General features: G+C 39.7%; 199 protein-coding genes, 4 tRNA genes, 1 rRNA gene and 5 other annotated features (1 of these 209 running past the window's edge). Of the genes, 164 read left to right on the top strand and 40 right to left on the bottom strand.

The features are described 5' to 3' along the window. Window positions 1-295 precede the first annotated feature (295 nt). Both CTY48_RS17670 and CTY48_RS17675 read left to right on the top strand, forming a co-directional pair. Window positions 296-1,273: an alpha/beta fold hydrolase gene (locus tag CTY48_RS17670; protein ID WP_099469769.1), complete on the top strand. Its 978-nt coding sequence runs from the start codon at window positions 296-298 to the stop codon at window positions 1,271-1,273. 6 nt (window positions 1,274-1,279) lie between these two features. After that, window positions 1,280-1,708: a MarR family winged helix-turn-helix transcriptional regulator gene (locus tag CTY48_RS17675; protein WP_099469770.1), complete on the top strand. Its 429-nt coding sequence runs from the start codon at window positions 1,280-1,282 to the stop codon at window positions 1,706-1,708. Window positions 1,709-1,785: 77 nt separating this feature from the next. Here CTY48_RS17675 and CTY48_RS17680 read toward each other — a convergent pair whose 3' ends face one another. From CTY48_RS17680 to CTY48_RS17695, 4 genes are all read right to left on the bottom strand, one after another. Then, the gene (locus CTY48_RS17680; protein ID WP_180272775.1) at window positions 1,786-3,642 is read right to left on the bottom strand and encodes a carbohydrate-binding domain-containing protein; all 1,857 of its coding nucleotides are present in this window, start codon (window positions 3,640-3,642) and stop codon (window positions 1,786-1,788) included. 56 nt (window positions 3,643-3,698) lie between these two features. Continuing rightward, window positions 3,699-4,376 carry a DUF4956 domain-containing protein gene (locus CTY48_RS17685; protein ID WP_236355016.1) on the bottom strand — a complete coding sequence of 226 codons (678 nt, stop codon included), beginning with the start codon at window positions 4,374-4,376 and terminating at the stop codon, window positions 3,699-3,701. Then, complete coding sequence (locus CTY48_RS17690) at window positions 4,369-5,124, bottom strand: polyphosphate polymerase domain-containing protein (RefSeq protein WP_099469772.1); 756 nt, start codon at window positions 5,122-5,124, stop codon at window positions 4,369-4,371. The genes CTY48_RS17685 and CTY48_RS17690 overlap by 8 nt, the downstream gene beginning before the upstream one ends. A 153-nt stretch (window positions 5,125-5,277) precedes the next feature. Further along, the gene (locus tag CTY48_RS17695) at window positions 5,278-6,678 is read right to left on the bottom strand and encodes an aminotransferase-like domain-containing protein (protein WP_099469773.1); all 1,401 of its coding nucleotides are present in this window, start codon (window positions 6,676-6,678) and stop codon (window positions 5,278-5,280) included. 121 nt (window positions 6,679-6,799) lie between these two features. Here CTY48_RS17695 and CTY48_RS17700 point away from each other — a divergent pair, with 121 nt between their 5' ends. Further along, window positions 6,800-7,987, top strand: coding sequence for an aminotransferase-like domain-containing protein (locus tag CTY48_RS17700; RefSeq protein WP_099469774.1), 1,188 nt, complete (start codon window positions 6,800-6,802; stop codon window positions 7,985-7,987). Between the two features lie 53 nt (window positions 7,988-8,040). Here CTY48_RS17700 and CTY48_RS17705 read toward each other — a convergent pair whose 3' ends face one another. Continuing rightward, the gene (locus CTY48_RS17705) at window positions 8,041-10,263 is read right to left on the bottom strand and encodes a sensor domain-containing diguanylate cyclase/phosphohydrolase (RefSeq protein WP_099469775.1); all 2,223 of its coding nucleotides are present in this window, start codon (window positions 10,261-10,263) and stop codon (window positions 8,041-8,043) included. Window positions 10,264-10,507: 244 nt separating this feature from the next. On the opposite strand from CTY48_RS17705, the gene CTY48_RS17710 reads away from it, so the two are divergent. From CTY48_RS17710 to CTY48_RS17735, 6 genes are all read left to right on the top strand, one after another. Continuing rightward, window positions 10,508-11,275 (top strand): NYN domain-containing protein, encoded by a 768-nt coding sequence (locus tag CTY48_RS17710; RefSeq protein ID WP_099469776.1) that lies wholly within the window; start codon window positions 10,508-10,510, stop codon window positions 11,273-11,275. 264 nt (window positions 11,276-11,539) lie between these two features. Continuing rightward, window positions 11,540-13,489, top strand: a complete 1,950-nt coding sequence (locus CTY48_RS17715; RefSeq protein ID WP_099469777.1) for an AraC family transcriptional regulator — start codon at window positions 11,540-11,542, stop codon at window positions 13,487-13,489. 167 nt (window positions 13,490-13,656) lie between these two features. Next, window positions 13,657-14,823, top strand: a complete 1,167-nt coding sequence (locus tag CTY48_RS17720) for a FecCD family ABC transporter permease (protein ID WP_236355018.1) — start codon at window positions 13,657-13,659, stop codon at window positions 14,821-14,823. After that, window positions 14,820-15,833: a FecCD family ABC transporter permease gene (locus CTY48_RS17725; RefSeq protein WP_099469779.1), complete on the top strand. Its 1,014-nt coding sequence runs from the start codon at window positions 14,820-14,822 to the stop codon at window positions 15,831-15,833. Before CTY48_RS17720 ends, CTY48_RS17725 begins: the two co-directional genes overlap by 4 nt. 9 nt (window positions 15,834-15,842) lie before the next feature. Next, entirely contained in the window at window positions 15,843-16,679 is an 837-nt protein-coding gene (locus CTY48_RS17730) for an ABC transporter ATP-binding protein (protein WP_099469780.1), read from the top strand. Then, window positions 16,676-18,400, top strand: a complete 1,725-nt coding sequence (locus CTY48_RS17735) for an ABC transporter ATP-binding protein (protein ID WP_099469781.1) — start codon at window positions 16,676-16,678, stop codon at window positions 18,398-18,400. The genes CTY48_RS17730 and CTY48_RS17735 overlap by 4 nt, the downstream gene beginning before the upstream one ends. Window positions 18,401-18,463: 63 nt before the next feature. On the opposite strand, the gene CTY48_RS17740 is transcribed toward CTY48_RS17735, so the two are convergent. From CTY48_RS17740 to trmB, 9 genes are all read right to left on the bottom strand, one after another. Then, window positions 18,464-19,909, bottom strand: coding sequence for a 6-phospho-beta-glucosidase (locus CTY48_RS17740; RefSeq protein ID WP_099469782.1), 1,446 nt, complete (start codon window positions 19,907-19,909; stop codon window positions 18,464-18,466). Window positions 19,910-19,918: 9 nt separating this feature from the next. After that, entirely contained in the window at window positions 19,919-21,784 is a 1,866-nt protein-coding gene (locus CTY48_RS17745) for a beta-glucoside-specific PTS transporter subunit IIABC (protein WP_099469783.1), read from the bottom strand. A gap of 169 nt (window positions 21,785-21,953) precedes the next feature. After that, window positions 21,954-22,793, bottom strand: coding sequence for a PRD domain-containing protein (locus CTY48_RS17750; RefSeq protein ID WP_099469784.1), 840 nt, complete (start codon window positions 22,791-22,793; stop codon window positions 21,954-21,956). 255 nt (window positions 22,794-23,048) lie between these two features. Further along, window positions 23,049-23,122 (bottom strand) — tRNA-Pro (locus tag CTY48_RS17755). A 51-nt stretch (window positions 23,123-23,173) separates the two neighbouring features. Next, the gene (locus CTY48_RS17760) at window positions 23,174-23,980 is read right to left on the bottom strand and encodes an alpha/beta hydrolase (RefSeq protein ID WP_099469785.1); all 807 of its coding nucleotides are present in this window, start codon (window positions 23,978-23,980) and stop codon (window positions 23,174-23,176) included. A 36-nt stretch (window positions 23,981-24,016) separates the two neighbouring features. Continuing rightward, the gene (locus CTY48_RS17765) at window positions 24,017-25,183 is read right to left on the bottom strand and encodes a cation diffusion facilitator family transporter (protein WP_099469786.1); all 1,167 of its coding nucleotides are present in this window, start codon (window positions 25,181-25,183) and stop codon (window positions 24,017-24,019) included. A 111-nt stretch (window positions 25,184-25,294) separates the two neighbouring features. Beyond that, window positions 25,295-25,367 (bottom strand) — tRNA-Lys (locus CTY48_RS17770). Window positions 25,368-25,535: 168 nt separating this feature from the next. Next, window positions 25,536-25,679, bottom strand: a complete 144-nt coding sequence (locus CTY48_RS19770) for a hypothetical protein (RefSeq protein WP_180272776.1) — start codon at window positions 25,677-25,679, stop codon at window positions 25,536-25,538. 51 nt (window positions 25,680-25,730) lie between these two features. Beyond that, a complete protein-coding gene (gene trmB, locus CTY48_RS17775) occupies window positions 25,731-26,375 on the bottom strand; it encodes a tRNA (guanosine(46)-N7)-methyltransferase TrmB (protein ID WP_099469787.1) in 645 nt (214 codons plus the stop codon). Between the two features lie 303 nt (window positions 26,376-26,678). On the opposite strand from trmB, the gene CTY48_RS17780 reads away from it, so the two are divergent. The 9 genes from CTY48_RS17780 to CTY48_RS17820 all read left to right on the top strand — a co-directional run bounded on the left by CTY48_RS17780 (window position 26,679) and on the right by CTY48_RS17820 (window position 35,203). Then, on the top strand, window positions 26,679-26,990 hold the full coding sequence (locus CTY48_RS17780) for a hypothetical protein (RefSeq protein WP_099469788.1): 312 nt from the start codon (window positions 26,679-26,681) through the stop codon (window positions 26,988-26,990). 4 nt (window positions 26,991-26,994) lie between these two features. Beyond that, on the top strand, window positions 26,995-28,044 hold the full coding sequence (locus CTY48_RS17785) for a V0D/AC39 family V-type ATPase subunit (RefSeq protein ID WP_099469789.1): 1,050 nt from the start codon (window positions 26,995-26,997) through the stop codon (window positions 28,042-28,044). Between the two features lie 15 nt (window positions 28,045-28,059). After that, window positions 28,060-29,988, top strand: a complete 1,929-nt coding sequence (locus CTY48_RS17790; protein WP_099469790.1) for a V-type ATP synthase subunit I — start codon at window positions 28,060-28,062, stop codon at window positions 29,986-29,988. 72 nt (window positions 29,989-30,060) lie between these two features. Next, the gene (locus tag CTY48_RS17795) at window positions 30,061-30,486 is read left to right on the top strand and encodes an ATP synthase subunit C (protein WP_099469791.1); all 426 of its coding nucleotides are present in this window, start codon (window positions 30,061-30,063) and stop codon (window positions 30,484-30,486) included. Between the two features lie 20 nt (window positions 30,487-30,506). Next, entirely contained in the window at window positions 30,507-30,815 is a 309-nt protein-coding gene (locus CTY48_RS17800) for a V-type ATP synthase subunit F (RefSeq protein ID WP_099469792.1), read from the top strand. 11 nt (window positions 30,816-30,826) lie between these two features. Next, window positions 30,827-31,423, top strand: coding sequence for a V-type ATP synthase subunit E (locus CTY48_RS19775; RefSeq protein WP_236355020.1), 597 nt, complete (start codon window positions 30,827-30,829; stop codon window positions 31,421-31,423). Continuing rightward, a complete protein-coding gene (locus CTY48_RS17810; RefSeq protein WP_099469794.1) occupies window positions 31,416-33,182 on the top strand; it encodes a V-type ATP synthase subunit A in 1,767 nt (588 codons plus the stop codon). Before CTY48_RS19775 ends, CTY48_RS17810 begins: the two co-directional genes overlap by 8 nt. A 15-nt stretch (window positions 33,183-33,197) precedes the next feature. After that, entirely contained in the window at window positions 33,198-34,574 is a 1,377-nt protein-coding gene (locus CTY48_RS17815) for a V-type ATP synthase subunit B (RefSeq protein WP_099469795.1), read from the top strand. 11 nt (window positions 34,575-34,585) lie between these two features. Continuing rightward, window positions 34,586-35,203 carry a V-type ATP synthase subunit D gene (locus tag CTY48_RS17820; RefSeq protein WP_099469796.1) on the top strand — a complete coding sequence of 206 codons (618 nt, stop codon included), beginning with the start codon at window positions 34,586-34,588 and terminating at the stop codon, window positions 35,201-35,203. Window positions 35,204-35,259: 56 nt separating this feature from the next. Here CTY48_RS17820 and CTY48_RS17825 read toward each other — a convergent pair whose 3' ends face one another. From CTY48_RS17825 to CTY48_RS17835, 3 genes are all read right to left on the bottom strand, one after another. Next, entirely contained in the window at window positions 35,260-36,069 is an 810-nt protein-coding gene (locus tag CTY48_RS17825) for a CheR family methyltransferase (protein ID WP_099469797.1), read from the bottom strand. Between the two features lie 34 nt (window positions 36,070-36,103). Further along, window positions 36,104-37,024 carry an AEC family transporter gene (locus CTY48_RS17830; RefSeq protein WP_099469798.1) on the bottom strand — a complete coding sequence of 307 codons (921 nt, stop codon included), beginning with the start codon at window positions 37,022-37,024 and terminating at the stop codon, window positions 36,104-36,106. 104 nt (window positions 37,025-37,128) lie between these two features. Then, complete coding sequence (locus tag CTY48_RS17835) at window positions 37,129-38,484, bottom strand: MATE family efflux transporter (protein ID WP_180272777.1); 1,356 nt, start codon at window positions 38,482-38,484, stop codon at window positions 37,129-37,131. A gap of 335 nt (window positions 38,485-38,819) precedes the next feature. Between CTY48_RS17835 and CTY48_RS17840 the strand changes: the two genes are divergently transcribed. Further along, window positions 38,820-40,259: a D-alanyl-D-alanine carboxypeptidase family protein gene (locus CTY48_RS17840; RefSeq protein WP_099469799.1), complete on the top strand. Its 1,440-nt coding sequence runs from the start codon at window positions 38,820-38,822 to the stop codon at window positions 40,257-40,259. Between the two features lie 48 nt (window positions 40,260-40,307). Here CTY48_RS17840 and CTY48_RS17845 read toward each other — a convergent pair whose 3' ends face one another. The 10 genes from CTY48_RS17845 to CTY48_RS17890 all read right to left on the bottom strand — a co-directional run bounded on the left by CTY48_RS17845 (window position 40,308) and on the right by CTY48_RS17890 (window position 49,077). Then, the gene (locus CTY48_RS17845) at window positions 40,308-41,273 is read right to left on the bottom strand and encodes a 3'-5' exonuclease (RefSeq protein ID WP_099469800.1); all 966 of its coding nucleotides are present in this window, start codon (window positions 41,271-41,273) and stop codon (window positions 40,308-40,310) included. 80 nt (window positions 41,274-41,353) lie between these two features. Beyond that, window positions 41,354-41,427 (bottom strand) — tRNA-Arg (locus CTY48_RS17850). 125 nt (window positions 41,428-41,552) lie between these two features. Continuing rightward, window positions 41,553-42,434 carry a DUF3881 family protein gene (locus CTY48_RS17855; RefSeq protein WP_099469801.1) on the bottom strand — a complete coding sequence of 294 codons (882 nt, stop codon included), beginning with the start codon at window positions 42,432-42,434 and terminating at the stop codon, window positions 41,553-41,555. A gap of 43 nt (window positions 42,435-42,477) precedes the next feature. Further along, window positions 42,478-43,755 (bottom strand): serine--tRNA ligase, encoded by a 1,278-nt coding sequence (gene serS, locus CTY48_RS17860; protein ID WP_099469802.1) that lies wholly within the window; start codon window positions 43,753-43,755, stop codon window positions 42,478-42,480. 103 nt (window positions 43,756-43,858) lie between these two features. Further along, complete coding sequence (locus tag CTY48_RS17865) at window positions 43,859-44,908, bottom strand: HD-GYP domain-containing protein (RefSeq protein WP_099469803.1); 1,050 nt, start codon at window positions 44,906-44,908, stop codon at window positions 43,859-43,861. A gap of 59 nt (window positions 44,909-44,967) precedes the next feature. Further along, window positions 44,968-45,474 (bottom strand): DUF4446 family protein, encoded by a 507-nt coding sequence (locus CTY48_RS17870; protein WP_099469804.1) that lies wholly within the window; start codon window positions 45,472-45,474, stop codon window positions 44,968-44,970. 26 nt (window positions 45,475-45,500) lie between these two features. Then, complete coding sequence (locus CTY48_RS17875) at window positions 45,501-46,400, bottom strand: ParB/RepB/Spo0J family partition protein (protein ID WP_099469805.1); 900 nt, start codon at window positions 46,398-46,400, stop codon at window positions 45,501-45,503. Beyond that, window positions 46,400-47,173, bottom strand: a complete 774-nt coding sequence (locus tag CTY48_RS17880) for a ParA family protein (RefSeq protein WP_099469806.1) — start codon at window positions 47,171-47,173, stop codon at window positions 46,400-46,402. Before CTY48_RS17880 ends, CTY48_RS17875 begins: the two co-directional genes overlap by 1 nt. 189 nt (window positions 47,174-47,362) lie before the next feature. Continuing rightward, on the bottom strand, window positions 47,363-48,004 hold the full coding sequence (locus CTY48_RS17885; RefSeq protein ID WP_099469807.1) for a response regulator: 642 nt from the start codon (window positions 48,002-48,004) through the stop codon (window positions 47,363-47,365). After that, window positions 48,004-49,077 carry a sensor histidine kinase gene (locus CTY48_RS17890; protein ID WP_099469808.1) on the bottom strand — a complete coding sequence of 358 codons (1,074 nt, stop codon included), beginning with the start codon at window positions 49,075-49,077 and terminating at the stop codon, window positions 48,004-48,006. The genes CTY48_RS17885 and CTY48_RS17890 overlap by 1 nt, the downstream gene beginning before the upstream one ends. A 318-nt stretch (window positions 49,078-49,395) precedes the next feature. On the opposite strand from CTY48_RS17890, the gene CTY48_RS17895 reads away from it, so the two are divergent. Beyond that, entirely contained in the window at window positions 49,396-50,349 is a 954-nt protein-coding gene (locus CTY48_RS17895) for an alpha/beta fold hydrolase (RefSeq protein WP_099469809.1), read from the top strand. 54 nt (window positions 50,350-50,403) lie between these two features. On the opposite strand, the gene rsmG is transcribed toward CTY48_RS17895, so the two are convergent. The 8 genes from rsmG to rpmH all read right to left on the bottom strand — a co-directional run bounded on the left by rsmG (window position 50,404) and on the right by rpmH (window position 57,169). Beyond that, a complete protein-coding gene (rsmG, locus tag CTY48_RS17900) occupies window positions 50,404-51,129 on the bottom strand; it encodes a 16S rRNA (guanine(527)-N(7))-methyltransferase RsmG (RefSeq protein ID WP_099469810.1) in 726 nt (241 codons plus the stop codon). Between the two features lie 11 nt (window positions 51,130-51,140). After that, window positions 51,141-53,024: a tRNA uridine-5-carboxymethylaminomethyl(34) synthesis enzyme MnmG gene (gene mnmG, locus CTY48_RS17905; RefSeq protein ID WP_099469811.1), complete on the bottom strand. Its 1,884-nt coding sequence runs from the start codon at window positions 53,022-53,024 to the stop codon at window positions 51,141-51,143. A 33-nt stretch (window positions 53,025-53,057) separates the two neighbouring features. Further along, entirely contained in the window at window positions 53,058-54,434 is a 1,377-nt protein-coding gene (mnmE, locus tag CTY48_RS17910; protein ID WP_099469812.1) for a tRNA uridine-5-carboxymethylaminomethyl(34) synthesis GTPase MnmE, read from the bottom strand. Window positions 54,435-54,513: 79 nt separating this feature from the next. Beyond that, window positions 54,514-55,134, bottom strand: coding sequence for an RNA-binding cell elongation regulator Jag/EloR (jag, locus tag CTY48_RS17915; protein ID WP_099469813.1), 621 nt, complete (start codon window positions 55,132-55,134; stop codon window positions 54,514-54,516). Window positions 55,135-55,146: 12 nt separating this feature from the next. Further along, on the bottom strand, window positions 55,147-56,400 hold the full coding sequence (locus tag CTY48_RS17920; RefSeq protein WP_099469814.1) for a YidC/Oxa1 family membrane protein insertase: 1,254 nt from the start codon (window positions 56,398-56,400) through the stop codon (window positions 55,147-55,149). A gap of 17 nt (window positions 56,401-56,417) precedes the next feature. After that, window positions 56,418-56,630, bottom strand: a complete 213-nt coding sequence (gene yidD / locus CTY48_RS17925) for a membrane protein insertion efficiency factor YidD (RefSeq protein ID WP_180272778.1) — start codon at window positions 56,628-56,630, stop codon at window positions 56,418-56,420. Window positions 56,631-56,635: 5 nt separating this feature from the next. Then, window positions 56,636-56,974, bottom strand: a complete 339-nt coding sequence (rnpA, locus tag CTY48_RS17930; protein ID WP_099469816.1) for a ribonuclease P protein component — start codon at window positions 56,972-56,974, stop codon at window positions 56,636-56,638. A gap of 60 nt (window positions 56,975-57,034) precedes the next feature. Beyond that, window positions 57,035-57,169, bottom strand: coding sequence for a 50S ribosomal protein L34 (gene rpmH, locus CTY48_RS17935; RefSeq protein ID WP_016280107.1), 135 nt, complete (start codon window positions 57,167-57,169; stop codon window positions 57,035-57,037). Window positions 57,170-57,637: 468 nt separating this feature from the next. On the opposite strand from rpmH, the gene dnaA reads away from it, so the two are divergent. The 14 genes from dnaA (at window position 57,638) to CTY48_RS18005 (ending at window position 74,008) form a co-directional block, all read left to right on the top strand. Then, on the top strand, window positions 57,638-58,987 hold the full coding sequence (gene dnaA / locus CTY48_RS17940) for a chromosomal replication initiator protein DnaA (RefSeq protein ID WP_099469817.1): 1,350 nt from the start codon (window positions 57,638-57,640) through the stop codon (window positions 58,985-58,987). A 284-nt stretch (window positions 58,988-59,271) separates the two neighbouring features. Further along, a complete protein-coding gene (gene dnaN, locus CTY48_RS17945; protein ID WP_099469818.1) occupies window positions 59,272-60,384 on the top strand; it encodes a DNA polymerase III subunit beta in 1,113 nt (370 codons plus the stop codon). Window positions 60,385-60,421: 37 nt separating this feature from the next. Further along, window positions 60,422-60,628: an RNA-binding S4 domain-containing protein gene (locus tag CTY48_RS17950; RefSeq protein WP_099469819.1), complete on the top strand. Its 207-nt coding sequence runs from the start codon at window positions 60,422-60,424 to the stop codon at window positions 60,626-60,628. Window positions 60,629-60,646: 18 nt separating this feature from the next. Then, a complete protein-coding gene (gene recF, locus CTY48_RS17955) occupies window positions 60,647-61,732 on the top strand; it encodes a DNA replication/repair protein RecF (RefSeq protein ID WP_099469820.1) in 1,086 nt (361 codons plus the stop codon). A gap of 48 nt (window positions 61,733-61,780) precedes the next feature. Continuing rightward, window positions 61,781-63,697, top strand: coding sequence for a DNA topoisomerase (ATP-hydrolyzing) subunit B (gene gyrB / locus CTY48_RS17960; protein ID WP_099469821.1), 1,917 nt, complete (start codon window positions 61,781-61,783; stop codon window positions 63,695-63,697). Between the two features lie 33 nt (window positions 63,698-63,730). Next, complete coding sequence (gene gyrA, locus CTY48_RS17965; protein ID WP_099469822.1) at window positions 63,731-66,247, top strand: DNA gyrase subunit A; 2,517 nt, start codon at window positions 63,731-63,733, stop codon at window positions 66,245-66,247. A gap of 317 nt (window positions 66,248-66,564) precedes the next feature. Beyond that, complete coding sequence (locus CTY48_RS17970) at window positions 66,565-68,148, top strand: DUF6056 family protein (RefSeq protein ID WP_099469823.1); 1,584 nt, start codon at window positions 66,565-66,567, stop codon at window positions 68,146-68,148. Between the two features lie 27 nt (window positions 68,149-68,175). Then, window positions 68,176-69,021, top strand: coding sequence for a fumarate hydratase (locus tag CTY48_RS17975; RefSeq protein ID WP_099469824.1), 846 nt, complete (start codon window positions 68,176-68,178; stop codon window positions 69,019-69,021). Window positions 69,022-69,069: 48 nt separating this feature from the next. After that, a complete protein-coding gene (locus CTY48_RS17980) occupies window positions 69,070-69,606 on the top strand; it encodes a Fe-S-containing hydro-lyase (protein WP_099469825.1) in 537 nt (178 codons plus the stop codon). A 4-nt stretch (window positions 69,607-69,610) separates the two neighbouring features. Further along, window positions 69,611-70,336: a lysophospholipid acyltransferase family protein gene (locus CTY48_RS17985; protein ID WP_099469826.1), complete on the top strand. Its 726-nt coding sequence runs from the start codon at window positions 69,611-69,613 to the stop codon at window positions 70,334-70,336. A gap of 60 nt (window positions 70,337-70,396) precedes the next feature. Beyond that, window positions 70,397-70,484 (top strand) — tRNA-Ser (locus CTY48_RS17990). A gap of 513 nt (window positions 70,485-70,997) precedes the next feature. Then, window positions 70,998-71,291 carry an L-rhamnose mutarotase gene (gene rhaM / locus CTY48_RS17995; RefSeq protein WP_099469827.1) on the top strand — a complete coding sequence of 98 codons (294 nt, stop codon included), beginning with the start codon at window positions 70,998-71,000 and terminating at the stop codon, window positions 71,289-71,291. 472 nt (window positions 71,292-71,763) lie between these two features. Continuing rightward, window positions 71,764-72,513 carry a MurR/RpiR family transcriptional regulator gene (locus tag CTY48_RS18000; RefSeq protein WP_099469828.1) on the top strand — a complete coding sequence of 250 codons (750 nt, stop codon included), beginning with the start codon at window positions 71,764-71,766 and terminating at the stop codon, window positions 72,511-72,513. 121 nt (window positions 72,514-72,634) lie between these two features. Further along, window positions 72,635-74,008: a 6-phospho-beta-glucosidase gene (locus CTY48_RS18005; RefSeq protein WP_099469829.1), complete on the top strand. Its 1,374-nt coding sequence runs from the start codon at window positions 72,635-72,637 to the stop codon at window positions 74,006-74,008. A 100-nt stretch (window positions 74,009-74,108) separates the two neighbouring features. Here CTY48_RS18005 and CTY48_RS18010 read toward each other — a convergent pair whose 3' ends face one another. Continuing rightward, entirely contained in the window at window positions 74,109-74,468 is a 360-nt protein-coding gene (locus tag CTY48_RS18010; RefSeq protein ID WP_099469830.1) for a PH domain-containing protein, read from the bottom strand. Window positions 74,469-74,623: 155 nt separating this feature from the next. Then, window positions 74,624-74,850 (top strand) — a binding site (T-box leader). Between the two features lie 207 nt (window positions 74,851-75,057). Between CTY48_RS18010 and CTY48_RS18015 the strand changes: the two genes are divergently transcribed. The 82 genes from CTY48_RS18015 to CTY48_RS18415 all read left to right on the top strand — a co-directional run bounded on the left by CTY48_RS18015 (window position 75,058) and on the right by CTY48_RS18415 (window position 168,236). Then, complete coding sequence (locus CTY48_RS18015) at window positions 75,058-76,113, top strand: ABC transporter substrate-binding protein (RefSeq protein WP_099469831.1); 1,056 nt, start codon at window positions 75,058-75,060, stop codon at window positions 76,111-76,113. 30 nt (window positions 76,114-76,143) lie between these two features. Next, complete coding sequence (locus tag CTY48_RS18020; RefSeq protein WP_180272779.1) at window positions 76,144-77,022, top strand: ABC transporter permease; 879 nt, start codon at window positions 76,144-76,146, stop codon at window positions 77,020-77,022. Next, window positions 77,015-77,788, top strand: coding sequence for an ABC transporter ATP-binding protein (locus CTY48_RS18025; RefSeq protein ID WP_099469832.1), 774 nt, complete (start codon window positions 77,015-77,017; stop codon window positions 77,786-77,788). The genes CTY48_RS18020 and CTY48_RS18025 overlap by 8 nt, the downstream gene beginning before the upstream one ends. A gap of 31 nt (window positions 77,789-77,819) precedes the next feature. Next, window positions 77,820-78,710, top strand: a complete 891-nt coding sequence (locus CTY48_RS19990) for a LysR family transcriptional regulator (RefSeq protein ID WP_099469833.1) — start codon at window positions 77,820-77,822, stop codon at window positions 78,708-78,710. A 96-nt stretch (window positions 78,711-78,806) separates the two neighbouring features. Beyond that, complete coding sequence (nikA, locus tag CTY48_RS18035; protein WP_099469834.1) at window positions 78,807-80,405, top strand: nickel ABC transporter substrate-binding protein; 1,599 nt, start codon at window positions 78,807-78,809, stop codon at window positions 80,403-80,405. A 160-nt stretch (window positions 80,406-80,565) separates the two neighbouring features. Further along, window positions 80,566-81,510, top strand: coding sequence for a nickel/cobalt ABC transporter permease (opp1B, locus tag CTY48_RS18040; RefSeq protein WP_099469835.1), 945 nt, complete (start codon window positions 80,566-80,568; stop codon window positions 81,508-81,510). Continuing rightward, window positions 81,510-82,331: a nickel/cobalt ABC transporter permease gene (gene opp1C, locus CTY48_RS18045; protein ID WP_099469836.1), complete on the top strand. Its 822-nt coding sequence runs from the start codon at window positions 81,510-81,512 to the stop codon at window positions 82,329-82,331. The genes opp1B and opp1C overlap by 1 nt, the downstream gene beginning before the upstream one ends. Continuing rightward, window positions 82,331-83,146 (top strand): ABC transporter ATP-binding protein, encoded by an 816-nt coding sequence (locus CTY48_RS18050; protein WP_099469837.1) that lies wholly within the window; start codon window positions 82,331-82,333, stop codon window positions 83,144-83,146. Before opp1C ends, CTY48_RS18050 begins: the two co-directional genes overlap by 1 nt. Beyond that, window positions 83,143-83,907: an ABC transporter ATP-binding protein gene (locus CTY48_RS18055; RefSeq protein WP_328587815.1), complete on the top strand. Its 765-nt coding sequence runs from the start codon at window positions 83,143-83,145 to the stop codon at window positions 83,905-83,907. The genes CTY48_RS18050 and CTY48_RS18055 overlap by 4 nt, the downstream gene beginning before the upstream one ends. Before the next feature lie 12 nt (window positions 83,908-83,919). After that, the gene (locus CTY48_RS18060; protein WP_099469838.1) at window positions 83,920-85,251 is read left to right on the top strand and encodes an MATE family efflux transporter; all 1,332 of its coding nucleotides are present in this window, start codon (window positions 83,920-83,922) and stop codon (window positions 85,249-85,251) included. A 127-nt stretch (window positions 85,252-85,378) separates the two neighbouring features. Further along, window positions 85,379-85,768 (top strand): isopeptide-forming domain-containing fimbrial protein, encoded by a 390-nt coding sequence (locus tag CTY48_RS18065; protein WP_099469839.1) that lies wholly within the window; start codon window positions 85,379-85,381, stop codon window positions 85,766-85,768. A 634-nt stretch (window positions 85,769-86,402) separates the two neighbouring features. Next, window positions 86,403-87,422, top strand: coding sequence for a DNA/RNA non-specific endonuclease (locus CTY48_RS18070; RefSeq protein WP_236355023.1), 1,020 nt, complete (start codon window positions 86,403-86,405; stop codon window positions 87,420-87,422). 348 nt (window positions 87,423-87,770) lie between these two features. Beyond that, entirely contained in the window at window positions 87,771-89,000 is a 1,230-nt protein-coding gene (locus CTY48_RS18075; protein WP_099469840.1) for an ROK family transcriptional regulator, read from the top strand. After that, window positions 88,997-89,830 (top strand): Cof-type HAD-IIB family hydrolase, encoded by an 834-nt coding sequence (locus CTY48_RS18080; protein WP_099469841.1) that lies wholly within the window; start codon window positions 88,997-88,999, stop codon window positions 89,828-89,830. The genes CTY48_RS18075 and CTY48_RS18080 overlap by 4 nt, the downstream gene beginning before the upstream one ends. A 58-nt stretch (window positions 89,831-89,888) precedes the next feature. Further along, window positions 89,889-91,457: an ATP-binding cassette domain-containing protein gene (locus CTY48_RS18085; RefSeq protein ID WP_099470220.1), complete on the top strand. Its 1,569-nt coding sequence runs from the start codon at window positions 89,889-89,891 to the stop codon at window positions 91,455-91,457. Continuing rightward, window positions 91,454-92,701, top strand: coding sequence for a sugar ABC transporter permease (locus tag CTY48_RS18090; protein WP_099469842.1), 1,248 nt, complete (start codon window positions 91,454-91,456; stop codon window positions 92,699-92,701). The genes CTY48_RS18085 and CTY48_RS18090 overlap by 4 nt, the downstream gene beginning before the upstream one ends. A gap of 57 nt (window positions 92,702-92,758) precedes the next feature. Next, the gene (locus CTY48_RS18095) at window positions 92,759-93,916 is read left to right on the top strand and encodes a substrate-binding domain-containing protein (protein ID WP_099469843.1); all 1,158 of its coding nucleotides are present in this window, start codon (window positions 92,759-92,761) and stop codon (window positions 93,914-93,916) included. A 767-nt stretch (window positions 93,917-94,683) separates the two neighbouring features. After that, window positions 94,684-96,093 (top strand): anthranilate synthase component I, encoded by a 1,410-nt coding sequence (gene trpE, locus CTY48_RS18100; protein ID WP_099469844.1) that lies wholly within the window; start codon window positions 94,684-94,686, stop codon window positions 96,091-96,093. Next, window positions 96,090-96,659 carry an anthranilate synthase component II gene (locus CTY48_RS18105; RefSeq protein WP_099469845.1) on the top strand — a complete coding sequence of 190 codons (570 nt, stop codon included), beginning with the start codon at window positions 96,090-96,092 and terminating at the stop codon, window positions 96,657-96,659. Before trpE ends, CTY48_RS18105 begins: the two co-directional genes overlap by 4 nt. Before the next feature lie 9 nt (window positions 96,660-96,668). Beyond that, entirely contained in the window at window positions 96,669-97,448 is a 780-nt protein-coding gene (gene trpC / locus CTY48_RS18110) for an indole-3-glycerol phosphate synthase TrpC (protein WP_099469846.1), read from the top strand. A gap of 14 nt (window positions 97,449-97,462) precedes the next feature. Further along, window positions 97,463-98,080, top strand: coding sequence for a phosphoribosylanthranilate isomerase (locus tag CTY48_RS18115; protein WP_099469847.1), 618 nt, complete (start codon window positions 97,463-97,465; stop codon window positions 98,078-98,080). 1 nt (window position 98,081) lies between these two features. Beyond that, window positions 98,082-99,266, top strand: a complete 1,185-nt coding sequence (gene trpB, locus CTY48_RS18120) for a tryptophan synthase subunit beta (protein ID WP_099469848.1) — start codon at window positions 98,082-98,084, stop codon at window positions 99,264-99,266. A gap of 12 nt (window positions 99,267-99,278) precedes the next feature. Further along, window positions 99,279-100,076 (top strand): tryptophan synthase subunit alpha, encoded by a 798-nt coding sequence (gene trpA / locus CTY48_RS18125; protein ID WP_099469849.1) that lies wholly within the window; start codon window positions 99,279-99,281, stop codon window positions 100,074-100,076. A gap of 120 nt (window positions 100,077-100,196) precedes the next feature. Then, window positions 100,197-102,452, top strand: coding sequence for a helix-turn-helix domain-containing protein (locus CTY48_RS18130; protein WP_099469850.1), 2,256 nt, complete (start codon window positions 100,197-100,199; stop codon window positions 102,450-102,452). A gap of 533 nt (window positions 102,453-102,985) precedes the next feature. Next, window positions 102,986-104,344, top strand: coding sequence for an ABC transporter substrate-binding protein (locus CTY48_RS18135; protein WP_099469851.1), 1,359 nt, complete (start codon window positions 102,986-102,988; stop codon window positions 104,342-104,344). A 56-nt stretch (window positions 104,345-104,400) separates the two neighbouring features. After that, window positions 104,401-105,294, top strand: coding sequence for a carbohydrate ABC transporter permease (locus CTY48_RS18140; protein ID WP_099469852.1), 894 nt, complete (start codon window positions 104,401-104,403; stop codon window positions 105,292-105,294). Between the two features lies 1 nt (window position 105,295). Then, a complete protein-coding gene (locus CTY48_RS18145; protein ID WP_099469853.1) occupies window positions 105,296-106,129 on the top strand; it encodes a carbohydrate ABC transporter permease in 834 nt (277 codons plus the stop codon). Between the two features lie 132 nt (window positions 106,130-106,261). Beyond that, window positions 106,262-106,900, top strand: a complete 639-nt coding sequence (locus tag CTY48_RS18150) for an RpiB/LacA/LacB family sugar-phosphate isomerase (RefSeq protein WP_099469854.1) — start codon at window positions 106,262-106,264, stop codon at window positions 106,898-106,900. A 196-nt stretch (window positions 106,901-107,096) separates the two neighbouring features. Next, on the top strand, window positions 107,097-107,900 hold the full coding sequence (locus tag CTY48_RS18155; protein ID WP_099469855.1) for a class II aldolase/adducin family protein: 804 nt from the start codon (window positions 107,097-107,099) through the stop codon (window positions 107,898-107,900). Window positions 107,901-107,935: 35 nt separating this feature from the next. Further along, window positions 107,936-109,357 carry an aldehyde dehydrogenase family protein gene (locus tag CTY48_RS18160; protein WP_099469856.1) on the top strand — a complete coding sequence of 474 codons (1,422 nt, stop codon included), beginning with the start codon at window positions 107,936-107,938 and terminating at the stop codon, window positions 109,355-109,357. A 20-nt stretch (window positions 109,358-109,377) separates the two neighbouring features. Beyond that, complete coding sequence (locus tag CTY48_RS18165) at window positions 109,378-110,565, top strand: zinc-dependent alcohol dehydrogenase (protein ID WP_331463206.1); 1,188 nt, start codon at window positions 109,378-109,380, stop codon at window positions 110,563-110,565. Window positions 110,566-110,576: 11 nt separating this feature from the next. Further along, window positions 110,577-110,882 carry a BMC domain-containing protein gene (locus tag CTY48_RS18170; protein ID WP_099469858.1) on the top strand — a complete coding sequence of 102 codons (306 nt, stop codon included), beginning with the start codon at window positions 110,577-110,579 and terminating at the stop codon, window positions 110,880-110,882. A 75-nt stretch (window positions 110,883-110,957) separates the two neighbouring features. After that, window positions 110,958-111,236 carry an ethanolamine utilization microcompartment protein EutM gene (gene eutM / locus CTY48_RS18175; protein ID WP_099469859.1) on the top strand — a complete coding sequence of 93 codons (279 nt, stop codon included), beginning with the start codon at window positions 110,958-110,960 and terminating at the stop codon, window positions 111,234-111,236. Window positions 111,237-111,245: 9 nt separating this feature from the next. Then, a complete protein-coding gene (locus CTY48_RS18180) occupies window positions 111,246-111,536 on the top strand; it encodes a BMC domain-containing protein (RefSeq protein WP_099469860.1) in 291 nt (96 codons plus the stop codon). Window positions 111,537-111,698: 162 nt separating this feature from the next. Continuing rightward, window positions 111,699-111,977: a BMC domain-containing protein gene (locus tag CTY48_RS18185; protein WP_143452745.1), complete on the top strand. Its 279-nt coding sequence runs from the start codon at window positions 111,699-111,701 to the stop codon at window positions 111,975-111,977. A 79-nt stretch (window positions 111,978-112,056) separates the two neighbouring features. Then, window positions 112,057-112,698 carry a phosphate propanoyltransferase gene (pduL, locus tag CTY48_RS18190; protein ID WP_099469862.1) on the top strand — a complete coding sequence of 214 codons (642 nt, stop codon included), beginning with the start codon at window positions 112,057-112,059 and terminating at the stop codon, window positions 112,696-112,698. A gap of 68 nt (window positions 112,699-112,766) precedes the next feature. Beyond that, window positions 112,767-113,045 (top strand): EutN/CcmL family microcompartment protein, encoded by a 279-nt coding sequence (locus tag CTY48_RS18195; protein ID WP_099469863.1) that lies wholly within the window; start codon window positions 112,767-112,769, stop codon window positions 113,043-113,045. Between the two features lie 10 nt (window positions 113,046-113,055). Beyond that, entirely contained in the window at window positions 113,056-114,378 is a 1,323-nt protein-coding gene (locus CTY48_RS18200; protein ID WP_099469864.1) for a 4Fe-4S dicluster domain-containing protein, read from the top strand. 22 nt (window positions 114,379-114,400) lie between these two features. Further along, window positions 114,401-114,949, top strand: coding sequence for a BMC domain-containing protein (locus tag CTY48_RS18205; protein ID WP_099469865.1), 549 nt, complete (start codon window positions 114,401-114,403; stop codon window positions 114,947-114,949). A 188-nt stretch (window positions 114,950-115,137) separates the two neighbouring features. Then, window positions 115,138-115,905, top strand: a complete 768-nt coding sequence (locus CTY48_RS18210) for a DeoR/GlpR family DNA-binding transcription regulator (RefSeq protein ID WP_099469866.1) — start codon at window positions 115,138-115,140, stop codon at window positions 115,903-115,905. Window positions 115,906-115,923: 18 nt separating this feature from the next. Continuing rightward, window positions 115,924-117,348 (top strand): rhamnulokinase, encoded by a 1,425-nt coding sequence (locus tag CTY48_RS18215; protein WP_099469867.1) that lies wholly within the window; start codon window positions 115,924-115,926, stop codon window positions 117,346-117,348. Window positions 117,349-117,543: 195 nt separating this feature from the next. Beyond that, window positions 117,544-119,427 (top strand): DUF4914 family protein, encoded by a 1,884-nt coding sequence (locus CTY48_RS18220; RefSeq protein ID WP_099469868.1) that lies wholly within the window; start codon window positions 117,544-117,546, stop codon window positions 119,425-119,427. Window positions 119,428-119,518: 91 nt separating this feature from the next. Beyond that, entirely contained in the window at window positions 119,519-120,046 is a 528-nt protein-coding gene (locus CTY48_RS18225; RefSeq protein WP_099469869.1) for a metallophosphoesterase family protein, read from the top strand. A gap of 131 nt (window positions 120,047-120,177) precedes the next feature. Then, window positions 120,178-121,305 (top strand): ABC transporter ATP-binding protein, encoded by a 1,128-nt coding sequence (locus CTY48_RS18230; protein ID WP_099469870.1) that lies wholly within the window; start codon window positions 120,178-120,180, stop codon window positions 121,303-121,305. Beyond that, window positions 121,302-122,165, top strand: a complete 864-nt coding sequence (locus CTY48_RS18235; protein WP_099469871.1) for a carbohydrate ABC transporter permease — start codon at window positions 121,302-121,304, stop codon at window positions 122,163-122,165. The genes CTY48_RS18230 and CTY48_RS18235 overlap by 4 nt, the downstream gene beginning before the upstream one ends. A gap of 110 nt (window positions 122,166-122,275) precedes the next feature. Then, window positions 122,276-123,073, top strand: a complete 798-nt coding sequence (locus CTY48_RS18240) for a carbohydrate ABC transporter permease (RefSeq protein ID WP_408609856.1) — start codon at window positions 122,276-122,278, stop codon at window positions 123,071-123,073. Between the two features lie 103 nt (window positions 123,074-123,176). Further along, window positions 123,177-124,598 (top strand): ABC transporter substrate-binding protein, encoded by a 1,422-nt coding sequence (locus tag CTY48_RS18245; RefSeq protein ID WP_099469873.1) that lies wholly within the window; start codon window positions 123,177-123,179, stop codon window positions 124,596-124,598. A gap of 189 nt (window positions 124,599-124,787) precedes the next feature. Then, window positions 124,788-125,519: a glycerophosphodiester phosphodiesterase gene (locus tag CTY48_RS18250; RefSeq protein WP_099469874.1), complete on the top strand. Its 732-nt coding sequence runs from the start codon at window positions 124,788-124,790 to the stop codon at window positions 125,517-125,519. 496 nt (window positions 125,520-126,015) lie between these two features. Continuing rightward, on the top strand, window positions 126,016-126,999 hold the full coding sequence (locus CTY48_RS18255; RefSeq protein ID WP_099469875.1) for a substrate-binding domain-containing protein: 984 nt from the start codon (window positions 126,016-126,018) through the stop codon (window positions 126,997-126,999). Window positions 127,000-127,074: 75 nt separating this feature from the next. Continuing rightward, entirely contained in the window at window positions 127,075-127,920 is an 846-nt protein-coding gene (gene pstC, locus CTY48_RS18260) for a phosphate ABC transporter permease subunit PstC (protein ID WP_099469876.1), read from the top strand. 2 nt (window positions 127,921-127,922) lie between these two features. Next, window positions 127,923-128,789: a phosphate ABC transporter permease PstA gene (gene pstA, locus CTY48_RS18265; RefSeq protein WP_099469877.1), complete on the top strand. Its 867-nt coding sequence runs from the start codon at window positions 127,923-127,925 to the stop codon at window positions 128,787-128,789. A gap of 4 nt (window positions 128,790-128,793) precedes the next feature. After that, window positions 128,794-129,543 carry a phosphate ABC transporter ATP-binding protein PstB gene (pstB, locus tag CTY48_RS18270; RefSeq protein WP_099469878.1) on the top strand — a complete coding sequence of 250 codons (750 nt, stop codon included), beginning with the start codon at window positions 128,794-128,796 and terminating at the stop codon, window positions 129,541-129,543. Further along, the gene (gene phoU / locus CTY48_RS18275) at window positions 129,543-130,184 is read left to right on the top strand and encodes a phosphate signaling complex protein PhoU (protein ID WP_099469879.1); all 642 of its coding nucleotides are present in this window, start codon (window positions 129,543-129,545) and stop codon (window positions 130,182-130,184) included. The genes pstB and phoU overlap by 1 nt, the downstream gene beginning before the upstream one ends. A gap of 5 nt (window positions 130,185-130,189) precedes the next feature. Then, complete coding sequence (locus CTY48_RS18280; RefSeq protein ID WP_099469880.1) at window positions 130,190-130,858, top strand: winged helix-turn-helix domain-containing protein; 669 nt, start codon at window positions 130,190-130,192, stop codon at window positions 130,856-130,858. Window positions 130,859-130,869: 11 nt separating this feature from the next. After that, entirely contained in the window at window positions 130,870-132,540 is a 1,671-nt protein-coding gene (locus tag CTY48_RS18285; protein WP_099469881.1) for an ATP-binding protein, read from the top strand. Between the two features lie 84 nt (window positions 132,541-132,624). Continuing rightward, window positions 132,625-133,005 carry a TIGR04086 family membrane protein gene (locus CTY48_RS18290; RefSeq protein WP_099469882.1) on the top strand — a complete coding sequence of 127 codons (381 nt, stop codon included), beginning with the start codon at window positions 132,625-132,627 and terminating at the stop codon, window positions 133,003-133,005. Window positions 133,006-133,140: 135 nt separating this feature from the next. Then, complete coding sequence (locus CTY48_RS18295; protein ID WP_099469883.1) at window positions 133,141-134,028, top strand: HAD family hydrolase; 888 nt, start codon at window positions 133,141-133,143, stop codon at window positions 134,026-134,028. Between the two features lie 109 nt (window positions 134,029-134,137). Continuing rightward, complete coding sequence (locus tag CTY48_RS18300) at window positions 134,138-137,062, top strand: insulinase family protein (protein ID WP_099469884.1); 2,925 nt, start codon at window positions 134,138-134,140, stop codon at window positions 137,060-137,062. A gap of 313 nt (window positions 137,063-137,375) precedes the next feature. Beyond that, window positions 137,376-138,281 (top strand): GTPase Era, encoded by a 906-nt coding sequence (era, locus tag CTY48_RS18305; protein WP_099469885.1) that lies wholly within the window; start codon window positions 137,376-137,378, stop codon window positions 138,279-138,281. Between the two features lie 103 nt (window positions 138,282-138,384). After that, on the top strand, window positions 138,385-138,564 hold the full coding sequence (locus tag CTY48_RS19535) for a hypothetical protein (RefSeq protein WP_143452737.1): 180 nt from the start codon (window positions 138,385-138,387) through the stop codon (window positions 138,562-138,564). Further along, the gene (gene recO / locus CTY48_RS18310) at window positions 138,509-139,258 is read left to right on the top strand and encodes a DNA repair protein RecO (RefSeq protein ID WP_099469886.1); all 750 of its coding nucleotides are present in this window, start codon (window positions 138,509-138,511) and stop codon (window positions 139,256-139,258) included. Before CTY48_RS19535 ends, recO begins: the two co-directional genes overlap by 56 nt. 101 nt (window positions 139,259-139,359) lie before the next feature. Beyond that, window positions 139,360-139,944 carry a hypothetical protein gene (locus CTY48_RS18315; protein ID WP_099469887.1) on the top strand — a complete coding sequence of 195 codons (585 nt, stop codon included), beginning with the start codon at window positions 139,360-139,362 and terminating at the stop codon, window positions 139,942-139,944. A 30-nt stretch (window positions 139,945-139,974) separates the two neighbouring features. Next, window positions 139,975-141,363 carry a glycine--tRNA ligase gene (locus tag CTY48_RS18320; protein ID WP_099469888.1) on the top strand — a complete coding sequence of 463 codons (1,389 nt, stop codon included), beginning with the start codon at window positions 139,975-139,977 and terminating at the stop codon, window positions 141,361-141,363. A 507-nt stretch (window positions 141,364-141,870) separates the two neighbouring features. Continuing rightward, complete coding sequence (gene ppdK, locus CTY48_RS18325; RefSeq protein ID WP_099469889.1) at window positions 141,871-144,492, top strand: pyruvate, phosphate dikinase; 2,622 nt, start codon at window positions 141,871-141,873, stop codon at window positions 144,490-144,492. A 95-nt stretch (window positions 144,493-144,587) separates the two neighbouring features. Further along, window positions 144,588-144,803, top strand: coding sequence for a PF20097 family protein (locus CTY48_RS18330; protein WP_099469890.1), 216 nt, complete (start codon window positions 144,588-144,590; stop codon window positions 144,801-144,803). A 25-nt stretch (window positions 144,804-144,828) separates the two neighbouring features. After that, the gene (locus CTY48_RS18335) at window positions 144,829-145,389 is read left to right on the top strand and encodes an HD domain-containing protein (RefSeq protein WP_099469891.1); all 561 of its coding nucleotides are present in this window, start codon (window positions 144,829-144,831) and stop codon (window positions 145,387-145,389) included. Between the two features lie 512 nt (window positions 145,390-145,901). Then, window positions 145,902-147,254: an ABC transporter substrate-binding protein gene (locus CTY48_RS18340; RefSeq protein ID WP_099469892.1), complete on the top strand. Its 1,353-nt coding sequence runs from the start codon at window positions 145,902-145,904 to the stop codon at window positions 147,252-147,254. Window positions 147,255-147,312: 58 nt separating this feature from the next. Then, window positions 147,313-148,209 (top strand): carbohydrate ABC transporter permease, encoded by an 897-nt coding sequence (locus CTY48_RS18345; protein ID WP_099469893.1) that lies wholly within the window; start codon window positions 147,313-147,315, stop codon window positions 148,207-148,209. 9 nt (window positions 148,210-148,218) lie between these two features. Further along, on the top strand, window positions 148,219-149,058 hold the full coding sequence (locus CTY48_RS18350; RefSeq protein WP_099469894.1) for a carbohydrate ABC transporter permease: 840 nt from the start codon (window positions 148,219-148,221) through the stop codon (window positions 149,056-149,058). An 8-nt stretch (window positions 149,059-149,066) separates the two neighbouring features. Next, window positions 149,067-150,548, top strand: coding sequence for an arabinosylfuranosidase ArfA (arfA, locus tag CTY48_RS18355; protein ID WP_099469895.1), 1,482 nt, complete (start codon window positions 149,067-149,069; stop codon window positions 150,546-150,548). Window positions 150,549-150,581: 33 nt separating this feature from the next. Then, window positions 150,582-151,568 carry a LacI family DNA-binding transcriptional regulator gene (locus tag CTY48_RS18360; protein ID WP_099469896.1) on the top strand — a complete coding sequence of 329 codons (987 nt, stop codon included), beginning with the start codon at window positions 150,582-150,584 and terminating at the stop codon, window positions 151,566-151,568. Window positions 151,569-151,643: 75 nt separating this feature from the next. Beyond that, window positions 151,644-152,612 (top strand): family 43 glycosylhydrolase, encoded by a 969-nt coding sequence (locus CTY48_RS18365; protein ID WP_099469897.1) that lies wholly within the window; start codon window positions 151,644-151,646, stop codon window positions 152,610-152,612. A gap of 358 nt (window positions 152,613-152,970) precedes the next feature. Then, window positions 152,971-154,269, top strand: coding sequence for an ABC transporter substrate-binding protein (locus tag CTY48_RS18370; protein WP_099469898.1), 1,299 nt, complete (start codon window positions 152,971-152,973; stop codon window positions 154,267-154,269). 92 nt (window positions 154,270-154,361) lie between these two features. Continuing rightward, window positions 154,362-155,237, top strand: a complete 876-nt coding sequence (locus tag CTY48_RS18375) for a carbohydrate ABC transporter permease (protein WP_099469899.1) — start codon at window positions 154,362-154,364, stop codon at window positions 155,235-155,237. Window positions 155,238-155,249: 12 nt separating this feature from the next. After that, window positions 155,250-156,095, top strand: a complete 846-nt coding sequence (locus tag CTY48_RS18380) for a carbohydrate ABC transporter permease (RefSeq protein WP_099469900.1) — start codon at window positions 155,250-155,252, stop codon at window positions 156,093-156,095. A 66-nt stretch (window positions 156,096-156,161) separates the two neighbouring features. Beyond that, a complete protein-coding gene (locus tag CTY48_RS18385; protein ID WP_099469901.1) occupies window positions 156,162-157,964 on the top strand; it encodes a cache domain-containing sensor histidine kinase in 1,803 nt (600 codons plus the stop codon). A gap of 24 nt (window positions 157,965-157,988) precedes the next feature. Further along, a complete protein-coding gene (locus tag CTY48_RS18390) occupies window positions 157,989-158,699 on the top strand; it encodes a response regulator transcription factor (RefSeq protein WP_236355025.1) in 711 nt (236 codons plus the stop codon). 16 nt (window positions 158,700-158,715) lie between these two features. Further along, window positions 158,716-160,056 carry a glycoside hydrolase family 30 protein gene (locus CTY48_RS18395; protein ID WP_099469903.1) on the top strand — a complete coding sequence of 447 codons (1,341 nt, stop codon included), beginning with the start codon at window positions 158,716-158,718 and terminating at the stop codon, window positions 160,054-160,056. A 14-nt stretch (window positions 160,057-160,070) separates the two neighbouring features. Then, window positions 160,071-161,741, top strand: coding sequence for a glycoside hydrolase family 43 protein (locus CTY48_RS18400; protein WP_099469904.1), 1,671 nt, complete (start codon window positions 160,071-160,073; stop codon window positions 161,739-161,741). 48 nt (window positions 161,742-161,789) lie between these two features. After that, a complete protein-coding gene (locus CTY48_RS18405; RefSeq protein ID WP_099469905.1) occupies window positions 161,790-163,838 on the top strand; it encodes a beta-galactosidase in 2,049 nt (682 codons plus the stop codon). 226 nt (window positions 163,839-164,064) lie between these two features. After that, a complete protein-coding gene (locus CTY48_RS18410; RefSeq protein WP_180272780.1) occupies window positions 164,065-167,013 on the top strand; it encodes an ABC transporter substrate binding protein in 2,949 nt (982 codons plus the stop codon). Continuing rightward, window positions 167,007-168,236, top strand: a complete 1,230-nt coding sequence (locus CTY48_RS18415) for an NAD(P)-dependent oxidoreductase (protein WP_099469907.1) — start codon at window positions 167,007-167,009, stop codon at window positions 168,234-168,236. The genes CTY48_RS18410 and CTY48_RS18415 overlap by 7 nt, the downstream gene beginning before the upstream one ends. Before the next feature lie 93 nt (window positions 168,237-168,329). Here CTY48_RS18415 and CTY48_RS18420 read toward each other — a convergent pair whose 3' ends face one another. Continuing rightward, on the bottom strand, window positions 168,330-169,793 hold the full coding sequence (locus tag CTY48_RS18420; protein ID WP_099469908.1) for an amino acid permease: 1,464 nt from the start codon (window positions 169,791-169,793) through the stop codon (window positions 168,330-168,332). A gap of 99 nt (window positions 169,794-169,892) precedes the next feature. Further along, entirely contained in the window at window positions 169,893-170,795 is a 903-nt protein-coding gene (locus tag CTY48_RS18425; protein ID WP_099469909.1) for an AraC family transcriptional regulator, read from the bottom strand. A 200-nt stretch (window positions 170,796-170,995) separates the two neighbouring features. Here CTY48_RS18425 and bglB point away from each other — a divergent pair, with 200 nt between their 5' ends. From bglB to CTY48_RS18470, 9 genes are all read left to right on the top strand, one after another. Continuing rightward, a complete protein-coding gene (gene bglB, locus CTY48_RS18430) occupies window positions 170,996-172,093 on the top strand; it encodes a beta-galactosidase BglB (RefSeq protein WP_099469910.1) in 1,098 nt (365 codons plus the stop codon). Window positions 172,094-172,114: 21 nt separating this feature from the next. After that, window positions 172,115-173,458 (top strand): ABC transporter substrate-binding protein, encoded by a 1,344-nt coding sequence (locus CTY48_RS18435; RefSeq protein WP_099469911.1) that lies wholly within the window; start codon window positions 172,115-172,117, stop codon window positions 173,456-173,458. 81 nt (window positions 173,459-173,539) lie between these two features. After that, the gene (locus CTY48_RS18440) at window positions 173,540-174,424 is read left to right on the top strand and encodes a carbohydrate ABC transporter permease (protein ID WP_099469912.1); all 885 of its coding nucleotides are present in this window, start codon (window positions 173,540-173,542) and stop codon (window positions 174,422-174,424) included. Next, window positions 174,424-175,263, top strand: coding sequence for a carbohydrate ABC transporter permease (locus tag CTY48_RS18445; RefSeq protein ID WP_099469913.1), 840 nt, complete (start codon window positions 174,424-174,426; stop codon window positions 175,261-175,263). Before CTY48_RS18440 ends, CTY48_RS18445 begins: the two co-directional genes overlap by 1 nt. A gap of 13 nt (window positions 175,264-175,276) precedes the next feature. Next, entirely contained in the window at window positions 175,277-178,420 is a 3,144-nt protein-coding gene (locus CTY48_RS18450) for an alpha-mannosidase (RefSeq protein WP_099469914.1), read from the top strand. A gap of 28 nt (window positions 178,421-178,448) precedes the next feature. After that, window positions 178,449-179,639 (top strand): MFS transporter, encoded by a 1,191-nt coding sequence (locus CTY48_RS18455; protein WP_099469915.1) that lies wholly within the window; start codon window positions 178,449-178,451, stop codon window positions 179,637-179,639. Continuing rightward, a complete protein-coding gene (gene nagB / locus CTY48_RS18460; RefSeq protein ID WP_099469916.1) occupies window positions 179,626-180,357 on the top strand; it encodes a glucosamine-6-phosphate deaminase in 732 nt (243 codons plus the stop codon). The genes CTY48_RS18455 and nagB overlap by 14 nt, the downstream gene beginning before the upstream one ends. Window positions 180,358-180,366: 9 nt before the next feature. Then, window positions 180,367-181,329: an ROK family protein gene (locus CTY48_RS18465; RefSeq protein ID WP_099469917.1), complete on the top strand. Its 963-nt coding sequence runs from the start codon at window positions 180,367-180,369 to the stop codon at window positions 181,327-181,329. Between the two features lie 24 nt (window positions 181,330-181,353). After that, window positions 181,354-182,988, top strand: coding sequence for a hypothetical protein (locus tag CTY48_RS18470; RefSeq protein ID WP_099469918.1), 1,635 nt, complete (start codon window positions 181,354-181,356; stop codon window positions 182,986-182,988). 171 nt (window positions 182,989-183,159) lie between these two features. Here the strand turns inward: CTY48_RS18470 and CTY48_RS18475 are convergent, their stop codons facing one another. Continuing rightward, entirely contained in the window at window positions 183,160-183,864 is a 705-nt protein-coding gene (locus tag CTY48_RS18475) for a FadR/GntR family transcriptional regulator (RefSeq protein WP_099469919.1), read from the bottom strand. Window positions 183,865-184,115: 251 nt separating this feature from the next. On the opposite strand from CTY48_RS18475, the gene CTY48_RS18480 reads away from it, so the two are divergent. The 17 genes from CTY48_RS18480 (at window position 184,116) to CTY48_RS18555 (ending at window position 202,502) form a co-directional block, all read left to right on the top strand. Then, a complete protein-coding gene (locus CTY48_RS18480) occupies window positions 184,116-185,099 on the top strand; it encodes a DUF5692 family protein (protein ID WP_099469920.1) in 984 nt (327 codons plus the stop codon). A gap of 348 nt (window positions 185,100-185,447) precedes the next feature. After that, window positions 185,448-186,596 (top strand): FprA family A-type flavoprotein, encoded by a 1,149-nt coding sequence (locus tag CTY48_RS18485; protein ID WP_099469921.1) that lies wholly within the window; start codon window positions 185,448-185,450, stop codon window positions 186,594-186,596. 259 nt (window positions 186,597-186,855) lie between these two features. Beyond that, on the top strand, window positions 186,856-187,332 hold the full coding sequence (locus CTY48_RS19540) for a hypothetical protein (protein ID WP_143452738.1): 477 nt from the start codon (window positions 186,856-186,858) through the stop codon (window positions 187,330-187,332). Further along, complete coding sequence (locus tag CTY48_RS18490) at window positions 187,316-188,047, top strand: M48 family metallopeptidase (RefSeq protein ID WP_180272781.1); 732 nt, start codon at window positions 187,316-187,318, stop codon at window positions 188,045-188,047. Before CTY48_RS19540 ends, CTY48_RS18490 begins: the two co-directional genes overlap by 17 nt. A gap of 25 nt (window positions 188,048-188,072) precedes the next feature. After that, window positions 188,073-189,293, top strand: coding sequence for a peptidase T (pepT, locus tag CTY48_RS18495; RefSeq protein WP_099469923.1), 1,221 nt, complete (start codon window positions 188,073-188,075; stop codon window positions 189,291-189,293). Between the two features lie 34 nt (window positions 189,294-189,327). Beyond that, window positions 189,328-189,960 carry a DedA family protein gene (locus tag CTY48_RS18500; protein WP_143452739.1) on the top strand — a complete coding sequence of 211 codons (633 nt, stop codon included), beginning with the start codon at window positions 189,328-189,330 and terminating at the stop codon, window positions 189,958-189,960. A gap of 170 nt (window positions 189,961-190,130) precedes the next feature. Further along, window positions 190,131-190,928 (top strand): alpha/beta fold hydrolase, encoded by a 798-nt coding sequence (locus tag CTY48_RS18505; protein ID WP_099469925.1) that lies wholly within the window; start codon window positions 190,131-190,133, stop codon window positions 190,926-190,928. Between the two features lie 387 nt (window positions 190,929-191,315). Next, window positions 191,316-192,204 (top strand) — a sequence feature (16S ribosomal RNA rRNA prediction is too short). Window positions 192,205-192,589: 385 nt separating this feature from the next. Next, window positions 192,590-192,707, top strand: a 5S ribosomal RNA gene (gene rrf / locus CTY48_RS18510). 335 nt (window positions 192,708-193,042) lie between these two features. Further along, window positions 193,043-193,585: a sequence feature (23S ribosomal RNA rRNA prediction is too short), on the top strand. Window positions 193,586-193,647: 62 nt separating this feature from the next. Further along, window positions 193,648-193,873 (top strand) — a sequence feature (23S ribosomal RNA rRNA prediction is too short). A gap of 6 nt (window positions 193,874-193,879) precedes the next feature. Then, window positions 193,880-194,143: a sequence feature (23S ribosomal RNA rRNA prediction is too short), on the top strand. Between the two features lie 170 nt (window positions 194,144-194,313). Further along, window positions 194,314-195,213 carry a chemotaxis protein gene (locus CTY48_RS18515; RefSeq protein ID WP_099469926.1) on the top strand — a complete coding sequence of 300 codons (900 nt, stop codon included), beginning with the start codon at window positions 194,314-194,316 and terminating at the stop codon, window positions 195,211-195,213. A gap of 93 nt (window positions 195,214-195,306) precedes the next feature. Further along, a complete protein-coding gene (locus CTY48_RS18520; RefSeq protein ID WP_099469927.1) occupies window positions 195,307-196,113 on the top strand; it encodes a hypothetical protein in 807 nt (268 codons plus the stop codon). Between the two features lie 36 nt (window positions 196,114-196,149). Then, a complete protein-coding gene (locus CTY48_RS18525) occupies window positions 196,150-197,916 on the top strand; it encodes a hypothetical protein (protein WP_099469928.1) in 1,767 nt (588 codons plus the stop codon). A 132-nt stretch (window positions 197,917-198,048) separates the two neighbouring features. After that, on the top strand, window positions 198,049-198,669 hold the full coding sequence (gene hisH, locus CTY48_RS18530; RefSeq protein ID WP_099469929.1) for an imidazole glycerol phosphate synthase subunit HisH: 621 nt from the start codon (window positions 198,049-198,051) through the stop codon (window positions 198,667-198,669). Beyond that, window positions 198,670-199,431: an imidazole glycerol phosphate synthase subunit HisF gene (gene hisF, locus CTY48_RS18535; protein WP_099469930.1), complete on the top strand. Its 762-nt coding sequence runs from the start codon at window positions 198,670-198,672 to the stop codon at window positions 199,429-199,431. Window positions 199,432-199,452: 21 nt separating this feature from the next. Then, a complete protein-coding gene (locus tag CTY48_RS18540; protein ID WP_099470221.1) occupies window positions 199,453-200,127 on the top strand; it encodes a uracil-DNA glycosylase in 675 nt (224 codons plus the stop codon). A 103-nt stretch (window positions 200,128-200,230) separates the two neighbouring features. Further along, a complete protein-coding gene (locus tag CTY48_RS18545; RefSeq protein ID WP_099469931.1) occupies window positions 200,231-200,971 on the top strand; it encodes a MerR family transcriptional regulator in 741 nt (246 codons plus the stop codon). A gap of 69 nt (window positions 200,972-201,040) precedes the next feature. Then, window positions 201,041-201,757 (top strand): ABC transporter ATP-binding protein, encoded by a 717-nt coding sequence (locus CTY48_RS18550; protein WP_099469932.1) that lies wholly within the window; start codon window positions 201,041-201,043, stop codon window positions 201,755-201,757. Between the two features lies 1 nt (window position 201,758). Beyond that, entirely contained in the window at window positions 201,759-202,502 is a 744-nt protein-coding gene (locus tag CTY48_RS18555) for an ABC transporter permease (RefSeq protein WP_099469933.1), read from the top strand. A 78-nt stretch (window positions 202,503-202,580) separates the two neighbouring features. On the opposite strand, the gene CTY48_RS18560 is transcribed toward CTY48_RS18555, so the two are convergent. After that, the gene (locus tag CTY48_RS18560) at window positions 202,581-206,837 is read right to left on the bottom strand and encodes a 2-hydroxyacyl-CoA dehydratase (RefSeq protein WP_099469934.1); all 4,257 of its coding nucleotides are present in this window, start codon (window positions 206,835-206,837) and stop codon (window positions 202,581-202,583) included. A gap of 260 nt (window positions 206,838-207,097) precedes the next feature. Here CTY48_RS18560 and CTY48_RS18565 point away from each other — a divergent pair, with 260 nt between their 5' ends. The 22 genes from CTY48_RS18565 to CTY48_RS18670 all read left to right on the top strand — a co-directional run. After that, entirely contained in the window at window positions 207,098-207,355 is a 258-nt protein-coding gene (locus CTY48_RS18565) for a LysM peptidoglycan-binding domain-containing protein (protein WP_099469935.1), read from the top strand. A 283-nt stretch (window positions 207,356-207,638) separates the two neighbouring features. Further along, window positions 207,639-208,580, top strand: a complete 942-nt coding sequence (locus CTY48_RS18570; RefSeq protein WP_099469936.1) for a magnesium transporter CorA family protein — start codon at window positions 207,639-207,641, stop codon at window positions 208,578-208,580. Between the two features lie 28 nt (window positions 208,581-208,608). After that, window positions 208,609-209,421, top strand: coding sequence for a rhomboid family intramembrane serine protease (locus CTY48_RS18575; protein ID WP_099469937.1), 813 nt, complete (start codon window positions 208,609-208,611; stop codon window positions 209,419-209,421). A gap of 127 nt (window positions 209,422-209,548) precedes the next feature. Then, window positions 209,549-210,985: a pyruvate kinase gene (gene pyk, locus CTY48_RS18580; RefSeq protein WP_099469938.1), complete on the top strand. Its 1,437-nt coding sequence runs from the start codon at window positions 209,549-209,551 to the stop codon at window positions 210,983-210,985. Window positions 210,986-211,034: 49 nt separating this feature from the next. Further along, window positions 211,035-211,568, top strand: a complete 534-nt coding sequence (locus CTY48_RS18585) for a cyclic nucleotide-binding domain-containing protein (protein ID WP_099469939.1) — start codon at window positions 211,035-211,037, stop codon at window positions 211,566-211,568. Window positions 211,569-212,014: 446 nt separating this feature from the next. Further along, window positions 212,015-213,406 (top strand): ABC transporter substrate-binding protein, encoded by a 1,392-nt coding sequence (locus CTY48_RS18590; RefSeq protein WP_099470222.1) that lies wholly within the window; start codon window positions 212,015-212,017, stop codon window positions 213,404-213,406. 88 nt (window positions 213,407-213,494) lie between these two features. Further along, window positions 213,495-214,586 (top strand): glycoside hydrolase family 88/105 protein, encoded by a 1,092-nt coding sequence (locus tag CTY48_RS18595; RefSeq protein ID WP_236355026.1) that lies wholly within the window; start codon window positions 213,495-213,497, stop codon window positions 214,584-214,586. Window positions 214,587-214,615: 29 nt separating this feature from the next. Further along, complete coding sequence (locus CTY48_RS18600; protein WP_099469940.1) at window positions 214,616-215,551, top strand: carbohydrate ABC transporter permease; 936 nt, start codon at window positions 214,616-214,618, stop codon at window positions 215,549-215,551. 6 nt (window positions 215,552-215,557) lie between these two features. Continuing rightward, window positions 215,558-216,415 carry a carbohydrate ABC transporter permease gene (locus CTY48_RS18605; protein ID WP_099469941.1) on the top strand — a complete coding sequence of 286 codons (858 nt, stop codon included), beginning with the start codon at window positions 215,558-215,560 and terminating at the stop codon, window positions 216,413-216,415. Between the two features lie 226 nt (window positions 216,416-216,641). Beyond that, entirely contained in the window at window positions 216,642-218,204 is a 1,563-nt protein-coding gene (locus CTY48_RS18610) for a glycoside hydrolase family 28 protein (RefSeq protein WP_099469942.1), read from the top strand. Between the two features lie 11 nt (window positions 218,205-218,215). Continuing rightward, the gene (locus CTY48_RS18615) at window positions 218,216-219,052 is read left to right on the top strand and encodes a sugar phosphate isomerase/epimerase family protein (protein WP_099469943.1); all 837 of its coding nucleotides are present in this window, start codon (window positions 218,216-218,218) and stop codon (window positions 219,050-219,052) included. A gap of 44 nt (window positions 219,053-219,096) precedes the next feature. Beyond that, window positions 219,097-220,101 carry a LacI family DNA-binding transcriptional regulator gene (locus CTY48_RS18620; protein ID WP_099469944.1) on the top strand — a complete coding sequence of 335 codons (1,005 nt, stop codon included), beginning with the start codon at window positions 219,097-219,099 and terminating at the stop codon, window positions 220,099-220,101. Window positions 220,102-220,486: 385 nt separating this feature from the next. Next, window positions 220,487-221,311 (top strand): L,D-transpeptidase family protein, encoded by an 825-nt coding sequence (locus tag CTY48_RS18625; protein ID WP_099469945.1) that lies wholly within the window; start codon window positions 220,487-220,489, stop codon window positions 221,309-221,311. A gap of 148 nt (window positions 221,312-221,459) precedes the next feature. Then, a complete protein-coding gene (gene nrdD / locus CTY48_RS18630) occupies window positions 221,460-223,577 on the top strand; it encodes an anaerobic ribonucleoside-triphosphate reductase (RefSeq protein WP_180272782.1) in 2,118 nt (705 codons plus the stop codon). A 34-nt stretch (window positions 223,578-223,611) separates the two neighbouring features. After that, window positions 223,612-224,115, top strand: coding sequence for an anaerobic ribonucleoside-triphosphate reductase activating protein (gene nrdG, locus CTY48_RS18635; protein WP_099469947.1), 504 nt, complete (start codon window positions 223,612-223,614; stop codon window positions 224,113-224,115). Then, window positions 224,112-224,543, top strand: a complete 432-nt coding sequence (locus CTY48_RS18640; protein ID WP_099469948.1) for a dUTP diphosphatase — start codon at window positions 224,112-224,114, stop codon at window positions 224,541-224,543. The genes nrdG and CTY48_RS18640 overlap by 4 nt, the downstream gene beginning before the upstream one ends. 334 nt (window positions 224,544-224,877) lie before the next feature. Further along, complete coding sequence (locus tag CTY48_RS18645) at window positions 224,878-225,471, top strand: hypothetical protein (protein ID WP_099469949.1); 594 nt, start codon at window positions 224,878-224,880, stop codon at window positions 225,469-225,471. 358 nt (window positions 225,472-225,829) lie between these two features. Beyond that, the gene (gene cas6, locus CTY48_RS18650; protein ID WP_180272783.1) at window positions 225,830-226,561 is read left to right on the top strand and encodes a CRISPR-associated endoribonuclease Cas6; all 732 of its coding nucleotides are present in this window, start codon (window positions 225,830-225,832) and stop codon (window positions 226,559-226,561) included. 24 nt (window positions 226,562-226,585) lie between these two features. Next, window positions 226,586-228,022: a type I CRISPR-associated protein Cas8a1/Csx8 gene (cas8a1, locus tag CTY48_RS18655; RefSeq protein ID WP_236355027.1), complete on the top strand. Its 1,437-nt coding sequence runs from the start codon at window positions 226,586-226,588 to the stop codon at window positions 228,020-228,022. A 1-nt stretch (window position 228,023) separates the two neighbouring features. After that, window positions 228,024-228,908 (top strand): type I-B CRISPR-associated protein Cas7/Cst2/DevR, encoded by an 885-nt coding sequence (cas7i, locus tag CTY48_RS18660; protein WP_099469952.1) that lies wholly within the window; start codon window positions 228,024-228,026, stop codon window positions 228,906-228,908. A gap of 26 nt (window positions 228,909-228,934) precedes the next feature. Further along, window positions 228,935-230,023 carry a CRISPR-associated protein Cas5 gene (gene cas5 / locus CTY48_RS18665; RefSeq protein WP_099469953.1) on the top strand — a complete coding sequence of 363 codons (1,089 nt, stop codon included), beginning with the start codon at window positions 228,935-228,937 and terminating at the stop codon, window positions 230,021-230,023. 93 nt (window positions 230,024-230,116) lie between these two features. Continuing rightward, on the top strand, window positions 230,117-230,686 hold the beginning of the coding sequence (locus CTY48_RS18670) for a CRISPR-associated helicase/endonuclease Cas3 (RefSeq protein WP_099469954.1). 1,710 nt of this gene lie beyond the right edge of the window; 570 of the gene's 2,280 nt are visible here — the first part of the coding sequence; the start codon lies at window positions 230,117-230,119; its stop codon lies beyond the right edge, outside the window.

Raw genomic sequence — 230,686 nt, forward strand, 5'->3', positions numbered from 1 at the left:
CCGGTATAATGTTTATCCGCATCATGCGAATTACTTCATAATTCATGTGAATCCTATTCGGAATGTTATAATTGTCACAATTATAACATATTGTCACAATTCCTAAAACCCTAAAATTTTTCTATTGACATAAATAAAAAACAATCATATACTTGACTGAGTCATCTATCTTTTTTATTAAAGGAGGCAGTATGAGTATTCAAAAAATATTAAATTCAAAACCTAAAATATTTTTTCTATAATCGGCATTCTCGTTATTGTTTTGATTCTTACGGCTGTTGTTGCTATCCTCTACATGAACAACTATAAAAATCCGTGGGATAAGCGCCTTGCAGACGCCGGCGTTGTCGAGAAAACAGCTTATGTCGGTGAGGTAAATTTCAATTATGCAGAGGGACCGGACAACGGGCCCGCGCTTCTTTTATTGCATGCTCAACTTCTTGACTGGTATACTTACAGTGAGGCACTGCCGGAATTGTCAAAGCACTTTCACGTCTTTGCCGTTGATTACCCAGGGCACGGAAAAACAACTTATCCCGATGATTACCCGATGACTGCCAATCAGATAGGAAACGATTTGGCAAATTTTATTGAGAGTGTAATTCAGGAACCTGCCTATGTGACCGGAAATTCCTCAGGCGGACTTTTAACTACATGGCTTGCTGCCAATAAACCGGATTTGGTAAAAGCTATCGTACTGGAAGATCCTCCTTTGTTTTCATCCGAATACCCTGAAATCAAGCAGACGATTGCCTATCGTTCCTTTACAACAAGTTATAACGCTCTTCAAACCGGCTATCATAATGATTTTTTAGGATACTGGCTGGAAAGCAGTAAAACCTTTTTTACGAACCATGTCGGTCCCTTCTCAGAGCCTATCATTGCATTTGCTGTAAATTGCTATCGAGACGCAAATCCGGGGGAACCGGTAGAGATAGTTTATCTTCCTCCCGTTGTCAGGGAAATGATTCGAGGCTTAAACTATTACGACCCACGTTTTGGTTCTGCTTTCTATGAGGGCACTTGGAATGAGGGCTTTGACCACACCGAGGCACTTCAAAAAATTCAATGCCCGGCTTTACTTGTTCAAGCAAACTTTGAAATTTTGGATTCCGGTATATTGGACGGTGCCATGTCGCAGGAACACGCAGACAAGGCAGTTTCCCTCATTCCAAACGTTAAATATATGAAAGTCGACTCCTCACATGTTGTCAATCTTGAGCACCCTGATGAGTTTGCAAAAATATTGGAGGACTTTTTCTTGGAGGATTAATATTATATGGAATACGTTAAAATTATCAGATCTTTTGGCATACTCAACCGTACCTTTTTAAGCTATATTTCAAAGGCTCTCTCGGACAAAGAACTTTCCTACTCCGACAGCGTTTTCTTGGTGAACATCGGAGAAAATGAAGGCACCACGCAGGAGGAGATAGCAAGCGCTTTAGCCATTGACAAAGCCGCCATCGCACGCTCGGTAAAGAGCATGGTAAAATCGGGCTACATCCGCGCCGAACAGTCCAAATCGGATAAAAGGGCAAAGGCACTTTATCTGACCGACTCCGGCAGGGAGCTTTATCGGTTTATGCAAGAACTAAACCGCAAATGGGTTGATTACGTTTTAAGCGATTTTAATTCAGCCGATATAGACTCTTTTAGTCAGACAATCAATAGCATAAGTGAAAAATCCAAACATTTTCATAATTAAAAAGCAGCCAAGTCCCTTATGAGTTAGGAACTTGGTTGCTTTTTTACTTCTGATAATATTCCTTATATAATGATTAATTAATTTTCCGCCGGTGCACTTTCCATGGATGGTGCTGTTCCGTCTGTCGGCGGAGTCGGCATTTCACCGTCTGCCGGCATTTCCGGCATCGTTCCGTCTTCCGGTCTCTCACCATTCTGGAACATCTGACCGCGTCCGCCGCCTCCAAATCCCATCGTATTTGCCGTAGCAGCCGCTCCTGTCTCATCGGTTGTTGTGATAATTCCGCTAAGCGTAATCTGTCCGAGTGTTGTTCCGTCTGAAGTCAGAGTATAAGTCTCTCCATCCTTTAAGTCTGAGGTGCTGACTACAATCGAGCTGTAATCCTTTACAGATGTATAGCTTAACACTTCATTTTGGCTGCTGTCTAATAAGGAAACCACGCTTCCTGCCTTCTGGCTGCTTGTGTACATAACCGCAAGCCCTGCCTGCGTAGAAGTATCACTGATGCTCTGTGCCATTCCTGAACTTCCGATTGCCACTAAAGTGCCTCCGCTGATTTCAAAACTTCCCGCATAATCCAATGAACCGTTTCCTGAATTTGTAGGACCGTTTACATATACGGTTCCGCCTGTCATATAAATATTGCCGTTTGAGTCAATTCCGTCACCTTCTGCATTTACTGTCAGGGTGCCTCCTGTGATGGTAATGACACAGCTCTCATCAAGCTCATCCATGCCACCTCCCATACCGCCGCCACCGCCACGCATCATTTGGTCTTGGTTTTGCGTTGTGCCGGACTCTCCGTTTGTTGCGGTACTATCCTGCGTTGTATCAGCGGTAAGTGTAATTGCCGCACTTGCATCCTCCGGTGCTGACATAGTCTCAGCTTCTGCATTATCCGGTGGTGTCACCTCGCTGCCGCTCGTTGTGTTGCCTGTTGTACTCTCCGTTGTCTCCGTATCGTCTTGGTTTGCCGCATTTAATCCGTCATCGCTTGATACGATATCAATATCGCCGCCGTTGATTGTGATGGTCAAGCCCTCAATTCCTTCATAGGCCTCTAATACATTGATTGTTCCTCCGTTTACCACAACTGCATAGTCTGCATGCAGCGCCTTCTTTACCGCTTTCAGAGAGAACGTTCCGCCTTCCACGGTCAGATTTCCCTTGGAGTTAAGGGCGTTATGCTCCGCGTCAATCGTGTAGGTTCCGTCTAATATTGTCAAGGTATCCTTTCCGTGTAATGCATTGTTTACCGCTGTGATATCATAGGTTCCTGATGCAAAAAGTAAATTATCCTTGGACTGGATACCGTTGTTATAATTTCCTTTCACTGTTAAGCTGCCGGTTCCAGTTAAAATCAGATCATCTTTTGAAAAGATTGCTGAATCAGGCTCCGTTTCCTCTGTGCTTTCATATACATAGGTTGTGGCGTCTGATACGGAATTTTTTGTACCGTCTGCTAAGATAATAATCACTTTATCCGACTGCTCCGCATAGATTGCGGCACTTGTTGAACTGCTTATGCTGGCGCCGTTTAAAACAAGACGTACCGTATCCTCCTTATCTGCTGACACAATAACCTGTCCGTCTGTCAGTTCACCGCTTAAAATATAAGTTCCTGCCTCACTAATCGTAACGGTTGTCCCAGAAACCTCGGCTCCTGTTCCGTCCACGCTGATGGAATCTCCGCTAAGGGTTATTCCCGTGGCACTTGATTCATCGTAACTTGCGTCAATGTCCTCGCTTGTATATTCAAATGCTTCTATTGTACTGCTTTCTGATGAAGTTTCTGTTGCCTCCGCCGTTGTTTCTGTTGTTGTCTCCGTGGTTGTCGTTTCCGTTGCTGTACTTGTCCCGCAGCCCGTTATACTTCCTGCTGCCAGCACTCCCGCTAACAGGACGGCACATACTTTCATTTTATGATTTTTCATAATGCATTCCTCCATTATCTTTCTATCTTTATAAATCATGTTATCTTTTCTTCTAATTACAATTCTTCTCTTGTCATCGGCACCTTGCCGCAAGTAATGTTCAAATTACCGTTTCTGCAACGGATTTCATCAATAAATTCTTTTTCAAGCGTCTGATCCTTTATTGTGATATGATACTGCAATTCGTAAAGGCTTCCCATATTTGTTGTTCTTACTCTTACCAGCTCTGTTGAATTTGTGTATTTTTCAAATAAATCATCAAAAATTCCATTATAATCCAGACTTTCTGCAATTGTAATCTTTAACTCTTTCTCTGCCTCGTTCTTCTCACCGAATTTGCTGCCCGCTAAAACAATCATAACGCTTCCGATGATAACAAAGAATATCGCTGCATAACCAACATATCCCATTCCTGTTGTAAGTCCCAGTGCCATTGCGAAGAAAATGCTTAAAATCTCCCTTGAGGTTCCCGGAACGGAGCGAAATCTTACTAAACTGAAGGCACCCATTACCGCAACTCCGGCACCAAGATTGCCGTTTACCATCATAATAACCAATTGAATCAGTGCCGGCATCAAAGCCAGAGTGATGATAAAATTTTTGGAATATTTACTTTTATACATATATACGAGAGCAACTCCAAATCCCATTATCAATGAAGCGATGGTACATATAATAATACTTTGAAAGCTGATATCTCCTGAAGTGGTGGTTGTTAATAAACTATTAAGCACAGTGCATTCCTCCTAATTGTGTATTCATAATATTTTTATCCAGATTTCGTAAAAATGTATGGATAAGATGGTTTTTGTAACAGGTTCCGTACTTGGAAAATGATGTGGAATAAATCTCCATCTCATTGAGCAAATGACTCATCCAAAGCGGCATAACACCCGGAATTTTAATTTCCATCAATACCTGTCCCGGCTGCAAAAGCTGTCTTCCGTTTGAGCCTCTTGCCAAATCCAGATTTTCTTCCCGCCATCTTATATTCGTATCGAATGTAATTCTCAAATCCGCATCCTCTTTTCCGAATAACGCGATTCGGTCATATGCGATAAAAACCTTCGGTGACAAATCATAGGATTTTAAAAACCAGTCAATCTCTCTTGTAATTTGTGAAGTGCTGCACGGCTGCTTTCCATCTAAAACATACTTGCCTGCCTCATCAAGCTTCATCGCGGTTCTTCTTTTATAGACAACTCCATCATATTTTTTCTTAATTTCCAAAAAAACATTGCTGTCCTTCGTCGGCGTTCCGTAGCTTCTCAGTCTCAGCTTTTCCTTGTAGATTGGTTTCTCCAGTGATTTCCTGATTAGTCTGTAATCATCTGTGTCATAGTAAATATTATTGATTGTGTGTAATCCGTAACTATCTTCTTCCATATACTCTGCAAGCCGTTCCCTTAGTAATTTATATTGATAGTCGGTAAGTAAATATTTTTTCTCGTATCTTTTGAAAACTCCCTGATAGTCTGCCATTTCCATTACCTCCTCGTGGTTTCTTCTATTATTTGATACACCCATCATAACGCATCTAACTTAAATTACTCTTAAAAAAACATTTCAGGTTAAATTAAGGTAAAAAATGTGTAAAACTTCCCTATCATATAAAAAACCCGCATTTAGCGGGTTTTAAAAGTATGTAAATTCTGTTTTTGATTCCAATATTTTTTTTAAAATTTTTAAACCTTTTTCAAATTTCTCATCATTCTCCTCGGCTGTGACTGCGATTCGAACCGCCGATGGCACCTTACTGCTTCCCACGACAAAACGTTCGGCACAATAGAGCTGCACCCCTGCATTTTTAGCGTAAAGCTCGAAGGTTCTTCCTGTAAAGCCTTCCGGCAGAACAAGCCAACGGAAATTGCAGAGCTCATCTCCATATATTTCATATCCATCCAAAATACTGTTTAACCGGCGGTTTCTGTTTCTTGTATGCTCACGCCTGCTCTCCAAAATATCATCTGCCGCTTTTGAATGGATAAGGCGGATTGCTGCCTCAATCATAAGAGGGGAAACCATAATGTTCATATTATAAAAGCCGAGAGATAAATTCTTATAATAAGACGGGGGTGCCGCAACAAAGGCAATTCGAAGCCCCGGTGACAATGTTTTTGACAGGCTTGACAGGTAGATAACCTGATCGGGCGCATAGCTTGCAATGGGAGGAAGTGGATTTTCTCTTAAAAGACTGTTAATTCCGTCCTCAATCACAATGATGCCAAGCTCCTTTGCCGCCTGCGCAATCTCCTCTCGTGTCCTTGTATCCATACTGTAGGTAGTCGGATTATGATAGTCTGCAATCAGGTAAACGCCCTTCAAATCCTCCTTCCTGCAAACCTGCCGCAGTGTATCCGCAAATGCCTCGTTTTCCCTGTTCGGGATTGGCACCAACTGAATTCCAAGCATATTCGCTAAGGATTTAATTCCCGGATAAATAACCTCGTTCGTCCCTATTTTATCACCGCAGCGAAACATGGAGGATAGGATGCCCGCAAGCGCATTCTGCCCGCCTGCCGCAAACAGAATATTGTCTGAATCTACATGATAATTGGAACGCTCCAGCCACTTAGCAGCCGCACGCTTTTGTAACAGATTGTCCTCTACCAAATCGTACTGAAGCAACCGATACATTTCCGGCTCTCGAATCAGCCTTTGAATTGTCTCCAAAATAATCTGGTTCGGCGTTGCAGACGGCATAATCGCTCCCATTTCAATTAGCTTTTCCTCATTTCCGCTAAGTAAAACCGTACTGTGTGCCACATCTGATGCCACAAAGGTTCCCCTTCCAACCGCACCATATACAAGTCCCTTTTGCTCACACAGCTTAAAGGCTCTCGATACAGTACTCAAATTGATATCCATATAATCTGCCAGCTCTCGCTGGGGTGGCAGCATTGTGCCCGGCTTTAGGATGCCACTTTTAATGTCATTCTCCAATTGCGTTGCCAGTTCTTTATATAAAGAATTGTTTCTATTTTTAATCGTTGGTTTCCAGCTCATCGGATAATTTTCAAAAGAATTTACAGGCATTGTCTCTCTCCTAATATTATTGTTTTGCATACAATTATATCATTGTATGCATATTGTTGCAATGCTATAATCAAAACAATAAAAGCGTTTATCTATCGCTTGGTTTTTAGGAGGAATCGTGATGGAACAATTATTTTCGGATGGAGTGTTAAATACTCCGTCTTCATTTATTCGTGAAATACTAAAGGTTACGCAGAGTGATGATATCATCTCCTTTGCCGGCGGACTGCCAAACCCGATTTCGTTTCCTGCGGATGCGTTAAAGGAATCCTCAGACCGTGTAATCCATGATTTTCAGGGCAAAGTATTTCAGTATTCCACAACCGAGGGTTATGACCCCCTGCGAGAATACATCGCAAAGCGCTATGAGGAAAAGTTCGAGCTAAGCTATGATAAGAATGATATTCTGATTACGACCGGCTCCCAGCAGGCACTTGACTTGCTTGGAAAGGTTTTGATTAACAAAGGAGACCGCCTTGCAATCGAGCGTCCCGGCTATCTTGGCGCCATTCAGTCCTTTTCCATGTATCAGCCTTCTTTTGTGGGAATTGATTTAAAGGACAACGGATTAGATGCTGCTATGCTAAAGACTGAACTTGAGAAAGGTCCCATTAAGCTTTTATATACGGTTCCAAACTTCCAGAATCCGACCGGACTCACCTATTCAAAGGAAAGCAGGGAGCAAGTCTGTAACATATTGCAAGACTATAATACCGTTCTGATTGAGGATGATCCTTACGGCGACCTTCGATTTGACGGAGAGAATCTTCCTTACATCGGTGCTGGAAAACTTCCAAACAGCGTTTTGCTTGGCTCCATCTCAAAAATTATAACACCGGGCTTTCGTCTTGGCTGGATTTGCACGAAGAATAGAGAGCTTATGCATCAGCTTGTCATTGCAAAACAGGCTTCCGATTTGCACAGCAATATTTTCTCCCAATATGTGATTTATGACTACCTGTCCCATCATGATTTGACCGAGCATATTGTAAAAATCAGACAGCTTTATAAGGAGCAGAGCAGTGCAATGCTTGCCGCTATCCAAAAATATTTTCCGAGTACGATAAAGTACACCGTTCCGCAAGGCGGCATGTTCTTGTGGGCTACTCTTCCCGACGGACAGTCCGCGCTTGAATTATTCCAGAAGGCATCCAAGAAAAAGGTCGCTTTTGTACCGGGTGACCCATTTTATGTGGGCGAAAAAAATGTACCGTCTTTCCGCCTCAACTACACGAACTCTGATTCCGATACTATTTTTGAGGGAATTAAGAGGATTGCGCAGGCAATAGAAGACCTCTTATCTCCATAAAAAATAAAATTGTCAGCATTCCCACTCCGGAACCTGACAATTTTATTTTTTATTCATTCCTCTTTATTCTCCGCATCGTCAGTACATGTACTCTCGTCACTTAACACCTTATCAATGAAGATTTTCACAAACGGCTCATAGAACTGGGCTCCTGCTTCCTTTTTCAGTTCCTCTACGGCATATTCCTGCGACATTGCCTGGCGATAGCTTCGTTCACTGGTCATCGCGTCATAGGCATCGGCAATCGCGATAATTCTAGATTGGATTGGTATTTCTTCACCCTTTAATCCCTTTGGATAACCTTTTCCGTCCCATCTCTCATGATGTGCCAGTATATAATCTGCTATCTCCGACATCTCATTTACTGTACTCAAAATACGGTAACCGATTTCCGGATGTCTCTTTACTTCCTCCCATTCGTCCTCGGTGAGCTTGCCCTCCTTATTCAAAATCCCCTCTTCAATGGCAATCTTTCCGATATCATGGAGAAGTCCCACGGTTTTTAGCTCTTTTGCATTATCTTCGGACATTCCGATTGCAAGTCCCATTTTTTCACATAAGCAGGATACTCGCAAGGAATGCTGTTCCTCTCTCGGATTCTTTTCGTGAAGTGCTGACATGATTGTGAATACATTCTTTCCTCTTATACTCGGACTTTCGATCAGCTTTCTTTTATACATGTAATTTTCTGCTTTTTTCAAAACTTCTAATATAGACTCATCATTGTCGGTCTTGGCACAGAAGCCAAAGGAAATCGATAATGCGACAGAATTCACCGTTTCTTTTTTTGCCAACTCTTTAATCTGTTGTATCATAGTTTCCATCTCATCTAAATCGGTTTTTGGAGAAAATATAATAAACTCATCACCAGCCAGACGGCATACAACGTCCTGCTCTCTGACTCCTTCTGTCAGCACCGTTGCCACCTTCTGAATATAACTGTCACCCACAGTATGTCCAAAAGAGTCGTTGATTAGCTTTAATCCATTAATATCTGCCATTGTAAGCATAAGCGGATAATTTTCCTCTGCATCAAGCCGAATCATTTCTTCCTCAAAAAATCGCCTGTTATATAAACCCGTTAACTGATCGTGATAGCTTAAATAATTGAGCTTTTCTTCCATCTCTTTGCGATTGCTGATATCACGGCATACTGTATGTATTACTTTTTTTCCGTCCGATTCTATCGCGGTCATCATAATGTCATTTGGAACCAGAAAACCGTCCTTCCTAAGATGCCACCATTCAAACTGCGTTTTTCCGTTTTTCATACAGCTTTCCAGCTTTTCAAAAAAGACATCCTTTGAAACACTGCCATCGGGCTGCTTTGGCATGGCAAAATGTGTCGGGCTTTTTCCTATAATTGTTTCTCTTGAAGTAAATCCAAGCATTCTTGCAGCTGCATTGTTGCAATTTGTAATCTTAAAGTCATCAATCAAAAAAATACTGTCTGAAGAATGTTCGAACAGATTTCTAAAATTGTTTTCGCTAATTCGCATCTGCTCCTCTGCTTGCTTTCTTTTTGTAATATCATTTACAATAATGGCAAGCTGATTTAGCATCGGGCGGTAGGCAATGATTTCATAATAAAGATCGGTATGGATCTGATATCTTTCATAGCGGCTCGGTTCTCCCGTCTTAACGGTGTGAATAATCTTGTCCAAATTTTCGCTTTTCATCTCACGGTGTATTTCATAAAAATATTTTCCGAGCACCTCATTTTTCTTAAATCCCGTCAGCACCTCATGGCTGTAATTTGCGTCAATGAGTTTATAATGCAAAATATCCTCATTCGTTGTGCCTTCATAAAGGGCAAGCCCCAACTGCATCTGGCTAACTAGCGTCTTATATTTTTCCTCACTTATGCGAAGCATTTTATCAAACTCTATAATTTGGTCATATTGACTGCGAAGCTCTGACTCTGACGCTGTAAGCTGCTCCACATATGCCTGAAGCTCTTCATTTGCCGCAGAAAGTTCATCATAGCTTTCCGTCAGCTTTTTCTCGGCAACATCCACCTTTTTCAAAAGCTTGGACATAAGATAAAAAAGAAGAATCGTGCTGATTAAAACATAACCCAAGCCTTTATATGTATTAACCACCAAAATAAGTTTGCTGTCTTTTATAACGTGAGCAACCAGGCGATCGGAAAAAGAAATCCATAAAAATCCAATAACCAAATAAAGCGTACAGATTCTTACGCTCTCCCACTTTAACTGATTTAGTTGATCTTTTGATAATAACAAACGTAATCCATCTCTAAGTTTTCCAATCATATCGTTCTCCGAATAATACAGCACTTATCTCCTCATGCGCCTTTGGTGGTTATAATCATATCTTTTGCTACATTATACATCATTTTTCTCGCTGTATATAATTATATCTACTTATTTAATAAAATTATAATAATTGGATTTTAACTCAAAAATACTTGCATAATAAGCATAGATGACCTTATACTTGTTATAGATTTTACTTTGCAAAGGGGCGGCCCTTAAATCTAATTGGAGGACAAAAACTATGGATAATCTTGAAAAAATGGTAGTTCTGATTGACGCGGATAATACGCGTATTTCAAAAATAGAAGCCGTTATGCGTGAACTTTCTGCCTACGGACGCATTATCGTGAAAAGAGCCTACGGCAACTGGAAAAAGGATACACTGAAAAATTGGGAAGCTGAATTAAAACGTCTGGCGATAAAGGCAGAGCAGCAATTTGACTATGTCAAAGGCAAAAATGCAACTGATATTGCCTTAGCTATCAGTGCAATTGATTTACTTCACTCCGGCATCTATGATGCCTTCGTTCTTGTTGCCAGTGACAGCGATTATACCCCCCTTGCTCTTAGGCTTCGCGAATCCGGTGTCTCTGTGATTGGTGTCGGCGAAAAAAAAACACCTGAGGCATTTCGAAATGCCTGTGATGAATTTATTTTCTTGGAGAACCTCACCAACACAGCCGGAACGTCTGAGATTACTGACACGGACAAGGCTGTTATAGAATTGGATGCTGAGGTCGAGGAAGAATATCCACAAAATACAATTGCAACCATCGATGAAATCCACAGCCTGCTCGAAATTGCCTCCGAAAAATATCAGGAGGATGACGGCTTTGTAAATGTAAGCTCCGTGGGCGCGTTCCTAAAAAGAACAAAACCGGACTTCGATACTCGTACTTATGGACATTCCAAACTCTCAAATTTACTGGAAGCATATCCTGATCGATATGAAATTAAGAAATACCGCGGAAAGGGTAATGCCAGTATTGTGGCTTATAAGTGTTTATAGTTCTGTAAAAAAATATCTTCGACACTTCAACTTCCCTACCTCTCAATCCGAGGCGGTGGTGCTCTATATACAGCCTTGGGTTTAAGTGCACCGCAAAATCTGGTGAATGAATATACTGTGAATGTTATGTCGGTATCAATGGATGTAATCACAAATTCTTTGCTTGAACTGGCCAATCGTTAAACAAGATTGATATAGCACCCAATCTATGGTATACTTCTAGTTAGTTTTATCTAACTAAAGGTGTTTCTAGAGAGGTGTACTATGAACAACAACTCATCAATCTTTACACAAAAGGAAATTGCCGCTGCGCTCCAGATATGGAACCGGGCGGCTATTTCCCTTTTGGATATTCGCCACAACTTGATTTCTCCCAATGAACCGCTTCAAAGCTATCGACTGCCGGCCAGTGCCTTTGTGTATGCCGGGGGCGGCGCGGAGCTATCGTTAAATGATACCGTGTACAGCGTAGATCGCTTCGGCCTGTTTCACGGCGGCAAGGGCACGGAGCTGTCAATCCACCCGACCGGAAACTGGCTCGAATACTATATGGTGCTGTATAAGGCGACAGAGCCTTCTGTCCATAGAAGACAGTATGCGCGGCTTTTGGAGCAGGTCAATCCGTTTCAGCAGCACTATGGTTTTGCGCCGGAAAACCCTCTTTTCTTTGCAGAACAACTGCGAAGGATGTTTGAAAAATGGAGTGGTCCCACACCTCTGAATTTGTTCTATGGGAAAACGGCTTTTTACCAACTGGTGTATGAGGTCTACGAGGAACTGGACCGCGGTAAAGTCAGTGTTTTTGAGCCTGATATAATTGTACTGGCGCAGAAATATTTAAATACGCATTATGATGAAGCCCTATCCATACAGAATATGAGGGAGGTACTGGGTATTAGCAACTCACATTTCCACCGCCTGTTTACCGCACGGACGGGGCAAAGCCCCCAAGAATATCTGATTAACCTGAGGTTGGCTGCAACGAAGAAATATCTTTCTGATACGAACTGCACCCTTCGGGAAATTGCTACCAAATGTGGGTTTTCGGATGAGCTGAGTCTGATGCGTATGTTTCGCAAGCACGAGCATATGACTACAACGCAGTACAGGGATATTTGTACATCCCAAATGGGAGATGCGCCCATAGATAACCTGCTGTCTTTTCCGTATAATTGGGAGAGTCTAGTTAGTCTTGACAAACTCAAAGGAAAAGGAGAAACTTTTATGTTCAAACAAATGCGGAGCAAAGCGGTGGTAGCTGCGGCGCTGTCCCTGATGCTGCTGATGAGCGCTTGCGGTACTACGCCGGTGAATACTAACAGTGATACATCAGCGCCAACAACCTCCATAACAGCCCAAACCTCTACCGAGGAAGAAACAAGGATAATCAGCACGGAAAAGGGCGACGTTGAAATTACGGGGACGCCTGAACGGATAGTGGCAAACTACTATTATGGTGAACTGCTAGCGCTTGGGGCAATGCCTGTAGGTATTGGTTCATGGATGCCGGTTGGCTCTACGCTCGAAAACAAACTGGATGATGCTCAAAAAATTGAAACTTGGGAAGCCGAGACCATTATGGCGCTGGAGCCGGATGTCATTATCACAAGTTCAGAAAAGGATTATGAGAAACTTAGCAAAGTAGCCCCTGTTGTTTACCTCAATCCGTCAAACAACATGACCGCTCTGGAAAGAATGCTGTTTTTGGCTGAGGTTTTGAACACAGAAAATGGAAGCCAAACAGCAACAGATCTTATCCAAACATATGACGAGAAAGCAGCAACCGCAAAAAAACAACTGGAAAGCACTGGGGTTTTGGACAAAACAATAACAATTATAGTTGCTACGGACTATGACAATATTATGATTATTGGTACTGGATGGGTAAATTATGGCGCTAATATAATTTACAATGATTTGGGAATGAATATGCCGGAGAAGCTGCAACAGACACTCTCAGCAGCCGGCGCCACCTATATGCAGAATGTATCGATGGAAATGCTGCCAGAGTATTGCGGTGATATTGTTATGCACATTAATTACAACGAGGACACCGATGTTTTTGCTGACGATCCTGTTTTTCAAAATATTCCGGCCGTAAAAGAAGGTCGATATTTTCAGGTTGCGAATGGTTATATGTTTTACAGTGACATTCTTTCTAGTACCGAGCATCTTGACTACATAACAAAGGCTTTGGCCGAACTGCCTCAATAGCTCGGCATCTGCATATCGGAATGATAATGCTGTACAAAACAAGAAACGCATGCATCACAACCCAGACCCCCTGCGAAAATGCTGGGGGTTATTCCGTGTACATCTTTAAACGCGGCAGAATAGCCTATGAACGTAAAGAGAAAAATCGCCATCTCATATGAGAGATTATGTCATTGGAAAAGACGAGTGCTTTTCGTATAATAAAAGAGTTGGTTAGTCTTGGCAAACTTGGTTATTCTATGCTGGCAAGCCTAAGTACTACGATTTATACAACTACAAGTCTATCATCGAAAGGATACATATACATGCAACATCTCCTCGCAAAACAGCCAAAGCGCGGCACTGCCCGTTTTGCGCTCTACATGATTGCGGGGGCTGGATTTCTGGCACTGATGTCAGCGGCGTCGATTAGCTTCGGCGCCGCCGATATGAGTTTGTATACAGCCTGGAGGGCGGTTTTTAACTTCAATCCCAACCTGACAGAGCACCAGATTATCCAGACCCTCCGCTTTCCCCGTACTGTGGCTGACCTTATCGTTGGGTGCAGCCTTGCCATCTGCGGTGCGCTAATGCAAGGCACCACAAGAAATCCTCTTGCCGATTCCGGCTTGATGGGTATCAGCTCCGGCGCAACCTTTGCCATTGCTCTGTGCATGGCATTTCTGCCAACCCGCTCCTATGGGCAGACTATGCTGTTTGCTTTTATGGGAGCGGCGGTAACCACCGGAATGACCTATAGCATCGCCTCTCTCGGCAAACGGGGTATGACGCCGCAACGGCTGGTGCTGGCAGGCATCTCCATATCAATGCTGTTCGGTGCGTTTTCTCAATACATATCAATTAAATACAGGCTGGGACAGGCGCTGGCCTACTGGACGGCAGGCGGCACCGCCGGAGCCAAATGGAGCGAGCTTGCTATCGTGGCCCCTTTTTTCGCAGTGGCTGTTTTGGCCTCCCTTGCATTGTCGCCCGCTGTAACGGTGATGAGCCTTGGCGAGGACGTGGCAACAGGATTAGGACTGAAAACCCGGCTTGTTAAGGGGATTTCGACCATCATTGTACTGGTACTCACCGGGCTTTCGGTCATCGTTGTGGGACCGGTGGGCTTTGTAGGACTTATCACGCCGCATATTGTCCGCTATCTGGTGGGTGTGGATTACCGCTATATCATTCCGGCATCAGGTCTTTACGGTGCACTTCTTACCGTAACTGCCGATTTAGTGGGGCGGCTAATCAATAAGCCCTACGAAACCCCCATCGGCATCATTTTCGCGGTAGTCGGTGTTCCATACTTTCTCTACCTTGCCAGAAAGCAAAGGAGGGAGTTTGAATGAACAAGCAGCGTTTTACAACTAAACGGGGGATAATCATCCTGCTTTTGATGTTTCTCCTGATGCTTGCAATTGCCGTCATCAGCATGAACTCCGGGAAGATGAATCTTTCTCCTATAGAGGTACTAAATGTTATCTTGGGCAAGGGCACAGATAAACAGAACCTCATTGTGTTTGAGTTTCGGTTGCCTCGCATTATCCTTGGTATGCTGGTGGGCATCGGCATGGGTGCCTCCGGCTGTATCATGCAGAGCCTGCTGCGCAACGATATGGCAAGCCCCGGTACACTGGGCATCAGCTCCGGTTCGGGCCTGTTTGTACTGCTTTTCGTAGTCATTTTCTCAGTGCAGGGTATGTCTTCAGCCATAGCTTTGCCGCTTCTTGCGTTTGTGGGAGGTATGACAGCGGCGGGACTGATTTTCCTGCTTTCGTACCGACGGGGCAGGGATATTTCACCCACCGGATTGATTCTTACCGGCGTTGCATTGTCCTCCGGTTACGGTGCGTTGACCACGCTCCTCACCCTGAAGCTCGACGAAAATCAAATGGATTTCATGCAGCGCTGGAATGCGGGCAGCCTATGGGGAGACAACTGGCACTACCTTGCCATCTTAGCCCCGTGGACTCTGCTTTTGTGCTTCTATGTGTTCTATAAATCCCGCATTTTGAACACACTGCATCTCGGCAACCAGACAGCGACAGGGCTTGGCGTTGCGGTAAAGCCGGAGTTTCTGGGGCTTTCCATTGCGGCGGTAGCTCTTTCCTCGGGAAGCGTATCATTGGGTGGGAACTTTTTCTTTGTCGGCATGATCAGCCCCCATATGGCAAGAAAGCTAGTAGGGCCAAACCATAAGCTTTTGCTTCCGGCCTCTTGCCTGGTCGGGGCCATCATCGTGTTGCTGGCAGATACCCTTACTCGTACCGTGAGTCTTGGTGCGGATATCCCTACCGGCATTGTCATTACCATCTTGTCAACACCGTACTTTTTGTACCTGCTGGCTAAAGCGAACTAAGGAGGAACCATGAACAACACAACAAACAGCATTACAACCGAACAGTTAGACATTGCCTATGACGAAGCCCTTATTGTTAAGGCACTGGATATGAATATACCCCACGGAAAAATTACATCCATTATCGGTCCCAACGGCTGTGGAAAATCCACTGTACTTAAGGCTGTGGGACGGATTCTCAAGCCCAAAACCGGGCTGGTATATCTCTCCGGCGAAGATATCCGCAAGCTTTCCACCAACGATGTGGCAAAAAAGATGGCAATTCTGCCGCAAACACCTACAGCTCCCAGCGGTCTAACGGTGAGCGAACTGGTGGCCTATGGACGCTTCCCTCATCAGCATGGTTTTGGGAAGCTCACCCCTGAGGACAAAAAAATAGTCCAGTGGGCGCTCTCCGTGACCAAGCTGACGGAGTTTGAAGTCCGGGAGGTAGACACCCTCTCCGGCGGGCAGCGACAGCGGGTGTGGATCGCCATGGCTCTTGCCCAGCAGACGGATTTGATTCTGCTGGATGAGCCGACCACCTATTTGGATCTTGCGCATCAGCTGGAGGTTCTGGAGCTTTTGTATGATTTGAACCGAAAGCAGGGCGTCACCATTGTAATGGTGCTGCATGACCTGAATCTTGCAGCGCGCTTTTCCGATTATATGATTGCTATTCGGGATGGGAAAATTATAAGGCACGGCGGCCCTGAGGAGGTTATACTGCCCCAAGTGCTCAAAGATGCCTTCTCGATTGACGCAGAGATTGTCCACGAGCCCCGCACCGGACGCCCCGTCTGCCTTACCTACGACTTGCTGCGCAGCGAGGCTCCCCCTGTAGCAAAGGAGGCAGTTGCCGTATGAAGACCACAATTCGTGTTTTTTATGAAGCCAGACAGTATTGGGGGCTTTTTATTGTCGCATTCTTGGCACTTGTGGTGTCTACCGTTGCAGGCTTTTATACCCCATGGGCCCTGCGGGAGATGACGGCGCTTGCAACGGACGGGGTTGCCGATTTTTCCTCCGAAGCGATGCGAATCGGGTTGTTACTGCTGCTCGCTACCTTTGTGCAGGCAGCGGGAAAGTCTGTGTCCGGTTATCTGAACCATTATGGTGCGCTGCATTATGTGGCCGACCTGCGAAAGCGGGTATATTCCAAACTCCAGCATATGAGCCTGAAATATTTTCACAAAAGTCGCACCGGTGACCTGACTGGACGAGTGGTCAGTGACGCGATGGAGGCCGAGATTCTTCTTGCCCATGTGGTACCGGATTTTATATTTAATATCCTTACTTTTGTGGGTGTGGGTATTATTCTGCTAACCATCAACTGGAAGCTGGCCCTCATGAGCCTTATCACTATCCCTTTCTTGCTGGGAATAACTTTTTGGCAGAGCAGACATGTTTCCCCCACATGGAAGATAAACGCAAAGATACGTGGAGAGCTGGCTGGAACGGTTCAGGACAACCTCTCCGGTATTAAGGAAATCCAGATATTCAACCAACAAGATCACGAGGAAAAGAAGGTGGCAAGTCTCTCTTTGCGCCACAGCTTAGCCTATTTAAGATCCAGCTTTTTCTTTGAAACGACGTATCCGTTGTTGGCCTTTGTAACGGCGCTCGGCACTGTAGTGGTCGTGGTGTATGGCGGACATCTGGTGGGCACCCGCCAGATTGCCATCGCAGATATCGTTGGGTTTGTGATGTATCTTTCCATGTTTTACGGTCCGGTCAAGAGCATATCCGGTCTTGTGGAGCGTGCGGGGGAATCCTCCGCCGGGTGTAGGCGCATCTTTGACGTTATTGACGATTCACCTGACGTAAAGGAGCAGAAGAATGCTCGAGTGCTGCCCCGGGTCAAGGGTAAAATTGAGCTGGTAGATCTTTCTTTTGCTTATAATGAAGAAATTCCCGTACTGCAAAATGTGAACATAACCATACAGCCGGGGCAGACGGTCGCTCTGATTGGCACGACCGGTGTGGGGAAATCTACGATTGCCAATCTGATTAACCGTTTCTATGATCCACAACAAGGCGCAGTTCTGATTGACGGCACTGACATTGGCGAGGTCACACTTACAAGCCTGAGAGACAATATATCTATGGTGTTACAGGATACCTTCCTGTTTAACGGCACAGCATACGAAAACATCGTTTACGGCTGGAAGGACGCCAATCGGGAGGACGTCATTGCAGCGGCAAAAGCGGCCAACGCACATGAATTCATAGAAAAAATGGAGAATGGTTATGACACGGTGATTGGTGAGCGGGGCATCCGCTTATCAGGCGGACAGAAGCAACGCATTTCCATCGCCAGAGCAATTCTAAGAAATTCACCCATCCTGATTTTGGATGAGGCCACCTCCGCACTGGACACCAAGACCGAGCAGGAAATTCAGCTGGCGTTGGATGAAATATCCAAGGAGCGCACGACATTAGTCATCGCCCATCGGCTTTCCACCATTCGCCATGCCGATCAGATCGTAGTGCTTGACGGCACCGGCATAGCGGAAATCGGCACCCACAATCAGCTGATGTCGCAAAACGGTATCTACGCGAGACTTCACGCCGCTCAGGCGTCCTAATGATAATTTGGAAGGGGAGGGAGCAACAACTTCCTCTCCGCGAAGTGCACATAAATAGTTTTTCTATTCCATTGCCTGCTTTTCAAAAACGATTTGTCCATTTGTTTCAATAACATTTCGGTACCATTCAAAACTATCTTTTTTTCTTCTCTCAAAGGTTCCGTTTCCATCATTATCACGATCTACATAAATAAAACCATATCTTTTTTTCATTTCGCCTGTTGTAAACGATATCGGATCAATACAACCCCAAACCGTATACCCCAGAATATCTACTCCGTCTTCCTCTATTGCCTTCATCATTTCTTCAATATGGCTTTTCAAATATGAGATTCTATTACTATCATGAATTCCGTCTTCTTCTACTTTATCTTCATAGCCAAATCCATTTTCTACAATAAACAGCGGAATTTCATATCTATCATAATATAAATTCAACATGTAACGTAACCCCACAGGATCAATTGACCATCCCCAAGGCGTTGCTTCTAAATATGGATTGTCTACCGCCTCCATTGTTCCGGCAGAAGCGATACCGGACTTTTCCATGTTTTTGTCTGCACTTACCGTAAGGCTCAAATAATAACTAAATCCAAGATAGTCCACACAGCCTTCTGCAATCAATTTCAAATCATTTTCCGTAATATCAAGTTGATAGCCACATTTTTCCCATTCTTTTAATAGGTAGGAAGGATAATGGCCTCTAACCTGGACATCTGTGTAAAATAAATTTTTTCGGTCTTCTTTCTGTGCAAGCACAATATCATTAGGATTACAGCTGAATGGATATGTTGGTGTTCCGGCAACCATACATCCTATCTGAAATTTCGGATTTATTTTATGTCCCTTCGCAACCGCAACAGCGCTTGCTACAAACTGATAATGGGATGCCTGATATACTGCCTTTAATCTGTCTTCATCCTCTTCAAAAAGAACTCCCGAATTTGTAAATGCATAAATTGGATTTTCGATAATCATTTGATTATTAATTTCATTAAATGTCATCCAATAGGTTACTTTTTCTTTATATCTTTCAAATACCGTAACTGCAAATCTCTCAAAAAATTCAATCATCTTTCGATTTCTCCAGCCGCCATATTTTTCAACCAGATGATATGGGATTTCGAAATGAGATAACGTAATTACCGGTTCAATATTGTATTTGTGCATTTCATCAAAAAGCTCATCATAAAACTTCAATCCTTCTTCATTCGGTACTGTCTCATCTCCATTTGGGAAAATTCTGCTCCATGCAATACTTGTACGAAAACACCTAAATCCCATCTCTGCAAAAAGTTTTATATCTTCTTTATACTGATCATAAAAACGAATCGCCTCATGGTTCGGATAGTACTTATCTTCCATAACGCCTTGGGTAATTTCTCTTGCCTTTGTTTTACTGCCTGCAGTCATCACATCTGCAATGGAAAGTCCCTTTCCGCCAGCGTCATATGCTCCCTCTACCTGATGGGCGGCAACAGCGCCGCCCCATAAGAAATCTTTCTTCATATATTCCTCCTAGACCATAACTTGATACATGACATCTCCACATGTTACAGTTGTCTTATCTTCTATAATAATATCTTTTACATCATCCGCATTTGTTATAATTACCGGTGATACAAGTGAATATCCTTGTTCTTGAATCAATTCTCTGTCAAACTTAATAATAGGTTGCCCTGCCTTTACTTTATCGCCTTTTTCAACTAAGTTTTCAAATCCTTGTCCGTCAAGCATTACTGTGTTTAGCCCGACATGAATCAATAACTCGACACCGTCAGCCGTCGTTATTCCTAATGCATGTTTGCTGGGAAAAACAACTGTAACTTCACCTTCACAAGGTGCTTTTATTATATTACCGTCAGGATCAATCGCAAGTCCCTTTCCTGTTACACCGCTTGCAAAAACTTCATCATCCACTTTTTCTAATGAAATTATTTTACCGTCGGCAGGAGCTTGAATATCTACCATTTTTACTCCCAATGCTGCTTCTTTTTCTACTATTTCTGCCGCCGCTTCAAAGTCACCCATATCTTCCTCACGAATTCCCCAGAAATACGTCAGCAATGCACCAACTACCAAAGATGCTAAAATACCAATAACAAAGAAGCCAAATGGTGAATATGTCATCATGGATGCTGAAAAAATATTGTGGAATACATATGCATCACATGTAACACCAAAAGTACCGTTAATTGCTCCGCCGATGCCGGCTGCTATTGCAACAACAGCAAATAATCTCTTATATTCCATTACAATACCGTAAAGAATTGGTTCGGTTACTCCCGCCAAAACACCGGTTAATACATTCGGTCCGGCAATACCTTTAATTTTTGAACCTTTTTTACCTTTTAAATATGCACCGATTGCAATACCTATCTGTGCATATACTGCGCAAACCGCAACGCCTTCAATTACATCTCCGCCATAAAGTTCAAGATTTTGCAATGTAATCGGTGTAAATCCCCAATGCAATCCAAGAATTGTAAGATAAGGATATGTTGCTCCTAAAATGACGCCTGCCAAAGTTCCGTTTAATTCAAACAGCCAGCTGACAACTGCTGAAACGGCATTTCCGACAGTTGTACCAAAAGGTCCGAATACAATTGCTGTAAATGGCACCATAATCATAAGACTTAACATTGGTACAAGGAACAACTGTAATTCCTGTCTAATTATTTTCTTTAACCCTTTTTCTAATAACGCATAAACCATCATTGCAATAAAAATAGGGAAAATTGTTGCAGAATAGTTAATGGCTGTAACATTTATTCCAAGAAACGTTGTTCCCTCTACATCAATTAGTGCTGTAAAGCTTGGTTCAAGCAATGCTGCACCGATAGCCGCGCCAACATACGGATTGGCACCAAACTGCTTTGCTAATGTATATCCCAAGAATAACGGCATGAAATAAAATACACTATTTCCGGCTGCTGAAATTATGGCATATGTGGAACCTGCATCTGACATCACACCTGCTGTTGCAAGTACGGTCAGCAGAGCCTTTACCATACCTGCCCCGGCAAGTAATGGTATCAACGGAGAGAATGCTCCGGAAATAACTTTTAAAATCATATCAAGATTTATCTTTTTTTTGTCAGAATCTTCTTTTTGTCCATCTGCCTTTATATCACTGCTGATATTTGAAACTTTTAATATGGCATCATAATAGTCCGCAACAGCCGGCCCTACAACAATCTGACACTGTCCGCCACTCTGTACTACCTGCATTACATATGGAAGTTTTTTTAATTCCTCTTTATCCACTTTACTTTCATTTTTCAATTCAAATCGTAGTCTTGTTGCACAGTGAAGTAAATTATTTACATTTTTTTCTCCACCCACCAAACTTACTATTGTTTTGGCTTCCTGTTCATATTTCATCTTTTTTCCTCCATTCAAGTGTCTACTTGCTGGCATGTAGTGCCTTTTATATAATAGGAAATCTCGCAGAACTTTCTTCATATATAAAAAAGACCCAAAACTAAACCTTTGTTTCATTTTATGGAAACAATAGTCGTTTTGAGTCATGCCTGCCTAACAGTAACACTTCTTAATTTTTTTCATTCACGTTGATTCGGTTCAGGTGCAAGGTCAAATAGAGTTTTTCTCCGTCGGTGACATCCCATTGATAATTATGTTTTAGAAATTCTGCAATCTTCAGTGCACATTTGTAATCTTTCGGGCACTGCTTTCCTATCATCTCTGCCATTGTAATATCAGCCGTTAATTTCTGTCCGCTAACCTGTCTTCTAACAAAATACTGTATATGAGTAATAAATCTGCTAACATTAAAATCATCCTCATGAAACTCACGTCCATAATACACCCTTGTAATATTCAAGATGTTTTGGATAATCTTCGTACACAACACTGTTTCATTCATTCCTGATCCGTCAAACCTGGAATTAATAAAGTGTAACGCAATAAAAGCAGCTTCCTGATTTGGTATTTCATATCCGGTTTTTTTCCGAAGTTTTTCTATCACTTTTTCTGAATATCTGTATTCTTTCGGGTAAATTAATTGAATATCCCATTGCAATGGGGACGTAAAATACAATCCGTCTTTTGCGCGTTCCAACATCATACCCAAGTGGTCTGATAAAGTAAGGATAATACTGTCCCTGCATTGATAACCTAATTGATTTTCTCCATCCTTAATAATATTGCTGGCCAATTCAACATCATCGACACGGATTCTATCAAGCAGGTTTTCAAAGGCTTTTTTCTTTCCATTCCCGTCAAGAACAAATCTTTTTTCCACAAGTGCTTCATTTATTTGTTCTCCAGAATGTACTTTGAAGGACACTCCGCTGCCCATGACAACTTCTTCCTGATTATTTTCATTTTTTACTAATGCAATATTGTTATTTAATGCTTTAATCAGTTCCATAGTTCCTCCAAATAAAAAAACACAACCACCAACTATACTTGATGCCAAGTATATATTAATAGTCGTGCCTGCTTTATCAGTAACACCTATTAATACTATAAGTCAACTCATCTGCTATGTCAACACGTTTTTGTTATTTTGTATATATCATACAAGTATTATACTTGTTTTTTGTGCGATTTACTAAACCGTTTTAAAATAAAAAAACTCCAAAAGCCTTATCCATACAGCTTTTGGAGTATCTCAAACAAGTAGTCGAAGCGACGGGATTCGAACCCACGACCTCTGCGTCCCGAACGCAGCGCTCTACCAAACTGAGCCACGCTTCGCTTTCCGACTACTCTATTATATAACAATTTTTATAAAATGCAACTCAAAATTTAATTTTTTTCAAAGGAATTTTTCAAGATCCAATCTCCTGCCATTTTAATCCATGGCTGAACTTCCTCGACAACCTGCCCGGTTTCTTCTGTTCCGAGGCCGAGACCATGTCCTCCCTCCTCAAAAATATGAAGGGCAAACGGCACCTTTGCTTTTCTCATGGCATTTGCAAGAAGCAGAGCATTTTCAACCGGCACGGCACCGTCCTCATAGGTGTGCCAGATAAATGCCTTCGGCATTGTTCCATCCACCTGCTTTTCCAAGGACACCAGCTCTCGCCAATTGGTATCGTCTTTCCTGTCTCCCAAGAGATTTTCAAAGCTTCCTGTGTGGGCATGTTCTCCTGAGGTAATAACCGGATAGCACAGCACTAAGCCGTTTGGCTCAATTTGCTCCGGCTTTAGATTTAATTCCCGAAGTAAAAATTCCTTGTTCCAAAATACGCCGAAGCTGGTTGCAAGATGTCCCCCCGCAGAAAAACCAAGTACAATAATCTTACTAGGGTCAACGTGCCACTTTTTTGCATTTTCTCGAATCAGTTTTACAGACTTTGCAACCTGATTCAGTGCCGTCGGAAATTCTGCCGGAGCACAGCTATAATTTAACACACAGGCATGAATGCCAAAGCTGTTCATTTGAAGGGCAATCGGTTCCCCCTCCTTCGGTGAGGTCATCACATAACCGCCTCCCGGACACACCAAAACAAGCGGTCTTATTTTATCTGGCTCAACCGTATTGTCAACGATATAAGTACTTAACTCCGCCTGAAATTCTCCGTCTCTTATTTCTATTTTTTCATGAATCATTGTCTGCTTCCTCCTTAGATTTCTTTATATCATAACCTACACAAACGACTTATCAACCTTTACCACCGGATGACAGTTCTCCCATGTGTCCGTTATCCTCTTCTCAATCTCTCTTTTTACCGCCTCATCGCTTAAACTAAATTTATACGGCACCACCGCATCAAATATTACATTCGTAATCGTAGGTCCCTTGACAAGGCGAAAGTCATGAATTGTAATTTCGGGGCTGATGTTCTTAATCAGCTCTTCCACTTTTGCGCGCATTCGCTGCACCTCTTCATCCTCCACGGCAACCGGGTCCATATGTATGACAGCCTCACAGCCAAGCTTTGTATTCAATTCGTTTTCAATCAGATCAATTGCCTCATGAATCTTAAAAATATCGCCGTTTCCTGCCACTTCTCCGTGTAAAGATATCATTACTCTTCCCGGTCCATAGTCATGCACAATCAAATCATGGATACCGGAAATCTCCTCATGTGCCAGCACAATTTCTTTTATCTGGTTTACATAATCAGGGTCCGGCATTCTTCCAAGCAACGGGGACATCGTATTTTTTGCTGCACTATAACCCGCATACAGAATAAACAATGCCACTACAATACCGCACCACCCATCAATTGCTATGCCTGTAGTCTTCATCACCACAATTGAAAGCAGTACAACCAGAGTCGCTATCGCATCGGAAAAACTATCTGTCGCCGTTGCCTTCATCGCCTCTGAATCTATTTTTCTTCCAATTCGTCTGTTGTATAGTGTCATATAGATTTTAATAATAATAGAAAGAATCAAAATTGCAACCGTAAGCCCGCTGCTATCCACCGGGGTCGGTGCAAGAATTTTCCCGACGGAGGATTTCGCCAGCTCAAAGCCTACCAATATAATCGCCATCGATACAATAAATCCCGAAATATATTCCATTCTTCCATGCCCGAATGGATGCTCCTCATCCGGTTTCTTTCCCGAAAATTGGAAGCCGACCAGCGTAATCACGCTGGAGCCTGCATCTGAGAGATTATTGAACGCATCCGCCATAATGGCGATGGAGCCGCTGACCACCCCGGCAAAATATTTTATAACAAACAGCAAAATATTAAGAGAAATTCCCACAATGCTGCCGAGCATTCCATAATTTCTCCTGACCTTGGCATCGTTTATATTTTCTCTGTCCTTAATAAATAACTTTACCAGTAATGTAATCATAATTTCCCCTCTCCCATGCATTCACAATAAGTTTCCGTTTATACAGTTCTTACAATGTATACAAAAAACACCGTCCCCGAAGCTTCTAAGTCTTCAAAAACAGTGCTCTAGTGCGCCAACAGGGGCTCGAACCCGGGACACCCTGATTAAGAGTCAGGTGCTCTACCAACTGAGCTATTAGCGCGTTTCTATCTATTATGAATTGCCACTTGTGCAATGCAAAAATTATTATATTATATAAATTTGAATAATGCAAGCACTTTTTTTATTTTTTTCAATTTTTTTGTTACTATTTAACTATTATAAAAAATAACGCACATTTCTTACCATAGAAGGGAGCATTTTTGCCCCCTTATTTTCCACCCTTTGTGTTAATTATTTTGTTGACCTCATCAAAGGATTTTTTCATCTGGCTTACCCTTGCGTTGAACGTTGGCTTATCATAGGTAATCTTGTTGATTTTGTCTTTTACCTGCTTACTGATGCTGACCGCCATTTCATGGCTCCTCTTCCCTTTTCTATATCATATGCAAGAAGGAATGATTCTTTACCGTTCTCTCACCGCGATAAGCTTATGAATCGGATTTCCTGCTTTCGAGAATTTTTCTTCATATTCTGTCATGACATTATCCACGTTGAGCACCTCATCGTGATGTAAATCGTAAGTGCATGCCTTTAGCTCCCATCCTGCGGCCGGAATCTCCTCCACAGAAAAGTCAAACAGCAGTCTGTTGTCCGTTTTAAATTCAATACAGCTCTCCGGTTTCAGTATCACATCATACTTTTTTAAATACTCTCTTGATGTCAATCTTCTCCTTGCATGACGATCCTTTGGCCATGGATCGGAAAAATTTAGATAAATTTTATCTATTTCATATTTATTAAAAGTTTCTAAAATATCTTCGGCATCCATTTTGACAAATTTCAGGTTTGAAAGCTCTAATTCCTTTGCTTTATCAATAGCTCTGACCAATACACTGGAATATTTTTCAATTCCTATATAATTTATATTTGAATTTTTTTGTGCGAGCGTCGTAATAAATTTTCCCTTACCCATTCCAATCTCAATATAAATGGGGTTTTCATTCCCAAATAGCTCGCTCCATTTTCCTTTTTGCTCCTCGTGATTATGAACCACATGCTCACTCTTTTCAATAGCTTCCTCTGAACCTTTTACGTTTCTTAATCTCATCTTCTACCTCATATTTCTTTTATCATTTTTATTATTTTTTAAGTTTTTTATTATTTTACAATAAATTAGAAATTTTTTAAAGTTTATTCGGCTTTTTAGTCAAATTTTGTGTCAAAATGACTATGGACTTTAGCCGAAAAAGTAGTATGATAAGAAGAAGGTATGTTATGCTCTCATAGCGGAAATACTGGAACTAGCTGAAACATTTGCTGGTTTTGTGACTTGGCGGTTTGTCTTAATCATAAAATATACAGATTATTCAAGGCTGCTGTCACAAACAATAAAATATATAGGAGGATAGTTATGGAAAAGGTAGTTAATAAACTATCAGAAATCGAAGCTGCTGCTGTTTCCATTATGGATGAAGCTAATCAGAAGAAAAAAGAACTTTCTGATAAGATGGACCTCCAGATAGCCGCATTCGACAAAAAAGTTGATGCAGAAACTGCAAATACTCTTTCTGAATTAACTAAAAAGCTCCAAGCAGAAACAGAGCAAGATTTAGAAAGCATTGAAACTCAGATGCAAAAAGCTCTGGAAACTTTAGATGATGAGTATAATAAAAATCATTCTGCTTTAGCAAATGAGATTTTCAGTACTATTGTAAGGGAGTGATTTTATGCTGATTGACTTATTATCGTACAGTGGTATCACCACTAAAATAAGAGCAATGGAAAGCAATCTGCTTACGGATAATGATTTTAGGGAATTTGTTGGGCTTCGAAGTGTAACAGAGGCTGCCGCTTTTTTGAAAAGCAAACCGGCTTATAAGGAATTGTTTGCTGATGTAGACGAGACCCGTATTCACAGAGGTCAGATAGAGCGTTTACTCAATATCTCTTCCTTTACGGATTTTACAAAGATTTATCGATTTGCGAACTCAAAACAGCGTGAGTTTCTTCATTTATACTTTTTGCACTACGAGGTTTCCTTATTAAAAACCTGTATGAGATCCGTATTAAACGGCAGTTTTGACCTTCCATACAGAGATGTCGTAACAGAATTTTTAAAGCGGTATTCTTCTATTGATATAGACAGTTTAGCTTCTGCCCATACAATCGAGGAATTCATTGCATGCTTAAAAGGAACCGAATATTATAAGCCGTTGTCAAAGTTATTGGATTTGACCGAGCCTACTCTCTTTGATTATGAGATGACTCTTGATTTATATTATTTCTCCCATCTGTGGGAATTGAGTCATGAGTTCTTATCAGGCAAAGAGCTGAAGAGCTTATCCGAGGCATACGGAACGAAAATCGACATGTTGAATCTTCAATGGATTTACCGTTCGAAGAAATATTATAATATGTCCGCAGCTGATATTTACGCTCTGCTGATTCCAGTATCCTATAAGCTGAAAAAACAAGACATAGTGCACCTTGTGGAATCTGCCAATATGGAAGATTTCAACATGAATTTGGCAAACACTCGTTATGCCAAGGCTGTACTGCCCGATGCTTTTTCCGGTGAAAGCTTAGAACATTTTTATGTTACTCTGGTGGAAAAAGTTACTTATATTAGTGCGCGCAAAAACCCTTATTCTGTGGCAATGCTCAACATGTATTTGACAAGAAAAGAGCATGAAGTCCGCAAGATTACAACTGCTCTGGAATGTATCCGCTACGGTCTAGAGGCGAGCGAGACAGTAAAATATATTAATATAAACTAATCGGGAGGTGAAACTGTGATTGTTAAAATGAAATTCTTGAGTGTTACGGGACCCAAAGCCGACATTGACCGAGTTTCTGAACATTATTTATCCAAATATGACGTTCAGCTTGAAAACTCTCAGACAGAGCTTAAAACCCTGCAAGACTTAAGACCCTATGTGGAAATAAACCCATATAAAAATCTCCTGATAAAGGCAAGTGACTATCTTAATCTTGTCACCGAAAAAGGTCCGATTGAACCTACCTCCATTACTCTTGAGGAAACTGAGGATAAGCTCCTTAAGCTTGAAAAGGTAATTAATGACTTAAAGTTCAAGAGGCAGGCGCAAGAGGATAAGAAGGTAAAATATTTAGACCTTCTGCACAAGATTGAACCTTTTCGGGAGTTAAATTATGATGTTGAGAAAATTCTTAACTTCAAATTTATTAAATACCGTTTTGGTAAAATATCCAAGGATTATTTTGCAAAGCTGGAACACTATATGTATTCTGATTTGGATACTATTTTCTACAGATGTCATACTGATGAGAGCTATGTTTGGGGAGTTTACTTCCTTCCGGCTTATCAGGAAGAAAAGATTGATGACATTTATGAGTCCATGCATTTTGAAAGACTGAATTTGCCGGCTGAGTACAACGGAACGCCTGATGAAGCTTTCCATAGGCTTGAGTCACTGATTGATTCAATTAACGATGAAATTAAGGCAATTAATAATGAGATTACAGAGAAGATTAACTCTTCTAAGACATTCATTTACGCAGCTTACAAAACCTTGGATGAATTATCAAGAAACTTTGATGTCAGAAAGCTTGCAGCATGTACGAACAATGAGATATCAACCTTCTATATTGTATGCGGCTGGATGACGGAGACTGATGCCGAGGCCTTCCAGAAGGAAGTATCCGAGGACCCGAATGTATTTTGTATCATCGAAGATGAGTTCAATAACATTTTAAGCAGTCCTCCGACAAAACTGGAAAATCCAAAATTCTTCAAGCCATTTGAAATGTTCTTAAAGATGTACGGACTTCCGGCATATAATGAGTTTGACCCAACCATATTTGTAGCAATTACTTATACATTTATTTTCGGCATTATGTTCGGTGATTTAGGACAGGGCTTTATCCTGTTTGCAGGCGGTATTCTTCTTTATAAATATAAGAAGATGGACATTGCAGCAATCGTGTCCGTAGCCGGTGTGTTCTCCATGATATTCGGTGTTTTGTACGGAAGTGTGTTCGGTTTTGAGGATGTTTTTCCCGCCGTGTGGATGCACCCGATGCATACGTATGTCACCTTGCCTCTTGTAGGTAACATTAATACAATCCTTGTACTTGCTATTGCATTTGGTATGGGATTAATCTTACTCGCCATGATATTTAATATGATTAACGGTATCAGGCAGAAGAATGTTGAAAAAATATTTTTTGACACCAACGGTGTTGCAGGCTTTGTATTTTACGGCTCTGTTGTAGCTTGCGCCGTATTGTTTATGACAGGCAACACACTGCCGGGAGGAATTATACTCTTTGTTATGTTCATCCTTCCGCTTATTGTCATCGCTATGAAGGAACCATTGGCTGCCCTCGTTGAGAGAAAAGCAGATGAGCTTCCAAAGGAAGTCGGCATGTTTTTAGTTCAGTCCATATTTGAACTTGTGGAGGTTTTACTGAGCTATATGTCAAACACCATTTCCTTCGTCCGTATCGGTGCCTTTGCACTGAGCCATGCGGGTATGATGCAGGTTGTTATGTCACTTGCCGGTGCTGAAAACGGTTCGCCAAACTGGATTGTAGTCGTAATCGGTAACTTACTTGTTCTTGCAATGGAAGGACTTATCGTTGGTATTCATGTTCTTCGTCTTGAGTACTACGAGATATTCAGTCGTTTCTTCTCAGGAAGCGGCAGGGAATTTATTCCTTATTCAAAACAGAAGCAATAAAATTTATAATATATTTTTATCAAAAAATTACATCAAAAAAGATTTTATTTAATGAAAGAGGAGGTCACATTTATGTTGACAAAAATTATTTTAGTAGCTGCACTTATTCTTAGTATCATCGTTCCTTTCGGAGCTTATTTAATCGGGGAAAAGAACAGAGGACGTTTTAAAACTTCTTTAGCTGTTAACGTATTCTTTTTCTTTGGCACAATTGCTATTTCCAGTATTTTCTTATTCAGCGGAAACCCAGTACAGGCTGCTGAAGCTACAACTACTGCTGCTTCAGGCGTAGGTTTAGGTTACATTGCTGCTGCTTTATCAACTAGTATTTCTTGTATTGGTGCCGGTATCGCCGTTGCAAGTGCCGCAAGTTCAGCTCTTGGTGCAATCAGTGAAGATTCAAGTATCCTTGGTAAATCACTTATCTTCGTTGCTCTTGCAGAGGGAGTTGCTCTGTACGGACTTATCGTTTCTATCATGATTTTAGGTAAATTATAGGAAAAGGAAAGCCCACTAATATGAAAATATATCTGATTAGTGATAATATTGATACCTATACGGGAATGAGACTTGCAGGCGTTGAAGGTGCGGTTGTTCATGAACGAAATGAATTAAAAGAAGAATTGGAAAAGGTTCTGGCCGATAAATCAGTTGGTATTATACTGCTGACTGAGAAATTCGGCCGCGAATTTCCTGACATCATTGATGATGTCAAGTTAAATCGGAAACTTCCGCTGATCGTTGAAATCCCGGATAGACACGGAACCGGCCGTAAACCAGACTTTATCACTGCTTATGTAAATGAAGCCATAGGCTTAAAGCTTTAGAAGAAAGATAGGTGAAACTATTGACGTTAGAAGAAAAATTACAGCATTTTCAAGAATTTACCTTGCAGGATGCAAAGGCAAAAAGTGTTCAGATGATTGATGAATATAACGCCTCTCTTGAGAAATCGTTTGAAGAACACAAGGAAAAAAAGCTTCGCCAGGCTCAAGTAGAATTAAAAATAGAAAAAGAAAATTTGAAGCGTAATAAAAATAAAGCGTTATCTAAGCAGAATCTTGAAGTCAAAAGAAAGATTACAAGAAAGCAGGAGGAGTTAAAAGGAAAGCTCTTTGTTGAAGTAAAGGACTTACTTTCTAAATATATGGAAACTCCTGAATATGAAAAGCTTTTAATTTCTCAAATTAACGCTGCTAAGAATTTTGCAAAAAATGAAGACATCGTTATCTATATTGATCCTGCGGACTCCTCCAGACAATCCAGCTTGGAGGCTGCAACTAATACATCGCTTACTGTAAGTGAATATTCCTTCCTCGGAGGAACGAGAGCTGCCATAAAAGCCAGAAACATCTTAATTGACAACTCTTTTGAGACCTTACTTGCAGAAGCAAGAGCAAAATTTATATTTAACGGAGGTATCTCCAATGACTAAAACTGGAATTATATATGGTGTAAACGGACCAATTGTTTACCTTCGCGGCAATACAGGCTTTAAAATGTCTGAAATGGTTTACGTTGGTAAAGAAAATTTGGTAGGTGAAGTAATCAATCTGACTACTGACACCACCACCGTACAGGTTTATGAGGAAACAACCGGTATCAAACCAGGTGAAGAAGTAACAGCCACTGGTGATGCTATTTCTGTTACACTCGGACCTGGTATTTTAAATAATATTTTTGACGGTATTGAACGTCCACTTAGTGAAATTGCCAAAGAAGGCGGTGCTTATATCAACCGTGGTGTAAGTGTTGATTCTCTTGACACTGCAAAGCTTTGGGATGTTCATATGACTGTAAAAGTGGGTCAGGAAATATATGGCGGTACCATTATTGCCGAGGTTCCTGAGACATCCGCTATCACTCATAAGTCCATGGTTCCTCCTAACGTAGAGGGACGCATTGTGAGCGTTGTAGAAGACGGACAATATAACATTACTGATACAATCGCTGTTGTTCAGTTACTTGACGGTACAGAGATGAAATTGACCTTGGCTCAGAAATGGCCAATCCGTGTTCCTAGACCTACACAGAAACGTTTCCCTACCTCCGTTCCGCTTATCACAGGACAGAGAATATTGGATACTCTTTTTCCAATCGCAAAGGGCGGTACTGCTGCAATTCCTGGAGGTTTCGGTACCGGTAAGACAATGACACAGCACCAGATTGCTAAATGGTCTGACGCTGACATTATCGTTTACATCGGTTGTGGAGAGCGTGGAAACGAGATGACACAGGTTTTGGAAGATTTCTCTCAGTTGGTTGACCCTAAGTCCGGAAATCCTTTGATGGACAGAACAACTCTGATTGCAAATACTTCAAACATGCCGGTTGCTGCCCGTGAGGCAAGTATTTACACCGGAATTACCCTTGCTGAGTATTACAGAGACATGGGTTATGATGTAGCTATCATGGCAGACTCCACTTCCCGTTGGGCGGAAGCACTTCGTGAGCTTTCCGGACGTCTGGAGGAAATGCCTGCCGAGGAAGGTTTCCCAGCTTACCTTGCTTCCAAATTATCCGCTTTCTATGAGAGAGCCGGTATGATGGAAAACTTAAACGGTACAGAAGGCTCCGTATCGATTATCGGTGCAGTATCCCCACAGGGTGGTGACTTCTCTGAGCCGGTTACACAGAATACGAAGCGTTTCGTAAGATGCTTCTGGGGACTTGATAAATCTCTTGCTTATGCACGTCACTTCCCTGCTATTCACTGGCTGACCAGTTATAGTGAATATATGGATGATTTGACTCCTTGGTACAGAAGTAATGTTTCTGCAAACTTTATGGAATGTAGAAGCCAGATAATTTCTCTGTTAAACCAGGAAAGCAGCTTGATGGAAATTGTTAAGCTGATTGGTAGCGATGTTCTTCCTGATGAGCAGAAGCTTGTTCTTGAGATTGCAAAGGCAATCCGTTTAGGCTTCTTACAGCAGAATGCCTTCCACCCGGAAGATACCTGCGTTCCAATGGAAAAGCAGTACAAGATGATGGATGTTATTTTATACTTATATACGAAATCAAAAGCTTTGGTTGCTATGGGTATGCCGATGTCCGTTTTGAAGGAAGACAATATCTTCGAGCGTGTTGTTTCGGTTAAATATGATGTGGCAAACAGCGAACTGGAGAAGCTTGACCAGTTAAAGAAAGACATTGATGATTTCTATAATAAAGTAATCGATAAGAATGCATAAGGAGGAGGTTATAATATGTCAATTGAATATTTAGGACTTAGTCAAATTAACGGCCCCCTTATCGTTTTGGAAGGTGTTCAGGATGCCGCATTTGAGGAAATCGTTGAACTTACCGTAGAAGGCAATCAAAAGAAATTGGGTCGTATTGTTGAAATTTACGATGATAAGGCAATTATTCAGGTATTTGAAGGAACAGAAAACATGTCCCTGAAAAATACTCACACAAAATTAACAGGACATCCGATGGAAATCGCTCTTTCCACCAGCATGCTCGGACGTACTTTCAATGGTATCGGTGAGCCGATTGATGGTTTAGGACCTATCATGTCCAATGTAAAAAAGAATGTTAACGGTTTACCGCTTAACCCGGTTACGCGTGAATATCCTCGTAACTATATCCGTACCGGTATCTCAGCTATCGACGGACTTACCACACTGATCCGTGGACAGAAGCTTCCTATTTTCTCAGGAAACGGTCTTCCTCATGATCAGCTCGCTGCACAGATTGTACAGCAGGCTTCCCTTGGAGATGACTCCGATGAAGACTTTGCTATCGTTTTCTGCGCGATGGGTGTAAAATATGACGTTGCTGAGTTCTTCCGCCGTACCTTTGAGGAGAGCGGTGTTTCAGACCACGTTGCTATGTTCCTTAATTTAGCAAACGATCCGGTTGTAGAAAGATTGATTACACCAAAGGTTGCTTTGACCTTGGCTGAGTATTTGGCATTTGAGAAGAACATGCATATTCTTGTTATCTTAACAGATATGACTTCCTATGCGGAGGCAATGCGTGAGGTTTCCTCTTCAAAGGGTGAAATCCCATCCAGAAAGGGCTTCCCGGGCTATCTTTACAGTGAGCTCGCTACTATTTACGAAAGAGCCGGAATTGTACAGGGCATCAACGGATCTGTGACACAGATTCCAATTTTAACAATGCCGAATGATGATATTACACATCCAATTCCTGACTTAACAGGATACATTACAGAGGGACAGATTGTATTAGACCGCAGTATTCACGGAAAGTCCATCTACCCTCCAATCAATGTTCTTCCTTCTCTTTCCCGTCTGATGAAGGACGGTATCGGTGAAGGCTATACAAGAGCAGATCATCAGGACGTTGCAAACCAGCTCTTCTCTTCCTATGCAAAGGTTGGTGAGGCGAGAGCACTTGCTTCCGTTATCGGTGAGGATGAGCTTTCTCCTATCGATAAGAAATACTTAAAATTCGGTCTTGCCTTTGAAGCTGAATATGTAGGCCAGGGCCCGGCTGAGAACAGAACAATTGAACAAACCTTAGATTTAGGCTGGAGACTCCTTGGATTACTTCCTAAGGAAGAACTTGACCGTATTGATACAAAGATTCTTGATAAATATTATAAAGCTGAATAAGAGGTGATTCAATGGATCCAAATACATTCCCCACTAAGGGTAATTTAATGTTGGCAAAAAACTCTCTTGTTCTTGCAAAACAAGGCTATGAACTTATGGATAAGAAACGAAACATTCTTATCCGTGAGTTAATGGAATTGATTGATGAGGCAAAGGGTGTTCAATCAGAAATTGATGTTACCTTTACATCCGCATACAGGGCATTACAGCGAACAAATATGGAGCTTGGTATCAACTATGTGCAGGAAATTGCCACAACGATACCGATCGAAGATTCTATCATGATTAAGACCCGTAGTATTATGGGAACTGAAATTCCATTAGTACAGGCAGAACATTGCGATACAATGCCTACTTATGCTTATTACAGTACAAGGGAATCGCTTGATATCGCAAGATCTTGTTTTGAAAAGGTAAAGCAGTTAACGATTAATCTTTCTATGATTGAGAATGCCGCATATCGCTTGGCAACCAACATCAAGAAGACACAGAAACGTGCGAATGCCCTTAAAAATATTACCATTCCTTATTATGAAACACTTACTACAAGTATTCAAAATGCTTTGGAAGAAAAAGAGCGTGAAGAATTTACACGATTAAAGGTAATCAAGAGAACGCATTCAAAATAATAAAAAGTGTGAGTTTTTGCTCACACTTTTATTATTTTATGCATTTTACTTCCTATTTATATTTTGCGGTATACAGAAGGCTGTACGCATATCAGCTTATGAGAAACAATACGTATCTCCTCCTTGATTCCGATAAACAGGTATCCACCAACCTCTAAATAATCCGCTATCTTATCCACAATTTGATTCGCTAATCCACTTTCGAAGTAGCTCAATATATTCCTTAAGAAAATAACATGAAACGTTTTCTCAAACTCAAACTCAGATACCAGATTCAACTCATAAAACACAGCTTTTTCTTTTACAAAATCATTAATCCGATAGCCGCCGTCAATTTTAGGTGTAAAATACGCTCTTATCCACTCCTCCGGAAGCTTCTCCACCTCTATCTTACTGTACTCACCAATTTCTGCCCTCTTTAGCATTTCCTTAGATATATCGGTTCCCACAACCTCTATCTTCCAGTCCTTCGCCTCCTCCTTCATAAAGTCCAGAACTGTCATTAAAATAGAATATGCCTCCTCACCGGACGAAGATGCTGCAGACCATACTTTTATCCCTGTCTCCGTATTTCCACGCTTATATAGCTTAGGGAGCACAACATCCGTTAACAACTCAAAATGAAGAGATTCACGCAGAAAATAAGTGTAACTTGTCGCCATGGAGGAAATCAGTCTTGCATTAAGCTCCTCATTTTTGCCGTACTCAACCGCTTCTGTAAATTCATCCACACTTTGACAGTGCGTTTCCTCCATAAGCCTTTCCAGTCTTTTTTCTACAAAGTCCCTCTTACTGCTTAGGTTCACGCCATATTTTTGCTTGATATAATTTGTGATTCTAAAAAATTGTCTGTCGTCTATTTTCAAAGCTCATCAAGCCTCCCTGCAAAACTAGTTATAACTATTTTAACAATAAAATATATATCGCCGGTATCGATACCATAGAAAGCAGTGTGGTCAGAAATACACCGACCGAAGCCGTTTTTTCCTGTCCCTCGTATTTTAAACTCAGCATAACACACATCGAAGCTGCCGGCATTCCCATCGAAAGTGTTGCAACGCCAATAATAATCGGATCGGTAAATACATTTTTAAAGATAAGCCAAACAGCAATCGGAATCACAATCAATTTAATCACCGCAACAAGGTATAGTTTCTTCTCGTTGAATAAATCTTTGATTGGATAATTTCCAAGCACGCTTCCAAGTATGATCATCGACATCGGTGTCGTAATTCCTCCAAGGAAGGATGCTGTTTCAGCAATAAAGGACGGTACCGGTATCTCGGCAAAGTAGATAAGTGCAGCTGCCAGTGCAGCCAGAAGTCCTGGTGAAAGAATATCCTTTAGCTTCACCTTTACACCGCCCTCATCCTTTGCCAGCAGATATTCACCGTAGGTAAAGATTAGAATATTAAAAGGCATATGAAAAAGGGTATTGTAAAATATAGCGGCATCGCCGTAAAGAGCCTGTACAATCGGATAACTCATAAAAGAACAGTTGGAAAAGATAATCAGCATCTGATAAATGCCTGCCTTGTCCTTCTCTACCCGGATGAGCTTCACAATCAGAAAAGCGAGAATTGGCATAACTATATATATTATAACACCAATTCCTACAATTTTAAGCACCTCCATCTTATTTGCCGCCTCAATATTGCATACGGAGCTTATAATAAGGGCAGGTGCCGTAAATTGAACAACCATATTTGATAATCTGGCGTTTGTATCCTCATCAAAGTATTTTTTCTTATTGAAAAAATAACCCAAAAGCAACAGTGCAAATAGCTTAAACATTGTGTCAATAATTCCTAAATAGCCCATTTCTGATGTTCTCCAGTCTATAATAAAATATTATGTCTATTATAGCACTTTCACTGTACCAAACAATCATTATAAATAATAAATTTCAAATTTCTCCATATTGTTTAGTTTTCAAAGGATTTAAACTCCTTTTTTATTAATAAAATCGCAAAAACCGCGGCGATTCCCTCTGCAATCGGAAAGGAAATCCATACTCCGGTCAATCCCATGAACCTTGATAGAACGATTGTCAGACCCACCGTCACGACAAGCTGTCTCAAAAGAGAGATAATAAGCGATTCCCTTCCTTTTCCCAATGCCTCAAACAGACCTGAATAGATAATTCCCACCGAAGATACAATAAAGCCGCAGCTTATAATACGAAGCATACCGACACCGATTGCATTCATCTCCTCTGTTGCCGAGAACATAGATAGGATAAGCTTTGGCGCACCCATAAAGATTACCGTTCCTATCGCCATAATCACGCCTGCCACAATAAGGCTCACCTTCACCGTCTTTTTCAGGCGGTCATATCTTCCTGCACCATAGTTGTAGGATATGATAGGACGCATTCCCTGAATAAGTCCGGTTGCAGGCATATACACAAAGGTCTGCAGCTTATAATACAGTCCAAACACTGCAACCGCAGTATTTGATATGCTTCCCAAAATACCGTTTAAAATACTGATTAATATGGAAGGAAGTGACATCATAATCGCTGACGGAATAGCAATCGAATAAATCCTCTTCACCATCGACCACTTTAGCTTATACTTCTTTAAACTGATATGAACCTCCTTGTTCATAATCGCAAAGGAAATAACTGCAAGGAGGCATGCTGTCATCTGCGCAATAACCGTCGCAATCGCAGCTCCTCTTACCTCCAGTGCAGGAAGACCAAACATTCCAAATATCAAAATCGGGGCAAGAATAATATTTATAATCGCACCCACACCTTGCAAAATCATTGGCACAAACATATTGCCCGATGCCTGAAACATCTTTTCTATATTAATATGAAACAGACTTCCGAATGAAAAACAAATTACAATCTGACCATATTCCAGCGCCCATTTCAATACCTGTTCATTATTCGTAAACATCTCCAAATACGGTTTTACAAGAAACAGACCGATTAGCAGGAGCAGCAAGGAGTGAAATACAGTCAAAACAATGCCGTTTGACGCTGTCAGATTCACAGTTTCCTTATTTTTTGCTCCCATATTAATTGCCATACAGGCATTGATACCGACTCCCAGTCCTACCGCAATGGCGAGCACCAGGTTCTGCAGCGGAAACACAATGGAAACCGCTGTAATCGCATCCTCACCAAGTTTTGCTACAAATATACTATCTACTATATTATAAAGAGATTGAATCAGCATGGAAATCATCGGCGGTATTGAATTGGACAATAATAAAGGAAGAATCTCCTTTTTCTCCATCACATGAACCGATTGTTCTTCTACTTTTACCATAATAAGCTCCTCTCACACTTCGCACCCAAGCGGATTGCGAAGCAACAACTTCCTCTCCGCAAGGTGCGTATAAAAAAAGCTATAGAAACCTACTGTTTAACAAATCAGAAACAGTAAAATCTATAGCTCAACATCATTATTCCATAATTAATGGTTGTAACTCTATTAACCTAACATATTTATGAATATTTGTCCATACCTGAAGCCGTATTTTTGTGTTTTTTGTGAATATTTTGAAATATAATTGCGAAGTATAAAAAAATGCAATATAATGATAAGGACGTTACCGTAATCGTAACGATGGAAACAAAACCACATGAGGAGATTTATAGATAATGAGAAAACCAAAGAGATTGCTTTGCCATGCACTTATTGCATTTTTATGCTTATCAAATATATTAACTGTTCACGCTACCGCGGAAACCACAGAGGTATCCACAGAAGAAACAACAAATGAAACAAACAGTGATCCCAGCCTTTGGCCTGACGGTCCTTCGGTGGAGGCTGAATCTGCTATCCTAATGGATATCAACACCGGAACTATTCTATATGAAAAAAATGTAAATGAAGAATTATATCCAGCAAGTATCACAAAAATTATGACCACTCTTCTGGCACTTGAGAATTGCAGCCTGGATGAAATTGTAACTTTTTCCCACAATGCGGTTTACTCGATTGAGCCGGGAAGCAGCCATATCGGCATCGTGGACGGTGAGCAGCTCACCATGGAGCAATGCCTCTACGGAATTATGCTGGAAAGCGCAAATGAGGTGTCTAACGCGGTTGCAGAGCATGTCGGAGGAAGCATTGAGGGCTTTGTCGATATGATGAATGCGAAAGCTGCGGAGCTTGGCTGTTTAAATACACATTTTGACAATGCAAACGGACTTCCTGATGAGGAGCATTACACCTCCGCCTACGATATGGCGTTAATCGGAAGAGCTGCGATGCAGAATGAGACCTTCCGCACTATCACCTCCACAACGAGTTATACCATACCTCCGACAAATCTTCAGGTGGAGGCAAGACCGCTTTCCAATCACCATAAGATGCTTCCGAAAAGAAGCTATGCGGATGCCGACGTAATTGGCGGAAAAACCGGTTATACGAACGTAGCCAGACAAACTTTAGTTACCTTTGCCAAACGGGGTGATATGGAGCTTGTATGCGTTGTTATGAAGACAGAGGCGCCTCTTCAATATACGGAGACAAAAGAACTGTTTGACTGGGGCTTTGAAAACTTTCAGATTTTGAATATTTCGGAAAACGAAAAGGATTATACACTTCAAAACGCAAGCTTTTATGACAGCGAGACAAGTATTTTTGGAAATACGGATTCTATGATTGAAATTAATAAATCGGGCGAAATCATACTTCCGATTACAGCAGCTTTTTCCGATGCCGACTCAACACTGGAATACAACAATGACGGAAGTAATTCCTTTGCCTCCTTATCTTACTCTTATGGCGGCAAAACGGTGGGTTCCACAACGATTGATTTAACGAATTTAAATATACCGGAGTTTAATTTTTCATCTTCAAATTCCGTTGATGCTTCCGATAGCAGTACCGCTTCCACCCCGGATTCTTCAAAAAAAGCGATTGTCTTTACTAAGACACAGATTATTGTTGTCGTTGTAATCGTCATTGTTCTTATTTTACTGACAATTCTCTCTGTTATTCTGTTTCGAAATTATCACTTCTTTAAGAGGAGACAAATAAGGAAGCACAGACGGGAACGTCTTAAACTGGACGATTTTGATTTTAAATCATAAGCAACTTTGATATACAAAAAGGAATTTCCTTTGAATGGGAAATTCCTTTTATATTGTATTCTCTTTTTTCAGTTTCCGCTTGACTCTTCTTTTTACCCGAAGCTCGTCCCTCTTATCTCCGATGAGGAAGCTTTCCTCCTCACTGATATGCTTTATTGTCTTTACCACAAAGTATTTCTCTTTCTCACTCTTCTTCATTCTGATTTTGCACTTCATATAACCGTGCTCTGCACAATACCCGAGCGCATAATAAATTCTTGAATTGATAGAAAACCATCTTATTTTTCTTTTTAAATTCTTGTTGCAATATTTACATCTTGTACTGATAACTTCCCTATCAAGCATAGCCTCCTCTTTCGAAGGGAATTCTCTTGAAACATATTTATTATAATTCTCATACTTTAAATAAACTTCTTCTTCCCTATTTGCCGGAGGTGTATAATAATCAATCGACTTATTTTTCATTACAAAATTCTGGCTGATGAGTGACAATATTTTTCCTGTATATTCCGCATCAAAAAGGGCTTTGTGAAATTCCTTTTTTCTCTCGATATTAAGCTGCTCAACAGCATATTCCAGCGTTCGCCTCTCCTTTGATTTCTCAAAATAAAGCCCATACAGCTTTTGCACATCGCAGTATTCAAGAGGATATTCAAACTTATGCTTCATCCTGTAATATTTCATATTACGCTGCAGCTCTGTCAAATCCATATTTCCCCATGTGGCAAATAGGTAATCTTCGCCGCACCAATCAAAAAAGGATTGACAGACCTCCAAAAAGCTCCTTCCCTCTCTCAATTTCGTTATATCCAAATGGATTACTTCCTTCGTTTTATAGTGAATTTCTTTATACACAGAAGGCTTAATCAGCTCGCTGAACTCACTTATCTTCTTATAATTGTCATCAAGCTTTACCGCACCAATTTCAATTATCTCAAAAGGAAGCTCCTTATTTTCCTTCTCTTTTCCATCCGGACATTGGTTCCACTCCAAATCCAGCACAATATAGTTCATCTTATCCGTTCACCGCCCCTATAGTGGTAGAAAAAATGGAAAGGCTTAACCTTCCCATTTGTGTAATGTTACACTCCTAACGTTCCCGACACGATTCGAACGTGCGGCCTTCCGCTTAGGAGGCGGACGCTCTATCCTACTGAGCTACGAGAACATATGATATTTCCTATGATAAAGAATGTACCAAATAATAAGGCACATTCTTTATTTTATATGGATTAAATCATAAAGTCAATGACATAATGAAAATATTCTGTAATTTCTTAGAAATTAATATACCTACACCGGAAAGTTAATTTTCCCCTGCATCCATATGACTCCTTTGAAACGTCTTCCCACTGCCGGCTCACCGACTAAATCCTTTTTATTAATGCAGACATCGTACGTCATTGAATTTGTATTCAATGTTAAAATATAGATTTCTTCATCCGTATAGGTGTTTACCTCTGTTTCCATATCTATAATCTCACCTAAGACGGAATATTGATCACATTCAATTCCATACGGCATAAAATAAGAATCCACAATGGTAAAGACATCTTCACTTAATATTCTCTTTGATATCATTGTATAAGTATCAATATCTTCCAAGGTCAGGCTTTCAATCGCCTCCTCGTCGCCGTTTCTCGCGGCGGCAATCAGCGTATTTCTATTTATGGAAGCCTCCCTTGTATTTTTTATTTGATTTTCACTCTTACTAATCGGAAGAATAATGGTTCCTTTGATAGACAAAGCGGAAAGGGTAATCGAAATGTTCTGTTTAGACAAAGCACCTATTCTTTTTTCATTCCTGTATTCCGCAATATTTTGCAGATAAAAAATCAAGGATACTCCTACCTTAACGTCATCAACGATACCAGCATAGGATTCTTTTTCAGCATGCTTTTCTACTGAAACATCTTCGTTTGTGGTGATACCTTTTCCTTTAAAATATGGATAATAGTAACTCATATCAAATTCATTATCTTCATTATATTCACCACGAATATTGATACCAATACTCTTTGTAAACTCTTTTGATATTTCTGTAAATAAGCTTCCTTCTTCTATTTCTGCCATTTCTTTTTTATCTGGGTTTTGTATCGCAAAATCCAGTAATGAATCTAAATCTTTTTTCTTTTTTATATTACTAAAACCAATTGCTCTTAAGTAACTATGCACTAAACTCACCTCGCTTCATGTCTTTGTGTGTGCAAAACTAAATTTATTTAATTTCTGTCAATCCACCCATATATGGTACCAAAATATCTGGAATCTTAATGCTTCCGTCTGCCTGCTGGTAGTTTTCCAATATGGCTGCTGTTGTACGTCCGATTGCAACACCGCTTCCGTTTAAGGTATGAACATATTTTGCCTTATCCTGAATGCTGTCTTTGTATTTGATGTTGGCACGTCTTGCCTGAAACTCCTCAAAATTACTGCAGCTTGATATCTCAACATAGCGGTTATAGCTTGGCATCCACACTTCAATATCATATTTCATCGCAGCTGTAAATCCTAAATCTCCGATACAGATTTTTACAACTCGATAAGGAAGGTTTAACAACTGTAATACTTCCTCTGCATCTTTTGTCAGCTTTTCCAATTCCTCATAAGAATCCTCCGGCTTTGTAAATTTAACAAGCTCTACCTTGTTAAACTGATGCTGTCTGATCAAACCTCTTGTATCACGTCCTGCTGAACCTGCCTCTGCTCTAAAGCATGCAGTATACGCGCAGTGCATAATCGGAAGCTGGCTTCCGTCCAGAATCTGCTCTCTGTACATATTCGTGACAGGAACCTCTGCTGTCGGTACAAGGAAATATTCCTTTCCGTCGCCGAGTACTTTATAAGCATCCTCCTCAAACTTAGGAAGTTGTCCTGTACCTGTCATGCTCTCTCTACTTACCATAAAAGGAGGAAATACCTCTGTATAACCATGCTTTTCTGTATGGGTATCCAAAAAGAAGTTCATAATAGCGCGCTCTAATCTAGCACCTGCACCCTTATAGAAAGTAAAGCGGGAGCCTGATACCTTTGCTGCTGTCTCTGCATCAACCACACCAAGGTCAGATCCAAGGTCCCAGTGAGGCTTTGGTTCAAAGTTAAATTTTGTCGGCTCTCCAAATTTTCTAACTTCCACATTATCTTCATCTGATGCTCCCTTTGGAACACTCGGATTTGGAATATTAGGAATTGTCAGCATATAATTGTTCAGTTCTTTTTCTACCGCTGAAACCTCTGTGGTCAATTCCTTTACCTTATCAGAAAGCTTCTTCATCTCTTCCAATACCGGCGCTACATCTTTTCCTTCTTTTTTCATAGCTGGAACTTGCTTGGAAACAACATTCTGCTCTGCCTTTAATGCTTCCACTTCACCTAAAAGCTGGCGTCTTTTCTCATCAATTTCTTTGAATTTACTTAAATCAAAGTCCTCATTTCTCGTGGATAAAGCCTTCTCCACCTCTTCAAAATTATTTCTCAATAATTTAATATCTAACATTTTCGTTCCTCCTGAAAAGCATTTTTTTATTCATCCTCAATGCTTTTGCTCATCCTGTTTATAACATTATATTTTATTTTATTTTTTTAGTAAAGGTGATTCTCTATTCTATTACACGTTCTATAAAAATATTAAGGTATTTTAATAAATCTTTTTCTTTCTTTATATTGTTTCCAGATTTATCCTTTGTAATACTAAGAACCGGTCTTTCCTTGAAATTAGAGTTTTGCCTGATTACAACTCCAATCTCACCCTCGTTTGTTTCTACCTTGGTTCCGTTTGGATAGAGAGCAATAAAATCCAAAAAAGCATCCACATGGCTTTCTTCAAATTCTATTCCCCTCTTTGCTTTCAAATTTTCAACAATCTGATATGTTTTCATTGGTTTACAACCAATTCCACATAAAAGCGTATCATATTCATCGCAGATTGAAACAATTTTGGTTGCATCGTTTATCTCTTTTTTCCTAAGAGGATAACCGCTTCCGTCTATCCTTTCGTGGTGCGATAAGATAATATCCTTACTTTCCTCCGTCAGCCATTCTTCGTATTCAACTGCCATATATCCATATATTGTATGCTTTCGAAATTCATTTAAATCCTTTCGGCTCAAATCACTCATAAGCTTATTCGCATACGATGTCGGTATATATCGAAAGCCGATGTCATGTAAGATACTTCCCACCGCTATCGAATGAATAAGCTGCATATCCAGCTTCATGCGGATTGCCAACAAAATAGACAGCGCACAGACATTAATGGAATGCTCATAAATGTCTGCCTCATGCTCCTTCAAATTTTCAATTTCCTCAACAATCTTATTTTCATTTATAATATCTTCAATTATCTCATATGCTATTTCCCTTAATTCTGCCAATTCGTCTCTACTGGTGTAGACATGACGCTCTAAGATGTTTCTTATTTTCTCCCTATAATCCTTTACAATCGAATCTTTTTTATACCCGCTCTTATCTGTTTCTTCTGCATCGTCGTCCGCAATGTACACATGCTGTACACCCAATTCGCGTAACTTGTTTATATACTCTTCCTTTAAACAGGTTCCTTCATAAATTAAAATAATATCCCGACCAATACAGACAGGCCTTGCTAAATACTCCCCACCTTTTAAATCATTAACATTTTTTAACTTCATATCTCCATACTCCGTTTATGTTATGTAAACCATTTGCGCGATACATTATTTTCATTCGTTTATAAGCTTCCTATTGCTTCGTCCAATGCCTTTTTCTCTTCTTCACCGAGCAGAATGTAAGACTCTCCTTTTATAATTTCTTTAATATAAGTGTAACAGCCTTCCCTGCTATGCATAGCATTTATAATAAAACCATCGTTTTTTTCATTTAACAATGCCACCGCAAAGCTCAACTTACCGCCCATCTCATTGAACGCATCATATTTTACAATTCCAACTTTTTTGAAGGTTGAAAGCAAAATCTCATTGATTTTCTGGATATCCTTTTTATTCTTTTGATCTGATACCTTTAATGTTTCAATTTCCTCTAGCTTTTCCGATATAATCTTTTCCAACGATTTTGCATCTTCTCCCTGCATGAAAATATTATATCTCTTTTTTAATTTTCCAAGCTTTACGAGTGCAACAATTCCTATAATAAAAATCAATAAATCAAACGCAGCAAATCCGATTAATAAGTAAAGTGGCTCCAAATACACACTATAGTTTAAAACATTTAAATTCATATTTCCCTTCCAATCTATTTTATGACTTAATTATCTATGGTCTGTAATAAGTCAAAAATTCTTTCCAGCTCATCATTTGAGTAATACTCTATTTCTATTCTTCCCTTATTATTACTCTTTTGATTTATAGTAACTTTTGTCCCTACGATTGATGTTATTTTATCCTCGATATTCTTATAAATGAAATCGTTTTTTATTTCGACTTTTTTCTTCTTTTCTTCTTCCTTATCACTCATAAGTTTTTTTATCAATTTTTCTGTTTCTCTTACACTCAACTTTTCATCGAAGATTCTGTTTGCAAGATGATACTGTAATTCTTTATCCTCAATCGTGATTAAAGTTCTGGCATGTCCTGTCGAAATCTTATCATCAATTACCATCTGCTGAACCCGCTCGTCAAGCTTCAATAATCTTAAAGAGTTTGTGACTGCCGTTCTGCTTTTCGACACTCGCTCCGCTATCTCATCCTGCTTTAAATTAAACTGTTGAATCAATTTCTGATAAGCAATCGCCTCTTCAATCGGATTTAGACTTTCTCTTTGAATATTTTCAATCAAAGCAATTTCCAATACTTCTTCTTCTGTGTATTGTTTTATAATAACAGGAACCTCTTTTAAACCGGCTAGTTTAGCTGCTCTCCATCTTCTCTCACCAGCAATAATTTCATAAAAGTTTTCTCTTTCCTGAACCACCAATGGCTGAATAATACCGAATTGTTTAATCGAATCTGCCAACTCCAACAATGCATCTTCTTCAAAGTTTTTTCTTGGCTGATTTAAATTTGGCTCTATTTTTGTTATCTTTATTTTTTTCTCTACAGGCTTTTCAATTACCTTCTCAATTATCTTGGCATTTTCTTCTTTGATACCTGAATCAGGAATTAAACTATCCAATCCCTTTCCTAATCCCTTTGCTCTTACTGCCATTATTCCTCCTCCTCTCCCCTATTTATTACTTCTTCTGCCAACAGCCTGTAACTTTCCGCACCGGCTGATTTTGCATCATATAAATTGATAGGAAGTCCGTGACTTGGTGCTTCCGCCAATCTTATATTTCTCGGTATAATAGTCTTATAAATAGCTTGTTTTAAGTTTGCTTTTACATTTTCAACTACCTGCAAGGACAAGTTTGTTCTTGCGTCATACATTGTAAATACAACACCTTCTATTTCAAGCTTTGGATTTAATCTGGTTTTCACAAGATTAATTGTTCTAATCAACTGAGACAATCCCTCCAGCGCATAATATTCACACTGTATCGGAACCAGTACGCTATCAGCGGTTGTCATCGCATTTACTGTAAGCATATTAAGAGAAGGAGGACAATCTATAATAATATAATCAAATTCATCCTTGATTTTTTCTACTTCTCTCTTCATGATATACTCTTTGTCTTTAATACCAATCAATTCAATTTCAGCGGCTGCCAAATCCACATTAGATGAAATAACACTCAAACCATCCATAATACTCTTTTGCATGCAATCTCTTATATCACATTGTCCAAGCATCAGTTCATATATTGTATTTTCAATGGAATTCTTGTCTAACCCTAATCCACTGCTTGTATTTCCTTGGGGATCAATGTCTATTGTTAATACTTTTTTACCAAACTCCGCTAAATATGCCGATAAGTTAATTGTTGTTGTTGTCTTACCAACGCCGCCCTTCTGGTTAGCGACCGCAATAATTCTTCCCATTCCAATCCCCCTTTTTCAAAAATAAGTTCACTTTTTTTATTATATCACTTTTCATTTTTATATTCTACATATATTTAAATGTTTCACGTGAAACCTTTGAATATTTTATATAAATAGGACTTTTGGCTTATTTTTTTCATATAAAAAAGAGCTTATCGCTCTTTTTATTTTTATGTTTCACGTGAAACATTATATAACAATAATATTATTTCTAATTGCAAAAACCGCTGCTTGTGTTCTGTCTGCTACCGTTATCTTTTTAAAAATATTAGATACATGATTTTTAACAGTTCTTTCACTAATACTCAATTTTGATGCTATTTCCTTATTAAACATTCCTTCTGCGAGAAGCTTCAAAACTTCAAATTCTCTTTTTGTTAAAGCATCTATTTTTCTCTGGTCTTCATTTCTGTTTATCAGTCTTGAATTTAATAAAGGAGACAACTTTGGTTGAATATAAATTTCACCCTTATTCACAGAATAAATCGCTTTCTTTAATTCATCAGAGGTTGAATCCTTTAGCATGTATCCGTTAATTCCTATGTCTACAGATTTTAACAAATATTCAACTTCATTGTGAATTGTGAGAACAATAACTTTTGTTTCATCTCGTCTGTCTCTCATTATCTTTAATACTTCCAAGCCGTTCATAACCGGCATATTGATATCCAATAACATGACATCAACCTGTGTTTTTTTCAATAACTCCAAACACTGAGCTCCATCTCCAGCCTGCCCGACTACTTTGATTTCTTCATCTAACTCCAATAACTGAATCAGCCCTTCTCTGACCATCACATGGTCATCAACAATCGCAATATTAATTGACATTACTTATCCTCCCTAAAACATTTTGGAACTTTTACATATATTTGTGTTCCCTTATCCTCGCCTGTTTCAAAATTTATCAAACCTGATAGTAAGTATACTCTCTCTCTCATCATCGATAAACCAAATCCAGACTTTGATTCATATACCATATCATTTGTTTTCAAAACTTCAAAACCTTTACCGTTGTCCTTTATATAAACCTCTACACAATCTTGGTTATATACTATTTTTACACAAAATTCAGTAAAATCCGAATGCTTTACTGCATTGTTGCAAGCCTCTTGAATTATTCGTATTAAGGTAATCTGAACAATCTGGTCAACATTGCTGTTATCACCAAGCACATCATATGTAACATTAATTCCATTCTCTTTAATTTTCAGCAATTCTCTCTCTATTATAACATCAATTCCTATATCATCCAATGCCATAGGACGCAAATTATATATAATGTTTCGCATTTCCTCTATAGTACTTCTTATATTGTTTGACATAGACATCAATTCCAATTTTGCTCTGGTAATATCTTGATCCATAATTTTCATAATAAACTCTGACTTATGAATCATGTTCGTTAGCTTTTGAACAACGCTGTCGTGTATATCCCTGGCAATTCTTTTTCTTTCAAATTCCTGACTTCTTAATATCTCTATCTTATAGTCCTCATTTGCCCCACAATTCTTTAAATATCCTCCACAATTTTTATTCTTCATATTATTGATAATATGATCAATCTCCCCAATCCTATTATCTAAGGAACGAATCTTTTCACTAAGTTCCTCATTTTGCTTTGTTATTTTTTTCTCCTCTTCATGTAAATACCTTAGCTTTAAATTAACTTCCTCCAAAGAATAATTAGGATGAAATATATTTTCATTACATGATAAGTCATCTTCTAATAATAACATATTAGATTTTAACTCTAATAATGATTCCATATTTCTTTCCTGCTTTATAATGCAGCTATCTCTTTCGGTCATTAGTTCGCCATACAATTTAATAACAAAACTATTCAATTCGTCAAAAAATTTAAACTCACTATTTTTTATATAATCCTCTTTACTATCCCTCATTTTGAACCTTCCAATTTTCGTAATTTAAGATACACTTCTATTCTACTTCATTTTTCACAATTTTTAAACAAAAATTTGCATTAACTTTTATAAAATTGTAAAATTCTTTATTATTTCCTAAAAATTCCTTAATGTCAAAGGTGTCAAAAGTACTATTTTTCTTTATAGAATTAAAAACAAGATTGCATATCTAAAAATATTATATTATCATATCTTAAACTTTTCGTGAACTAAAAAAATGTATTTGTATATCCTATAATTATGGACTATAATATAGTTAAATCATTTTCACTATATTACAGTTGAAAGGAGCTTTCAATGAAAATTAAAAACAAATTAAAATATGCCATTCTCTTTGGAACCGTAACGGCGTTTTCAATTTCTATTATAAACAAACTAATATATGTATCTGCAACTTTAAAAAATAACCTTTCTCCGGCAAAAGGTAAATATTATAATTGGAGATTTGGAAAGGTCTTTTATACAAAGCAGGGTACAGGCTCTCCCCTTTTATTGATTCATGATTTGGACGTTTGTTCCTCCTCATCGGAATGGAGAGAAGTTGTTAAAAAATTATCAATCAACCATACTGTTTATACACTTGATTTGCTTGGCTGTGGTTTATCAGATAAGCCTTATTTGACCTATACGAATTATTTATATGTTCAATTAATTTCAGATTTTATAAAAAATGTAATCGGCCACAAGACGGATGTAATTGCAAGCGGATTTTCCTCTTCCTTTACCATTATGGCCTGTCATAATGACTCAAGTCTCTTTCACAAAATTATGCTTGTGAATCCTGATGACTTGCTTCAATCCAACTTTGCACCGAGCAAAAAAAGTATGGCACTCAAAATACTTTTTGACTCTCCTATTATTGGAACCTTAATTTACAATATTATCTTCTCAAAAAATAATGTGAGAAGCAGCCTGCTTGAAAAGCTTCACTCCTCATCCGGCAAAACAATTCTTTACCTAGATGAATTTTATGAAGCTGCCCATCTTCAAAATTGTCAGGGTAAATACCTGTTTGCAAGTATGAAGGGCCGTTATACAAATGTTAATATTATACATGCTTTGAAAGAAATTAATAACAGCATCTACATTGTTGCCGGTAATAATCAAGATAAGATTAAAATTAGAATTGAAAATTACTCCTACTACAATCCTTCTGTCGAAAGCTTTTTTGTCACAGATACAAGAAATTATCCTCATATTGAAAAACCAAGTGTTTTTCTTGAGCAAGTAAATATATTTTTTGATAATTAAAAACAGCCAAGTCTCTAAATTATTTAATCATAAGAGACTTGGCTGTTTTACACTCTATTCACCGATTGGATTCTTCGTCGGAACTCCTGCTTTTCTTGGATACATCTTCGGGGTGGATTTTTCTTTCCTTATAATAACGAAAGCACGCTCAATATCTGAGTTTGGCAGATTAAAATACACCTCATTCTCTATCTTTCCTCCCAATACATGAATTGCTTTTTTGGAGGCCACAAGTTCTTCTTCTATCTTTCCGGATTTATATGGGACAAAGCTTCCCTTTACCTTCACATAAGGCAGACAATATTCCGCTAGAGAAGCAAGATTCGCAACTGCTCTGGAAACGCATAAATCAAAGCCCTCTCTGTACTCTTTATCATGCGAAAAATCTTCCGCCCGCCCGTGAATCGTTTTTATTTTTTCTAAGTTAAGATTCTGAATCACTTCATTCAAAAAATTAATACGTTTATTCAGAGAATCTAACAAAACCACCTCAATATGAGGAAATACTATCTTTAACGGGATTCCCGGAAAACCGGCTCCTGTTCCTATATCAATTAAACGAATCTTTTTATTCATATCAACAGCCTTAACAATTGATAAACTATCTATAAAATGCTTTTGTATTACCTCATCAAACTCCGTAATAGCAGTTAGATTCATTACCTTATTCCATTCCACCAAAATCTCATAATAAGAAATAAATTGATTTATCTGGATCTCATCAAGCTCTATTCCTAGATTTTGAATGCCCTCTTTAAACTTTTCAATATTATAATCCATATTAACCTCTCTTATTTATGATTTCTCAATTGCTCCAGATAGACAAGCAGAACTGATATATCTGCCGGGGTAACACCGGATATACGGGAAGCCTGTCCAATGGAAACCGGCTTAAACAAATTAAGCTTCTGTCTTGCCTCAATTCGAAGTCCGCTTATAACATCATAATCAAAATTTTCGGGAATCCTTTTCTTTTCAATCTTCTTAAACTGTTCTACCTGCTTTAGCTGTCTCTTGATATATCCCTCATATTTTATAGTTATGTTAACCTGTTCCGTCACCTTCTCATCGAGCTCTATCCTATCCTTATCAATAGGAGCAATCACATCATAAGATAACTCCGGTCTTTTTACCAATTCAGCTAAATCCGTTCCTGAGTTTAATGGAGTACTCTCATATCTCTCCAGTAAATCCTGAACCTCCTTGGAAGTTCCTACAAAAGTATTTTCCAGTCTTTTTATTTCCTTTTCAATTTCCTCTTCCATCCGCATTACACGTTCATATTGCTCATCATTTACCAAACCTGCCTTGTGCCCGGTCTTTGACAAACGAAATACAGCATTATCCTGACGAAGCAGCAATCGATATTCTGCTCTGGAGGTCATCATTCTGTACGGCTCCCTATTTTCCTTTGTTACCAAATCATCAATCAGTACACCAATATATGCCTCAGAACGATCTAATATAATCATTTCTCTTCCCAATGTCTTAAGCGCTGCATTGATACCGGCTATCAAGCCCTGTGCGGCAGCTTCCTCATAACCGGAGCTTCCGTTAAACTGTCCGCCGCTGAATAATCCCTCAATCTCTTTAAATTCCAATGTAGGATTCAATTGTCTCGGATTAATGCAATCATATTCAATTGCGTAAGCATTTTTAACAATTTTAGCATTTTCCAATCCTGCAACACTTTGATACATTCTATATTGAACATCCTCCGGCAGGGAGCTTGACATGCCTCCTACATACATTTCGTTTGTATATAGGCCCTCCGGCTCCAAAAATACCTGATGTCTGTTCTTATCTGCAAATTTTACAACCTTATCCTCAATGGACGGACAGTATCTTGGTCCTGTTCCCTCAATAATTCCCGCATAAATAGGGGATCGGTCTAAATTGGCTCTTATAATCTCATGTGTTTCTTCATTCGTGTAAGTCAGCCAACAGGATTCTTGCTTAATCTGCACATCTTCGGCATTTGTGGAAAAGGAAAACGGAACGACCCTCTCATCTCCAAACTGCTCCTCCATCTTTGTAAAATCAATGGAGCGCCTGTCTATTCTTGCCGGTGTACCGGTTTTAAAGCGATACATCTCAATACCGTTTTTCTTTAACGAATCAGACAGATAATTTGCTGACTGAAGGCCGTTTGGTCCGGTATAGTTAATGACTTCTCCATAAAGGCATCTTGCATTCAGGTAAGTTCCGGTGCATAAAATAACGGATTTACAGTTATACAAGGCTCCTGAAAATGTCTTTATTCCTGTAATTTTCTTGTCTTCCACAACAATTTCGGCTACCTCTGCCTGCCTGATTGTCAAATGCTCTGTATTTTCCAATACCTGACGCATACGTCTGCTGTATTCCGCCTTATCTGCCTGTGCACGTAGAGAATGAACAGCCGGACCTTTGGATTTGTTCAGCATTTTGGATTGAATAAATGTCTTGTCAATATTTTTGCCCATCTCACCGCCTAAAGCGTCAATTTCTCTAACTAAGTGTCCCTTAGAACTTCCGCCTATATTCGGATTACACGGCATGAGTGCAATACTTTCCACATTTACTGTAAATAAAATGGTCTCAAGACCTAATCTGGAACAGGCAAGAGCAGCCTCACAGCCTGCATGACCTCCCCCAACAACGACAATATCATAATTCTCAACTAATGCTGACATTTCCTATATCTCCTTTAATATAAACACAAAGCATCACTTTCCCATGCAGAATTTACTAAATATTTGATTCACCAAATCATCTTCCATTGCCTCACCGATAACCTGTCCCAAACTCTCATAGGCATCCATCAAATCAATGGAATAAAAATCCTCCGGCATGTCATCCATAATACTGTTTTTAACTAGTTTAAGACTCTCAAAAGCGTTTGAAATCAATGATTTTTGACGTATATTTGTAATATATACCTCATCATTTAATTCCACAGTTCCCTTTATAAACATATTTTGAATGGTTTTCTCCAACAAATCAATCCCTTTATTTTCCTTCACCGAAACCGGGATAACAAAATTCTCTGTCTTTTTTATCAACATATCTTCTGTCGTAACCATATCCAAATCTGTCTTATTTAAAATAATAACCGCTTTTCTGCCTTTCAACATCTCAATAATCTGCTCATCATTCTCATCTAACTTAGTGGAGGAATCAACTACATATATAATCAAATCCGCATCGTTTGCGTATTGAATTGATTTCTCAACACCTATTTTCTCCACCACATCATCGGTATCCCTGATTCCGGCAGTATCTATAATATTTAAACTGACGCCGCGCAGATTAATATTTTCCTCTATAATATCTCTCGTTGTACCCGCAATATTGGTTACAATCGCTCTATCCTCACCTACTAAATGATTCAAAAGCGAGGATTTTCCTACGTTTGGCTTTCCTACAATGACAGTCTTAATTCCTTCTTTTAAAATCTTACCGTCATCTGCTCTCTCAAGCAGCTGTTCCAATTCCTGCATTACCTCATCAACCACTACGGTAAGTTCGTCACTATAACCATCCAGACTAATATGCTCCGGATCATCCAATGCCGATTCGATAAACGCAATATGGTAAATCAAACGCTCTCTTATATTTTTAATTTTACTTTGAACGGAACCCTTTAACTGATTCAGAGAGTTTTTTAATGCAAAATTATTTTTTGAATTAATTACATCTATGACTGCCTCCGCCTGTGACAAATCGATTCTTCCGTTTAAAAAAGCTCTCTTTGTAAACTCACCGGGTTCTGCACATCTCGCACCGTTTTTAATAACTGTCTCCAATACCCTTTGAACAACAAGTATTCCACCGTGACAGTCTATTTCCACGCTGTCCTCCCTTGTATAACTGTTTGGTCCCTTCATCAGAACTACCATGACCTCATCAATCATCTCATCTCCATCATAAATATGTCCATAATGGATTGTATGGGTATCAACTTCAGACAGCTTCTTATTCTTTTTTGCCGATTTAAAAATTTTATCTACAATCTCAACGGCATTCTCTCCGCTTACACGGACAATGCCGATTCCTGAGTTACTCATCGCCGTTGCTATCGCAGCAATCGTATCCCACTTCATCTTTTTTTCTTCAACTCCTTTAAATTTCCTATGATAGACGAATAGGAACAGTCAAAAAGACTGTCCCCATTTTTAATCACTATTTTAATGTAACTACAACTCTTCTATACGGCTCTTCGCCTTCACTATGAGTCACAACATATCTATCATTTTGTAATGCGGAATGAATTACTCTTCTCTCATATGGATTCATAGGCTCCAATGAAACAGGACGCTTTGTCCTCTTCACCTTATAGGAAATATTCTTCGCTAAGGTCTCAAGTGTCTCTTTTCTTCTTTTCCTATAATTTTCCGTATCCAATTTAACTCTTAAATAGTTATCACTATTTTTATTTGCAACTAAGCTGATTAAATATTGAAGTGAATCAAGTGTTTGTCCTCTTTTTCCGATTAAAACACCCATCTCATCACCCTTTAATTCAACATCAAGACTATTATTTGCTTCGTCAAGATTAATGATTACCTCAACCTTCATATTCATTTTGTCGAATACGTTATCCAAAAATTCTCTTACATAATCTTCAAGCGTAAATTTTCTTCTTGCCTGAATAACAGCGGGTTTACTGTTAAATCCTAAAAATCCTGAACTACCTTTTTCAAGTACTTCATATTCAATCATATCACTGGTAGTTTCAAGCTTAATTAACGCCTCTGTTATTGCGTCATCAACTGTCTTTGCGGAAAACTTGATATAATCCATTCCAATTACCCCCTATTTCGTATTCTTTTCGTTATATTGCTTTACCAAATTGGCTTTATCTTTTATGCTTCCCGGTTTTACATTATAGTTTGTCTGACCGGTAGCTTTGCCTTCTCCTTGTTTTTTATCATTCGTATCTTTTTTAGCAGTACTTTCAATGTTTTTAACATTTGTTTTTGCTGCCGCAGAAATCTGAGGAAGTCCCTGCTTCTCTCTCTTTTTGCTTGCTTTTTCCATATTCTTCTTAATCAAATCATCAAGATCAATGGTATCCATATATTTATTAATAACTAACTGCTGGATACAACGAAATACCGAACCTGCAATCCAGTATAAACCAAGACCTACCGGGAATGTAAATGTCATTACTGCTGACATAATCGGCATCATCAGGTTCATTGTTTTCATAGAATTCATCATTGGATTCTGCTCACCATTTACAGGTGCTGCAGGCTGTGGCATAAGCTTAACGTTAATCCACTGTGTTAAACCAGATAATACCGGAATTAAAACCGCAACAATAAATGCAAGAGGTACTATACTGCTTGTTAAAATATAAGTAATCGGTGAATCGGATATATTAATAACACCTAAAAAGCTGTTCATATGAGACATTTTAGCTGATGTTTCAGATATAACCGAACTTAAATCAGGAAACTGAGATGTTAAGTGTGTCCAATCCGATGTATCAAATTTATATAAAACATCAATAAGCGTATTAGCCTGTGTATAATCATATTTATCCGGGCTAATCATCTTCTCTTCCCCAATTTTCTGCATAATCGTCAGATAGTTAGGGTCTGCCATAATTCCTTGTACTAATGCACTGTAAGTATCCTTTATACTGCTTACATAAGCCGGGATATTATAAATAACCCGATAAAGAGCAAACAAAATAGGCATCTGAATAATAAGCTGTAAACAGCCTCCCGTTGGAGAAGTACCATATTTTTCATAAATAGCCTTTGTTTCCTCATTCATTGCCAGCATGGACTGCTGGTCCTTTTTATCTTTATACTTTTTCTGAATCGCCTGAATCTCAGGATTCATTTTTGCAGAGAGCTTGGAAAACTTCTGCTGCTTTATCGTCAATGGCATCATTAACATGTATACAATGAAAGTAAATAATATAATACAAAGTCCAATATTTTCTATATGAAATGTATTGCTTAAAAAAACAAAAATCGCATTCATGAGCCATCCAAGGACTCTTGCTACCTCACCAATAACAGGTGTTCCAGTCTGTGTTGCCAATATACCAATCACTTAATATCCTCCTTAATTTACGGGACAGGGTCATAACCGCCTTTTGCAAACGGATTACATCTTAATATTCTTTTGCAAGTCAAATAGGTTCCCTTTAATGCACCATACTTTTCAATTGCTTCCAATCCATACTGGGAACATGTCGGAGTATAAATACAATGACTGTACAATTGAAGTGGTGATATATACTTCTTATATAATTTTATTAACCAAATTAATATTTTTTTCATTCTTATCATCTCTTTACAATGTTGTGAATTTTTCCCAAATGTAATAAAGAACCCTGAATTTCACTAAAACCTTTTTCTCTCGCCGCTACTCGGATTACAATTACAATATCTAAACCTGTCTGAAACTTCTCCTCGTTTAATCTGTAACTTTCTCTTACCAATCTTGTCAGTCTGTGTCTGACCACGCTATTTCCTACTTTTTTACTAACGGATATTCCGATTCTGTTACCCTCTGTATGATTCTCTAACACATACATAACCAAATGCTTGTTGGCATAAGAACTTCCTTTTTTATATATCAGTTGAAAGTCCTTATTTTTCTTCACACTCTCAGAAAACTTCATTCTTTTTCCAATCCAATCTACAGCTACTGCAGATAGAAGAAAAGGCCACAAATTTGCGGCCTACGCTGATAATCTTTTTCTTCCTTTTGCACGTCTTGCTGCTAATACTTTTCTTCCGCCTGGAGTACTCATTCTAGCTCTAAAACCATGAACTTTTGATCTTTGTCTTTTTTTAGGTTGAAATGTCATTTTCATAATATGGGGCACCTCCTTTATATAATCGAATGTTAAAAAACATTATTCTAATTATATTCAATAAACTAGTCCACGTCAAGTAAATACAAATATTTTTTGAATAAATTTTTATTTCCAATTTTTCAACACATCATTTTTATCCATATTGATTTACATAATATTTATCCACATAATGTGTATAACTTGTGGAAAACTTTTTCTATTCCTGTGAATAACTTGTCCATAAATTACTCTTTTACTGTATTTTAGCATGTTGATAGTGTTAATTAACTTATCCATTTATAAACACAAACCCTATGTTCGGTGTTAAAAACTTGTTTACCTAATGTGAATTAATATGATTTAGTATTTTTTTTCGATTGATAAATTATTTATTTTAGTTTAATATAGAGTAGAGGCAGTTTGTTGCTATACAGCCGAAAGCTGGATAGTAACATTATTTTACTTTATAAGGCAGGGAGATTAGAAATGGATTTAATACTAGAAAAATGGGAAGACATATTGGATCAGGTACGCCAAGAACATGAATTAACCGATATTTCATTTAAGACATGGCTCTTACCTTTGAGAGTACATACCGTGCAAAACAACACGGTTATTATTGTTGTACCTTTAGAAAATGCTGCTCTTTCCTATATTAATAATAAATATGCGCTTCCTTTAAAGGTAGCAATTGCAGAGGCGACAGGCGTTGAATATAATATTGAATTTATATTAGAAAAAAATATAGAGAAATCAGAAATCAAAGCTCCTGCCAAACCTAATCTCAATCAAAATGTTGAAAAAGCTAATCTCAATCCTAGATATACATTTGATACTTTTGTCGTAGGCGGAAATAACAGTTTTGCACATGCAGCTTCCCTGGCTGTTGCCGAATCTCCCGGAGAGGTTTACAACCCTCTTTTCTTATATGGAGGGGTTGGACTTGGAAAAACGCATTTAATGCATTCCATTGCACACTTTATTTTGCAGCAAAATCCTGAAGCAAAAGTATTGTACGTGACGAGTGAATTTTTTACCAACGAGCTGATTGAGGCAATTCGAAACGGTAATAACACAGCAATGAGCAAATTCAGGGAAAAATATAGAAGCATTGATGTTTTGCTTATCGACGACGTGCAGTTTATCATCGGTAAGGAAAGTACACAGGAAGAATTCTTCCACACGTTCAATGATCTTCACGGAGCTAAAAAGCAAATTATACTTTCCAGTGATAAACCTCCAAAGGACATGGAAACTTTGGAAGCCAGACTTCGTTCTCGTTTTGAATGGGGACTTATCGCTGACATATCTTCCCCTGATTATGAAACACGTATGGCAATTCTTCGTAAAAAAGAGGAACTCGACGGCTATAACATTGATGATGAAGTAATTAAATACATCGCTACTAACATTAAATCCAATATTCGAGAATTGGAAGGAGCTTTAAATAAATTAATTGCCTGTGCAAAGCTTGAAAAAAAAGAAATCAACGTTGAGCTTGCAGAAAGTGCTCTTCAGGATATTATTTCACCGGATGCACCAAAAGAGATAACCCCTCAGTTAATTATCAATACAGTTGCAGAACATTACAATATATCTCCGACTGACTTGGCATCCACAAAAAGAAATGCCGAAATTGTACTTCCAAGACAAATTGCGATGTACCTGTGCAGAGAAATGACAAGCACTCCACTGAAAACAATCGGAGGCTTCCTTGGCAAAAAGGATCATACTACCGTCATTCACGGCTCAGAAAAAATATCAAACGAAGTAAAGACAAATGAATCACTCAGTAACGCTATTGATATCATCAAGAAAAAAATTAACCCTAATTAAGAAATTTAAGGATGTTATAAACAATTTTTAACAGTTATGCACAATTTTTGTTTATAACCTGTTAGAAATGTGTTTATATGTTTGATTTTTCTAATCTTATGTTTATTTTTTACTTTTTATACATGATATATTAAACGGTTTTTAACATAGTTATCATTCATCTAATCTCATGATAATTATTAAGCTTTTAAGGGTTATTCACTTTTTAACACCCTCTATTATTAAGACTACTAATTTATTTCATAATTATTTAATACAAAATCCAGAGAGGAGTTATTCACACAATGAAAATAGTATGTACAAAATCTGATTTATTACATGGTGTCAATATCGTATCTAAGGCAGTTCCATCCAAGACAACAATGGCAATACTGGAATGTATTCTGATTGATGCCTCCACAAATGAAATCAAACTCACAGCAAATGATATGGAGCTTGGAATCGAGACAAAAATAGAAGGCAATATAGTAGAAAAAGGAATCATAGCCTTGGATGCCAAAATTTTTACCGATATCGTAAGAAAGCTTCCTGACAATGATGTAACAATAGAGACAGATGCTACATTAAAGACAATCATCACCTGTGAAAAAGCAAAATTTAATATTGTAGGTAAATCAGGAGAGGATTTTTCTTATTTACCTTATATAGAAAAGGATTATTTTATTTCCATTTCACAATTCACCTTAAAAGAAGTAATCAGACAGACAATTTTCTCTATTGCAGATAATGAGAATAATAAGCTGATGACAGGTGAACTGATTGATATAAGAGAGGATGAGATGAAGGTTGTCTCCTTGGACGGCCATCGTATTTCTATCCGTAATATCAAATTAAAGGAAAGCTATGACAACAAGAAGGTTGTTGTTCCTGGCAAAACATTAATAGAGATCAGTAAAATATTAAGCGGTGATATGGAAACTGAGGTAAAGCTCTTCTTTACCGATAAACATATTGTATTTGAATTTGACAGGACAACGGTTGTATCCCGTCTGATAGAAGGTGAGTACTTCAAAATTGAACAGATGCTCACAAATGATTATGAGACAAAGGTAAAAATAAATAAAAAAGAATTGTTAAACTCCATAGACAGAGCGACCCTTCTTGTAAAGGAAGGAGATAAGAAGCCGATTATCATTAATGTAAATGATGAAAAGATGGAGCTTAAAATCAATTCTTTTATTGGATCAATGAATGAGGATATCGATATTACAAAAGAGGGCAAGGATATTTTAATCGGCTTTAACCCTAAGTTTTTAATTGATGCACTTCGTGTTATCGATGATGAGGATATTGATGTTTATTTTGTAAATCCAAAAGCACCTTGTTTTATCAAAGATGAAGAGGAAAAATATACGTATTTAATTTTACCTGTAAACTTTAATTCCGCAGCGAATTAAAAATAAAGTTATGTAAACCATAAAAGAAGGCGGTACTATGGAAATTGTATTGAGAGATGAATATATTAAATTAGGACAGGCTTTAAAGGCGGCAGGTCTTGTAGAATCCGGCGTTATGGCAAAGGATGTTATAGCGGAGGGGCTTGTAAAGGTGAATGGTGAAGTGGAATACCAAAGAGGTAAGAAACTGCATGACGGAGACATTGTTTCCTTTGACGGCGAAGAAATTAAAATAAAGGCTTAATGAAACAGTTGGTGTAAAATGATTATTAAATCACTAAAGCTTGCAGATTTTAGAAATTATGATGAGCTGGATATTTCCTTTGATGAAGGAACCAATATTTTATATGGGGATAACGCCCAGGGAAAGACAAATATACTGGAAGCTATTTATTTGTGCGGAACGTCCAAATCTTATAAGAGCAGCAAGGATAGAGAAATTATTAAATTTGAGCGGGATGAAGCACATATCCGAAGTATTATATTAAAAAATGATATTGAGTATAAGATAGATATTCATCTCAAAAAAAATAAAACAAAGGGAATTGCAATCAACGGAATACCAATAAAGAGAGCAAGCGAGCTTTTTGGTATTGTTAATTTTGTGTTTTTTTCTCCGGAGGATTTGAATATTATTAAAAATGGACCTTCTGAACGGAGAAGATTTGTTGACTTAGAGTTATGTCAACTAGATAAAATCTATTTATACCATTTAACCAAGTATAATAAAATATTGAACCAGAGAAACAAACTGTTAAAGGATATTCCTTTTCAGAGGAGCCTGCAGGATACGTTGTCTGTATGGGATTTGCAATTGGCGGAATATGGTATTAAAATTATAGAGAGGCGAAGGGAATTTATTGAACAGCTCAATGAAATTATTTTAGGCGTTCATAAAAAGCTTTCGGGAGGAAAGGAAGAATTATTCATCGAATACGAGGAAAATGTAAAGGAAGATGAATTTTTATTCCTTTTGGAAAAAAATATAGAAAAAGATATCAAGTTAAAGACAACATCGGTAGGCCCCCATAGGGATGATTTGAATTTCCTGATTAAGAACGTTGACATAAGAAAATACGGCTCTCAGGGACAGCAAAGAACCGCGGCACTTTCCTTAAAGCTATCGGAGATTGAACTGGTGGAAAAAATAATAAAGGAAAAGCCTATTTTATTGCTGGACGATGTACTGTCTGAATTGGATTCAAACAGGCAAAACTATTTATTGAACAATATCAGTAATACACAGACATTGATTACTTGTACCGGTTTGGATGAATTTATTAATAATCGATTTTGTATTGATAAAGTATACAAGGTAAAAGAAGGTATGGTAATCTCAGAAAATTAGTATTTAGGGTTATTTAATTAGCGGTAGCCACTTAGAAAGGAGTTTAGCATGAGTGCTGAATACGGAGCAGATCAAATACAGATATTGGAGGGACTGGAAGCAGTTAGAAAGCGACCGGGTATGTATATTGGAAGTACATCAACAAGAGGACTCCACCACTTGGTATACGAAATTGTAGACAATGCGGTGGATGAGGCACTTGCAGGATACTGTGATACGATTGATGTAACGATTAACAACGACAATTCCATTACCGTTATTGATAACGGACGTGGTATACCGGTAGGTATTAATCATAAAGCAGGAATTCCTGCTGTTGAGGTTGTTTTTACGATTCTTCATGCCGGCGGAAAATTCGGCGGTGGAGGATATAAGGTATCCGGCGGATTGCATGGCGTTGGTGCTTCAGTCGTAAATGCTTTGTCAGAGTGGCTTGAAGTAACAATATACAGTGAAGGAAAGATTTACAGACAGCGCTATGAGAGGGGACATGTTGTCTATAAATTAAAGACAATCGGTGAATGTGAGCCTGAAAAGACAGGTACGATGGTAAGCTTTTTACCGGATAAGCAGATTTTTGAGGAAACTGTCTATGACTATGAGGTATTAAAGACAAGACTTCGCGAGATGGCTTTCCTGACAAAGAGTTTAAAAATAATACTGAGAGACGACAGAGAAGAACCTCAGAAAATGAAGGAATTTCATTATGACGGAGGTATTAAGGAGTTTGTCAGCTACTTAAATAAAAGTAAGACAGGGCTTTATGATGATATTATTTACTGTGAAGGCTCTAAGGATAACGTATACGTTGAGGTTGCGATGCAGCATAACGATTCTTATACGGAAAGTGCTTACAGCTTTGTAAATAATATTAATACACCTGAGGGAGGAACCCATTTAGCGGGATTTCGTAATGCACTGACGAAGACCTTCAATGACTACGCAAGGTCAGCAAAGCTGTTAAAGGACAACGAGACAAACCTGTCCGGTGAGGATATCAGAGAAGGTTTAACCGCAATTGTAAGTATCAAGGTTGAGAATCCTCAGTTTGAAGGACAGACAAAGCAAAAGCTCGGTAACAGCGAAGCGCGTGGTGCTGTTGACGGTATTGTGAGTGAGCAGCTTACTTATTATCTGGAACAGAATCCTCAGGTTGCAAAAATTATTCTGGAAAAATCCATTATGGCGCAGCGAGCAAGAGAAGCGGCAAGAAAAGCAAGAGATTTGACCAGAAGAAAAACCGCTTTGGAGGGTATGGCTCTCCCGGGAAAACTGGCAGACTGTTCCGATAAGGATCCAAAAAATTGCGAAATTTACATCGTTGAGGGAGATTCCGCCGGTGGAAGTGCAAAGACCGCACGTTCCAGAAATACGCAGGCTATTCTTCCGCTTCGAGGAAAAATATTGAATGTGGAGAAGGCGCGTCTTGACAAAATCTATTCCAATGCGGAAATTAAGGCGATGATTACTGCATTCGGAACGGGAATTCACGATGATTTTGATATCACAAAGCTTCGTTATCATAAAATTATCATTATGACAGATGCCGACGTAGACGGTGCTCATATCAGTACTTTATTATTAACCTTTTTATATCGTTTTATGCCGGAGCTTATCAAAGAAGGCCATGTGTATTTGGCACAGCCTCCTCTTTATAAAGTTGAGAAGAATAAAAAAGTATGGTACGCATATGATGATGCAGAGTTAAGCCGCATTTTATTGGAAATCGGCAGAGATACGAACAATAAAATACAGCGTTACAAAGGTCTTGGAGAGATGGATGCAGAGCAGCTTTGGGAGACGACAATGGATCCGGAGCGGAGAATCCTTTTGAAAGTTACAATGGACGAAGAATCAGCTACAGAGGTTGATTTGACTTTTACAACACTCATGGGCGATAAAGTAGAGCCAAGACGTGAATTTATAGAAACTAACGCAAAATATGTTAAAAATCTGGATATCTAAATAAAAAGGTTTTGAAAGACGGAGGAAACATAAATGGATGATAATATTTTTGATAAAATTCATGAAGTGGACTTGAAAAAAACAATGGAAGATTCTTACATTGATTATGCGATGAGTGTTATTGCATCGCGTGCCCTTCCTGATGTAAGAGACGGTTTAAAGCCAGTTCAACGAAGAGTTTTATTCTCGATGATAGAGTTAAACAACGGACCTGACAAGCCACACAGAAAATGTGCACGTATTGTCGGTGATACAATGGGTAAATATCACCCTCACGGTGATAGCTCCATTTACGGTGCTTTGGTAAATATGGCACAGGAATGGTCGACGAGATATCCGCTTGTAGACGGTCACGGAAACTTTGGTTCTGTGGACGGCGACGGCGCTGCCGCAATGCGTTACACGGAAGCTCGTTTGAGCAAAATTTCGATGGAGATGACTGCGGATATCAATAAGGATACCGTGGATTTTACACCAAACTTTGACGAAACGGAAAAAGAGCCGGTTGTTTTGCCGTCCAGATATCCGAATCTTTTGGTAAACGGAACGACAGGTATCGCGGTTGGTATGGCGACGAATATTCCACCTCATAACTTACGAGAGGTAATCAACGCCGTTGTAAAAATCATTGATAACCAGGTAATAGAAGACAGGGAAACCGAGATGCAGGAATTGATTGACATCATAAAGGGACCTGATTTTCCTACCGGTGCAACGATTCTTGGAAGAGCCGGAATTGAGGAGGCATATCGAACAGGCCGCGGTAAAATAAGGGTGAGAGCGATTACCGATATTGAGCCGATGGCAAACGGAAAAAATCGTATTATCGTAACAGAGCTTCCTTACATGGTGAATAAAGCAAGACTGATTGAAAAAATAGCAGAACTTGTAAGAGATAAAAAAATAGACGGAATTACTGATTTACGCGATGAATCAGACCGTACCGGTATGAGAATCTGTATTGAGCTGAGAAGAGATGTGAATGCAAATATTATACTAAATCAGTTGTATAAGCACACTCAGCTTCAGGATACCTTCGGTGTTATCATGCTTGCACTTGTCGATAATCAGCCGCAAGTATTGAATCTTTATCAAATGCTTCACTACTACCTGCTTCACCAGAAGGAAGTTGTGACAAGAAGAACCCAGTATGAGCTTAATAAAGCGCAGGAGCGTGCTCACATATTGGAAGGCTTGCTCGTTGCATTGGACAACATAGATGAGGTTATCCATATTATCCGTGCTTCCCAAAATGTTGCGGCGGCTAAGGAGAAATTGGTTGAACGCTTTGGTTTATCTGATGTTCAGGCTCAGGCTATCGTAGATATGCGTCTGCGTGCGCTCACAGGCTTGGAGAGAGAAAAGCTAGAAGCAGAATATAAAGAATTAATGGAGAAAATCGCAGAATTACAGGCGATTCTCGCAGATGAAAAGAAGCTGTTAGGTGTGATAAGAGAAGAAATTTTAATTATTGCTGAAAAGTACGGTGATGAAAGAAGAACCTCAATCGGCTATGATGAGAGTGAGATTTCAGTTGAGGATTTGATTCCGAATGAAAATGTCGTGATAGCTATGACCAGCTTAGGTTATATTAAAAGAATGACGGTAAATAATTTCAAGAGCCAGCATAGAGGCGGTAAGGGAATTAAGGGAATGCAGACATTGGAAGAAGATTTCATTGAAGATCTCCTGATGACGACAACGCATCACTATATCATGTTCTTTACGAATAAGGGAAAAGTATACCGCTTGAAGGCATATGAGATTCCTGAGGCAGGAAGAACGGCAAGAGGAGTTGCCATTATCAATCTTCTCCAGCTTTCTCCTGGTGAAAAAATAACCGCTATCATTCCGATTAAGGAATACAAAAAAGGCCGTTATTTATTTATGGCAACAAAGAACGGTATTGTGAAAAAGACAGATATCACAGAATATCAAAATGTGAGAAAAACTGGCTTACAGGCAATTACCCTACGTGAAGATGATGATTTGATTGAAGTTAAATCAACAAACAAGGAAAAGGATATTATCCTTGTAACAAAGCACGGACAGTGTATTAGATTCAGTGAAAATGATGTAAGACCGACCGGAAGAAATTCCATGGGTGTAATCGGAATGAATCTATCGGACGGCGATGAAGTAATCGGAATGCAGCTGAATACACAGGGAGACTCCCTTCTTATCGTTTCTGAGTTTGGAATGGGTAAACGTACCTTTATTGAAGAGTTTACAGTTCAGTACAGAGGCGGCAAGGGTGTTAAATGCTATAAGATTACAGAAAAAACAGGAAATGTAGTCGGTGTAAAGGCAGTTTCGGATGAAAATGAAATAATGATGATTACAACAGAGGGTATTATCATTCAGCTTATCGTATCTGATATCTCTGTATTAGGCCGAATAACCTCCGGTGTTAAGCTTATCAACATGGAGGAAAATATTACCGTTGCAAGTATTGCGAAGGTAAGAGAAAGCTCCAATGCAACAGAAGAGGATATGCTAAAGCAGTTGGAAGAGGAACTAAACGAAGAGTTAGATGATAAAAATGAGTAATTAATATATGCATATAAAAACAAGGCTTACCTGAAATGATTTCAGGCAGCCTTGTTTTTGACTATTGATAAATAAATTCATCTATTATATGATGATACCAGGGTCAAAAAGTCATGAGTTTCATGCTTGCATGAAAACACATGACGTTGGGACCCGCAAAACATGAGAAAGTAGCCCGAATAGGGCGGATTTCGAATGTTTTTAGGATTGTGGGAGCACAAAGTGCGTAACAATCCGTAGGTATCAGGGTCAAAATATATTTTGACCCCTTCAGCATATGATTAGAGTTATGTAATGAAATAAGTGAGGAGAACGTTATGAAACACTTAAAACAGCAAAATATAGTAAAATACATACCAATACTTCCATTTCTAATATTTTTTATTTTAATGGTATTTCAATATTTAAATGTATTTGTCTATTACGATGATTACGGATTTGCATCTTTGAGCTATAGCAATAGTATTGAAGGAGTAAACGGTCTTCACTATAATTTGGGGCAGCTTTTTAAATTTTTATATCTCTATTATATGGACTGGGGCGGAAGAGTGATTAGCTTTGGAACAGAAGCCCTTCTTTTAAAAAATGGTGTTATTGTAATGCAGCTTGCAATGTCTCTCACTGTTACATTAATTATGTATTTTTTATATAAAATCATAACAATATATCCAGTTAAAAATAAATGGTTTCCGGCGATTGCTGTTTGTTCGTTGTATGGGTTAATACATATAGGAATGCTTCGTGATTCCTTTTACTGGTACACCGCAGCGGTTATTTATGTTATGCCGTTTATGCCATATTTAATTGGGGCTTATTTTTATTCAGCCAATGTGATGAAGGAAATAAGAGGGGAAGATATCTCACAGAAATTTTTGGTGTTCAGACGTATTGTTGTGGCAGTTATTTTATTTATTGCCGCTTTCTCACAGGAGCAGGTTGCAATCTCTTTAAGTTTTTTCATTGCCGCAGTTACGGTTTATAAATACATAAAGCAAAAAAAGCTGAGCAGATGGGACATTATAAATACAGGCGCTGCATGCCTGGGAACAATATTTGTTGTGTTTGCTCCCGGCAATAGCAAGAGGATGGATGAAAAAATAGAATTTTACAATACTCCTCTTGTGCAAAGAACATTGGCAAATGTAGACAGTATTTTTAAAGAGGTATTCGGATATAAATTTATTTATATCATGACAGCATATATACTGGCTCTCGTACTTATCAGTGTTGTGATGCTCCTAAAAAATTACGGAAATAAAATAGTAAATATTGTATTTCTCGTAATTAATACGTTGTTATTTATATTATATATTTTGATAAAAGAGCCTCTCTACTATTTTTTAGAAAATAAGATAAGTACAAGCTTTGTTATGTTAACCATTTTTTTATATATTGCATTTATTATGACAGAGGTTACTATATACTATTTGTCGGTAAAAAAACAGATCTTGCTTTTCCTGTTTTGGGCATCCATGTGTACAATCGCTTCGATGGCATTTATTCCGGCAATTACAATAAGATGCTATGTACCTTTTGTGATACTGAGTTTTGGAATCATAACCGATTTGGCAACAACTTTTGTAGAACAGGTGAAATACGGTATTTTTGCGGGAGCATTGATGCTTCTTCTCATACTTCCGTTTTCTTATAAGAATTATTCCGTTATATTGGATGGCTATCAGGTAAACAGTGCGGCTAACATTCAAAATGACAAGGAACTTAAAAATGCTTCTGAACGCATTAAAAATGGTGAAGCGATTGAAACAGTAAATCTGCAAAAGCTGGAAAATACAATTTGCTCAAATATTATGCAGTACGAGGAAGGCTTTGAATTTGTAAAAGTATGGATGTGTGAATATTATAATATACCGCAGAATATTGAATTTATATGGGCTGATTGACAGAGACGATAAGAATAGGAGGTTCCAATGTTAAGAACAATAAATGTAAGTGAAATTACAGATAGCATAAAAGAAATGTGTATCAAAGCAAACCATTTTTTATCACCGGACATGGATGAGGTAATGAAGAAAGCGACAGAAACAGAAGAATCCGTTGTCGGAAAGCAGATATTGTGTCAGCTTCAGGAAAATTTACAAATTGCGGGCGACCAAATGATACCGATTTGTCAGGATACCGGAATGGCAGTTATTTTTATGGAAATAGGGCAGGAGATTCATTTTGAAGGGGGCAGCTTAAGCGATGCTATCAACGAAGGAGTCCGCAGAGGCTATGAGGAAGGATATCTGAGAAAATCCGTAGTAAAAGACCCGATTGAGAGGGAGAATACGAAAGATAATACGCCGGCAGTCATCCACTATGAGATGACGGAAGGTGATAAAATCAAGATTACGGTTGCTCCTAAGGGCTTTGGAAGCGAAAATATGAGCCGTATTTTTATGTTAAAACCATCTGACGGACTTGAGGGAGTGAAAAATTCCGTATTGACCGCCGTAAAAGATGCAGGTCCTAATGCTTGTCCTCCGATGGTAATAGGTGTCGGAATAGGCGGAACTTTTGAAAAATGTGCCCTTCTGGCAAAAAAAGCTCTCACGAGGGAAGTAACGGAACATTCTTCGATTGGATATGTGAGAGAACTGGAGGAGGATCTTTTAAAAGAAATCAATGAACTTGGAATCGGTCCGGGAGGCTTGGGAGGAAAAATAACGGCTTTGGCAGTTAATATAGAAACCTTCCCAACACATATAGCGGGATTGCCTGTTGCTATCAATATATGCTGTCACGTTAACCGGCATATTGTGAAAGTAATATAACGGTGAAGATACCAAACAGTTACAAGTAATATAAAATGGGAGGACAATATGGACAGATATATAAAAGCACCCCTGAGCGAAGAAGATGCAAAGAGCTTACGGGCGGGTGACTATGTGTATATTACAGGAAAAATATATACGGCAAGGGATGCCGCCCACAAGAGGATGTACGAAGCCTTGGAAAGAGGAGAAGAACTTCCGATTGATGTAAAAAATAATATCATCTATTATATGGGACCTTCCCCTGCAAGGGAAGGAAGAGTAATCGGCTCGGCAGGTCCGACCACAAGCAGCAGAATGGATAAGTATACTCCAACCCTTCTCGATTTAGGTCTAAAGGGGATGATTGGAAAAGGAAAGAGACAGGAGCCGGTGCGAGAAGCTATTATAAGAAACAATGCAGTTTATTTTGCGGCGGTTGGAGGAGCCGGTGCGCTTCTATCCAAGAAAATAACAAAGTCTTCCATAATTGCTTATGAGGATTTGGGAACAGAGGCAATCAGAGAGCTTGAGGTTGAAAATTTTCCTGTTATAGTAGTAATTGATTCTGAAGGTAACAATTTATATGAGAGTGTAGTAGGATAATAATATGAAAAGAATTTTATTAATGGTTATATTAAATATATACAGAGTACCTTATTGGTTTATTAAATTATGTATTTATGGAAAAAATGATAAGTACACAGAGCAGCAAAGATATGGATTACTAAAGCATATCATCGTGAGAGCAAATAAAGCAGGAAGAGTAAAAATAGAATCCCACGGGCTTTCTAACTTGCCAAAAGAAACAGGATATATTATGTTTCCCAACCATCAGGGGTTATTTGATATACTGACATTTTTGGAATCTCATCCGCTTCCGTTTACCATAGTTGCAAAAAAAGAGTTAGATCATGTCATTTTTCTAAAGCAGATTATGAGAGCATTCAGAGGACAGTTAATTGACAGAAACGATGTGAGACAATCCCTGCAGATTATTAATAAAATGACAGAGGAAGTTAAGCAGGGAAGGAATTATGTTATTTTTGCGGAGGGAACAAGAAGTAAAGATAACACGCTGCTGGACTTTAAGGGAGGAAGCTTTAAAAGTGCCATCAATGCAAAGTGTCCGATTGTACCTGTCGCATTGATTGATTCCTATAAAGCCTTTGATACAAGTTCAATAAAAAAACAAACGGTGGAAATTCACTATTTAAAGCCTATCTTTTATGAAGAATATAAGGATATAAAGTCCACTGAAATAGCCAAATTGGTAAAAAGTAAAATAGAAGAAAAAATAAGAGAAAATAGCATTGACAAACCTTTGACGGTTTAGTATAATAAATTTTGCGTCGGATGGCGTTAATTAAATAATGTTGATACATTCGGGCAATTTGGAGAAATACTCAAGAGGTCGAAGAGGTGCCCCTGCTAAGGGTATAGGTCGTTAACGCGGCGCGAGGGTTCAAATCCCTCTTTCTCCGTTCTTTTTATTCACAGTGAATGAAGTGGTAAATCTGTTTGTTATTATTGTTTAATAATTTTGCTAAATTATTGACAAGCACTGGCTAAAATGGTAGAATATAAGTCCACTATGAAAAGTGGTTTTGTGCGTGTGACAAGAGTTACACGTTGTTTTATCTCTTAGATTAAAAGAATAAAAAAGAAAATAAAAAAAGTGTTGACAAGCATATATGACTATGATATCATATAAAAGTTGCTGGTCAGACAGGAACAAAACAGAACCTTGATAATTAAACAGTAATTACAACCCTGAAAATTCAAGGGTTTTCAATAGAAAACCAAGAGAAAAATTCAGAACAGTATCATTTAATGATACAACCTAAAAAAACAGTAATTAACGGAAAAATAGCAAAGCTAGTGCTTTTTGACGTTAGGATATAAACTTTTATTGAGAGTTTGATCCTGGCTCAGGATGAACGCTGGCGGCGTGCTTAACACATGCAAGTCGAACGAAGCNGATTAAAGGCTTCAAAATGAAATTGAACGAGGGTCAGGAAAAGGAGTATGAATACCGCCACAACCAGCTATGGCCAGAGATGAAGGATATGATTCACGAGTACGGCGGAAAAAACTATTCAATTTTCCTCGACAAGGAAACATTGACATTATTTGGGTACATTGAGATTGAAGATGAAGAAAAATGGAGCAAAGGTGCAGACACTGCAATCAACCGTAAATGGTGGGACTACATGGCAGACATCATGGAGACTAACCCGGACAACAGCCCGGTTGCCGTTGACTTAGAATTGGTGTTCCATTTAGATTAAGATTAATAAGAAAGTGTGAGCTTTGCTCACACTTCGCGCCCGAGCGGGTTGCGAAGCAACAACTTCCTCTCCGCGAGATGTGCATAATATAAATTACGCAGACTTCCCACTTGGATAAGTGCGAAGTCTGAGTAATTTACTTTTCTAAAACAAAGCCTGCTTTTTTAGACTATGTATAAATCCGTCATCATTCAGTAAGACTTTCTGTTCGCATATTCCCAGTATTGTTTTGTTCATATCGCTTCCAATGCAGTTCCTGAAATCAACTAAGATGCAGGGATTAAAAAAGACACCCCGGTTAGATATCCTTGTCCTTTTGTAAAGAAAATGAAGGATATGGTTATTAACAATTTGGGAGAAGAGATAAAAATATTAGATTATACACATTAAACTTTATGATATATAATATTACTTGTACGAAAAGTAAATAAAATGTAAAATGAAGTTATAAAACAGAAAGGTGTGCCAAAAGATGAGTTTATTTTCTAAAGAGGCATTAAGTCAATTTAGTGATTTGGACTATGAAGTATATCACTTTATACTGAAAAACAGCGAAAAAATATCATATATGACCATTCGGGAAGTAGCCAAGGAAGCACACGTTTCCACAACTACCATTACCAGATTTTGCAGAAAAGTAAATTGCAATGGATTTTCCGAGTTTAAAGTCCGGTATAAGTTGGAATGTGATAATAAAAAAAGCATGGAAGGAGGATATGACTCTTCCATTGTTTTAGATTTTTTTCAAAGAGTAAGTACCGAATCCTTTCAAAAAAAGCTGGATGATATCGCAGCACTGATTGCTTCAAAAAAGCATGTAATCTTTTTGGGCGCAGGAAATTCCGGGATTATGGCAGATTATGCAAGCCGCTATTTTTGCAATATCGGTATTTTTTCTACCGGAATTAATAATCCTATGTTTCCTATCAATATGGAACTGCCAAATGAGACTATCATCATAGCCTTATCGGTGGAAGGAGAAACGGAGGTATTGGTGGATAATTCGGATATTCTAAAGAGAAGCAAAGCGACCATCGTGTCTATCACGAACAGCAAAAACAGTACCTTGGCAAAAATGGCAGATTATAATATTTCTTATTATATACAAAGAGAACTGGCAAGCAAAAATCAATGGGGAAAAGTTGATATTACTTCACAGATTCCAGCTATGTATATCGTTGAAACGCTGGCGAAGTCAGCTATTCACAAAAAACAAAAATAAAACACTATGTTTTTTAAAAGAAACATGTAACTAAGAGGTCCTCCTTGTTTCTAAAAGCGCTGGATATATTGAGCAAATAAATGCTTGATACTATAATAGTGCTAGAGAAGGAGGATTTATCATGAATAAAAAATTAAAAATAGTAACCATCGGCGGGGGTTCCAGCTATACTCCTGAATTAATGGAAGGTTTTATCAAAAGAAAAGAAGAATTACCAATTAAGGAAATCTGGCTTGTTGATATTGAGGAAGGAAAAGAAAAACTGGAAATTGTGGGTAATCTGGCAAGGCGAATGGTAAAGGCAGCGGGATTAGACTGGGAAATTCATTTAACTTTGAATCGCCGTGAGGCACTAAAAGATGCTGATTTTGTTTCGACTCAGCTTCGAGTAGGTTTGTTGGATGCACGTATTAAGGATGAGAGAATCCCGTTATCCCACGGAATTCTTGGACAGGAGACCAACGGAGCAGGCGGAATGTTCAAAGCATTGCGTACAATTCCGGTAATTTTGGATATTGTAGAAGATATGAAGGAACTTTGTCCCGATGCCTGGTTGGTTAACTTTACAAACCCATCCGGAATGGTGACGGAAGCTGTGATGCGTTATGGGAATTGGGACAAGGTAGCAGGGTTATGCAATGTTCCTATTATATGCCGGAAAATCGCAGCAGGAGCGTTACAGACAAACGAAGAAGATTTGTTTTTCCGTTTTGGTGGATTAAATCATTTCCACTGGCACCGTGTATGGAATAAAGCAGGAGAAGAAAAAACAAAAGAAGTGATTGATGCTGCTTACACGACATCAGACGGATTAAAAAAAGCATTAACAGGTGTGAATAACTCCGGTGTACAAAATATTCCCAATATTTCTTTTTTGCCGGAGCAAGTGCGGGATTTAGGTATTATTCCATGTATGTATCATAGATACTATTACATCACCGATGATATGCTGCAGGAAGAATTGGAGGCATTTGAAAAGGGAGAAACACGGGCGGAATTGGTAAAATGTACGGAAGCCGAATTATTTGAGCTTTACAAGGACCCGAATTTAAGCATTAAACCGCCTCAATTGGCAAAACGCGGCGGAGCTTTTTATTCCGATGCGGCATGTGAATTAATTACCTCTATTTACAATGATAAGCGCAGCCATATGGTTGTAAGCACGAAAAATAACGGTGCTATTACAGATTTGCCGGATGATGTAGTTGTTGAAGTAAGCTGTATCATCACTTCCAACGGGCCGGTTCCTATTTCATGGGGTTCCTTTGAGCCTTCAAGCAGAGGTTTGCTGCAGCATATGAAGGATATGGAGCTGACTACGATTAAAGCGGCAGTAACCGGGGATTATAAAACTGCTTTGCAGGCATTTACGTTGAATCCCTTAGTTCCAAGCGGTAAAATAGCACAGACGGTATTAGATGAATTATTAGTTGCACATAAAGAATATCTGCCGCAATTTAAAGACCGAATTGAGTTTTTGGAATCTGGCGAATAGCAGATTGTTAATAAAAAAAGCATGACGTCCGATAGGAAAAGATATTGGTCGTCATGCTCATTTTATACCCGCCCCTTGCGCGAAGTTATTTTAGCTGTGCCTAGATATCCTCGGCATCAACACCGATATCAAGCGTATTTAGTGTACGGCGCTTTCTTCTCTCTGCCTCCGTCTGAGAGAGCAGATAGTCCTTTATAGTGTGAGAATTTTTAATATGTACAAGTGTTAAGGTAGGGTGAGTTACATCCGAGGTCTGGCAGGTAATTGTGCCAAGACCAAACATTCTCTCCAGCAGAGTGCGGCTTAATGTGACATCCTGAACCTTATACATATAACAGTCATTTTCTACTGTTTTGAACAGTCCACTGTTGATTGTGATAACCTCCTCGGTCAGCTTATATGTGGTGAAGGTGAACGGAAGTCCGAAAAACAGGACTCTTTTCTTTTCAACAAAAATCATAAGTATCTCCTTTCATTTTCAGATAACGGGAAGTTAAAAAACGATAACTGTATTATAACAGAATATGAGGCAGTTGCAAATAGTTACTATTTGGCCATAAAAGTGTAAGTAACGGTTGACAAAAATTAAAATTGTATGTTATAACATAACTATATGAAAAACCGATGAGAAAGAATAGTAGATTGGAAATGATATAACAGAGAGTCGCTGTGGGTGGAAGGCGATATGGAGTTTTTAATCGAATGGGCTTTTGAGGGCAACCTGAAATTATAGTAGGCGTTGACGGGAGATGCACCTGTTACAAAGGCATAGCATATGTTAGTATGTTTACAAAGAGGACATTAGTCAATTTGAGTGGTACCGCGGATATTTCGTCTCAAGCATTTGCTTGAGGCTTTTTTTGTATGATAGAAAGTTTCTAAAAATTTCCTATCATACAAAAAACATTTATGCGCACGAATACAAGTAGAAAATGTCATTACGTGACCGCATTCGGCGCGACAAAGCAGCCAAGTCCTCATGAATGAGGGATGCAGACCTGCCTGCTTTGTTGTATCAATATAAAAAATTATAGAAAAGAGGAAAAAATATGAAAAAGTTTAACAGAGTAACAGCACTATTATTAACAACAGCACTGACAGTTTCTATGGCAGCAGGATGCAGCAGCAACGAGGCGGGCACAGAGAACAGCCAGAAAACAGCGGAGAGCACGACCTCGTCGGACACAGGCTCCTATACAATCGGAATTGGACAGTTTGCACAGCATGGTTCCTTGGATAACTGCCGTGAGGGCTTTATTGAAGGTTTAAAGGAAGCGGGAATTGAAGAGGGAAAGAACTTGACGATTATCTCAGACAATGCCAACGCAGATACCGGAACAGCAGCACAGATTGCAGACAACTATGTTTCCAAGAAGGTTGATTTGATTTGCGCGATTGCTACCCCGATGGCACAGAGTGCATTTGGAGCAGCGAAGGATGCCAATATACCGGTTGTTTATACTGCGATTACAGATCCGATTGCGGCTGAACTTGCAGGCGATGATAAAACACCGACCGGAAATGCGACCGGAACAAGTGACAAATTACCGATTCAGCAGCAGTTAGAAATGATTCGTACCATGCTTCCGGAGGCAAAAACAATCGGTATTATGTATACAACAAGTGAAATCAATTCAGTCGTAGCAGTGGAAGAATACAAGTCATTGGCAAGCGAGTACGGATTTGAAATTGTGGAGAGTGCAATCGCAACAGCGGCAGATATTCCGCTGGCAGCAGATGATTTAATCGGCAAGGTAGACTGCATCAACAATCTGACAGATAACACGGTAGTAAGTGCATTGCCGGTTATTTTGTCAAAAGCAAACGAGAAAAACATTCCGGTGTTTGGAAGTGAAATCGAACAGGTAAAAATCGGATGCCTTGCAACGGTAGGCTTGGACTATTTTGAACTTGGAAAACAGACAGGTGCTATGGCTGCTAAGATTTTAAAGGGAGAAGCAAAAGCTTCGGAGATGCCATTTGAGGTAATTGAGGAAGGAAGCTTTTATGCAAACAAAGCGGTAGCAGAAGCGTTAAATATTGAAATACCGCAGGAATTATCCGACAAAGCGGTAGAAATATTTGAAACAATAGAAGAAAACTAAGCAGAGCTTGCTTAAAAGGAGCGTGTAAGAATGCTGACCATACTGAACAGTGTTTTAGTACAGGGACTCATCTATGCGATTATGGCATTAGGAGTTTATATTACTTATAAAATTTTAGATTTTCCGGATTTGTCCGTAGACGGAACCTTTCCGCTAGGTGCTGCCATCACAGCCGTATTAATTACAAATGGAGTAAATCCTTATATTACGTTGCTCGCATCTTTCTTATGCGGAACCTTTGCAGGAATGATAACCGGTATTATACATGTAAGGCTTAAAGTAAGAGATTTGTTAGCCGGAATTATTATGATGACGGCGCTTTACACGGTAAACTTGCGAATTGCAGGAAAGGCTAACGTGGCATTTTTTACAAAGGATACGATATTCACCAAAAATATTTTTGTAGGTATCCTGAGTAATAAGGTGGTAACACTGGTTATTCTCATTGTTATGGTCATTCTGTTAAAATTATTACTAGACGCATATTTACGCACCCGCTCCGGCTATCTTCTTCGCGCTGTCGGAGATAACAAGACCTTGGTGACGACATTAGGTAAAGACATGGGACTTGTAAAAATCGTAGGACTGAGTCTTGCAAACGGCCTTGCTGCATTGGCAGGCTGTATCTATGCACAGGAGCAAAGCTATTTTGATATCACGTTTGGAACCGGAATGGTTGTGATTGGACTTGCGAGTGTTATCATAGGAATCAATGTGTTTAAAAGCTTTGACAGGATAAAAGCAACAACAGCAGTTATTATCGGAAGCATTTTATACAAAGCGTGTGTGGCGATTGCCATTAGTGCCGGGCTTGGCGCAAATGACTTAAAGCTGATTACGGCAGTACTCTTCTTGATTATCCTTGTCGTGACCCAGGAGAAGAAAAGGAAGGTGAACAAAAATGCTTGAGCTGAAAGAGATTAGTAAATATTATAATCCGGGCACCGTAAATGAAACCTGCCTTTTTGACCGTTTTAATATGACGATACAGGACGAGGAATTTGTCTCCGTTGTAGGAAGCAACGGTTCAGGAAAGACGTCCATGCTAAACATCATATGCGGAAGCATTCCGATTGAGCAGGGGCAGATTATACTGGACGAAAAAAATATAACCAATTTAAAGGAATACAAGAGACAGCAGATTATCGGAAGAGTTTATCAAAACCCTTCGATGGGAACCTGCCCGCATATGACAATCTTAGAAAACATGTCTATTGCAGACACCAAAGGAAAAGCCTTTAACCTTCGTCCGGGCACGAACAAAAAGCGGATTGACTTTTACAGGGAGAGTTTAAAGGAGTTAAATCTTGGTCTGGAAGATAAAATGGAGGTAAAGGTTGGTTCCTTGTCGGGAGGGCAGCGTCAGGCTATGGCGCTTTTGATGTCAACCCTGACACCGATACGCTTTTTGATTTTAGACGAACATACCGCTGCATTAGATCCTAAGACTGCCGAGATTATTATGGAGCTGACTGATAAGATTGTCAAAGAAAAAAAGCTTACAACCATTATGGTGACGCACAATCTGAGATACGCAGTGGAATATGGCAATCGACTGGTGATGATGCATCAAGGAGAAGCTATTATTGACAAACGTGGGGAAGAGAAGAGCGGAATTAAGGTTGAGGATATACTGGACCAGTTTAATCAGATTAGTATTGAGTGTGGGAATTAAAGGGCAAGACAAACGTAGAAGGGAATAACAGATGGAAATTAGGCAGCTGGAATATTTTGTTGCTTCAGTTGAAGAAAAAAGTTTTTATAAAGCAAGTGAAAAGCTATATACCTCTCAGCCGGCGGTTAGCAAATCGATAGCTGTGTTAGAAAGAGAAATCAACCAAAAATTGTTTAAAAGAACAAGTAAAGGTTTAAAGCTAACGACACATGGAGAAAGGTTTTATCACCATGCTAAAAATGTTTTAAGGCAAATTGATATTATGAAAGATACCATGCTTGGTACAAAAGAAGTACATTTGACTTTAGCTTCGTATCCAAGTAAATTGATTTCAAATGCATTGACAGCTTTTTACAATGAGCAGGAAACACAGTTTCAGTTGGAATACCACGAAGGTTCGGTCCAGGATATGATTGATTTTGTGTACAAAGGTATTTGTGAGTTTGGTATTCTTTATATTTTTCCAAAGCAAGAACAGGCATTTAAACATATTATGACACACAAGCATTTAGAATTTGTACCCATGAAGGAATGTGAGTTATGTGTATATGTCGGAGAAAAAAATAAGCTGTATAAATCCCAAAAAGCGATTACGCTGGAAGAATTGTCAGAATTACAGTATATAAGAGGAGTAAGAGATTTTTTTTCGGTAGAACATCATTTTGATTATGTTTTAAATGAAATCAATACAGCCTATTTTGATGATAGAGTTCTGACGAATAGTGATCACCTTGTCTCCCTGATGCTGAAAAAAACGGATTTATGCTATTTAGGTATTGATACAAAAGGGACAAGAGCCTTTTCAAAGATAAGGATTGATGCTCCTGAAAAGCAGCTTACATTGGGATATATTAAAAACAGATCCACTGAATTAAGTGAAAAAGCAACTGAATTTCTTTCTTACCTGATGAGGTATGTATAACCAAAAGTTATACATACCTCTAACTTTTGAGTATTGGTTAGATGCAACTAACCTGTGTTATAATCCAAACGACAAATAACAGGAGGTTGTGAAAATATGAAAAAATTATTAAAGGCTGTGCTTACAGCAACATTGGTAACAGCTATGCTCGCAGGCTGTGCGTCTAAAAAGACAAGTGAAACTGACGCCTCAGTGGCAACAGGCGAGGGGAGAGAGGAATTGGTTTTTGTAAATTATAGAGATATTCGTGATTTGAATCCTCATCTTTATGCAGGGGAAATGTATGCACAAAATATGATTTATGACGGTCTGATTGATATGGTTGAAGGCGGGTTTGAAGGAGCATTGGCAGAGAGTTGGGAAATCTCTGAGGATGGAAAGACCTATACCTTTAAAATTAGGGAAGGTGTTACTTTTTCGGACGGAGAAGTTTGCGATGCCCATGCAATTAAGGCAAATTTTGATGCTATCTTGGAGAACAGCGAGCGTCATGTATGGCTTACTATGATGAGTGTTTTAGAAAGTGTAGATGCACCGGATGAAAATACATTTGTTATTCAGCTATCGGCACCTTATTATCCGATGCTGACCGAGCTGTCTATGATTCGTCCTTTTGCAATGATTTCTCCAAAGGCAATGAAGGATGGAAGTACGATGGATGGTGTAACGGAATACATTGGAACAGGTCCTTACATACTTACTGATTTTGTGACAGACGAATATGCGGTATTCGAGCGTAATGAGAATTACTGGGGTGACAAGCCGGAAATTAAAAAAATCACAGTCAAAGTAATTCCGGATAATCAGACGAGAATTCTGGCATTGGAAAAAGGCGAAATTGATTTGATTTTCGGTAAAAATATGATTGATGCCGATGCACTGCAAAATTATCAGGATAATGAGAAGTTCAGTATTGCATTGTCAGATCCGACTTCTACAAGACAAATTGTTATGAATACGACACATGAAATTCTAAGCGATAAAAATGTACGTTATGCTCTTTCCTATGCGACGAATAAGCAGGCGATTTCTGACGGGATTTTCTATGGGCTGGAAGCAGTTGCAGAAACTTTATATGCAAAGACCGTTCCGTATTGTGATATTGATTTAGAGCCGTTTACCTATAATGCAGAAAAAGCAGAAAGCTTACTTGCAGAGTCAGGCTGGACAAAGGGAGCAGACGGTATTCTTGAAAAAGACGGTAAGAAATTTGAAATTGAATTGCTCTACAACAGTGATAGTGTAACGGAAAAAAATATCTCTGAATACTTACAGTCTGAATATTTAAAGCTTGGAGTGAAATTGAATATTCATGGTGAAGAGGAACAATCCTATCGAGACAATATGAAAGCGGGTAACTTTGACATGGTATTTAATATTTCTTGGGGAACACCATATGACCCACAGTCTTCCCTTTCTGGTATGACAGGTCCGGTTTATGGTGATTATGCAGCACAGCAGGGATTAGAGGATAAAGCAGAGATTGATGAAGCGATTGATAAAATTATGCTGTCAGTTGATGAGGAGGAACGTCAGGAATTGTATGAATTTGTTCTGACAAGATTGCATGAAGACGCGGTATATATTCCTCTTACCTATGAATGCAATAAAGCGATTTATACCTCTTCTTTGGACGGGGTTGGGTTTACCCAGTCTCAATACGAAATTCCTTTTACAGATATGTTTTTTAAATAAATTTGATTAAGGTGTCAAAAGCACCGAAGGTAAAATTCTGACACTAAATATTGTTGGGGAGGCTTGCTTGCCCAGCAATATTTTTATACCATAGAAAAGTTCTTTGAACTTCCTATGGTATAAAAGCTATTTATGAGCACACTTTCTTATGGAGGTAACAATGAAAAAATATATTATTAACAGACTATTAACAGCAATTCCGCTGCTGCTTGCCATCTCGTTTCTATGCTTTGTGTTTATCAATATAATACCTTCAGACCCGGCAGAGGTAGCGCTTAGAGTAAATCAGGTGGCTGTGATTTCAGATGAGCTGCTTGAAAAGACAAGAGAAGAAATGGGTTTGAATGACCCTTTTTTTATTCGGTATTTTAACTGGCTGGCGGACTGCATACAGTTGGATTTTGGAATTAGCTATGTGAATCCGCAGCGTACTGTCTTAGGGGAAATGACAAGGTCATTGCCAAATACGTTAATGCTTGCCGGAATTTCATTTGTTCTTGTTATTTTTTTAAGCCTGCCGATCGGCTTTTTTTGTGCTGTTTATAAAGACAGCTGGTTCGACAAAATAATGAGAGGATTTATTTTTATGACAACTGCTATGCCGGCTTACTGGGTGGGGCTTCTTTTAATGTGGATTGTAAGCATAAAGCTTGATTTGCTGCCTACCAGCGGAATTGGCGAGGGTCTGAAAAGCCTTGTTTTGCCGTCTGTTACGGTAGCGCTTACTTATATCTCTACCTTTATTCGTCTGATACGTAATAATATGCTGGATAATATGAAGCAAGATTATGTTTTATATGCTAATGTGAGAGGATTAAAGCAAAAAGATATTTTGACAAAGCACATTTTAAGAAATTCCCTCCACACATGTGTGGTTGCTGTTGGTATGAGTATTCCCCAGCTTATTTCAGGAACCATTGTGGTGGAAAATGTGTTTGCTATCCCCGGATTAGGTACTCTTTGTATCGAATCCATCTTTAACAGGGATTATCCGATTATACAAACCTATGTACTGTTTATCGGTGTTTTATTTGTAACGTTTAACCTGTTGTTTGATATAGTTCAATGTGCAATTGACCCAAAACTGCGAAAGGAGGAAGCGTAATGTTAAAAAGACTGTTAAGACATAGAGGATTTATGTTGACAAGCGGGTTTATCATTCTAATTGCATTTGTCGGTATTTTTGCACCGTTTTTTGCACCGCATGATCCTTATGAAACCAATATATTAAATAAATTTGCCAGATTTAGTCTGGAATATCCTCTTGGAACGGATAATTTGGGTAGGTGTATTCTCTCCAGAATGATTTATGGTATTCGCCCGACATTGGGGCTGGCGATACTTACAATGCTTGGGACGATAGGATTAGGTGCTGTGATGGGGCTTATTTCGGGATATTTTGGTGGGCTTATTGATGAAATTATTATGAGGGTTGTGGATGTTATGCTATCCTTTCCAAGTCAGATTATGGTGTTTGCAGTGGTAGCATTATTGGGTATTGACGTCAGAAATGTAATATTGGCAAATATACTCATCAAATGGGCGTGGTATGCTCGCATGATTCGTACCAGTGTCTTACAGCACAAGGATAAAAATTTTATTCGTTTTTCACGTGTTGTAGGAAATAATGAGTTTTTTATACTGAGCAAACATATGCTGCCAAGCATTGCATCGGAAATGGCGGTTCTTGCAAGCTTGGATATCGGCTGGGCAATTATCAATATTTCCACCTTGTCATTTTTGGGATTAGGGGTACAAGCTCCGATACCGGAATGGGGAGCTATGTTAAATGAGGCAAAAAATGCTCTTACAACTAATCCAGTACAAATGTTAGCGCCCGGAATAGCGATTGTTGTTTTGGTTACAGCGTTTAACTTTCTGGGAGATGTATTGCGTGACGCCTTAGATCCAAAGGAGGAGATGTAATGCCGATACTTGAAATTAAAAATTTAAATGTTACATATAACGGAAAAAAAGGAAAGCATTCAATTATAAAAGATGTTTCCTTTCGTGTCAGCAAAGGGGAGTGCCTTTGCGTGCTGGGAGAAAGCGGAAGCGGGAAGAGTGTGACGATGAAAGCGGTTATGGGTCTGCTGGACAATAATTTTGATATAAGCGGAAGTGCTTTTTTAGAGGGGAGAAATCTGATGGAACAGGATGCCGAAGCACTGCGGAAAATGCGCGGAAGCGATTTGACAATGATACTGCAAAACCCGATGACCTGCTTTGACAGTCTTTACCGCATTGATTACCAGATGGCAGAAACGTTTTTGGCGCATACAAACTGGTCTAAGGAGGAAATATATCAAAAATCTGTTGAAATACTGGAGAAAATGAAGATAAAAGAGCCGGGGGAGGTACTACGAAAATATCCGCACCAACTAAGCGGCGGAATGCTTCAAAGAATTATGATTGGTATTGCTTTAACCCTAAATCCCAAAATACTCATTGCAGATGAGCCTACAACAGCAATTGATGCGATTACCCAATTTGAAATCATGGATGAGCTTAAGCGATTAAAAAATCAGCATACCACAATGATTTTTATTACTCATGACTTGGGAATTGCCTCTATGATTGCGGATACAGTTATTGTGATGAACGGGGGAAAAATTGTAGATAATGGCACTTTTTCAGAGATTTTGCAATCACCGAAGGATGAATACACCAGACTGCTTATCGAAAAACGCTCTGCGGTTATGAATGTCTATAAAAAGGTGTTGGGAGGTGACCTTGTATGATGATTTCAGTTAATCAGGTATGTATGGAGTTTAAAAGCGAACTTAATTCAAAAAAACAGGAGGTTTTAAAGGATATTTCGTTTGTGATTGAACAGGGAGATTGCCTTGGAATACTGGGAGAAAGCGGAAGCGGAAAGAGTACGTTGGGCAGGATTTTAACGGGACTTTTGAAGCCGACAGCGGGGCAATATTTATTTCAAAATATCAATCCATATAAAAATAAACAAACAAAAAAATTCTTAAGCGAAAATATTAGCATTGTTTTTCAGGATTATAATACATCTGTGAATCCTAGATTTACCGTTTCTGAAATTATAAAAGAGGCGCTCTGTTTGTTTTCAAAAAGAACGAAAAAGCAATTGAATTATCAAGAAGAAATTTCAAAGCTTTTACATATGGTAGGTTTAGACGATTCGTTTGCGAATAGATTCTCGCATCAATTAAGCGGCGGGCAGCTTCAAAGGATTTGTATTGCAAGAGCAATTGCAGTAAATCCGAAAGTTATTTTGTTTGATGAAGCAATCAGTTCCTTAGACGCCCACACACAAGTCCAGATTATGGATTTGCTTAAGGAGTTAAAAGAAAAATTAGGTCTTACTTACATATTTATCACACATGATTTGACATCTGTAACTTATTTATGCAATAAAGTAATGTTTATTTATCAAGGGAGGGTTACAGAGTTTATCAATGTAAATGAGATTGCACATACAAAGGATGAGTATGCAAAAAAATTATTAAATACGATTATTTCAATTTAAAGGAGAACTGTTTTGCTTAAAGAAAATAGAATTACAGAGGGCGTGATTTGGAAGGAAGTTCTATACTTTTTCTTCCCAATTGTAATCAGTTCCTTCTTCCAACATTTTTATACAATAGTAGATGGTATTATTGTCGGGCAGAATTTAGGTGATGTTGCATTTTCAGCAGTAGGTGGCTCGGCTGCAAAGCTAAGTGGTATGCTAATCAACTTTTTCGTGGGAGTATCAACAGGTATCACAGCCTATACGTCTAGATTTTATGGAAGGCAGGATATAGATGCGGTAAGGCAGGTAATTTATAATGGAAGTGTAATTTTTGCTGTCTTGGGAGCATTGCTCTCGATTTTTGGCTTTGTATTCTCGGACAAACTGTTGGTGGCAATGAATACTCCTGTTGAGACGATGGAGTATGCCAGCACATATCTTCGCACATTTTTGTGCGGTTTAATTTTCTGTGTACTATACAACATTTTTTCGGGTGCCTTAAGAGCGATGGGAGATTCTAAAACACCTCTCTATGTACTTGTTTTTTGCAGTTTTGCAAATGTTTTGCTTGACCTTACGTTTGTAATCGTGCTGAAATGGGGAGTGTTTGGAGTAGCCTTCTCAACGATACTGGCACAAGCAGCAAGTGCAATCATACTAGGAATCATGATATGCAAGAAAATACCGGCCGAAAAAATAGTCCTGCAATTAGACGGCAAAATAATAAAAGATATATGCAGCATTGGCATACCTGCCGGATTGCAAAGTATTATGTACAGTCTGTCGAATATTTTGGTACAAAGTGCTATCAATGGCTTTGGTTATTTGACCGTTACCGCTTGGGCAGCTTATGTAAAAATTGATAATATTGTCGATATATTCGTATCTTCATTGGCGAGTACAGTCATTACTTTTGTCGGACAGAACTTAGGAGCAAATAAAGTTGATCGAGTAAAACAATCGGTAAGACAGATTGTTATGTTAAGCTATATTATTACGATTACGTTAGTGGCAGGCTTTATGTTCTTTCGAATGCCTTTGCTTGGTTTGTTCACAGAAAATTTGGAGGTTGCCAATCTGGGCGGCAGCCTGATGTTTATAATCATGCCGATGTACTTATTGGGTATTCCTTATCAAATGTTTGCACAAGCGTTAAGAGGACTTGGAAAGGCATTTGTACCAATGTTGATTACCTTGACCGGTATAGTAGGGATTCGGGTAATATGGGTTCATTTTATATTTCCTCTCAACCCGACAATTTATTTTCTGGGTATCTGTTACCCCATAAGCTCATTCATTATGTCCATTATATTTGGAGTCTATTATATGCATGAAATTGGGAAACTGAAAACCGCCTAAAGCAATGAGATCCAGTATTCCCTCCTCGTCCGATATGGCAATACTCACGAACATTGTACAGCTCATACGCATATTATATAGTATCATGAGTAATCAATATCTCTCATGATGTTAGGAGGGAACGTATATGCCGTTATTAACTAATGTCGGTAGAGCAGAAGCCATGTTCGGTGCGGAACTAATGTTTGATACCTCCACAGCTGAGGTGGAAATACCTTCTATAAAAGTTGACAAAGTAGCTGATATGACTGTTTGGCACGGAGACGTGCTGTCGTATACAGTTACTGTTACAAATCTCGATGCAGTCGTTATTGCTGAGGATGTTGTATTCACAGATACGATAGACCCTACTCTCGCAAAACTTGACGTGGACAGCGTTTATGTTGATGGTGTACAACTCACCCTAGGTACTGACTTCACTTATAATACAACTACCGGTGAACTGGAAATCACTGCGATGCCTGATATTCCTGTTGGAGATAGTTATGATGTAACCTTTCGTGTTACAAAAGCGTAGCAATGATTGCTTTGTCATGACGAATTGTGCAGATGTAAGAACTGCACGCTATACGGTTGAAAGCAACACCGTCGTGGTTAGAAATGCATCCCCATGTTGTTGTTGCTGCCCGTGCTGTGGATATCGATTCTGTTGCCGGAGAAACGGCTGCTGGCGTCGTTGCCCATGGTGTTGGCGCTGTATATGGTGTCCGTGAAACTGTGGTTTCTGGTACTTGGTAATGGGCATTTAAGAGAGTGTGAGCTTTGCTCACACTTTGCGCCCGAGCGGGTTGCATAGCAGCTACTTCCACTCCGCGAGGTGCGCATAATATTTTGTTTAATCATAGAAAATTTCGAAGGGAGTGGTTTTGAACCGCCCCCTGATACATTATGGATTGTGACCCTGCTGAGAGCGCAAAGCGTGCAAAATATTAACAGCTCGTTATGTGATGGGGGCATGATTACAAATAATTAACTTATATCATATTACCATTTGGACCGTCCTACAGTGACTACAACAATACGCTCGTTGAGGCAGCCTATGATATGTTAAAAATACCCAAGTTTTGTAATGACATAGGAAATATATACTATTTTTATCTAATTATGTTATAATTTCAAGAGATATAAATTATACAAATGAGGGAGAAAATATGAAACACAAAAAATTATTACAAGTTTTATCAAGCCTAGGTAAGCAGGTAAATAGAAAGAGCATTAAGGCATTTTTACCTTTGTTAATTGTCTTATTGATAGCTGGATGCTCCGAGTCAACCGCTGACAATGCGATAGAGGCCAGTGAGGTTGAGCAGACACAAGAAGCCGAAGGGGCAAAGGCTGATATTGAAACAGTCGATACGAAGGAATATAATGGAGCCACCTACACCATTATCGAGGTTGATGGCGGCGATTTATCAGGTGATAGACAAGCTAATGTTGCCGTAAATATTGGGTATGGCGATAGGGAGTATTGGGCATATACAAATGAGTATGGTCAACTAGTTTATGTAACTGCTGATAAAATTATATTGCAAGATGATGATACTGAACCAGTGAACAGCGATGGTCGCTATTATAATGATGAAGCAAAAGTACCCGGAACGGAGCAATCGGATTTAGACAAAGGACACGTCATAGCGGACTCTTTGGGTGGCGTTTCCAATGCTTATAATATTACCCCCCAGAATAGTACCCTAAATCGCCATGGCGACCAAGCATATATGGAAAAGGTTATTCGGGATGCCGGCGACTGTACAAGCTTTGTGGCTATTATTACATATCCGGATGCAACAACCCAAACACCTTCTCATTATCATTATGAATATGTCTTAAATGGTGAAAAAATTGTTGATGATTTTGACAATGTTAATCCGGATGAGCTGAATGCAAAAGTCAATTATCAGTCAAATGAAAGTGGTTCATCTAGTGATTCGATTTCGGCTGCAGCGGCAGGAAGCACGACAGCCACCCAAGACACAACAGTAGTGGAACAAACCGAAGAGGTAGTGGATAATACCGACCAAACGAGTATTGAAGTACATATAACTAAAACTGGAAAGAAGTATCACAGTGCTGGATGCCAGTATTTAAGACAGAGTGATATTGTTACTACATTGGACCAGGCTAAGGCAAAGGGGCTGGGACCATGCAGCAAGTGTAAACCGCCACAATAATTATAACTTTTATTTATTATTAAATATTATTTATTCAACGTTAGTATTGAATGTGGAAATTAAAATATGGGGCTGTCGCTTCAAAACGATTCAAAAATCGTGAAGCGGCGGCTTTCTTTTTTTGCTTCAATGAGAAATGACGATATGATTATAAATGATGAAAAAACGATAAAAAAGTATACAAATTAACCAAGGTGGAATAGGGCGATTTGTGATAATGTACACATAATCATTTAATTTGCGAAAAAAATTGACAACTAGACATTCTTGCGTTAATATATAAACAGAGTTAATTAATTAACGCAAGAATGTTTAGTTTGGAGCACAGAAAGAGGTTGAATAACGAAAATGAGAGACACAATAGGTAATAACAATAGTGATTTGACTGAGATGAATCGCTCTGCTGTTGTAAAGATATTACAGCAGCGAGAAATCTGCTCCCGGGCAGATATAGCCAAACAAATGGGTCTTACTCAAGCTTCTATTACCAAAATAGTAGCGGCGCTGATGGGGATGGGCATAGTATCTGAGGTAGGCAGCATAAAGGGCAGTGGTAACCGCCGCTCCATAGGATTGAAGCTGAATGCCGACAGACATCAGATTATTGGAGTAAAATTTGCAAGGCATATGTTTGCTGTAGGTGTATTCGATATTTCAGGTAAAATATATACCCAGACCGAAACGGAATACCCTCTTGAGCAAGATCAAAGATCAGTGCTTTCCGCTATGAAAAAGCAGATACATGATATGCTGAAAGAGTATAAGAATGTAGCAGCTATTGGTCTTGCCGTACCTGGACCTTATCTTCGGACCGAGGGACGAATCGCCATGGTAACCCGAATGCCCGATTGGCACAATATTAATTTTATTGAAGAATTCAAAGATGAGTTTAACAAGCCCTTTTTCATCGAACAAGATGCCAACGCGGGAGCGCTGGCGGAATGGTGGTTTGGAGATCATGACAAGTCGATGAATACGTTGGCTTATTTTTTGGCAGGAGAGGGAATAGGATCTGGTATTATCGATCGTGGCAGTTTACTGCTGGGCTCACAGGGGGCTGCGAGTGAAATTGGACACATTAGCATAGATGCTCAGGGACCTCGCTGTGAATGCGGTAACTATGGCTGCCTAGAAATGTATTGTTCAGCTCCTGTCATATTAAAGTTGGCGAAGCAGCGTGTGCCGGAATGTTTTGCTAAAGGTAATCGGCAAAGAACGGATGCCTGCAATGCCGTTTTTGAAGAGGCTCGTAGAGGTGACCTAAAGGCGTTGGAGTTGGTAAAGGAGATTGCGGAATATATCGGGTACGGCTGTGTTACTTTGATTAATTCCTATAACCCCGATATTATTGTCATTGGCGACAGTGTATCCAAAGGCGGGGATTTATTACTTCCTACGATACAGGAGGTGGTGAACCAGCGAACGATTCCCGAATTGCACAGCAGGGTGAAAATTAAAATATCCAGCCTAAAAGTTGACCCTACTCTGTATGGCGCTGCTGCTATAGCGACAAACAGGGTACTGCAAATGCCTAGTGCGTTTTTGGCAGTAAAAGAAGAAGAGGTGAATTCTATTTGATCGGACCAGAAGCGGTGCAATATAAAATAGTCTTTTGCGATATTGATGGAACACTCATAGATTCGAAAAATCAAATTTCTAAAAGTACGGTGCAGAAAATACGGGAACTTTATCGTATGGGAATTCCTTTTATAATGGTATCGGCGCGTATGCCTTCGGGAATTTTGCCGATACAAGATAAAGTGGGAATAAAAGCACCTATTGTTTGTTACAGCGGTGCACTTATTCTCAATCAGTATGGGAACTGTCTCAAAACGTTGGGGATTGAGCGCAAAAAGGCGGTTCTTATTGACACATTTGTAAAAAAAGAATGGAAGCATATTTGTTGCAGTGCTTTTTGCCATAATAACTGGATTGTAGATAATGTTGACGATAAATGGGTGGTACAGGAACAACAAATTACATCATCCGCGCCGGTAGAAGGGAGAGTCTCCGATTTTATTTTGCCAGACGGACATATACATAAGTTTTTGTGCATGGGAGAAGCGGAACAGATTACTGCTTTGAACGTAGCAATGAAAGAAAAATTTCCTGAGTTATCCATTTACCGATCCAAAGAAACCTACCTTGAAATTATGGATGGAACGGTCTCAAAATCAGGTGCAGTCAGATACCTATGTATGGATTACAATATTTCTCTTCAAGCTGCCGTATCGTTTGGTGACAATTTTAACGATATAGATATGCTGCTTGCTACCGGCACCAGCTTTGCCATGGGCAATGCACCGGAGGAAGTAAAGCGGCATGCACGAAGGATTACGTTGGATAACGATCACGAGGGTGTGCTTGCAGGGCTTAGACAATTGGATTTTGCAGGGAAACAGATATAGCATTACAACAATATTTGCCTGCCAAAAGGCGGGTATACAGGGAGGTAGGTTTAAGTATATGGAACATCCTTTAATCCTTCAGATGCAAGGAATTACCAAGGTTTTTCCGGGTGTGCGTGCCTTGGACGACGTAACTTTAGAGGTGCGCAAAGGGGGGATTCACGCAATTTGCGGAGAGAATGGAGCCGGAAAATCAACACTGATGAAGGTTTTGTCCGGCGTTTACCCTTACGGCACCTATGAAGGCCGAATTATTTACATGGGCAGTGAAATGACTTTTAAAAATATAAAGGAATCAGAGAGTGCTGGTATAGTAATTATTCATCAGGAGCTGACAATGATTCCGGAGCTGTCCATCACCGAAAACATTTTTATGGGGAACGAAGTAGTCAGGCATGGCCTGATTGACTGGGATACTGCTCGAAATTACACGAGAGAGCTGCTAGAGAGAGTAGGGATGGATATTGATCCGAATACGCAGATTAAACATCTGGGGGTAGGCCAGCAACAATTAGTAGAAATTGCCAAGGCATTATCCAAAAATGTTAAGCTGTTGATTCTCGACGAGCCGACATCTGCACTCAACGAGGCTGATTCTGCAAATTTACTCAATATCATGCGGGATTTAAAAACAAAGGACATCACGTGCATCATGATTTCGCACAAGCTCAATGAGATTGCAGCAATATCCGACGCAGTTACAGTAATCCGTGACGGTCACACAGTCGATACATATGCCGTAGAGGCGGGGAAGGTTGACGAGAATCGTATCATTCGTTCCATGGTAGGGCGTTCGATTGAAAACCGTTATCCGGAGCATGAATCCCATCCGGGAGAGATTATTTTTGAGGTGTCTGACTGGTGTGTTGAAGATGCTCATATTGCAGGGCGGCTAGTGTGCAAAAATTCCAATTTTTATGTCAGAGCCGGAGAAATAGTCGGCTTTGCAGGTCTTATGGGTGCGGGAAGAACGGAGCTTATGCGTTCTATCTTCGGACGCAACTATGGTAAATATCTGGGAGGAACGATTAAAATCAGGGGAAAAGAGGTTCGAGTTACCTCCGTATCCTCCGCTATCAGACATGGCATAGCTTATGTGCCCGAGGATCGCAAAACTTTGGGACTCAACCTGCTTGACAGCATCCGCAAGACGATCGTGTCGGCAAATTTAAAGGCAATTAAGCGGGGGGCTCTGCTCAATGCGGATAAAGAGTTAAAAGCTGCCGAGGAGTACCGTAAATCTATGAATATTAAGGCACCAAGCGTTGATATCGGGGTAAATACGCTGTCGGGTGGCAACCAGCAGAAGGTGGTTTTGGGCAAATGGTTGTTTACGGAGCCGGAGGTCTTAATTTTGGATGAACCGACAAGGGGTATTGATGTCGGTGCTAAATATGAAATTTACCGTCTAATTCATGCACTGGCAGATCAAGGGAAAGCGGTCATACTTATTTCATCTGAGTTGCCGGAGGTGTTGGGTATGGCAGACAGGATATATACTATTTTTGAAGGAAGTATAACGGGAGAGCTAAACAGTAGCGAAGCTAATCAGGAAAGCCTCATGAGAATGATGACGGATACCTCTGCGGAGGGTTCTGATATAGGAAAGGACGGAAATGTATCATGAAATATATAAAGCAAGTATTAGGCGGTGAACTTCGTCAGTACACAATGGTGCTCGCTCTGGCGGCGCTAATTATTATCTTTAATATCACTTCAGGAGGAAGGATGCTTACTTCTTCCAATTTCCAAAATCTGCTATCTGGCAACGCATATGTATTAGTTTTGGCAATTGGCATGCTGATGGTTATCGTTATCGGACAAATTGACTTGTCTGTTGGCTCTGTAGCCGGATTTTCGGGAATGGTTATGGCTCTGGTGGCTAGAGATCTTCATTTTCCGTGGTGGCTTGCAGTAATTGTCGCTTTGGCAATCGGTGTTGCAGCCGGCGCATGGCAGGGCTTCTGGGTGGCTAAGCTTGGCATTCCAGGGTTTATCACAACTTTGGGAGGTATGATGATTTTCCGAGGAGGCGTCATCTGGATATCCAAATCTATCTCAGTACCGGCACCGTCAGAGCTTAAATGGTTTGGCGCAGGTTATCTGCCAGAGTGGGGTCCGGCATTTACGGGAATGAACAATTCAACCTTGTTGTTGGGAGCTATTGCAATCGTCTGCTTTGCGGTATCGCAGCTACGCAAACATGCCCGTTCGACTGGTGTTAACGGCACGAAGGAACCGCTTTGGGCAGTGGTAGTGCGGATTATTTTGGTAGGAACAATCATCGGCTACTTTACATGGCTTTTTGGCAGTGGACGTCCGGGAACTTCATTTCCTGTACCGGGACTGATTTTAGTTATTTTGATTATCATTTACCACACAATTACCGAACGTACACAGTTTGGCCGTCATATCTATGCGGTTGGCGGAAATAAAAGTGCTGCAGCTTTGTCTGGTGTAAATGTGCAGAGAACGTATTTTCTTACTATGCTGAATATGTCATTTCTTGCAGCTTTGGCTGGCATCATGTTTGTGGGTCGCTCCACTGCCGCTGGTCCTTCGGATGGAAACGGCTGGGAATTGGATGCGATTGCCTCAGTATTTATTGGAGGTGCTGCAGTTTCAGGTGGTATCGGTACAGTTTTTGCTACAATGGTAGGTGGTATGGTGATGGCTGTGCTTAACTCTGGTCTTATGCTTATGGGAGTTGGTGCTGACCGTACACAGGTAATAAAGGGGCTGGTATTACTCGCAGCAGTTGCGTTTGATGTTTATAACAAGGTGAATGGACGTAACTCCATCATTGGAAGACTGTTTCCGGATAAGGAAACCAAATCTAAGCAAGGCAAGCCTGCCGGCAGTGATTCATAACAAACTGTACGGCCGGGCCTTATATAGTCAAAGGACTTTAAAAAGGAGGATTATTTTATGAAAATGAGAAAACATGTATCCATGCTTATTGCAACTGTATTGGTTGCGACAGTAGCACTGGCAGGTTGCGGCGGGGGACGTGAAGCTGCAACTGATTCGGCAGAGAGCACTCCGGTTGCAGAGTCAAGCACGGAAGACACAAAAACACCGGAAGCGGATACACAGGAAGCAGCCGTAGGTTTTGAAGAGGGAGCAACCATAGGTGTTTCTCTGCCATGGCTCGGTACTCAGAACTGGAAAGAAGCAGAAGAAATGTTTAAGACGCAGTTAGAAGCAGAAGGCTTCAACGTAATTGTTCAGGCAGCTGATAACAAGGTTCCTCAGCAGCAACAGCAGATTGAGTCTATGATTCAGAATGGTGCTAAGGTTATCGTAGTTGGTCCAGTTGATGGTTCACAGCTTGGTGCTGTTTTGGAAGAAGCTGAAGCAGCAGGAATTGTTGTCATTGGTTATGATCGTCTGCTTGAGAATACTACCGGTGTTGATGGCGTAGTACAGTTTGGCAGCATCAGAACTGGTGAATTACAAGGTCAGGCGTTACTCGATGGTTTGGCAGCACAAAAAGGCGAAGGACCTTATAATATCGAGTTATTTGGCGGTGGTCCTGCTGACCCGAACGCTCCTAACTTCTTTAAAGGTGCTATGTCAGTGCTTCAGCCAAAGATTGATGACGGTACACTTGTAGTTGTATCAGGACAGACTGATTTTACTCAGTGCGCAACTCTTGACTGGGATAACGCTAAGGCACAGTCTCGTATGGATTCTCTGCTTTCAGGTTTCTATTCAGACAAGGAAATTGATGGAGTTTTGTCACCAAACGATGGTATTGCTCGCGCTATCATTACTGCTTCTGAGCAGGCAGGACAAAGCATTCCTGTTGTTTCAGGTCTTGATGCTGAGAACGAATCAGTTGAATGGATTTGGGCAGGAAAACAGTATTCGACGGTAGCTAAACCGACTGATGTTCTTGTGGGAAAAACAGTTGAGATTATTAAAACACTCCAGGCTGGCGGAAGAATGCCGGAAACTGATGTAACTGTAAACAACGGAAAGAAGGATGTTGATATTTATGAACTTGCTCCGGTTGTTGTTACAAAAGAAAATGCGAAAGAAGCATTTGCAAACGATCCTGATCGTCTTGCACTTCTGAAATAGTTTTTCAATAAAATTTCAAATAAAATCTGCCGCTTCAACAATTAGAAAATTGTGAAGCGGCAGATTTCTGTTTCCTTATTTGTTTAAATAATTTAAAAATAGATATTATACCTTGACACCACATAAAAAAGGTGATAGGATATAAAAAATAAAGAAAAATCGATGATCAAAGAGAGTACTTACGGAAAGTACATTTCAGAGAGCCGGGATTGGTGGAAACCGGTATGGAGAGCCGTAAGGAATGGGTTTGTTAGATGCAAGGTGAACGAGTTTCAAGTAGCTGCAGCCGTGACCTCACGTTACAGGGGAATAATATCGAAGCGCAAGCTTCCGTATTGTAAATGAGTCAAGTTATGAATTGGTGGCAGATATATTTTCCGATTGGAAAGTGTATCTTTTTTTATTTTTATAGCAAAATATATTTGCTATGAAATTTAGAAGAAATAAAAAGCCGCTGTCAAAGCCTTACCGGAAATAATCCGAAGGCAGACATCATACAAACTTGAGAATATGGGTGGTACCACGTGAACAACGTCCCTGTTACTATAAATGTTATAGTAGCAGGGATTTTTTATATCATAGGAAATCATCAAGGATTTCCTATGATATAAAAAATATTTATGCGCATGAATGCAAGTGGAAGATGTCACTGCGTGACTGTATTCAGCGCGACAAAGCAGCCAAGTCCATCATGAGTGAGGGATTAGGGAGTTGATGCGGACTAGTCCGCTTTGTTCATATCATAGGAAATTTTGAGGAGGAAAAAAATGAAGCGAATATTAAGGGCATACAAGAAAACGGTAAGTATCGTAAATGAAACCGCAGTCGGTCTGTATGAGGGACTGGCGAAGGACAAAAAAGGTTTTTTGCTTGAGAGCTATGACAAGAATAACGGAAGATATACCTTCATCGGAGCGGAGCCGGAGGAAATTATCACTTCAAACAAAAACAGTTTGATAATCAGAGGAAAAGACGGCGGACAGAGAGTGCTTAACGGAAATCCGGCAGAGCTTCTAAAGGACTATTATTCCAGCTTTGAGGTGAGAACAGATGGAACAGAGCTTCCGTTTGCAGGAGGATTATTTGGAAGCATCGGTTATGACTATATTCGCTATACAGAAGAATTGCCGGATGAAAACGAGGATGAAATCGGAATTGAGACGGTTCAGTTTATGCTGGCAACCTCTTTTATGGTGATGGACCATGTGGCGGAAACGCTGACAGCGGTTGTCTTAGACAGCGATGACGAGGCCGGAAGGATAAACGGAACAAAAATGGCGGAGGAATTGGTTCAAACTGCCGTTTCAGGGATGGTTACAAGGGAAAATAAATTTGTTCACGATGGTGTCATCGTCAAAAAATCCGACAGCTTAGAGCAGTACAGCGAAAAAGTAGAAAAAATCAGGCACTATATAAGAGAAGGACATATTTTCCAGACGGTGCTGTCCCAGAGGTGGACGATCGAGACAAAGCAAATGGGCTTTGATTTATACCGTGAGCTTAGAGAATTAAATCCTTCGCCTTATCTCTACTATTTTAACTTTGGAGAGTTTGAGATTATCGGCAGTTCACCGGAAATGCTTGTAAAGCAGGTAGATAACAAGGTGTACACCTGTCCGATTGCGGGAAGCAGAAGAAGAGGGAAGGATGCAAAGGAAGATGAGCTTTTAAAGGAAGAGCTTTTGCAGGATGAAAAAGAAAAGGCAGAGCATGTAATGCTCGTTGACCTTGCAAGAAATGATATGGGAAGAATTGCGGAATTTGGAAGTGTAAAGGTGACACAATTCATGGAGGTGCAGAATTATTCCCACGTCATGCACATCGTATCTTTGGTGGAAGGCAAGAAAAAGGGAGAGTATCATCCATTTGACTTAGTATCCTCTTTCCTCCCGGCAGGAACGCTAAGCGGAGCACCGAAAATCCGTGCGATGGAAATTATCGATGAGCTGGAAAGTGTAAGGCGTGGGCTTTACGGCGGGGCAACGGGACATATTGATTTTAACGGAAACATGGATTTTTGTATTACGATACGCACAATGATTAAAAAGAACGACAGAGTGTACTTACAGGCAGGGGCAGGAATTGTAGCTGATTCTGTTCCGAAAAGCGAATATGACGAATGTTGCAATAAGGTGATGGCACTTGCCAAAACCTTGGTTGAGGAGGAAAAGCTATGATACTTTTAATCGATAATTACGACTCATTTACCTTCAATTTATACCAGTACATGGGAATTTTCACAGAGGACATCCGAGTGGTGCGAAATGACAAGATTACAGTCAAAGAAATCGAGCAGATGAATCCGGATAAAATTCTTATCTCGCCGGGACCGAAAAGTCCGAAGGAGGCAGGCATCTGTATGGAAGCGATACAGTACTTCTTTGACAAGAAGCCGATTATGGGCATTTGTCTCGGGCATCAGTGCATCGGTGAGGCGCTGGGGGGAACTGTGAGCTATGCAAAGGAATTATTTCATGGAAAACAGTCAACAATTGAGCATGACGGCACAAGTGTTTTCACAGGAATCAATACGCCTATCCGTGTGGCGAGATATCACTCCCTTGCGGTGCTTTCAAACGACCTGCCGGATTGCCTGAACGTTCTGGCAAAAACAGAGGACGGAGAAATCATGGCGATGCGTCATAAGGATTATCCGGTTGTGGGACTCCAATTTCACCCTGAGTCCATCTATACGGACCATGGAAAACGGATTGTTGAAAACTTTGTAAACGGTGTGATATAGGAGGATATTATGATTTTAGATGATATTGTAAGGGATAAAAGAAAAAGACTGGAAGAAAGCAAGAAAAAAATAAGTGAGGGCGAGATGAAACGTCTTGCGATGGCAAGTGAGAGACAGTCCGTCAGTTTTTATGAGGCACTTGCAAAGCCGGGACTTTCGATTATCGGTGAATTTAAAAAGGCATCGCCGAGCATGGGAGTCATAAAAAGTAAAATCGAGCTGACTGATCGGATTGACCAGTACAATGAAGCGGTGGACGCAATTTCGTGCCTGACAGAGGAAGATTATTTCAACGGAAGCATTGCGTATTTAAAGCAGATACGAGAAATGTCTGATCTTCCGATTATCCGAAAAGATTTTATCATAGATGAGTACCAGATTTATGAGGCGAAGACAATCGGAGCGGACGCTATTTTACTCATTGCGGCAATTCTTGATGACAAAGAGATGAAAGTATTTTATGATTTGGCATATCATCTGGGAATGGATGTTTTGGTGGAGGTTCACGATGAGGAAGAAATGCAGCGGGCATTGCATTTGCAGGCGAAGATTATCGGTGTCAACAACAGAAATTTAAAAGACTTCACCATAAGTCTTGAGACGACAAAGAGATTATCTGAATTGGTTACGGAGGGGACGGTATTTGTATCAGAAAGCGGTGTTACAACAGAGGAGGATATCGCATTTTTAAAGGGCTGCAAGGTGAATGCATTGTTAATCGGCAGGGCATTTATGGAGTCTGAAAATCCGAGAGAGCTGGCAAAAAGCTGGAAACAGATATTTGACTGATTGGAGGAAACGGGATGACAAAAATTAAAATTTGCGGCATCACAAGGCTTGATGAGATAAAAATGCTTCCCAAGAATCAGGTGGACTATGTGGGTATGGTCGTATTTTTTCCGAAAAGTAAACGAAACAATACGATGGAGAATGCAAACATACTTCTTGGAGAGTTGAAAAAGCTGCCCGTCAAAACCGTTGCAGTTACGGTGTCACCTACGGTCAATCAGGTCAGGGAAATTCAAGAGGCAGGCTTTGACTACATTCAGATACATGGTACACTGGAAAAGGAAGCGTTTGACGAAATTAAATTACCGATTTTACGGGCGTTTAATGTGACCGATTTAGAAAAGTACGAAGTTTACCGCAACTGCCCGAAGGTTTATGGATATCTGTTTGATGCGGCAATTCCTGGCAGCGGAAAAATATTTGACTGGTCACTACTGGATAATGTCCCAAGAGATGAGAAGCTGTTTATTTTAGCCGGAGGATTAAACTCTGAAAATGTATGTGAAGCAATAAAGAGACTAAAGCCTGATGCGGTGGATGTAAGCTCCGGCGTGGAGGGTGAAAACGGTAAGGATGCAGATAAAATAAAAGCATTTGTAAATAGCGTAAACAAAGCAGGAAAGGAAATGTGAGATGGATAAATATTATTATGGTAAGTTTGGCGGCAGATATGTGCCGGAATCATTGATTAACACGTTGGATGAGCTGGAGGCGGCATTTGAGACAGCGATAAAGGATGAGGCATTTATAAAAGAGCTTAACTACTATTTAAAGGATTACGTGGGAAGAGAAACGCCGCTTTATCTGGCGGAGCGCTTATCTGAAAAATACGGAACGAGGATTTACCTAAAAAGAGAAGATTTAAATCACACCGGTGCGCATAAAATCAACAATGTAATCGGACAGATACTTCTTGCAAAGCGTATGGGTAAGAAAAAGGTCATTGCAGAGACAGGTGCGGGACAGCACGGCGTTGCAACGGCGACGGGAGCGGCACTTTTTAATATGGAATGTACGGTTTACATGGGCGAGGAAGATGTACAGAGACAGGCACTCAATGTATTCCGCATGGAGATGCTCGGAGCCAAGGTTGTGAGTGTAAAATCGGGAAGCAATACCTTAAAGGATGCAACGAATGAAGCGATTCGTACATGGGCAAAGACAGCGGAGGATACCTTCTATGTAATAGGCTCTGCTGTCGGACCTTATCCATATCCGAAAATGGTAAAAGAGTTCCAGAGCATCATCAGCAAAGAGGCAAGAGCGCAGTTTTTACAGAAGGAAAATAAATTGCCGGAGACCGTAATCGCCTGTGTGGGCGGTGGCTCCAATTCAATCGGTATGTTTGCAAACTTTTTGGAGGATAAAGAGGTAGAGCTGATTGGCGTGGAGGCGGCAGGGCTTGGCATTGAGAGCGGAAAGCATGCGAGCGCGATGGCACTTGGAAAACCGGGAACGCTTCATGGCATGAGGTCCTATCTGTTACAGGATGAGGACGGAAACGTTGAGCTGGCGCATTCCATTTCAGCAGGATTGGATTATCCCGGTGTGGGACCGGAGCATGCGTACCTAAAAGATACGAAGAGAGTCGAATATGTGTCTATCACCGATGCAGAGGCGATGACGGCACTGAAGGAGTTATGTGAATTGGAAGGCATCATTCCGGCAATTGAGAGTGCTCATGCGTTGGCTTATGCGTTTAAAAAGGCAGAATCGATGAACAAGGAGCAGGCGATGATTGTGTGTTTGTCCGGCAGAGGCGACAAGGATGTACACACGGTTTCCGATTATTTCAGCGGAAAAGGCTATTTGAATTAGGAGGGGAATACGATGAATCGAATTGAGCAGAGATTACAGGAGCTTACGCAGCAAAATAAAAAAGCATTTATCACTTATATGACAGCAGGACTCCCTTCCTTGGAGGGAACAAAGGATATCATCCTTGCGCAGGATGAGGCAGGAACGGATATCATTGAGCTTGGCATTCCGTTTTCCGATCCGGTTGCGGACGGACCGATTATTCAGGAGGCGTCCTTTGAGTCGATACAGCTTGGAACGAATCTTTCGAAGGTGTTTACTGTGGTAGAGCAGGTGAGGGAAAAATCACAGATACCGATTGTATTTATGTTATATTACAACACGGTTTTGTATTATGGTGTGGAAAACTTTGTAAAGAAATGTAAAGAAACAGGCGTGGACGGTTTTATTATCCCAGATCTTCCGCTTGAGGAGCAGGAAGAAATCAATGAGTTTTTAGAAGGAGAGGATGCTCCTGTTCTCGTTCAGCTTGTATCCCCTGTCTCCAAGCAGAGAATCCCGCTTATTCTTTCGAAAGCAAGAGGTTTTGTCTACTGTGTATCAGCGATGGGCGTGACTGGGCATGCGGCTACTTTCCACAAGGATATTCAAGAATATCTGGCAGAGGTAAAGAGGGCGAGTAACATACCGGTTATGATGGGCTTTGGAATCCGCAGTGCGAAGGATGTCGAGCCGATGAAAGACAATATCGACGGTGCGATTGTGGGTACACATTTTATCAAGCTGATGAAGGAATGTAATTATGATTTGGATACAATCAAGGATTATTGCAGAACCTTTAAAAAAAAATTGAATGAAACGTTTTTATAAGTAAGAAAGTGTGAGCGTTGCTCACACTTTTCCTATATAGAAAATTTTATAGGACAAACCACCCACATGAAATTATTTTCTGCTATAATATCCATAGACTAGTGTTGGAGGGTATAAAATATGAGTCATAAGAAGAAAAATCTTCCGCTAAAAACGGTGTATTATCGTTCGTTTATTGTTTTTACAGTACTGCCTATTCTTGTTGTTTTAGTGATTGCCCTTTCTATCTTAAATATACAATTCAAGAAGCAGGCAATCGAAAATATAGAAAGAGCACAGGAGAACGTTATTACGAATTTGAAAGCGGATATTGATACGATGTCTATGAGACTTTCTCATATTGTTTATACAAATAACAATGAGATTTTGCAATATGCGTCAGAAACCGATACGAGTGTAGCGGCGACCAGATATGAAAATGAGCAGCGGCTTTCCCAATCTGTCAATATGGCATTAGAGCCTGTGAAGGAAATTGTATCCGTTGGATTTTACATGAAGGATGGAATTAATGTTTATGTAAAAAGAGATATTAATCGTGAGATAGATGAAATTAAAAAGAGTAGTTGGTATCAGGAGGCTTTGGAAAAAAGCAATCAGGTTTGTGTCGGTTCTTATGATACGAAATCCACAAGTGATTTATTCAATGGAGGGAAGAAGGATTTACTTATTTTAGTATTTGCAATTGCCCCCGATGTAAAGACAGATCGCTCTCAAAAGATTGAAATGGTTACCTTTTATCAATCTACAAAAGCGGCTGAGAGAATTGGAGAATATAATAAAGCCTATCTTGCCGGAAAAAACAAACTAGGTATGACAAGAATTACCGATGCAGACGGAACTATTATATTTTCTACCAGTGAAGAGGAGCCTGACTATAAAGAAGCTGGATATACAAGTATAAAGACACCGATTGCTTTTAACAATACACAGTGGATTATAGAAAGCTATATCAAAACAAAAGAGCTGACCTCCGATTATTGGGAAACGGCTATGCTTGTTCTTGGAACGGCTGTCTTAATCTTATTGTTTGCAGGCTATTATTTTGGCTACTTTTTAAAAGGCATCGTAAAGCCGGTAGAAGTAATCAGTCAAGGCTTAAAGCAGGTAGAAGAAGGAAAACTGGATATACATATCGAGCCGAGCGGACAATATGAAATCAGAAGCATGATACATCAGTTTAATGCGATGGTACGCAGGTTAAAAGCCTTAATTGAGGATTACGAAGAGCGTGTGAGAAATATAAGTCATACTCCTTCCTATTATTTAGGGGCTATGATAAAAGGAGAGATGACGCCGGAAGAAGTCAATGAGACGACAAAGGAATTTTTTATGGAGGGCTATGCGATAATCGGTTTGATGATAGACCGGTATTCTTCTGCGGAAACCGAAACTAAATGTGCCCTTCGCGTGATAAGCAGTTTTGAGCGAAACCCAAGATTTGCATCACGCTGTGTTCTGCATATGGAAAGTGCAAAATTTTTATTGGTATTTTACCGCATTACAGAAACGGATTATAAATCAAATATTATTAAAATGATAGATGAACTGCAAAAGATAGGGGCAAGGGAGGCGGATATCCATATGTTTGCCTGTATCGGCAGCAGGAAATATGGCTGTCAGAATTTTGAAAGTGCAGTAAATGAGATAAAAGAAAGTATGTGTCTTTGTCATTTAAAGAAGGAAAACGGGCTGATTTATCTGGAGGATAAGAAAGAGCTGTATCAAATAATTATAAAACACAGCTTTTTCTATGAGAAACTTGCGGAAGCCTTATATATTGCAGACGAAAAGAATTCGCTTCAAGAGAGAGAAAAATTATTTGAGTTATTTGCAAATAAATCGATGGAAGAGAGCAAAGCGGAGGTTTATGCGGTTATTACGGCAATCGGAAAGCGGTTTAACAGGGATAATTCCAGATTTTCGGATGTATTCGGACAGCCGTATGATTATATGGAAAAGATGGACAAAATAGAAGATGTCAGAAGCTTAAGACTTTGGATTACGAATTATTTTACCTGGATTATCGATTTTTCCGCATCAAAATTAAACATCATGGAGACGGATGTTATCGTAAAGGCAAAGCGCTTTATGAGCGATCATTATGAGGAGGCAGATTTATCACTCGCTATGGTGGCGGATTACGTTGGTTTAAATGAAAAATATTTTACCAATCGTTTTACAAAGGAAACCGGTGAGACGTTTTCTTCTTATCTGACCGAATTAAGAATACAAAAAGCAAAGGAATTATTAAAGACAACGAATTTTAAAATATATGAAGTTGCCCAGATGTCCGGCTATCATAACGTGGAACATTTTAACCGTATGTTTAAGAAGTTAAATCAAATAAGTCCAGCGCAGTATCGAAAAACCATGTAAAGTGTGAGCAAAGCTCACACTTGAGGCTGTCGACAAAGTCGACAGCCTTTAAAATTCATGGCTAACGCCATAAATTTTAGTTACTGGTCGTAAAAATGCTGATTTTCTCGCACAAGAGCTATGCCCCTAAAAATCAGCATTTTACACTACAGCGGAAGTGAATTCCGCTTGCGTGATAGAAATGAGAACGCTTCGTTCTCAAACTCTCCGCTTTTATAAAGCGTTTGTCTACAGTCTGAAGTGTGAGTAACCCTCACACTTTCTTATATCATAGGAAATTCCTGCGAATTTCCTATGATATAAAATATTATGCGCACGAATGCAAGAGGAAGATGTCACTACGTGACTGCATTCGGCGCGAAGTGTGAGCAAAGCTCACACTTTCTTACTATAAATCAAGAATTCTAACAAAAAGTTAAGAACATGTTAAATGCAAATGTGAAAATAAATCAAGAAAAATGATAATATGAGATAGGAAAAAAAGGGCTTGCTTGCTATGATAGGGACACAATAAAAAAGGGAGGTATTTTTCAATGAAAAAGAAAGTAATAACAACGCTATTGGTGTGTGCCTTAACAGCGTCTACGCTGGCAGGGTGTTCCGGTTCTTCTAAAGAACAAGGGGCGGCAAAGACAGAGAGCACGGGGGTAACCTCTGAAGCAGCGGGGGAAAAAAGCGGAGATTTAAGCGGCTCTCTTACCTTTGCAATATGGGATAACAACTTAAATGATTTTATTGAACAAAATGATATGGTAGGTAAATTCCAAGAGCAATATCCGAATATCGAGATTGAAGTGGAAAAGATAAAGGACGATACGGAATATTGGAATGCAATGAAGATGAGGGCTTCCGCAAATCAGTTGCCGGATGTAATGTTTAATAAGCCGTTTACTTTATCCAGATTTAAAGATTATTTAGTAGATTTGTCCTCCACAGAGGCGAGTGCAAATAATGAGCTGGCAAGCGGTTATGCAATTGACGGCAAAGTGCTTGGCATACCGATGACGTCTGGTTACGAATATGTATATTATTGGAAAGATATGTTCAAAGAAGCAGGTGTAGAAGTACCGACAACCTGGACGGAATTTGAAGATGCTGCTAAGAAATTACAAGAGTATTATGGAAAAGATAATGCTGATTTTATGGCAATTGCCTGCGGATTAAAGGATGAATGGCCGGATTATCCATATATGGAGTTTATGCCTGCACTTGAATCCGGAAACGGACAAAACTGGAATACAATGGCTGCGACAGATGCGCCTTTTGCAGAAGGAACAGATATTAATAAAGCTTATAATAAAATATACAGTCTGTTTTCTTCCGGTGTACTTGGAAAAGATCCGCTGGGAATCGGTAATGATCAGGCAACTTCCATTTTTGCTTCAAAAGGTGCTGCTATCATTGCTCTGGGAGACTGGGGACTTCAAAATATTCAGTCGGGCGCTGCGGACAGTTCAGAACTTGGAACATTTTACTTACCGACCAGAAATTCAGAATCTGATCCTTACAATGTAATTGTGCAAGGCGATTCCTTTATGGGAGTTACAACACATTCTAAGAATCAAGAAGCTGCAATCGCTTTTGTGGAATGGTTTTACTCCGATGCATGGTATCCTGATTATATAAACTTTGTATCATCGGCTTCCTCTATGAGTAATTTTCCAAAAGAGAAAGACCCTGTGCTTGCACAAGCAGATGAACTTACAAAGGATAAAGTGTTAATTATGTATGATGGCGGAGGAGATGATTTTTCGTCAATCCAGAATGAAACAACGTTTGATTATAAAAAGCTTGGTGCAGAGATGCTGACAAACGGCTTTGATTTAAAAACAAAACTAGCAGAGCTTGACACAAAGTGGGCAGAGGCCAGAACAAAGCTTCAGATTAAATAGAGTTTTTAGGAGGAGGGCTGTGTAAGGCAGCCCTCAAATTATATCAGGAGGTAAGTATGAACAAACTAAGCAAAAAAAGAAAACAATTTATTGTTGTTTCCCTGATTGTGCCTATGCTGCTTTTGACCGGCTTTGTAGTTTTTCCCGCAATTGACTTGTTTCGTATGAGCTTTACGAATTGGGACGGTTATTCTCCCGAAAGCAGTTTTATAGGAGTCAGTAATTATATATCCATGTTTCAAAATCAAGACCTTTGGCTGTCTTTGAAAAATAATGCCGTATATTTTCTGGTACATCTGTGCATGATTTTTGTCGAGCTTGCCTTTGCTGTACTGTTAAACAGCAAATTGCGAGGGGCAAAGTTTTATAAAACAATGGTTTTTATGCCTTATATTATTAACGGAGTGGCAATTGCCTATGCTTTCTCTTACTTCTTTTCACCGATTAACGGAGCATTTAATGCGATATTGGAAAGTGTGCATTTGGAAGCCTTGATTCGAAACTGGCTTTCAGACTCAAAAATTGTAAATTATGTGCTGTCCTTTGTTTCTGTATGGCGTTTCAGCGGATATCACATCATCCTTTTCCTTGCAGCACTTCAGTCTATTCCTACTGATATCGAGGAAGCAGCCAGAGTAGACGGGGCACATGCATGGCATTTGTTTAAGTATATTCAGATACCGGCAATTATGTTAATGGTTGACTTTGTACTGTTTGATAATATCAGAGGAGCACTTCAGGTATTTGATATTCCGTTTGTTATGACGGCAGGAGGACCGGGCTACGCATCATCAACCTTTACCTTATATACCATTAAAACTGCATTTACCTTTTCGAATTTCGGGCTTGCATCAACTATGGCTGTGGCAATTATGATTATGATTGTAATCATTTATCTGATACAAAATAAAATCATTCATGGATTTATTTTAAGGGAAAGGAGGAGATAGGATGCTAAAAAGAATAGTTTCACAAACTTTAAAACAAATTATTTGTATTTGTATGGTGGCAATTGTAATTGCGCCTATTCTTCTCACCTTGTTTGCGGCATTAAAGACAAAGTCAGATATGGCAATCACTTCACCACTGGCAATGCCCGGTTTGGACAGCATTACCTTTGAAAATTTTAACAAGGTGCTTTCTGACAAATATTTATATATAGGATTTAAAAACACAGGAATGATACTGTTTATCTCTTTGATTTTTAATGTATTATTCGGAACGATAACAGCGTTTGTTATTGAGCGGTTTTCCTTTCGAGGAAAGAATATTGTAGTTGCTTTGTTTTTTATGGGAATGCTCATTCCGACCTTTGTAACGGAAATAGCAAGATTTCGTATTATACAAGGGCTTCATTTATACAATACATTAGGGGCACCTATTATCATCTACATTGCTTCCGATTTGATGCAGTTATATATTTACAGACAGTTTATCTCGGGTATTTCCGTATCCTTGGATGAAGCGGCACTCCTTGATGGCTGTTCCTATTTTACGTTGTTCGGCAGGATTATTTTCCCGCTCCTTGCACCGGCAACGGCGACTGTATGTATTATTAAGGCGATTAACATCATAAATGACATGTATATTCCTTATCTTTATATGCCAAAAAACAGTCTGCGCACCCTGACAACATTTTTAATGAATTATGCAAACGCACAGCAAGGTTCTTGGCAGCTGCTTGCGGCAGGAATTATTATCATTATGATTCCTACCATTGTCATATATGTCTTTTTCCAGAGATACATATTAGCCGGGGTTGCATCCGGTGCGGTAAAAGAATAAACAACAGGCTGTTCAATAAATGCAATTTTTTATCTAAGAAAACACAAGAAAGAAACTCCTGCCGATGCTATAATAAAGAAGTAACTTAAAAGAATATTTTAAGAAATCAGTGTAGGAAAAGGAGATAAGACAATGAAAATAGCTTTAATTAATGAAAATAGCCAGGCGGCAAAAAATGAACTCATTTGTGCAGCACTAAAGAAGGTTGTAGAGCCGATGGGCCATGAAGTGTTCAACTATGGTATGTACAGCGCAGAGGATGAGAATCAGTTGACATATGTTCAAAACGGTATTTTAGCGGCAATTCTTTTGAATTCCGGTGCGGCAGATTATGTAATCACAGGCTGCGGTACAGGTGAGGGAGCAATGCTTGCATGCAATTCCTTCCCGGGAGTAATCTGCGGACACGTGGTTGATCCGTCAGATGCTTATATGTTTGCACAGATTAACGACGGCAATGCAATCGCTCTTCCGTTTGCAAAAGGCTTTGGCTGGGGAGCAGAATTAAACCTTCAATACATTTTTGAAAAATTATTTGAAGGCGAGAGCGGACAGGGCTACCCAAGAGACAGAGTTGTGCCGGAGCAGAGAAATAAGAAGATTTTGGATGAGGTGAGAAAGGTTTCTTTAAATGACCTGATTACTACATTGAAGAACATCGATCAGGAATTGGTAAAGGGTGCTGTTTCAGGCTCCAAGTTCCAAGATTTATTCTTTGCAAATTGCAAGGATGAGAAAATTGCGGCATTTGTAAAAGAGATTTTAGCTTAATAGCATATATAATAAGAAGCAGGAGAAAATAGTGTAAAAGCTATTTTCTTCTTTTTTGTTTTGTGTTGTTTTTGGGACAACAAACAAATGAAAAAAAGTTGTAAAATATGTTGATTTTTAATAGAATTAATGATAAAATGAAATAAAGTCAAAATAAAACAACACAAACACACATGTTTAAGGAGGAATTTTTAAAATGGCTAATGAATACGAAATTAAAAAACAAATCTGTGACATCGGAAAGAGAATATATGATAGAAACATGGTTGCTGCGAATGACGGTAACATTTCTGTTAAGTTAAACGATCATGAATTCCTGTGCACACCAACCGGCGTATCAAAAGGTTTTATGACTCCGGAGTATATCTGTAAGGTGGATGAAAACGGAAATTGTCTTCAGGCAAACGGAAACTTCAGACCATCATCTGAAATCAAAATGCATATGAGAGTTTACAAATTAAGACCAGACGTTGGATCAGTAGTTCATGCACATCCAACATTTGCTACATCATTTGCGATTGCAGGAATTCCTTTGACACAGCCAATTATGCCAGAAGCGGTTATTGCATTAGGATGCGTTCCGATCGCTGAGTACGGTACACCTTCTACCAATGAAATTCCGGATAGATTAGAAAAATACCTACCTTATTATGATGCAGTTTTATTGGAGAGCCACGGAGCATTGACATGGAGCACTGACCTTTTAGCTGCTTACCACAAAATGGAATCAGTAGAGTTCTATGCAGAATTATTATACAAAGCAAGACAGCTTGGCGGACCAAAAGAATTTGATAATGAAACAATTCAAAAGTTATATGAAATCAGAAGACAGATGGGCTTACCAGGAAAGCACCCAGCAGATCTTTGTGCTAACTTAGGCGGACAGTGCGGCGGCGGATGCCATTCAGGCGAAGGCAAATGTTCATCAGATTCTTCATCAAATGACATCGAAAAGATTGTTGCAGAAGTAACAAAGAAAATCTTAGCTCAGATGAAATAATCAATTTAATTGTAAATCTGTAGGAGGTGCATAACGTGTCAGTCAGCGAACAAGATATTCAAAATATTGTTCGGAATGTTTTACAAAACATGGGAAAATCAGAAGAACCGGCTATCAAAGCAGCAGCACAGCCAAAGAAGCTGATGGGAATTTTTGAAAACATAGAAGATGCAATAGCGGCTGCAAAAGCAGCGCAAAAAGAAATCCAGCCTATGCCGTTGGAATTCAGAGAAAAAATCATTGCCAATATCCGTAAGAAGACTCTGGAGAATGCAAAAATGTTTGCGGAGCTTGGAGTACAGGAAACCGGAATGGGTAATGTAGGGCATAAAATATTGAAGCACCAGTTGGTTGCAGAGAAAACTCCGGGAACGGAGGACCTTTCCACAGTAGCGTGGTCAGGAGACAGAGGTTTAACCTTGATTGAGCAGGGACCTTTCGGGGTAATCGGAGCGGTGTGTCCGTCCACAAACCCGACAGAGACCGTAATCTGTAACTCAATCGGTATGCTGGCAGCAGGAAATGCGGTTGTATTTGCACCACATCCGTCAGCGAAAAATGTATCAAACCTTGCCATTGACATGATTAACAGAGCAAGCGTAGAGGCAGGCGGACCGGAAAACTTAGCGGTTGCAGTTGAAAATCCGACTATGGATGTAAGCAAGACTATTTTCGGACATAAGGATATTTCCTTATTGGTTGCAACGGGAGGCCCGGGAGTTGTAACAACCGTGCTTTCATCGGGCAAGAGAGCGATGGGAGCAGGAGCAGGAAATCCGCCGGTATTGGTTGATGAAACTGCTAACATTCCAAAGGCGGCAGAGGATATTGTAAATGGTGCAACCTTTGATAACAACCTTCCGTGTATTGCGGAAAAAGAAGTAATAGCTGTAAAATCCATTGCAGATGAATTGATGTATTATATGGAGCAGGCAGGCTGTTACCGTGCAAATGATGAAGAAGTAGCAAAACTGATTTCAACAGTTTTGGTTGAGAAAAACGGCAAGAAGATATTAAACAGAGATTGCGTTGGACGCAGTGCGAAGGTTTTGTTAAGCAAAATCGGTATTACGGTAGGAGACGAAATCCGCTGTATTATCTTCAAGGGTGAAAAGACCCACCCGCTTATTGAAGAAGAACTTATGATGCCGATACTTGGTGTGGTTGAGGTTGATAATGTAGATGAAGGAATTGAAGTCTCTGTGGAATTAGAGCAAGGCAATAGACATTCTGCGCATATGCATTCCGCCAATGTAAACAATCTGACAAAGTTTGGAAAAGCTCTTGATACAGCAATCTTTGTTAAGAACGGTCCATCCTATGCAGCACTTGGCTTCGGAGGAGAAGGTTATGCAACCTTTACGATTTCAAGCCGTACAGGAGAAGGTCTGACATCGGCGAAGAGCTTTACAAAGAGCAGAAGATGCGTTATGTGTGACGCGTTGAGCATTAGATAAGGAGAGTGGCAGAAGTGGATATGAATATAGAAGCAATTGTAAAACAAGTACTTGCTGAAATGCAGGGAACAGGAAGCTCTGCTGCACCAAAGCAGGCAGGGGCAATTCCAAAGACTTCCAAAGCAGCAATGCTTACAGCTTTAGAAAAATACGAAATCAAAGAATTTGCAATTCCTGAAATCGGAGATGACGATATTTTAGTGAAGGTAGAAGGCTGTGGTGTGTGCGGAACAGACGCTCACGAATTTAAAAGAGATCCATTTGGTTTGATACCGTTGGTACTTGGACATGAAGGTACCGGAGAAATCGTAAAAATGGGTAAGAATGTAAAGAAAGACAGCGCAGGAAAGCCATTGGCTTTGGGTGATAAGGTAGTTACCTGTATGATTTTCAAGGATGATCCGGAAATCACCATGTTTGACTTGAATAAGCAAAACGTAGGCGGCGCTGATGTATACGGCTTACTTCCGGATGATGATATTCATCTGAATGGCTGGTTTGCTGAGTATCTTGTAATCAGAGGCGGATCTAGCGTATTTAATGTAAGCGATTTAGATTTAGATTCCAGAATTTTGATTGAGCCTTGTGCGGTATTAATCCATGCAGTGGAGAGAGCAAAGACAACAGGAATCTTGAGATTTAACAGCAGAGTGGCAGTACAGGGTTGCGGACCGATCGGACTTATCTGTATCGCTATTTTGAAGACAATGGGAATTCAGAACATTGTGGCAATTGACGGAGAGCAGAAGAGACTTGATTTTGCAAAAGAGCTTGGTGCATCCGCAACAGTAAACTTCAAAGACCACAAGGGAATTGAAGAACTGGCAAACGGCGTAAAGAACGCATTCGGCGGATATTTGGCAGATTTTGCATTCCAGTGTACAGGCTCACCGGTTGCACACTCCAATATTTATAAATTTATCAGAAACGGCGGCGGACTTTGTGAACTTGGTTTCTTTATCAACGGCGGAGACGCAACCATCAATCCGCATTTTGATATTTGTTCCAAGGAAATTACAACCGTTGGTTCATGGGTATACACATTAAGAGATTATGCAACAACCTTTGATTTCTTAAAGAGTGCAAAGGCAATCGGACTTCCGCTTGAGAAGCTGATTACCCACAAGTTCCCATTAAGCCAGATTAATGAAGCTCATATTACGAACTTGAAGATGGAAGGCTTGAAAATAGCAATCGTTAACGAATAGGAGAATGAGCGATGAAAGAAGCAGTAGGTTTATTGGAAGTATTCGGATGCGTAGCAGCTTTTGTAGCGGCAGATGCAGCCTGCAAAGCAGGAAATGTGCGAATTGAAGCATTGGATAAGAACAAGCCGGCAAATGCAGATGCGTTGCCAGTACCGTTGATAATGTGTATAAAAATCAGAGGAAGTGTGTCTGATGTGGAAGCGGCTATGGAAGCGGCAGCAACAGCGGCAAATAACCTTACTGGCGTAGTAACAAAGCACATTATCCCAGCGCCTGATACGAATACTGAGAAAATGTTAAAAATCAGTGCGTTATAAAAACAGTGCAGTTTTATGAAAAACATGGTAGAATAATATCAATTTAGTATGTAAATCTTAAGGAGGATTTTAATTATGACACAGGAAGCATTAGGAATGATAGAAACAAGAGGTTTAGTAGCAGCAATCGAGGCATCAGATGCAATGGTAAAATCAGCAGATGTTGTTTTAGTAGGAACAGAAAAAATCGGTTCAGGTCTTGTAACGGTTATGGTACGCGGTGACGTTGGTGCAGTTAAAGCTGCAACAGAGGCTGGTGCACAGGCAGCAGGAAGACTTGGAGAATTAGTAGCTGTTCATGTTATCCCAAGACCTCATGCAGACGTAGAAAAAATCTTACCTGTAATCAAATAGGAATAGCATATGAAATCATTAGGGTTAATTGAGTTACCTAATTGCACCGATGCCATTCAGGCATTAGATGTTATGCTGAAAACGGCAGACGTTAAATTTCTTACTTGGGAGAAGAAATTAGGCGGTAGGTTGGTTACCGTTATTGTTCAGGGTGAAGTGTCAGCCGTAGCGGAGGCAATTGAAAGTGCAAAGAGAAGTGCGGTAGGAAATATTGTGGCATCAGCAGTCATTGCTAATCCTCATGAGGAGACAATGAAGCTTGTTGCAACAAGTGCAAAAAAATACAAGTTCTTTGATTAAGTAAAAGCTTATTTATAAAATGAGGTAATGAAGATGGCCGAAGAAAAGAATCTAAATCAAGGCAAGCCGGCAGCACCAAAGGCAGCACCGCGAAAGAAGACAAGTACAGCGAGCAAGCCACAGCCGGCAGAGAACACAGTAGTTATTAAGGAGGAAAAAAGAATGGAACTTCAAGCATTGGGAATGGTAGAAACCAGAGGTCTCGTAGCATCAATCGAAGCAGCAGATGCTATGTTGAAGGCAGCAAATGTTGTATTGGTAGGAACAGAGAAAATCGGTTCAGGACTTGTAAGCGTTATGGTACGCGGAGACGTTGGAGCTGTTAAGGCAGCCGTAGAAGCAGGCTCTGCTACAGCAGCAAAATTAGGCGAAGTAATTGCAGTACATGTAATTCCAAGACCACATGGTGACGTAGAAAAGATTCTTCCACAAATGAAATAAAAATTGTATCTGATAGTGACCGGGAGCTTTATGCTTCCGGCGCGGTCAGAATCCATGTTAAATTTAGCTGGAGGTAAATATGCAGGAGCAATTGGTTCAAGAGATTACAAGGCTGGTCATAGCGCAGCTTGGTAATACAGAGGTAGTAAATTCTGAAAATGTAATCCCGATCGGAATATCAGCGCGTCATGTGCATCTGACAAGAGAGCATGTTGAGATATTATTCGGTAAGGGCTATGAATTAAATAAGAAGAAAGAGCTGATGGGCGGCCAGTATGCGGCGCAGGAATGTGTAACGCTTGTCGGAACAAAGCTTAGAGCAATAGAAAACGTCAGAATATTAGGACCTGAGAGAAAGTCTTCACAGGTGGAGGTATCGCAGACCGATGCCATTCGATTAGGTATTAAAGCACCAATCAGAGAATCCGGAAATATAAAAGGTTCAGCACCTATTGCAATTGTAGGACCAATGGGAGCCGTTTATTTGGAGGAAGGCTGTATTGTTGCAAAGCGCCATATTCATATGTCACCGGAGGACGCAGCCAGATTTGGTGTGGAGGACGGACAGATTGTAAAAATCAAGATTGCCAACGATAGAGGAGGCATTTTTGAGGGCGTTCAAATTAGAGTAGACAAAACATTCACATTGGAAATGCATATTGACACAGATGAAGCAAATGGCTTGGGTGTAGGCAAGGAAATGGGAATTTTAATCAAGTAATAGAGAATAGCGATTCTATTAATAATTATTGGGATACAATAGAGTTTCCTAATAGTTGGGAGGCATTTATGATTATAGGTAAGGTAGTTGGTACAGTTATCTGTACCAGAAAGAATAGTAATCTGGTCGGCAGCAAATTTATGATTGTTGACCCTATGGAGAAAATGGCAAGCCTTGGAGCTGGCAGAATCGTGGCTGTGGACAACGTAGGAGCAGGAATCAATGATATTGTACTTGTTGCGACAGGAAGTGCTGCAAGAGTTGGCTGTGATGATGCAAATGCCCCTGTGGATGCCTGTATTGTAGGAATTGTAGATGATCCGCAAAAAATTGTAATCGTAGAATAGGGTGAACCTAATGGATATAACAGAAATGAAAAAGGCTTTATTCGAGGGCGGCATTGTCGGAGCAGGAGGAGCCGGTTTCCCTACCCATGCAAAACTTTCAGGGCAGGCGGACACCATTATCTTAAACTGCGCCGAGTGCGAGCCCTTAATTAAGGTTGACAGACAGTTGATGACGGAGTATGTAGAAGAAGTGCTTTCCGGCATGCAAACGCTTGTGGACACATTGGAGGCGAAAGAGGGAATCATCGCCATAAAGAAATCATATGTCTCCTCAATCGAAGCTGTAAACAGTTGTATCAATAACTATAAAAGTTTGAGACTTCATATTTTGCCTGACATTTATCCGGCAGGTGATGAGGTCGTTTTAATATATGAAACGACAGGCCGTATTGTTCCTCAGGGTAAAATTCCGATTTTAGTCGGCTGTATCGTTGTGAATGTAGAGACTGTTCTCAATATTTACAGGAAGCTTACCGAGGATAAGGATGTCATAACAAAATATGTTACGGTGGCAGGACTTGTGAACAATCCGATTACGGCGGAGGTTCCGGTCGGTACTTCAGTCAAGAGATTGATTGAGCTTGCAGGAGGGACAACGACAGAGGACTTCGTTATGATAATGGGCGGACCGATGACAGGCAGAATTTGCAATCAATATGACCTTGTGAGCAAGACGACAAAGGCAGTTTTGGTATTGCCGCCAAACAGTCCTCCGGTGACGAAAAGACAGAGCACCACAAAAAGCAACTTAAAGGCAGCGATGTCTGCCTGTTCCCAATGCTCCATGTGCACGAGTCTCTGTCCGAGAAATCTTCTTGGTGCAGCGATTAAGCCCCATGAATTTATGAGAGCAATCTCCAACGGGATTACATATAATGTAGACCCATTTTTGAATACATTTTTCTGCGTTTCGTGCGGACTTTGTGAGATGTACTCCTGCCATCAGGGATTATCTCCTAGAAGCCTGCTGGACGAATACAGGAATGGACTGCGGGCAAAGGGAGTAAAGGCACCGGAGAGAGAAAACAAGCCTGTTAACACTTTACGCGAGGAACGAAAGGTTCCTGAACACAGACTTTTAAACCGTTTAGGATTGGCTAAGTTTGATCTTGCAGCGCCTATGACGTGTGACACAGATGTAAAAGAGGTAAAGCTGCTGCTTCGTCAGTGTATCGGAGCACCATGCAGCGCAAGTGTAAAAGCCGGGGATAAGGTTACCGAAGGGCAGATAATCGGTATGCCAAAGGAAGGCGAGCTCGGAGTTTATCTCCATGCCAGCATAACAGGCACGGTTACAGCTGTAAATGACAGCTTTATCGCGATAGCAAGATAGTACACTACACCAGGAGGCAAAGATGAACAAAGCAATTGGAATGGTAGAATATAAAACGGTTTCCACCGGTATGAAAGCAGCTGATATGCTTGTAAAAACCGCAAATGTGGAATTGCTTCAGGCGCAGACTGTCTGTCCGGGAAAATTTATTATATTATTCAGCGGCGATTTAAGCGCAATCAAAGCTTCGGTGAATGCGGTTGAGACAGCGTATCCGGAAGCCTTAATTGATAAATTTGTACTTGGAAATCCACATGAATCGATTTTTAAAGCACTGAGCTGTACGGCTGAGATTGATACAGTATCCGCTTTAGGAGTAATTGAGACATTCACGGCTGCATCCGCAATTGTAGCGGCAGATCATGCGGCAAAGACCGCACAGGTTGATTTATTTGAAATTCGCTTATGCAGAGGTATGTGCGGAAAATCCTACGTGCTGTTGACAGGCAGTGTTGCTGCGGTGACAGAGTCAGTTGAATCCTCTATCGCATTGATTAGAGAGGAAGGCATGCTTTTAGACTATGCGGTGATACCAAGTCCTTCGAAGGATTTTGTGAATACGTTAATGTAAAATATAAAAAGGCGATAAAGATTTTAATTCTCTATCGCTTTTTTAGTATCAATATAATGAAATGAGATGTTGTTTTATATTGTTTCCACAAAAAAATATACAAAATACTACAAAAAACAAACATATTGTGGTATAATAAATGAAACATAATCACAGTATATTTCATAAAAGAAACTGGAGGGGTAAACGTGCTTGCAATAGAGAGAAAAAATGAGATACTCGCTACTCTGCAGAAGGAGCAGAGGGTGCTGGTGGCGGAATTAAGCCAAAAGTATAACGTGACAGAGGAAACCATTCGAAGAGACTTAGAGAAGCTGGAAAAAGAAGGATTTGTAAAAAAGACGTATGGCGGAGCTGTTTTAAACAATAATACGAATGTGGATCTTCCGCTTAGAATCAGAGAGAAGACAAACAAGAGAGAAAAACAGATTATTGCCAAGATTGTGGCGGAGCTAGTGGAAGAAGGAGAAACTATCATGCTTGATTCCTCCTCAACCTCCCTTATGGCGGCAAAAAATCTAAAGCAGATGAAAAAACTGACCGTAATCACGAACTCGGTAGAGGTACTGATTGAGCTGGCAGGAAACAAAGGAATCAATGTGATTTCAACCGGAGGGATGCTTCGAGATGCATCGCTTTCTTTGGTTGGAAAAACGGCAGAGCGGACATTGATGAATTTCAATGTGGATAAAGCAATTATTTCCTGCAAGGGTGTAGATATGGAAAAAGGAATTACAGAGTCAAATGAGAGTGAAGCAGAGATTAAAAATGTGATGCGAAGCTGTGCAAAAACAACTATTCTTGCAGTGGATAACAGTAAGTTTGACAATGTATCTTTCATTAAAGTATCTGACTTGGAGAAAAACGATATTTTGGTCACGGACAAAATGATACCGGACAAATGGAATCAGTATTTTGAGGATAAAGGGATTCAATTAATCACAGAAAATCAATAGGTATAAAGGAGAAGATGTATGAGCACACCAATTTACAATTTAGCTTTTGACTTTGGAGCGTCAAGCGGCAGACTTATTTTAGGTAAGTATGATGGAGGCAGAATCGAGCTGGAGGAGATACATAGATTCACAAATGATCCGGTTCGGGTTGGAGAAAATTTCTATTGGGATACCTTCCGTCTGTATCACGAATTAAAAACCGGCTTGAAAAAGGCGGCGGCAAAGAAAATAAAGATTACAAGCCTTGCAATTGACACATGGGGTGTAGACTATGGACTGATTGATAAGGATGGTAATCTGATCGGTAATCCGGTTAATTATAGAGATGACAGAACAATTGGTGTGATTGATGAGGTTGACAAAATTGTACCGCTCAAAGAGGTATATGCTTCGACCGGAATTCAGTTTATGAATTTTAATACAATTTTTCAGTTCTGTGCGGATAAGAAAATGAGACCGGAAATCTATGACAGAGCAGACAAATTTTTAATGATGCCGGACTTATTTAACTATTTTTTAACCGGAAAAATGTATAATGAATACACGAATGCCAGTACAGGGCAGCTTCTGGATGCGAAAAAAAGATTTTGGGATATGGATTTAATTGAAAAGCTGGGACTTAGAACAGACTTATTCTGTGAGATGATTCAGCCGGGAACGATTGTCGGCGATTTGATTGCAGAGGTTGTAAAAGAGACCGGGCTGGAAGGAGTTAAGGTTATTGCGGTAGGAAGTCATGATACGGCCTCAGCAGTGGCAGGAACACCGTTTGAGGAAGAAAATGCAGCGTTTTTGAGCTGCGGAACTTGGTCACTCCTTGGTATGGAGATTGATGAGCCTGTTTTAACAGAGGAATCTTACCAGTTTAATTACACGAATGAAGGCGGCGTAGAGAGAAAAATCAGACTGTTGAAAAATATCAACGGACTTTGGATTATGCAAAACCTCAGAAAGAACTGGTGTGAATTTGAGGAGGAGGTTTCTTTCCCTGATATTATCAGGGCTTCCCGTGAAGCAAAGAGACAGGACTTTATCATTGACCCGAACGACCAGAGATTTACTGCACCGTACAATATGATGAAAGAGGTTATTGCGTACTGTGAGGAGAAGGGACAGGGAACGCCTGAGGGACTCGGTGAAATCGCTATGGCTATTTACAACGGACTGACCAATGAGTACAAAACAACGGTGGCAAATCTAGAGGTGATTTCCGGAAAGACAATACCTTGCATCAACATGGTAGGCGGTGGTATTCAGGACCAATTGTTATGTGAGCTGACAGCCAATGCGACAGGAAAGAAAGTTGTTGCAGGACCGATTGAAGGCTCTGTGCTCGGCAATATTGTAATGCAGCTAAAGGCAGTGGATGCCATTGAATCTTTGGAGGAGGGACGCAAGATTATCAAGGCTTCCTTTTCACAGAAGGTTCATATGCCAAACTAATGCTTTAGTGACAAGATAGATAGGCGGTGAAAACCGCCTATCTTTGAATCTGTTTGAAAAGACAAATAGGCCTTGGTGTTTTACTGGCAAAGACAAATGTTTGCCACAAAAAGAATTTGTGGTTGACATTTATATTGAAATAAGATAGAATGAGTAGACTGGTGACTAATAAAGGAAAGTGATTGTGAGGTAGAAATGAAAAATTTATTAGATGAAATGAAATTAAATCTTCCGGACTACATCCTTGATATTTTGAAACAATCAAAAGGTGTAATTATCCCTAAGACTAGAGAAGAGCTGGTTGCATTAGCAATGGGCAGCAATGAGAATACCACGTTTGATGTTTGTTATGATGTGGAAGGCAAGGGAAGTGTAAAGGAAGCAATTGTAACCAAATGTAAGAACGGTATTGTCGTAAATTATCTTGAGGATTACATGAGAAGACGTGATCCGAACAGTATGATTATTGCAGATAATAAGGCGACAGATAAGCCAAGATATTCTGATGTATACGGCTGTGATTTTGACGGACTCAGACAGGAGACCTTTGCATGGTTAAAGGATCAGGAGCTTATTTTCTTTCCATTCAAATCAGGCGGCTACGAATATGGTTATGATTCTATTTTTATCGCACCGTCAAATGCAGGCTTCTTTGCAGCAGGTCTTGCAGATTTACAGTATTTCCTGAATATAGATGAAATCGACTGGGAGTTTGATACAAAGGCAGTTGTATTTTTGGCACCGCCTTTCCGTCACACACATTTCGACGGAAAGCAGGTTGTTGTTCATAACCGTCTGGATAGTATTCATGAGGTTTATTCCTACAATCTGTATCCGGGTCCAAGTGCGAAAAAGGGAATTTATGCCGTACTTTTGGATATCGGTGAGCAGGAGGATTGGGTTACAGCACATGCTTCCACGGTAAAGGTAATCACTCCATATGATAATGAAATTGTTATTATGCACGAGGGTGCTTCTGGCGGCGGTAAGAGTGAAATGCTTGAGCAGGTTCACAAAGAAATGGACGGAAGAGTTGTTCTCGGAAAGAATATAGTGACAGGCGAAAAATATTACATTGATCTCAGTGAGACATGTGAGCTTTTACCTGTAACGGATGATATGGCAATTTGCCACTCAGCTATGCAGAAGGGCAGCAAGAAGCTTGTTGTAAAGGATGCAGAAGCAGGTTGGTTCTTAAGAGTTGATAATATTACAAGCTACGGAACATCACCACAGCTTGAGAAGACATTTACACAGCCGGAAGAGCCGCTTGTATTCTTGAACATTCAGGCTACTCCGAATGCAACCTGCCTTGTTTGGGAGCATACATTGGATTCAAACGGAAAACCGTGCCCGAACCCAAGAGTAATTCTTCCAAGACGTTTGGTAAAGGATATCATATCTGATCCGGTTGAAGTAGATGTAAGAAGCTTTGGTGTGCGTACACCTGCTTGTACAAAGACAAATCCGTCCTACGGAATTTTGGGTGTGTTCCAGATACTTCCGCCGGCACTTGCATGGCTTTGGAGATTGGTAGCACCGAGAGGCTACAACAACCCAAGTATCATCGATTCAACCGAGATGACAAGTGAAGGAGTTGGTTCCTACTGGCCGTTTGCAACAGGCAAAAAGGTTAGACAGGCAAATCTTCTGTTAGACCAGATATTAAACTCTGAAAGCACAAGATACTTACTTCTTCCAAACCAGCACGTTGGTGCTTATGAGGTAGGCTTTGTTCCTCAGTGGATTGCCAGAGAGTATATCTCCCGTCGAGGCAGTGCAAAGTTTAAGCAGGAACATTTGGTAGAGTCAAGATGCCCATTGTTGGGATTTGGACTTGACTCCTTAAAGATTGACGGACAGTATATCAGAAAAGCATTCCTTCAGCCGGAGAGACAGCAGGAGGTTGGAATTGAAGGCTATGATGCAGGTGCTAAGATATTGACTGATTTCTTCAGAAAAGAGCTTGCACAGTACAATACAGAGGAGCTTAATCCGTTAGGAAGACAGATTATCGAGTTATTTATGAATGATGCTTCTGTTCAGGATTATATTGATTTAATTCCGATGAGATATTAAAATAGTTGATTGAAATGTAGACAAAGTGATGCCGGTAAAAGGCGCGCTTTGTCTACTTCTGTATTTACCATTAACAAAAGGAGGAATAGGCATGATTTATTTTACATCAGATTTACATTTTTACCATAAAAAACCTATCATGGGAAAACGAACTTTTTCTTCCGCTAAGGAAAAGAATAAATTTTTAATTGAGCAATGGAACAATACGGTAAGAGAGAATGATGAAGTGTATCTGCTTGGCGATATTTCAGATGGGAACGGGCTCGAAACAAATGCAGTATTAGGGCGGTTAAACGGAACTAAGTATCTTGTGATTGGCAATAACGATGAATATTTGAATGATCCGCAGTTTGACAGAAGCAACTATGCATGGTGTAAACAGTATTATGAGTTGCTTACAATGGATACCAAGTTCGTGCTGTTTCATTTTCCAATCGAGGTCTGGTCCGGATACGGAAAGGACAGAATACACCTGCATGGACATTTACACAGGGAAAAGCCCTTCTATGAGCCGATAAGGCGCTACGAGGTAGGTGTGGATTGCCATGACGGAAAACCGGTTTCAATCGAAGAGATTTGGGAAAGGATCAAAGAATTTCACAATAAAGATCGTTTTTAATGATATTTTACAAAGTCTGATTTTTATTAACGAGACTTTAACCAATATTTAACTCCTCACTGGTAGAGAGGCCCCGTCCTTTTGGCTAAAATAGAGTCAGTAAATAAAAGGAAGGGAATGAGGAGTGAGAAATGTCTACGCTATTACTTAAAAACGTGAGCAAGATATATGACAACGGGATTGCGGCGGTAAGAGATTTTAATCTTGAGATAAAAGACAAGGAATTTGTTATTTTTGTAGGACCATCTGGCTGTGGGAAATCTACCACGCTGAGAATGATTGCAGGGCTGGAAGAAATATCGAAAGGCGAGCTTTGGATTGATGAGCAATTGGCAAACTTTGTGGAAAGCAAGGACAGAGATTTGGCTATGGTATTTCAAAACTATGCACTGTATCCATATATGTCAGTATACGATAATCTGGCATTTTCACTTCAAATAAGAAAAATACCCAAAAAAGAAATTGATAAAAGAGTAAGGCAGGCGGCAAAAATATTGGAGATTGAAAGCCTTCTAAACAGAAAGCCGAATGCCCTCTCAGGCGGTCAAAAGCAGAGAGTTGCAATAGGAAGCGCGATGGTTAGAGAGCCCAGAGTGTTTTTAATGGATGAGCCGCTGTCAAATTTGGATGCAAAGCTTCGGGGACAAATGAGGGTGGAGCTTGCAAAATTACATAAAGAGTTGGATGCGACGGTCATCTATGTGACCCATGATCAGACGGAGGCGATGACATTGGGAACAAAAATTGTGGTAATGAAAGATGGCATGATACAGCAGGCGGCAAGTCCAAGAGAGCTGTATGATAACCCGAGAAATATGTTTGTGGCAGGTTTTATCGGACTTCCTGCAATGAATTTTATTATGGCAGAGGTAACGGTAAAAAACAGAAATCTCTATCTGGAATTTAATTTTAAGAAAATAAAGCTTGAGGAGAGAATAAGCCGCATTTTATATGAGCAAGGTTATGTAGATGAGGTGGTTGTAATCGGGATTCGTCCAGAAGATATATGCTTTCATGCAAGGGAATTTGAGGAGGGGGCGGTTACCGTTTATCCGAATAGGAGGGAAATGCTCGGAGCAGAGGCAAATATTTATTTTGATATGGAGAGAACAACATTCTGTGCCAGTGTGCCTGCCGAGATGGAAATCGACATAAACCAGCCTGCTCAGATTAGTTTTAACCAGGATAAGCTGCATTTATTTGATCCGGATACAGAAGAAAATATTTTGTTTTTGGATGAGAGCGGAGGGAAGAAATGAAGAGTAAAATAGAAAAATTATTTGAGCCATATACTTATCTGCTGCCTTCTCTTTTGATATTTGGAATTTTTTTGTTTTATCCGTTTATCAAAACGATTTATTTAAGTCTTTATAAGACAAATAATATGGGGGAGGCAAAGCTGTTTGTAGGCTTGGGAAACTATAAAGATTTGTTTCAATCGGCATCCTTTTATAATAGTCTGATTGTGACAGGGATTTTTGTGGCAATTACGGTGTCGGTCAGCATGCTGATCGGTCTGTTGGCGGCGATGCTTTGCAATAAAAGCTTTCCGGGAATCCGTGTGTTCAGTATGGCATATGCGTTGCCGATGGCGATTGCTTCAAGCTCGGCGGCAATTGTATTTAAAATTATGTTAAATCCATCGGTGGGAATTATAAATAAGCTGCTGGGTCTAAATATTAACTGGATTAACGATCCGAACTATGCGCTTATCTGCGTGGCGCTGCTGACGGCGTGGCTGAACAGCGGAATTAATTTTCTCTATTTCTCGGCTGGGCTTAGCAACATTGATGAGGCGATTTATGAGAGGGCGTCCGTGGATGGGGCAAATGAGTGGCAAAAGTTTAAGAGGCTGACGCTTCCGGGACTTAGTCCGATTCTGTTTTACACCTTAATCGTAAATATTATTCAGGCATTTCAATCCTTCGGCCAGGTGAAAATATTGACGCAGGGTGGACCGGGAGAATCTACCAATTTGATTGTATATTCTATTTACCGCGATGCTTTTTTCAATTTTCGGTTTGGAAGTGCGGCAGCGCAATCTGTCATACTGTTTGTGATTATTATGTTGTTAACGCTGATTATGTTTCGACTTGAGAAAAGAGGGGTGAGTTATTAATGGAAGAGATACAGAGAATATCACCGAATACCATTACGGCGGCGGAGCTTGAGAGACTTAGAGTCAGCATGAACCAGAGGGCAAAGCAGAAGAAAAGGGCAAAGAAAGTTATGCTTGTCGTGCTAAATACAGTGGTGGCCTCGGTCATACTGTTTCCGCTTTTTTATGCGGTAAGTATAGCGGTTATGCCGTCAAGCGAGGTGTTTTTGACAGATTTTAATTTGATTGCAAAAAATCCTACTTTGGATAATTTCAAGCAGGCATTAAGCAAAATTCCTTTGGCAAGATTTGTATTTAATTCTTTTCTTGTGGCAGCATGCATTACACTGGGACAGATGATTTCCTGTTCGTTGGCGGCATTTTCTTTTTCTTTTTTAAATTTTAAAGGAAAAAAGGTCCTTTTTATGCTGATTATGGCAACAATGATGATACCGGGGGAGGCGACCATCATTTCAAATTATTTGACGGTAAGCAGCTTTGGCTGGCTGAATTCCTATAAGGTGCTGATTATCCCTTATTTGACCTCAGCGATGGGAATTTTTTTGTTCAGGCAGTTTTACATGACGTTTCCGATATCATTGTATGAGTCAGCCAGACTGGATGGCTGCTCCAATCTACGATTTATTGCTAAAATATTAACACCGCTCACAAAGTCAGCAATCGGTGCAATGGTAGTATACACCTTCATCAATGCATGGAATATGTATATGTGGCCCTTACTTGTTACAGGAAACAATGAAATGAGAACGGTGCAAATTGGAATCAGTATGTTAGACAGCGTGGATTCCCAGTCTATCACGATGATGATTGCAGGGGTGGTCATGATTATCCTGCCGTCTATATCCATATTTATCATAGGGCAAAAGCAGCTTATCCGTGGCATGTTTTCGGGAGCTGTTAAGGGGTAAGCAATCGGTTTGTGTGGTATTTACGGAATATTTTCCGTTTGAATACAAAGGGAAACAGCGCTTGTAAAGCGCAAAACCAATTAGGAAAGAAAGAGGAGATAGAATGAAAAAACGAATTGTATCACTGCTGTTGGCGGCAACTATGATACTAGGGGCATTGACAGGCTGCTCCGGTGGGGAGAGTGTCACGCAGACTACAGGCGCACAGGAGACAAAGACGCAGCAGGCAGCACAAAACGATACACAGGTGACGGCAGAGAGCAACGAGACAGCAACGACGACAGCCAAGGTGGAGGGGGAGACGATTACCTTCTGGCATTCAATGGGCGGTGTAAACGGCGAGGCAATCCAGTATCTCGTTGATAAATTCAACAACGAAAATACGGAGGGGATTACCGTAAATGCAGAGTATCAGGGCAGCTATGACGAGGCAATCAATAAATTAAAAAGTGCCCAAATTGGAAATATGGGGGCAGATTTGGTACAAATTTATGATATCGGAACCCGCTTTATGATTGACTCTGGATGGGTCGTTCCGATGCAGGATTTAATTGATGCGGACGGCTATGATGTGACACAGATAGAACCAAACATTGCAGCTTACTATACGGTGGAGGATAAGCTGTATTCCATGCCGTTTAACTCATCTACACCGATACTTTATTATAACAAGGATATATTTGACAAGGCAGGCATCACAGAAATTCCGGCAAGCTTTTCAGAAATTGGAGCGATTTCGGATAAGCTGGTTGCAGAAGGTGGCGCAAGTGAAGCGATTGCAATCGGAATATACGGGTGGTTTTTCGAACAGTTTGTGTGCAAGCAGCAGCTTAATTATGTAAACAACGGAAATGGTAGGAGTGAGGGAGCAACTGCTGTGGAATTTGACTCAAATGGAGCGGCATATAATATTTTAAAAGCTTGGAAAGAGTTGGCAGACAAGGGCTATGCACCGAATATGGGACGAGGTGATGAGGATGCCATCACAGATTTCAGTGCGGGAAAGGCAGCGATGACACTTGGATCAACCGCTTCATTAAAGCAGATTTTGACGGATGTAAACGGAGCTTTTGAGGTCCAAACGGCATATTTTCCAAAAGTAAATGATACAGATGAGGGCGGAGTTTCAATAGGAGGCGGCTCACTGTGGGCGCTTGAAAATCAGGATGAGGTAAAAAAGGCGGCGACATGGAAATTTATTAAATTTCTCGTTTCACCGGAATCACAAGCTTATTGGAATGCACAGACCGGATATTTCCCGATTACAACAAAGGCACAAGAGGAGCAGGTTTTCAAGGATAATATTGCAAAATATCCGCAGTTTATGACAGCAATTGACCAGCTTCATGACTCTTCACCGAGCTCCGCAGGAGCGCTTTTGAGCGTGTTTCCGGAGGCACGACAGATTGTGGAGACTGAGATTGAGAATATGCTGAATGGTCAGCAAAGTGAAGAAGAGGCAGTTTCTAAAATGGCAGAGAACATCAACAGTGCAATTGAGGAATATAATCTTTTGAATAACTAGGAAAAGGTGTATAATGAGTGGGAGGATACATAAAAAGTGTGAGCGTTGCTCACACTTTGTGCCTGAGCGGGTTGCAAAGCAACAACTTTCACTTCGCGAGGTGCAAATAAATAGTTTTTAATTATCTATTAAAGTATATTCTTTATTCTATCATAAGAAATTTCAATCATAACGATAGGAGGAAACAATTTGAAAACACAAGTATGGGCACACAGAGGGGCGAGTGGATATGCTCCTGAAAATACACTTCCTGCGTTCTCCCTTGCAGTAAGCCAGAAAGCGGACGGAGTGGAACTTGACATTCAATTGACGAAGGACGGAGAGATCGTCGTAATCCACGATGAGACAGTTGACCGAACGACAGACGGAAGCGGCTATGTAAAGGATTTTACATTGGAAGAGTTAAAGCGCTTTACCTGCGACAATAAATTCAGCGAAGAAAAGGATATTAAGATTGCGACGTTGGATGAGGTGTTTGAGCTTTTGGCGCCAACGAAGCTGGTTGTGAACGTGGAACTGAAAACGGGAATTTTTCGCTATGAAGGGATAGAAGAGAAGGCGCTTGCAGCCGCAAAAAGATGGAAAATGGAAGAGAGAGTCATCTATTCCTCCTTCTGCCATGAAAGCGTGCTGCGGGTAAAAGAGCTTGACAGCAGTGCGAGGATAGGGCTTTTGTATAGTGACGGCTTTGTTGACGTGCCAAGGTATGCGATAGGGCTTGGCATTAAGACCTTGCATCCGCCGATTTGGAGATTAAAGGATAAAAACTTTATAAAGATATGCAAGCAGCTTCAGATTGTGCTTCATGTGTGGCATGCAGACACGGAGAAACATATGCGGTATCTGGCAGAAAATAAAATAGAAGCAATCATAACCAATTATCCCGATAAGGCAAGAAAAATCGTAGACGATGAATTGTAAAATAAGCAAAGAGAGAATGTGTGATAAACACATTCTTTTTTTATATGCTAGGAAATTGCAACGCAATTTCCTAGCATATAAAAATCCTCCGGAGGATGCACACGAATGCAAGAGGAAGATGTCACTACGTGACTGCATTCGGCACAAAAAAAGCAGACAACTACTTTTTTTATTTTCGCGACTTTACAATTTAAAACGACATGATTTTACATAGATTTAACATTAATTTAACCGGACGTTGATAGAAGCATAAAGAAAATTGGAATAAAATAAAATCATCAATACAATGTAATAAATGTAACAGAATAGGCAGCTTTACATATTATAAACAGATTGAAAAAGACAAAAGTGTACATACTAAATTTTACAAAAGAAAAATGCATTTACACATTTTTAACACAAGCCTGCTTTTGGATTTTACAAACCTTTTATAAGATAGAAATGTAAACAGGAAATGTAAAAACAAAATGAATGTAAGTAAAAGGAGAATTATATTATGAAGAAAACAACGAAAAAGTTATTTGGATTAGCTTTGACAGCAGTACTTTCCATGACATTGTTGGCGGGATGCGGATCAGGCAGTGCGCAAGAAAGCACAGGAACAACAACAGAGACAACAACAGAGACGACAACAGATACACCGGCAGCTTCGGATACAGAGGAAACAACAGACGCAGCGGCAAGTGATTTTGATACCTCAAATGAGATTACGGTAGTATCCAGAGAGGACGGTTCAGGAACAAGAGGAGCATTTATTGAACTGTTCGGCGTTGAAGAAAAGGATGCAAACGGCGAGAAGGTAGATAATACGACAGAGGAAGCTACCATCACAAACAGCACCTCCGTAGTTATGACAACAGTAGCTGGCGATGATTACGCAATCGGCTACATATCTCTTGGCTCTTTAAATGATACAGTTAAGGCTTTGAAGATTGACGGAGCAGAAGCAACAGTGGATAACATCAAGAGTGGTACTTACAAGATTGCAAGACCGTTTAACATTGCAACAAAGGGTGATTTAAGCGCAGTGGCACAGGACTTCGTAGATTACATTTTAAGCTCTGACGGCCAGGCAGTTATTGAAGAGAACGGATATATCTCATCCTCTGAAAACGGAGCTTATGCAGGCAGCAAGCCGGAAGGAAAAGTTGTAATAGCAGGTTCTTCCAGTGTATCACCGGTAATGGAAAAGTTAAAAGAGGCATATCTTGCAGTCAATACAAATGCAACGATTGAAATTCAGACAAGTGACTCTACAACCGGTATGGAATCAACAATAAGCGGAATTTGTGATATCGGTATGGCATCCAGAGAATTAAAGGACAGCGAAATTGAGGGCGGTTTAGCGAACACCGTAATTGCAATGGATGGAATTGCAGTAATTGTAAATAAAAATAACAGCTTTGATGAGTTGACAAGCGAGCAGGTAAAATCTATCTACACAGGTGAGACAATCGCTTGGGATGAAGTAACACAATAATCAGACATAGAAAGGGGAAGTCGCAAAGCAGGAATTCTGTTTTGCGGCACTCCTGTTTGTCTTATGGAGGAAACTATGAATAGAATGATGGAAAAAGTAATGGAAATCGTATTTTTGATTGCTGCCTGTACATCCGTACTTGCGGTAGGCTTAATATGTGTTTTCCTATTTGCAAACGGAGTTCCCGCAATGCAGGAGATTGGATTTTTAAATTTTCTGTTGGGACAAAAATGGAAACCAAGTAATGATATTTTCGGAATACTGCCGATGATACTGGGGAGTATTTATGTGACAGCAGGAGCAATTGTAATAGGGGTTCCGGTTGGGCTGCTTACGGCAGTCTTCATGGCAAAATATTGCCCGAAAAAGATTTATCCATTTTTAAAGTCGTCTGTGGAGCTTATGGCAGGTATTCCGTCTGTTGTATATGGCTTTTTCGGATTAGTTATTATAGTTCCTCTCATAAGAGAGCTATCGGGTAAGAACGGAAGCAGTATATTGGCGGCATCAATCCTGCTTGGCATTATGATACTGCCTACCATAGTGGGAGTATCAGAGGCAGCAATCAGAGCGGTGCCAAGTCATTATTATGAAGGTTCACTTGCTTTGGGTGCCACGCATGAGAGAAGTATTTTCTTTGTAGTGCTGCCGGCAGCAAAGTCCGGTATAGTAGCGGCTGTTGTACTGGGAGTCGGAAGAGCGATCGGTGAGACAATGGCGGTTATTATGGTAGCCGGCAATCAGGCACGAATGCCGGTCAGTATTATAAAGGGAGTGCGAACCCTGACTGCCAACATTGTAATTGAAATGGGATATGCGGCGGACTTACATAGGGAAGCATTGATTGCTACAGCGGTAGTCCTATTCGTCTTTATTCTTATTATTAATTTGTCAGTATCATTATTGAATAGGAGGAACTAGGAATGGAAGTGATAAATAAACAAACCCTGAAAAGCAAACTAAAATCTTATTTAAGCAATCCATTTTCCGCATTTTTGTTTCTGCTTGTTATGCTTGCGACCTTACTCGGATTTATTACGCTGGGCTTTTTGATTGGCTATATTTTGGTGAGAGGCGTACCGAATATCAACCTGAGTCTGTTTGAACTGACTTATACTTCTGAAAATGCTTCGGTTGTTCCGGCTCTTATCAATACATTGATTATGACGGTGTTGGCGTTGCTTGTTGCGGTCCCGCTTGGTATCTTTTCTGCAATTTATCTTGTTGAGTATGCAAAGCGCGGAAATAAGCTTGTAAATATCATTCGTGTTACAGCGGAAACATTATCAGGTATTCCTTCTATTGTATATGGTTTATTCGGATTTCTATTCTTTGTTACAGCTCTTGGCTGGGGCTACTCCATTTTAGCGGGCGCTTTTACCATCGCAATTATGATATTGCCCCTTATTATGCGAACGACAGAGGAAGCATTAAAGTCGGTGTCAGACACATACCGGGAAGGCAGCTTCGGACTTGGAGCAGGAAAGCTAAGAACGGTATTTCGAATTGTTCTTCCGGCGGCAGTGCCGGGAATATTGGCAGGTATCATACTTGCAACAGGAAGAATTGTAGGTGAGACGGCAGCGCTTATTTACACGGCGGGAACCGTGGCGCAGGTGCCGGATGGTCTCTTTTCCTCAGGAAGAACCTTGTCGGTACAGATGTATAACCTGGCAAGTGAAGGCTTGTATATGGAACAGTCCTATGCGACGGCGGTAGTTTTGCTCGTCATCGTGGTGGGAATTAACAGTTTATCAAGTATGATTGCAAAAAGAATAGCTAAGGAGTAAACGTATGGATAAAATAGTGATTGAAAATTTAGATTTGTTTTACAATGATTTTAAGGCATTGAAAAATGTCAATTTGAAAATACCGGAAAAGGAAATTGTAGCATTTATCGGGCCGAGCGGCTGTGGTAAATCTACTCTGCTAAAGTCCCTGAATCGTATGAATGACTTGGTTGAGGGCTGTAAAATCACAGGGTCAATTACACTTGACAATGTAAATATTTATTCTGATATGGAAATCAATGCACTTCGAAAGAGAGTCGGAATGGTATTTCAAAAGCCGAATCCGTTTCCGATGAGCATTTATGATAACATCGCCTACGGACCGAGAACCCACGGAGTGAGGTCAAAGGCAAAATTGGATGACATTATCGAGAAATCCCTGCGCGATGCGGCGATTTGGGATGAGGTAAAGGACAGAATGAAAAAAAGTGCGCTTGGGTTATCAGGCGGTCAGCAGCAAAGACTTTGTATTGCAAGAGCATTGGCAGTACAGCCGGAGGTGCTTTTGATGGATGAGCCGACTTCCGCTCTTGATCCGATTTCTACTTCAAAGATAGAAGACCTTGCCGTGGAGCTGAAAAAAGACTATACTATTGTTATGGTTACACATAATATGCAGCAGGCGGCGAGAATTTCCGATAAAACTGCGTTCTTCCTGCTGGGAGAAGTGATTGAGTACAATGAAACCGAGAAGCTGTTCTCCATGCCAAAGGATAAAAGAACAGAAGACTATATTACAGGGAGGTTTGGCTGATGCGAAACAAATTCGAAGAGCAGCTTGAAATGTTGAATGTTGAGTTGATTGAGATGGGCTCCATGTGTGAGAGAACGATTTCAAATGCAATCAATGCACTGACAACACATGATATAAAAGCGGCAAAAGAGGTAATGAACAAAGATTCAGAGATTGACAATAAAGAGAGAGAGATTGAAAGCCTCTGTTTAAAAATGCTGTTGCAGCAGCAGCCTGTTGCAAGAGATTTAAGGCAGATATCCTCTGCGCTCAAGATGATTACCGACATGGAAAGAATCGGAGATCAGGCGGCAGATATTGCAGAAATTGTAACTGTCATGGATACATCGGTAGAAAATTTGTCTGATGTGGTAGGGATGGCGGAAGCCACGATGAAAATGGTTACAGAAAGCATTGATGCGTATGTAAGAAGAGATTTAGACCTTGCCAAAAAGGTAATTGAATATGACGATGTGGTAGATGATTTCTTTTATAAAATCAAGAAAGATTTGATTGAATCAATCGCCAAAAATGCAAGTGACGGAGAATTTGCACTTGACCTTTTGATGATTGCAAAATATTTTGAGAGAATTGGAGATCACGCTACCAACATAGCGGAGTGGGTGGAATTCTCCATTACAGGTAAACATAAAGGGAGCTGATGAGCATGATATATTGTGTTGAGGATGAGCGTAATATAAGAGAGTTAATTGTGTATACTTTGGAATCAACAGGGCTTTCGGCAAAAGGATTGGAAACGGGGGCTGATTTATTTCAGGAGTTGGATAAAAAAATGCCGTCCCTAATTCTTTTGGACGTCATGCTTCCGGGGGACGACGGCATCCAAATACTGAAAAAGCTGAAAGGTGAGTCTGCAACGAGAAATATTCCTGTCATTATGGTGACGGCAAAGGGAGCCGAGTATGACAAGGTAATCGGACTTGACGAGGGCGCGGATGATTATATCACAAAACCCTTCGGTATGATGGAGTTTGTTTCCAGAGTAAAGGCAGTTCTTAGGCGCACAAGAACCGAGGAGCCGCAAAAGGAACTGAATGTCGGTGACATTACAATTAATACGGAAAGACACAATGTCCTTGTAAAAGAAGAGAACGTGTCATTGACCTTAAAAGAATATGATTTATTAAAGTTTCTTATGGAGAATGTTGGGATTGTACTGAGCCGGGATCGGCTGTTAGAGCACATCTGGGGCTATGACTTTGACGGTGAAACAAGAACCGTTGACGTTCATATCCGAACCCTTCGTCAAAAGCTTGGAGAAGCAGGCAATGTAATAGAGACGGTAAGGGGCGTAGGTTATCGAGTACAAGGATAATGGAGGCATAAATGAGACAAAAAATATTTCGAAGCATGGGCATTTTAATCGCAGCTTCTCTTATATTTTTTTATGTTTTAATTATAGGAGTTATGTATCGGCAGCTCTTTGTCAGCATGGAAAAAGAGGTGGAGCGTGAGGCAAAATATTTAGCTTCGGCATTAGATATCACCGGTGTTGATTCGCTCTCCATTCATGCGATTGACGATGATGACAACAGGGTAACGCTGATTGATGCAGACGGAATCGTACTGTATGATTCCAATGAAGATGCTTCTCTGATGGAAAACCACAAGAACAGACCGGAGATTATGGAAGCACAAAGCGACGGCAGCGGAAGCATTGTGCGTTACTCTGAGACGCTCAGAAAGCAGACCTTTTATTATGCGGTTGAGCTGAATAACGGAATGGTTCTAAGAGTCGCAAACACGACCGACAGCATAGTGTCCATGATTATGACAAATACGCCGATTTTATTTGTGCTGGCAGCCGCAATTCTCTTTTTTGCTATGCTTCTGATTAGATGGCAGACGAAGAGCATCGTCACACCAATCAACAATCTAAATCTGGAAAATCCGCTTGAAAATGACGTATATGAGGAATTGACCCCTCTTTTACACCGGATTGAAAATCAAAATAGGCAGATTGATGAGCATCTGGAGCATATGAATAAAAAGCAGGAAGAATTCAATGCCATCACGGAAAACATGCGGGAAGCACTTGTCATTATCAATAAAAAGAACGCAGTGTTATCCATGAATAAAGCGGCGGTAGAGCTTTTACATGTGAATAGGAGAAACTGCATTGAAAAGCATTTTCTTACGATAAGCCGTGACAAAGAATTCCAAACCTCGATTGAAGGTGCAATGGCAGGAACGCCAAGCGACGCCACGATTATTTTAAATGGAAAGTACTATAAAATATTGGCTAATCCTGTTTACCTAGACGGTGCTTTAAATGGCTGTGTTGTTCTGATGCTTGATGTGACGGAAAAACAGCTTGCCGAGCAGATGCGTAAGGAGTTTTCTGCCAATGTATCCCATGAGCTGAAAACACCGCTTATGTCCATTTCGGGTTATGCAGAGATTATTAAAAACGGTTTGGTAAAAAGTGAAGATATTCCTGAATTTTCAGGCAGAATTTACGATGAGGCGACAAGACTGAGTAATTTGGTTGAAGATATCATTAAGCTTTCAAGACTGGATGAGGCTGACAAAGCACCGGAGTTTGAAGAAGTTAATCTTCTTATGCTCTCGGAGGATATCAAGGAGAGACTTCACACGCAGGCAGAGAAGAAGGGTGTGGAGCTTCGCGTAATCGGTGAGAATGTAAAGATAAAAGGTGTCCGCCCTATATTGGATGAGATGATTTATAACCTGCTGGAAAACGCAATTAAATACAACGAAGAAGGTGGAAAGGCGGGAGTAAGTGTTATAAAAGAAAACGACAGTGTTGTGCTTTCTGTGTGGGACACGGGAATCGGTATTCCGAAGGAGCACCATGACCGGATATTTGAGCGTTTCTATCGCGTGGATAAGAGCCATTCGAGAGAGACGGGCGGAACCGGGCTGGGACTTTCTATTGTAAAGCATGGGGCACTGTACCACAACGCAGAGATTAAGCTGGACAGCGAGCAGGGACGCGGAACAAAAGTTATCCTCACGTTTAAAGCAATTTCTTAAAGGTGGAAAAGTTATGATGATAGAAGCATAATGCAGGAAAGATGGTAATATACTGGTTATATAATGAATTAAAGAGGTAAAGCAGTGGACAAAACAGTACCAAAAACAAACAGTGGCAGTATAATTACCATCTTAAAATGCCTTCTATGTTCCTATATCATTACCGGTCTGGCGCTATTGCTGTTAGCATTATTTGTATACAAATTAGATTTGGACGATGGAAAGGTAAGAGTGGGCATTACAATTATCTACATAGTGGCAAGTTTTATAGGTGGATTTATTCTTGGTAAGTTGAAAAAGGAGAATAAATTTATCTGGGGTGCCATATGCGGAGCGGCGTATTTTGCAATTCTTGCTCTGGTATCCTTCGCAGTAAACCGCTCAATCGGAAGTGACGGAATCGGCTTCTTCACCGTGCTTGTTATGTGTGTTTCGGGGGGAACCTTCGGAGGAATGGTAAGCTGACATGGGAAGTTTTGGAGGACAGAAAGTGTATTGTAGTTAAAGACAATGCACCTTCTGTCCTTTTTATTAGGTATTGATTCTATTGAGGTATGTGGATATAATTAGAATAATTGGTAAAATGCAAAGGAGATTATTATGGTTAAGTTAGTTGCGGTAGATTTAGACGGAACATTTTTAAATAACAGAAGAGACGTGTCAAAGGAAAACAGAGAGATGGTGAAGAAGCTCCAAAGTATGGGAGTAAAATTCATAACAAACTCAGGAAGAACCTATGAAGGAGTGCGCCATGTGCTTGATGGCAGCCAAATTGAGTGTGAGTCTATCTGTATGAACGGGGCAGCCGTATATAATAAGGAAGGAAAAATTGTAAAGGCTTGTTTTATGAAGAAGGAGGATGTGCTTGCAATCGCTTCTAGAATAGGTGAGGAGGATTATTTTATCGAGTATAATACGGATGCAGGAACCTGTGTCACTGTTTCGCCGGACGAGGCGGAAGCATCCATTCGAGGCTGGATGTCTCTTTACAATAACGGAAATACGGGAATGATTACAAAGGAAGAAATGGATAGAGATTTAAAGCGGATTAAGGCAGATTTTATCTATATAGACAAGGTAGAGGATATCTTTGAGAGAGGATATCAGGTATTCAAGATTGCCATCAGCCATGTTGATACGGAAAAAATTAAACGGATTCGCGAGGAGTTAAGTCAAAATTCAAATATTGCAGTATCTGCCTCCTTCCATACGAATGTGGAAATAACGGATAAGAGTGCAGACAAGGGACTGGCTTTGGAGCAATATGCGAAAGAAAACAATATTTTGATGGAGGAGGTTGTTGCATTTGGGGACAGCCTTAACGACTATTCCATGCTAAAAAGAAATTTTGGTTACACAGTTGCGATGAAAAATGCGATGGAGGAAATCAAAAAGGTTGCGAAATATCAAACGAGAACAAATGATGAGCATGGTGTTTCGCATTTTGTCAACCGCGTGATTTCGGGAGAAAATTTATGTAATGCATGAGATTTGCTTATGTGATACGAAATACTGCTTTTTGCATAAAACGGGTGAATGTGATAGAATAGATTGGACAAAATAAAAGTAAAAATGAAAAATAGATGGAGGAGTCTGGATGAAAATAAATGATATCAAAGAATATCAGGTGCTTGAGGAAAGAAAAATTGATGATTTAAATTCCAAGGGCTATTTGTTAAGACATAAAAAGAGCGGTGCGAGAATTGCACTGTTGGAAAATGATGACGAGAATAAGGTATTTTATGTGGGCTTTCGAACTCCGCCAAATGACGATACCGGATTGCCGCATATTTTGGAACATTCCGTTTTGTGCGGTTCTGAAAAGTTTCCGGCAAAGGACCCGTTTGTTGAGCTTGTAAAGGGCTCTTTAAATACGTTTTTAAATGCTATGACCTACCCAGATAAAACGATATATCCGATAGCAAGCTGTAATGAGAAGGATTTTCAAAATCTCATGCATGTCTATATGGATGCGGTGCTGCACCCGAATATTTACAAGAAAGAGGAGATATTCAAGCAGGAAGGCTGGCATTATGATTTAGAGTCGGCGGATGCAAAATTAAAATATAACGGCGTTGTCTACAACGAGATGAAGGGTGCTTTTTCTTCACCGGAAGGAGTGCTTGGACGTCTTGTACTCAACTCCCTGTTTCCGGACACTGCCTATTCAAAGGAATCAGGAGGAGAGCCAAGCAAAATTCCTGATTTAACCTATAACGAGTTTATTCAGTTTCACAAGACCTATTATCATCCGGCAAACAGCTATATTTATATCTATGGTGATATGAATATGGCAGAAAAGCTTCTCTGGCTTGATAAGGAATATTTGAGTAAATATGATGAGATTTCCGTTGATTCAGAAATCAAGTTTCAGAAGCCGTTTGAAAAAGCGGTGGAGGTGACGGAGAAATATTCCATAACGGATGGCGAGCCGATGGCGGATAATACGTTTTTATCCTACAATATGGCAGTCGGAACAAGTCTTGATGTGGAACTGTATTTGGCTTTTCAGATTTTGGAGTATGCCCTTTTATCAGCACCGGGAGCACCGCTTAAAAAAGCACTCTTAGATGCAAAAATAGGAAAGGATATTATGGGCTCTTACGACAACGGTACATTGCAGCCGATTTTTTCCGTTGTGGCAAAGAACTCCAATACCGAATCAAAGGATAAGTTTATAAGTATTATTCAGGATACTTTAAGTAATATTGTGAAAAACGGACTGGACGAGAAGGCAATCAAGGCAGGAATCAACTACAATGAGTTCCGCTATAGGGAAGCTGATTTCGGAAATTATCCGAAGGGGCTTATGTACGGTTTGCAGATACTGGATAGCTGGCTCTATGACGATAAGAAGCCGTTTATCCATATTCAGGCTCTGGATACGTTTGAATTTTTGAAAAAGCAGATCGGAACAGGCTACTATGAAAACCTAATCAAGGATTATCTGGTTGACAACAAGCATGTATCGGTTGTAATTGTGGAGCCGGAGAGAGGCTTGACCGCAAAAAATGACAAGCTGCTCGCCGAAAAGCTTAAGGCTTACAAAGAAAGCCTGTCTAAGGAAGAAATCGAAAGATTGGTGGAAGAGACGAAGGCTTTGGAGCAATATCAGGAAACACCGTCCTCGAAGGAAGAGATGGAAGCGATTCCGATGCTGAAGAGAGAGGACATGAAGAAGGAAGCCTCCAAATTTTACAATGAAGTGAGAAACATTGACGGAGTGGAGGTGCTTCACCACAACCTGTTTACAAACGGAATTGGTTATCTGGAGCTTTTATTTGATGCGAAAAAGGTATCAAACGAGCTGATTCCTTATATGGGAATCTTGAAATCGGTTCTTGGCTATATTGATACTGAAAATTACAGCTATGGCGATTTGTTTAATGAGATTAATATTAATACAGGCGGAATTTCCAATGTGGTAAACCTATTCCCGAATTTGAACAATAGAGGGGAATTCCAGGTGAAATTCCAGATACGTTCCAAGGTTTTATACGAAAATCTGAATTATTCCTTTAAAATGGTAAAGGAAATTTTACTGAATTCAAAATTTGAGGATGAAAAGCGTCTCTACGAGATTGTTGCTCAACTAAAATCCAGGCTGCAGATGACGCTGAATTCTTCGGGGCATTCCATGGCAGTTATGCGAGGCTGCTCCTATTTCTCACCGGTGTCTTATTATAGTGACCTGATGGGCGGCATTGAGTTTTACCGCGTGCTAGAAAAATTAGAGGGTGATTTTGAAAATCAAAAAGCTGGCTTAATCGACAAATTAAAAGAGCTTATGCACATTATATTCAGACCGGAGAATCTGATGGTTTCCTATACCTCCAATGACACAGGCTTTGCCTATTTGGAAAAGGAAATCAAGGAATTTAAAGACAGCCTCTATCAGGACGACTGTAAGGAAGGAGCGTTTGTACCGCAGCTTGAAAAGAAAAACGAAGGCTTTAAGACCTCTTCTAAAGTACAGTATGTAGCAAGAACCGGTAATTTCCTGAATAAAAATTTAAAATACACAGGAGTTTTGAAAATGCTGAAAGTAATATTAAGCTATGACTATCTGTGGACCAATGTCAGGGTAAAGGGAGGCGCTTATGGCTGTATGAGTAATTTTGCCATTACGGGTGACAGCTATCTGGTATCCTACCGAGACCCGAACCTAAAGAAAACAAATGAAATTTACAACGGAACAGCTGCTTATTTGAGAAGTTTTCAGGCTGATGAGAGAGAGATGACAAAATTTATCATCGGAACCGTCAGTGATTTGGACAGCCCGCTTACACCTATGGCAAAGGGTGTGCGTTCCCTTTCTGCTTATTTGACCAATCTAACGATTGAGCAGGTACAGAAGGAGAGAAACGAGATATTAAACGCTACGGTGAAGGATATACAGGCACTTGGAGATATCGTGGATGCTGTGTTAGCCGAAAATGCAATCTGCGTAATCGGTAATGAAGATAAGCTTGAGAAAGAAAAAGATTTGTTTAACAAATTAGAGAATTTGTACAGTAACTAAAGAGGAGACTCCGATTTCCTAAATTCGAGGATACCTCATAAAAGAAATCGGAGTACATTCGCACGTAAGAGAGCAGAACACGCTCTCTAAGTGCTAAAAACAAGGAAGCTCCGATTTCCTAAATTCGAGAATACCTCATAAAAGAAATCGGAGTACATTCGCACGTAAGAGAGCAGAACACGCTCTCTAAGTGCTAAAAACAAGGAAACTCCGATTTCCTAAATTCGAGAATACCTCATAAAAGAAATCGGAGTACATTCGCACGTAAGAGAGAAAAACACGCTCTCTAAGTGCTCATAGTAAGGAGAAATGAATGAACGCAGACAATAAAGCAGGGTTTGTCACCATAATCGGAAGGCCAAACGTTGGAAAATCTACCTTAATGAATCGACTGATTGGGCAGAAAATCGCTATCACATCGAATAAACCGCAGACAACGAGAAACCGTATTCAAACGGTTTATACGGATGAAAAGGGGCAGATTGTATTTTTGGACACGCCGGGGATTCACAAGGCAAAAAATAAGCTGGGTGAATACATGGTAAATGTGGCACAGAATACGTTAAATGAGGTAGATGCGGTACTATGGCTTGTGGAGCCGTCCACCTTTATCGGGGCGGGAGAGCGTCACATCGCAGAGCAGCTTCAGAAGGTAAAGACGCCGGTTATTCTTATCATCAATAAAATCGATACGGTGAAAAAGGAAGAAATTCTTCTATTTATTGATACTTACAGGAAAATATATGATTTTGCGGAAATTGTTCCGGTTTCGGCACTAAAAGGAGACAACGCAGAGACGGTCATTGATGTGATTTTCAAATACCTTCCGTACGGACCTAATTTTTATGACGAGGATACCGTGACAGACCAGCCGGAAAGGCAGATTGTTGCAGAATTAATCCGTGAGAAGGCACTTCGGACACTGGATGAGGAGATACCGCACGGAATCGCTGTATCCATCGAGAAGATGAAGAACCGTCCGAAAAGTGATATCGTGGATATTGAAGCGACGATTGTGTGTGAGAGAGATTCACACAAGGGAATCATAATCGGCAAAAACGGTGCAATGCTTAAAAAAATCGGAATGCAGGCAAGAAAAGAGATTGAGCATATGCTGGAGCAGAAGGTGAATCTGCAGCTTTGGGTCAAGGTAAAAAAGGACTGGCGTGACAGCGATTTTCTTATGAAAAATTATGGCTACAATAACAGAGAAATATAAAATTGGTATTTATTAATTAGTATAGTTGCAGAATTATTACGCATGCTAATCATGTAACGAAGGAAGAGATTTGTATTACATGATTGATGTGGAGGAGATAATTATGTACGAAGAAGATTACTGGTTCTTATTTACTAACTCAGGAAATGTATTTGATTATTTGGCATACAAGATTGAAGACAGAAATAAAGAAGAAGTAAGTGTGACGCGGGTAGGAGTAGACGCAGATGGAGCAGTCAGCTGTTGTAACAGGGATAATTTTATATGCAGCACCTATAGGTGAGTATGATAAAAGAGTGGTTATTTTGACGAAAGAGCGCGGAAAAATAACCGCCTTTGCAAAGGGGGCAAGGAGGCAGAACAGCAGTCTGATTGCGGCTGCCAACCCCTTTGTTTTTGGCGAGTTTGAATTATATGTAGGGAGAAATTCCTATACGTTGATGAAAGCTACCATACAAAACTATTTTTTAGAGCTTGTAAACAGCTTTGAGGGTGCCTATTACGGCTTTTATTTTATGGAATTTGCGGACTACTATTCCAGAGAGAACAATGACGAGCTTATGCTGCTGAAGCTTTTATACCAATCGCTGCGGGCATTGACGAAGGAAACAATACAAAATGAGCTGGTGCGGTGCATCTTTGAACTGAAGGTCATTATGGTGAACGGAGAATATCCCGAGGTTTTTCAGTGTCAGTGCTGCGGCAAGGAAGAAAAACTTTCTTATTTTTCGGCAAAGCTTGGCGGAATGGTATGCTCGTCCTGTGTGAAGGCAGAGAATATGGCGATAGAGATTAGTGATTCGACCCTGTATACGATGCAGTATATTATCACTTCGCCTATCGAAAAGCTGTTTACGTTTAAAGTTTCTCCTCAGGTTTTAGGCGAGTTGAGGGCGGTTATGAAACGATATATCAGAATGTACATAGATAAAGAGTTTAAATCACTTCCGATCTTGGACAGTATTGTGACATCTTAATAGTTTTGCTGTCTTAATTTTATGATAGAATCCCGATTTTAAGGTTGAAAAAGCAGAAAAAAATGCTATAATGGATAAGACTAACATTAGGAGGAAGAATTATGAGAAATAAAAGGGCATTGATAGCATTTTTTATTATGCTGATGCTTCTGACAGGTTGTTCTCTTCAATCCTTTGATGCTGAGCGCAACACCGTTTACGTGAAAAAGGACGGCACGGTAATGCAGGCAATCATTGAAGATTTTAGTGCGGACTATTATGATTCGGCAGAGCTTGAGGACTTGATTAACCAGGATGTGGATATATATAACAGCGGTACGGAAAATGTTAAGGTTGAAAGCTATAAGGTGAAGAATGAAACGGCAAAGCTGATTACAAGTTACAAGACAGCGGCCGATTATGCAAAATTTAATGAAGTGGAATTTTTTGTAGGAACGATAAGTGAAGCAAAGACAGAAGGCTATGATTTTGATGAAACGTTTACATCAACTGATGACAATAATACAATCAGTGCGGAGACGATTAAGAGTTTTACCCAATATAAAATAATTGTTTTTGAGGAAGACGTTCACATTCAGACGGACAGTAAAATATTATATATCAGCAGCAATATAAATTTGGTAGATTCAAAGACGGCAGCCCGTGCCGAGGAGGCAGAAGGGTTGGCATACGTCGTATACGAATAAAAGATAAACCGAAGACTTGGAGGAAATCAAATGGAAAAGACAATGGAAAAAATAGTAGCTTTAGCAAAAGCAAGAGGATTTATATATCCGGGCTCTGAGATTTATGGCGGACTTGCAAATACTTGGGATTACGGAAATCTTGGCGTGGAATTAAAAAATAATGTAAAGCGCGCTTGGTGGCAGAAGTTTATTCAAGAAAATCCATATAATGTGGGTGTGGACTGTGCCATTCTTATGAATCCGCAGACATGGGTAGCATCAGGACACTTGGGTGGATTTTCAGACCCTCTTATGGACTGTAAAGAATGTCATGAGAGATTCCGTGCGGATAAAATTATTGAGGATTACAATGCAGAAAACGGTATTGAGACGGAAGGCTCTGTTGACGCATGGTCTCAGGAGCAGATGAAGGCCTATATTGATGAGAAAAATATTGCCTGCCCTACTTGCGGAAAACACAATTTTACCGATATCAGACAATTTAATTTGATGTTCAAAACATTCCAAGGTGTTACCGAGGATGCTAAGAACACTGTATATTTGAGACCGGAGACGGCACAGGGTATTTTTGTCAACTTTAAAAACGTACAGAGAACATCAAGAAAGAAGATTCCGTTCGGAATCGGACAGATTGGTAAATCCTTTAGAAATGAGATTACACCGGGTAACTTTACGTTTAGAACAAGAGAATTTGAGCAGATGGAGCTGGAATTTTTCTGTGAGCCGGACACTGATTTAGAGTGGTTCCAGTATTGGAAAGAGTTCTGCATTAACTGGCTGAAAAACTTAGGCATCAAAGAGGATGAGATGAAAGCAAGAGACCATGAGAAGGAGGAGCTTAGCTTTTACAGCAAGGCGACAACCGATATCGAGTTCTTATTCCCGTTTGGCTGGGGTGAGTTATGGGGTATTGCAGACAGAACCGATTATGACTTGACACAGCATCAGAACGTGTCCAAAGAGGATTTGAGCTATTTTGATGATGAGAAAAAAGAAAAATATATTCCGTATGTAGTAGAACCATCACTGGGAGCAGACCGCGTGGTGCTTGCTTTCCTTTGCTCTGCTTATGATGAGGAAGAGCTGGAGGGAGGAGATATGCGTACGGTACTTCGCTTCCACCATGCACTGGCACCGGTTAAGATTGGTGTACTTCCGCTGTCCAAAAAGCTGAATGAAGGTGCGGAAGCAATTTTTGCGCAGCTTTCTAAGAAATACAACTGTGAATTTGATGACAGAGGAAATATCGGAAAGCGTTACAGAAGACAGGACGAAATCGGTACTCCATTCTGCGTAACCTACGATTTCGAATCAGAGACAGACGGAGCAGTAACAGTCAGAGACAGAGATACGATGGAGCAGGAAAGAATTAAAATTGAAGAATTAGACGCATATTTCGCTAAGAAATTTGAATATTAAAAATTAAGATGAGTTTAAAAAGATGACAGCAGGTTTTATGAACCTGCGTCATCTTTTTATTTTATATAATAGGAAATTATTTTGAATTTCCAGTGATATAAAAATATTATGCGTACCTAGCCAAGTGGAAGTTGTTGCCGTACAACCCGCTCGGGCGCAGAGAATGTGTTTTGTACACTCTTTTGTTATATCAATGGCATTTTAACGGATGGTAATGATGCATAGGTATATCTTGTAAAACACAAAAAGGTGTGATAGTTTTCACAAAGAAGAAATTGATAAAATTTCTCTTATGCAAAAAAACGACATAAAATTTAGGATAAATCGCTTTGAATTATAAATATTCCCTTGACTATCGGGGGTAGTGTGGTAAAATATTGATGAGAGAGAGATACTAAGATATGGTATTAATGTAATCTTTAACAAGATACTTTGGTGGCAAACAAAGTTTGTTAAAGATTATACTATATATACAAAAGTACATTATCATTTAGGAGGAATTACAAAATGGCAAAATGGGTTTACTTATTCAAAGAAGGAAAAGCAGATATGAAAAACCTTCTTGGTGGAAAAGGTGCTAACTTAGCAGAGATGACTAACTTAGACTTACCGATTCCTCAGGGCTTTACTGTAACTACGGAAGCTTGTATTGATTACTATAACAGCGGCAAGAAAATTACAGATGAAATTCAGACTCAAATCTTCGATTCATTGGCTGAATTGGAAAAAATTCAGGGAAAGAAATTTGGGGATACACAAGATCCATTATTAGTTTCTGTTCGTTCCGGAGCAAGGGCTTCTATGCCTGGTATGATGGATACCATACTTAATCTTGGATTAAATGATGTTGCGGTAGAAGGCTTTGCAGCTAAAACCGGCAACCCAAGATTCGCTTATGATTCATATAGAAGATTTATCCAGATGTTTTCAGATGTTGTTATGGAGATGAGCAAAACTTTCTTCGAAAGTATTTTAGATGAAATCAAAGAAGAAAAGGGTGCTAAATTCGATACAGATTTAACAGCAGACGATTTAAAAGAAGTAATTGCAAAATACAAAGCAATTTACAAAGAGAAAATGGGAGAGGAATTCCCTCAGGACCCTAAGGTTCAGTTGATGGAAGCTGTAAAAGCGGTATTCCGTTCATGGGACAACCCTCGTGCTATTGTTTACAGAAGAATGAATGATATTCCAGGTGACTGGGGAACAGCTGTAAACGTACAGGCAATGGTATTTGGTAACATGGGTAACACATCAGGAACCGGTGTTGCATTTACACGTAACCCTTCCACAGGAGAAAAGGGAATCTATGGAGAGTACCTAATCAATGCCCAGGGTGAGGACGTTGTTGCCGGTATCAGAACACCATTACCTATTACTAAATTAGAGGAAGATATGCCGGAATGCTACGCAGAATTCATGGCAATCGCTAATAAATTAGAGAACCATTACAGAGATATGCAGGATATGGAGTTTACCATTCAGGAAGGTAAATTATACTTCTTACAGACTCGTAACGGAAAGAGAACAGCTCCTGCTGCAATTCAGATTGCTTGCGATTTAGTGGATGAAGGCAAGATAACAGATGAAGAAGCAGTACTTAGAATTGATGCAAAATCATTGGATCAGTTGTTACATCCAACTTTTGATCCGGCAGCATTAAAAGCAGGCGAAGTAATCGGCTCAGCTCTTCCGGCTTCTCCGGGTGCAGCAGCAGGTAAAGTATATTTTACTGCTGATGATGCAAAGGCAGCAGGCGACAGAGGAGAGAGAGTTATCCTTGTTCGTCTTGAAACTTCACCGGAAGATATCGAAGGTATGCATGCAGCTCAGGGTATCCTGACCGTACGCGGCGGTATGACAAGCCACGCAGCCGTAGTAGCACGTGGTATGGGAACAGCTTGCGTATCCGGCTGTGGAGAAATTAAAATCAATGAGGAAGCAAAAGTATTCGAACTTGGCGGACATAAGATTGTAGAAGGAGATTACATCTCACTTGACGGTTCAACGGGAAAGATTTACTACGGAGATATCAAGACTGTAGAAGCTTCTGTTGGCGGTAATTTCGGAAGACTTATGGAATGGGCTGACAAGTACAGAACATTGAAGGTTAGAACAAACGCAGATACTCCGGATGATACAGCAAATGCTGTTAAATTAGGAGCAGAAGGTATTGGACTTTGCCGTACAGAGCATATGTTCTTTGATGCAGAGAGAATTCCTAAAATTAGAAAGATGATTTTAAGTGATACAGTGGAAGCAAGAGAAGCAGCTCTTAACGAGTTGATTCCGTTCCAGAAGGCTGACTTTAAGGCTATGTACGAGGTATTGGAAGGAAAGCCGATGACAGTTCGCTACTTAGATCCACCCCTTCATGAGTTTGTACCTACTGATGCAGAAGATATCAAAGCATTAGCAGCAGATATGGGCTTAACACCGGAGCAGGTTAAGGCGAAATGTGATGAACTCCACGAGTTCAACCCAATGATGGGACACAGAGGATGCCGTCTTGCAGTTACTTATCCAGAAATTGCTAAGATGCAGACAAGAGCCGTTATGGAAGCAGCTATCGAAGTAAAAGAAGAAAAAGGCTATGATATTGTTCCTGAAATCATGATTCCATTAGTTGGAGAGAAGAAGGAATTAAAATTTGTAAAAGATATCGTAATTGAGACAGCAGAGGCTGTTAAGAAGGAAAAAGGCTCCGACATCGAATACCATATCGGTACGATGATCGAAATTCCTCGTGCAGCATTACTTGCTAACGAGGTTGCTGAAGAAGCAGAATTCTTCTCCTTCGGAACAAACGATTTAACACAGATGACATTTGGTTTCTCACGTGATGATGCTGGTAAATTCTTAGATGCTTATTACAAAGCAAAAATCTACGAATCAGATCCATTTGCAAGACTTGACCAGAATGGCGTTGGACAGCTTGTTAAGATGGCAGCTGAAAAAGGACGTGCTGTTAAATCTGACCTTAAGCTTGGTATTTGCGGCGAGCACGGCGGTGATCCTTCATCCGTTGAATTCTGCCACAAGATTGGATTAAACTATGTATCCTGCTCACCTTATCGAGTACCGATTGCTCGTTTGGCAGCAGCTCAGGCAGCGTTAAACAACAAATAATTTCAATATATAGAAAAGCAGTCCATAAGGGCTGCTTTTTTATAGGGAAAGCAGCGAACCAATGATGCATTAGATGATAAAAGGTAGGTACTATTATGAAATGTCCGTATTGTTCAAAGGAAATGGAAGAAGGTTATATACCAAGTGACCGTTATTCTTTAAAGTGGATAAATAAAAATAAGAAGTCAAAATGGCCACTGCTAAATGAAAAAATAAAATTAACCTCAATATTAACAGAACCATATGTAGAGGCATTTCATTGCAGTGAATGTGAAAAAATAATAATTGATTTGAAAAATATAGTATTATAAAATACTAACTTTGATGGAGAGAAAAATGAGGGACGATATTATTAAGTTTTTGGCAGAGGATATTAAAAAACGATGCGAAGGGGAAAATAATTTCTTTGGCATTGGCTGCTATTATCACATTAAAGCGGTGGTCAAGAATGCTGTTATTTTGGCAGAAAGGTATAATGCCGATATGGAGATTGTAACAATTGCGGCGTGGCTGCATGACGTGGCGTCGATTACAGATTATGATTTATATGAGGAACATCATATACATGGTGCAAATATGGCAAAAACTATGCTTGAGGGGATGAATTACCCGGCTGAAAAAATAGAATTGATCCAAAAATGTATTAGAAATCACAGAGGTAGTAAACCAGAAGAGAAAACATCAATAGAGGAAATATGCGTAGCTGACGCAGATGCGATGTCTCATTTTGACAGTTTGCCGTCATTATTTTATTTAGCTTATTCTGCTAGGAAATATAATATCGAAGAAGGAACAGAATTTGTGCGTGATAAACTGAAACGAAGCTATAACAAAATGTCGCCAGGCAGTAAGGTGATTTTTCAGGATAAATATAATAGCGTAATGGAGATTATTTAGCAAATTTAGCGGACTAATCAACTAATTTAATTTTAAAAAATTGGTATTGGTTGACAATTATAGTGAAATAAAAGAATGATATATTTTAAGAAATAAATAGTGCAAGGGCATTATTTGTTGAGAAATCAATGAATACTGCCCTTGCTTTTTGTTTCATACAAAACATACAAACCATAACGCTGAAAATTATGCACTATGCTAAATATGGAAAGAGAACAAAACAATAGTTGACATATAATTGTGTAAAATATATAATCAAGTAAAAGAGTACACGAGTACGCAAAGTAATATTATATATTCAAATTGTACTCTTTAAGAAAGTAAGATTTGAAGGCACATGAAAAATGATAGAAGGAGGTAAAAAAAGAATATCCCGACGATTCTTTCCCTGGCAAGAGAATGTTAATGAATCATCAAGATATCCACGTTATTATATTAAACCATATGCTGTAAAATGTAAAGATTACTTTCGAAGTTACTATAAATGAGAGATAACTATATGGAGGTAGAATATGAAAAGGAAATTAATTGCAGGAATTTTAGCTGGAACTATGATTTTAAGCTTAGCAGGTTGTGGAAATACCAGTTCCCCGGCGAGTGCTTTAGATGAAAATAAGACTGCGGCAAGTGAAGATACTACCGCATCAAGTGAGAACAGTACTGCGGCAAAGGAGACCGGATCGGCATCAGAGACGGGCGGAACAACCATTCAGTTTTGGAATTCCTTTACAGGCACAGACGGAGATGTACTGAGAGATCTTGTAGAAATATATAACAAGACAAATGAGAAGGGCAATACAGTAGAAATGGATATTATGCCAACGGCAAGTTTGGAAGAAAAGCTCCCGGCAGCCATTGCTTCGAAAACTGCACCGGCACTTGTAATAAAAGGAAACTTTGATGTGGCAACTTATGGAGATAACAATATTTTTCAATCGGCAGATGACTTTTTTGACGCAACAGGTACAGATAAGGATGACTTTAGCACTGCATCTTTGGAAGCACTTCAATATAATGGAAGCCAATTGATGATTCCGATGCAGGTACATTCTACATTTTTATTTTGGAACAAAGATCTTTTTGAAGCAGCCGGATTAGATCCGGAAGCAGCACCGACAACATGGGATGAGGTTGCAGAGTACGCGGCTAAGATAACAGATAATTCCAAGAAAATTTACGGAGTTGGTCTTCCGGTGAGTGGTGCGCCATGCTATTTTGATGCTATGTTTAAATCAAATGGAGGCGATGTGGTTTCAGAGGATGGCAAATCTTCTATTTTAGACTCACCTGAAAATCTTAAAACACTTCAATACATACAGGATTTGGTAACAGCAGGCTATGCACCGAAGGGGGCAACCGGGGCAGATACAGATAACTTAATGTTAGCAGGTCAATTGGGAATTTACTGCAGCGGTCCTTGGTTAGTGAGTGGATTAAAGGAAAACGACATTAATTTTGGTGTGACGGCAATGCCTTCCGGTACAAAAGAGGCAGCGGGTGTAATAGAGGTTCAAGGATTTGGTGTTACTTCAACATGCAGCGAGGAAGAGAAAGCGGCAGCTTACGATTTTATTGCATTTTGGAATACAACAGAGACCTGTAAAGCATGGTCACTGAGAAATGGTTTTCCTCCTTATCTGCAATCTGTAGCAAAGGATAAAGAGGTGCAGGCAGATCCGATTGTAAATGCATTGTCATCTATTTCAGAGTTTGGCTACTCTTTTGCACCTGGTGTGAAAGCAGCAAATCAAATCAATTCAGAGGTTCTTTTTCCGCTGATTGAAAACATTAGTTCTGGAAATGACTGCCAGACAGAATTGAGTAATGCATCAGAGAAAGTGAACGAACTACTTTCGGCAAACTAGACTAGTGAGTTAAGTTGCGGAAAGGGAGAAAAGCCCTTTCCGCAGTAAAGAGGTAATAATGACAAAAATAAAGCAAATTAAAAAATATTTCAATAAACCAAGTAGAGCAGCCTATTTATTTTTAATGCCTTCCTTACTGATACTGCTTGTGTTTGCAATTATTCCGCTGATTGCTTCTTTGGTTATCAGCGTTATGAATATGAATATCTTTTTCACTGATATCTCATTTGCAGGAGTGAAGAATTTTATTCAAGCATTTCAGGATGAACGCTTTTGGAATGCATTAAAAAATACTGTTGTTTTTGTGGCTTTCGAAGTACCCCTTCAGATAGTAATCGGATTATTAGTTGCCAATGCCCTGACGAATACAAATTTCTTTAATAAGATGGCAAGAACTATTTTCTTTCTGCCCGTGATTTGCTCCATGGCAGCAATCGGTATTGTCTGGTCAATTCTTTTGGACGGTAATATTGGGCTTGTTCCATATTTGCTGGAAAAGTTAGGAATGGAGTCGCCAACGTTTTTTAGAGACGTAAAAACGGCAATGCCGACAGTTATCGGCATGACAGTATGGAAAAACTTTGGATACACGATGTCTATCTTGGTAGTAGGAATTCAAGGGATTTCAAAAAGCTATTATGAGGCATCTGAGATTGATGGGGCGAATAAGGTAGATCAATTTTTTCATATCACCTTACCTCAATTAAAAAGCGCGCTCGGATTTTGCGTGATTACGAATACCATTGGTTCCTTACAGGTATTTGATCAGGTATATGTAACAACGCAAGGAGGACCTCAATATAGTACAGAAACATTAGTACAATATATTTATAAAACAGGATTTAGTCAACCCTATGACCTTGGTTATGCATCAGCATTATCGGTCTTGTTACTTGTAGTAATTTTGATTATTTCATTTCCTATGTATAGGAATATGTTTATAAAGGCTGATTAGGAGGGGAAAATGAAAAAATATACAAAAAGCAATATAGGGTTAGCTGTACTAAAATATGCTATACTTATCACTTTATTTATCCTTGTACTTTGCCCGCTGATTTGGTTGGTTCTCAGTTCTTTTAAAACGGAAAAAGAGATTATTGGCTTTCCGCCATCTATTTTAGGAACCACCTATACCTTAAAGTCATTTGCGCGTATTTTTACGAATATACCTTTTGCAACCTATATCAAAAATACAATTATTTTTGCAGGGGGTTCTACACTCTTGGCAGTTGTGTTCGATTCAATGGCGGGATATGCATTTGCAAGGCTGGAGTTTAAAGGTAAAAACGCAATTTTTATGTTTATCCTATTAACGATGATGGTGCCATTTCAAGTAATGATGATTCCTCTTTTTTTGGAATCAAACTATTTGGGAATGCTCAATACATATCAAGGTTTGATTTTGCCGAAAGCGACAACTGCCTTTGGAATTTTTATGATGAGGGCTTACTTTGCAGCATTGCCCAAGGATTTAGAAGAGGCAGCCAGAGTGGATGGTCTGAGTGAATGGGGAATTTATTGGAAGATAATGCTTCCGTTGATAAAACCGGGAATCATGACCTTAGCGATATTTCATTTGATGACAAACTGGAATGATTTACTATATCCATTGATGATGACCAGCTCAAGTAAAATGAGGACATTAGCATCAGGGCTTGCACTATTTGTAGGAGAACATGCGACAACTTATTATGGACCACAACTGGCAGGTGCGCTCATCTCTGTAGTTCCGCTGTTAATATTATATGCATTCTTCCAAAAATATTTTATAGCTAGTGCGGCAACAAGTGGAATGAAGGATTAGGAGGATGTATGAAGAAATTAGAAATTATAATAAATAAAAATTATAAGATTGGAGAAATAGATAAACGGATTTATGGAAGCTTTGTAGAGCATATGGGACGTGTTGTTTATACAGGAATCTATGAACCGAATCATCCATGTTCTGACGAAGAAGGGTTTAGAACCGATGTGATAGAAGCTGTCAAGAATCTTGGGATTACCACGGTAAGATATCCGGGAGGAAATTTTGTTTCCGCTTACAACTGGGAAGATGGAGTTGGTCCAAAAGAACAAAGACCCAAGAGATTAGAGCTTGCATGGAAAGCAATCGAAACAAATGAGTTTGGCACAAATGAATTTATGAAATGGATAAAGAAAGTGGAAGCAGAGCCTATGCTTGCAGTTAATCTTGGTATAGGAGGAATAAAGGAAGCGGTTCAATATTTGGAATACTGTAATTTTCCACAGGGTACAAAGTACAGCGATATGAGAAGGCAACATGGGGTTGTGTCGCCTTACAAGGTAAAGACCTGGTGTTTAGGCAATGAAATGGATGGCCCATGGCAGATTGGGCATAAAACGCCTGAAGAATACGGAAGAATTGCGCAGGAAACAGCCAAGTCAATGAAAGTGATTGATTCTAATATTGAACTGGTTTCTTGCGGAAGTTCACTAAATACAATGGAAACTTTTCCGGAATGGGAAGCAAAGACACTGGATTATACATACGAGCATGTAGACTATATTTCGCTGCACCAGTATTTTGCCGGACAGGATTTAGGAACAGAAAGGTTTTTAGCACAAGCCGATGATATGGATCGCTATATAAAAACAGTGATTGCAACATGTGATTATATCAAGGCAAAAAAACGTTCCGTCAAAACATTAAATATTAGTTTTGATGAATGGGGAGTATGGGCATACGATTCCTCCGAAACGGTGAAGCAGTGCAATGAGGTTGAGTGGCAGGTGGCTCCTCCGATTAGTGAAATGGTTTATACCTTTGAGGACTCCCTGCTATTTGCTGGGATGTTATTAGTACTATTAAAAAATGCAGATCGTGTAAAAATGGCTTGTCAATCCCTTCTTACAAATGTAAGTGCAACAATCATGACGAAGCAAGGCGGAGAGCTTTGGCTGCAACCGACATATTTTCCATTTTCACAAGTTGCAAAGTATGGACATGGTGTGGTTTTGGATATCAGAGCGGACAAAGCAAACCAAATGATAGACTGTGTAGCGGTATATCGAGAAGAATTAAAGGAAATAGTATTGTTTGTAATTAACAGAAGTCTAAATGAAAATATAGAAATAGAAGTTAATTTACAGGGATTTAAGGCTGAAAGAGTTTTAGAGCATTCCCTGATGAAATGTGAAGATCCTAAGATGACAAATGCTCTTCATCATGAAGCAATTAAGCCATATAATGTGGAGCATACAAGTATAAGAAATGGAAATATAACAAGTAATATAGTAAAATTGTCTTGGAACATGATACGAATTGGTCTTTAACAACAAAATAGATAATTTTATGGAGGTAATAATATGAGTGTGACGACAAAAGATATTGCTAGTATTTGCGGAGTTTCACGGACTACAGTGAATCGTGCTTTCACAAACAGCGGACGGATAAGTGAGAAAACAAAACAAAAAATATTAGAGGTAGCAGCCGAATTGGAATATAGACCGGATCTTTTGGCTACAGGACTAAAAAGCGGAAAAACAGGGTATTTGGGTGTGGTTGTATTTGATGTAAGAAACAGATACTTTGCGCAGATGCTAAATGCTGTTGAGGTAGAAGCAAGAAAGCATGATTATTTTGTAAATATTACTCTCCATGAAAAAAATAAAAACCTGGAAAAAGAATTAATTCAAAGGTTGGTAGATTATCGGGTAGAAGGATTGATTTTATCTCCCGTATCCAAGGGACATTCCTTTAATGATTTTTTAAAGAAAATGAATAAGCCTACGGTCATTATTGGAAATCGTGTTGGTAAGGATATACCATTTGTTGGAATTAATGAAAAAAGAGCGGCAAGAGATGCGGTAAAGGCAATTGCAAGAAAAGGATATGAACAAATTGTATTTGTGTGTCCGCCCTTAGCAGATGCAGAGCAAGAAAATATTTATTCACACGAACAAAGAGAACAAGGTTTTCTGGATGAAATGAAAAATTATACAGATATTAATTCATCTGTTATTCGTTCGTGGGATTATCTTAAAGAAGCAGAGGAAATTATAAATAGCACTTCTCTTAAAACGGCGTTTTTCTGCTCTGGTGATATTTTTGCTTTGGAAATTATGAAACATTTCAAGCAATTAGGTAAACGTGCAAAACAAGATTACGGAATCATGGGATTTGATAATATAGATACGTTAGATTATGTGATGCCTAGATTATCAACCATTGATAACGTTGTGGAGACAGTTTCGGAAAAGGCTGTAGATATCTTGTTTGAAATTCTTGATGGAAAAAGCGTTCCAAATAAAACCATTGTTGATTACATTGTTGTGGAAGGAGAGACTTTGTAGGAGGACGAATGAGAAAATAAAAAGTTTTCACACCTTCTAGTATGTGCTTTGAAAGTTGCATGAATGGAGTGAACTATGAATAGTCAAAACTATGTTAAAACCATATATAACAAACCTTATATAGAGCAAAGAGCAGACCCTTATATATATAAACATAAGGACGGTAATTATTATTTTACAGCCTCTGTTCCGGAATATGATAGGATCATTCTTAGAAGAGCAAATTCTTTGGACGGACTAATAGAGGCAAAGGAAAAAATCATTTGGAAGAAGCACGAAAGGGGTATTATGAGTACTCATATTTGGGCACCAGAATTGCACTATATAGATAATACATGGATTATTTATTATGCAGCAGGAGATAAAGACGATATCTGGGCTATTCGACCATATGTTTTAATGTGTAAGGATGAAGATCCTATTGATGGAACCTGGGTTGAATTAGGGAAAATGAAAGGGGCTGACGATTTTTCCTTTCAAGATTTTTCCTTAGATATGACAGTATTTGAACATAATGAGAAATGGTATTGCATATGGGCGGAAAAAGTAAGTGTAGGTAAGAAAATATCAAATATCTATATTGCAGAATTAGAGTCCCCCAATCAACTAAAGAGTCAGCAGGTATTATTAAGCTTTCCGGATTATGATTGGGAGCGAATCGGATTCTGGGTAAATGAAGGTCCGGCAATACTAAAACATAATGGTAAAATATACATGACCTATTCAGCAAGCGAAACAGGAGCATATTATTGCATTGGAATGTTGAGTATTGATGAAAAGGCTGACGTACTTGATCCAAAAATGTGGAACAAAGAAAAGGAGGCAGTGCTAAATACGAATATAGAAAAAGGGCTGATTGGTCCCGGACATAATTGTTTTGTGAAAAGTGAGGACGGAGAAGAAGATATTATGGTATACCATGCAAGGCAGTATGATGAAATTGAAGGGGATCCCCTATATGATCCAAATCGTCATACATATAAAATGCGAGTGCAATGGGATAGTAATGATAATCCAAGATTTCTATTTGACAATAATTATTAAAAGGAGGCTCTATAAAAACAATAAGGAAAGGAATAGCAAGAAAAAAGACTGTTGGCTTGCCAACGGTCTTTTTGTTGGTTGCCCGGGATAAGTGTAATATAATCAAAATGAATATAAAACACAATAATTAGCTCGTGAATGATATAATATGACTAAACAAGTGGAATAAAAAGGTTTCTAGTTTAAAATAATAAACAATCAAAAACAAATAAAAACGATGAATACATACAAAGATAACAATAAATCAGAAAAATATCCACTTTTTCACAAGAATGTTATCTGTAATGGATAGAAATGAGATGATATACTCATTTTATAACAAGACAAAAAGTTTTGTGAAAAAAATGGAGGGTTTACTATGAAAAAGAAGTTATTATCGTTACTACTAGTTGCAACAATGGTTACTTCCTTAGCAGGATGCAGCGGAGCAAAAAGTTCTGATTCTGCTTCAGTAGAGGAAAAAGTGACAATCAGGGTATTTTCGAATCAGACTGACAGAAAAACAGGTCAGGGACTTATTGAACAAACGTTGTTCGATAACTACGTAAAAGAAAATCCAAATATCAATATCGAAGTGGAAGCGCTTGATGATGAGGCTTATAAGACAAAATTCAAGGCATACGCAACAGGAAATGCAATGCCTGACTTATTAAATGCATGGGGTCAGCCATCATTCCTAAACGAAGTAATTGATGCAGGTTTACTTGCTGAACTAGATAAGAGCAGTTACGATGATTACGGATTTATTGAAGGATCCTTGGATGGCTTCAGCAGAGATGGAAAATTGTATGGACTTCCAAGAAATACAGATGTTATGGCTTTCTACTATAATAAGAAGATATTTGAAGAGAACGGATGGAAGGTGCCGACTACATATGCAGAATTATTAGCTTTAGCAGAAACAATTAATGAAGCGGGAATAGTTCCGTGCAGTATGGATGGTTCGGACAAATGGCCATTGTCTATCTGGATGCATGATTTAATTGCAAAAATTAATGGTGAGAGCAAAGCAATGCTGGAAGCTTCCGTTACAAATGCAGATTTTTCAGATCCTTCTTATGTTCAGGCTGCACAGTTATTAAAAGATGCGGTAGATGTTGGATTATTCCAGAATGGATTTGAGACAACAGATTATGGTACGGCACGAAATCTGTTTGCAAATGGGCAGGCAGCTATGTACTATATGGGAAGCTGGGAAATGTCTATGGCAACGAATGAAGATGTATTAGAAGACGTTCGAAATAATCTCGGTGTATTCGCAATGCCGGTTGTAGAAGGTGGTCAGGGAGCTGCGACAGACATTGCAGCTTGGAATGGCGGAGGATATGCAGTATCCGCTAATTCAGAAGTGAAAGAAGAAACAATCGCATTGTTGAATTATATGTTCCAGCCGGAAAACTGGTCAAAACTTGCATGGGAAAATGGAGTATGTATGTCAGCTCAAGATTATTCTGCTTATTTAACCGGAGATGAGACAGAACCGCAGAAGGCATTTACGGATATCGTAGTAGGTTCTACAAGTATTACAGGTGTAACCTTTAATGATTTAGGAACTTCAGAATTTAAGACCATTAGTGAAGATGGAAGTCAGCAGTTGGTGATTGGTGCTTTAACTCCGGAAAAATTCTGGGAAACGATGGCTGAGGCTTGTAAATAAGTGATACAATGACCAAATAATAGATTCAAAATACTTTATATGGCTGCCGGTAAAAGGCAGCCATAGTATTAGATGGAAAGAGGAGAAATTTCATGAAAAAACTATATTCCAACAAATGGGTCATTTTTAGTCTGGTCGCGCCAGGAATTATAACATTCATTTGTGCAATCTTGGCGCCAATCTGTTTGAGCTTTTACTATGGCTTAACTGATTTTTCGGGAATGGGAAGTTTCTCATTCATAGGGCTGGAGAATTACAAGGTCTTAATGACAGATACATCATTTTGGTTATCCTTGCGTAATTCATTACTTTTAGCAGTTGGTTTTATTTGTATTCAGCATCCATTGGCAATTATTACGGCAGCAGTTCTTGACAGGCTGCAAGGCAAAGCAGAAGGATTTTTCAGATGCGTTTATTTTATTCCGAATGTTATTTCAGTAGCAATTATAGCTTATCTTTGGAAATTTATATACAATCCTAGTTTTGGATTGCTGAATAATATATTGAAAATATTTGGTGCAAAGGCAGAAGTGAACTGGCTGGGAAGCGGACTGGCAATCTGGTCAGTGCTTATTGTGCTGATCTGGCACGGCTTTGGCTGGGGAATGCTCATTTACTATACAGGAATTAAAAATATTGATACGGTAATTTATGAAGCGGCAGCAATCGATGGTGCCAGTGCAAAAACTACCTTTTTAAGAATAACATTACCACTGATGAAACCGGTTATTCAGGTTAACGTTACACTTGCTATCATATCAGCATTAAAACAAATGGAAACCGTATATCTGCTGACAAATGGCGGACCAGGTAATGAAACCCAGTTTTTGGCGAATTATTTATATAAGCAGGCATTTAATTCGTTCAAATATGGGTATGGAAATGCAATCAGTATTGTTTTTGTGGTAATTTGCCTGTTAGCAACAGTAGCGTTAAACAAAATATTTGCTGAGCAAAAGACGGCATAGAGGAGAATGGATATGGAAATCGTGAATCATAAAAATAAATCAATTGGCAAGATTATAAAATTCATTATATTATCCGCAGTTGCAATTGTCCAAATTTTTCCTTTGGTGTGGCTGATTAACTTTTCTCTGGCAAGCAGTAATGAGTTATTTACAAATGGATTACTCATTATTCCGGCGAAAATAAGATGGGATAATTATATAACGGCATTTGTGGATGGAAACGTACTTTTATATTTAAGAAACAGCCTTTTAATTAATTCACTGGCAGTTCTTATTGTAATTGTTATATCCATTATGGCAGCTTTTGCATGTACGAGAATGGAATGGAAATTAAGCGGTTTCGTAAAAAATTTACTTTTAGTTGGAATGATGATACCAATCCACGCAACACTTCTTCCGAACTATGTGATTTACCAAAAAATTGGAATTACGGATACCATTTGGGCATTGCTGATACCATATGTTGCATTTTCATTACCACAAGGTATGTTTTTAATGAGCAGCTTTATCAGTTCTATTCCAAAGGAAATGGAAGAGGCGGCATTAATCGATGGCTGCGGCATTTACAGAATTATAGCAATTATTATTACCCCGCTCATGAAATCTTCTATTGTAACGGTGACAATCATGACATTCTTAAATAACTGGAATGAATTCATGATGGCATCCACTTATTTAAGCAGTAAAACATGGAAGACGCTTCCGTTTTCCGTATTGGAATTTACAGGTGAATATTCCTCTAATTATGCGGTTCAGTTTGCAGTTATGGCACTCACAGCCTTGCCGGCAGTTGTCATCTATGTTCTGTTAAACAAGCATATTACAAAAGGCATTGCGGCAGGTGCAGTAAAAGGCTAACCTGCTTGCCATTATAAAAATGCATGGGTATAATATTATATATAAATAAAAATAGGGGAATGTCATATGAAAAAAATTAACCATCTATTTGATAAGCTGAAAGTAAAATATAAAATAATATTATCCATGTATTTAATCATTGGGCCATTGCTTTTAATTACAACGGTGTTTCTCTACAATAGAAATACAGCTGCGATTGAAGAAAAAATGATTGAGTTTTACAAAAATCAGGTAAGCACCATTCAGGAAAATGTCAATTACTTACAGGCAGATGTGCTTGATATCGTGACTTATCTTAGTATTAACAAAGATATCAGAACGATCTTATATCAAGAAAAGGGCTCTTCCTTGGCAGAAAATCCTTTGATTTGGGAGCAAAATGCACCGATTGATTTAGTGAAAGATAATATTTCGGTAAAGAATCATATAAAAACACTGATTCTTTATACCGAAAATGATATTCGTCCTTTTTATGTTTCCAGAGATAGCAGCGTGCATAATATGAAAATGGAAGCGGTTCGTCAGACACAGTTGTTCAAAGATGCTTATGCAGCGAAAGGTGATTGTGTATGGACACGCATTGATAAAGGTGAAAATAGCATTTTTACCAAAAACAATGGAGGGAAAATAGTAGTAGGAAAAGCATTGTATAATCTTTCCAAGTCCAGATTAGTTGGATTTTTATGTATCGGCATCGATGCATCTCGCTATGAACAGCTCTGCAGTAATATACTTCTGGATGATTCGGAAGGGATTGTTATTGTGAATAATGGCGTTAAGCTGGTTCAGGCAGGAACTGTAAGCGGTGATATGCTAAGTTATGCAATCAGCAATGTAATACTTCCTTCCGAAACGGTTGCCAAAACTAAAATAGGAACAAACTATGTATTTAGCACGATAGATGAAACGAGTAAAGACCAAATATATTATATCGTTCCAAAGGAGCAGTGGTTATCACAAAGAGAGAATGCATTTGTATTCCCGGTTGTATTCTTTTGCATATTCTTTATAGCAATATGGCCAATGGCAATGCTGATCGCCAATATTATTTCACATCCGTTACAGAAATTAAACAACTCCATGATGAAGTTTAAAGAAGGTGATTTTGAACAATATGTAGAAGTCATTGTAGATGATGAAATTGGACAAGTAACAGAATGCTACAACAATATGGTTTCGGAAATAAAAGAATTAGTTGACTCTAACTATGTCATGGTTATTCGAGAAAGACAAAGTGAACTGGAGGCGCTTCAGGCACAAATTAATCCTCATTTTCTATATAATGCCCTTGATTCTCTATATTGGCAGGCTTTCAATGACGATAGACATACGTTGGCAGAGGATATTTTTTCACTTTCCCAATTATTCCGCCTGGTTTTAAATCAAGGACAGAGTGACATATACGTGGAGAAAGAAGCGGAATTAATTTATCATTACTTGCAGATACAAAAGATGCGTTTTGAAAAGAGGTTAGATTATAAAATTGATATTGATGAAGAAGCTAAGAGGTATATCATCCCGAAATTAATCCTTCAGCCTTTTGTGGAAAATGCGATTGTACATGGCTTAGAGTGCAAAGAGGAGACGGGATTTATTAAAATTACAGGAAGAGTAGATGGAAGGTATCTTTATTTTGAAGTAAGCGACAATGGAGTTGGCATGACGGAGGAACAAATCAACCAGATATTCGACCATGAAAATAATGATACGTTAAAATATACAAGTCAAAGAGTTGGAAAGTTTGCAATTTATAATGTGCGAGAAAGGTTAAATTTAAAGTATCGAGGAGATTTTAAATTGGATATCATAAGTGATGTTGGAAAGGGAACAACGATAAAATTATGTGTTCCTGCACAGTTTAACCCTTAAATAACCTAGAAAGGTTGAGATATGATGCAAAAACTACTAATTGTAGATGATGAAGCGAAAATCAGAAACGGAATTGCCAGCTATATCGAAAATAACAGTAAGGTGTTTGACAAGATTTATATGGCCCAAAGCGGCGATGCTGCAATTGATATTATTTTCCAATACAAACCGGATGTAATGCTATTAGATATACAGATGCCGGGAAAGACCGGATTAGAAGTTTTGAAAATTACCAAGGAGAGCGGATATTGTCCCAAAACAATTATTTTAAGTGGTTATGATGAATTTGAATATGCCAGAAAAGCTCTTCGATATCAGGTAGTGGACTATCTTTTAAAGCCGTGCAGGCCAAACGAAATATTGGAAAAATTAGAAGCTATTGTAGCTCAGCCTGGAGAAAAATTAACTTGCGAAAATCAAATTATTGCTCATGTGAAAGATTTTATTGAGGAAAACTACACAAAGAATATCACACTGGCGGATGCTGCTAATCATGTGAAATTAAGTACAAGCTATCTGTCCGGTTTGTTTTCCCAGAGCATGGAATGTGGATTTGTTGATTATGTAAACAAAAGAAGAATTGAACATTCTTGCTTTTATTTGAAAAATGGTGATTTAAAGACTTATGAAGTGGCATTTAAGGTCGGTTTTCACGATGAGAAGTATTTTACACGTGTTTTTAAAAAGTATATGGGAATGACCCCATCACAATTCAGAAACGGCTTATCGGAATAAGCACAGAGAGGTAACTATGGATTTAAAGTTAACAACAACAACTTTTGCAAATAATGTGAAAGAAGAAACGAAAAAACAATTTCATTTTAATCAGGAAGATGAAGAAGAAAATTATGTAATTAATCTTTATCCGGAGGTTGTTTATCAAAAAATAGAAGGTTTTGGCGGGGCGATTACAGATGCGGCAGGCTATGTGTATGCACAGATGAGTAAAGAACAGCAAGAAGAAGCCTTAAGGACGTATTTTGGAAAAGAGGAAATGAATTACCAAATTGTCCGCACACATATGGATAGCTGTGATTTTTCATTGGGGCATTACGAAGCAATGTCTGATTCCCAAGATTTAGAGATGGAAAGCTTCAATATGGAGAGAACAGAGAAATACATATTTCCCCTGTTAGAGGATGCACAAAAGGCGTGCGAAACTAAGATTGAAATTATGCTGACTCCTTGGAGCCCTCCTGTATTTATGAAAACAAACGGGGAGCGAAATCATGGAGGAAAATTAAAAGAAGAGTATAAAGCGTTTTGGGCAGAGTATATATGCAGGTATATCAAGGAATTTAGAAACAGGGGATATCAAGTGACAAGGATAAGCCTGCAAAATGAGCCAAAAGCCACGCAGACATGGGATTCTTGTGTTTATACGGCAAAAGAAGAGAAGATTTTCCTAAGAGATTATATGTATCCGGCACTTTGTAAGAATGGCCTTTCGGATATTGAAATCTTTATATGGGATCATAACAAAGAGCGGGTGTTTGACAGGGCATGTGAAATTATTGGGGAAGACACGAACCACATGGTTGCAGGAATTGCTTTTCACTGGTACAGCGGCGATCATTTTGAGGCACTCCAGTTAGTGAAAGATAAATTTCCGGATAAGAAACTGATTCTTTCAGAAGCATGTATTGAATACTGCAAATATTCTTCTGATAATTATCTTGAAAATGCACAGAAATACGCACACGATATAATCGGAAATTTAAACCATGGAATGACGGCATTTTATGATTGGAATATATTTTTGGATGAGATGGGAGGACCCAATCATGTAAAGAATTACTGTGATGCCCCTTACATGTTTGATATGAAAACAAAGAAGGTATTGGAGCGAAATACATTGTCTTATATCCGCCATTTCAGCCACTTTATTAAACCGGAAGCGGTTCGAATTGCCCATACAAGATATACGGAAAAACTAGACGTGACAGCTTTTAAAAACACAGACGGTACGATTGCGGTTGTGTTACTAAATACGGAAGACGAAGAGAGACAAGCCTATATCCGAATAGAAGGACACGGAGTAAAGGTGACAATCGCACCAAATTCCATCGCAACCGGAATCATAAGCAGGTAGTAAGAGGTAGTGAAATGAATAACAACCCAATTTTAACAGGATTTCACGCAGATCCATGTATCTGTAAAAAAGAAAATGAGTATTACTTGGCAGTTTCCAGCTTTGAATGGTTTCCGGGGGTACCCGTATACCATTCAAAGGATTTAAAAAACTGGGAGCTGATCACGAACATTTTATCGGATGAGTCAAAGTTTGATTTACGGAAATTGCCAAGTGCAAAAGGCATCTGGGCACCATGTCTCACCTATGATGGGCAAACCGATTTATTTTATCTGGTATATGGTGTTATGAACAGCATGAATGGAAGATATTTCGATGTAGATAATTATCTGATTACGGCATCGGAAATTACAGGACCATGGTCAGAGCCAGAATATATACATTCATCGGGATTTGACGCATCTATGTTTCATGATGAAGACGGACGAAAATATATTGTGAATTTAGAGTGGGAAACGCGGGATGATTATACAAAGCCGGGTAGAATTGTGTTGTGTGAATATGACAGTAAAAAAGGTATGATTGGATATCCAAAGCCAATCTCAGAAGGTTCTACCAAGAGAGGCTGTATGGAAGCACCTCACATTTATAAGAAAAACGGCTGGTATTATTTAATGCTTGCAGAAGGCGGAACGGGCTATTACCACAGCGTTACGATGGCAAGGTCAAAGAATATATGGGGACCTTACGAATCAGACTCGGAGAATCCAATTGTAACAAATGTAGAGGCAAATTATGATGAACGCATGGATACCAATCACTTAAAACCTCATTATTTCAATCCGTCCAGTTATTTACAAAAATCTGGTCACGGGAGTATCGTTGAAACACAAAAGGGTGAAACCTTTTTGTTTCATCTGTGTTCCAGACCATTTTTACCGGAGCTTCGCTGCACGCTGGGGAGAGAAACGGCAATGCAGAAAATGGAATGGAACGAAGACGGATGGCTTAGACTTTTTGACGGCACTAAATTGGCAAAGAAAGAATTGCCGGAGGTGGATTTGCCTGAAGTGAAATGTCCGCCAGTGATAGAAAAGGATGATTTTGATCAAGCAGAGCTTGGCTTATTTTACTATGCACCTAGAATTTCGCCGAAAAGTTTTACAAACTTAACGGAGCGGAAAGGCTATTTAAGGTTACGCGGGCAGGAAAGCGCCTGCTCTTTGAACCGGTTTAGTTTTCTAGCCAGAAAGCTGACAAGCACTTATATGACAGCCGAATGTAAGATGGATTTTAAGCCGACCCACTATCAGCATAGTGCGGGACTTATGCTTTATTATGATAACATGAACTATGTTTTTTTAAGAAAATATTATAGTGACACATTAAAAAGTGAAGCTTTGATTGTAACCCAGTTTGAAAATGGAGTAAGAACGGAGCACAAAGACAGCCAAATTGCAGCCTCAGATTGTGAGATTTATTTTAGATTAGAAATCCGCGGCAGAAATGCAAGGTTTTTCTGGTCAGTTGATAATGAAAAATATCATCCGATTGCACGTAAGTTTGATACATCAAAATACTCCGATGAATATTGTAAATTTGGGGAGTTTACAGGGGCATTTGTTGGAATTGCCTGTGTAGACAGTTTGTTTCACCGACAATATGCAGATTTTGATTATTTTAATCTTTGTCAGGAGGAAGAACCGGAAAATTGGCAACAGGACCTTTTTGATACGATTTCATAGTGAGAGTACAGAATGCGTATGTGAAAGATTTAACAAAAGGAGGAACGTATGGCTTCAAAGTTATTATATGGTGCAGCTTATTATGATGAATATATGCCTTATGAGCGGCTGGACAAAGATATAGAAATGTTAAAGGCGGCGGGGATGAACGTCATTCGGATTGCTGAGTCTACCTGGGCGACGATGGAACCGGAAGAAGGGACTTATGATTTTAAACATATTGACCGGGTATTGCATGCCTGTGAAGAAAATGGTATTTCTGTAATCATTGGAACGCCCACTTATGCAGTACCGGCATGGGCGGTTAAAAAATATCCTCAAATTATGGTGACAACCACGCAAGGGCAGGCTCTTTATGGTGCCAGACAGATTATGGATATCACGAATTCAGATTATCTGCGTCTTGCAAAAGGTGCGATTGAAGCATTAGTTTCCCATGTGGCAGACAAAGCTTGTGTAATTGGCTATCAGCTTGACAATGAAACAAAGCATTACGGTACTGCATCATCAAATGTGCAGGAACGTTTTGTGATATATCTGAAAGACAAATTTGAACAGGATTTAAACCGGCTGAATGATGCATTTGGATTAAATTATTGGAGTAATCGGATCAATACATGGGAAGAGTTTCCGGATGTAAGAGGAACGATTAACGGAAGCCTGGGGGCTGAATATTCTAAATTTCAGCGCAGGCTGGTGGATGAATTTTTGTCATGGCAGGCAGAGATTGTACGAAAATACAAAAAAGAGCATCAGTTTCTCACACAGAATTTTGATTTTGAGTGGAGAGGACATTCTTACGGATTACAGCCCGATGTCAATCATTTTCGTGCGGCAAAGGCACTGACGATAGCAGGATGCGATATTTATCATCCGACCCAAGACGATTTAACCGGGGAAGAGATTGCCTTTGGAGGTGACATGACACGTTCCTTAAAGCAGGAGAACTACCTGGTATTAGAAACACAGGCTCAAGGACAGCAGGCATGGCTTCCTTATGAGGGACAACTGCGGTTACAGGCATTCAGTCATCTTGCCAGCGGAGCAAATAGTGTTATGTACTGGCACTATCATTCTATCCATAATTCATTTGAAACTTACTGGAAGGGTGTTTTAAGTCATGATTTTGAAGAAAATGATACTTATTTGGAAGCTAAACAGATTGGAAAGGAATTCAATGCCTTAAGTAAAAAGCTTGTGAATTTAAAAAAGAAAAATAATGTGGCAATTTTAGTAAGCAATGAAGCATTAACAGCTATTAAGTGGTTTCGAATTGATACAGGGATGGCATTTGGAAACGGCAGTAAACCGGAAAGTTTCTGTGAATACAATGATGTTTTGCGTCAGGTTTATAATGTACTTTTTCACTGCAATGCAGAAGTAGATTTTGTGACATCGGAGATGACAGAGCGTTTTGGCGATTACGATTTACTTGTAGTTCCTGCACTCTATACGGCTTCGGAGGAATGTTTGTCAGCAATCGATTGCTATGTACAAAAGGGCGGCCATTTGTTTATGACCTTTAAAAGCGGAGTTGCCGATGAAAATTTGAAAGTATATCACGACCGCCTGCCGCATCAATTAACGGACTGCCTTGGAATGACTTACAATCAGATGACAACGCCGGTGAAAACAAAGTATTCTCTGGCAGGTGTGAAGCTTTCAGAGAGCGAACAAAATGTGACAGAATTTATGGAACTTCTAAAACCGACAACGGCAAAGGTAATCGCTTCCTATGACCATGAAAACTGGAAAAGATACGCAGCTACGACACAAAATCAATATGGAAAAGGCATTGCAACTTATCTTGGATGCAAGGTATCGGATGAGGCTCTTAAAAGCCTGTTAATGATGTGCTTAAAGCAAGCCGGAATTTGGAATTATGAAAATGAGATTTCTAACCAGTGTGTCATTCGAAAAGGGATGAATGAAGAGGGAAAAGAAATTTTATATTATCTGAACCATAGAAATATTCCGGTATCCCTCAAATATCAAGGGAATGATGCGGCCTCGTTGCTTGATGGTAAACACATTGAGAATGGGCAGGAACTTACGATAGATAAATGGGGCGTTGTGATTTTGGAAAGAAGTTTTTAGGGATTGTATGCTTGGTGGAGAAGCTACCCCCATATAGGAATTGTTATATTTCAATGTCCTATATGGGGGTAGTTTTATCTTATTTTTATTAAATATAAAGAAAAATAATGTAAAAAAAGCAAATAATATAAAAAGATAAGTAAAAATATGATAGAATAGGATAGAATAACTTCTAAATATGACAGAGACGGCAAGACTGAAAACATGTGTTATGGAGGGAATACCTATGAGGAGTGAGAGTAGTGTTTGGAGTGTTTCTTTTTATTCTATAATAGCGGGAGTTATCCTGTGCATATTTTTATCAAATAATACTGCTTATGCGGCGGGGGAGCCTACAAGAAATGTGTTGTTTATCAGCTCCTACACAGAAAATTTTGTGACAGTTCCGGAGCAGATTGATGGCATACAGGAGGGTTTTACAGGACAGTCAGTCAATCTTGACATTGAATATATGGATGCCAAGAGACTTTCTTCTGATGAAAACATAGAAAATTTTCATACAAGCTTGAAATATAAGCTGCAGCATGTTCCGAAGTACGATGCAATTATTGTGGGGGATGACTTTGCCTTACAGTTTGCGATGGATTACCAGGAGGAATTGTTTTCTGGCATACCGATTGTATTTTTTGGAGCCAATGATCAGGAGCGGGCAGCGGAGGCAGCGAAAAATCCATATATGACGGGAAGTCTGGAAGAAGCGTCCTTGGTAGAAAATATTGAATTGGCAGAGAAGCTTAACCCAAAGACTACAAAGGTAGTAGGAATTGTGGACAATACTCTGACAGGGCAGGGAGATAAAAAACAGTTTGAGACGGCAATGAAATCATTTCCCGATTTGGAAGCGGAGGCTTTAAATGTCTCAGAGTACACCTTTGAGGAATTCGGAAAAACATTAAGCAAGATTGATGATAGTACCATCATTTTATTTATGAGCATGAATCAGGATAAGGAAGATACATATATGAGCATGGACAGCCAATATGCGTTTCTAAGTGAGCATACGAATGTTCCGGTATACCGCAGCAGTATCGGAGGTGTCGGGCAAGGTCTTTTGGGTGGTAAGATGATTTCATATAGGGATTTCGGATTGACAGCCGCCAAAATGGTGCTGCAGATTCTTGGCGGAGTTTCGCCCTCAGACATTCCGGTTGTGGAGGAGACGCCATATTACTATATTTTTGACTACAATATTATCGAGAAGTATAGCATTGATGAAAAACTAATTCCGGAAGGTGCTATTTTAATCAACAAAAAGGAAAGTCCGCTGAAGGGATATGAAAAATATCTTATCATGGCAGGTGTGGTAGTGGGAGTTCTTTCTCTGATAGCACTTATTCTTGTTGTGGACAATATAAAACGAAGAATCATGCAAAGAAAGCTTCAGGAGAGCAACGAAGAGCTGAGCATGATATATGAAGAGCTGTCAGCATCCGAGGAAGAGCTCAAATTGCAGTATGATATTGTGGAGAAGCATGCCGCCGAAGTGAATTTGCTTTGGCAGAAGTATGACATTGCAATAAAAAGCACAAACAGTGCGGTGTGGGAACTTGATTTGGCAACAAATGAGGTCGAGGTGTCGAGTAATCTTCAAAACATTGTAAATAAACCAATACCCGGCAGGGGCAATTATTATTCGCTTATGAAATGTCTCGTTCGAAAGGATTACAGAAAAAAACTGTTGGCAGAGGTATACCGCTATGTGAATGGGGAAAAGAACGAAATATATGTTCAGGTTGGCGCAAATGTAGATGCGGACAGACCTTGCTGGTTCTTGGTTCGGGGAAAGGGTATTAAAGATTCTGACGGTCAAGTATCGAAGATATATGGAATTATTTTAGACACGACAGTAATCAAAGAAAAAGAAGAATATATTGAATATGCGGCAAGTCACGATTACCTGACACATTTGCCGAATCGCAGGAAATTCATGGAGATGCTATCGGAAGAGCTGGAAGATAAGGGAAGCGGAGCTGTTATGCTGTTTGACATTGATGATTTTAAAAGCATCAATGATACATTGGGACATACTCACGGAGATGATTTGCTAAAACAGATAGCAGAGCGATTGGAAAACATCAAGGAAGAGCACATGAGTATAGCCAGAATGGGCGGCGATGAATTCCTGGTATTGCTGAAGGGAATAACCGACTGTAAGAATGCGGACTATTACATTACCCGCATAAATGAGGCGTTTACACAGGTATTTTCACTGGAGGGCATGGAAAATACAATCACGTTTAGCATGGGAATCACCTTTTATCCAAAGGATAGCGACAATTTGAATCAACTGATTATGAATGCCGATACTGCTATGTACAAGGCGAAAAAATGCGGGAAGAACAATCATATCTATTACCATGAGGATATGAAAAATGAAATTAAGTCCAAGAAAAATGTAGAAGCTATTTTAAGACAGGCAATCAAGGAGGAAGGTTTCTGCCTTTATTACCAGCCTCAGGTGGAAGTTGAGACGGGAAATATTGTGGGCTTTGAGGCATTGCTTAGATTAAAGGATTTCTCGATAGGACCGAATGTTTTTATTCCGGTTGCCGAGGAGACGGGATATATTATTGAAATCGGAAGATGGGTTGCAAAGGAAGCAATCAGACAGATGGCAGAGTGGCGAGATAAAGGCTTTGGAGAAAAGATGGTTGCAATTAACTATTCAAGCAAGCAGATGAGAGACAAAGGCTATACCGCCTATGTAAGACAGTGCCTGGAGGAATATAATATCAAGCCGGAGCACCTTGAAATTGAGATTACGGAAGGAATTCTTTTGGAAAATAATACACAGACACTGGAATTTATTCAGGAGTTGAGAAGACATGGATTTAAGATTGCTCTCGATGATTTCGGAACAGGATATTCTTCTCTGAATTATCTTACTTTCATGCCGGTAAACAAAATTAAGCTGGATAAATCCATCAATGATAAATTTTTGGAGTTTGAAAACAGCAAGGTTATGGAAAGCTTGATTTCGCTTGCCCATAGTTTGAACCTTAAGATAACGGCAGAGGGAATTGAAGATTGGGATAAATTCAAAAAGCTGGAGGACAGCGGCTGTGACTACATTCAAGGCTATCTGTTCAGTAAACCGCTTGCAAAAGAAGATGTTGAGGGAATTTATAACCTTAATCTTATAGAGGAGACAAAGAAAAAGGAGACAGTATTATGATACACGAAATAGACGAAGCCAAGAGATGTTTAAACTGCAAGGTGCCGCAGTGCCGGAAAGGATGTCCGATTAACACAGCGATACCTCAGATGATACAGTATTTTAAGGAGGGAGAATTACAGACAGCAGGACAGATGCTTTTTGAAAACAATCCTCTTTCGATGGTTTGTTCCCTTATCTGTAATCATGAAAAACAATGCGAGGGACACTGCATTTTAGGGAAAAAAGGACAGCCGATTCATATCAGCAGCATTGAAAATTACATATCTGACACTTGCTTTGAGCGTATTGAGGCAAAGTATGAGAAAAATAAAGGAAAAAAAGTGGCAGTTATCGGCTCCGGTCCTGCTGGAATTACAATTGCCATCATTCTTGCACAGAAGGGCTATGACATCACAATTTTTGATGCGAAAGATAAAATTGGCGGTATCCTCCAATATGGTATACCGGAATTCAGACTTCCGAAGAGCATACTGGGCCGCTACAAAACAAAGCTCTTAGAAATGGGAATCAAAATAAGACCGAATACTGCAATCGGAGAAGCACTCACGATACAGGATTTACAGCGTGACGGCTATAAGAGCATCTTTATCGGTACCGGAGTATGGAAGCCGAAGACACTTGGAATCAAAGGAGAATCTTTGGGAAATGTACATTTTGCCATTGATTATTTAAAAAATCCAAGTGCATATAGCCTTGGTGATAAGGTAGCAATTATCGGCATGGGAAACTCGGCGATGGACGTGGCAAGAACGGCAATCAGACATGGTGCAAGGGAGGTCATTCTATATGCGAGGGGGCTTCATTGGAACTCAAGTGACCATGAAGCAAATTATGCAAAGCTTGACGGCGCAAAATTTGAATATGCCAAAAGCATAGTGGAGATTACCGACGAAGGTCCGGTATTCCAAAATATCCGCTATGATGAGGATGAAAATGTTGTGGAGACAGAGGAAGAAAAAATACTCTATCCGGCGGACACTACGATTATTTCCATCAGCCAGGGACCGAAGAGCCGTTTGGTCAGCACGACAGCAGGCTTGAAGGCGACGGAGAAGGGACTCCTTCAAACGGATGAGAAGGGAACAACGACAATTGACGGTATTTTTGCGGCAGGTGACGTTGTGTTAGGTGCTAAAACAGTGGTGGAGGCAGTTGCCTATTCCAAAGTAGTAGCGCAGTATATGGATGAATACATGCAGGGATTGGACGAGAACGAATAAAGAAGAAAAAAGCAGGCAGAAATTCATGGTGATGAATTTCTGCCCTCTTTAGTTTTGCGTAGAATAAAGCGGGGATTTATAGTAAAGAAACAGTTATTTATCAAGAGGTTCTGTTTTGGTTTTGGGTGAGGATGTTTTGTCTGATTCATCATCATGGAATTCTTCCGAAAACTCCGTCAAGAAAGCACGCTTACTTGGCAGCTTAGAATATTCAAGGAGCACTCTTTGAAGCTTTCTTGTACTTACATATCTCATAATGGCATAGCTGACGCCATAAAATACGACCAGAAAGATTCCGGCAAAAAAGCCTGCGGTCTGCCCGGCGATAAAGGGCATGCTCACCATCGCGATGATAAGCCCGATCAATGTAAAGAGGGAGCTGTAAGGGAAGCCGTACAAGCGGCAATTTCCCTCCGGCTTTCCGTTTGCTTTGCGGAAACGGATATGGGTTATCATAAGAATAATGTAGGTAAATAAAAGAGCAAAGCCACCCGAACTGATTAAAAATAGATAAGCTCTCGGAAAGAGCATTCCTGCAAAAAGGGCGAGAAGCATACAGGCACCTGAAAAAAGAATGCCCTTGTACGGAACATCCGTGGTATCCTTTAAAAAGTGTGGACCTAATCCATCCTCAACGAGGGAACGAAGCATTCTGCCGATACCGAACATGGCAGCAAGCATAGTGGAGAGTATGGCACTGATTAAAATAATATTCATGGCAGTTCCTGCCCAGGAAAGCTGATAGCGGTTCAAGGCACTGACAAGAGGACTTACATTTTCACTTAGATCAGAAGTAGGAACCAGAAACAACAGTGTTACGATGCACAGGATATAAAGGATAAGCAGAGAAAATACGGTGTGGTGAATGGCTCTTGGAATTGTTTTTTGTTTATCCTTTGTCTCGGAGGCTGCCAGTCCGATAATTTCAAATCCGGCATAGGTAAAGAGAACAATAAGCATACTTCCCGCAAGACTTTTGATTCCGCCGCCAAAGAACGGTTCTGTGGTCAAAACGCTATTTCTGACTGCGGGGATATCCGAAAAAAATCCAACAATCAATAGAAGACCAATTACAATAAAAGCGATAATTGCAAAAATTTTAATGGCAGCTAAAAATCCTTCGAGGCGGCTTAGCTGCCTTGCGCCTAGAAGGTTTAAAAGGGTAACGCCTATTATAATTGCAGAGCCAAGCAAAGGAAGCGAGATGTTTGGAAACCATTCTTTTACGAGTAAGGAAACCGCAGTCGCCTCGCTTGACATGGTAATTACCATTCCGGTCCAGTAAACCCAGCCGACCACAAAACCTGTCCCATCGTTGACGTACTGAGAGGCAAAGCTTCGAAAGGAACCGACAGCAGGGGTGGATACGGTCATTTCGGATAGGGCAAACAGGATAAAATAAACTAAAATTCCGCATACAATATAAGAAAGAATAACACTTGGGCCGGCGGATTGTATCGCCACGGAGGAACCGAGGAAAAAAGAGCCTCCGATTACAGTTCCAAGAGCCATCATCGTTAAATGTCCGGAGGTTAGTCCGGCGTTCTCATTTTTCATAAAATACCTCATCTGTCTTTTTTCTAATAGTATTTCACAATTCTTATTGTTTCAAACTAGTTGTACAGATTTATTTCATGATAGGAAGAGAAACGGAACCTATTTGTTTGAATACCCGCCTTTTCGGAAATCACGCGGAGAAACATGGTGGATTTTTTGAAACACCCGGTTAAATTGGGAAAAGCTTGTAAAGCCGCAGGCAGCAGCGATATCCGTAATCTTGTCATTTGTCGTAGTCAGGAGGTGTTGTGCATGTTTGATACGTGTCATTTGAATATAGTTTGACACGGTAAAATTAGTGACCTTCTTAAACTGGTGTGACAAATAATAAGGACTTAAATAAAACTGGTCAGCCAGTGAATTCAAACTGAGCTCCTCATTAAAATGACCGTGTATGAAGGAGCTGACCTCATACATTTTTTGCGTGGAAGGAGTATTTTTCTTCTCATCACGGTAGATATTCTGATCCCGAAATCGTAATATTGTATTCAAAAAATCTATAAATTTCGAATGTATAATCAATTCGCTCAATTCTGACTGTTTAAAATCCTCCTGCTTGGAATAGAGAAATATCTCATTAAGTTTCTTATGCAGAAGTTCTTTTTGTTCTTGTGAAAAGCGAAAAATAGAAATCTCATCATGAAAAGGCTTTAGCAAGCTGGAATAGCCGTTGGGAAGCCCGAATAAGTTTTCCGGAAACATAAAGCTGATTACAAGACGTTTGCTTGGCAAGCCTTCATTATAGATGGATTTATGCAGACAGAAGGGCGGCAGTAAAACCATGTCTCCCATTTTGAGGTGAAAGGAGTTTCCCTCTATCAAATGGTCTGCTTCCGGTGCAAGCAGAATCAAAATTTCGTAAAAGCGGTGAAAATGCTGAAACTCCATGTTGATACCTGCATATCTCTCATCATAATCGAAATAATAAAAAAGATTATTATTCAAATCGTTGACGATAATACTATGTTTTTGCTCATATAGGAGAGAATCATCAATTAACATAAAATACAGTTCCTTTCCATAAATATATTGCATATTTTGTCTATGTATAAAAACATTGTAATTCTTGTGAGCAAAAAATGCAATAAAAATCGAAAAAAATGACAAAAAGTATGTAGTATATGAATGAACCATTCTGTATAATTAAGAAAAACAAGAAAGTAATAAGCAATATCTGCTATTATTTTAGGAAGGGATACAAAATGAATCAAAACACGGATAAACAGGTAACAGATAAGCTTGTTAAACTCATTGACAGTTTTACGGAAGTGTTATATGAAGAGGACGAAACCTTTTTGGAAAATATGAAAACGAAAAACTTGGCAGGTGATGATATCCGAAAATATCAATTCTGGGAATGGACACAGGGCGTTGGCTTATTTGGGTTTTGGAGATATTTTGAATATACAAAGGATGAAAAATACTTAGATATCTTAATCCGATATTATGACAGGCAGATGGAAATTGGTTTTCCGGCAAAAAACGTCAACACAACGGCTCCTATGCTTGCAATGTCTTATCTGGTAGAATATACAAAAAATGAAGCCTACAAGAAGATATGTGATGATTGGGCAGAATGGATTTATACGGAAATGCCGAGAACAGAGGAAGGCGGTCTGCAGCACACGACTTCAGATACATTAAACGATCAAGAACTATGGGATGATACCCTGTTTATGACGGTGCTATTTCTTGCCAATATGGGCAGGATGAACGAAAGAAAAGATTATGTAGAGGAAGCAAAATATCAATTCTTGCTTCATACCAAGTATTTGGCAGACAAAAAAACCGGATTGTGGTTCCACGGATATACCTTTCATGGGAACCATAACTTTGCAGAAGCACTGTGGGGCAGAGGAAATTGTTGGATAACCGCAGCAATACCGGAATTTCTTGATATGGTAGAATGTGATGCGGCTTCCAAACGCTTTTTGGAGGAAGCGCTTCGGGCACAGGTGGAAGGACTTGTGAAATATCAGGATGAGACAGGAATGTGGCACACGCTGGTAGATGATAAGACCTCTTATGTAGAAGCGAGTGCAACCTGCGGATTTGCCTATGGTATTTTGCGGGCGGCTCAGATGGGAATCATAGATAAAAGCCTGACAGAGTGTGCCCAGAAAGCATTGGAACCGATTTTATCCTGCATCACAGAGGAAGGAAAGGTAAACCAGGTTTCCTACGGAACAGCGATGGGAAGAGAAAGCAAAGATTTTTATAAAAGTATTGAAATAAAATCAATGCCATATGGACAAGCACTTGCGATTTTATTTTTAATAGAAGCAAAAAAAACACTATAATAAATATTAGGAGGAAAAGAAATGAGAAAGAGATTTAATAAGGCATTAGCGGCAACCTTGAGTGCGGTTATGGTGATTTCCTTAGCAGCATGCGGTTCTTCTAACAGCACAACATCAGACACAACAAAAGAGAACACAACGGAGGCTGCGACAGAAAACTCAGGCGATACCGAAGTAAGAGGAAAGACCATGAAGGTTATGATTTCCGAAGAGCCAGGCGAAGGAAATGCACTGAAAAATGCGCTGGACAAGTGGGCAGCGGAATCAGGAAATTCCTATGAGACCATTATTCTGTCAAATGATGATCAAAAGACAAAATTCCCTGCTATGGCAAAAAATAAAGATTTACCGGATTTAATTTCAACAGTAGGAATTCATCAGCTGTATCCGGAAGAATTTGTTGATATGAGCACAGTGGTTGACATAAGTTTATTTGAAGAAACTCCGCTCAACATTATCGGTAAGGCATTTACAGAAGATGTATATTCAGGTCTTCCGGTACAGTTTACAACAACAAGCTTCTATTACAATGAAGATCTGTTTGCAGAAGCAGGCATAGAGGCACCTACAGCAGAAAATCCATGGACAATTGACCAGTTATATGAAAATGCAGCACTGCTTCAGGAAAAGACAGGCGTAAAATATGGTTTTGCAGCAGACGTTTCCAGAGCAAGATATGATATTTTAATGTATGCAAACGGCGGTTCCTTAGTTCAGAAGGATGGAGATTCCTTTAAAATTACTTTAAACAGTGCAATGAACGTTGACACCCTGACAAAGTTTGTAAAGGCTAATGAGGATGGTGTTATGCCAAAAGCTATCTGGGCAGGCGCTACAACAGATAACCCGGTAGAATATTTTAAAAACGGTGATGCGGCAATTTTGTTATCCGGTTCTTGGAATTACAACACATTTGCAACTGAAATTTCCAGTTTTGAGTTTGGAATTATGACATCTCCTACAGGAACAGTATCCAGAAGTGCGATTATCGGCGGTGGTGCTTTGGCGGTTCCGAAGAATGCTGACAATTCAGATGTTGCACTTGACTTTATCAAGTGGCTTTACACAGAGGAAAACTTTAAGACATATTTACAGAATGATAAAGGTCTTTCTTCTATGAAGAATGTTATTTATGAGCCAGAATCAGAAAAAGCAAGAGTAGATTTTGAGATGCTTCAGGATGAAGTAAAGCAGGTTACCGATACATTTGAGGTAGATGAGAGCTCTTCTTGGAGAGTATATAAGGATGCAGAATATAGAGACACATTAAAGAGAGCGGTAAGCGGTGAATTAACTCCGCAGGAAGCATTGGATTCTTTTGCAAAAGAACTTTCAGAGGAATCTGGCTGGACTATCGCTGAATAAGTGAAATAGAAAGATGACGAATATTAAGCTGCTGAATTCATAATCAGTAGCTTAATATAGAATCTAACGGAGGATTTATTAATGAATAGAAAGAAGCAGGCATTTTGTCATACAAGAGCCTTTTGGATGTTTATTGCACCTGCCTTTATATTATTTACAATCTTTTTCTTAGTGCCGTTGGTGTTAAGTATAGGCTTGTCCTTTACAAATTTTGACGGTTGGAAGAAGATGGACATAGTTGGAATAAAAAACTATGCAAAGATATTGACAGATGCAGAGTTTTACAAAACAATGATAAGAACTCTTATTTACACAATTGTAAACTTGCCTTTTAAAGTAATTATACCGCTGCTTATAGCTGTTTTAGTTACCTCAAAACTATTAAAGGGAACAACACTGATTCGTACGATTGTTTATATTCCGGTATTGCTTTCCTCCCTGGTAGTTGGTATTACGATTAACTGGATGTTCGGACAGGAATATGGTCTGATTAACTTTCTCATACAGTATTTAGGAGGCACTCCGCTTGAATGGGCGCTTAATCCAAAGCTGGCGACTTTTGTAATCAGCTTCGCCTCGAACTGGGCTTCAGTTGGCTATTTTATGATTTTATTCATCGGAGGAATCAACAATATTCCGAGAGAATTGTTTGAAGCGGCAGATGTGGATGGGGCTTCAAAGGTGCAGACTTTTTTCAAAATCATGCTTCCGATGCTGTCACCGACCATTTTTATCGTATTGTTATTATCCACTGTAAACTTGTTAAAAGAATATGCATTGATTCAGGGTATTTCATTAGGAGGACCCGGAACATCAACTACATATATCATCCAATATATGTTTGATCAGGGCTTTAACCAGTCTAAATACGGTTATGCATCTGCAGTTGGTGTTGTTGTAAGTTTTGTGTTTATCATTATTACGATTATTCAGTTTAAGTTTACAAAGGGAGGAGGAGAAGTATAATGAGAAGTGTAAAGAAAACACAGCGCACACAGAGTGCTATTATAACGATAGTGGGTTTTGCTATTGCATTTATTATGATTTTCCCGATTATCTGGTTGCTTTTAAGTTCCTTTAAATCTTCCAGTGAGTTGTTTGCTTATCCGCTTCATTTGTTTCCGGAGAACTTTTCGGTTGCTTCCTATGTGAAGGTAATTCAAAACGGTTTCTTCATTTATGTTAAGAACAGTTTGTTTCTTGCGGTAGTCGGAACCTTGATTACGGTGGCAATCAGCGCCATGTGCGGTTATGCCTTTGCTATTTATCGCGGTGAAATCACATATACAAATAAGGTATTTGGAATTTTCCTTTTGGGAACCTTGATTCCAGGTGAAATATTGACTATTTCCCAGTTTACAGTTATCAGTGAATTAGGACTTTACAACAATGTATGGGGTGTTATTCTTCCGGTTGTTACGACCACCACAGGTATTTTTATGTACAGACAGCACTATATGTCAATCCCGCTGTCATTAGTGGAATCGGCACGTTTGGACGGAGCGAGCGAGTTTAAAATATTTAAAGATATTATGCTTCCGCTTGGTTCTTCTGTAACCGTAACATTGACTATATTCTCTTTCTTGTGGAGATGGAATGACTATATTCTGCCATTGATGGTATTATCTGATCAGAAGAATTTTACAATTCAGATCGCAATTAAGAGCTACATCGGAACAATGGGTGTTGACTGGAATTCTATTCTTGCAGCCTCCATGCTATCTATTTTACCTGTCATTATTTTATTTATTATTTTGCAGAGATATATTACCGGCGGTATTGCCACCACAGGCGTAAAGGGCTGATAAGGAGAGTATCATGTATAACATAACAAGAAGATTGGAAAATCTGCTAGATGCATTAAAAAAAGAAATAAATCCAGAGGAAATTGCTATCCATGATATTCAAATGAAAAAGCTTGGTTATGATGAGAGGACAACCTTCCTCCAGGAGAAGGAGGGCTATGAAAGCTTTGAAGCAGGAGAGCGGTTTGGAGAGTGGGACCAGCATTATTGTTTCAAAGCAAAGATAAGCCTGCCTCAAAAGTTTATGGGGAAAAGGGTTGTATTCTGCTTAAAAACAGGTGCCACCGATATTTGGAACACGGACAATCCGCAGTTTATTTTATATTTGGATGGAGAGATGCTGTGCGCACTGGACATGAACCACTATGAATGTATTTTAAGCGAATATGCGGATAAGAACGAATACGAGATTGCACTTTATGCTTATACAAATACCGGAACAAAGGATGTCATTCTCGATATGAAGGCAGCAGTACAAAGCAAAGAAGTACAAAAGCTTTACTACGATCTTTTTGTTCCGTTTGAAACGGCGGTGCTTTTAAAGGAAGAGGATGAACGACGCCTTAAGATGTTAGGCATCTTAAATGAAACAATGAATCGGATTGATTTTCGAAGAACCGGTTCAGAGGAGTTTTATGCTTCTGTTTCAAAGGCACAGGCTTATCTGGAGAAAAACTTTTATGAAACGATGTGCAAAGAGAGCGATATAAATGTTTACAGCATCGGACATACCCATATTGATGTTGCGTGGAAATGGCGGGTACGCCAGACGAGAGAGAAGGTAATCCGCAGCTTTTCCACCGTGCTTTACTTAATGGACCGCTATCCGGATTATAAATTTATGTCAAGTCAGCCTCAGCTTTACCAGTTTGTAAAGGAGGATGCGCCGGAGCTGTTTGAAAAAATAAAGGAAAGAGTCAAAGAAGGGCGCTGGGAAACCGAAGGAGCCATGTGGCTTGAGCCGGACTGTAATCTTTCCTCAGGCGAATCACTGATTCGTCATATTATTTACGGAAAAAAGTTTTTTAAAGAAGAATTTGGAAAAGAGAATGTGATTCTCTGGCTTCCTGATGTGTTCGGATACAGTGCGGCACTTCCGCAGATTTTGAAAAAGTCGGGTATCCATTACTTTATGACGACCAAGATTGGCTGGAACGAGTACAATAAGATTCCAAATGACACCTTTTTGTGGCAGGGAATTGACGGAAGCGAGATACTTACCTATTTTATTACGACAAGAAACTATGAGCCAAATCCGGAACTTAGAAGAACGCCGGATATCAGCACAACATATAACGGGCTGCAAAATCCAAGTCAGATTATGGGAACTTGGCAGCGTTTCCAGAATAAAGAACTGAGCAAGGACGTCTTGACGTGCTACGGCTACGGCGACGGAGGAGGGGGTACAACCCCTAAAATGCTGGAACAAAGTGAGCGGCTGAAACGGGGAATACCGGGCTGCCCAACCGTTAAGCATGCGTTTGCAAGAGAGTTTTTTGAAAAGCTGGAAGAAAATTTGAAGGGAAAACAAATACCAAAGTGGTGTGGGGACCTTTATTTAGAATTTCATAGAGGAACCTATACTTCAATGGGAAGAAATAAAAGGAATAATCGAAAGATGGAATTTGCTCTTAGGGAAGCAGAATTTTTCCAGACACTTGCCTTTGTTTGGGATGCTTCTTTTTCTTACGAGAAGGAAAAACTGGAGGAGGCATGGAAACTACTTTTGCTGAATCAGTTTCACGATATTTTACCGGGAAGTTCCATCGGCGAAGTGTACGAGGATTCCGATCAGGATTATAAGAAAATAAAAGAGTTGACAACTGATCTTTCTTTGCAGGCAAGAAAGAAAGTAGAGGAGCAGAGCGGCGGTAGTGAGCAAGAAGGCAAAGCAGCCCTCTATCTATGGAATACTTTAAGCTTTGCAAGGGATGAAATCGTGTTGCTTCCAAAAGGCGTAAAACGCGTTGTCAATCGCGGCAGAGAGTTGGAAATACAAAATACACAGGATGGTTGCTTGTGCCATGTTGCGGATATTCCGGCAAATGGCTATACCCTTCTTTTTTATGAAGAGGAGAGCGAGAAAGCACAAGTTCCGGTAAAAAATGCTGCTGATAAATCATTTGAAACGAAATATTATAAGGTGAATTTTAACGAGACAGGAGAGCTTACCTCCCTTTATGATAAATTAGAAGAGAGAGAAGTGCTGAAGGAGAACAGACTTTCCAATGAGCTTGTTGTATATGAGGATAGGCCTTATGAGTTTGATGCATGGAATATTGACTCGTTTTATACCGAGAAGAGCTATCTGGTCAATGAAGTGACAGACTGGACGGTTGAAAAGGGGTCTCTGTGTACAAAAGTAATTTGCAAAAAGAGATTTTTGGACTCCTCGATTGTGCAGGAAATTATATTTTACGAGAATACAAGAAGGATTGACTTTAAAACAGAAGTGGATTGGAAGCAGGAGCAGCTTTTATTAAAAGCAAGATTTGCACTGGATCTATTGACGACAAAGGCGACCTGCGATATTCAGTATGGAAACATTGTCCGCAATACACATAAGAATACGAGCTGGGAGCAGGCACAGTTTGAAGTTTGTGCCCATAAGTGGGTGGATATGTCAGAGGCCTCCTACGGTGTTGCCTTGATGAATGACTGCAAATACGGATACAGCTTTGAAGAGGCGGATATCAGCATTACACTTATCAAATCCGGTATTTTTCCGTTTCCGGATGCGGACAAAGAAGTGCATCATTTTACTTACTCAATTTATCCTCACACGGGAGATTTCCGAGAAGGGGAAGTGATACAAAACGCCTATCAATTAAATGTTCCTTGCATTTTATCAAAGGCAGAGAGACAAAGTGAAACAATCTGTGACTTTAGCTTGTTTGGCACATTGCCTGAGCATGTGATACTGGAAAGTATGAAGAAGGCAGAAAACTCGGATGAAGTGATACTGAGACTGTATGACGCTTACGGCAAGAGAGGAAAGGTTACCCTTGATTTGAAGGAGCTCCATGCAACGCGGGCATGGATTTGCAATATGCTGGAGGAGAAAGAGCAGGAGCTTTTACTCAGTGAAGATAAAGTGATTTTTGAGATAAAACCATATGAAATTATAACAATAAGTGTGGAAAAATCACAGCATTAAATTTTACGATCGGAAAGAAGAAAAAGACATGTCAAAGAAAAAAGAAATATTAGCTTACATCAGTATGTCTGTCATTATGGTGGCTCTTGGGGCAAGCGATGCGATGAGAGGGATTTTCGCACTTATTTTTGAAAATCATTTTGCCCTGACAACCGCCCAACTTTCCATGATTGTCACGATAAGCTATGTGGGCAATCTGGTATTTTTGCTCATAGGCGGCAAGATTGCGGACCGTTTCCAAAAGAAGGCGGTTTCTCTTGGTATTATGTCTATCTGGTGTCTGGCGGCATTGTTATACATTGTAACGGACAATTATTATGTCTTATTAATTGGAATGTTTTTTACGATGGGTGCATCAACACTGATGAATACCTTAATCAACATTATGACTCCGGCATTGTTTGCCAGTGCTCCGGCAATGATTATCAACACGCTGTTTTTCGTTCAGGGAATCGGAACAACGGGAAGCCAGAAGCTGGCGGGGAAATATGCTGAGAATATCACATCATGGAAGGTGACCAATGGAATTTTAATCGGGATTGCAGTGGTTGGTATTATCCTGCTTGCACTTACGCCAATGGAGGAGCCCGACAAGAGCCCCCAAAAACAGTCAGGAGGAAAAAAAGGCTTTAAAGAGGTTGTTCAAAACAGAGCCTTTTTGTATCTTGTCTTTATTCTTGGCTGCTACTTTGTGGCAGAGCATGGTATTCTCAACTGGTTTGTCTCCTATGCACATAATTCACTGGGGCTTCCGGTGGCAAAGGCGTCCACTTATCTGTCCTTGTTCTTTGGTGGTATCACAGTGGGCAGACTTATTTTTGCACCGCTGGTTGCCAAGCTTGGAATTCAAAAGAGTATTAAGCTCTTTGGCGGCGTGGCAGCACTTTTTTATACAATAGGAATTTTTATGGGAGCAAAAGGAGTATTGGTACTTAGCTTAGGAGGAATATTCTTTTCCGTTTTGTATCCGACGTTGATTATGATGATTCAGAGCTATTTTGACAGAGACATTGTATCGACTGCTACGGGAAGTATTATCAGCATTGCTACCATATTTGATATTATATTTAATATTGTGTTTGGCTATCTCGTGGACAGGATTGGTTTTGCAAGAGGATTTATTATTTTACCGGTTACAATGTGTATCTTTTATTTGATTTTTCATGTTTTTGACCGAAGAATAAGTGTGATAGGAGTAAATGAAAATGGAAATTATTAAAGCAGAAGATTATTTGGATATGAGCAGAAAGGCGGCAAACATCATATCGGCGCAAATTATTATGAAGCCGGACTGCGTGTTAGGTCTTGCTACCGGCTCAACACCGATTGGAATCTATGATCAGCTTGTAGAGTGGTACGAAAAAGGTGATTTGGACTTTTCGAAGGTGACGACAATCAATTTGGATGAATACAGGGGACTTTCAAGAGACAACGACCAAAGCTATTATTATTTTATGAAGGAAAAACTGTTTCAGAGAGTGAATATAGAGAAAGACAGAATTTATTTGCCGAAGGGCATGGAGAAGGACAGTAAAAAAGCCTGTGAAGACTATGACACAATCATTGAGAATGCAGGGGGCATTGATTTGCAGCTTTTGGGACTTGGACATAACGGTCATATCGGCTTCAATGAGCCCAGCGATAAATTTGAGATGAAGACACACTGTGTTGATTTGACGGAATCCACAATCTTGGCAAACCAAAGATTTTTTGACAGTATCGAGGAGGTTCCAAAGCAGGCGTACACTATGGGAATTGACACAATTATGAATGCGAAAAGAATTGTGATAGTTGTCAGTGGGAAGGAAAAGGCAGAAATTTTGAAGGAGGCCTTCTTTGGACCGGTTACGCCGAAAATTCAAGCCTCTATTTTGCAGCTTCATCGTAATGTGACGATTGTGGCGGATGAGGCAGCGCTGTCAGAAATTAAGCAATAGGAGGCACTTATGAAAAAATATGCAATAGGGGTAGATATCGGAGGTACAAACATTGCAGCCGGTTTTATCGATGATGATAATCAACTGGTTTTGAAAGCGTCTGTGGAGACTCCGAAGAATGGTTCGGCAGATGAAATTATTGTTTGTATTGCCTCACTTATTGAAAAGCTGGCGAAGAGGCTTGGGATAACCAGAGAGAATTATGCCTGCATCGGAATGGGTGTGCCGGGAACTGTAAATAAGGAGAGCGGAAAGATTGAGTTTGCCAATAACCTGTCTTTTCACGATGAAGATTTAATCGAAATGCTCAAAAAGTACTATGAAGAAATACCGATAACCATGAATAATGATGCCAACGCGGCTGCCTACGGTGAGTTTGTTGCAGGTGCGGGAAAAGAGGCAGATTCTTTAATTATGGTAACACTTGGAACAGGAATCGGCGGCGGAATTATAATTGATAGAAAGCTCTATGAAGGTTCTAATTTTGCGGCAGGAGAGCTGGGACATTTTGTTATCAACTGTGAAGGAATACCTTGTAATTGTGGAAGAAAAGGGTGCTTTGAGGCATATGCTTCTGCAACGGCACTGATTGAGCAGACAAAAGCCGCTATGAAAAAAGAGAAAGAATCCATCTTGTGGGAGCTGTGTGATTACAATTTGGAGAAAGTGGAAGGCAAGACGCTCTTTGATTCGGTGAGACTGCTTGATAAGACGGCTGAGAAGGTGATGAACCAATATATTTATTATTTATCGGTAGGAATCATTGACATTATCAATATTTTTCAGCCGGATATGGTCTGTATCGGCGGCGGTATCAGCAAGGCAGGAGATTTGATTTTAGACGGGCTTCTCAAGAGAGTGCAGAAGGAGGATTATGCCCGAACCTCCAGCAGGCAGACAAAAATAGTATTTGCGCAGCTTGAAAATGATGCGGGAATAATCGGAGCAGGCTTACTTGCAAGAGATGTTTAAAACCATAGATGGAGGAAAATTACCATGAAGAGATATATGGAACATATTATTCGTTCTGCTGAAACGAGGGTAGAACATTTCCTGGCAGTACAGGTGAAGGATAAGAGCCGGATGGATTTTGGCGGAATGAAGGGTGAAATTTACGAGGCAAAGCCGACGATTTATGCAATGTCCGAGGCAGTTGCCGTCTACTGCAATAAAAACAGCAGATACTACCACGATAAAGCCTTAAAGTCTGCTATGAATCTGGCACTTGATTTTATCGCAAAGGCACAAAGAGACAACGGAAGTTTTGATTATCCGTCCTGTAATTTTAATTCCGCACCGGATACATCCTTTTGCTTTAAACGTCTGATAGCGGGATATCGCGTCATGTTACAGTATGAGCCTGATGAGGAAGAAATACTCGGCAAATATAAGACAATTTTGCTTCGCTCACTTCAGGCATTGGCAGAGGGTGGCTTCCATACGCCAAACCACAGATGGGGCATTACCGCAGCTTTGATGCAGGGAGCAAATCTGGTCGAGGATGATGAGTTTAAGCAAAGACTTTCAGCGCGCGCAGACCAGTTTCTTGCGGAAGGAATTGACGGAGATGAGGAGGGCGAGTACGCGGAGCGCTCCACCGGAAATTACAATGCGGTTGTAAATAATGCGATGATGGCAATGTATGAGGAGAAAAAGGACGATTATTATCTTGGCTTTGTAGAGCGGAATCTAAAGATGATGATGTACTACTATGAGCCAGATGATACGGTGTTTACGCAGAATTCCACAAGACAGGACCAGGGAAAGGCAACCTATCCGTATCAATATTTTTATCAGTATTTATACATGGCGACAAAGAGTAACGACCCTGCTTTTGCGAATGCGGCACATAAAATCATCAAGGACAACAAGGACAGAGGAGATTTAGCACCTCCATGCCTCTATACGATTATGCAGCATAAGGAGATGGAGGAATTTGAGTTTCAAGGCTATGGCTTTTTGGACACCTACCGCAAACACTTCAAGGAAGCAGGCGTTATGCGCGTAAAGACAAAAAAGTTTGGCTACAGTATCATAAAGGGAAAAAGTGCATTTTGCTTTATGAAATTTAAAGAGACACCGATTTTTATAAAAATTGGTGAAAGCTACTGCGATATCCGCAATTTTATTCCCGAGGAGATGCAGGTAGGAGAAAAGGAATATGTGCTGAGTGCTACCGCAAAGGGCTGGTATTACCTTCCGTTTGAAGAAAAACAAGACACCTCGGACTGGTGGAAGATGGATCATGCTAAGAGAAAGCTTCAAATCAGCAGTGAGTTAAAGGTAGAGGTAGCGATAAAAGAGCTGGAAAACGGGTTGGAATTTAAGGTGAAATCCACCGGATTGGATAAGCTGCCGCTTCGGGTTGAAATTTGCGTTCCTCACGGAGTGATTATGGAGCACGATTCCTTTTACATGAAAACAGAGAAAGGCAGCGGTATGGTGCTAAGGGACGGCTATGTAACGGTGCGTGACCAAAACCGCAGCATTCAAATCGGACCGGGCTACGGAACACATGAGTTTGGCGGCCATTATTCAGGAGAGGAATTTAATGAGGGAGGCTATACCATTTATTTGAATGACTATACCCCTTATGAGAGAACATTTGCGATAACATGTGAGGAAGCATAGGAAAGAGTGGATTTACAGTGTTAGAAATCAAAAACAGGGGTACCGAATTTGAATCGGTACTCCTGTTTTGATATTATGCGCACGAATGCAAGTGGAAGATGTCACTACGTGACTGCATTCGGCGCAACAAAGTAGCCAATTATCTCATGAGCGAGGGAATTGGCTGCTTTGTTAATAATAAATCTGCTTATCGCCTTCGATTGTATCCCGCATCGTGGATGATAACCATTCAATTGCCTTTTTACTGTCTCGTTGCTCAATGTAATTACATAAAACAGAGGTATTTTCGTAAAGAGAGTCAATACCGTAAAGTCTGCAAAAACGCTTCCACAGTGCCATAACCGGAACCTTAAAGGAGGAGACAATCAGTGGTAGCAGTGTATTTCCGGACAGACATGCCAGCTCGTGCTGGAAGCAAAAAGCCAGCTCAGATGCTGTCTCGATAGATTTCGTTTCTTTCATTTGAACAACATATTGCTTTAACTGATGAACCTCATTATCTGTTATCTTGGCAATACAAAGTTCGGTTGCAAGCGATTCAAACGCAATTCGAAGTTCCAAAATAGAGCGGATTTCGGCATCTCTTAAAACACCGCCGTTATAATTCATAATTGAAACCAAAGTTTCTAATGTACCGTTTCGTCTATAATCAGCTACAAAAGTACCTATTCTTGGCTTAATAACCAGAAAACCCCTTCTGGCAAGCTCTGTAATGCCTGCATTTACAACGGCACGACTCACCTGCATGGAATCCGAAAGCTCTCTTTCGGAGGGCAGCTTTTCGCCAATTGGGATTTTTCCGGATAAAATCATGGTTTCCAACTGATTGATAAATAATTCTTTTAGAGACGGGGCACTTATTTTAGAGAACTCCATGACACGTCACTCCCCTTTCTGTTACTGGTATGACCAGATACCAAAATAATTATATAGCAAAAAAAGAAAAAAATCAAGAAAATATATTAGCAGAAATCATAAAAGATTTAAATCTAAAATCGTTCCATCTATTGACAATTTTCAGCAATATATGTTAAGATGTTGTCAAACAGGAAAAAGGCGCTTAGTCTTTTTTTTGTGACAAATAAAATATGTGTCATACTGGTATGACCACAAAGGGAGATGTTTAGATGTTTGTATTTAACTATGAGAGCGGGGCAACCGCATTGTCCGTATGGCTGGTATGGATTGCAGTCTTTTGTCTTTTGTTTTTGCTAAACGAGGCGACAAGACGAAATAAGTATGTAGGATTTTTCTGTTTTGTTGTAATGCCTATCATCTTATCAGTGATATGGTTCACGGTATTAAAAGATACCACTTACACAGACTGGTTCCATCTTGCAAAAGTATACTCTGCAACAGCGGGCTGTATCGGTTTTTGGTGTATTCGCCATCTGCGCGGAACAAACAAGAAGACCGGAAAAGAGTGGAGTCTTTCCACTAATAAAATTGCATTATGTTTTCCGGCATTGATTTTGGCAATTAATATTTGTGAAGCAGTGGCAAGAGACATTGAAGTAGGTCTTACCTTCTCAATGGAAGGCGGCGGAATTGCCAACGACTCTATGCTTGTGCTTGGCGGTTCATGGAACTTTATGAACGCAGCAGCCGGTATTTTGAATATCATTACAATTACAGGCTGGTTTGGAATTTGCATCCGTAAGGCTACGGCAAAGGATAAGAGCAGAGATATGATTTGGCCGGATATGTTATGGTTTTGGATTGTAGCTTATGATTTATGGAACTTTGCTTATACATACAACTGCTTACCGGCACATTCCTGGTATTGCGGATTTGCATTGCTGCTGGCACCTACCGTGTGTGCGTTTACACTTGGAAAGGGAGCATGGCTGCAGCATCGTGCGCATACCCTCGCAATCTGGTGTATGTTTGCCCAGACAGTACCGGCGTTTATCGATGAAGGAAAATTCGCAGTAGCTTCCTCCTACAATACTAACTGGTTATTCTTCTGGAGCTTTTTATCACTGGCAGCGAATATTGCAGTGTTCGTATTCATGATATACAAAGCGACTAAGACAAAGAGAAACCCATACAAGGGCGAGCTTTATGTAGATATGAAGAAGTATGGAGAAATAAAAGCATTAGCAGAATAAGGTAAAAAAGAAAATCATTGTGATAGGCGAAAAGCTTTGCTTATCTCAATGATTTTTTTATATCATAGGACATTCCATCGAATGTCCTATGATATAAAAAATATTATGCGCACCTCCCGAAGGGGAAGTAGTTGCTTTGCAACTCCCTCGGGCGCGAAGTGTGAGCAAAGCTCACACTTTCTTATATAACAGGAAATTCCTTTGAATTTTATGTATGCTAAAGCAGATTCTTATCAATAATAATTTTCAATTGTATTTTGAATACGGAATGGACGAACTGGAAAAAAAGTGATATGATAAGTTGGTACAAGTTAGATTATGATGAATAAGTAATAGGAGTGACAGGAAGTGAATAAAATTACAGAATCAATTTTATATGTAGGCTGCGATGATAAGGATTTGGATTTGTTTGAAGGACAATACAAAGTTCCGAATGGAATCTCTTATAATTCATATGTTATCATAGATGAAAAAATTGCAGTATTGGATACGATAGATAAAAGGAAGACAAAAGAATGGCTTGAAAACATTGAAGAGGCACTGGCAGGAAGAGGTGCAGACTATCTCATTGTATCTCATATGGAGCCGGATCATGCGGCAAACATTCAAAACCTTGTAGAAAAATATCCGAAGTTAAAGATTGTCGGAAATGCAAAAACGTTTCAGCTTATTTCTCAATTTTTTGATTTAGATTTATCAGACCGAAAATTGGAGGTAAAAGAGGGCGATACATTGGAACTGGGAAGCCACACCTTACAGTTTTTCATGGCGCCGATGGTTCATTGGCCGGAGGTTATGGTTACTTATGAGCAGAGTGAAAAGATATTATTCTCAGCGGATGCTTTTGGAAAATTCGGAACACTGGATATAGAAGATGACTGGGTGGATGAGGCAAGACGTTATTATCTTAACATTGTAGGAAAATACGGCGCTCCGGTTCAGGCACTTTTGAAAAAGGCGGCGAATCTGGACCTTGCCATGATATGCTCCCTTCACGGACCCGTTTTGAAAGAAAATTTAAGTTATTATATCGGCAAATATGATACTTGGAGTAAATATGAGCCGGAGGAGGAAGGTGTGTTGGTTGCATATGCTTCCATCTACGGAAATACCGCCGCCGCCGCCGAAGAACTAGCAAAAATGCTGGAGGAAAAGGGCGAGAAGGTTGTTGCAGTTGACCTCGCAAGAGTTGACCGCTCGCAGGCACTTGCATATGCGTTCCAGTACAGCAAAATGGTACTAGCAGCATCCTCCTACGATGCAAGTGTATTCCCTTGCATGCAAGAGTTTTTACAGCGTCTTCACCACAAGAACTATCAGAAGCGTAAGGTTGCCATCATTGAAAATGGTTCATGGGCACCGACAGCAGGAAAAGCGATGAAGGAAATCGTTTCCACGATGAAGGATATTGAACTTGTTGAACCAAGCATCCTTATTAAATCTACTATGAGTGAAGAAAACAGAAAACAGATGAAGGAATTGGTGGAACAATTTTAATTATTCATGACAAGTGAAGCGGTTTACGGCTTTATCTTGTTTGAAAAATAGTGATATTTAGAGAATCCGTATCGGCGTAAAGCAGGTATGGATTCCTTTGTAATTTCTTATGATATAAAAACTATTTATGCGCACCTCGCGGAATGGATGATGTTGCTTCGCAACTCGCTCAGGCGCGAAGTGTGAGCAAAACTCAAACTTTCTTATATATTAGGAAGTTTCTGTAAATTGCCCATATCATCAGGAAGGAGGTTTTGCCTTGAAGCAGAGCAAAGAAAAGATGGAATTATCTAAAGGAATAACAAAAGAACAACTGATTTTTCTTGGCGGCATTTACTTTGACAGCATTCAAGAAGGCTTTGAACTGTATGAACACTCTATGCTTGAAGGAACAGAAGAGGAGCTTTTGACGGAGATAAAACGGCTGAGAGACTCAAACGGCATGGAATATTCTTATGCGGACTTTTATTATGGAAGCTTAAATCAAGAGGAGAGGGACAGAGTAAAGTCTGGATTGAGTGCGTCTTCCCTTTCTGTATTGGAAAAATATGAGGTTTTGCAGGATATGGTATTTCTTTCCTTGGAGGATGAGTTATTGCATTTGACAGCGGAATTAAATGCAAAAGAAATATTGTTTAGTACCTACTATTTTTGTAAGCACCCTTGTACCGTTTGGGGAAACTATAATCGAAAATATCCGGTATTTACAAGGCGAGGAAGTGGGAACAATAGATAAAATGGATGTGATAGAGCACAAATCGCAAGTGATTCAATATAAAACAATAAGAAGTGACCGAAGGAGCATTGCTATATCTGTTCGCCCTACGAGAGAGGTAATTGTAAGGGCTCCCAGGCAGATTTCAGACCGTGAGCTTGAACGTCTGGTAAAGTCAAAAGCAGACTGGATTTTGACAAAATTAAATGAAATGCCCAAGCATATCGTACCTTCGACTGAAAAACAATACAAAGACGGGGATGAAATTCTTTTTCGGGGAAAAGAATATACATTGAGGGTGCAGAAAATGTATTCCATCTCCAAGTCCCAAATTATACTGGGAGCCGAGGAGATAACAATTATCAGGAAAGCCGGAGAAAAGAAGGAGCCGAAGGAATTGCTTCTTTTGTGGTACAAAGAGCAGGCAAGAGAATTTGTCTTGGAGAGGATAAGCTTTTACAGCCCCCTTATCAAGAAACCGATTGGTGATGTGAGAATCAAAAGCCAGAAGAAGAGATGGGGAAGCTGCAGCAGCCAGGGGAATTTGAATTTTAACTGGAGAATTATTTTAATGCCGGATAAAATGTCTGATTATATCGTGGTACATGAAATGTGCCATTTAAAGTATTTGAATCATTCCCGGAGTTATTGGGACAGCGTTGCCTCGATTTTGCCGGATTATAAAGAAAGAGAAAATTGGATTAAGCGAAATACATTCAGACTGGAAATGTTATAAGCGTGAAAGAGAAAAGGAGATTCTTATGAAAGTAGAAGAACGTTTTATAGAATATGTAAAAATTAATACGGTTTCGGACGAAAACAGTGAAACTCGTCCAAGTACGAGCCGTCAGCTTATATTGGCAGAAAAGCTTAAGAAGGAGCTGATAGAATTAGGGCTTCACGATGCAAGGATTGATGAAAACGGAAATGTTATGGCGAGCATAGAGGCAAGCCAAGGCTATGAGGAGGCAACACCAATTGGTTTTGTTGCCCATATGGATACGGTAGGTGATGAAAATGCGATCGTAAATCCACAGGTGATTGCAAATTATGACGGAAAGGATATTGAATTAGGTAAGAGCGGAAAAATTTTATCCGCGGATTTGTATACCGAATTGAAAGATTATGCAGGAAGAACGCTTATCACCACAGACGGAACGACGATTCTCGGAGCAGATGACAAGGCAGGTATTGCGGAGATTATGACTCTCTGTGAAGAATTGCTTCAGTCAGGAGAACCTCACGGAAAAATTTGTGTGGCATTTACACCGGATGAGGAAATCGGACGAGGAGCAGCATGGTTTGATGTGGAAAGCTTTGGAGCAGCATACGCATATACACTTGACGGTGACTTAGAGGGCGGATTGGAGTATGAAAACTTTAATGCGGCTTCCGCAATATTTGATATTAAGGGTGTTGATATTCACCCGGGAACGGCAAAAGGAATTATGGTAAATGCAGCAGGACTTGCCTGTAGAATACAGTCTATGCTTCCGGAGGCAGAGGTGCCGGAGCTGACAGATGGTTATGAAGGTTTTTATCACTTGATTGAAATGAAGGGTGATACCCAGAATGCCAGACTTGAGTACATTGTTCGTCACCACGACGCAGCATGCTTTAAAGCACAGAAGGTGACGTTAGAGCGCATCGAAAAGACGCTGAATGAGAGATATGGAGAAAATACCGTCACTCTCACTTACAAAGATGGTTACAAAAACATGTCTGAAATTATAGATCAGAACTACCATCTGATTGAAAACGCTAAGAGGGCAATCGAGGAAGCCGGACTGACACCGAATATTAAGCCGATCAGAGGAGGCACAGATGGCGCAACCTTGAGCTTTAAAGGTCTGCCATGCCCGAATTTGGGTACAGGCGGAAATGCTTTTCACGGAATCTATGAGCACATTACCGTAGAGGGAATGGAAAAGGTTGTGATAGTGCTGCACAATCTGGTGAAGATATATTCCGAGAAAAGATAGTTTATTCACGTAAGAAGAGAGGACTTTGGGAAACATGGATAAGATAATAATTCAAGCCATGAACGATTATGGCTATTTTGCAATTATGTTTTTTGTAATTTTAGAAAATATTCTGCCTTTTGTACCATCAGAGCTTGTACTGACCTTCGCCGGGTTTATGACGACCCAGACAAGCATGAATGTAGTGACCGTTATCATTGGTGCTACTTTATTATCGATTGTAGGCTCCTTTGGTTTGTATGGAGTGGGACGTTTTATATCGGAGGAGAGGCTTGCAAGACTGGTTGATACCAAGCTGGGAAGACTACTCGGCTTTAAAAAAGAAGATATCTACAAATCAACGGAATGGTTTAATAAAAAAGGAAAATATACTGTTTTAATTTGCCGCTGTGTGCCTGTTTTAAGATGTTTGATTTCTCTACCGGCAGGAACCTCAAAGATGAATCCGATTCTCTTTGCTGTTTTCACCGGCGTCGGAAGCCTTCTGTGGAATTTGCTTTTAGTGGATTTGGGAGCAGTGGCAGGAAATAACTGGGAGTCCATTGTCGGCAGAGTTGGCATGGTAACCTCTGTTGTAGGTCTTGGAATCATCGCGTTATTTGGCATTGCCTTTTTGGTTTTTATCAAGAAACGTATTCGTCTTGCGAAGGTAGACGGAAATGAATAAGTAAAGAGCAGCATAGAAGAGTATTTGAGTCTTTTGACTTGGATACTCTTTTTAATATACACATTCTTTGTTCTATAATAGAAACAAGCAAGAAGGTGTGGTATTATATTCTTATCGAAGAAGAAGCCGAATACCCGGCAAAATAGTTCTTAAGCAAAGGAGATAATTTTATGGTACACAAACAGATTCATTCTGATAACGGCACTGTCCACTATTGGATTCATCACAATGAAAACAAGAATGCACGATGTATCGTTTTTACCCATGGTCTAACAGCCGATAACAGTATGTTTGAAAAGCAGATTGATTTTTTCGCATCAGACTATACCGTTATTACATGGGATGTTCCTATGCATGGTCTATCAAGACCCTATACTGATTTTTCATACAAACAGACTGCGGCAGAACTAAAGACAATCTTAGAAAAAGAACAGATTGAAAAAGTAGTATTGGTGGGAATGTCCATGGGTGGATATCCAAGTCAGGTCTTTGCTGATAGATATCCTGATATGGTGGAAGGATTTATCGCTTTGGATACGACGCCGTTTGGGGTGGCATACTATTCAAAAACAGATTTGTGGTGGCTGAGACAAGTGAGACCAATAGCAAAATGGTTTCCGGATAATATGTTGCGAAAAAGTATGGCAAAGTCAGTTTCTAAAACAGCATACTCCTATCAGAAAATGACAGAAATGTTAAAGCCATTAACGAAAGAAGATATTATTCAGCAAATGGGAATTGCATATGGTGAATTTGCCGTTGAAAATAAGGATATGGATTTTGCATTCCCTGTACTTATATTGCTAGGTGAGCACGATACGACAGCAAAAGTGAAGCAATACTGCAAAATATGGGCTGAAAAAACAGGCTATCCTTTACATATCATCAAGGGTGCCGCTCATTTTGCAAACGGTGATAATCCCGATCAGGTGAATGCTGAAATAGCGCGGTTTATTGAGGGTTTATAATAATTATTATATTTTTTTAATTATTGTGTTGACATAAGGCGACAGATTTGGTAGAATACTCTTTGTCGCCAAAAGACAAATTGTTAATAAAATAAGATGAGTTTTTTGAAATGAATAAGAAATTCAAATAATTTCAAATAAAACAAAAAAAGTTATTGACAAAAGATTACAAGCATGGTAAACTAAGTAAGTTGCTTGTGAGAGCGGCAAAAGAAACAAACAGAACCTTGATAATTAAACAGTAATTTCAACCCTGAAAATTCAAGGGTTTTCAATAGAAAACCAAGAGAAAAATTCAGAACAGTATCAATAATGATACAACCTAAAAAAACAGTAATTAACGGAAAAATAGCAAAGCTAGTGCTTTTTGACGTTAGGATATAAACTTTTATTGAGAGTTTGATCCTGGCTCAGGATGAACGCTGGCGGCGTGCTTAACACATGCAAGTCGAACGAAGCATTTTCAACTCTTCGGAGGAGAAAATGACTGAGTGGCGGACGGGTGAGTAACGCGTGGGTAACCTGCCTTATACAGGGGGATAACAGTTAGAAATGACTGCTAATACCGCATAACCCGCTAGTACCGCATGGTACGGACGGAAAAGATTTATCGGTATAAGATGGACCCGCGTCTGATTAGCTAGTTGGTGAGGTAATGGCCCACCAAGGCGACGATCAGTAGCCGGCTTGAGAGAGTGAACGGCCACATTGGGACTGAGACACGGCCCAAACTCCTACGGGAGGCAGCAGTGGGGAATATTGCACAATGGGGGAAACCCTGATGCAGCAACGCCGCGTGAAGGAAGAAGTATTTCGGTATGTAAACTTCTATCAGCAGGAAAGAAAATGACGGTACCTGACTAAGAAGCCCCGGCTAACTACGTGCCAGCAGCCGCGGTAATACGTAGGGGGCAAGCGTTATCCGGATTTACTGGGTGTAAAGGGAGCGTAGGTGGCTGTGCAAGTCTGATGTGAAAACCCGGGGCTTAACCCCGGGACTGCATTGGAAACTGTGCAGCTAGAGTGCAGGAGAGGTAAGTGGAATTCCTAGTGTAGCGGTGAAATGCGTAGATATTAGGAGGAACACCAGTGGCGAAGGCGGCTTACTGGACTGTAACTGACACTGAGGCTCGAAAGCGTGGGGAGCAAACAGGATTAGATACCCTGGTAGTCCACGCCGTAAACGATGAATACTAGGTGTCGGGAAGCTAAAGCTTTTCGGTGCCGCAGCAAACGCAATAAGTATTCCACNCATATGTGGTGAACCGCGTACTTTTTGTAGAACGGTCCGGCGAGTTACGCTTACTGGTAAGGTTAAGCACTTAAGGTGTGGAGCCGAAGGGAAACCAAGTCTTAATAGGGCGCAAAAATCAGTAGGAGTAGACCCGAAACCGGGTGACCTATCCATGTCCAGGTTGAAGATGCCGTAAAAGGCATTGGAGGACCGAACGCACATCCGTTGAAAAGGGTGGCGATGAGGTGTGGATAGCGGAGAAATTCCAATCGAACCCGGAGATAGCTGGTTCTCCTCGAAATAGCTTTAGNGAAGTTCTTGTTTAAAACATAAAGGTTCCCTGCACTAGGTTCGAGAGGACCTCACCAAGTTGCAGTGAACAGCTTTCGTACTAAACTCGAAAGGACCTCGTTAAGTGCTCAAAGCTTCTGGTGGCGATGCGTTTAGGGGAAACACCCGTACCCATCCCGAACACGACGGTTAAGACTTAAGCGGCCGATGGTACTACACTGGTGACGGTGTGGGAGAGTAGGTGGCTGCCAGATTAAAAAAAAGAATAATGAAGTTCTATTGCACTAGGCTCAAAAGTACTTCGCCAAGTTGCAAAGAACAACTTTTGCACTAAACTCGAGAATACCTCGTTAAGTGCTCAAAGTTTACTAGTGATCAGACATAAAAACCAAAGAAGATTATTTTTTTTGTGCCTGATGACTGGTAAACAGTCAGAAAGACTTGTACCTTGAAAACTGTATATAGAAGAGAAAATAAATATCCAAAGATATTTAAAGACATCGAATAAGAAATAAAACGATTAAGCAATTAATCAAACAAAGACACGCTTCATGCAACGCTATGCATGGAGAAGAGGTCATGCTAGAAAGAGCACAGGGCGGATGCCTTGGCACTAAGAGCCGATGAAAGACGTGATAAGCTGCGAAAAGCTTCGGGGAGGAGCAAATATCCTACGATCCGGAGATATCTGAATGGGGAAACCCGGCTGGACAGACTCCAGTCACTGTATGGTGAATACATAGCCATACAGAGGGAACCCGGTGAACTGAAACATCTAAGTAGCCGGAGGAAAAGAAAGAAAACTCGATTTCCAAAGTAGCGGCGAGCGAAATGGAAGGAGCCTAAACCAGAGTGCGTGCACTCTGGGGTTATGGACTGCAACAAGTGACTTAGAGGTTAGTAGAATGGTTTTGGGAAAGCCAGCCAAAGAGGGTGAAAGCCCCGTATATGAAAACCAAAGAGAGCGAGCAGGATCCAAAGTACCACGAGACACGAGAAACCTTGTGGGAATTCGGGGGGACCACCCCCCAAGGCTAAATACTACTTAGTGACCGATAGCGCATAGTACTGTGAAGGAAAGGTGAAAAGAACCCCGGGAGGGGAGTGAAAGAGAACCTGAAACCCTGTGTTTACAAGCTGTGGAACACCTATATATGGTGAACCGCGTACTTTTTGTAGAACGGTCCGGCGAGTTACGCTTACTGGTAAGGTTAAGCACTTAAGGTGTGGAGCCGAAGGGAAACCAAGTCTTAATAGGGCGCAAAAATCAGTAGGAGTAGACCCGAAACCGGGTGACCTATCCATGTCCAGGTTGAAGATGCCGTAAAAGGCATTGGAGGACCGAACGCACATCCGTTGAAAAGGGTGGCGATGAGGTGTGGATAGCGGAGAAATTCCAATCGAACCCGGAGATAGCTGGTTCTCCTCGAAATAGCTTTAGGGCTAGCCTCATACAAATCTAGCGGAGGTAGAGCACTGAATTTCCTAGGGGGCGTCAAAGCTTACCAAAGAATATCAAACTCCGAATGCCGTATAGATGATGTATGGGAGTCAGACTGCACGAGATAAGTTGGGTAGTCAAAAGGGAAAGAGCCCAGACCTACAGCTAAGGTCCCNGCAGTTTTGAAGGTATAAACCTTTAACAGTCAGATTGTCACGATTTATGTCGTGGCTTTTTTTGTTTTATAGAAAATTTTCTTGAATAGTTTTATTTTGAAGCAGATATCACTTATCGGGAAATTATCAAATAATTTTTTATAAATTGTTAATAAAAACAGATATATCTTTTCGAGTTTTTATGCTATAATAAAACAAATATGAGAAGATTTAGCTGCTATGCATAGAGAGGAAGGTAGAGATATGGATACAAATATACTACTAGAGAATGGTACAAACGAACTTGAGGTCTTAGAATTTACTCTTGGCGGCAATCATTATGGAATTAATGTTGCAAAAATCAGAGAAATTTTAACTTTTCAGAAAGTAACCCCGGTTCCGAACGCCCATCCATGTATTGAAGGTGTATTTATGCCAAGAGATACTATGATTTCTGTTATTAACTTAAAAAAAGCAATTAATATGAATTATAATGAAGATGATACAGGATTATTTATCATTACGAATTTTAATAAATTGAACATTGCATTTCATGTAGATGCAGTGCTTGGTATACATAGAATATCTTGGGCAGATATTATTAAGCCGGATGCTACAATTAACACTGCAGGAAGCGGTGTCTCAACTGGTATTATTAAAATTGACAGTAAGCTGATTATTATTTTGGATTTTGAAAAAATCGTGACAGATATCAGCCCGGAAACGGGATTGAAGACATCAGAGATAGAAGCACTGGGAGAGCGTAAAAGAAATGATGCACCTATTTTAGTTTCAGAAGATTCTCCTCTTCTTAGCAAGCTGATTACTGATTCCTTGAAGGCAGCAGGATATAAAAATTTGATTGTGACAGGGAACGGACAAGAAGCTTGGGATTGGCTGCTAGAGCATAAAAAAGACGGAACTTTTGAACAAAAGGTTAAATGTGTTATCACCGATATAGAAATGCCGCTGATGGACGGTCACAGATTAACTAAATTAATTAAAACAGACTCGGAGCTCTCGGTCCTTCCGGTTGTAATATTCTCATCGCTTGTCAATGAGGAAATGAGAAGAAAGGGAGTGCAGTTAGGTGCAGACGCACAGCTTTCCAAGCCAGAGATTGGGAATTTAGTTTCAGAGATTGATAAGCTGTTAGCAAAATAAGCAGATAGAAAAGTTCTTATTCGTGAGAGAAAAGGGATAAGGACTTTTTTGAGTGAAATTATTTAAGAAAAAGAAGTAAAAGGAAAAGGTTATATGGCAACCTCGATACAGGAAATAGTTGAATTAATACAAAAAGCAGACAAGGTTTTAATTGGAATTGGAAAAGAATTTTCTTGTGAAAAGCTTGATTTATCGGGGAATGATGTGTATCAAGCTTATTTTGGGAAAAAAATATCCAAGGAGTATGAAGAGACAGATTGGCTGCTAGAGACAATCCAAAAGTACTATCTTGCATCTTTGGATTTCAAAGATGATGGCAGGGTTCTTGAGGCTTACAAAAGCTTATTCGATATAGTCGGGGATAAGGACTATTATATTGTGAATATGAATGGTGATGTATTGCTTCAAAGAGCTGGGTTTTCAGAAGAAAAAGTTGTTTATCCATGCGGAAACAGAATGCACTATCAATGCCAGAATAATTGCAGTGATGAGGTCACAAGCAGTGAGAGCATAGATGATGAGCTACTTTCGCTTATTGGCAGTGCATCTGTTAAATTAAGTGAAATAAAGCGCCCTAAGTGTAAAAAATGCGGGAAGAATTTAGTTTATAACCGTGTTGAAAATAAAAACTATTGTGAGACAGGATATTTGGATAAGTGGAAGGAATATACAGAATGGACGGCACGAACATTAAACAAAAAGCTTTGCGTGCTTGAATTGGGAGTAAATTTCCAATTTCCAACTGTAATAAGGTGGCCATTTGAGAAAATTGCGTTCATCAATAACAAAGCAGATTTTATTCGAGTAAACGAAAAATACAGTCAGTTAAGCAGTGAGCTGGCAGATAAGGGAATTCGGATTGAAAAAAATGCAATTGATTTTTTATTAAATATAAAGTAGGAGTATAAGCTCAAATTAACATGAGGAGGAAGAGGTATGGGACAAGAGGACTACCTAAACAGTTTATTAAATTCTCTTACTGATACGGAAGAGAAAAGAGATAGTTCTTTAGAAACGAAGCTTGACAAAGAGGAAGAAATTGTCATAGATCCGCTTGAGGGAATGTCTGCAAATAATGGAAATGCGTCAGTTGATATATTTGCAGATAGCGGAGAGGAAGAACCATTGGTAGACGTATTTGTAGATAACGGAGAGGAAGAACCACTGGAGGACATCTTCGCAGATTCCGGAGAGGAAGAACCACTGGAAGACGTATTTGCAGATAATGGAGAGGAAGAACCACTGGAGGATATCTTTGCAGATAGCGGAGAAGAAGAACCGATAGAGGACGTATTTGCAGATGGCGGAGAGGAAGAGCCACTGGAGGACGTATTTGCAGATAACGGCGAAGAAGAGCCGCTGGAGGATATCTTTGCAGATAACGGAGAGGAAGAGCCACTGGAGGATATCTTTGCCGACAACGGAGAGGAAGAGCCTCAGACGGATGCTTTGTCAGACGACGAGGAATACGATCCGCTTGCAGATATATTTGTAAATAATAATTATGTAGATTCGTCCGAGAATGAAGAGACAGACGATGCTGAAGACGATCTAATCAGAGATATTATAAATGAATACGACGCAATGGGTGAAATGCTTGAAGATGCAGAGGAAATAACAGAGGCTTCCGAGGATGGGGAAGCATTGTTAAACAGCATCGAGGGAATGTTAGGCAATTTGGAGGATGAAGAGGCTATCCTGCAGAATTCAGACCGGAAAGTGGTTACGAATGACAGTCCGGAGGAAGCGGAAGATATTTTTGCCATGTTGAACAATAGCGGAGAAACCGTTGACTTAGAGACAGGGGCAAGTGAGGAGCCGGATGTAAAAAATATATTTGATGAGGATTTAATGAAGCTACTAGGGGAGGAAGACCTTTCAGGAGAAGAAGCCTGGCTAGGAGAGGAAGAGACTGAGGATTTCCTTTTAGCAGATGGAAAGGGAACAAAAATGGCAGAAGAAGTGAAAGATAAAAAGAAGGAAAAAGGCGGCTTATTTTCAAAAGTTTTCAAAGGAAAAGAAGAAAAGGAAACGAAAGCGGACGGGGAGAATGTAGAAGAGTCTGCACCGAAAGAGAAGCCGAAAAAGGAAAAGAAGGAAAAACCGAAGAAAGAGAAAAAAGAAAAAAAAGAGAAGAAACCAAAGAAAGAAAAACCTAAGAAGGAAAAGGTGAAAAAGCCGGAGGTTATTGAGGAGCCGTTGCCGCCATTACATAAAGGCCAGGTTGTGGCAATCTTTGTTTTATGTATCTCAATCGGAGCATTTGTCATAATCTGCTCTAAGCTTATTCCATACACAATAAGTGTATCAGCGGCGCAAAACTATTATGAGAGAGAAGACTACGAAAATGCTTATCGTGAGCTGCAAGGGCTGACGATTCAGGAGTCAGATACAGAGCTTTATCATAAGGCTCAGACCATTATGCTTATAAAAAATCAATGGGATTCTTATACGAGCTATGACAGTCTTGGAATGACACAGGAGGCACTGAGTTCCTTGTTAAAGGGTGTTTCTAACTATGATGAATTTTATTCGGCGGCTGAGCAGTATGGTGTATCAGCTTATTACGATACTATGCTGGAACAAATCACAAGTGAGTTAAGTGCAAAATATGAGGTATCTCTTGAAACTGCAAGAGTGATAAATGAGTCAGAGGATGCGGAAACATACTCAGCACAAATTTACAGTATTATAGAGCAATAAATAGATTTAAGGGAGAAGGAATGTGCTTTGGCACATTCTTTTTTCATAAATCTACAAATAAGGATAGGAATTTTTAGGATTGTGTTTTATAATAAAAAAAGGTTTCTATAACTCATATTATGGAGGAAAGACATGATAGGAATAATTGACTACGATGCCGGTAATTTAAAGAGCGTGGAAAAAGCATTGAATTTTCTGGGAGAAGAGGTTATAGTTTCCCGTGACAGAGCTGCTTTGCTGCATGCTGACAAGGTGATATTGCCAGGGGTAGGAGCCTTTGGTGATGCAATGCATAATTTAAAAAAATATGAGCTTGATAAGGTGCTTCATGAAATAGCGGCGATGAATAAGCCGTTTATGGGAATATGCCTGGGATTACAGCTATTATTTGAATATAGTGAGGAAAGTCCCGGTGTGGAAGGGCTTGGAGTTTTAAAAGGGAAAATTCTTAGAATTCCGGATAAGCAGGATTTAAAGGTTCCTCACATTGGCTGGAATTCTCTAAAATTGATGAATAACGGGACTCTGTTTCAGGGAATCGAGGACGAAGCGTATGTCTATTTTGTTCATTCCTATTATTTAAAGGCAGAGGATGAGACTATCGTAAAGGCAGCAACGGATTACGGCACGGTTATTCATGCTTCTGTCGAGCAGGGCAATATTTTTGCGTGTCAGTTCCATCCGGAAAAAAGCAGTACGGTAGGGCTTAAAATACTGAACAATTTTGCAAAGCTGAATAAGGAGGAAAAGTAGATGCATACAAAGAGAATTATTCCTTGCTTAGACGTTTGTAATGCGAGAGTTGTAAAAGGCGTTAATTTTGTGAATTTACAGGACGCAGGTGATCCGGTCGAGATAGCGGCGGCGTATGATAAAGCCGGTGCGGATGAGGTGGTGTTTCTGGATATTACCGCTACGTCAGATGCAAGGAATACTGTGGTTGACATGGTAAGAAGGGTGGCAGAAAAAGTCTTCATCCCTTTTACTGTGGGCGGAGGAATCCGTACTGTGGATGACTTTAAGGTACTTCTCCGTGAAGGTGCGGACAAGATATCTATCAATTCTGCGGCTATCAACAACCCCAATTTAATCAGCGAGGCGGCTGAAAAATTCGGAAGCCAGTGCGTTGTAGTTGCGATTGATGCCAGAAAAAGAGAGGATGGCTCAGGCTGGAATATATATAAAAACGGCGGAAGAATTGATATGGGAATCGATGCGATTGAGTGGGCAATGCAGGCGGACAGGCTCGGAGCAGGAGAAATTCTTCTCACAAGCATGGACTGTGACGGGACAAAGGCAGGATATGATCTTGAATTGACCAGACTGATTGCGGAAAATGTTTCGGTTCCGGTTATTGCATCAGGAGGTGCCGGTACAAAAGAGCACTTTTATGAGGCATTGACAGAGGGGAAGGCAGATGCTGCATTGGCAGCCTCCTTGTTTCACTATAAGGAGCTTGAGATAAACGAGGTAAAACGTTACTTGAGGGAGAAGAATGTTCCGATAAGGCTATAAAAGGAAGTTGAGGTGAAGGTGATGCCACCGATTAACAATGATTGGCTGGAGCCGTTAAAAGGAGAATTTCGAAAAGAATATTATAAAAATTTACACAAGAAGATAGTGGAAGAATATAACGCGCGTCAGGTTTTTCCGGACCCTGATGATATTTTCAATGCATTTCATTTGACACCGCTTAGTAAGGTAAAGGTTGTTATTCTGGGACAGGACCCTTACCATGATAACGGCCAGGCACATGGAGTATGCTTTTCCGTGAAACCGGAGGTGGAAACACCGCCGTCTCTTGTAAACATTTATAAGGAGCTGCATGATGACTTAGGCTGTTATGTGCCAAACAACGGTCATCTGGTCAAATGGGTGCAGCAGGGTGTATTGCTCTTGAATACTGTGCTCACTGTGCGGGCTCATCAGGCAAATTCCCACAGGGGAATCGGCTGGGAGGAGTTTACCGATGCGGCAATCCGTATTTTAAATGAGCAGGACAGACCGATTGTCTATATATTATGGGGAAAGCCGGCACAGAGCAAAAAGGAAATGCTGAACAATCCAAAGCATCTTATTTTGGAAGCACCTCATCCAAGTCCCCTCTCGGCATACAGAGGTTTCTTTGGAAGCAAGCCGTTTAGTAAGGCCAACCAGTTTTTGGAGGCAAATGGGCTGGAGGCAATTGACTGGCAGATAGAGAATATATAATAATCATAATTTAGTGAGATTAATAGGAATAATCAAACCCTCCACTATAACACCAGACTTTTTGTTTGAGGTAAAATTTGATGTAAGTAGGAGGTATGCATCAATGAATTCTTATAAAACTGCTGAAATTGCAGCAATAATAGGGATACATCCCAATACGGTACGGCTTTATGAGGAATTAGAGCTTATACCAAAGCCTAAAAGGCAGTCCAACGGCTACCGTGTTTTTACGGATTTTCATGTGGAGCAATTTCAGCTTGCACGTCTTGCGTTTCAAGTTGAGGTACTGCAGAATGGTCTGCGAAAGAAAATCATTCAAATGGTTAAAAAATCGGCAGCAGGTGATTTTGAAACAGCGCTTGTGCTTACACGGGAATATTTAGAGCAGGTCAGACAAGAACGCGAGAACGCAGAAGAAGCGATTTATATTGTGGAGCAGGTTTTAAACGGTTTCCATGAAAATACACATTTTTTTAAGAGAAAAGAAGTGTCGAAATATCTAAATATTTCTATGGATACACTGCGAAATTGGGAAATGAATGGTCTTTTGACTGTCAAACGCAGGCAAAACGGGTATCGTGTATATACGGATGAGGATATACAAATATTAAAGATTATTCGTTCACTGCGATGCGCTAATTATTCTTTAGAGGCTATTTTGCGTATGCTTTGTCAGTTATCTGAAAATCCAAATGCAGATATCAAGAAAGCTCTAAATACACCCAACGCTGATGCGGATATTATCGCAGTATGCGACAAGCTGATTAGTTCTTTATGTGATGCGGAGAATAATGCACAGAAAATGATTTATAAGTTAGAAAAAATGAAAACTAAATTTTTATAAACGCTCCACTTTACCACCAATGTTTCTGTTGGTGGTATTTTTTATATATCATAGAAAGGAGGCAGTAAGATGCAGGAAGTAATTAGGGTTGAAGAACTTACAAAATCGTATGGTAAGCTGATTGCGGTAGATAATGTAAGCTTGTCAGTAAGGCGCGGTATGTTTTTTGGTCTGCTTGGAGCAAACGGAGCAGGCAAAAGTACGACGTTGGAGTGTATGTTAGGAATTCAAAAGGTAGACAGCGGAAAAATAACTATTTTAGGAATGAATCCGCTGACAGAGCGAAAAAAATTATTTGAAAAGGTAGGTGTTCAATTTCAGGAAGCTAATTATCAGGAAAAAATTACGGTATCAGAGCTTTGCGAGGTTACAGCGTCACTATATCAAAAATCGGTAAACTATGTTGATTTACTAACCGAATTTGGTATTTTTGATAAACAAAAAAGTCCTGTGTGCGAATTGTCAGGAGGTCAAAGGCAGCGTTTATTTCTTGTTCTTGCCCTTATTCCTGATGCAGAGGTTATTTTTTTGGATGAATTGACGACAGGGCTTGATGCGAAGGCTCGCCGGGGTGTCTGGAAGATTCTTTCCGATTTAAAAGAAAAAGGATTGACAATTATGTTGACTTCTCATTTTATGGATGAGATTGAAGCCCTGTGTGATCAGATTTGCATTTTGAAACAAGGTAAAATCGTATTCAGCGGTACTGTACCAGAAGCAATTCATGCAAGTCCCTATGATAAACTGGAGGACGCTTATCTTTGGTTTTCAGATGAGGAGGTATAAGATGAGAACTTTTATTATAATGCTGAAAACAGAATGGAAGCTTTCTCTGCGAGGAATGGATATGTTTATTTTTGCTATTTGTATGCCGCTTGCAGCATTGGTCATGCTTGGTATCATTTATGGGAATAAGCCAGCCTTTGAGGGGGCAGAGTATAGCTTTTTGGAACAGTCTTTTGGTGCACTGACAACGATTGCAATTTGTGCAGGCGGTGTTATGGGGCTGCCGTTAGTTGTGTCAGACTATCGCAGCAAAAAAATATTGAAGAGATTTAAAGTAACACCGATTAGTCCATCCATGATTTTGCTGGTACAAGTTGTTATCTATACATTCTATTCGATTGTATCCTTGCTTCTTCTCTATCTCGTTGCAGCAAGTGCTTTTGACTATCGGCTTCAAGGCTCACCGCTTTATTTTGGAGGAGGTTATATCTTAGTAATGCTATCAATGTTCAGCGTTGGAATAATGGTGGGCGGTATAGCTCCCAATACCAAAATTGCCGGTGTTATTGCAAGCCTATTATACTTTCCGATGCTCTTATTTTCCGGAGCAACACTGCCATATGAGGTTATGCCCGCGACGCTTCAAAGAGTTGCCGATATGTTACCTCTGACACAAGGAATAAAAATCCTTAAAGCTGCTTCACTGGGGCTTGATATGGATGGTACATCAGTTCCGATTTTAGTTATGACGGTTCTCGCTGTTGTTTGCGGCACGATTTCAATTAGGTTTTTTCGGTGGGAATAAGATAGATTTATAGAAAGAAAAAGCTGTCCCCCAATTTATATGGGGAACAGCTTTTGGACTTATTTCCGATAATTTATTCTATGCTTCTTTTGCTAAATCAAGATTCTTGTTTGCAGTAGAAAGCATTAATTTAATTCGGTTCAACTGGTTTACCTCACTTGCACCCGGATCGTAATCGATGGCAACGATATTGGAAAGAGGGTACTGGTGTCTGATTTCCTTGATAACACCCTTTCCTACGACGTGGTTTGGCAGGCAGGCAAACGGCTGCGCACACACGATGTTGTTTGTGCCGCTGTGAATCAGCTCTAACATTTCACCGGTTAAGAACCAGCCTTCACCCGTCTGGTTTCCGAGTGAAACAAATTTGGAAGCCATCTCTGCAAGTTCATCGATGTCTGACGGAGGAGAAAAATGCTTGCTTTCCTTCAATGCCTTGTAAGCCGTAGCACGAATAAATTCAATACCTTTGATACCTAATCTGCCCTTTATGGCAGTTGACTTCTTAAAGCCTAAATCACTCGCCTTAAACTCTGTGTTTTTAAAGCAGTAGAGGAAGAAGTCGATTAAGTCAGGCACAACAGCTTCGGCACCCTCTGACTCTAACAATTCTACAAGATAATTGTTGGCGGAAGGGAGGAACTTAACTAAAATCTCTCCGACGATACCAACCTTTGGCTTCACTTCATTTGTAATCGGCAGACTGTCAAAGTCCGCTACAATTTCACGGCAGAGGCGCCTGAATTTAAAGTAGGAAGGGTTTTTGCCCGAAACAAATTTCGTACAAATATCAACCCACTTGCGATGCATGGCGTTGGCAGAGCCAGGAACCGCCTCGTAAGGACGCATGTGGTATAAGGTGCGCATGAATAAATCACCGAATACTAACGAGAAAACACCTTTTTTCACCATGTCATATGTAATCTTAAAGCCAGGATTGCCCTCCAAACCGCTTAAGTTTAAGGAGATAACAGGTATCTGAGGATATCCTGCCTTTTCCAAAGCACGGCGGATGAAGCCGATATAGTTAGAAGCACGGCAGCCACCGCCGGTCTGACTGATGATAACGGCAGTCTTATCCAAATCGTATTCCCCGGATAAAACAGCGTCCATAATCTGTCCGACTACCATAAGAGACGGATAGCAGGCATCGTTGTTTACATATTTGAGTCCTATGTCAACGGAGGACTTATTGTCATTGCCAAGCAGTTTAATGTTGTAGCCGCAGGATACCAAAGCCGGCTCCACAAGCTCAAAATGAATCGGTGACATTTGCGGGCAAAGTATTGTATAATTCTCGCGCATTTCTTCTGTAAAGACAACTCGGTCGTAAGCGGAGGATTTTACATTTCGGTTGAAATGCTTTTGCTCACGCACACGAAGAGCTGAAAGGAGAGAACGAATTCGGATACGCGCTGCACCTAAGTTATTAACTTCATCAATTTTTAAAACAGTATATATTTTATCTGATTTTGATAAAATATCGCTGACTTCATCGATTGTAACGGCATCAAGTCCGCAACCGAAGGAATTCAACTGAATGAGATCCAAATCATCCCTTATTTTAACATAGTTAGCAGCCCCATAGAGCCTTGAATGGTACATCCATTGATCCATAACGAGGAGAGGGCGTTCAACCGGCTCTAAATGGGAAATAGAGTCCTCTGTCAGTACCGCAATGCCGTAGGAGTTAATCAATTCCGGAATACCATGGTTGATTTCAGGGTCAATATGGTAAGGGCGTCCGGCAAGAACGATACCTCGTCTTCCTGTTTCCTTTAAATAGTTCAGTGTTTCCTCACCCTTGCGCTTGATATCCTCCCTCGAAGCCTCCTGCTCGTTCCAAGCAAGCTCTACGGCTGCTTTTATTTCTTCATAAGAAAGATTAAAGCTCTCTAAGGATTTTACAAGCTGAGGAATAATGGTTTCCTTGCTTTCGAAAGATAAAAACGGATTTTTAAAATTAATCTCGCCTCTTACGATTTCATCAATGTTGTTTTTGATGTTTTCCGCGTAGGAGGTAACAATCGGACAGTTGTAGTGATTGTTTGCATCCTCAAATTCCTTTCTTTCATAAGGAATACACGGATAAAAAATAAAGTCAACACCTTGCTTAATCAGCCACATAACGTGTCCGTGTGCAAGTTTTGCAGGATAACACTCTGATTCACTTGGAATGGATTCAATACCAAGCTCGTATATTTTACGGTTAGAGTCAGGTGATAAAACAACCTGAAACTTTAAGGCATTGAAAAATGTAAACCAGAACGGGTAGTTCTCATACATATTTAAAACTCTTGGAATACCAACGGTTCCGCGTACAGCCTCCTCCGGAGAGAGCGGCTGATAACCGAAGAGCTTCTCATATTTATATTCAAATAAATTCGGAATATTGTCCTTGTTTTTCTCTTTTCCGATACCGCGCTCACAGCGATTTCCTGTGACATACTGGCGTCCTCCGGTAAAACGGTTAATGGTCAAGACACAATTGTTTGTACAGCCTCTGCATCGGCCCATTTTTGTGTCAAATTCCAAAGTATAGATTTTTTCGATCGGAAGCATGGTAGTTTCCTTCGTCTCGGAAAGCTCATAGCGTTCTCTGGCGATTAAGGCAGCTCCGAATGCTCCCATGATACCAGCGATATCAGGACGGACTGCCTCACATTTTGATGTTTTCTCGAAACTTCTCAAAACGGCGTCATTATAGAAAGTACCGCCTTGCACAACGATTCGTTTTCCTAAATCTTTCGGGTCTGATACCTTGATAACTTTAAATAAAGCATTTTTGATAACGGAGTAAGCAAGTCCGGCTGAGATATCATCTACGCCGGCACCTTCCTTCTGTGCCTGCTTTACCTTGGAATTCATAAATACGGTACAGCGGGTTCCAAGATCAATCGGGTTTTTCGCAAACAGTGCGGTTTTTGCAAAATCCTCTACCGTAAAATTCAGGGACTTTGCAAAGGTTTCAATAAAGGAGCCGCAGCCTGCGGAACATGCCTCATTGAGCTGTACGCTGTCTACCGTTTGATTTTTAATGCGGATACACTTCATATCCTGACCGCCGATGTCTAAAATACAGTCAACCTCAGGGTCAAAGAAGGCAGCAGCATAGTAGTGAGAAACGGTTTCCACCTCTCCCTCATCAAGCATCAATGCCGCTTTAATCAAGGCTTCCCCATAACCTGTCGAGCAGGAATATACAATCTCAGCCTTAGCCGGGATACGGGAATAAATTTCCTTGATTGCCTTGATGGTCGTTGCAAGAGGGCTTCCGTTGTTACTGCTGTAGAAAGAGTAAAGCAGGGAGCCGTCCTCGCCAATCAGAGCAACCTTTGTCGTTGTGGAACCGGCATCGATTCCTAAAAAGCATTTGCCTGTATAGCTCTCCAAATCACCGGTTGTCACACTGTGGCTGTTGTGGCGTGCTTCAAACTCTGCATATTCCTCCTCAGAGGAGAAAAGAGGCTCCAGACGTTCCACCTCAAATTCCATCTTAATATTGGAACTAAGCTTATTCTTTAATTCGGATAAAGAAATAGAAACCTCCGGTTTGGAATGAAGGGCAGAACCAACCGCCGCAAACAGGTGGGAATGTACAGGTGCTATAATATGGTCCTCATCCAGATTCAGGGTCCGGATGAATGCTTCACGAAGTTCGGATAAAAAGTGAAGAGGACCGCCTAAGAATGCAATATGTCCGCGGATTGGCTTACCACAGGCAAGTCCGCTTATAGTCTGATTTACAACCGCCTGAAAAATGGAAGCCGATAAATCCTCTTTTGTAGCGCCTTCGTTGATTAAAGGCTGAATATCCGACTTGGCAAATACACCGCATCTTGCTGCGATCGGATAGATTGCCTTGTAGTCCTTGGCATATTCGTTAAGTCCCGTGGCATCTGTCTGCAACAGAGAAGCCATCTGGTCGATAAAAGAGCCGGTACCGCCGGCACAGATTCCGTTCATTCTCTGTTCCACAGAGCCGCCGGAAAAGTAAATGATTTTGGCATCCTCTCCTCCAAGCTCGATTGCGACATCAGTCTGAGGGGAATCTTCCTGCAAGGCAGATGCAACGGCAATTACTTCTTGGACAAATGGGATTTCTAAGTGTTTTGAAAGAGTTAAACCGCCGGAGCCTGTGATGACAGGAGAGAGGGAAAGCTCGCCGAACTGGCTGTGAGCCTCCTCTAAAAGAGAAGCCAAAGTTTCCTGAATGTTGGCAAAGTGCCTTCGGTAATCAGAAAATAGTATGTTTTTGTTTTCATCAAGAATGGCAATCTTGACAGTGGTGGAACCAATGTCAATGCCTAATGGATATAATAATTGATTTTTCATATAATTTTTACAGTAAAATACTGTTACCTCCTAGCTCTAAAGGGATACATCTTGTATCAGAAGCAGTGTCAAGCATTGTTTTGACACTAAATATAGATACCGATACTATTATACGACATTAAATAAGTAAATACAAATACAAAATTTGTATAATGGATATAAGAATAACACAATCTGGAAAAAATATCTACATATTTTTATAGTACCAATTCTTAAGGAAAAGAATATTATATGAGGAAGAAAGAAAGGGGAAACGGTCTATGGATAATTCTGAAAATGCAAATATAGGCAATGTCCGCGCCTATGCAAATTGTCTCAATAACTGTATCAATAATTGCAGGTGCCGGGGATTTTATTATGTCATTAAGGAAGGGGATAGTTTATATCAATTAAGCCGAGCGTATAACGTAAGTGTATCTGACTTAATTATGGCAAATCCTTACATCAATGTATATAATCTTCAGATAAACGATGAAATCTGCATTCCGAAAGCAATAGAAGTTGAGCTCGCAAAGTAAAATTTTTGTGAGCAAATGTAAAAAGTTTTACTTCCGATTGACAAAAACGGATGCAGAAATTATAATGATAGCGATAAGAAAGTTTATGTGGGGAAGCTTTCACTTTGGTGGAAGCTTCTTTGCAAGAAATTGAACGATGAAAGGAAGTGTAATATCATGGAAGGTTTGCCGGGTCCGGGGAATAATTACTTAGAATTAAACAGATAATTAGGATGAGACAATCGGCATATACGGACATTGTCTTATTCTGAAGAGCGATAAGACGATGAAAGGAGTAAATTCCATGATCAGAATTTTTAGAACGATTGATGAAGGAATTCAGGAAGTTAATGAGATTCAGCCAGGCTGCTGGGTTGCATTGACAGATCCTACAGCAACGGAAATATTAGATATTTCCAATCAGTATAACATTGATGTAGAGCATTTGAGAGCATCTCTGGATGAGGAGGAACGCTCAAGAATTGAAGTGGAAGACAGGTATACGATGGTTTTGGTTGACATACCTGTTATTGAGGAGAGAAATAATAAGGATTGGTATGTTACAATTCCTTTGGCTATCATACTTACGGATGAGGTTATTTTCACTATCTGTCTGGAGGATACGCCGGTACTCGGAGCCTTTATGGACGGAAGAGTCAGAAATTTTTACACCTATAAAAAGACAAGATTCATCTTACAGATGTTATATAAAAATGCAACCATGTTTTTGCATTACCTGCGTATTATAGACAAAAAGAGTGAAGTGATTGAAAGAAAGCTTCATATGTCTACAAAAAATGAAGAATTAATAGAACTTTTGGAATTAGAAAAGAGCCTTGTGTACTTTACCACATCGCTTCGATCTAATGAGGTTGTTTTGGAAAAGCTGCTAAAGACGGAGAGCATCAAGCAATATCCGGAGGACAGAGAGCTGCTGGAAGATGTTATCGTTGAGAATAAACAGGCGATTGAGATGGCAGGAATTTACAGCGGTATCTTAAGCGGAACAATGGATGCGTTTGCCTCGGTTATCTCCAACAACTTAAATATCGTGATGAAGTTTTTGGCGACAGTGACAATCTGTATGTCAATACCGACCATGATAGCAAGCTTCTACGGAATGAACGTAAATCCGGACGGAATGCCGGGAGCGTCAAGCCCCTTTGGCTTTGCCTATGTAATTGTATTTTCACTTGTAATTACGATTATGCTGGCACTGTTCTTTGCGAAGAAGGACCTGTTTTAAGTATGATTTGTAGAAAGGCGATTGAAATATGAACTTTTTGAACAAGCTTGAACGTAAATATGGTAAATATGCAATACATAATCTCATGTATTATATTATCATCTTATACGGAATTGGAACGGTACTGGATATCGTTGCACCGGGGCTTTATCTGCAATATCTGGCACTTGACGTGCGTGCGGTTTTGCATGGTCAGGTATGGAGGCTTTTGACCTTTCTGATACAGGCACCGAGCGGCGGGCTGCTGTTTGCGATTATCGCACTGTATCTGTATTATATGATAGGAACCAATCTGGAAAACCAATGGGGTGCATTCCGGTTTAATATGTATTTTTTTGTCGGGGTACTGGGACATATACTTGCAGCATTTTTAGTATATTTCATAAATGGAGACAGTGTTTATATCAATATCTATTATTTGAACTTCTCTCTGTTTTTTGCCTTTGCCGCAACTTATCCAAACATGCAGTTTTTACTGTTTTTTGTCATACCGGTAAAAGCCAAATGGCTGGCATGGCTAAACGGAGCATTCTTTGCCTATGAGTTTTTGATTGGCTCATTCAGCACGAAAATTTGTATTGCATTGTCGATGGCAAACTTTTTAATCTTTTTCTTTGCAACGAGAAACTTCAAAAGAATATCACCGCAGGAAATACATCGCAAGCAAGCATATAAAAAAGCTACTTCACGCCCGCAAGGGATTACAAAGCATAAATGCGCTATATGCGGACGGACGGAAGAGGACGGCGATGAGCTGGAATTTCGTTTTTGTTCCAAGTGCGACGGCAACTATGAGTATTGCCAGGATCATTTATTTACACATACCCACATAAAAAGATAGTAAGAATTTACACACCGCCTCTTATAAAGCTTACAAAATTAAGAATAAACTATAAGAGGCTAAACTTATGCTGTCACTTAACATTAATGATAAATGCACAATGTGTGCCCAATTTAGGAGGAAAAAAATGAAAAAAACAAAAATAATCTGCACGATGGGACCAAATACAAATGACAAAGAGTTATTAAAAGCGTTGGCCATAGAAGGTATGGATATTGCCAGATTTAACTTTTCACACGGTGACCACGAAGAGCAAAAAGGCAGAATGGACATGATTAAGAGCCTAAGAGCAGAGTTACAGATTCCGCTTGCAATTTTGCTTGATACGAAGGGACCTGAAATCAGAACAGGTCTGTTAAAGAACGAAGAAAAAGTCAACTTAAAAGAAGGTGACGCTTATACCTTTACAAGTGAGGAAATCATTGGTGATGAGACAAGAAGTCATATTACCTATGCAAACCTGGCAGAAGATTTATCGGTAGGAAATAAGATTCTTGTCGATGACGGATTATTGGAATTTGAAGTAACTGAAATTGCAGGAAAAGAGATTAAATGTAGAGTTGTAAACGGTGGCGAGCTTGGAATGAGAAAGGGTGTCAATGTACCGAACGTTCAGATTAAGCTTCCGGGTATTACAGAAAAAGATAAAGAAGATATTATTTTCGGTATCGGCCAGGGAATTGATTTTATTGCAGCGTCTTTCGTCCGTTCAGCAGACTGTATCAAAGAGATCAAAGAAATTTTAAAAGAGCATAAAGCAGAGCATATTCAGGTTATTGCTAAAATTGAAAATGCAGAAGGTATTGCAAATATTGATGAAATCATCAAATATTCTGACGGAATCATGGTAGCAAGAGGTGATCTGGGTGTTGAGATCCCTGCGCATGAGCTTCCTTATCTGCAGAAGATGATTATCAAGAAGTGTAACGAGCAGTACAAGCCGGTTATCACAGCGACACAGATGTTAGATTCTATGATGAGAAACCCAAGACCGACCAGAGCGGAAGTGACAGACGTTGCAAATGCTATCTATGACGGTACAGACGCTGTTATGCTTTCCGGTGAGACAGCAGCAGGTAAATACCCTCTGGAAGCAATTCGTATGATGGTACAGATAGCAAAATCAACCGAGCAGCATTTAGATTATGAAAGACTAATCCAGAATAAGGCAATGCATAGAAAGAAAGGCATTGAAAGTGCAGTCGGATATTCCACCGTGGCAATTTCACACAATCTGGATGTGAAATTAATTGTGAACCCAACTGTATCAGGAGCTACTGCAAGACTGGTATCCAGCTTTAGACCAAGTGTTCCGATTGTCGGTATATCACCAAACGAAGAAACAGTAAGAAAAATGCAGATTTACTGGGGTGTTACACCGATACTGTCAGAGGCAAAAGAAACGACAGAGGATATTATTGCAAGAGCAATTGATATTATTAAAGATAGAGGATATGTACAAAAAGGAGATACGGTTGTATTGACAGCAGGATCACCGGCACCTACAAGGGAAGCGGCTGCCGGGGCAGTAAGTAATATGATGCGTGTAAGCGTTATCGACTAAGTACCATACCTTAATCAGGACAGTATTCCTATAATTGGGAGGCATATTTATGAACTTGTCTGAAATGAACAAGGTCGGAAAGACGAAAGTATATAAGAAAAACGCTATCATTTTAGACGAACAATCTACAGATACCACAATCTGTATTGTATTGCAGGGTGAAGTAGAGGTAATCGAGAAGGTAAGAAATACAAACACTTATATTAAGGCGGGAGAGTTTTTCGGAGGAATCCCGATTCTTCAGGATGCTATAAGACTGTATACGGTGAAAGCACTGGAGGATAATACAACGCTGTTTCAAATACAGACAAGTACCTACAACAGCTTAATCATGAAGGCGCCTGATATGTATTTTAAAATATTTATAAACCTTTTAAATAAGGTGAGGACGGGAATTGATGAATTAAATAAGACGGATCCGGTATCCGCCACACTCTATAAATTAGATCCCCTCTATGCCAGAATCAATTTGCTGAAAGAAGAAGATCTGGAAGACATGATTCAAAATGATTTGAATTATACAGTGTTTGTAATGCGATTTTTGAGCGATTTAAGCAATAAAATGAACTTAAATATAGTATAGGCTTATGATACCGCCAGGTGGCAGATTGACCATTTGGCGGTTATCCTTGTATTATAGGGGTTTTCTATGATATAAAATACCTTATGACAACGATTGCAGAGATAAAAGAAAAAAGTCTAAAAAGATAGAAAATATGGGGAGAATAAGACTCTATCAAGAAGAAAATAAGTGTATTTTAAATGAAAGTAAGGCATTATAGAGAAATAGAAACGTTTGCAAAATGACGAAAATATCTTGTCAAAATTCACAAAAATTGAGTCTCACATATGTTAAAATGCACAGTTGACAATATAAAACAGTAATGTTATCATAAAAAAGTAAAGAAAAGACAGCATGAATGACTAATTGAAATAGTAATTAAATTCTAATTCCTTAGCATTTGTGCCTATTTTTTGAAACAAATTGCAAACCTTTGCAAAACAACGAAAACTAAAGGAGAGATAAGTATTATGAAAAAGGCTAAAAAACTAGTTGCCTTATTAATGGCATCAACAATGGCACTGTCATTGGCTGCTTGTGGATCTTCTAACAGCGGATCAACTGCAACAGACTCCACAGCTACAACAGACACTACAACAGAGGCTGCTGATACAGCAAAAACAGAAGAAGCAGCAACTGACACAACTTCCGCAGACGGAAAAACAGTAATCACATTCTCATGGTGGGGTGGTGATTCAAGACATGAAGCTACTATCGCAGCGGTAGATAAGTTCATGGAGTTAAATCCAGACATCGAAGTTAAAACAAACTACGGTGCATGGGACGGATGGGAAGAGAAGATGGCAACTGGATTTGCTACAGGTACAGGTTCTGATGTTACACAGATTAACTGGAACTGGCTTACATCTTTTAGCTCAGACGGAAGTGTTTTCGCTGATTTAAATCAGTATTCAGACATCATTGATTTGACACAGTTTGATCAGACAAAATTGGATTTATGTACAGTGGCTGACAAGTTACAGGCAATTCCTGTATCTATGACAGGTAGAATCCTTTACTGGAATAAGACAACCTTTGATAAGGCTGGTATCGAAGTTCCTACTACTTTAGCTGATTTAAAAGCAGCTGGTGAGACTTTCAAAACTGCTTTAGGTGATGAGTATTATCCACTTGCTTTAGGCGAGTATGACAGAATGATTTTCATGGTTAGCTACTTAGAGTCCGTATACGGAAAGAACTGGGTAGAAGACGGTAAATTACAGTACACAGAAGCAGAAGTAAAAGAAGGCTTAGAATTCATTCAGTCTCTTGAAGATTCACATGTAATTCCTTCTATTGAGACAATCACTGGCGACGGTGCAGACTCTCTTGACAAGAACCCTAAGTGGATGGGCGGCATCTATGCTGGTATCTTTGAGTGGGACTCTTCAGCTTCTAAATTCCAGTCAGCATTAAACGAAGGACAGGAATTTGTTGTTGGTGACTACTTAACAGACTTAGGCGAGTATCAGGGTGGATTTACAAAAGTTTCTTTAGGATTTGCAATTTCTGAATCAGCAGCTAACAAAGAAGCTTGTGCTAAATTAATCAACTTCTTATTAAATGAAGAAGAAGGTATCAAGATTATGGCTTCTGAGAGAGGAATTCCTCTAAGTACAGCAGCATTAAAGATTTGTACAGACAACGACTTATTAGATGCAACAGTAGCAGAAGCAAACGGAAAAATTCTTGCTTGGACAAAATTCTCATTGGATCCTACTTTTGAGGATGCTAAGTTAAAGAACAACCCAGACGGCACATACTATGACGCTATGCAGGGATTAAGCTATGGTGATTATAGTGTTGACGAAGCTACAACTACTTTAATTGATGGAGTAAACGCAGTTTTAGCTAAATAATCCTAGCACGGATTGATATATTTATAAACCAAATATGTCGCCGGATACTTCGGTTTCCGGCGACATGTTTAAAGATAAGGAGAAAATTATGAAGTTTGACCAATATGTAGAATATCATTTAGCCCACTTTGAAAATGCAAAGTCTGACTGGAATTATGAAGATGGTTGTGTTTTACTGGGATGTGTTCAATTATATAAGGTGACAGGGAAGGATATGTACAAGAATTTTATAATTGAGTACATGAAAAAATTTATTAATGATGATGGAAGCATCAATCATTTTGAAAAAGAGAATTATAACATTGACAGTATACATACTGGTAAAGTATTATTCTTCTTATACGATGAGACAAAAGAGGAAAAATACAGACAAGCAATTGAAAACTTAATGGATCAGCTTAGAGATCACCCACGTACACAATGCGGCAGTTTTTGGCATAAAGCGATTTATCCGAATCAGATTTGGTTGGATGGTTTGTATATGGCACAGCCATTTTATATGGAATATGAAACAAGATATGAAAACAAAGAGCATTACGATGACATTATAAATCAGTTTAAGAATGTTAGAGAATATATTTATGATGATGAAAAAGCATTATATTGTCATGCTTATGATGAGGCAAAAATCCAGATATGGGCAGACAGAGAAACAGGAAAGTCTCCTAACTTCTGGTTGAGGGCAATGGGTTGGTATTTGATGTCTTTAGTAGACACGATGGATGTGATGTCAAAAGAGATATTTGAGCAGTATAAAGTATTGGAAGATATTTTCAAAGAGGCTGTGAAAGGAATTTTACAGTATCAGGATAAAGAAAGCAAATTATTTTATCAAGTGATTGATAAAGGTGACATAGAGGGTAACTACTTGGAGACTTCAGGCTCGGTAATGGTTGCATATGCAATTATGAAGGGATGTAGGCTTGGGGTACTTTCAAAAGAGAAATATCAAAGCGTTGGAGAAGAAATTCTAAATTCAATTATTGATCGTATGTTGATTGAAGAAGATAATGTTCCAAAACTAAGCCAAATTTGTTCGGTGGCAGGACTTGGTCCGAAAGACGAGCGTGACGGAAGCTTAGAATATTATTTTTCAGAGCCGATCGTGTGTGATGACCATAAGGGTTCAGGTGCTTTTATGATGGCATATGCTCAGATGCTATTGCTGAAACAAGCGTAATGCACACGTTGAAATAAGGAGGATTTATAATGGCGAAACAAGCTAATGCTACTACGGTAGCACCTACAAAGAAGAAAGGGTTTAAGAAGTTTGTAAAAGAAAACACAGGTTTCTTTTTCATTCTCCCTTGGTTAATAGGTTTTCTTATATTTAAACTGATTCCGTTTGGTTCATCTTTGGTTTACAGTTTTACAGATTATCATCTATTTGACGGCATTACACAAGTCGGATTGATGAATTACACTGATATTTTTTCAGATAATAAAATTATGAAGGCGTTTGGAGTAACATTCAAATATTCCTTTATTACAGTTCCGCTAAAATTGACAGCGGCATTATTTATTGCGTATATTTTGAACTTTAAGATTAAAGGTGTTAACCTGTTTAGAACGGCGTACTATATTCCTTCTATTTTAGGTGGCTCTGTAGCAATCGCAGTTCTTTGGAAAGCGGTATTTAGAGATGAGGGTCTTATCAACACCCTTTTAAGCTACTTTGGTATAAACGGACCAAACTGGCTGTCTGATCCTTCCTATGCGCTGTTTATTATTTGTCTCTTAAGAGTATGGCAGTTCGGTTCTGCGATGGTAATTTTCCTTGCAGCATTGAAAGGTGTTTCCGGAGACTTATATGAAGCAGCAGCAATTGACGGTGCAGGAAAATGGAGACAGTTCTTTAGCATTACTGTTCCGCTTATCACACCCGTTATTTTCTACAACCTTGTAACACAGCTGTGTCAGGCGTTCCAGGAGTTCAACGGACCATACATCATCACAAAGGGTGGACCGAGAAATTCCACAACACTGGTTTCCTTACTTGTTTACAATAACGCGTTCAAGAGTTATGAAATGGGTATGGCGAGTGCGATGGCTTGGCTGATGTTTATTATTGTAATGGTACTTACCGTAATTGCGTTTGTCAGTCAGAAGCGTTGGGTATATTACGCAGATGATGAGGGGAGGTAGAAGATAATGGAATTAGGTAAGCAAAAATATATCAGCACATTTTTTCGATATTTTGTATTAATTTTGGTTGGTCTTATCATGGTGTATCCACTTATCTGGATGCTTGGTGCGACCTTTAAGAGTAATAATGAAATCTTCAGCGGAATTGGTTTTATACCGGCAAATCCTACACTGGATGGATATAAAGCAGCTATGAAGAGCTACGGCGGTGATATTAACCTGATTAAATCTATGGTGAATACATATTCCTATGTTATTCCGAAGGTTGTATTTACGGTAATCTCCGCGACAATTACAGCATACGGTTTTGGAAGATTTAAGTTTAAAGGCAGAGATTTGTTGTTTGCACTTTTAATGTCAACTTTGTTCTTGCCACAGGTAGTATTGAATGTTCCACAGTATATTTTATTTAACAACTTTGGTTGGGTAGACTCTAGTTTATACTTACCAATCATCGTGCCTACACTGTTTGCAACAGATACGTATTTTGTATTCATGCTTATTCAGTTCCTTCGAAATGTTCCGAAAGAGTTGGAGGAAGCGGCTAAGATTGACGGATGTAATGTTGTGCAGACATTATGGAAAATTATTGTACCAATGTTAAAGCCTGCGATGGTGTCTTGTGCATTATTCCAGTTTATGTGGTCATCAAATGACTTTATGGGACCATTGCTTTATGTATCCACACCGGCAAAATATCCTGCAGCTATCTTCGTTAAGCTTTCCATGGACGCAGATACGGGATTTGATTGGAACCGAGTACTTGCTACTTCATTGATTTCCATCGTTCCTTCACTTGTTGTGTTCTTTATGGCTCAGAGTACTTTCGTTGACGGTATTTCAGCAGGCGGTGTAAAGGGTTAATGAATAAGAAGGTGGGAGCTTGGCTCACACTTTGCGCTCAATAAGAGAATAGTATTAGATTACAGAAATATATAGAAAAAAAGAAGATGGGATGTAGCAAGTGCTATGTCCCATTTTGTCAAAAATAGTGTGAAATATTAAAATTAATTTAGTAAAACATAATTCTTGTGATATAATTTACTGGGAGTTATTTACGTCAAAATATTTATTTAGCAGGTGGAAAAGTATGAAGCTTAATTTATTAATGAAAACAGCACGAAGCATATCGTTTGAAATAGAAGACGGAGGCATTGTTTTCACAGATCGGGAGTATGTGATTTGTGTCAACGGAGAAAAGCCGGAAGTTACAAATAAGGTTGTAAACAGCGTATTTAACTTAACTCCGAATACCCCATACAAGCTGGAAGTGAAGGGGAGAGAGGAAGCTGAAATACTGGAATTTACGACAGATTATGAGTTTGTCACTTTGAACGTAAAGGACATGGGAGCAAAGGGAGATGGTGTAAGTGATGATACCGGCTTTATTCAGGCGGCAATCATGGCTTGCCCTGCAAACAGCAGAGTCCTTATTCCGGAAGGAACCTACAAGGTCACGAGTCTCTTTTTGAAAAGTGATATCAATATTGAGCTTGCCAAAAATGCAGTTATCTCAGCCGAAACAGACAGGGACAAATTTCCGAAGCTAGAGGGCTTGATTGAGAGCTATGATGAGACAGACGAGTATAATCTAGGCACATGGGAGGGAAATCCGCTTCCGATGTTTGCGGGGATCGTGACCGGTATCAATGCTAAGAATATTACCCTATATGGTGAGGGTGTGATTGACGGTAATGCAAGCTATGATAATTGGTGGTATAATGCAAAGGTGATGAGAGGAGCTTTTCGTCCCAGAATGCTGTTCTTGAACCATTGTGAGCAGGTTAGCATACAGGGAATTAAGTTTCAAAACAGCCCGTCATGGAACATTCATCCGTATTTCAGCAATGATTTGAAATTCATTGATTTAAAGGTAGAAAATCCACAGGATTCTCCGAATACGGACGGCTTGGATCCGGAATCCTGTAAAAACGTATCGATTATCGGCGTACAGTTTTCCTTGGGAGACGATTGTATTGCGGTTAAGTCGGGGAAAATTTATATGGGAAGAAAGCATAAGACACCGTCAGAGAATATTTTGATTAAGCAATGTCTGATGCAGAACGGGCATGGTGCTGTCACAATCGGAAGCGAGATGGCAGGAGGCGTTAAAAACCTGACTGTTCGTGACTGCCGTTTTGTGAATACAGACAGAGGGCTTAGAATTAAGACAAGACGAGGCAGAGGAAAAGATGCCATCATTGATGGAATTGTTTTTGAAAATATTTTGATGGACCATGTCATGTCACCGCTTGTATTGAATTGCTTTTATTTCTGCGATCCCGATGGACATACGAAATATGTATGGACGAAAGAGGTGCTTCCGGTAGATGAGAGGACACCGCAGATTAAAAAATTATCCTTCCGAAATATCAAGTGCAAAAACTGCCATGTGGCAGCGGCATATTTTTACGGTCTGCCGGAGCAAAAGATTGAGGAGATAGAGCTTAAGGATATTTCTTTTGAATTTGCAGACAATTGTAAAAAGGATGTTCCGGAAATGCTGGATGGAATTGAACCGTGCAGCAGGATGGGAGTATATGCGAATAATATTGACAAACTGGTTATTCAGAATGTAGAAGTAAAAGGTCAGGATGGAGAGCCGTTTATACTTGAAAATATTGTAAACGTTAATCAATTAGAGAAAAATTAGGAGGAAGGTTTATGCAGTTAGGAATAAGATTACATGATGCAGTCGAACTGCCGTTGGAGGAAAGACTTGCAAATATAAACAAACAGGGATTTAAGTGTGCGCATGTGGCACTCAAGAAGGTGATTTCCGAGTACTCAGCAGAAAATACTGCTTTAACTCCGGGACTTGCGATGTATCTTAAAAATTTATTTGCAAAAAACAACATTGATGTGGCGGTATTGGGATGCTATCTAAATCTTGCCACACCGGATGAGGCGGAGCTTAAAAAGACAGTGGAGACCTATATGGCAAATATCCGTTTTGCTTCTATTTTAGGATGTGGTGTGGTCGGAACAGAAACCGGTGCACCAAATACAGAGTATAAGCCGGTGCCGGAATGCAGAAGTGAGGAAGCTCTTCAGACTTTTATCACAAACTTGAAACCAATTGTAGAATATGCAGAAAAGATGGGAGTCATCGTGGCGATTGAGCCGGTATTAAGGCATATTGTATACAGTCCGAAGAGAGCGCGTCAAGTTTTGGATGCGATACAGTCTCCAAATCTTCAGATTATACTGGACCCTGTCAACCTGCTTGGTATGGAGAATTATGAAAATAGAGAGGCTGTTATAGCCGAAGCAATTGAGTTGCTGGGGGAAGCGACGGCAGTTGTTCATATCAAGGATTTTGTTGTAGGGGAAGATGATTTGGTTTCGATTGCAGCAGGTACAGGAATTATGAATTACGAGAATTTACTTCGTTTTATGAAGAAGGATAAACCATATATACATGCAACCTTGGAGGACACCAATCCGGAAAATGCGGTAAAGGCAAGAAAGTATATTCAGGAAATATGGGACAATCTATAAAACGGAAATGGCTGTCTAAATAAAAATCAGGTAGGAGAATGGGAATGGCAGTTACAATAAAGGATATAGCAAAAAAAGCAGGAGTTTCTTATTCCACCGTGTCGAGAGCTTTAAACGGCGGAGAAAATGTCAAATCGGAAAAGAAAGAATTGATTATGAAGATTGCCAAGGAGGACGGCTATGTTCCCAATCAGGCGGCGATTAATCTGAAGCTTTCGAAAGCGCATACGTTAGGTTTGTTTTTCTCGACTATCAGCAAAGAAACCTCTCCATATGTACTTCATGATGTGGTATCAGGCATATATTCGGCAATTGGCAGTCAATACAGCGTCATTGTCAAAGGTATTGATATGCAGGAGGAGAATACCTTAAATCCAGCCATATTTGACGGACTTATTATACTGAGCCAGCGGACAAGTGATTCTGCTTTCATAGAGGAAGCGATTGCAAAGAAAATACCGTTGGTTGTAATCAACCGCCCTGTTTATTATGGGGTGTCAAATGTCTTGACAGATGAGGCACAGGGAATGAAAAAAGCAATGGAATTTTTGCTGGATAATGGACATAGAAACATTGCAATTATTGAATCAACTCAGACGCTGGACTCCACGAGAGCCAGGCATAGAGGGTGGGTTCAGGCTGTAGAATACTGCGGATTAGACCCAAAGAGTATGCCAATTGCGGTCGGAAATTACCGTTTCAACAGCGGTTATCTGGCAGCCAAAGAGCTGCTGGTACATAAGCCAACCGCAATTCTATGCTTCAACGATGAGATGGCGCACGGTGCGAGAAAGGCGATTTTGGAGGCAGGCTTGTCAGTGCCGGAGGATGTTTCCTTAGTCGGTTTTGATAATCTGGATGCTTCCAGATTCTCGGATATGCAGCTAACCACGGTGGAGAGAAACATGCTTAAGATTGCACAGACAGGAACCGAAGTGTTGTTAAAAAAGATTGAGGAGGGAGATACCTCCTGTGAGCGCATTTACCTTGATACCCAGTTGATTATACGAGATACGGTAAAGGATATCCGCGCAGGAAAGGCAGAATAGTTACCAGCAAGCCTTTAACTTAATATTGTAAGATAAAATAAGCCTATCAGAAAGATTGGAGAGAAATAGCTCTTTGCCTCTTTCAAATATAGGCTTTTTTTGCTGTGACAGTTCAGCCATGCAGAAATGATTACGCAAAATTTATCGTAAGTGCTTGCACTTTAAGAAAATTTTGCGTAATTATTTCTATAGGGCGAACGCCCTACATGAATAATGTGCCAATCATTTAGTAAGATACTTGGCGTATTTGCATATTCTGGCACATTATGAATGGCATGATTGAATGGCTGCTTTGCATTAACAATAGTAAGATGGAAGTATTGTAAATGAAGAGCCAATAAGGTAAGATGAGTGGTAAGGAAATGCAAAAAGGAGAGTTTTGATTATGAAGCGGAATAAAGGGATAATTATATTGCTGTTGGCGTGTCTGATGGTAGCGGGATGTGGGCAGAGTGACTTTGATGCGGTTCAGGGAAATAAGGTGGAGAGTGAACAGGAAAGAAATGCAGAGAATCAGCAGGAGAGTACCTCAGCAGATGAAACGGCAACGGAACAAGAGCAAGAGAAGTCTTCCTCCAAAGCAGTACAAGATGTGACTTGGGAGGATGAAGTCCAACCAAATGCGAAAGAGGCAGAGGAACAAGAGACAGAAGAACAAAAGGCAGAAGACCAAATGCAAGATACTGAGAGCACACAGATATCAGAGGCAGCAGGGCAGAACGATAGCGAAGCGGAGGCGACAAGTGATATGGAGACGAAAATTCTTGTATATAAGGCAGACAGAAAGCTCGAGCTATGGCAAAACGGGGAGCTGGCCGAAACCTATCCCATCGGACTTGGAAAAAAGCCGGAGGGAAAAAAGGAAAAAGAGGGAGATAAAAAGACACCGGAGGGAGAATATTATGTTTGTGCGAGGAACCAATACAGCAAGTTTTACCTGTCTTTGGGAGTGTCTTACCCGAATATAGAAGATGCGAAGGCGGGGCTTGAAAGCGGATTGATTGATCAGAGCACCTACGACAAAATTGAGAGTGCAATTTTAAACGGGGAATGTCCTCCGTGGAATACGGCACTTGGCGGCGAAATTATGATACACGGACATGGCAGCAGCAATGATTGGACATTAGGCTGCATTGCGGTGGAGGATGAGGTAATGGACGTACTGTGGGAGTCTTGTGCAGTCGGAACCCGGATTGTTATTTACCCATAAATGGCTCTAAAGTTATCTTGACGGAAGATATAATAAATGATAAAATGTTTTTAGAAAACACATCATATAGTGTTTGTGAATAAAAACAACACAAAATATAGTATATATAACGAAAAAGATAAAATTATCAGAAGTGAGGGATGTCGCGATGGTTGTAGTCAAAAAGGACGGTACAAAGGAAGAATTTAATATACAAAAGGTGGTAGTTGCAGTCAATAAATCTGCCTACAGAGCCTTGATTAAGTTTACCGATGAAGAATTGGGCTTTATTTGCAAATTTGTCGAAGAAAAAGCGGATGCGATGGGATTGGAGGAAATACAAATATCCCAGATGCATAATATTGTTGAAAGCGCCTTGGAAAGGGTAAATCGCACCGTTGCCCAGAGCTACCGCGACTATCGAAATTATAAGCAGGATTTCGTTCATATGTTGGACGAGGTATATAAAAAGAGTCAGTCTATTATGTACATTGGCGATAAAGAGAATTCCAACACGGACAGTGCACTGGTATCGACCAAACGAAGCCTGATTTTTAATCAGTTAAACAAAGAGCTGTATCAGAAGTTTTTTATGACGACAGAGGAAATTCAAGCATGCAGGGACGGATATTTGTATGTGCATGATATGTCAGCAAGAAGAGACACGATGAACTGCTGTCTGTTCGATGTAAAATCAGTTTTGGAGGGCGGCTTTGAGATGGGAAATCTCTGGTACAACGAGCCCAAGACCTTAAATGTAGCATTTGACGTTATCGGTGATATTGTCTTAAGTGCTGCAAGTCAGCAGTATGGCGGCTTCACCGTGCCAAGTGCGGATTTGATTTTAGAGCCTTATGCAGAAAAATCCTTTGATATGTTCACCCAGAAATATATGAGAATGGGATTGAGCCAGGAAGCGGCGGAAAAAGAAGCATGGGCGGATGTTTTAAATGATTTTGAGCAGGGCTTCCAAGGTTGGGAATACAAGTTTAACACGGTGGCTTCGAGCCGTGGCGACTATCCGTTTATCACTGTTACAGTCGGAACAGGAAGAGGCAGATTTGCAAAGCTTGCAAGTGTTACGATGCTCAAGGTGAGAAAAAACGGCCAGGGTAAGAAAAACTGTAAAAAGCCGGTACTTTTTCCTAAAATCGTATTTCTATATGATGAGAATCTTCACGGGGAAGGCAAAGAGCTGGAGGATGTATTTGAGGCAGGAGTGGAATGCTCTTCCAAGACGATGTATCCGGATTGGCTGAGCCTGACCGGAGAAGGCTATATTGCCAGCATGTACAAAAAATATGGCGAAATTATCAGCCCGATGGGATGCCGCGCATTTCTTTCTCCTTGGTACAAGGAGGGCGGAATGGAGCCGAAGGATGAGAATGACAGACCGGTATTTGTCGGTCGCTTTAACATCGGTGTAGTGAGCCTGCATCTGCCGATGATTTATGCAAGGGCGAAGCAGGAGAGCAAGGAATTTTATCAGGTGCTTGACTACTATCTAGAGCTGATTCGAAACCTGCATTTGAGAACCTATGACTATTTAGGAGAGATGAAGGCTTCCACGAATCCGCTTGCTTACTGCGAGGGCGGCTTCTACTGCGGACATCTTGATATTCATGATAAAATTAAACCGATTTTAAAAACAGCAACGGCTTCCTTTGGCATTACGGCATTGAATGAATTGCAGCAGCTCCACAATAAGAAATCGCTTGTGGAGGATGGGCAGTTTGCGTTGGAGGTACTGGAGCATATCAATAAGAAAATTGATGAGTTTAAAAAGGCAGACGGTAGATTGTATGCGATATATGCAACTCCGGCAGAGAATTTATGCGGTCTTCAGGTGCAGCAGTTCCGCAAGAAATACGGAATTGTGGAAAATGTATCGGACAGAGAATATGTAAGCAACGGCTTCCACTGTCACGTTACGGAAGAGATCACACCGATTGAAAAACAGGATAAGGAATATCGTTTCTGGGAACTGTCAAACGGTGGGAAAATACAATATGTGAAATATCCGATTAACTACAACACAGAGGCAATCAGAACCTTGATTCGCCGCGCTATGGCAATGGGTTTTTACGAGGGTGTCAATCTGTCATTGGCTTACTGTGATGATTGCGGACATCAGGAGCTTGAGATGGATGTTTGCCCGAAGTGCGGAAGCAAAAACCTGACGAAGATTGACCGAATGAATGGATACCTCTCCTATTCCAGAGTAAAAGGTGATACGAGGCTCAATGATGCGAAAATGGCTGAAATTGCAGAAAGAAAATCTATGTAGCCAGGATTGGTAATCACTAAAGCGGAGGTATGGGATGAACTATCATAATATTACAAAAGACGATATGTTAAACGGCGACGGGCTGCGAGTTGTTTTGTGGACGGCAGGATGCAGTCATGGCTGTAAGGGCTGCCATAATCCCATCACATGGGATGCCAATGGAGGACTTTTGTTTGACGAGGCGGCAAAAAAAGAAATATTTGCGGAGCTTGACAAAAACTATATATCAGGTATTACATTTAGCGGAGGAGACCCCCTGCATGAGAATAACAGGGAAGCGGTCAGGGAGCTTGCAGAGGAAATCAAAGCAAAGTATCCGAAGAAAACAATATGGCTCTATACAGGCTATGAGTGGGATGCAATCAAGGATTGGGGCATTGTAAAGAGTTTGGATGTAGTAGTAGACGGTAAATTTGAATTAGACAAAAGGGATGAACAACTTCACTGGAAAGGAAGCGCGAACCAGAAAGTTATTGATGTAAAGAAAACACGAGAGAGCGGGCAGATTATACTGCATGACAGAATGGAGAGACGATGAAAGACATAAGAATCAAATATTTTACAGAGGAAATCGAAAAGGTTGAAAAAATTGCAAAGGGTGATTGGATTGATCTTAGAGCAGCAGAGAAAGTACAACTGAAGGCGGGAGAATTTAAGCTAATTCCTCTTGGAGTAGCAATGGAACTTCCAAAGGGCTATGAGGCGCATATCGTGCCGAGAAGCTCAACTTATAAGAATTTTGGCGTGATTCAGACCAATTCCATGGGCGTTGTGGACGAGACCTATTGCGGTGACAATGATCAATGGTATTTTCCGGCATATGCCCTCCGGGATACCGTTATCGAGGTAAATGACCGAATTTGCCAGTTCCGTATTATGGAACATCAGCCAGACATTGAGTTTAACATCGTGGAAGCTTTGGGAAATGATGATAGAGGCGGAATAGGAAGTACAGGAAAGAATTAGTTAACGAGAATGAGGACGACTGCCGAGAGGTGGTCGTTTTTTTGATATCAGGAGGAAAGTTTTTTGAATTTCTTATGATATCAGAAACTATTTGTGTGCACTTCGAAGAGAAGAGGTAGTTGCTTCGTCTAAAGGATATATGCCGCTGCACCGACTTCGCTTGGTACGAGAATATGCTAGGCATATTCTTTTCTTTAGTGTATTAATAAAACTGTGGATATAGCCGAAATATACCTATATAAGAATGTACGGGAATAATTTGGGCATTTGAGGGAGACAGCAAGGCACAAGGAGTGAAAGGTTTGGTTCCAAGGATGGAGCAGGAGGAAGAGTTATGAATATAACAAGTATGAAGGCAGTGATAACAGGAAGCTATGGAAAGATACAAAAAAATATAAGCAGCACGACAAAAAAGAGCGGAAGCATTACGATAAAGAGGAGCTTTAACCCTGCACGGGCATTGGCACAGCTTGCAAATGCCAGAACGAAGTCGCAGGTAAGTGCCATAGAGCGTACCCTAAGAGCACAGATACCGGCAATGAAAAACCAGGAGGGCGGCGAGCAGGCGGTCCGACAGATGAAATATGTCATTCAAAAAGCAAATATGAAGCGTCAAGCCCTGACCAGAGAGCAGACGATTGAAAATAACCGAAAGATTGCGAAGAGCGCGAATAATAGGAGACAAGAGGCAAAATTGGAGAGGGAGCTGAACCGTAAGAGAAATAGCCGTATGAGGAAAGAGGTCGTGGATGCTCTGAATGCACCGGGGGTATTTCGTAAGAATGAAAGAGATGGTGACAGTGTTGGAACGCAGGGGAATGCAGGTGTGACAACGAATGTGGGGATAGATGTGGTGTGTGATGGATTTGGAGTGAGCGATGCGGGTGCCGGAAGTGTTGTGGGGGGCTCGGTGGATGCTTTGTTGTAGGGGGGGAATAAGTAGATAGGGTAGTAAAAAGACCAAAATCTGACTATGGTAGATTTTGGTCTTTTTTGATAATGGGTTCCAGTATGGGACGACTTGTGTAATAAAGTATAAAACATTTAAAGCTACGTTTTACATTCCAATTTGGAGATAAACATAAACTGGGGTAAAAAATAATTATAATAGTGCAAATCTAGTTTAATATATTTTAGACATTCTTGCAAATAAAAAATTAAAAAAAAAATATTTATTAAACACCACGTAGATTTATATGTTTAATATAATATTAAATTATGATAAAATAGTATTGACAAATAATGGAGATTAATATAAAATGATGCTAAGAAAGGGGGGATATAAAATGAAATTTTGTTTAGATTTTTATTTACAAGGAAATTATTTACACAAAGATTTCAGAAAATGTATTGCCAGCTTCTTCAAGAAGAGTCTAACAGAAGCGAATGAAGGTAAATATTTTGACAGATTTTACAAAGATACTTGCCAAAAGAACTATACGTGGCATTTAGTAATGCACCAACCTCAATATAAGAAAGATCAAATAATATTGGGTGATAATGAAATCAAGCTTATTGTATCAACAGACAATGTAGATGGAACGGGGTTTATATTGTACTCAGCGTTTATGGGGCAGAAGCATAAAGAATTTCCGTTACCAAATTCAAATTCTATGGTATTAAAAAATGTTAGCCAACTAAAAGAAAGAATTATTACAAAAGAAAAAGCTTTATTCAAAACCGCTGTGGGAAGCCCCGTTTGTATTCGTGAGCACAATAGAGAAACGAACAAGGACAGATATTATAGCGTTGTTGATAATGAATTTTCAGCAGTGACAACGGAGGCACTTAAAAGGCAGGCGAAGGAAGCGGGATTTTTAGAAGAAGATGTAGAGCAGATCAAATTTATACCGATTCAGTGCAAAAAGATTGTGGTAGAACATTATGCTTGCTACATTGATGCAACAGTTGGAATGTTTGAACTGCATGGACCTTCTCTGCTACTTCAGCATTTTTATCAAAATGGAATCGGTTCTCGTCGTTCAATAGGATTCGGAATGATTCAGGTGGCAGATTAAAATTGTTAGGAAGGAGGAGTGACTTTGAATGGTAAAAAAGGAAAGTTTAATTCAAAATTGGAAGCTGCAGATTGGCGAACTTCGGCGGCATTGCTAGGACTTGTTAGGTATTTAAAGGATCAACGAAAAGAATATTATTATCATGAAAATACTGATGAAATAGAAGAAGCCGAAGATGATGTACTTTATTATAACAAGGAAGATATTACGGAAGAAGGATTTCTAAAGTTTGTTGAGTACTATTTTTCAGAAGATATGCACCATATGGAAATTTTAAAAAGGCTAAAACGAGAAGAGTTTTCAGAGGAAGAGATTAAGGCAATTAACGAGAAGCTAACCGCAAATACCGTTTTAAAAAAAGTATATGGAAAAATTAAGTTTGATGGAAAGAATGTTGAGCTGATTAAACAGTTATTAGAAGAGAATAGAGCTATTATTATCAAAGAAACATTTAGAAATAAGAGTAATCTATATAAAAACTTCTGTAATCCTAATCAGTTGTTAAATGAAGCGCAGACGATTTGCCGATTGAACGGATATTATATTGATTCAGGGAAAAAAGGAAAATCAATAGGATATCAGTTTGACATGAACTCATTTGTGGGACAAGATAATGCGCTATATGATTTTGTTCCAGCGGGCTTTACAATTGGAAGGGAAGCACTGTTTATCAATGATAACTCAACAATTGAAGATTTAATTGGAACGAATGAGCGATTGAAAAAATATGTGAAGGAAGCGTATGTTGATGATAAAACAGGAAACAAAGATGTACGTAGAGCATTTTTTAAAGCGTTAATTGAAGCAGCTGATTTTATTGACTATGATGTTGAGGTTATATTAAAAGATAGGGAAAAGGACTTTTTTGAAACATTATATGTAAGAAAGAGTAGCATAAGGATATTCAGGAAAATAAAGAATTACTCTATATTCTGCATTTCTATTAAGGTAACAGACGATTATTATATCAATGTGAACGAAAAGGTAACAGACTCTATTCTTAATATGTTATTGCTGGATGATTTTATCGATTGGCTTCTAAAAAATAATTTAAATGAAGAAGGACGATATCGATATTTAGTAGATAACCTATTAACTGTAAACATACTTATCAGACAGGAGATTATGCAAAATAATAAATTAGAGGGAGGTAATGGCCAAATGAATAAAGGAATGAATAGTGCTTATGCAAGTGCGAAGGAAATCGTTGCTAAACTACCGGACAATAAAGTTTCAAGTTATCGGAACAAGTTAACCAGTGCATTGGTATTTAAGGATTATAACCGGTTTTGTGAGATTTTGTTACAATTAGGTAATTATGCAGATATGCAGTTTGATTTTGCATATGGTTTGTTTGAGGATTTTGAGGGAAATAGAGATATAGCATGTGCTTTTATTAATTCATTGTACAAGAACGAAGAGAGAACAAAATTAAGAGATGTAGAAAAGGGAGGAATTTAATATGGGAAAAAATGCATTAACTTTAACGGCTGTGGCTAATATGACATCAAACTATTCAGAAAATTTGGGAAATGTATCGAGTGTACAAAAAGTGTTTCGCAATGGCAAGACTTATAGTATGAGAAGTAGAGAGAGCTTAAAAAATGCAATTATGGTTCAAAGTGGTATGTATGATGATTTGCAGACACAGGTGGATGGAGCAACACAGAAATTGGTAAATGAAGAAGTGAATGTATCAAACAACCGTGCATTAGAAGGTGGATATATGAGCACAAAAGGGAATACATATATACGAAAAAGCTCGTTTTATCTGACGGATGCAGTTTCTTGTGAAAGCTTTGTAAATGAGAGTAGATTTCACAATAATTTATATTTGGCAAGTAATTATGCAGCCTCCAATAAGATAAACCTCCAAGCCAATGCCAAGGAAACAGGGTTGATGCCATATCAATATGAATATGATAAGTCACTAAAAGTTTATAGTATTACAATTGATTTGCAGATGATAGGTAAGGATAATAATTTTGAAGCAGAGGAAGCTTCATCAGAAGAAAAGGCGATTAGAGTAAATAGTATTTTGACTGCGATAGAAAATCTATCATTGATAGTAAAGGGGAATCTGGACAATGCGGAGCCGTTATTCATAGTAGGTGGATTGTCAGAAAGGAAGACGCATTATTTTGAAAATCTTGTAAGAGTTAAAGAAAACAAGGTGGAGGTTTCGGAAGATTTAATCAAAAGGAAAGAGGAGGGCTTTCAGGCAGGACTTCTCAAGGGGATGAATTTTGAAAACGAGAATGAAATTATTCAAAAATTAAATCCTATAGCAATGCCTCAGTTTTTTGAAGTACTAAAAAAACAGATAAATGAGTATTACGGCTGCTAAATCAAGAATTGGAAAGGAGGCAGCTAATGAGAGCATTGAGAATAATTTTGCACCAAAACAGTGCAAATTACCGAAAAGAAGAAACAATATATAATAAAATGACATATCCATTACCACCCTTATCTACGATTATTGGTGCATTACATGGAATTTGCGGGTATACAGACTATCATGAAATGGATATTAGCGTTCAGGGAAGGTATGGTTCTATGCATAGGGAATCATATACGGATTATTGCTTTCTAAATTCGATAATGGACGATAGGGGTAAATTGGTGAAAATGAATAATGCAAGCATGCTTTCAACGAGTTATCAAAGGGTTGCGGATGCATTAAAGCCCCAAGGAAATAGCTTTGCAAATGAAACTACTGTTTTGGTGCATAATAGAGAACTATTAACAGAATACCAGCAGCTAAAAAAGCTTGCAGTATCAATTGATCAATTTAAGAAGGAAAGAATAGAGCCTGTATTAGGTTTGATAAAGAAAAGAAAGGCGAACTTATCTATTAAGAAGAAGCAATTTAAAAGAGGGACAATAGAATTTGAACGTCTTACAGCTAGGGAACAGGAGATTAAAAATCTAGAAAAAGAGATTAATTCTAGGTTAAAGACATATAAAGAAGAAAATTATGAAAAGCCAATTTCAAATTTTCGTTCTTTAACGACTTCTCTGAAATATTATGAAGTATTGGATGATGTTAATTTAATCATCCATGTCAAAGCAGAAGATGACATTTTGGAGGATATTCTTGATAATATTTATGAGTTAAAAGCTTTAGGAAGAAGTGAGGACTTTGTTTCAGTTGGAGAAGCAAAAATGGTGGAGTTAAGTGATGAACTTAGGGAGGAAGAAGAAGTAAGTAAGTATGCCGGATATTATGATTTAAACCTTATTCTTTCAAACCAAAATAAGATTTTTACAAAAGATGGAGAAAAACGAAAAATAATTGGAACAAAATACCTTATAAACAAAAAATATGATAAGCCGGAAGGGAGACGGATATTTAAAAAAGTAAAGGTGTTATATGCATCGGAAGTTGCGATATATGATACGACAAATAATTTGTACATGGATTATGATGGGGAAGAGACATATATTGTTAACTTTTTGTAATAGGATTAGGGTGCCAAAGAAACCGAAGTTGAAAGTTTGACACCCTAATCATAATAGTAAAAGAACAGAAGATAAGAGAGGGGCATAAATAATATGGATTGGGATAAGTATAACGCAAAGTCTAACAAAACAATTGCGAGACATAGCAGGGATCTAATAGAGCGATTAGAAATTATAAGAGCGCTTGGCTTAATTCCGAATGAGTATATATATAATATGACAAAGGAAGCTTGCTTGCGTCACGATTGCGGCAAAGTAAATGAACCTTTTCAGATTAGAGTTAATTCAGAAAAAGAAATCAAAATGATGAGGGAGAAAGAAATACCACATAATGTACTTTCTATGCTGTTTATTAATCCGAAAGATTACGAAAAGCCAATGGATTATTATAGAATGCTTTATGTGGTGGGATATCATCATAATTATTGTAAAGATGTATTCCAAGTATTAAGCGAAGAAAAAACGCTGGTAGATGAATTAATGGAACCATTTCAAAATGAAATTTATGAAATTAGGCGGTTTCGAGATGTTAGGAATAAGGTGTTTGATGTAGAAAAAAGGGCTGAACCAAATACAGTATGGATTAAAGGACTATTACATAAATGCGATTATAGTGCCAGTGCAGAGACAGTTGTAGAATACAAAAACGATTTTCTAAAAGAA

This window comes from Konateibacter massiliensis (genome assembly GCF_900184995.1).
In the GTDB taxonomy this organism is placed as follows: Bacteria; Bacillota; Clostridia; order Lachnospirales; family Lachnospiraceae; genus Lachnotalea; species Lachnotalea massiliensis.

Bases quoted from the DNA above. Each gene is read 5' to 3' on its own strand.
- CTY48_RS17845 (WP_099469800.1), bottom strand. From the start codon at position 41,273: ATGAACTATATTGTGCTGGATTTGGAGTGGAACCAATGTCCGGATGGA.
- CTY48_RS17895 (WP_099469809.1), top strand. From the start codon at position 49,396: ATGAAAATTAAAAACAAATTAAAATATGCCATTCTCTTTGGAACCGTA.
- CTY48_RS18280 (WP_099469880.1), top strand. From the start codon at position 130,190: ATGATATATTGTGTTGAGGATGAGCGTAATATAAGAGAGTTAATTGTG.
- CTY48_RS18570 (WP_099469936.1), top strand. From the start codon at position 207,639: ATGATCAGAATTTTTAGAACGATTGATGAAGGAATTCAGGAAGTTAAT.
- CTY48_RS18450 (WP_099469914.1), top strand. From the start codon at position 175,277: ATGTATAACATAACAAGAAGATTGGAAAATCTGCTAGATGCATTAAAA.
- CTY48_RS18185 (WP_143452745.1), top strand. From the start codon at position 111,699: ATGGAACTTCAAGCATTGGGAATGGTAGAAACCAGAGGTCTCGTAGCA.
- CTY48_RS18085 (WP_099470220.1), top strand. From the start codon at position 89,889: ATGGAACATCCTTTAATCCTTCAGATGCAAGGAATTACCAAGGTTTTT.
- eutM (WP_099469859.1), top strand. From the start codon at position 110,958: ATGACACAGGAAGCATTAGGAATGATAGAAACAAGAGGTTTAGTAGCA.
- CTY48_RS18445 (WP_099469913.1), top strand. From the start codon at position 174,424: ATGAGAAGTGTAAAGAAAACACAGCGCACACAGAGTGCTATTATAACG.
- mnmG (WP_099469811.1), bottom strand. From the start codon at position 53,024: ATGTCAGCATTAGTTGAGAATTATGATATTGTCGTTGTTGGGGGAGGT.
- CTY48_RS18475 (WP_099469919.1), bottom strand. From the start codon at position 183,864: ATGGAGTTCTCTAAAATAAGTGCCCCGTCTCTAAAAGAATTATTTATC.
- CTY48_RS18550 (WP_099469932.1), top strand. From the start codon at position 201,041: ATGCAGGAAGTAATTAGGGTTGAAGAACTTACAAAATCGTATGGTAAG.
- CTY48_RS18455 (WP_099469915.1), top strand. From the start codon at position 178,449: ATGTCAAAGAAAAAAGAAATATTAGCTTACATCAGTATGTCTGTCATT.
- nikA (WP_099469834.1), top strand. From the start codon at position 78,807: ATGAAAAAATTATTAAAGGCTGTGCTTACAGCAACATTGGTAACAGCT.
- CTY48_RS18525 (WP_099469928.1), top strand. From the start codon at position 196,150: ATGGGACAAGAGGACTACCTAAACAGTTTATTAAATTCTCTTACTGAT.
- pstC (WP_099469876.1), top strand. From the start codon at position 127,075: ATGAATAGAATGATGGAAAAAGTAATGGAAATCGTATTTTTGATTGCT.
- CTY48_RS18145 (WP_099469853.1), top strand. From the start codon at position 105,296: ATGCTAAAAAGAATAGTTTCACAAACTTTAAAACAAATTATTTGTATT.
- trpE (WP_099469844.1), top strand. From the start codon at position 94,684: ATGAAGCGAATATTAAGGGCATACAAGAAAACGGTAAGTATCGTAAAT.
- CTY48_RS17715 (WP_099469777.1), top strand. From the start codon at position 11,540: ATGAACAACAACTCATCAATCTTTACACAAAAGGAAATTGCCGCTGCG.
- CTY48_RS18025 (WP_099469832.1), top strand. From the start codon at position 77,015: ATGCTTGAGCTGAAAGAGATTAGTAAATATTATAATCCGGGCACCGTA.
- CTY48_RS18470 (WP_099469918.1), top strand. From the start codon at position 181,354: ATGAAGAGATATATGGAACATATTATTCGTTCTGCTGAAACGAGGGTA.
- CTY48_RS18105 (WP_099469845.1), top strand. From the start codon at position 96,090: ATGATACTTTTAATCGATAATTACGACTCATTTACCTTCAATTTATAC.
- CTY48_RS17820 (WP_099469796.1), top strand. From the start codon at position 34,586: ATGGATCCAAATACATTCCCCACTAAGGGTAATTTAATGTTGGCAAAA.
- CTY48_RS18000 (WP_099469828.1), top strand. From the start codon at position 71,764: ATGAGTTTATTTTCTAAAGAGGCATTAAGTCAATTTAGTGATTTGGAC.
- CTY48_RS17815 (WP_099469795.1), top strand. From the start codon at position 33,198: ATGTCAATTGAATATTTAGGACTTAGTCAAATTAACGGCCCCCTTATC.
- CTY48_RS18245 (WP_099469873.1), top strand. From the start codon at position 123,177: ATGAAAAAACGAATTGTATCACTGCTGTTGGCGGCAACTATGATACTA.
- CTY48_RS17730 (WP_099469780.1), top strand. From the start codon at position 15,843: ATGAACAACACAACAAACAGCATTACAACCGAACAGTTAGACATTGCC.
- nagB (WP_099469916.1), top strand. From the start codon at position 179,626: ATGGAAATTATTAAAGCAGAAGATTATTTGGATATGAGCAGAAAGGCG.
- CTY48_RS18005 (WP_099469829.1), top strand. From the start codon at position 72,635: ATGAATAAAAAATTAAAAATAGTAACCATCGGCGGGGGTTCCAGCTAT.
- CTY48_RS17865 (WP_099469803.1), bottom strand. From the start codon at position 44,908: ATGAAGTTAAAAAATGTTAATGATTTAAAAGGTGGGGAGTATTTAGCA.
- CTY48_RS18610 (WP_099469942.1), top strand. From the start codon at position 216,642: ATGAAGCTTAATTTATTAATGAAAACAGCACGAAGCATATCGTTTGAA.
- pstA (WP_099469877.1), top strand. From the start codon at position 127,923: ATGGAAGTGATAAATAAACAAACCCTGAAAAGCAAACTAAAATCTTAT.
- trpC (WP_099469846.1), top strand. From the start codon at position 96,669: ATGATTTTAGATGATATTGTAAGGGATAAAAGAAAAAGACTGGAAGAA.
- CTY48_RS18220 (WP_099469868.1), top strand. From the start codon at position 117,544: ATGAAAAATTTATTAGATGAAATGAAATTAAATCTTCCGGACTACATC.
- CTY48_RS17810 (WP_099469794.1), top strand. From the start codon at position 31,416: ATGACTAAAACTGGAATTATATATGGTGTAAACGGACCAATTGTTTAC.
- CTY48_RS17695 (WP_099469773.1), bottom strand. From the start codon at position 6,678: ATGCCTGTAAATTCTTTTGAAAATTATCCGATGAGCTGGAAACCAACG.
- CTY48_RS18015 (WP_099469831.1), top strand. From the start codon at position 75,058: ATGAAAAAGTTTAACAGAGTAACAGCACTATTATTAACAACAGCACTG.
- CTY48_RS18170 (WP_099469858.1), top strand. From the start codon at position 110,577: ATGAAAGAAGCAGTAGGTTTATTGGAAGTATTCGGATGCGTAGCAGCT.
- pstB (WP_099469878.1), top strand. From the start codon at position 128,794: ATGGATAAAATAGTGATTGAAAATTTAGATTTGTTTTACAATGATTTT.
- CTY48_RS18390 (WP_236355025.1), top strand. From the start codon at position 157,989: ATGCAAAAACTACTAATTGTAGATGATGAAGCGAAAATCAGAAACGGA.
- CTY48_RS17875 (WP_099469805.1), bottom strand. From the start codon at position 46,400: ATGGCAGTAAGAGCAAAGGGATTAGGAAAGGGATTGGATAGTTTAATT.
- CTY48_RS18345 (WP_099469893.1), top strand. From the start codon at position 147,313: ATGACAAAAATAAAGCAAATTAAAAAATATTTCAATAAACCAAGTAGA.
- CTY48_RS18115 (WP_099469847.1), top strand. From the start codon at position 97,463: ATGACAAAAATTAAAATTTGCGGCATCACAAGGCTTGATGAGATAAAA.
- serS (WP_099469802.1), bottom strand. From the start codon at position 43,755: ATGTTAGATATTAAATTATTGAGAAATAATTTTGAAGAGGTGGAGAAG.
- CTY48_RS18200 (WP_099469864.1), top strand. From the start codon at position 113,056: ATGGATATAACAGAAATGAAAAAGGCTTTATTCGAGGGCGGCATTGTC.
- CTY48_RS18320 (WP_099469888.1), top strand. From the start codon at position 139,975: ATGGAAAAGACAATGGAAAAAATAGTAGCTTTAGCAAAAGCAAGAGGA.
- CTY48_RS17840 (WP_099469799.1), top strand. From the start codon at position 38,820: ATGAGAAAACCAAAGAGATTGCTTTGCCATGCACTTATTGCATTTTTA.
- CTY48_RS17670 (WP_099469769.1), top strand. From the start codon at position 296: ATGAACAACTATAAAAATCCGTGGGATAAGCGCCTTGCAGACGCCGGC.
- CTY48_RS17970 (WP_099469823.1), top strand. From the start codon at position 66,565: ATGAAACACTTAAAACAGCAAAATATAGTAAAATACATACCAATACTT.
- CTY48_RS18150 (WP_099469854.1), top strand. From the start codon at position 106,262: ATGAAAATAGCTTTAATTAATGAAAATAGCCAGGCGGCAAAAAATGAA.
- CTY48_RS18410 (WP_180272780.1), top strand. From the start codon at position 164,065: ATGAGGAGTGAGAGTAGTGTTTGGAGTGTTTCTTTTTATTCTATAATA.
- CTY48_RS18295 (WP_099469883.1), top strand. From the start codon at position 133,141: ATGGTTAAGTTAGTTGCGGTAGATTTAGACGGAACATTTTTAAATAAC.
- CTY48_RS18595 (WP_236355026.1), top strand. From the start codon at position 213,495: ATGAAGTTTGACCAATATGTAGAATATCATTTAGCCCACTTTGAAAAT.
- CTY48_RS18130 (WP_099469850.1), top strand. From the start codon at position 100,197: ATGAGTCATAAGAAGAAAAATCTTCCGCTAAAAACGGTGTATTATCGT.
- trpA (WP_099469849.1), top strand. From the start codon at position 99,279: ATGAATCGAATTGAGCAGAGATTACAGGAGCTTACGCAGCAAAATAAA.
- CTY48_RS18350 (WP_099469894.1), top strand. From the start codon at position 148,219: ATGAAAAAATATACAAAAAGCAATATAGGGTTAGCTGTACTAAAATAT.
- jag (WP_099469813.1), bottom strand. From the start codon at position 55,134: ATGGATTATATCAAGTTTTCCGCAAAGACAGTTGATGACGCAATAACA.
- CTY48_RS17690 (WP_099469772.1), bottom strand. From the start codon at position 5,124: ATGGCAGACTATCAGGGAGTTTTCAAAAGATACGAGAAAAAATATTTA.
- hisH (WP_099469929.1), top strand. From the start codon at position 198,049: ATGATAGGAATAATTGACTACGATGCCGGTAATTTAAAGAGCGTGGAA.
- CTY48_RS18165 (WP_331463206.1), top strand. From the start codon at position 109,378: ATGAATATAGAAGCAATTGTAAAACAAGTACTTGCTGAAATGCAGGGA.
- CTY48_RS18285 (WP_099469881.1), top strand. From the start codon at position 130,870: ATGAGACAAAAAATATTTCGAAGCATGGGCATTTTAATCGCAGCTTCT.
- CTY48_RS17880 (WP_099469806.1), bottom strand. From the start codon at position 47,173: ATGGGAAGAATTATTGCGGTCGCTAACCAGAAGGGCGGCGTTGGTAAG.
- CTY48_RS18315 (WP_099469887.1), top strand. From the start codon at position 139,360: ATGAGAAATAAAAGGGCATTGATAGCATTTTTTATTATGCTGATGCTT.
- pduL (WP_099469862.1), top strand. From the start codon at position 112,057: ATGCAGGAGCAATTGGTTCAAGAGATTACAAGGCTGGTCATAGCGCAG.
- CTY48_RS17750 (WP_099469784.1), bottom strand. From the start codon at position 22,793: ATGGAACTGATTAAAGCATTAAATAACAATATTGCATTAGTAAAAAAT.
- CTY48_RS18520 (WP_099469927.1), top strand. From the start codon at position 195,307: ATGGCAACCTCGATACAGGAAATAGTTGAATTAATACAAAAAGCAGAC.
- CTY48_RS18075 (WP_099469840.1), top strand. From the start codon at position 87,771: ATGAGAGACACAATAGGTAATAACAATAGTGATTTGACTGAGATGAAT.
- pyk (WP_099469938.1), top strand. From the start codon at position 209,549: ATGAAAAAAACAAAAATAATCTGCACGATGGGACCAAATACAAATGAC.
- pepT (WP_099469923.1), top strand. From the start codon at position 188,073: ATGAAAGTAGAAGAACGTTTTATAGAATATGTAAAAATTAATACGGTT.
- hisF (WP_099469930.1), top strand. From the start codon at position 198,670: ATGCATACAAAGAGAATTATTCCTTGCTTAGACGTTTGTAATGCGAGA.
- CTY48_RS18065 (WP_099469839.1), top strand. From the start codon at position 85,379: ATGCCGTTATTAACTAATGTCGGTAGAGCAGAAGCCATGTTCGGTGCG.
- CTY48_RS18020 (WP_180272779.1), top strand. From the start codon at position 76,144: ATGCTGACCATACTGAACAGTGTTTTAGTACAGGGACTCATCTATGCG.
- ppdK (WP_099469889.1), top strand. From the start codon at position 141,871: ATGGCAAAATGGGTTTACTTATTCAAAGAAGGAAAAGCAGATATGAAA.
- CTY48_RS18625 (WP_099469945.1), top strand. From the start codon at position 220,487: ATGAAGCGGAATAAAGGGATAATTATATTGCTGTTGGCGTGTCTGATG.
- CTY48_RS18230 (WP_099469870.1), top strand. From the start codon at position 120,178: ATGTCTACGCTATTACTTAAAAACGTGAGCAAGATATATGACAACGGG.
- arfA (WP_099469895.1), top strand. From the start codon at position 149,067: ATGAAGAAATTAGAAATTATAATAAATAAAAATTATAAGATTGGAGAA.
- CTY48_RS18505 (WP_099469925.1), top strand. From the start codon at position 190,131: ATGGTACACAAACAGATTCATTCTGATAACGGCACTGTCCACTATTGG.
- CTY48_RS18380 (WP_099469900.1), top strand. From the start codon at position 155,250: ATGGAAATCGTGAATCATAAAAATAAATCAATTGGCAAGATTATAAAA.
- CTY48_RS18330 (WP_099469890.1), top strand. From the start codon at position 144,588: ATGAAATGTCCGTATTGTTCAAAGGAAATGGAAGAAGGTTATATACCA.
- CTY48_RS18425 (WP_099469909.1), bottom strand. From the start codon at position 170,795: ATGTTAATTGATGATTCTCTCCTATATGAGCAAAAACATAGTATTATC.
- CTY48_RS18395 (WP_099469903.1), top strand. From the start codon at position 158,716: ATGGATTTAAAGTTAACAACAACAACTTTTGCAAATAATGTGAAAGAA.
- CTY48_RS17785 (WP_099469789.1), top strand. From the start codon at position 26,995: ATGCTGATTGACTTATTATCGTACAGTGGTATCACCACTAAAATAAGA.
- CTY48_RS18300 (WP_099469884.1), top strand. From the start codon at position 134,138: ATGAAAATAAATGATATCAAAGAATATCAGGTGCTTGAGGAAAGAAAA.
- CTY48_RS17720 (WP_236355018.1), top strand. From the start codon at position 13,657: ATGTCATTGGAAAAGACGAGTGCTTTTCGTATAATAAAAGAGTTGGTT.
- CTY48_RS18500 (WP_143452739.1), top strand. From the start codon at position 189,328: ATGGATAAGATAATAATTCAAGCCATGAACGATTATGGCTATTTTGCA.
- CTY48_RS18180 (WP_099469860.1), top strand. From the start codon at position 111,246: ATGAAATCATTAGGGTTAATTGAGTTACCTAATTGCACCGATGCCATT.
- CTY48_RS18055 (WP_328587815.1), top strand. From the start codon at position 83,143: ATGATGATTTCAGTTAATCAGGTATGTATGGAGTTTAAAAGCGAACTT.
- CTY48_RS18135 (WP_099469851.1), top strand. From the start codon at position 102,986: ATGAAAAAGAAAGTAATAACAACGCTATTGGTGTGTGCCTTAACAGCG.
- CTY48_RS18555 (WP_099469933.1), top strand. From the start codon at position 201,759: ATGAGAACTTTTATTATAATGCTGAAAACAGAATGGAAGCTTTCTCTG.
- opp1B (WP_099469835.1), top strand. From the start codon at position 80,566: ATGAAAAAATATATTATTAACAGACTATTAACAGCAATTCCGCTGCTG.
- opp1C (WP_099469836.1), top strand. From the start codon at position 81,510: ATGTTAAAAAGACTGTTAAGACATAGAGGATTTATGTTGACAAGCGGG.
- CTY48_RS17740 (WP_099469782.1), bottom strand. From the start codon at position 19,909: ATGAAGAAAGATTTCTTATGGGGCGGCGCTGTTGCCGCCCATCAGGTA.
- CTY48_RS18240 (WP_408609856.1), top strand. From the start codon at position 122,276: ATGCTTGTCGTGCTAAATACAGTGGTGGCCTCGGTCATACTGTTTCCG.
- cas6 (WP_180272783.1), top strand. From the start codon at position 225,830: ATGAAATTTTGTTTAGATTTTTATTTACAAGGAAATTATTTACACAAA.
- CTY48_RS18090 (WP_099469842.1), top strand. From the start codon at position 91,454: ATGAAATATATAAAGCAAGTATTAGGCGGTGAACTTCGTCAGTACACA.
- CTY48_RS18255 (WP_099469875.1), top strand. From the start codon at position 126,016: ATGAAGAAAACAACGAAAAAGTTATTTGGATTAGCTTTGACAGCAGTA.
- CTY48_RS18205 (WP_099469865.1), top strand. From the start codon at position 114,401: ATGAACAAAGCAATTGGAATGGTAGAATATAAAACGGTTTCCACCGGT.
- cas5 (WP_099469953.1), top strand. From the start codon at position 228,935: ATGAGAGCATTGAGAATAATTTTGCACCAAAACAGTGCAAATTACCGA.
- CTY48_RS18585 (WP_099469939.1), top strand. From the start codon at position 211,035: ATGAACTTGTCTGAAATGAACAAGGTCGGAAAGACGAAAGTATATAAG.
- CTY48_RS18600 (WP_099469940.1), top strand. From the start codon at position 214,616: ATGGCGAAACAAGCTAATGCTACTACGGTAGCACCTACAAAGAAGAAA.
- phoU (WP_099469879.1), top strand. From the start codon at position 129,543: ATGCGAAACAAATTCGAAGAGCAGCTTGAAATGTTGAATGTTGAGTTG.
- CTY48_RS18540 (WP_099470221.1), top strand. From the start codon at position 199,453: ATGCCACCGATTAACAATGATTGGCTGGAGCCGTTAAAAGGAGAATTT.
- CTY48_RS18370 (WP_099469898.1), top strand. From the start codon at position 152,971: ATGAAAAAGAAGTTATTATCGTTACTACTAGTTGCAACAATGGTTACT.
- dnaA (WP_099469817.1), top strand. From the start codon at position 57,638: ATGGATTTAATACTAGAAAAATGGGAAGACATATTGGATCAGGTACGC.
- CTY48_RS17675 (WP_099469770.1), top strand. From the start codon at position 1,280: ATGGAATACGTTAAAATTATCAGATCTTTTGGCATACTCAACCGTACC.
- CTY48_RS18095 (WP_099469843.1), top strand. From the start codon at position 92,759: ATGAAAATGAGAAAACATGTATCCATGCTTATTGCAACTGTATTGGTT.
- CTY48_RS18070 (WP_236355023.1), top strand. From the start codon at position 86,403: ATGAAACACAAAAAATTATTACAAGTTTTATCAAGCCTAGGTAAGCAG.
- CTY48_RS17680 (WP_180272775.1), bottom strand. From the start codon at position 3,642: ATGAAAAATCATAAAATGAAAGTATGTGCCGTCCTGTTAGCGGGAGTG.
- CTY48_RS17700 (WP_099469774.1), top strand. From the start codon at position 6,800: ATGGAACAATTATTTTCGGATGGAGTGTTAAATACTCCGTCTTCATTT.
- CTY48_RS19990 (WP_099469833.1), top strand. From the start codon at position 77,820: ATGGAAATTAGGCAGCTGGAATATTTTGTTGCTTCAGTTGAAGAAAAA.
- CTY48_RS18420 (WP_099469908.1), bottom strand. From the start codon at position 169,793: ATGAAAAATGAGAACGCCGGACTAACCTCCGGACATTTAACGATGATG.
- recO (WP_099469886.1), top strand. From the start codon at position 138,509: ATGGAGCAGTCAGCTGTTGTAACAGGGATAATTTTATATGCAGCACCT.
- CTY48_RS18050 (WP_099469837.1), top strand. From the start codon at position 82,331: ATGCCGATACTTGAAATTAAAAATTTAAATGTTACATATAACGGAAAA.
- mnmE (WP_099469812.1), bottom strand. From the start codon at position 54,434: ATGAAGTGGGATACGATTGCTGCGATAGCAACGGCGATGAGTAACTCA.
- CTY48_RS17830 (WP_099469798.1), bottom strand. From the start codon at position 37,024: ATGGGCTATTTAGGAATTATTGACACAATGTTTAAGCTATTTGCACTG.
- CTY48_RS18365 (WP_099469897.1), top strand. From the start codon at position 151,644: ATGAATAGTCAAAACTATGTTAAAACCATATATAACAAACCTTATATA.
- trmB (WP_099469787.1), bottom strand. From the start codon at position 26,375: ATGAGATTAAGAAACGTAAAAGGTTCAGAGGAAGCTATTGAAAAGAGT.
- CTY48_RS17980 (WP_099469825.1), top strand. From the start codon at position 69,070: ATGGACAGATATATAAAAGCACCCCTGAGCGAAGAAGATGCAAAGAGC.
- CTY48_RS18010 (WP_099469830.1), bottom strand. From the start codon at position 74,468: ATGATTTTTGTTGAAAAGAAAAGAGTCCTGTTTTTCGGACTTCCGTTC.
- dnaN (WP_099469818.1), top strand. From the start codon at position 59,272: ATGAAAATAGTATGTACAAAATCTGATTTATTACATGGTGTCAATATC.
- CTY48_RS17975 (WP_099469824.1), top strand. From the start codon at position 68,176: ATGTTAAGAACAATAAATGTAAGTGAAATTACAGATAGCATAAAAGAA.
- CTY48_RS17870 (WP_099469804.1), bottom strand. From the start codon at position 45,474: ATGAATTTAAATGTTTTAAACTATAGTGTGTATTTGGAGCCACTTTAC.
- CTY48_RS18360 (WP_099469896.1), top strand. From the start codon at position 150,582: ATGAGTGTGACGACAAAAGATATTGCTAGTATTTGCGGAGTTTCACGG.
- CTY48_RS18435 (WP_099469911.1), top strand. From the start codon at position 172,115: ATGAGAAAGAGATTTAATAAGGCATTAGCGGCAACCTTGAGTGCGGTT.
- gyrA (WP_099469822.1), top strand. From the start codon at position 63,731: ATGGATGATAATATTTTTGATAAAATTCATGAAGTGGACTTGAAAAAA.
- CTY48_RS17710 (WP_099469776.1), top strand. From the start codon at position 10,508: ATGGATAATCTTGAAAAAATGGTAGTTCTGATTGACGCGGATAATACG.
- CTY48_RS17885 (WP_099469807.1), bottom strand. From the start codon at position 48,004: ATGTCAATTAATATTGCGATTGTTGATGACCATGTGATGGTCAGAGAA.
- rsmG (WP_099469810.1), bottom strand. From the start codon at position 51,129: ATGGATTATAATATTGAAAAGTTTAAAGAGGGCATTCAAAATCTAGGA.
- CTY48_RS17780 (WP_099469788.1), top strand. From the start codon at position 26,679: ATGGAAAAGGTAGTTAATAAACTATCAGAAATCGAAGCTGCTGCTGTT.
- nrdG (WP_099469947.1), top strand. From the start codon at position 223,612: ATGAACTATCATAATATTACAAAAGACGATATGTTAAACGGCGACGGG.
- CTY48_RS17835 (WP_180272777.1), bottom strand. From the start codon at position 38,484: ATGGTAAAAGTAGAAGAACAATCGGTTCATGTGATGGAGAAAAAGGAG.
- CTY48_RS18140 (WP_099469852.1), top strand. From the start codon at position 104,401: ATGAACAAACTAAGCAAAAAAAGAAAACAATTTATTGTTGTTTCCCTG.
- CTY48_RS18375 (WP_099469899.1), top strand. From the start codon at position 154,362: ATGAAAAAACTATATTCCAACAAATGGGTCATTTTTAGTCTGGTCGCG.
- CTY48_RS18620 (WP_099469944.1), top strand. From the start codon at position 219,097: ATGGCAGTTACAATAAAGGATATAGCAAAAAAAGCAGGAGTTTCTTAT.
- CTY48_RS18575 (WP_099469937.1), top strand. From the start codon at position 208,609: ATGAACTTTTTGAACAAGCTTGAACGTAAATATGGTAAATATGCAATA.
- CTY48_RS18385 (WP_099469901.1), top strand. From the start codon at position 156,162: ATGAAAAAAATTAACCATCTATTTGATAAGCTGAAAGTAAAATATAAA.
- yidD (WP_180272778.1), bottom strand. From the start codon at position 56,630: ATGAAAAAAATATTAATTTGGTTAATAAAATTATATAAGAAGTATATA.
- CTY48_RS18235 (WP_099469871.1), top strand. From the start codon at position 121,302: ATGAAGAGTAAAATAGAAAAATTATTTGAGCCATATACTTATCTGCTG.
- trpB (WP_099469848.1), top strand. From the start codon at position 98,082: ATGGATAAATATTATTATGGTAAGTTTGGCGGCAGATATGTGCCGGAA.
- CTY48_RS17950 (WP_099469819.1), top strand. From the start codon at position 60,422: ATGGAAATTGTATTGAGAGATGAATATATTAAATTAGGACAGGCTTTA.
- bglB (WP_099469910.1), top strand. From the start codon at position 170,996: ATGAATCAAAACACGGATAAACAGGTAACAGATAAGCTTGTTAAACTC.
- CTY48_RS18515 (WP_099469926.1), top strand. From the start codon at position 194,314: ATGGATACAAATATACTACTAGAGAATGGTACAAACGAACTTGAGGTC.
- CTY48_RS17800 (WP_099469792.1), top strand. From the start codon at position 30,507: ATGAAAATATATCTGATTAGTGATAATATTGATACCTATACGGGAATG.
- rhaM (WP_099469827.1), top strand. From the start codon at position 70,998: ATGAAATTGAACGAGGGTCAGGAAAAGGAGTATGAATACCGCCACAAC.
- rnpA (WP_099469816.1), bottom strand. From the start codon at position 56,974: ATGAAGTTTTCTGAGAGTGTGAAGAAAAATAAGGACTTTCAACTGATA.
- CTY48_RS17760 (WP_099469785.1), bottom strand. From the start codon at position 23,980: ATGATTCATGAAAAAATAGAAATAAGAGACGGAGAATTTCAGGCGGAG.
- recF (WP_099469820.1), top strand. From the start codon at position 60,647: ATGATTATTAAATCACTAAAGCTTGCAGATTTTAGAAATTATGATGAG.
- CTY48_RS18215 (WP_099469867.1), top strand. From the start codon at position 115,924: ATGAGCACACCAATTTACAATTTAGCTTTTGACTTTGGAGCGTCAAGC.
- CTY48_RS18335 (WP_099469891.1), top strand. From the start codon at position 144,829: ATGAGGGACGATATTATTAAGTTTTTGGCAGAGGATATTAAAAAACGA.
- CTY48_RS18405 (WP_099469905.1), top strand. From the start codon at position 161,790: ATGGCTTCAAAGTTATTATATGGTGCAGCTTATTATGATGAATATATG.
- CTY48_RS17765 (WP_099469786.1), bottom strand. From the start codon at position 25,183: ATGATTACATTACTGGTAAAGTTATTTATTAAGGACAGAGAAAATATA.
- CTY48_RS17890 (WP_099469808.1), bottom strand. From the start codon at position 49,077: ATGAGGGATAGTAAAGAGGATTATATAAAAAATAGTGAGTTTAAATTT.
- CTY48_RS19770 (WP_180272776.1), bottom strand. From the start codon at position 25,679: ATGGCGGTCAGCATCAGTAAGCAGGTAAAAGACAAAATCAACAAGATT.
- nrdD (WP_180272782.1), top strand. From the start codon at position 221,460: ATGGTTGTAGTCAAAAAGGACGGTACAAAGGAAGAATTTAATATACAA.
- CTY48_RS19535 (WP_143452737.1), top strand. From the start codon at position 138,385: ATGTACGAAGAAGATTACTGGTTCTTATTTACTAACTCAGGAAATGTA.
- CTY48_RS17705 (WP_099469775.1), bottom strand. From the start codon at position 10,263: ATGATTGGAAAACTTAGAGATGGATTACGTTTGTTATTATCAAAAGAT.
- CTY48_RS17795 (WP_099469791.1), top strand. From the start codon at position 30,061: ATGTTGACAAAAATTATTTTAGTAGCTGCACTTATTCTTAGTATCATC.
- CTY48_RS17985 (WP_099469826.1), top strand. From the start codon at position 69,611: ATGAAAAGAATTTTATTAATGGTTATATTAAATATATACAGAGTACCT.
- CTY48_RS18480 (WP_099469920.1), top strand. From the start codon at position 184,116: ATGTTTGTATTTAACTATGAGAGCGGGGCAACCGCATTGTCCGTATGG.
- CTY48_RS17735 (WP_099469781.1), top strand. From the start codon at position 16,676: ATGAAGACCACAATTCGTGTTTTTTATGAAGCCAGACAGTATTGGGGG.
- CTY48_RS18560 (WP_099469934.1), bottom strand. From the start codon at position 206,837: ATGAAAAATCAATTATTATATCCATTAGGCATTGACATTGGTTCCACC.
- CTY48_RS18615 (WP_099469943.1), top strand. From the start codon at position 218,216: ATGCAGTTAGGAATAAGATTACATGATGCAGTCGAACTGCCGTTGGAG.
- gyrB (WP_099469821.1), top strand. From the start codon at position 61,781: ATGAGTGCTGAATACGGAGCAGATCAAATACAGATATTGGAGGGACTG.
- CTY48_RS18640 (WP_099469948.1), top strand. From the start codon at position 224,112: ATGAAAGACATAAGAATCAAATATTTTACAGAGGAAATCGAAAAGGTT.
- era (WP_099469885.1), top strand. From the start codon at position 137,376: ATGAACGCAGACAATAAAGCAGGGTTTGTCACCATAATCGGAAGGCCA.
- CTY48_RS18225 (WP_099469869.1), top strand. From the start codon at position 119,519: ATGATTTATTTTACATCAGATTTACATTTTTACCATAAAAAACCTATC.
- CTY48_RS17725 (WP_099469779.1), top strand. From the start codon at position 14,820: ATGAACAAGCAGCGTTTTACAACTAAACGGGGGATAATCATCCTGCTT.
- CTY48_RS18545 (WP_099469931.1), top strand. From the start codon at position 200,231: ATGAATTCTTATAAAACTGCTGAAATTGCAGCAATAATAGGGATACAT.
- cas7i (WP_099469952.1), top strand. From the start codon at position 228,024: ATGGGAAAAAATGCATTAACTTTAACGGCTGTGGCTAATATGACATCA.
- CTY48_RS18605 (WP_099469941.1), top strand. From the start codon at position 215,558: ATGGAATTAGGTAAGCAAAAATATATCAGCACATTTTTTCGATATTTT.
- CTY48_RS18155 (WP_099469855.1), top strand. From the start codon at position 107,097: ATGGCTAATGAATACGAAATTAAAAAACAAATCTGTGACATCGGAAAG.
- CTY48_RS18465 (WP_099469917.1), top strand. From the start codon at position 180,367: ATGAAAAAATATGCAATAGGGGTAGATATCGGAGGTACAAACATTGCA.
- CTY48_RS18400 (WP_099469904.1), top strand. From the start codon at position 160,071: ATGAATAACAACCCAATTTTAACAGGATTTCACGCAGATCCATGTATC.
- CTY48_RS18440 (WP_099469912.1), top strand. From the start codon at position 173,540: ATGAATAGAAAGAAGCAGGCATTTTGTCATACAAGAGCCTTTTGGATG.
- rpmH (WP_016280107.1), bottom strand. From the start codon at position 57,169: ATGAAAATGACATTTCAACCTAAAAAAAGACAAAGATCAAAAGTTCAT.
- CTY48_RS18195 (WP_099469863.1), top strand. From the start codon at position 112,767: ATGATTATAGGTAAGGTAGTTGGTACAGTTATCTGTACCAGAAAGAAT.
- CTY48_RS18340 (WP_099469892.1), top strand. From the start codon at position 145,902: ATGAAAAGGAAATTAATTGCAGGAATTTTAGCTGGAACTATGATTTTA.
- CTY48_RS17745 (WP_099469783.1), bottom strand. From the start codon at position 21,784: ATGAAATATGAACAGGAAGCCAAAACAATAGTAAGTTTGGTGGGTGGA.
- CTY48_RS18645 (WP_099469949.1), top strand. From the start codon at position 224,878: ATGAATATAACAAGTATGAAGGCAGTGATAACAGGAAGCTATGGAAAG.
- CTY48_RS18565 (WP_099469935.1), top strand. From the start codon at position 207,098: ATGGATAATTCTGAAAATGCAAATATAGGCAATGTCCGCGCCTATGCA.